Below are 230,686 nucleotides of genomic sequence, written 5' to 3' on the forward strand. Positions count from 1 at the left end.
GACGCCGCTGCCCCACCCAGCCCACCTCTCACCGAAGATCAACGAGACACGGCATCAAACCACACCCCAAAGGTCATTCTGTTAGGACCCCTTAGACGGCCTCGACCAGGCTGCGTCCGTCGAACCGCGCTTCCTGCCATGGTTGGAGCAGTATGTGACCGCGCCTGCACGTCGCGGTATGCGCTGGCGGCTCGCTTGCCGTGCCGCCGCGTGGGACGCCGCCCTGGGGCAGGCGCTATTCCGAACTTTGCCCGCGTTCACAGTGTGGAAGCTGGCCCCGTTGGACCGCGACAGCGCGGAGAAAGCGGTCGAGTGCGCGATCGGCTCGCCGGACTTCGACGCCGCCGGGTTCATGGAGGCGCTGATCAAGGCCAGGCTAGGGCGGCTGTCAGGCTGTATCGGTCAGCTCGTCGCAGTGGCGCGGTATTGGACCACGCGAGGCGAGTTACCGCAGCGAGCGGCAGACGCGATGAGTTTCGAGATCGAGTACCTGCTTCGTGAAACTGACTCACGAAGGAGGCCATCGCTGCCGCTGGACCGGGCGGTGAAGATAGCCCGGCGATTGGGTGCTTTCACGATGTTTGCGGGCACCCAGGCGCTTACCGTCGGACCAGTGGGTAACCTCGCGACGCTTCCGGTCGACGAACTGCCCTCAGATGCGGAGCCGGATCAGCCCGTACGGACGATCGAACCCGACGACTACCGTGAAGTGCTCGACACTGCGTTGTTCGATTCAGGACCGGCCGGATCGGTGGTATTCCGGCATCAACGCTATCTCGAGTACCTGGCTGCTGCCTACCTTGTCGAGCGTGGGATCAAGGTCGCTCAGATTCCGGCGCTGCTCGGAGTACATGCCAACGGCTTGCTGCCGACTGCGAGGATCGGCGTCGCGTCCTGGTTGGCCGCGCTGGCTCCAGACCTGGTCGTCCACTTGTTTACGGACAACGCAACGACGTTCGCCTCTAGCGTGGCGGTGGTCGAGCTGCCGTCCGACGAAGCGCGCGCGGCGCTTGTGAAGGGTCTCCTTGAGGCCGCGGCTCGGGATGATGCGAAGCCTGACTGGCGGCTTGATCGTACGGGGCTCCTGCACGCAGGATTGGCCGAACAGCTGACTGAATACCTCGCGGACGGCCCGGCGAACTCGTTGCAGTTGTGGTGGATCGCCCGCCTGGCCGCCGCGGGCGGCCTTCGTGTGATCGCACCTGCTATGGCTCAGATTGCACTGGAAACAGGCTGGTTCGACTACGCTCGCCGCGCGGCCGTTGCTGCCGTCGCCGAACTTGGTGACGACCAGACACTGCTCGGCCTCCGCGAACTCCTCAGGGTGCCGACTGAGGGCGACCCAGATCCGGACAACGAAGTCCGCGCTGCGGTTATTGATGCCCTCTACCCCCGATTGCTGACCATTGACGAGCTCACCCGAGCGCTCAGGCCGCACAGGTCAATACTGTATGGCGGCTACCGCCAGACCCTGGAGGCGTTGCCCGGCCGAATTCCCGGCCATGACCTTGCAGCGTTTGTCATTTGGCTGGCCGAATATACGTGTCGGACCGATGGCCATGATGACCAGTTCGAACGCCTCTATGTAGGCGTGATCGAGCAGGCATGGCGACACACTCATGACCGATCAGTTCGGACTGGCCTTGCCAGGCTGCTCGTGGCTCTGGTCCGTTCCGGTCGTTGGCATGGGCCACAATTTCGGCTCGAGCGGATCCCCTGGGCCGATGGGGACCCAGAGTTCCGCAGGGCGATCGCTATAGATGTCGCAAGCGCCGGTGATGAGACGTGGTACGCAGTCTTGACGCTAGGGCTGCTAACCAGCGACGACGCTAGCTGGCTCCTTGACATGCTGCCTTCTGCCCTGCCGCAGGCCGCGGCGCCGTTGGCGAACTGCTTGCCCCAGTTGCTACACAACCCGTCCGCCGCTGTCGCTGATCGCGTTCTCGGACTGCCGCCCGGGCACCCTGGCTACCAGACCACGATCTATCTGCGCACCGGAGTAGCGGTCGATCACGAGTCAGTGGTGCGGCATCGTCGTATCGCCGCAGAAGAACACGAGTACCGGCAACAGCTGACATTACGACAACAGCGAGTACAACAAGAACTCCGTATGGTGCTGGCAGGGCTCGACACGGAACTCGAATCATGGTGGCGTATCCCGTGGCTGCTGGCTGACAAAGACATCCACGAGGGCACCGCCGCGGACATCACCCAACGACCTGGCTGGGCCCAGCTCAGCTCCGACGAGCAACAGCTCGTCCTCACAAGAGGCTTTCTCTACCTGCAGAATCATCAGCCAACGGCCCATGCCTGGTGGACGGCAACGTCCTGGAACTCCGAGCTGACGTTGCCGGACTGGTCAGGGGTGTACTTGCTCATGACGCTGGCCGAGCACTTCCCGGCCGTGCTCGATCGGCTTCCCGATGACGTATGGGCGCGCTGGGCAGCGTCGATAGTCGCTACTCCCGTATTCGGCGGCGACGACGCCATCAAGCCTCGTCGTCGTGCGCTCGACGCCGTACCCGCCGACGTGCGGCCGCACCTGATCGACGCCGCGCTTCAGCACCTGGACGCACTCTCAGCGACCGATGCCTCTCTGACTCCGCATACGGTGTACGTGCACCTGGCGATGGAGCTTTCCTCGGGAATCACCAAACGTCTTCTTGCCGCACTCACCAGGACCGATCTTGCCGAGGAACTGCTCACCCTGCTGGTGAGACACGGTTCACCCGAGCTTGCCCTGGACACGTGCCGGCGGCTCATCGACTCCGATTCACCGCTCGCCCAGCGAGCTCGGACCCACATGGCGAAGCTTGATCCCAATTCGGTCATCGATGCCCTCGCCCTCGCCACGCCCTCGCCTGAAGAACTGGCGGAGGCCGCCCAAACCCTTGACGTCACCCTGCTCGACCCGGATCATCTGGTGATCGCGGCCCGGCTACTGCTCGACAGTCACCCCTACGCCACGGATCCACCCTTCGAATCCGGCTTCAGACACACGTCGTACCATCAGGCTCGTGATGTTCGGCGGCACATTCTCGAACGAATGGCGCTGGACGGTCGTAGCGAGGAGCTTGCGGCGCTGAGCCACGGCCGCTCAGACGCCGACAAGAACGCGCTGGCCTACCATTATCGGATCGCCCGAGCTAGACAATCCGATCTATCGCTCGGGACGACTCCACCTCGCGCGTTGCTTCGCTTGTTAAGCCGCGGCAACGCCAGACTGGTGCGTGATGACGCCGACCTCCAGCACCTTCTGCTGCAGCAACTCGACGAACTTCAGCGATACCTCGGCGGCGCCTGGCGCGAGATCTGGGACGACGGCAAGCCACAAACCGAGGACGACATATCAGACTGGCTCGAGCGCCGGCTCGGAGAACGTCTCAACGACTTGGTCATCGACCGCGAGGTCCAGGTGCGACGTGACCGTCCCGGCATCGGCACTCGCATCGACCTCACCGCAACCACCAAGACCACTGGCAATGAGACGGCCAGAGTCCTCGTAGAGGCCAAACGCATCGACAACAGAGAACTCGAAACGGCGATGCAAAACCAGCTGATCAACCGATACCTTGTACCCAAAGGTCGACGGCACGGAATCTACCTCGTCTACTGGATCGCTCCATCCCAGCGCCCGGATGGCTGGTCGCGGACCAAAGCAGCGGACGTCGCAGCATTGAAGCGGAAGCTCAACGAACAAGTGCAGCAAGCCACCGAAGCAGGGTTCCAGATCGCGCCGTACATCCTTGATATCAGCCGCCCAGAAGGTACATGAACTCAGATTGTGATTTTCTTTGGTAGCCAGCTGGTATTGACGGTTCAGTGGGTAGCCGAGCCGCCACCCAGATTAAGCTCCCGGTATGACTGACGATCGTGGGTCGTGGAAGACGTTCGGTGAGAGGCTGGTCTACGACAACCGGTGGGTTCAGGTCGGATTGACCGACGTCAAGGCGCCGAACGGTGAGCGCTGGGATCACCACGTGGTGCATCTCGCACGGATAGCCATCGCGTTGATCGTGAACGACCATGACGAGGCTTTGATGTTGTGGCGCTACCGGTTCGCGACGACGCAATGGGGCTATGAACTGTTGGGTGGAATGGTCGAGGCTGGCGACGACTCTGTCGGGACGGCCGTGCGAGAAGCTGTTGAGGAGTCTGGCTGGCGGCCGATCGGTGAACCGCAGCATCTGGTCAGCTTCGAGCCATTGCCGGGTCAGGTCACGGCGCCGGTGGATGTGCACCTTTGGCGCAAGGCCGAGCACATTGGCGAGCCCACTGACGCGGAAGAGGTCGGTCGGGTGGAGTGGGTGCCGTTGTCGCAGGTGAATCAACTTGTGCAACAGCAAAAGCTGCTCGGATCGGGCACGTTGGTGCCTCTGCTCTATTACCTCAACTCACGAACGGAGTGATCGATCTGGACGAGAGATGCTCGGCTCGCGATGCCGGTGATCAAGTTCTAACTCCAGCTCGGCCAGGTGACTCATGAGCCAGTCACGGGTTTGTTCGCAAGTTAGGGCCTCGCGGGCGATGCGTTCAAGCTGACCTTCATAGAAGGCGACGTCATGATCGTTCTCGAGGAACAGGCTGGTTGTTGGCTGTTGGTGATGAACGAGTGGAAGGTGCTGATCGTGTCGATACAGGGTGAAACCTGTCTGGAGGCTGGTCAGAGCGAAGTGGTCGGGTACGAGGTGGATGTGCCGATGAGGTAGCGACGACGTGATCAGCAGGTGCAGTATCTGCTCGTGTTTGACGACGGGTTCTTCAGGATGTGCGAGCAGCGTGGTTTCGTGCAGGTAGAAGGTGAAGGGCCCAGGTGTCCGGAGAGATGCTGCCTGGCTGGCGAGTCGCGTACGCACTGCCGTATCGAGAGCGGGACCGTCCGTATGCCCATTCATGGCGAGTGCTTCGCGGATGTATGGCTCGATCTGGAGTTGCCTTGGGATTTCGACAGGGTTGTAGGTCGTGATGGACTGGCTGCCGCTGTCGAGCACCTTGATGAGCGGAAGGTCATCAGGGAAGCCTGCAGGGTGGCTTCTGACCTGGTAGCCGTTGTCGGGGAGGCGGTCTAGGGCCACGAGGTCGTTGAGTTCGTGAGGGGTTGCCTTCGCGCGGGCGAGGTAGATGGCGACGTCGCCGGCTTGGTAGTTGCGGAGGCCACTTTCCAGGCGCGAGATGGTGGAGGCAGGCCAGCCGAGCACGCGACTCATGTCAGTTGCGAGGTAGCCAGCGCGCATGCGGATCCGCCGTAGCTCGACGCCGAGCTCCCTCTGCTTTGCGGTCGACAGCTGCGGTGTCTTCTTCGCTTTCACCGGTTCCTGCTCAAGGTCGTTGCGGGAGGCGGGCCGTCCCGCGAGGGCTTGGGTCGTCACAGGCGCTGTGACGGCACGAGATAGCGGCCTACTTGCGGAAACATCGTGTGTGACGGCTGCGTCGGCTTGCTTCGCGCCCGTCACGTCGGCCGTGTACCGGCCATGGGAAGGGCAGTTTCGAGAGACAGCGATCAGCGTCACGTCGGCGAACGAGGAGCGCCGTGTCGTGTAGTGACGAGTTGCGCGGCTGTGCTGGCGACTTCCTGTAGGGCCGTTACGTGTCCGGTCAGTCGGTCGAGCCCAAGCGGGGTAAGACGCAGCTTGGTGCGGCGACCAGCGACCCGGATAGACACATAGCCAGCCGAGGCGAGGAGCTCGGCATGGAGAGAGACGGAGTGCGGCTTGATTCGCAGTGTGTTTGCCAGAACCGCGGTCTCGTGCCAGTGCAGGTTCGCGAGAAGGCACATCACGAACAGGCGGACCGGCAAGAGGAGAAGCGGGTCGAGGTCGCGGTGGGAGGACGGAACCGCATGGCGTGTTGGCCGCATCACTGCTCACCACTCGTCAGCTCATGAGAGCCGGGTCGTCGGAGATGAAGGGCTAGGGGCGACCCGGCTGGGCTTTTCTGCAGCTCAAGTGGGTCGGCGCCTAAGGGTTTGCCGCAGTGCGTGGTCGGACTGTGCGGTGCACCGCCGTCCTGAGGGAGGCGACGTGCGGCCTGCTGGGACTCAACCGCGGTGCCGGTCCGTGGCGCGATGATCAGCTGGTCCGTCGTCAGGCGATTCGTCGTTCCTGGTGAACGGCGGGCGCGATGCTGTCCTACGTTCGTCGATGTGGTGGTCCGGCCGTCCCGCTCGGGGGTAGCACGCGCGCGTTGACGTGGGCGCGACTGCGGGACGGCCGGAGTCTGATGGCGGCCGAAGAGGCGGCACCAACGGTGAGCCTTCCGGTGTCGTCCGGGCTCAGCCGTGGAAGCGGCGGGGCGGTTGAGGATCCGGAGCAGCGCCACGCACGCGAAGCATGGAGGTCCAGGCGGTACGAGGCACGAGCCGATGAGTACAACATGACCGCAGACCGCCTGGTAACAGCCCTCTTGGAGATCAAGCCCTTGGGCGAACGCCTCATCGGTGACGGCGTGATCGAGGCTGTCACCTGCACAGCGGTACCAACTGACGTAGAGGCGGGATCGCCGTGACCTGCGCGTCTCGCTCATCTCATCCGCCCCTGTGTCTGCTCAATGTGTTGAAATCATCAAAGATTGATCAACGCCGAGAGGCCAGGGCGGAAGTGTCAGAGTTTGGTGACAGGCTAGTGACATGTATTGCCTTCACCTGCATATATAGCTGATATGCTCAGGTGAAAGTCAAGCAGTGCGAGGTGATCGATGATCGGCGTCCGACGACGCGAAGGGCTGGTTTCAGCTCGTAAGACTGTGGGGCTGAGTCAGGAGAAGCTCGCCGAGATCATGGACGTCGATCGCCGGACGGTCATTCGCTGGGAGGCAGGCGACTTCGCGCCCCTGCCGTTCCAACGGCCGAAGTTGGCGAGAGTGTTGGGACGCTCCCAAGAAGAGTTGCGCGTGCTGATCGACGGCTCGCCGGCGGCTGATCTGCCGCATGAGCTTGAACCTGCGTTCAGCTGGCTGGATCGTCGTGTGGGTTGGAACCCTGGCACTACGCGCGAACGGGTGGGGGCACGTGTGTCGCCAGACGGGCGTCGCGGACCGCGGGTCGATCGGAGCCAGGCTGCCGACGCGTTGGCCAGCTACTACGGGGAGCCGCCTGTCGACTACACGCTCTACCAGGCGCGTTATGGGAAGCAATACGTCCGGACCAGCATTCTGAGTCGGTCAGAGTGGCTGGACCTGGGCTGCCAGCTGACGCCGGAGAACGACCAGCTGCTTCTGCGGCCTGGTCTTGAGGGCCACTCTTGCGGCATCAACGAGAAAGCGGCCGTTGGAAGGCTCGCGGAAGCGGCTGAAGGCGGCGTTCGGCTGGCTGATGTGCCGATCTACCGTCTGACGGAGCTCGATGTAGGCGGTGGCGCTCTATCGGGCAGCTTGAACGTCGTGCCTTTCGTCGAGTACGCGTTGACCTTGGATCTGCTTGAGCGCGAGTTGTCCGAGACTCTGGCGGCGGGTAAGAACCTAAGTCCGGGCCACGCGCCCCTGCGGGACAAGTACTTGCCGGACCTCGCGACGGTGCTCGACCTAGCCGGCCGGTTGTGCGCTGGCGGCGTGCTTGCATTGACCGCGATCGCTCGGCCTGCGGACCCGTATCGCGGTGGTCGCGACTACCTGCTGCTCATCCAGGAGCGGTCCAGGAACGTGCTGAACGCAGCCGGAAGCTTGGCCGTGATCCCGAAGGCGTTCCACCGGCCATCGACTGATCAACGCGCGGATGCCCGGATCGGCGCAACCCTGCGGCGTGCGCTGGAGAACGAGCTGTTCGGGCGGATCGATGTCGACAACACCGCGGGCAGCCAGAGGGCAGCTGATCCGATGCATCCGCGCAGGTTGTCCGCGCCGATGAAGTGGCTGACCGAGCAACCGGGGCGGCTACGGATGGAGTGCACCGGGTTCGGTCTCAACCTCGTCAGCGGGAACTACGAGTTCGCCAGCTTGGTCGTCATCGACGACGATGAGTTCTGGTCTCGCTTCGGCGGCGAGGTAGAGGCAAATTGGGAGTCGACTGAGTTGCGCTCGTATTCGACGCTCGACGGCGATTTGATCGGCGGACTGATTGCCGATGAATCGTGGAGCAATGAAGGTTTGTTCTCGCTGCTCCAGGGGTTGCGCCGGCTCGCCGAAATTGGCGGCGATCGGTTGACACTTCCGGGCGTTGAACTACGTCGCTGAGGGCCAGCGCACGGTCATGACAACCGAGTCTGCAATTGCTTCCCATGAATGGTCGACTCCTGGTCCCCACATGACGTAGTCGCCTTGCCGGGTCATGGTCTTGCCGCCGCCGGTGACATCGACGCGGAACTCGCCGGAGATGAGCAGAACGAGCGTGGTCCGCTGGTCATCGGATGTCCACTCTGGGCGCTTGTCGCCAGCAGGATGGTTGGCCCACTTGACTTCTACGTCTTTCGACGAACGTACGCCTTGGGACGGGTCGATGAAGTGCCCGACCAACCAGCCGCGGGTGTCAGCTGCGTCTTCGTTGGCGTTTCCGGCGGTCCAGCCGTCGCTCACTTGCTGAGCTCCCATTCGATCGGCGGTAACTTCACACGTTCTCCTCCGATTTCCGCCAGGCGTCGTAAGCCCTGCATCATCGCGAAGAGACCCTCATTGCTCCACGCTACATCACTGAGTAGCTCGGTGACGAGATCTGTATCGGTAGTTGAATACTGGCGAAGTGTCGCCGATTCCCAGTTCGCTTCGACCATGCCGCCGTAGCGTTGCCAGAATTCTTCATCGTCGATGACGATCAAGCTGGCGAATTCGTAGTTTCCGCTGACCAGGTTCAGGCCGAAACCCGTCGACTCCATCCGCAGCCGCCCTGGTTGCTCGGTCAGCCAGCGCATCGGTTCGGAGTGGCGTGCCGGGTGCATGGGGTCCGCTGTCAGCATCTCGCCGAGCGTGTTGTCGATGTCCGGGCGTCCGAACAGCTCTTCTTCCAACTCTCGCCGGAGCGTCGCGCCCACCTGAGCGTCCCGGCGGACGTCGGTCAGTGGCTGGTGAAAGCCCTTTGGGATCACTGCGAGCCGTCGCGCGGCGTTCAGAACGTGGCCTGAACGCTCCTGTACGAGCAGGAGATAGTCCGCGTCGCCCCGGTACGGGTCAGCCGGGCGCGCGATGGCGGTGAGTGCGAGTACGCCTCCCGCGCAGAGCCGGTTGGCGACGTCGAGCACTGATCGAAGGTCAGGTAGGTGTCGGTCGCGAAGTGGCATGGACGATGAGCCGGCCGCGATGGCGTCCATGAGTTCGCCTTCGAGCAGGTCCATCGTCAGCGCGTAGTGCGCGAAGTGAGTGACGCCGAACGAGCCGCCGAGCTGGTGTTTGCGGATGTCCGTGCCGAGCAGGCGGTAGATCGGACTGTTCACGAGGCGGGTGTTCATGGCCAGCGTCTCCGCCAGGCGCTGAACGGCGAGACCCGCCGCGCGTTCATCGAGTTCGAGGCTCGCGTCCGGCCGGGTATTCGTTGCTGTGAACCGCTCTTGCTCTGGCCGCAGCTCGCAGGCCACATCCAGCCAATCGAAGCAGGTCAGGACGCTGGTGTTCACGGTGTCAGCGCCGAGTCGCGCGCCGTACAGACCGTGATTCTCGATTTGATGCCCGTAGTACTGGCGGAGAGCGTCGACGACCTCCCGCTGGCTCACCCAACTCCGTCGGGTTCCGCGGTTGTGGAGGTCTTGGACGGTCACGTCGGCGACGCGCGCAGCGACCGCGCGGCGAGCTGCGCCGGGAGTCCAGCGGGCTGAGCGGTCGAGCCATTCGAGAGCTACCCCGATGTGCGGATCAGTCGTAAGCCGCTCGTCCTCGGTGATGCCCGATACCGCCTGGACGGCGGGCGCTTCGCCGACCAGTTCGGCGAAGCGCGCACGCTCCGCCTCCGACGCTTGCTCAAACGCGGTGTCGAGCACCTGTTGCATCTCGGACTGCTGGACCAGGTCCGGCTTCTTGCGCCATGACGCCACGGTGCGTGCGGCGACGCCCAGCCTCTCGGCGAACCGCTCATTGCTCAATCTCAGTGCGGCTTGAAGTGCCGACGCTGATCGACCGGTCCATTCGTTGGCTCGGCTCATCGGTGCACCGATGAGCCGATATGCAGCGGATATGCAGTGGTTGTGCAGTGGTTGTGCAGTGCCTCCGCACTGGTTGTGCATGGGATCGTGCGCCGATTCGGCCTTGAATTCTAGGTATGGAAATCACCTGGATCAACAGCCCGAATCGTCCGCCTTCAACGCTTCGAGCGGACATGCTCGACCACGATCGCGAGGTTCGACTGAACGTCTTCGAGACGCTCGGTGAGCTCGGCCAGCCGCTGCTCGAGCGCGTCCAGTCGAGGCCAGAGGTCATGCCCGTCGTCGGCCGGCTCGTCTGGGTGCGGCGGAGTGCGATTTTGCAGCACTGCCAACAGATGCTGCGGGTGCCAGCCCAACGTCGTCGACAGCGCTTCGAGCGTGCGGGCGCTCCGTCGACGCTCCACAGTGTGGTGCTGCAACTCGCGCACGATCGCCTGCGACACATGCGACCGCTCGGCCAGCTCGCGTTGCCGCCAGCCGAGTTCGTTGACGCGCATGTTGATCGCCTTCGCGACTGCCGCCCAGTCTTCCGACACGTATCCCTCCGCGCTCCGCCTCAGCGCTGAGATTAGCGGCTCATCGAGCTTTTATCGCGTCGCCTAGCGCATTAGCGGCGGCGCGTCGGACTAACGCGCCTTTTGAAGCGCTGAAATCAACAACATAGTCTTGAAATCATCAGATTGGTCTTTCTTATGAACTCGCAAATGACTTTCCACACCATTCAGCAAGCCGCCTGGATTCTGGGTATTTCGCGCTCGGCTGCGAGCCGGGCGATCCGTCCCGGGCAGCTGAGGGCGATTCGCTCGCGGTCCGGTCTGCGGGTGTCGTCGCCCGAACTCGCTCGGCTGCTCGGCACCACGAAGCAGGACGGAGGTGCGGCATGCACGCCGATGACCTCCGGCTGATCGGGATCGCGTGGCGGCTGGACCGCCTGCGGTGGATCCCCTCGGACGTCCTGACCGCCATCGTCACCAGCGAAGGGGTCTGCATGTGGCCTTCGGCGGAGGGCGGACCGCCGCCGGCGCAGACCGATCAGCAGCTCGCCGACCGACTGTGCGGAGGATGTCCGGTCCGGCACGAGTGTCTGGAACTGGAGCTGCGTACTGCCGGGACGGACACGGCCGGTGTCTGGGGCGGGATGACCGACGACGATCGTCGGGAGCTTCATCCGCACTGGCTTCGACGCGGTGAACGGATCGAGCGAGGTGCGCGATGAGCGGCCTCAGCTTGACGCCAACGCAGATACTCGCCGGACTCGGCGCGCTCGTCGTGCTGCTCTGGGTTTGGAGGGCCGGCGCTCGCCGGGCGAAGGCCGCGGCGGAGAAGACACGCAGTGGAGCACGTCTGGTCTCCTTGGCCGGCCGCGTGGTTTTCAATGCCGGGTTGATCGTGGCTGTTCAGTGGGTCGTCATCTCACATCCGAGCAGTTCCTGGCTGCGCCTCGCGGTACTCGGACTGCCCGCGCTGTTCGCGTCTCATGCGCTGACTCGTGCTATGACCGTGACGACCATCGACACCTCGAAGCGGGGTGGTCGCCGATGACGCGGGCGCAACGTCTGGTCCAGGACGCGGCCGAAGCCGCAGAGGTGCGGGCGTACGAGACCGATCCGGACGTCGTGGCGCTCCGGATCGAACGGGTACGTCGGCAGGTCGACTGGATGTGCTGGACCGGGATTGTCCTCGGACTGGCGTTCACGATGACGAACGTCCAGACCTTCGCATCGACAGGGACCCAGCCGTGGTCGCTGCCGTGGCTGGCTGCGTGGGTCCTGGACCCGACGGTGTCCCTCGTACTACTAGCGATCCTTCGCGCGGAGCAGGTGACTGCCCGGTACCAGGTTCGCACCGGTAAATGGGTTCGGCGGGCGAAGTGGTTCACGCTCGCCGCTACCTACGTCATGAACACGTGGACGTCCTATGCGGATGGAGATCCAGCGGCGATCGTCCTTCACTCGGTGCCTCCGCTGGTCGTCTTCGCCGCGGTCGAGGCGATCACTGATCTGCGCGACAAGCTGACCGATGCTGCCATCGCGGCTGCCGGTGAACGGCGAGCTGTTCAGGACGAGTCCATGAACGCCGGGCGCCGGAAGCTGTTCGCCGACTACCTGGCGGACGCTCGGCGACGCTGGACACCCGATGTCGACGTCACGCCGGCGTGGATTCGGCAGGCGACCGGATGTTCGCGCGGGCTGTCGCCGCGGTTGGCGCGTGCGTTGCGCGCGGAGGTGGCCGATGACTGAGTCGGACGCACTGCCAGTGAAGGCAGATCCAGTGCTGGATGGCGAGCTGATCGATGACACGTTGCCGCAGCCACGTCGGCGCGCACGTCGCAACCGGCTGGTGATGTGGTGGCTGCACTCGCAACGCGTGCCGTTGTGGCTCAAGAGCAAACCGCAAGCGGTTCAGGCCGCGAAGGACGCGGTTGCCTGGCTGGTCATGTCGCCGGTGCGCTTCCTCGAGGCGGTTGTCCGTGGGGTAATGGTCGGTGCGCGGTGGTGGCGTGGCTGGGTGACGGTGCGGGACTATAGGGCTGCTGCGGAGGAGTCCGAGAAGCTGGCCGACAAGTTCACGGAGATTCGCGGGCTCACGCTGTTCCGCTGGAAAGTCACGGGCTTGGTGCTCGCCGTTGTTGCTCTGGCGGTCGCGATGGTGGATCTCCTGTACGGCGCCGATCCACTGTGGATCGCGGGGGCAGGTGTATCGGTCGCCTTGGCGATTCTTGGTCGACGCAAAGACGGGCGTCCGGGAAGGAAACCTGCGCTCGCAGGTCCGCGCACGCTGACATGGACGATGGATCCGCAGGTGCTGGTGGACGCGTTTCGGGATGCGAAGCTCATCGGCAAGGACGAGTCGCTGAGGCTGGTCGAGCGGGCAACTCGGGTCGGTGATGGCTGGGCCGTCACGGTCGACCTCCCCGCCACCCGCAAGGCCGCGGATGTCGTGAAGAACCGGGACGCGCTCGCGTCAGCCTTGGCGGTCGATGAGGTGCAGCTCATCGTGGAACGCGTCCGAGGCAACGGTGGTCACGCTGGCCGGGTCTCGATGTGGGTTGCCGACGAAGACCCGTACGCGTCGCCACCGCTACGGACGCCGCTACTCGGAGCGGCCCAGTGGGATGCGTGGCGTCCGGTGCCCTTCGGGCGAGACGCGCGGGATCGGCGGATCGATCTCCCTCTGGTGTGGACGTCGTTGCTCGTGGGCGCGATTCCGCGGCAGGGAAAGACATTCGCTGCCAGGCTCGCTGCTTCTGGACTCATCCTGGACGCGTGGGTGCGGCTGTACGTCGCGGACTTCAAGGCGGGCAAGGACTGGGACTCGGCCGGCAAGGTCGCGCATCGGTTCATGGCGGGCGACGAATCCGAGCATGTCCTGACCCTCATCGGCTGGCTCGCCGAGCTGGTCGCAGAGGTTCAGTCGAGGTTTCGGCGGATGCGGGATCTCGATGACCTGACGTGCCCGGAGTCGAAGGTCACGCCGGAGATGTCTCGTGACAAGGCGCTGGACATGCCGATTACGGCGATCTTCATCGATGAGGTCCAAGTTCCGCTTGAGGACCGCACATCTATTGAGGTGCGGGGGAAGAGGCTGACGGCGGGCGAGTACGTCGGCGAGTTGCTGACGTGGTTGGCGAAGAAGGGGCCAGCTGCCGGGATCGTGCTTGTACTGGCGACGCAGCGGCCGGACTCGAAGACGATTCCGTCCGGCTTACGCGCGGTGCTCGGATCGCGGTTCGCGCTCCGGGTGATGGACTGGCGCGACTCGAACATCGTGCTCGGCGAGCAGATGAACACGCGCGGGTTCGATTCGTCTCGGCTGCTGCCGTCGCACAAGGGCGTGGGCATCCTGCGCCCGGACGGTGACACTGCGGCCGGGGCCGATGTGCTCGCGATGACCGTCCGGACCTACTACATGCCGAACGAGGACTGGCGGACGATCTGCGAGCAGGGACGGGCGCTGCGCGAAGCAGCTGGAACGTTGACCGGGCACGCGGCAGGCCTGGACGTGACGCCAGTGCTCGACCACGCTGCGGTGGTCAGGGAAATCGGTGCAGGTGGCGGTGGTGACGCGGTTGGCGCGTTGCCTGAACCGTTCGCATCGATCGTCGACTACTTCGGCGGCGACCTTGGTCCCGAGGGTCGCGAGTTCGTGCCGACTGCGGAGCTTTTGGACGCGCTGAAGATCGACCGGATGACGCTCGCGCAGCAAATGAGCGAGGCGGGATGCCGGCCGACGCGGGATCGGATCACGACCGAAAACGGCGAGACACGGCAGGTCCGCGGGTATCTAACAGCTGAAATCAAGAGTGCTATAACCGAGCTGACCAGGCGATACGGGAGCGGCGACGACGGCGGCCGCGCATGAGTACAAGTCCTTCGGGTGTGGAGCCAGTTAAGGTTACTCTGCCAGGTGAGATGTTCGACATGACGCCAGCCGCTGCCCGTGCGCTCCTGGCGATCTTGATCGAGTTGAGCGAGGTTCACTTGCTAGACCGGACAGAGGGGGCCGAGCATGGCGGCTGATTTCATCAATGACCCGTGGGCGACGCTGGACGAGATCCTGGGAGTCCAGGCTGTTGAGCCGGTCGACGACGGGATCGGTGCTGTCGCGTTCTACGGTCGATGTTCGACCGAGGACAACCAGGACCCGGAGACGTCTCTTGGCTGGCAGCTCGGTAACGCTCGAAAGTTCGTCGAGCCGATGGGCGGTCACATAGCGGCCGAGTTCTTCGACATCGGGCAGTCGCGCTCGGTGCCGTGGGAACGGCGACGGGAGGCTTCGCGGCTACTCGCCGAGCTGAAGGAGCCGCGGCGCACTTGGAACGCCGTTGTGGTCGGTGAGGGAACACGGTGCTGGTTCGGTAACCAGTTCTCTCTGATCGCGCCTCGATTCGCTGCCTACGGCGTCGAACTGTGGGTTCCTGAACTGGGTGGGAGGTTCGACCCGCGGAACCCTTCACACAAGATGCTCATGAGCGTGCTCGGAGGGATGAGCGAGTCGGAGCGGCAGCACGTTCAAGCTCGAGTGCGGGCGGCGATGGATGCCCAGGTGCTCAACGAAGGGCGACATCAGGGAGGGCGAGCGCCGTACGGATACGTCGTGACCGATGCCGGTCCGCACCCGAACCCGAGGAAGGCGGCTGAAGGCTTTCGGTTGCGAGTGTTGGTGCCGGACGAGTCGGCTGACGTTGTTCGTCGAATCTTCGAGGAGTATTTGAACGGCAAGGGGGATCGGGCGATCGCGAACGGGCTCAATCGCGATGGCGTGCCGTGTCCCTCCGCGCGGCGGCCGGATCAGAACCGTCATCGACTCGCGGACGGCTGGCAAGGAAGCACGATTCGGTCGATCCTGGAGAACCCCCGGTACACGGGCTACGCGTTCTTCGGGCGATGGTCCCGGCAAGAGATGCTGCTGAACCCGGATGATGTCGCCGCGGGCAACGTGACCAGGTTCCGGAGGGCGGCACCGGATCGTGTCGTGCGTTCGCGTAAGCCGGCGCATCCCAAGATCGTCTCGGTCGAGGATTTCACTGAAGTCCAGTTGGTCAGGCGGTCACGGGCGGCGGGCGGCCTGGCTGCTCGCCGGAAGCTGGAGCGCGGACCGCGGCCCACGAAGTGGGTGTACGCGTTCCGTGGCCGGGTTCGGTGTGGGCACTGTCTGCGCAAGATGGAAGGGACGCCTCGCGAGAGCCGGATCTACTACCGGTGTGCTGCGCGGACACTCGTACCCGGCTCAACGGCTCTCGTGGACCACCCGAAGAACGTGTACATGCCCGAGGCTGCCGTTATCGAGCCGGTCAACGGGTACATCAGCCAGGTCTTCTCTCCAGAACAACGCGAGAAGACGGTGCTTGCGATGCTCGGAGTGGCAGGCGAGGTCGCTGTGAACCCGGAGCGATCCGAGGAAGCGCGACGGCGGCTCTCGCAGGCCAAGACGCGACTCGCAAGACTTCAGGAGGCGATCGAAGCAGGTGCGGACCCCAGAGCCCTGATCGAACCGCTGAACCGGGCGAAGGAAGAGCGCGACGCTGCTGAGGAGGATCTGGCGCGTGCTCCGGCTGAGGAGTCGATCGGCAGAGCCGAACTCGAAGCGATGGTCGATGCGTTCGGCGAGCTGGGACGTCAGGTCGGGAACGCGAGTCCGGGGAGACTTCAGGAGCTCTACGGCGAGATCGGCCTGGAGATGGTCTATAACGCAAAAGAGCGGACGGTCGATGTGACCATCCGCCCACCCCGTAGGGTTAATGCGTGTGTCCGAGGACCGAGCCGCCCACTGCGCACACGTCCTCCACCAGCGAACACTGTTGGTTGTGGCGCCATGATGTGCGTTCGAATCCCTGGCGAGGCGCGTGCAGCATCCACTCGAAACCACATCCGCTGTGAACTGCGACCTTCCGCGACCGCCGGGATCGGCCGGCGTCGTCGCGGTCAGGGTGTTGATGCTCGATGACGACTTCCGTGCGGCGCAGGTTCGAGCCCCCGGCAGGGCTACATGCAGACGGTCCCGCGTCTGACCAGCGCTCTTCGACCGGAATGTTGGTGATTGAGCGCAGTTTCTCGGTTGATGACGTCGCCGCTACCTCCTCGCTGGTTCCGGGCCAGCACGTTGGCGTGGTGGACGGTGCCAAGTGAGGTCGGACAAGACTTTTCGAGACAGCCGCGGCGTCTCGGCGGTGTCAGGTCGTGTCGCATGGTGTCGGCCTGAGTCCAACCTCGCGGGCTCGTCTCGGGTTCTATCGCTGGGTGCAGATGCTGTGGCTCGCCGCGCAGCGGGACGGAGGGCGTGGTGAAGGCGGGGGACCAGCGTGATTCGGTTGCGTCGGCTGTGAGTGTGATGGTCGGGATCGTGGTCGGACTGACATTTCTTTTTGGGTTCGGCAATGTGTTCGCGCTCGCTCTCCGGCTCGGCGTGCCGGTGTGGGTAGCGCCCTTGGTTGCGCCTGCGGTGGACCTGACGGTTGTGGCGTTGCTCTTGGCGATCCGCCGCCTAGCGGCCCAGGGAGCGACTCCTGACGTTCTGCGTTCCGCGCGGCGGCTTCTTGTTCTCACGAGCGCGGCGACCTTGGCGTTGAACGTGGCCGAGCCTCTGATCGCTGGAGAGGTCGGCAAGGCCTTGTTCGACGCGGTGGGACCGCTATTGTTGATCGGTTGGTCCGAGGTCGGGCCGGGTTTGCTTCAGGCACTCGCTGACCTTCGGGAGCGCACACAGCCTCCTGCTGCTGGCGCGCCGATGACCACGGTGCGGGAGGTCTCACCGGAGGTATCAGGCTGGAACCTGGCCGGACTTGACGACGACCTGATTGAGCGCGCAAGGGAGATGGATGCTCGGCATCGGGAGCTGCGCCAGCGGCCGATCTCGGCCGAGGCGCTTCGCAAAGCCCTGGGCGTTGGAGCTGAGCGCTCCCGAATTCTGACCCGTGTCGTTCGCGCGGAATGGCGCGAGCCGTCGCAAGTCGCAGCGGAATCTGCTTCCTAGCCCTCAAGTCTTGCCCGTGCAGGGCGATCACCCCGAGTAGATCGGGGCTCCAGTTGCGCTCTTTCGCCAGGAGAAGGTTCCGGTGGCATGTGTAACCGAAACTGAAGGGTCGATGCTGGTCAGGCCGCTACCGCGACGCTGTAGCAGTTCTAGGTGCACTCGAAAGCCGCCTGCCTCGGCTAACACCAGGAGGGTTGGACTGTGGCGGGATCTCCGCAGGCAAACCGAAGCAGATTGGTCTGCGGGCGCGCTATCATCACAGGTCAGCAAGTGTGCTCCCCGCAGGTGCGGGGATGACCCGGTGCTACGCGACGCGATCAAGGCCGATCCGGACGTGCTCCCCGCAGGTGCAGGGATGGTCCGCTGTCGAAGCGGACGTAGGCCGACCGTTCCGTTGTGCTCCCTGCAGGTGCGGGGATGATCCGAAGCCTTGATCTAGCCTCGATCTTGCATGGGGTTCTGTGAGTTCGTCGGGATTGCTGCTGTGGTCGGGTTTTCGGTTGAAAGTCTTGCTGTGGGCAGGGTTGTGAGCCGACTGTCGTGTCGGTGGGCGGGTTCCGAGGGTCCTTGGTTGTAGGGGCAGAGGGTGTGAATCAGTCGGGCCAGGGTGCTGCGCGGAGTCGGGTGAAGGCGTTCGCGAGGTGCGCGGCCCAGGGCCAGTCCCGGTCGAGGTGCAGGGTGGGGATGCGGGCGGTGCGGGTGAGTTTCGCGGCGATGGCGCAGATGCGGTAGCGGAAGGTCGCGGGTTCGCAGCGGGCCAGCTCGCCGGTGAAACACAGGGCCTGCGCCCAGGTGAGCAGGTCTGCGGCGGTCAGCGCGAGTTCGAGCCAGGTTTTGTTCCCGTTGTAGCCGCGGCAGGGCAGGTTGCGCAGGCCTGTGGCTTTGCCGCAGCGGATCCGGTCCTCGACCCGTGCGTGGGATCGGTGGTGGACCTCGAGGTCGGCGAGTTGCCCGCCTTGGGTGTCGGTGATGAACGCGGTGAACCGGTGCCCGTCGGTGTCGGTGAATCGCAGCTGCGCACCGGGGTGTGGTCGTTCCCGGCGGACGATGACCCGCGATCGGTCCGGCCATTTCGACAGGTCGAGCATGCCGGTGATCTCGGCGACCCACGCCCCCTTCCGCGGCCGGCCGTCAAGATCGTAGGCCGGGATCCACGCGTGGTCGGGAATCGTCAGGACGGCGGCCTGGACCTCGGCGGCGATGGAGAACCCGAGCGAGAAGCCGCATCCCGCGGCGCGTACCGCGGCGGCGAAGGCGTGCGTCGCGCCGGCAGCGTCGGTCCGCACCATCACCCGCGGTGCCTCGGGATCAGCCAGGCTGGGCCGGGCATGGGCGGGCAACGCAGACAGGGCCATGGTGAGGATCTCGATGTGGTCGGCGGCGGTGTTCGCCCCGGCTTTCCCGGGTCGCAGGATCCCGGCCAAGGCTTCCCCGCCGGCGACGTCGGGGCGGTCGAGGTAGGCCAGCAGCGGATGGAACCCGAACGTCCGTTTCCATGTTTTCGCCGCGTACTCCTTCTCACTGTGCGCGATCGTGATCGTCGCATCAATGTCGATCACCAGCCCGGCCGCGAGGTCGGGGCCTGCTCCGGCGGCCCAGGCCCGTTCCCGCGCCGCCGCGCGGACCGACTGCAGCCGAGCCAGATGTTCGTCGTCGACCCGATCCAAGACCCGCCACGCGGTGGCGTCACTGGCCACCGGACCGAACAGTTTGTCCTGGTCTCGCAGCGTCGCCAAGTGTGCCAGTGCGTCACCGCCGTCGGAGATCATCACCGCCAGATCAGCCAATACCCGGCCCGGCAGGTGAGTTGGTATCCCGGCATAGGTGCCGATAAGCGCTTCTGACCAGCCGATTCCCAGCCCGGTGCTGACGGTGAGTTCGCGTAGTAGAGCTACCCCGGCGCGAGAGACGAGACCACTGCCGTCCGCGGTGACCCGGACTTGCGACTGCTTGCTATCGTGCACCAAGGAAGTGCCTTCCCGTGAGAGAACCCTGGACCTTCGCAAGCCCAAGTTTCCCTTACAGGACAGGCACTTCCTCCATTTCACGACCAGATCTACATCACACTGCGTGAAAGACGCAGGCTAGCTGGTGGTCTTCGGCGTGGTCCAGCGGTCGATGGCATCGCTAAGCATTGCAAGATCGGAGTCGAGACCTTGCGCGAACCGGGTGAGCGAGGTGATCACACGAGGGATCGCGGGTTGGGTCAGCATGCTGTCGTCCAACTTGAACCGGTGGATTTGGCCGGCGCCGACCTCCTCGAAATTCTCCATGGTGCCGTCGGCGCTACGTCGCTCGTCCCGGATGGTGTCGATCAAGCAGTACCGGGAGAGCGTCCGGTGGGCCTCGAAGCCGCGATCAAGGTTGAAGAGGTCGAGCCGGATTGCCTGGGGCAGGAACACGCCGCCATCCGCGTGTCGGTCGGGGAACGCCTGCGCCATCAGCCGTAGCACGAGATAGGTGATGACCTCGTTGTCGGACAACGCGTCTATCCAGCCGTTAAGGAAAAACTCGACAGGGATAGTGACTACCCGCCGCCTGGCTTTTCCTCTGCCGAGGTTAGGCCGGGCGTAGTAGGTGGTGCCGTTCCCCTGGCCGTTGTTCGTGCCCTCGTCGAGCAGCGCGAATCCCTCGTAGCGGCCGTGAACACGCACGGGCTCGATTTCCACCCGGCCGCAGGCGGCGAGGCGATCGAGCGCGCGCTTGATCTGCCGCTCCCGATTGGCCTTCGCCGTACGGGGGTGGGTTCGCCTCTTCGTCGAGTCGACGGTCGGCAAGGCTGTGAACTCCACCCAGGTCGACATAAGCGGATTGTCGTTGTAGCTGATGGGAAGGCGAGTGCGGGAATACTTGGTTTGCGGTGAGCGCACCTGCTGCTCGAACAGCGCGAGCAGGAGCACCTGTAGTGCGGCGCTCTTGGAGGCGCTCACACGCTGGATCCGGGTTGGGCCTGGGTGATCCTTAGTGACCCGCAAGAGTCCGGATCTGACGGCAATCTGCAACACCGATTCGGCCTTCGGGGTCGGCTGCCAGACTCGCCGGCGCGCGTTCTGGGCGGTTTCGGCCACCCCTGAGTCGAGCAGCTCTTGCAAGCGTGCGATTCGCCGTTCGAGCCTGGCCTTGGCTGGTCGGCCGGAAGTATCAATGCTCGACGCCGGTGTTTCCATGATCATCCAGAAAAGTTTTGACGTGTAGACAGATACCGATTGACCGCGCCAGAGAGTGGCTTAGTCGTCGACAGTGTCCTCTGCAGAGCAGTCTATCCGTAAAAGCTGGTGAGATGACAGACCGCGGATCTGCACCGCATCGTGGAGGGGCAGGCGCACGTGCCTGCGAGGCGCGAAGCGTGTGAGGGCCAGAAAATGTTGATCTTATTGATCGTGTGGGTTGTGTTCGTTATCGCCACAGCCGTGACCGCGGCCGGTGTCGCGCTGTTCCAGCCCGATCGGGACCGGCGCAAAGACGCACTCCAGGTCCTCCGCACCGTGCTCGGCACCGGTACGGCCATGGGCGGTGTTGCCGCGTTCCTGATCAAGCTGCATCAGACTGGTCTTGCATGATCCAGCTAAGATCCCGCCAGCATTGACGACACCCGAACCTTTCTCCCGTGACAAGCTCGGCGCGTGCGCCAGCGCGAGACGCAGCACGACCACGGCGCCCAAGACCGCGATGGCTAAGACGCCGAGGAACACCAACGCGGTTACTGCCATGAGGTGACTTCCCCGTCGGAATCGCCGTTGTCGGCGTCCGGGGTAGGAGCTGCTGGCGTCGACGCTGGGCCTGCTCCAGTGGCTGGACTGGGCTTGTCGGTGGCGGGCTCCTCGCGGACCCAGCCGTTGTCGTCGGCCGCGGACGGACTGCAGGTATGCGGCGATCGCGGCGGCGTCTGTCCGGTTCGCCCACTGCGTCCGGATCGCGGCCACCTCCTCATGGCGCCCCTGCTCCAGATAGCACCTTGGTTCAGGGCTCAGTCACGATGTGCTACCTGCATGCCGCACACCCCGAACGGGCCGCCGTGCTACCACGCTGAGGTCATGCTCCCGGAGGCTGCGGTCGGTGCGCGATCTCCTGGAACTCCATCTCGCTGGCTGCGAGCACCGGCTGCCAGACCTCTGGCGGCTGCGCCGTCTCCACCTTGAAGCCCCCGATGAGTAGCCGAAGAATGGCCTCCAGCGATACCCGTGACGTGGGGAAATGTACTCGGGCCAAGGTCGCTCCGGGTTTCAGCACCCCGGGTTCGTTCAGGTCCGCGTGGATGTTGATGTGGGCGTGAGGGTGCCCGCTGTCGTCGTCGCGTAGGTAGTCGTATCGGAAGATCTCACCCAGGCCACCGTCATCGTCGTCGAACTGGTTGATTTGGTACTGCACCGACGACTGCTCGATCTTGAGCCGCATCTCCTTGCCGACGTGGGGTGTCAGGTGAAGTGAGTACGCGACCCTTAGCCACCGGCCGTCGCGCAGCCGCACCGGAGACGTGGGGCCACCGTTGCCGCCGAGTACTCGGCGGGTCGGATCGCGGAGGCCCGCGAGGTTGACGAACTCGTTGTCGGCAATCACGGTCAAGCTCAGCAGCAGCTGCATGAGATCGCGGAAAGCGTCGAACGACTTCGGCGTGCCGGCCATGTACTCCCGGGTGAGCTGCCGGGCTCGCGCGCTGTACTTGGCGGCGTCCGGGGTCACTCGGCAGCAGCAGACTGCAGCGAGTCCGATGGGTCGAGAAGGTCGGCCAGCACCAGCGCGTCGCCGACGCGTCCCGCGTCCGAGAGCTTCCCGGCGCGGTAGGCGCGCACGACATCAGCCGCGGATCGGCCCAGGCGGGCACGCGTGACGCGGTCGATGTTCGCGATGATCTGCTCGCGCGTCAGCTCGACTGTGGTCGCGGACATCTCGCACCTCGTCTCTCCAGACAGCAGCCGCTGTCGTGCTCCAGGATATCGGGTGGTACGACAATTTCCGAGAGAACGCCGACGCGGCGCCTCTATCCTGGCTCGGCGAAGGTGGCGACAGCTCAAAAACATGGCGACCGAGGACGCCCGACTCGGTGGAGTTGGCGAGGAGGCCCCAGCGGCTGGAGCCGGGACACTGCGGGAGCCCCCTCCCGGGGCTTGCGAACTTCACCTCACGTGAAGGGGCGTGGGCGCCAGCCCTCGGGCACGTGGGGCAACAAGTTCGACCTGCTGCTCGAAGTGCGGGTAGCCGAGGCTGAAAGCTTCCGGCAGGCGATCGGGGCCTGGCTGGTGTCAGCGCCACGGACGCGACCAGATGTGTCGGGGTAGCGTGTAGAAACTCACAGAGTAAGCAGCATCGGGTGTCGAACTGTCGCGAGGTATACATGGGCATGGCGTTGCCAGGTGGGGCCGCAGACAAGCTTGGCAACGGTTACGAACGCCGATTCACAGTGTTAGCTATGCTCGACATCCTCATGGGCGATGCCACCACGCTTCGGGTGGAAGTGCCTGGTGACGCTGGCGCAGGCGCCGAATTCCGGCTGCGCCACCGGTCGGAGACAAGGTGGACCCAGTCGAAACGCCAGCGCAGTACGGGCGTATGGACACTGTCCGCAATCCTTAACGAAAATTTCCTACGAGACTGGCTCCCGAAGCTGCGAAACGGTGACATCTGCACATTCTCCTCGACCACGAGCGCAGACGACCTACGGCAACTGTGTGCCTGCGCTCGCGATGCGATCAACCTCGAGGAGTTCGAGGCTCAGTTCCTGGCGTCCGGCCGCCGAAAAAACTTCGAGCTGCTGGGTGCTGCATGGGGCGTAGACAACGCCGATACCTATCAATTTCTGGCGCAAATCCGTGTCGTGACCATCGATGATGAGCATCTCGATGACCTCATCGAGACCAAGCTCAAGCTGCTGGCCACAGGCAATCCGCGTGTGGCGCGGCGCATACTGTTGCAATATGCTGACGAAGTTATTCATCGAGAAATAGTTGCTGAAGATATTTGGGATTTTCTGTATGATAACGAAATCGAACAGCGCACCGCGATAACATCCCCATCAGCGGGTGCTGCGACACCAGAGGCACGACTCCTTGCAGAACGTCTTGATCGGCTACCCGTCTCCACGCGCGGTCGCCTAAATCAAGCGGTGAACGAAGACGGGGCCAGCGCCCGCCGCCTCATCCGCATTCTGGCGGACGAGCCGACACCGCGGAGTATCCTCGAACAGTGGAGCGAGCGCCTGCCTGACTGGCTCGCACATGCCGGGTGGGACACCCAAATCGCCGCTGCTGAACTTTCCGGTGCCTACGGATTACCGCACTTGCAGATCGCCCTGTTCACCGCTCTCGCCGATCAGGAATGCCCGCCTCGTGAACTCTGGGTGGCCCGCGCCGCTTTCGCCGAGGTACTGGATGACCAACCGGCGCCCTCCCTTAACGCGCGATTGTCAAACACTGGACCGCTGGAACATCCTTTCGCGCGTGCTGTCGCTGCGATGCTGGACGCACGCCTCGAGGACGCTCGCCAGCAACTTGAGGGCTGGCGCCCGGAAGACCCCGCCGACCACGCCGTCAAGGCGGTGATGTCCATCCAACTCGCGCTGGGAAATCCTAGTAATGACAGTGTCGAGCCAGGCTTCGTCGCACAGGCTCTGATGGTGTCAAGCCACCTTCTGGACGAAGGATGGTACCCGGCGGTTGCACTGTGGCGCTCCAGGCAGCTGACCATGCTCGCTCGGCAACGCGGGACGAAGATCTTGTTCGGCGATCTTCGGGAGGCGCAGGAGATCGCTCTCCGAGTACGGCAAGATCGACGAGCCTGCCGCAGCGACAGCGCCAGCGCAGCCGCTGCGGCATGTGAAGCGGCAGCGATGCGCGGCGACCTCGACGCCGTGCTCCGCATCGGTCTTCCGGTCGAGCACGGCGGTGACGCGACCGAGGTGGAGTCTCAGAACTCGGACGTCGCTATCCAGGTCGCGATGGCGGCGGTCCAGCGTCAGCGGTTCGACATCGCCGAGTTAGCGATCTCCAATGTCACCTCACCGTTTCACCGGAAGCTCATCGGGGCCCTGCGCGCCCAAGCTCAGAACGAGAACAGTGCACCTCGCTGGCGCGAAGCCATCAACCTGGCCGGTGACAATAGTTTCCACCTGAGCCAGGCGCTGAATGGTCTGGCGCGTACCGGCGCGACGGAACTTCCACGGCTAGACGAATTACGGGCGACACAGCCGGACATGGCTGCTGAGATCCAGGCGACCGCCGAGATTCACGCCGGTAACTATAGCCGGTCTATTGCCGCGCTACGGGCTCGGCGTCGCGAATCCATCACCGCGGCCATGACGCTCGCCGAGGCGTACCGGTCTACGGGCGACATCGACTCGGCCGCGCGAACATTGCTCGACGCAGCGGAAGACTTCAGCGACCCGTACCTGCAGCTCCAAGCAGCGATCATGCACGCACGCGCCGGTCAAAGTGAGCAAGCCAGAGAAATCGTCACCGCATTGATCCATGACCGCGATCCCGATTGGCCCGAGTTTACCGACGTCTTGAAGTTCGCCGCCCAGCTTGCGCTCGACGAACCCGATCTTGAACGCGCTATCAAATACTGTCGCCAGATCTTGCGTGAAGAACCAAGTGACAGTTCGACCAGGTGGTCACTGATCAACAGTCTTATTATTCTCGACAAGATGACAGAAGCATGGGACGTCCTACGTAATGCGCCAGAAGAATTACGCCCCGACTCGCCGGTGCAAGGCCAAATGTGGGTCAATCTGCATCGAAACTTCTCCGACCCTGCAACCCTGATCCGCGGAAGCTTGCGCATACTACGACTGCACCGAGATAATGAAGAGTTCAGCGCCTCGATCTTATTGTCAGTGATGATGCACAGCTCGTCGAACGAGCCAGTGCCAGCAGACCTCCTTGCGGAGTACCACCAGGAACTCGAACTGTTCTTCGAACGTTGGCCCGAAAGCCCCTTGCTGCGGCGGATACGGACCACTGACGACGAACTTCTCATCCAAGCTGTGACGGACGTAGTGCGGCCTACGCCCGAGCGCCTGACGGAGCGGCGTCGGCTCAGTCGAGAGTTCGTCCGAGGCGAGAAGCCTCTCATTGTTCTCGCGCAATATACGGGGCGAACCTACAGCGAGATACTGATACGACGTGGCCTGGGTGTTCTTCCTATGGTGCACCCCGATGCGCGCGAATCGGCGGTGTGCGAAGACACGGTTCGCGCCTCGGTGGACTTGGATGTAGCCATCGATGGGTCGGCTGTCGCCGTCCTGAGCGTCTTGCCTCATGAGGCATGGAGAGCTGCGTTGTCTGTGTTCCGTCGTGTACTCACCACGGAAGAACTTGCTCGAGATGCTAGGCAGTTCAAGGAAGACCTCCGTCGAACGCAAGGCGTTTTCTATTATAATGCTGATACCAAGGGGCCGGGAATTGCAGAACCGGGTGAGGAGGAGACCGCGATCGTCAAGCGTCGCCTTGCCTCCATGCAGGGCCTGCTCGGCACACTGTCACGCCGCCCTATTCATCCGGAGTCGTCCAGAGGTCTCCGGCAGGTAGCGGCACATGCTTCAGTCGTACACCTAGGTGCACTGGAGAAGATCGCAGTCTGGTGCGACGACGCTGCAGCCCGCCTTGTACTACGAGACTTAGGGGTTGCCACCTTCTCAACCATAGCTGTTCTCGAACGCCTCTTCGAGGATGGTGAGATCTCCTCCGTTAGCTACGAATCTATGCTTGACACCTTGATGCGCGAACGCATCGGAAACATCGATCCGGACCCAATTCGGCTCCAGCGAATAGCCGCAGAAGAGAATTGGCAAGCAGGTAGCGCGGCGAGTTGCTTAGCTCAACCACAAACGTGGGTGAACATAGAACGAACGGTCGAACTTGCCACCCAAATGCTGCGCATTTGCCACCGGGAGAGTCCCGATCATGTCGCCGCCTGGCTTCAGAATGCTGTGTTTGGAGCAGTAATGCGCTGTCCCAACACGCGAGCTGCGGTCGAGACAGGAGCCCTGCTTCTGGCGGGAAACCTGGTTGCGCTCCAGGCTCGTGGCGACCTTGCGCGGGACATGGTCCTCGCTACCCGGGCCGCGTTCACGGAGGGGCTACCTGTGGACAACCCGGCCGGCGTTGGCACCGACCCACTTCCTGCAGCAGCCAAACACATGCGCACTCTGCTTCTCGCTAACTCGGCGGTTGCCCCCGACCAAGTCTTCCCGTTTATCCTTGACTGCTTAAGTGCCCTCGAAGCCCACGACATTCAGGCAGCGACGGGGGCAATCCTCGCCGAGGATCGATGATCTCTGAAAGTCGAGTTCGACGCGCTCAGCAGCAAAGACCTCGGTGGCCACCTCAAACTGGAGACGTCACACTGCTGCGTGCTGCCCAGCGGCATACGCAAGTTCTCCCTTCCTTGGCGCCGATGGGGCTATCAAGCCTGCAGGCCGGCGGGACGAAGAGCGATCGTGTCGTCGTGTGTTCCGGCTGCGGCTCATCAGGTCATCTCAGCGACACGTTCTGCCCGAACTGCGGCGCCTACCTCGAATGGTCTGCCGTCACAGCCGATTCCGACAGCGGAACGGGCACAGCGAGCCTGCGCTAGGTCGGCGACGATCCGCCGTTTGTCGAGGCGTACTGGACTATCGGACCTGTTACCGGCCGGCTGAGTCGGCTGCCGACGAGCAGTCCGCGTGGAAGGGAAGTGGGGTTGGGGTCGTCCGACGGGCGGTGTCATGACAGGGTGTGGGCATGACCAGCAGCGTGACCCGGCTTCGTGACGGCGCCATCGGCGTCGGATACGAGGGGCAGGAGATCTCCGAGTTCATTGACGGTCTCGTGCAGCGTGGCGTGACGCGTCTGGTCGATGTCAGGTTGACCCCGATCTCGCGTAAGCGGGGATTCAGCAAGACGGCGCTACGTACTGCGCTGGCTGAGGCCGGAATCGAGTACGACCACCGTCGTGAGCTTGGGAACGTCAAGACGAATCGTGCCGGCTTCGCTGGTGACGAGACCGAGCTCAAGCAGGCGAAGGATCGGTACGTAGAGCTGCTGGAGAACGCCGAGGCTCAGGCCAGTCTGGATGAACTCGCTCGCCTGTCTGCTGGTGAACGTGTCGCCGTTCTGTGCTTCGAGGCTGATCAGCGGCGGTGTCATCGTGACGTCGTGCTGGCGGAGATCGCAGGCCGTCTACCTCGGAACTGACCGCGGGGGCCAGTAAACGCCGAGGACACTGAACGTCCGGGGATGCGCCGCGACGTTGCCGACGTAGAAGGCGACGTCGCGATCAGCTGAGCAGACCTCGTGCAGAAACCGCTGCTCGAGCCGCTGTGCGGCCTCGGCGTCGTTCATGCCGCCGAGGCGCAGGAGCTGGAACGCGACGAACTCCCAGTCGATGAATCCCTGCTTGTGGCTGTTGCAATCGCGCTCTTCGCACTCGTAGTGGTAGGTGCCGGCGAACCGCGGTGCCCGTAGCGGCGTCCGGTCCTCGTCACCGAAGAGATCGAGTTGGCCGACGTAGGTGTCAATCTTGGCTTGCTGGGCCTTCGACCAGCCCTGATGTCGCGCTATCCGCAGCGCGGTGATCCTTTTCGGGCGGATGAGGGCCAGTGACTGTGTGCTCATGGTGGCGCCGCGAATGAGGCGGCACATCGTCGTCTGTTCGCTGATCGCCGGATCGATCCACGGGCGGCGGTGTGCCCACTTGGTCAGGTGCTTCCCCACCTTCAGGGTGGGCATCCGCGGTCGCCAGCTCTCCTGCCTGCTGTCCTGCCGGGCCGGTACCGCCTCGACCGACACGACGTCGTACTTCGCGAAGCTCGCATCGGGGCCGAGCTCGCGAAAGTTGATCGGGTAGAGGCGGATCCAGCCTGGACGGTGCGGGTCGAGGCTGAGCCCAGCCACGCAGACCGTTTCGCCGTACTTCTCGGAAGGGTTGGGCGCCGCCTTGACAGTGACCAGGACTTGCAACGTGACAGCCTGGTCACCCGCCGGTTTGGCGGTGGGTGTGTCGGGTGGCTGGCCGAACATCGGAAGCTGCGTCATCGGACCTCCCCGATCCGTCCATGTGAACTACCCAACGTAACTCCGGGCGTGGCACCGTGTGCGCGGCCAAAGGAGTGATCTGCCGAAATCAGTGTCGGTTTCGGTGTGGAGACGGTGATGGGGATCGTGTGGTCGCAGAGCCGTTTCATGGCCAGGCAGGTGACGCGTGCGATTCGACGAAGGTGCGAGCCTCGGCGTCTCCGAGGTCGACGATCAGCGTGGCGTCGGTGGCCGGGTAGCCATGGGCGGTGGCGGACTCGGCGTGCTGGGTCTCGTGGTGTACTTCCTGTTCTCACAGTTCGGCGGGGTATCACCGAGCGGACAAGGGTTGTCCGGCATCGACTCCGGCCGACAGATCGGACAACACCTCGCTCTCCTCGGAATGCCGCACCGGCGCCGACGCGAGCCGGAATCGTGCCTGCGCCATAGTCGCGGTGATCAACTCGATCCAGGACTACTGGACCGCGCAGTTCGCCCGATCCGGGCAGACCTATCGCAAGGCGACCACGAAGTTCTTCCGAGGCGGAGTCCGCACAGGCTGACGGCTGGACGACCAGCCTTCGAACCGTGCAAGCGAGTACGACCTGCCGGCTCAGCTCTTCACCGGTGAACTCGTAACAGTGGAACGACCGAGAGCGACTGATGGTCTACGCCCCTGTCAACGCCAACGGGATGCCCTCGCGCCCTGCTTGAATTATCCCTGGGAGAAAGCCGATGCAACCGAACTTCACGCGAGGTATCCGGCTAGCCTTTCCGGCTACTGAGTTTGACGTCGAAACCGAGGACTTCTCCACCCTTGAAGTGCGAGCTGGGCCCGATGGGACTTTTCACTACTTCTATGACAACAAGCATCATCGATTGATCAAAAGTTTCGTCATTGAGAACCGCCCACAGGTCGCCACCCTCTGCAGTGTCTTCCTCATCAAGAAGGAAGGTGGCTACTCGCCGAGGATCAAGTTCTGGAAGAAGGACAAGACGAAGGCGAACAAGTCGCCAGTGGAAGTAGAAGTCGCCGACGACGAGAGTGTGAGGTGCGTCAAGGCGCTAGTCGACACCTCCGATGCTTACAAGAACTTCTGGAAGCTTATCGACTTTCTGCAAAGTTTCCAAGGAATTGAGCTGCCAGCTAACGATTTCAAGGTGGTGAGCGCAGACAGCGTTCAGCTTGCCGAGCAACTTCAGGATGTCGACCGCGCCACCGTGCTCGAAGCCGTCCGTACGGTTTTGGGCAGCTCGCTCACGCAGGCGGACATTCATCTCATTACCAACCGCAAAGCCCAGCTTGAGTACTTTCCTCGACTGCTCCACGATGAAGCATTCTTCGAGCAAGAACGTGGCGCACTCGGTCGCGACGGCAAAGAAGCTCTTTGGGAACAGTTCTTTGAGAGGAACCCATGGATCTTCGGGTACGGCCTTAATCTCGTCGCCTGTCAGTCGTTCGACGATGGCAAGCTGGAACGCTATGCCACCGGCGGAAGCCTATTCCATGGTGCCGCGAAACGCAGTGACGCCGTGCTTCGGTCCCGAGGTCTCGTCAGCAGTCTGCTGTTCTGTGAGATCAAGACGCACGCTACGCCGCTGTTGGAGAGCAAGCCGTATCGCAAGCCAGACGTCTATCAGGCGTCCCAGGAATTAACGGGCGCAGTGTCTCAAGTGCAGAAGACCGCGGACAAGGCACTGCGCGGGATCCTCGAGTACGTACGGCGGCACTACGAGAGGGACGGCACGCCGACAGACATCGAGTACTCGACAGTGCGTCCCAAGCAGGTCGTCGTCATTGGCGACATGCGGCAGTTCGAGCAGGCTGGCCAGGTCAACCCGCAGCGACTCTCGTCCTTCGAGTTTTACCGTCGGGCAATCACAGATGTTGAGATTATTACGTTCGATGAGCTCTACGAGAGGGCCAAGTTCATCGTGGCGGACCAGTGATGACCAATTCAAGCTGCGTAGTTCGGCTTCAGCGTTTGACGAGCGGCTCGGCTTTGCCGACGTCGATCACTTTGATCATTCCGGTCGCCGAGTCGCCGCCATCGCGGCGTGCTTGTGGCGACGTGAAAGCCTGCTGGCCAGATAGGTCATGTAGCCGATGAGCACGACCAGGCCCGAGATGAAAAGGAACGCTAGTGAGCGGATGTAGCCGGTGAAGCCTGTCGGTCCATCTCTCATAGCCAGGATCGGCAGGACAACCCCGACGATCGTGGGATAGAGCAGGACACAAATGCCGATCCAGAGCTGTTTGTCCGGTCGAACGATCTTGTCGCGTTGCTCTTGATGGCGCCGAGCCTCATTCTCGGCATCCTGTAACTGTTGCTTGGCGGCAGTGCTAGCAGTCTGGAGGGCGATCCGCCGAGGTTCTGGGCTGCTTCTCAGAGCCGGGTAGTCGACCATGAAGTCGGAGGCGTCATATTGGCCGTAGTATCCGGGTTTCGGCAGCGAAGGCGGCGCGGTTTCGGCTCGAGCCTCGATTGCGGCAGCGAAGGCGTGTCGCCAGACTTCTGGCTGATCAGTTGTCGGTAGGGCTGCGGCGTTCCTCTGGCAGAAGGCCTCCCAGTCGTTCATTTGGTGCCATTGGTCCACTCGTAGACTCTCTGCTGGCCGAAGCTTATCCTCAAAAAAGGCACGTGCTCGGTGGAACTCGTTCGCTGCCATCTCGAGATAGGGAGCGATCTGTCCGGCCGTGATGGGGGTGGTGATGTTGGCGATTCGTTGGAGCTCGTCCAGGTCGCGGGTGCCTGCTTGGATGGCCTTGAGCACGTCGACGTCGGCGATGAACTCGATCGCTTCGAACTCGACGAGTTGCTTCTCGGCTGCTTCTGCGCGTGTTTGAGCGGTCCGCAGTCGTTCGTTGGCCTGGTCCAGGAGGGCTTGGGCGCCCTGCTGCTCGCTGTCGAGACCGATGAAGCGGTTGACGAGTAGACCGCCGATGATCGCGACCAGTCCGGCGCTGGCTCCGGTCATGGTGGAGAGGAACGGCGTGGGGTCGGCCATGACGCAACGCTAGTTCAGGCGATGGTGATCGTGGTCACCGACGTGGCGTCGGAGCTGGGTGTGTTTGCGTGTGGCTGGGATTGTCCAGTTCATGTTTCGAGAGTGGAGGTGTCGACCCATCGAGCGAGGACGCTGAGCGCGGCGAGTTGTTCGAGGGCTTCGTTCTCGGGGAGTTCGCCTTCGACGTGGCTGAGCGGGTTGCGGATGGCGCCGAAACAGCCGTCGGCGTAGGCGCGGATCCCGCGGTGGAGGCTGGTGAAGGTCTTTGACCCGTTGTCGGGTATGGCGCGAAGTCGCGGCTTTCCAGGCTGGGGTGGGTCGTTGCTAAATGCCTGGGCGAACAGGTCTGATTCGGAGATGTCAAACCGGTTGAGTTTGTTCTGGGTCTCAGCGTTGATCTTGACGCAGGCCGCACGGACAGCTTCCCGGAAGTGACCGCTCTGCCAAAGTGATCGAGCGCCGTCCCAGGCCCAGGGATGAAGGTTACCCGCGTTAAGTTGCGGCGCGTTGTCGCCGAGCTTCTCCTCGACTTCAGCCTGGCGTTTCAGGACCGCCAGGGCTCGATGGCTTGCCTCGATGTGCTGGCACCAGCGGTTGACAGTCTCGTTGCGGTCGCTGGGGACCTCAGTACGCCAGTTCGGGATGACCCGGTTGAAGATTTGCTCAACGACATGAGCCGCGGCCACGACATCCGCCAGTGGGCTCACCGTCTTGACCCGCGGTATGAACGAGCGAACCCCTGGCGGGTCGAGGGCCGGCTCAAACCGCGTATGGGCAATGAACTCATATAGCTCGTTGATCGCCCAAGCCTTGTCCATGTTCATCTGGGTATTGTCCTCGCAGAACCGACAGATCGCGTGAGCACCGGATGTTTCGTCCAGGGGATCACCCGGACGTCAGCCCGTGGAGGTCGTGACGGACTTCGGTGTTGAGGCGGAGAAGGTCCGCGAGTCGCTAGTCGCCGTCTTGCGGGCGCGGCGGTCGTCGGTGCATCGCCAGGCGCCCAACGCGGAGCCGAGCAGGATCACCAGCGCCGCAGCGACGACAGCGTGACGGTCCTCGGCGCCCGCGTGGCTGAGGGCGGCGAAGGCGAGAGCGCCGCAGGCCAGCACAGCGAGTATTCGTGTGGCGACGATCCAGCGAGCGGGTCGACGGCGTGGCCGATTCGTCCAGGCAGGGTTCGCCATGTGTTCACCCTTCTGTTGCCGGGGCTGCTCGTTCAGCACATAGCGTCGCTGCATCGAGATTTGTGGTTCCAAGTGGGCCACTTCGATCCCGAACTGACTGCCATGGAGGTGCTGTGCCGACTCGTCCCGAGCCCGCTCGGCGTACTGTTCCGCTGCCGTTGCTCGCCGCGCATGACGGTGGCAGGACGGCGTTGACCTGTCGTTACCGGTGTGGTGACGCGTGTTTCCATCCCGCGCCGAACACGTCGGACAACCCGTATCTCGGTGACGTGATCACGAATGCCCTGTCCCGGCGCGGGGTTCTGCGCGCCGGTGCGGTGGTGTCGCTGGCTGTGGCGGCGGCCGGTGTCCCGGCGATGGCATCGGCGGCTGAGACGGACGCCGTCGAGGCCGCGGGCCGCGGAGGCCGTGGGTCCGCGCCGGGGCTGCGGTTCGAGCCGGTGCCGCACAACAAGCTCGACGCGGTGTCCGTTCCGGCCGGGTACACCCACGAGGTGGTGGTCCGGTGGGGCGAACCGATCCTGGCCGGAGCGCCCGCGTTCGACCCGGCTGGGCAGAGCGCGACGGCGCAGGCCGGGCAGTTCGGCTACAACTGCGACTATCTGGCGCTGCTGGAGTTGCCGTGGGAGCGGCATCGGCAGGTGCTGGTCGCGAATCACGAGTACACCGACGAGAACTTGATGTTCGCCGGGTACTCGGCGGCGAACCCGACGCGGGATCAGGTGGAGATCGCGTGGGCGGCGCACGGGTTGTCGGTGCTGGTGCTGGACGAGGACCGGCGCGGTGACCGGTTGACGCCGGTGCGCGGGCATCGGCTGAACCGGCGGGTCACCGCGACCACGCCGCTCGCGTTGTCCGGGCCGGCGGCGGGCAGCGTGCTGTTGCGGACGTCGGCGGATCCGGCAGGGAAGACGGTGCTGGGCACGCTGAACAACTGCGGTGGCGGGATGACGCCGTGGGGGACGGTGCTCTCGGGTGAGGAGAACTTCAACCAGTACTTCGGCAACGCCGATCTGGTGACCGACCCGGTCACCAGGCAGCGGCTGGCCCGGTATGGGCTGCGCGGGCTGGCGAGTGAGCGGAAGTGGGAGCGGTTCGATCCGCGGTTCGATGTGTCGAAGGAGCCGAACGAGGTCAACCGGCACGGCTGGATCGTGGAGATCGACCCGTTCGATCCGACGTCGACGCCGCGGAAGCGCACGGCGCTGGGCCGGTTCAAGCACGAGGCCGCCGAGCCGCGCCTGACCCGCGATGGCCGGGTGGTGCTGTACATGGGCGACGACGAGCGGTTCGACTACTTCTACAAGTACGTCTCCAAGAACCGGGTCAAGCACGGTGCGAGCCAGACCGCCAGGCGGCACAACGCGACACTGCTGGACGAGGGAACCCTGTACGTCGCCAAGTTCGCCGGCGACAGCCCCGCCGCCGAGATCGACGGCTCCGGGAAACTCCCGGCGGACGGCGAGTTCGACGGCACCGGCTCCTGGGTTCCGCTGGCCAGCGGAACGAAATCCTTTGTGGACGGGATGACGGCCGAGGAGGTGTATGTCTACACACGGCTGGCGGCGGACAAGGTCGGTGCGACCAAGATGGACCGTCCGGAGGATGTCGAGCCCCATCCCCGCACCGGGACCGTCTACATCGCGCTGACCAACAACTCCGACCGCGGCGCGGCGGGCAAGGCCGGTCCGGATGAGGCGAATCCGCGCACCGGCAACCGGCACGGCCAAGTGATGGAGGTCCTCGAGTCGGGCAACGACCCGGCCGCGACCAGTTTCCGGTGGCGGCTGTTCCTGGTCTGCGGGGACCCGGCCGACCCGAGCACCTACTTCGCCGGTTTCCCGAAGGATCAGGTGAGCCCGGTCTCGTGTCCGGACAACCTGGCGTTCGACCGGTACGGCAACTTGTGGATCGCCACCGACGGCAACGCGCTCAAGTCGAACGACGGGTTGTTCGGGGTGGCGGTCGAGGGCCGCTACCGCGGGCAGGTCAAGCAGCTGCTCACCGTGCCGCTGGGTGCGGAGACCTGCGGGCCGATCATCGGCGAGCGCCGGATCCTGGTCGCCGTGCAGCATCCGGGCGAGGTCGACGGCGCCACGGTGGAGAAGCCCGCCTCGACCTGGCCTGACGGGCCGGGGAACCTGGTGCGGCCGTCGGTGATCAGCGTGCGCCGCGAGGGCCGCGGCCGGATCGGCGACTAACGAGAAAAGCCTCGGCCTTGTGGCCGGTGGAGGGTTTGGTCAGGGGAACAGCCAACCCTGCCTGGGGCGGTTCCGAATCATCGGGGCCGCCCCAGGTGTATTCAGTCGCAGTTGCTGAGCCGGGTGGGCGTGCCCCGGTGAGGGCGGAACATGCCGTGGGTGCGAACGAGCGCGGTCATGATCTCCAGCGGCTCGTCCTGGACCCGGTACCAGCTCCACGTGCCGCGGCGTTCCCGCGACAGCAATCCGGCCTTCACCAGCATCTTGACGTGATGCGACAGTGTGGACTGTGGCAGGTCGAACTCGTCGGCGAGGTCGCAGAAGCAGGCCTCGCCGTTGGGTGAGTGGGCGACGAGCGTCAGCAGCCGGACCCGGACGGGGTCGCCGAGGGCTTTGAACAGGGCGGCGGCGGACGTCGCGTCTCCGGGGTCGAGGACGTCGGCGCCGATCGCCGACAGCGGCAACGCCGCGATCCCGTTGATGTCGAGTTCACCCACAGCCATGGGTGACATCATGCTCAAACTTGGTGAACGCCCGGTGAACCGTCGGGGGAACCCTCCTGCACAGGCAGCGCGGCGCCGGGCAGCGGGACGGTGAACTGATAGCCAAGGCCGCGGACGGCCCTGATCCACTGTGGATCGTGTTCGTTGTCGCCGAGGCGTTTGCGCAGCCGCATGATGTGGACGGTGAGGGTGTTGCTGCGGGCCCGGCTGGCCTCGCCCCAGACGGCGCCGATCAGGTCTTTGCGGGTGAGGACCGCGCCGACGCGTTCGGCGAAGTACCGCAGGAGGAGGAACTCCATCGGCGGCAGGGACACCAGTTCGCCGTCGAGCCAGAACTGCGGGATGGTGCCGTCGATCCGGAGTCGGCCGAGGTCGAGCACGATCGGCCGGAGGTCGACGTTCTCGGGCCGGGGCGCGAAGGACCGCAGCAGCCGCAGCAGTTCCTGCGGCCGGTAGGGGCGGGGCACGATCGCGGTGACCCCGATCTCGGCGGCTTTCGCGGCGAACTCGCCGGCACCGGCCCCTGCGCCGGCGACGACCGGCAGGTCGGGTTCGTGCCGCCGGACGATGTCGAGGAAGTCGATCGCGTCCAGCCGTCCGGTCGCCGGGCCGAGGAGGACGACGTCCGGGCAGGTGCGGCCGACTTCCAGCAGCGCGGTGGCCGGGTCGGCGCAGCTGCGGATCTCGACCGGCTGCCCGACCAGGATTTCCGAGAGTTGCTGGACGACCTCGGGGTCCTGCTCGACCAGTAGCACCGCGAGCCGTTCGGGCAGGTCCCGGCATGCCGCCGTGCAGGCACGGCGGCGGAGGTGGAATTGGGAGTTGTCCGACTCCCACCCGTGGACGACGACGTCTGCTCTCATGACTCAGCCGAACCGGCCGGTGATGTAGGCCTCGGTCCGCGGGTCGGAGGGGTTGCTGAAGATGTGCTCGGTCGTGTCGAACTCGACCAGTTTCCCGATCCGGTCCCCGTTGTCGGTGACTTCGGCGGTGAAGAACGCGGTGCGCTGGGACACCCGCGCCGCCTGCTGCATGTTGTGGGTGACGATGATGATCGTGTAGGTCTTCGCCAGCTCGTTCATCAGGTCTTCGATCTTCGCCGTGGCGATCGGGTCCAGTGCCGAGCAGGGCTCGTCCATCAGGATCACCTCGGGGGAGGTCGCGATCGCGCGGGCGATGCACAGCCGTTGCTGCTGCCCGCCGGAGAGACCGGACGCGTTCTGCTTGAGCTTGTCCTTCACTTCGTCCCACAACGCCGCGCCGCGCAGCGCCCGCTCCACGACCTCGTCCATACTGTCCGGCTTCATCCCGGTGACCCGGGGACCGTAGGCGATGTTCTCGTAGATCGATTTGGGGAACGGGTTCGGTTTCTGGAACACCATGCCGATCCGGCGGCGCAATTCGATGACGTCGACGGCCGGTTCGTAGATGTCGACGCCGTGGTAGCCGACCCGGCCGTGCACCTTCGCGCCGGGGATGAGGTCGTTCATCCGGTTCAGGCAGCGCAGCACGGTCGACTTCCCGCACCCGGACGGCCCGATCAGCGCGGTGATCTCCTTGCTGCCGAAGGCGAGGTCGACTCCGCTGACGGCGAGGAAGTCGCCGTAGCTGACACCGAGGTCGCGTGCGGTGATCACGCCGTCGGGGTCGTTCTGGGGTGCCTCCGGCGCCTGGTGGTGTGCCAGTTCGACGAGCAGGCGTTCGCCTTGCTCGCCGAGTCGCGCTCCTGGCTGGTCATGCTTGCTCACGCCTGTCTGCTCCGCTCGTGTCATGAGGTTCGTGGTCCCCTTTCCGGTCCGTCACCAGTTCCGCTGGAAGCGGTTGCGCAGCCAGATCGCGATCCCGTTCATGGCCAGCAGGATGAGGATCAGCAGCAGGATGGTGGCCCAGGCCAGGTGCTGGAACTCCACTTCCGGCAGCTTGATCAGGTTGAAGATCTGCACCGGCAGCACGGTGTACCGGTCGAGCATGCCGTCGGGGTTGACGGTGACGAACACGGTCGCGCCGACCAGGATCAGCGGCGCCGCCTCGCCGATCGCCCGCGACAACGCGAGGATCGCGCCGGTCGCGATACCCGAGATCGCCGCCGGAAGGACCTGGCGCCACGTGGTCTGCCACTGCGTCGCACCGAGCGCCAGCGACGCGTCCCGGATCTCGCGCGGGACAGCGCGCAGCGCCTCGCGGGTGGTGATGATGATGACCGGCAGGATCAGCAGCGCCAGCGCCACGGAGCCGGCGAGCACGACCGGGCCGACCGAGATCGGGCCGCGCACGATGAACGCCAGGGTCAGGATGCCGTAGATGATCGTCGGCACCGCGACGAGATTCTGGATGTTCAGCTCGATCAGCCGGTTCCACCACTTGTCGCTGTCGGCGTACTCCTCCAGGTAGATCGCGGCCGCGATGCCCAGCGGCAACGCCAGCACGATCGTGCCCAGCATGACCCACAGCGTGCCGTAGATCGCCGACTCGACCCCGGAGGTCGCCGGGCGCAGTTTCGAGGGCTGGTTGGCCACGAGGTTCCAGTCGAACCGGGCCACGCCCTCGGAAATGATCACCACCAGGACCGCGAGGAGGAACGCGCACACGATCGCCAGGCACGCCCACAGCAGGAACGCGAACGCCGCGGACCGGGTGTCGGTGCGGCGGCCGTTGGTGAGCCGTTCGGTCGGCCGAATCGAGGTCAGGGTCATCAGTAGGCCTGCCTGTACTTGCGGACCAGCGTGATGCTGATCATGTTGATCACCAGCGTGAGGACGAACAGCAACGCGCCCACGGCGAACAGCGAGTAGTAGACGGGGCTGCCCTGCGGGGCGTCACCGCTGGCGACCTGGGCGATGAACCCGGTCATGGTCTGCGCGCCGACGAGCGGGTCGAAGGTGAACTGCGGCTGGTTGCCCGCCGCGATCGCCACGATCATCGTTTCCCCGACCGCGCGGGAGATCCCGAGCACGATCGCCGCCACGATCCCGGACAGCGCCGCGGGGAACACCACCCGCAGCGTGGTCTTCATCCGGTTCGCACCCAGGGCGTAGGACCCCTCCCGCAACGAGCGCGGGACCGCGGACATCGCGTCCTCCGACAGCGACGCGACGGTCGGGACGATCATGAAGCCCATCACGATGCCGGGGGAGAGGTTGTTGAAGATCTGCGCACCGAACACGTCCGACAGAATCGGGGTGACGATCGTCAGCGCGAACACGCCGTAGACGACCGTCGGGACGCCGGCGAGGATCTCCAGGATCGGCTTGATGATCCGCCGCACGCGGGCGTTCGCGTATTCCGACAGGTAGATCGCCGCGCCGAGCCCGAGCGGCACCGCCACCAGCAGGGCGATCACCGTGGTGCTCAACGTGCCGAGCACCAGCGGCAGGACGCCCCACTCCTTGTCGGTCCATGAGTCCTTGGCGCCGAACCCGGCCGTCCACGTCGTGCCGGTGAGAAATTCGCCGAGGCTGACGTTGCCGAAGAACTCGACCAGCGGGGCGAAGAGCGCCACCGCGATCCCGATCGTGATCACGATGGACAGCAGCGCGGACCCCGCCAGGAAACCCTTGATGATCCGCTCACCGATCCGGCTGCGCTGCGCCCGCAGATCGATCGGGCGCTCGGGCGGAGGCGGGCTCCCCGTGCCGGGGGAGCCCGCCGTGACAGGGCCGGTCGTCACTGCCCGCCGGCCTTCTTCTTCAGTTCTTCCAGTTCGGCCTGCGCCGTCTTAAGCTGCTCGGCCGTGAGGGGAATGAACTTCGCCGCCTTGACGATCTCCTCGTTCTTCTGCAGGTAGAACTCGGTGAACTTCACCACCTGCGGCTTCTTCAACCCGGCGTCAGAGGCGTAGATGAACAACGGCCGGGCCAGCGGCTTGTAAGACCCGTCCTGAGCGGCCTGCGACGACGGCGCGACACAGCCGCTGCCGCCGTTGATCTGCACGGCCTTGACCTTGTCCGCGTTGGCCTCGAGGTAGGAGAACCCGAAGTAGCCCAGCGCGCCCTTGGTCGCCGACACACCCTGCACGGTGACGTTGTCGTCCTCGGTCGGGTTGTAGTCGGTACGGCTCGCGCCGTCCTTACCGTTGATCACCTCGGTGAAATAGCTGAACGTGCCCGAGTCCGAACCGGCGCCGAACAGCTGTAGCGGCTCGTTCGGGAACGAGGGGTCGACCTCGTTCCAGTTCTTCACCGTCGACCCGGGAGCCCAGATCTTCTTCAGCTGCTCGACGGTCAGGCACGACGCCCAGCTGTTGTCCTTGTTGACCACCACGCTCAGCGCGTCGTTGGCCACCAAAAGCTCGGTGTAGGCGATCTTCTTCTCCGCGCACAGCTTCTTCTCGGACTCGCTGATCGGGCGGGACGCGTTCGAGATGTCGGTCTCGCCGGCACAGAACTTCTTGAACCCGCCACCGCTGCCGGAGGTGCCGACGGTGACGTTGGCTTCGGGGTTCTCGCCCATGAACAACTCGCCCGCGGCCGAGGTCAGCGGCTCGACGGTGCTGGACCCGTCGATGACGACCGGGCCGGACGCCTTCTGCTCGGTCCCGGTGGCGCCGGGCTGCTCGTCGCTTCCCCCGCAAGCGGCCAAGGTCAATCCGGCTGCCATGACAACGGCCGCCATACGCGCCCGCTTGAACTGGCGGATGGTCACTGAAGTGCCTCCTGCGTTGGTCCCCGGCACACGCCGGGCGAACGTCTCGCCTCGCGTTTGCGAGGCCCTTGCATCCAACAATCTCGATCTAAACGAATGGTGAACGAGAAGTGAAACCGCAGATTCGAAGCCGCACCGTGACCTTGGCTGCCGAAAAGCGTGAAAACGATTACGTGAGCTTGCCGGTAAGAGGTGAGTAACCAACCAGGTGGCCGTTGATCACGGCCGTCCATAGTGGATCAAGAAGTGTGGTCGGCGGGCGTCGTATCATGCCGCGTAGGCGCGGGATAGCACGCGAATTTGTTTGCAGTCAACCGGATCATCGTGAACTCGTCGGCTGGGAAAGCGCCTTTTCCGCTGGTTGACGGTCCCGGTTTTCCGTTGGTAGCTTGCTCCCGCTGGGGAGGCCTCCGCATGCGCGCACACTCAAATCATCATTCATGATGGGAGTCTGGGGCATTATGCGAGCAATTCAGAAAACGGCGGTCATGCTGTTCAGTACGGCCGCGCTGTATTCGGGTGTCGCCGTCGTCACGGCGCCGACGGCCGCGGCATATCCGCAGGACTGCAGCGCGGGAACGAGCTCGAACTCGGGATGGTCCTACTGCCGCTACGGCAGCGGAAGTCACCGTGTCCGGGTGACGTGCAACAACAACCTGGGATCCATCTACTACCGCTGGGGCGGCTGGGTCGGGACCGGCAGCTACTCGACCCGCGCGTGCGACTCGGTCTACCACAAGGCGACCGGCGCCATCGTCGAGAAACAAGGCGACTGACGGTCGCTATGACGACGCCGTCGCCATAGCGGAATGTGGATACCTGCCGTCAGACGTACTCGGTCCGGCGGCAGGTGTTCCTCGTCTTCACCGGACCGGAAAATGGAAACTCGTGTCCTAACATCGCGTGGCCCGCTGCTCGGCCGACAGTGGTGCGGTCCGATCGGCCAGCGGCCCACCGGTCGTCAGCAGCGCCTCCAAGGTCCGCAGCGGATCGGGAACAACGCTGTACCAGCTCCATGTTCCCCGGCGCTCTCGCTCGAGGATGCCCGCCGTGACCAGGACGCGGAGGTGATGACTGAGTGACGGCTGCGGCATGTCGAACTCCTCGGCGAGATCGCAGAAACACGCCTCGCCGCCCGGTGAGTACCGGACCATGGACAGCAGCCGGATCCGCACGGGGTCCGACAATGCCTTGAACAGTTTCGCCGCGCGTTCCGCCTCGTCCTGGGCGACGACCGCCGCGGGCTCGGCCATCAGCAGGGTGACGGGCACCGGCTTCCGGGTGCGGCCGTTGTCGGTCGCCATATGCCCTCCTCGGTTCGTGTGCCTCTGGTGACGAGCCTACCCACTGGATTGACAAACGTCGATACAAGCCGTTGAATTGGATTCGCAGACTTCGATCCAGTCCTCGCCCCTTGTCCAGAGGAGACGCCATGACCCACGCCACGGACGGCTTGCCCGCCCGCGAGGTGCTGGACCAGCTCGACCGGATCGCCGACGAACTGGCGGACAAGTTCCATGGCACGTTCGGCCGGGAAACGGTCGAGCACTTCGTCAACGAGACCTACTATCTGCTCGAACGGACCGCGACGGTCAAGGTCCACCTCGCGACGCTGACCGCTCGCTTCGCCCGTGAGCGGCTGCTCGATCTGGCCAAGGTCGACGGTCTGACGCATGTCACGGCGCCGCAGGTGCTGTTCATCTGTGTGCACAACGTGGGGCGCTCGCAGATGGCCGCGGCGCTGCTCACCCACCACGCCTTCGGGCATGTGATGGTCCGCTCCGCCGGGTCGCAGCCGTCTGGGGAGATCCCGGAGGTCATCACCGAGGCGCTGGGCGAGCTGGACATCGAACTGGCGGGCGCGTTCCCGAAACCGCTGACCGACGAGGTCGTCCGCGCCGCCGACGTGGTGGTCACCATGGGCTGCGGGGACGCCTGCCCGATCTACCCCGGCAAGCGTTACCTCGACTGGGACGTGCCCGACCCGATGGACCAGCCGCTGAGCGCGGTCCGGTCCATCCGCGACGACATCGACCGCCGGGTCCGCCGCCTGCTGGAGGAGCTCGTGGACTGACACACGATGTTCACCTGGATCGGTGATTATGGATACAGAGTTTCGTCGTAGTCGAAAGAGGAGCAGTTCATGACCCGCACGCCTGAGGTGTTGTTCGTCTGCGTGCACAACGCCGGCCGCTCGCAGATGGCCGCCGCGCTGTTGCAGCACTACTCGCTCGGCCGCATCGCCGTGCGTTCGGCGGGTTCGGAGCCCGCCGAGAAGGTCAACCCCGCAGCGGCAGCGGCCCTCGCGGAGTGGGGATTGGACATCACGGCCGAGGTGCCGAGCAAACTGTCCACCGAGGACGTCGAAGCCTCCGATGTCGTGATCACCATGGGGTGCGGTGACACCTGCCCGGTCTTCCCCGGCAAGCGATACCTCGACTGGCCGCTGGAAGACCCGGCCGGTCAGGGCGTTGACGCCGTCCGCCCGATCCGCGACGAGATCGACCGGCGGGTCCGTGGCCTGGTCGCCGAAATCCTCGACGCCTGACCCTCACCTTCCACACTTTCTGGAGACCAGCCCGTGACTCAAACCGCCGACAAGGCCGGTGCCCCGGCCGATACCGACGTCCTGCACAAACTGTCCTTTCTGGACCGATTCCTCCCGGTCTGGATCATCGTCGCGATGGGCGCCGGGCTCCTGCTGGGCAGCGTGATCCCCGGTCTGCAGGGCGTACTGGACGCGGTGAAGATCGGGCAGGTGTCGCTGCCGATCGCGCTCGGTCTGCTGCTGATGATGTACCCGGTGCTGGCGAAGGTCCGTTACGACAGGCTCGACACCGTGACCAAGGACAAGCGCACGATGGTGCTTTCCTTGGTGCTCAACTGGATTCTCGGTCCGGCGCTGATGTTCGCGCTCGCCTGGCTGATGCTGCCGGATCTGCCGGAGTACCGGACCGGGCTGATCATCGTCGGGCTCGCCCGCTGCATCGCGATGGTGATCATCTGGAACGACCTCGCCTGCGGTGACCGCGAGGCCGCGGCGGTGCTGGTCGCGCTGAACTCCGTGTTCCAGGTGATCATGTTCGGCGTGCTCGGCTGGTTCTACCTCGACCTGCTTCCCGGCTGGCTGGGTCTGGACACGACGACGCTGGACTTCTCGCCGTGGGAGATCGCGCTCAGCGTCGTCATCTTCCTCGGCATCCCGCTCGCCGCCGGATACCTTTCCCGCCGCATCGGGGAGCGGAGCAAGGGACGCGACTGGTACGAGGGCAAGTTCCTGCCCAAGATCGGCCCGATCGCGCTCTACGGTCTGCTGTTCACGATCGTGATCCTGTTCGCCCTGCAGGGCGACAACATCACCTCCCGCCCGCTCGACGTCGCCCGGATCGCGCTGCCGCTGCTGGTGTACTTCGCGATCATGTGGATCGGCGGCTACCTGCTGGGCAAGGCGTCCGGTCTGTCGTACGAACGCACCACGACGCTGGCGTTCACCGCCGCGGGCAACAACTTCGAACTCGCGATCGCCGTCGCCATCGGCGTCTTCGGTGTCACCTCCGGCCAGGCACTCGCCGGGGTCGTCGGGCCGCTGATCGAAGTCCCCGTGCTGGTCGCCTTGGTCTACGTCAGCCTCTGGCTGCGCAAGCGTTGGACCGCGAAAGCACCCGCGGAGTGACCGGAGCCGCGCGGGTAGTGGTCATCGGCGGGGGCCAGGCCGGCCTCGCCGCGGGCTACTACCTGCGCCGCGCAGGCCTGGATTTCGTCATCCTCGACGCCCAGACCGAGCCGGGCGGTGCCTGGCTCCACGGCTGGGACTCGCTGCGCCTGTTCTCCCCGGTGCGGCACAGCTCCCTGCCAGGGTGGCCGATGCCGCCCTACCCGGGGCCCGGGTATCCGACCGCCGAGCACGTCGTCGACTACTTGGCCGCGTACGGGAAGCGCTACGAACTCCCGATCCGCCGAGGGGAGACGGTGAACGCCGTTTCCCGGGACGGCGACCGCTTCCAGGTGAGCACCGACACCGGGGACTGGAGCGCCGAGGCGGTCATCAGCGCGACCGGAACCTGGTGGCGTCCCTTTCTGCCGCTGATGCCCGGCGGGTTCACCGGTCGCCAGCTGCACACCGTGGACTACCGGGGTCCGGAGGAGTTCGCGGGCCAGGACGTCGTGGTGGTCGGCGGCGGCAACTCCGGCGCGCAGATCGCCGCCGACCTCGCAGGCACGGCGAACCTGACCTGGGTCACCCGCCGCCCACCGCGGTACCTGCCCGACCACATCGACGGCAAGGCACTCTTCGACGTCGCCACCCGGCGCCGCCGGGCCCTCGAGACCGGACAGGCCGACACCGCCGGAGTCGCCGGGCTGGGTGACATCGTCGCCGTCCCTCCCGTCCGTGAAGCCCGCGACGCCGGGCTGCTGCGGCCGCGTGCGATGTTCGCGCGACTCGACGGCGATGGTCCTGTGTGGACGGACGGCACCCGTCAGCACGCCGACGCGGTCATCTGGTGCACCGGATTTCGCCCCGCGCTGAGCCATCTCGCCCCGTTGCGGCTGCGGACCACCCGTGGCCGCATCCCGACCGAGGGCACCCGTGCCGTAGCCGAGCCCCGGCTGCACCTGCTCGGCTACGGCGACTGGACCGGCCCCGCCTCGGCCACGCTCATCGGCGTCGGCATGACCGCGCGGGCCGCGGTCGCCGACCTCAAAGCCACGCTGGACACCGACGGCGGATAGCCCGTCAGCCGGCGCTCGCGGCGATCGTCTTCAGCTGGTCGGCCAGTGCTGGCGAGCAGTAGGTTTTGAGCACCTCCGCGCGGGCCGGGCAGACGGCCAGATCGGGGCACACCAACGGAATCATCACTTTCAGCGTCGTAGCCAGATGCCCATACGGGAGCGCACCGAGGATCTGCTTGACCCCGAACACCGCCGTGGAACTCAGCACGTCGGCGAGGAACCGCGGAAACCGCAGCCGGAGAAGCCCATCACGGATCGGGGTCTGGGTGAGTTTGGCGTAGGTGCCCGGGTCGAGCCCGGTCGCCAGCTCGTTCAGACGAAGACAGAGGAAGTGGCCTTTGCGGCGGGTCTTGTACAGCCACGGGAGGTTGTCGAGCGTACGGTCGGCGACCCGGACATAGAAGCCATCCTGATCGAACACGTACGCCACGGCGTCATCGGCGACCTGCGCCCGGAAACGACCCAGCTCCGCCTTGGCCCGTTGGCGACGCTCGACCTTCGGTGCGGGCCTTGGCGCGACGACTCGCGGCGGCTGAGGAACGCGTGTGGGACTCGGCGGCGTGTGCCGGACCGCCGACGGTGGCGATGTCCAGCTAGGCCGATGGACCGGAGCCCGCGTCTGAGCGGATCGGGACGAGGAGCTGCGAGCAGACCGTCTGCAGTCCTCGCCGCGCTGAGAGCCGTAGCGATGAGCCCGCCCGCATGACGAGCACGCGTACTGATTGCGGGGAAGTCTTCGATGGCCTGCCACCTCTTCCACGCTAGGAACATGATCGCCCCTGGTCACTCGGCTGTTCCGGTCCGGCGGGCGGCGGGAATCTCACCCCCCGCGTTGTAATTCGTCCTTGTGAGGCAACGCGGTTAACCCTCGTGAGTGGACCGCCAGCTGAAGCACTGCCGCCACGACGAGCCGGGTCGCCGCGACAAGGGTTTCGGTCTCGACGCGGTCAGCGGTTTCGGCCGGGGTCTGGTAGCCGGGCATTCCCATGCCGATCCCGATCGCGGCCAACCCGGCGGCTGCGTAGCGGCGGTTGTCCGACGGCATCGCCCCGGCCCGCAACGGCACCCCGGTCTCCCGGCCGGCTTGGTCGAGCGCGGCCAGCAGGTCGTGCGCGGGCCCGCCTGCTTCGACCGAGGCGCCGTCGCCGAGCTGGGCGGCACCGTCCACGTTGATCACGTAGGTGCCGGACCGCACGCTGGGCGCGTGGTGCGCCGATCCGCGCGCCCCGGCTTCCTCGCCGTCGAGGAGGCTCACCGCCAGCCCGATGTGGTCCGGTAGGAGCGGCGCGAGCAGGCGTGCGGCTTCGAGGACGACGGCAACCCCGGAGGCGTTGTCCGCGGCGGCGGGCAGCCGCTGCTCCGGGTCGTCGCCCACGCCATCGAAGTGCGCGGTCAACAGCACACCCGCAGATCCGGCGGCGGGTTCGCGGAGAACACCGTGCACGTTCGACCCGATGACGTCGACAGCTCGCATCGGCATCGAGGCGGTCACCATGCCCGATCCCGCACGAGTCACCTCTTCGTGAAGCTCGGCGCGGACAGCGATCACCGGCAAAGCGCCCACCGACGGCCCGGCGATCATCTTCGGCATCCAACCTGCGGCGTCCGTTCCGCGCGGCACCAGCAACCCCGCGGCGCCCTCGGTCAGTGCTCGCGCCGAAACTCCCAGGTTCGGCGTGAGCACCCACTTGTCCTGCCACTCATCGGACTCGGCGAGTGCGAGCTCGGCCGTGCGGGGTGCGGGCAGGTCCGCCGATACGAGGTGCTCGGCGAAGTCTCGGCGGTGCACCCAGCTCCGAGGTGCCGAGTCCTCGCTCCACGAGAACTCTGGCGTGCGATACAGCTCCCGCACACCCGCCACGGGGAACTCGTCGGCGGTGACCGACGCGCCGATCGCCCGCAGCTGCCCGGCGAGCCAGCGGGCAGCCGCGCGACCGCCGGGCGTCCCCACCCGACGGCCCGCGAACCGGTCGTCGGCCAACACAGCGACCGTGGCCTTCAGTCGAGAGCCGGAGACCGTCGCGGTCATGAACAGCAACCGGCGCCAGTGGCCACCGCGTCGGCCTTCGCGGCCGGGTCGCAGCAGGATCCTGCCGCGGTCGCCGCCTCGGTGGTTCCGCAGCAGGTGCTCGTGGCCGTCGTCGCGCCGGTGGGTGCGGTGCCGCAACAGCCGCTCGAGGCCGGCGGGGTGAACGCTTCGGCCGGGTCACCGGCGAAACCACCGGCAGTTTCGTTGCTCATCACAGAACTCCTTGTGGTGTCGAGGGATTCAGAAGCGCGTGGACAGCTGCAGTGCCCGGTCGCGGGCGGTGTCGAGCAGGGTGTCGGCGCGGCACTGGCCGGTGCACACCTGCACGCACGTGTCGCAGAACTCGACGGTCGGCGTGCTGGTGAACAGGCGGCGGAGGAGCTTGATCATCGGAAACCCTATCTAGACGGTTATCGAAACAGTGGAGTCAGTTTGCTCCTGACTTAGATGGATGTCAATATAGATAGGTGTCGAAGTCAGAATCGGGTCTGAAGCTACTGCCGGTGATCGAGCAGGGCTGCTGCGCGCCGCTCGCGGCCGAGCCGTTGACCTCCGAGCAGTCGATGGACCTGGCGAAGGCGTTCAAAGCGCTGGGTGATCCGGTGCGGCTGCGGCTGCTGTCGCTGATCACGTCCGCACAGGGGGAGAGCTGCGTGTGTGACCTGACCGCCGCGTTCGACCTGACCGGGCCGACGATCTCCCATCACCTGAAAGTCCTGCGTGAAGCCGGGCTGGTCGGCAGCGAGCGCCGGGGCACCTGGGTGTATTACTGGCCGCGCACCGAGACGCTGAGTCAGCTGTCGGGTTTGCTGTCCGCGCCAGGACTCGTTCCGGGATCCTGATCATCATCCGGCGACGCTGCGCGTGCCGCGGCTTCGCTGACGAAGGCGCGTGCTTCCTCGATCACTTCGGGCGGCTGCCCTTGATTTCCCCAGAGCGCCATCGTGCTGGTGTCCCACAGCCGTCCGGGCACTGTGGAAGGTGTGAGCATGACGCCGAGCGTGCAGTGCTCCCAGTCGCCGATGGCGGTGCTGTAGTCGTAGTGCAGGACCTGCAGCCGAATCATCAAGGCATCGCGCGCTTCCTCGGAAAGGCGTGAGGCGACCACGAACTGCAGGGGAGTGAAGTCGCCAGGGGCAGGGATGACCGTGCGGCTGTGGATGAGGGTGCCGGGTTTGGTGTGCTGGGCCGCGGACTCCATGAACCTGATCAGGTTGCGGCCGAGTTCGGTCCGGTGCTCGACCGGCAAGCCGTCCAAGGCGGCGAGCATGAGCAGCAGATCCGCGTCGCGCCCTTCCGGAATCGGGGTCTCCGCCACGTCCTCCATGATCATGCGGAGCATGACATGTGGCGCCTCCTCGTCATGGCCGGCGGGATGCAGCGGCGCCCGGGCCACGGAGATCGTCTCCCACGGTTTCGCGGCCAGCACCGAGGCCACCGCCGGATCTATCGCCCCGGGAACGGCTTCGATGTCAGCGAGGGCATATTCGTGATAGCGGCGTGGCTCGTCGCCGAGTTCGACGGCGTCACCACCGCCCGCGCGCATGAGGTACGCCAGCACCGCGCGAGTGGAACGGAGGTGGTCGAACAGGAATTCCCAGTCTCGCCGGAGGATCACGATCGCCGGGACAGCGGTCGGCGCCGGCGGAGGCAGGTAGCCGGGGGGCGGATCCGCGTGGTCGATCACCACGACCGTCAGCCACTCGTAGTCCTCGCCCGCCACCTGAATAGTCCGCCCGCGCGCGTTGGTCATCGCCGCGGCGGCGAGCTTGAGGCGCCGCACAGTTCCACTGCCCTGACCGAGCGCCTTCTTCACGTTCTTGCCCAACCACGACAGTTCGCGATCCCGCTCGTCGGTGGGATCGGTCCGGCTCTTGGACTGAATAACCGCTGCCTGGCTGCCGACCAGGAGCAGCCCGTCACCGAGTTCTCGTACTCCCGAACCCGTACGTTGTTGCTCGGGCCGGAACACGAAGTCCGGCAACCCCCACGTCGCTGCGGCGTCCCGGACAGCGTCCTCGGCCGCGTACCCCTGCGTCGCGGCGTCCGGCAGCGGGGAGGCGTCCGCGATACGCCGGATCGCGGACCCTGCCGCGGTCTCGATCACCAGTGTGAGCGGCTTACCCACTGATCGCCTCCTCGCTAGGCACCAGCGGATCGCATTATGCGCGAGCCGCTGGCGCCAGACGCGTCACCGCGCCGAAGCGGGTTGGCAACACGCCGTCCGCGGCGACGAGACGCTGCCCAGAAGGCGTTTAGCCACGTAATGGGCGTCGCGCCCGACACCGCGCAGGGTGGCGGATGCGAAGCTGCGCTGCCACTCCAGCCCGACGTAGGCCAACCCGGGGTGGGTGGTGGACAGGCCGCGATCCTGCAGCGGCCTGTCATCGGAGGCCAACGCCCCGAGCTTGTCCAGATAGGACAGTCCGGGCCGGAAGCCGGTGGCGAGCAGGATGGTGTCGACGCGTTCACGGGTTCCGTCCGGCCAGACCACGGTGTCGCCGTCGATGGTCGTGAACATGCGCCGCTGGTCCGGCTTTCCGTTGAGGATCGCGGCCTTGTAGATGCCAGGATCGTTCACCGCAGTGGTCGGCGGGCTCTTCAGCAGATGCCCGATCGGCAGGTGATCGAACCCGACGGCAGCGGACCAGAAATGCACGTCCTTCCCGAACGGCCGCTGCGGCGCGAACTTCACCGGTGCCCGGTTGGCGAGGGTGACGTGAGCGTGGCCGGCGAGTTCGGCCGCGATCTGGACGGCCGAGTTGCCCGCGCCGACGACGATCACGCGCTGCCCGGCGAACGGTGCCGGGTTTCGATATTCGCCACTGTGCAGGACGTTACCGGTGAAGGTGTCCAAACCGGACAGGGCCGGGCGGTAGGGGCGGGAGAAACCTCCGGACGCGGCGATGACGATCGGCGCGGTCAGCGCGGTTTCCCCGGCGGCGTGCACGGTGAACGTGCCGTCGTCGTGGGTTACGGAGTCGACGTGATGGCCGGTGCGGATCTCGGTGCCGAGGCAGTCGGCGTAGCGGCGCAGGTAGTCGACGACTTCGTCTCGGTGCGGGTAGTGCTCGGGGTCGCCGGGGAAGGGCAGGCCGGGGAGGCTGCTGTAGCGGGCGGGGGAGAAGAGGGTCAGCGAGTCGTAGTACCGGGGCCAGGACCCGACCGGTTCGGCGCCGGCCTCGAGGATCACTGGCTTCAAGCCCTTGCTGCGCAGGGCTTGGGCGGCGGCGAGACCGGCCTGGCCGCCGCCGACGATGATCACGTCGTGGTCGTTCATGAGTTCCTTCCAGGATTAGGTGTCGCCGCGAGGGCGAGGACTGCGGCGGTCACGGTGACCGCCGCGAGCGCGAGGAAGGTCGGCGAGTATCCGCCGATACCGCTCGCGATGGCCGCTCCCGCCCAGGGGGCGAGGGCGACGGTGATGGTCAAGGGCGCTTGCAGGAGTGCGTTGAGCCGTCCGTAGTGGGTGGTTCCCCAGCGGTCGGCCACGGCGGTGGCTTGCAGGAGCGTGAACACCCCGCGCGCCATCCCCGCTACGACCGCGGCGACGATCAGCCCGGCCGTGGTGGTCAGCAGACCCAGCACGGCCGTGGTCGCGGCGGCGGCGAGGAACACGATCGCGGTCCGGACTCGGACCGTCGTCAGCCGGGTGAGTGTGGTGTAGCCGAGCCGTCCCAGCACCTGCCCGGCGCCGCCAAGGCCGAGGGCGATCGCCGCTGTCGTGCTGCTGACACCGCGTTCGGTGAGCAGCGGCACGAGATTGATCACCCCGGCGTACACGGCGAACGCTGCCAGGCTGAACGCGATCACCAAGCCCCGGAACGGAATCCCGCGCGCGATCCGCGCCGGGTCACTCTGCTCCGGATGCGTGCTCTCCGGTGGCTCAGCCGGCGGCCACGGCCCGCGCAAACCCCACAGGTGTGCCGGGATGGTGACGACGGCCAGCACCACCGCGAGGACGAGGTAGGTCTCCCGCCAATCCAGGTATGCCGTGAGCAGCGCGGTCAGCGGCGCGAACACCGTGCTCGCCAAACCCGCGGCCAGGGTGAGCACGGTCAGCGCGAACACCCGCCGCGGCCCGTACCACCGAGTCAACGCCGCGAAGGCGGGCGGATACAGCACCGCGCCCATCGAGACCCCGGCCACCAGCCACGCCACGGTGAACCACAGCAGGTTCTGTGCCAGCGCGACCGCGACCACCGCAGGGACCGCCAGTACCGACCCCGCTGCCATGACCGATCGCGGTCCGCGCCGATCCAGCCACCGCCCGACCGGGATCCCTGTCAACGCGGCGACGACCTGCCCGGCCGAGAACGCCGCGATCACCCAGGCCGTCGACCAGCCCGTCACGTGGCTGATTTCCGGCGCCAGCACGGGAAAGGCGTAGAATAGGATACCCCAGCTGGTGATCTCGGTGACGCAGAGAACGGCCAGCACGCGGCGCAACCCGGACGTGGTCAACCCGGGCGACGCTGCGGCGGTCGCGATCGGCATAGCGGTCAGTGCACCGCGGCCGACGGCGCGGACAGCGTCAGAACTTCCGGCTCCGGTGTCGCGCAGCAGCCACTGGCGGCCGGTGCGTCGTCCGGCTCGTCGAACAGGCCGGCACCGCCGCAGACTCCGGTCTCGGCCATCCGCAGCTCGACCCGCGCGGCCGCCTCATGGTCTCCGGCCAGCTGGGCGGCGATGCTGCGCACCTGCTCGTAACCGGTCATCGCCAGGAAGGTCGGCGCCCGGCCGTAGCTCTTCATCCCGGCCAGGTAGAAGTCCTTCTCCGGATGCGCGAGCTCCTTGGCTCCGTGCGGATACACGGTTCCGCACGAGTGGACGTTCGGGTCGATCAGCGGCGCGAGCGCGACCGGTGCCTGCAACGTCGGGTCCAGCTCGAGCCGGATCTCCGAAAGCCAAATCAGGTCGGGCCGGAAACCGGACAGGGTCACGACCTCGTCGACCTGCTCGATCCGCCGTCCGGTGGAGGAGCGCAGGGTCAGCCGTCCGTCGGTGTCGTGGTCGACCGCCTCGGTGCGGAACCCGGTCACCACCGCGATCAGTCCGGATTCCACCGCTTCCTGGGCGCGCAGGCCGAGAGCGCCCCGCGCGGGAAGCTGATCGGCCTCGCCGCCGCCGAAGGTGTTGCCGACCGCGCCGCGGCGCAGCACCCAGCTGATCCGCGCCTCCGGCGAGTCCTTCGCGAGGCCGGACAAAGCGACCAGCGCGGTCAGCGCCGAATGCCCGCTGCCCGCGACCACCACGTGCTTGCCCGCATACCGCGCCCGCACCGCGTCGTCGCCCAAATTCGGGACCCGGTAAGCGATCCGGTCCACCGCCGCACGCTCACCGGCGGCGGGAAGACCTTCGCCGCCGAGCGGGTTGGGCGTCGACCACGTGCCGGACGCGTCGATCACGGCCCGCGCCGCGATCCGGTCCTCCGCCCCATCGGCGGCACGGACGTGCACGCTGAACGGCTCGTCGTCGCGGCCGCTGTCCACGACCCGGTCCCGTCCCCGGCGGGCGACCCCGATCACCTCGGCGCCGAAGCGCACCCGGTCGCCGAGCGCCGCCGCCAGCGGTCGCAGGTACAGCTCGGCCCAGTCCGAGCCCGTCGGGTACGCCTCAGCATCGGGCCAAGTCCAGCCTGTGAGCCCCAGCAGTCGCCCGGCCGCGGGGGCGACGAGTTCGGACCACGGCGAGAACAACCGCACGTGGTTCCACTCCGCGACATCCGCTCCAGCCCGCGCGCCACGCTCCAGCACCAGCGGCTCGAAGCCCCGCTCCACCAGCTCGGCGGCCGCCGCCAGCCCCACCGGGCCCGCTCCGATCACCACGACAGGCAGCTCGTTCATCCCCATGCACCTTTCATCGATCCATCTCGATTGAGTCGATGCGACGGACTGTATCGATCGGAGTCGATTGACGCAACCATCGATTCTGGCCGATACTGGGTGGCATGACGACGGTTGTGCCCGTTCCCCTCGCCGGTCTCCTGCCCGAGCGTGAAGCCGCGACGTACGCCGGGTGGTTCGCGTGTCTGGCCGAGCCGATGCGGGTGAAGCTGCTGCACGCGGTCGCGACCTCGCCTCGCGGCCTGACCGTCGGCGCGCTCACCGAGATCCTCGGGACCAGCCAGTCCACCTGCTCCCACCACGTCCGGAAGCTGGCTGACGTGGGTTTCGTGCACCTGCGGAAAGAGGGCACGGCCACGGTCGTGACGATCAATCAGGCGTGCTGCAGCGGGCTCCCGCACGCGGCCGACGCCGTCATGGGCCTACTCGCGCCGCGCCCGTGCTGCCCGGACAACATGCCTGACGACGTGCTCCTTCGCGCCCAACGCGACGACGACTGGAACGCGGTGCGCCGGATCTACGCCGAAGGCATCGCCACCGGACTGGCCACCTTCGAAACCGAAGTCCCGACTAGGAAAGCTCTCGACGCGAAATGGCTGACCAGGCATCGGTGGGTCGCCGAGATCGACGGGCAGGTCGCCGGCTGGACAGCTGCCACCTCGGTCTCGGAGCGCGAGTGCTACCAAGGCGTCGTCGAGACATCGGTCTACGTCGCCGAAAGCCATCGCGGCCGCGGAGTCGGGAAGGCCCTGCTCTTCAAGCAAGTCACTGAGGCTGACGCTGCCGGGCTGTGGACCTTGCAGACCTCGATCTTCACCGACAACCGCGCCAGCATCGCCCTGCACCACAGCGCCGGTTACCGCACCGTCGGCATCCGCGAACGCATCGCCCAACGCGACGGCATCTGGCACGACACCGTCTTCCTCGAACGCCGTAGCCCGATGAACTAGCCTCGCTGCCCACACGGGTTCGCTGCCACTGTCGTCTCCGGTCATCGCGCTCTCCGCGCCGACCGCGAACCCGCCGGGCGAGCCTCGTTGGTCAGTCCAGGTCGCCGCGCGCTCGGCCGTCTTGCCCAACTGAGTTCTCGCCGATGCTCATCGCGGTTCACCACAAGCACATCGAGAAAGCCGGCCAACGTGCTATCGCTCCTTTCCTTGGCGGGGACTGTCCCAGTAACGGTGTTTCCGGCCCGACACGCCGGGCGTGGGCTCGGTGGGATGGGCACGGTGTGTGATGACACTGGATGTTGTGACTTCACGATCGACGGGTAAGAAGAAGGCGGCGAAGCCGCGGTCGGCGCAGGAGGAGCTGGCGGCCTCGATGGTCGCGCAGGCTCAGGCGCAGGGGCTGGCCTTGACCGGCCCGGACGGGCTGCTCAAGCAGCTGACCAAGACGGTTCTCGAGACGGCGTTGAACGCGGAGATGACCGAGCACCTCGGTCACGAGAAGCACCAGGCCGAACCGGGCCGTGCCAGCGCGAACGTGCGCAATGGCACGCGGTCGAAAACGGTGGTCTCGGACGCGGTGGGCGAGGTGGAGATCGCGGTGCCGCGGGATCGGGATTCGAATTTCGAGCCGGTGGTCGTGAAAAAGCGGCAGCGTCGGCTGGGCAGTGTGGATGAGATCGTGTTGTCGTTGTATGCGAAAGGGTTGACGACAGGCGAGATCTCGGCGCACTTCGCGGAGATTTATGGTGCGTCGGTGTCGAGGGAGACGGTGTCCCGGATTACCGACCAGGTTATCGGGGAGATGGCCGAGTGGCAGTCGCGGCCACTGGATTCGGTGTATGCGGCGGTGTTCATTGACGCGGTGCATGTGAAGATCCGGGATGGTCAGGTCGCGAACCGGCCGATCTACGCGGCTATCGGTGTCACGCTGGAAGGTCGCCGGGATGTGCTCGGGCTGTGGGCTGGTCAGGGTGGCGAGGGTGCGAAGTTTTGGATGCAAGTGCTGGTGGACATGAAGAACCGTGGGATGGGCGATGTGTTCTTCGTGGTCTGTGACGGGCTGAAAGGCTTGCCCGAGGTGGTCGGGAATGTGTGGCCGGCGGCGATCGTGCAGACGTGTGTGGTGCATTTGCTGCGGAATACGTTCCGGCTCGCGTCGAAGCGTGACTGGGACGCGTTGAAGAGGGATGTGAAACCGATCTACACGGCACCGAACGCGGCTGCGGCGGCGGCCGCCTTGGACGTGTTGGAGGAGGAGTGGGGTGGTAAGTATGGCGCGATGATTCGGTTGTGGCGCAACGCATGGGAGGAGTTCATCCCCTTTTTGGACTATGATGTGGAGATTCGTCGCGTGTTGTGTTCCACGAACGCGATCGAGTCGTTGAATTCGCGGTATCGTCGTGCGGTGCGGGCACGTGGTCATTTCCCGACGGAACAAGCTGCGCTAAAGTGCTTGTATCTGGTCACCCGGAGTCTGGACCCGACCGGCACCGGGCAAGCCCGGTGGACGATGCGATGGAAACCCGCCTTGAACGCTTTCTCGATCACCTTCAGTGACCGCTGGCCGGGCGCTGAGACCTACTGACAACCACGGCCGGAAACACCGTTCGCGTTACAGTCCCCCTTGGCGCGTTGGATAAGTGTGTCGACGGCGCCGGCTTTGGCGAAGTCGTGGCGGTGGCCGAGGAGAGTGCGGATCCAGCAGAACATGCCCCCAGACCTCCGTCGCGCAGAGGATGGTCTGGCGACCTCGGCAGGTTGAGGGGATGCGGTGCATGGGTTTTATGTCTGTGTCGGCGTTGCCGGCTCCGTCTGGTCGCCAGCGGGGTGCGCGAGCCTGCGGTGGTGCCTACTGCGGCGTCCGAGTACGGCGGCGGCGAGTATCGAGGAAGCGGCCGAGGCGAGCAGGATGGCGCCTTTGGCGTCGGTCAGGTGAGTGTCGTCGGTGTAGGAGAGTTCGGCGATCAGCAAGGAGACGGTGAAGCCGATTCCGCCGAGGATCCCGATTCCGGCGATGTCGGTCCAGGCGAGCCGGGGGTTGAGATGGACGTTGGTGAAACGGGCGGTCAGCCAGGAGACTCCGAAGATCCCGACGAACTTCCCGGCCAGGAGTCCGGCGAGTACTCCCCATGTGATGGTGGAGGTCCAGAAACCGCCCGCGCCGGTCAGGGACACGCCTGTCGACAGCAGTGCGAACACGGGTAGCGCGATGCCGGCGGAGAACGGTCGGAGCGCCGTTTCCGTGCGGTGGGAAGGAGAAATGGTCTGGCCGAGGCGGGGGCGGGTGCGCATGAGCAGTCCCATGGCGACCCCGGCGATGGTGGCGTGTACGCCTGAGGTGTGCATCAAGGCCCAGATCGCGACCGCGAGCGGACCGAACAACAGCCGTCCTGGCACGCGCGCCCGCATCCACGTGACGGCTCGACCTGTGCCGTTCTGCAGGTAGCCGAAGACCGCGAGCCCTGCCACGGCGGCGCCGAGGGCGATGAGGTTCAGGCCGCTGGTGTAGGCGATCGCGATGATGAGGACCGCGCACATGTCGTCCACGGTGGCCAGGGTGAGCAGGAACGTCCGCAATGGACTGGGCAGGTGTTTGCCGATCACGGCGAGCACGGCCAGGGCGAAGGCGATGTCCGTGGCCATCGGGATTCCCCACCCTCCGATCTCTTCGCCGGTGGTGGCCGCGTTCACGGCGAGGAACACCAACGCGGGCACGACGACTCCGCCGAGCGCGGCGGCGATCGGTAGCGCGGCGCGGCGGGGATCACGGAGTTCGCCGTGGACGAGCTCCTGTTTGAGTTCGTTGCCGACGATGAAGAAAAAGACGGCCAGCAGTCCGTCCGCGGCCCATGTTTCGACCGACAGGTTGAGGTGGAGGGCATCTGGCCCGATGGTGAAGGAACGCAACGATTCGTAGGCCGGGGCGAGCGGCGAGTTCGCCCAGACCAGCGCGAGTACGGCGGCACCGATGAGCAAGGAACCGCTGACCGCGTCAGAACGCAGGGCATGGGTGATCCGGGAAGCAGAAAGCATGAAGAGAGCGTCTCCGTGACGATGCGGAAGGGAGCATGGCGCGCATCGGCTATTCCGCCGATGGCAGGCCGCCGCGGGGGAGCGGTCGGCTCAGCGCTCGTACGGTGGGCAGACGCTGGTGATCGCGCCCCACGTGCTGACGTAGCCGTTCGTGCCGATCGGCCGGTGCTCCAGCTGCTCCAGCTGTGCCGCGGCAGAGGCGAGAACTCGCAAGACCGTCGAAGAGAAGCGGCTGGACATCACCGTCTCCTTCCGTCTACCTGTCTTGACGCAACTCTAACAACCGTGCCGCTGTTCTCTTCAGGCCTGAGTGGTCAGCGTCAAACTGTCCGGTATCGCGTCGAATGCTTCCTCGACACGCTGGACGAGTGTGTCGATGCCGCCGGCTTTGGCGAAGTCGTGGTGGCCGCGCAGGGTACGGATCCAGTTTTTGGCTCCACAGCGCCAAGAGCTGAGGGCGAACTCGCCGAGAAGCCGGAGACGGACGTCGTCGCGGCTGTCGATTCCGAGTTTGGTTTCGAGAATCTCGACGAGGGTGTCCTGGACCTGCATGGACAGCAGCACGCTGTGGTTCCGCAGCGCGGGCGTGCGGGCGGCGAGTCCGCGCGTGGGCAGGAAGCGGTGTGCCCAGTCCTCTCCGAGGCCTGACAGCGCGGAGCTCAACGACTCGCGCAGTGCGGTGAGAACGGGACCTTGGAGGTCCCGAGCGTTGATCTCGGCGACATAGGCGTCCCAGAGTTCGAGTTCCGCGGACAGGGCGGCGTCCTCTTTGGACGTGTAGTTGGCGTAGAAGGTGCGCTTGGACACCTCCGCTTCGGCCGCCAGCTCATCCACGGTGACGGAGTCGAAGCCCCTGTCCAGGAACAGCCGCAAGGCGGCGTCGGCCAGCGCGCGGCGTGTACGCAGCTTCTTGCGCTCGCGCAGCGGGAGCGTGCGGTCGATCGGAGTCGTCATCGCTGGTCAGCGTAGCCGAACGCATCTCGGAATCAAACGACACTGGAGAACAATTGCAACTGAGTGTACTTTTGCACTGAGTAGCTGGAGGTGTGCGGATGACGACCTCGGCCCCGGTCGAGCACGCGGTGGGGAACCGCCCGGCGTTGGTGGTGTTGCTGTTCGGGTCGACGCTCGGGGTGATGGCCGGATCGACGGTGATGCCGGTGCTCGAAGTCATCCGGACCGATCTCGGTGTCAGCGGCACGGCCGCCGGGTTGATCATCACGGCGCACGGGCTGGCGATCGCGGTGTCCAGCCCGCTGGTGGGCTGGCTGATCGACCGTCTCGGTGTCCGTCCGGTGCTGGCCGGCGGGCTGGTTCTCTACGGGCTCGCGGGTGGTGCGGGGTTGTTCATCACCTCGTATCCGGTGCTGATCGCGAGCCGCCTGGTGTTCGGCGTCGGGGCGGCGACGGTGTTCAGCGGCACGACGGTCGCGCTGCTGGCGCTCTATCGCGGGCCGGTGCGGGATCGGGTGATGGGCTGGCGCTCGACCACCACGAGCCTGGGCGGGCTGGTCTGGCCTCTGCTGGCGGGCGCCGTCGGCGGAGTCTCCTGGCACGCCGCGTTCGCGGTCTACCTGGTCGGTGTCCCGCTGGGTGTCGCGACCCTGCTGGCGCTGCCGAACTCCCGCCCGCAGACGTCGGAGCGCACGGCGACCGGAGGTGTCCTCGCGCTGCTGCGGGCACGTCCGGCGCTGCTGGGCTTGTACGGGCTGATGATCACGACCGCGCTGCTGATGTATGCGCTGGCGGTGTTCTTGCCGCAGCGGCTGGCGCAGGTCGGGGTTACCGAGCCGTTCCTGGTCTCGTTGTTCACCGTGGGCTCGGCGGTGGCGATGAGCGTGGTCGGGCTGCTGTATGCGCGAGTCCAGGCGCGGCTGGGCTACGACGTCCTGTTGCGCGTGTCGGCGGCGTTGTGGGTGAGCACGTTCGTCCTTCTCGGCGTCACGGACACGCCCGCGGTGATCGCGGTGGCGCCGATGCTGTTCGGGCTGGGGAACGGGCTGGCCTTTCCCGCGTTGACCGTGCTGGTCGGGGAGGCCGCGCCGCCGGAGTTGCGGGGACAGACGGTGGCGTTGTCGGCCACCGGATCGTTCGCCGGGCAGTTCTGCTCCCCGTTGCTGCTGGGGCCGCTGATCGGGGCGACCACGATCACCACCGGGTTCCTCGCCGCGGCCGGTCTCGCCGGCATCGTGTTGCTCATCCTGCTGGCCACGAGGGTTTCAGCATCCGTGACGTATTCGAAGGAGTCCTGATGACGGTTCGCCCGCTCGCCCATGACATCCCCGGCGGCGAGGAGGACATCCGCGCGATCACCGCGATCTTCGCGGAGCTGGAGGCCGCGTTCGCCGAACACGACGCGGCGAAGTTCGATGCCCGGTTCACCGCCGACATCGTCTTCACCGCGGTGAACGGCGTGCGGTTCACCGGCTGGGACGACATCCACGCCTATCACCAGGAGCGGCTGGAACACCATGCCGAAGGCATCCGCACCTGGTACGAGATCGACCGCATCACCTTCCCCGCGGCAGGCGTCGCTCTCGCGTTCGTCCGGCAGCCGGTGAAAACCGAGCACGGCACGCGCAGCAACATCGGTACCTGGACTTTGTCCAAAAAGGATGGACAGTGGTGGGTCGCGGCCATCCAGAACACCGCGGTCGCCGCGTAACGGCCGGAAGGCGGAGCCCGTGCCGGGACGTGCAACTCACGTCCCGGCACGGTATCCGCGTTAGCGTTCTGCGGCTTCGGTCAAATCCCAGCCATAAGGGCGGGTGATGACTTCCAGGCCATGGCCTGCGGGATCGAGGAAATACACGCCACGGCCGCCGTGGTTGTGGTTGATCTGTCCGGGCTGGGTGCCCTGGGGGTCGGCCGAGTAGCCGATATCGGCTTGCTTGATCCGCTCCAGGATGCCGTCGAAGTCCTCTTCTGGCACCAGAAACGCGTAATGCTGGAGCTTGACGTCCTCGGGCGGGATGGTCGCGAAGTCCAGCCGGACGCCGTTGCTCAGTTCGATCGGGAGGAATGGTCCCCAGGCCGTCCCGATTTCCACGTCGAGGATATGTGCCAGGAATTCGGCGGATTTCTGGCGATCCAGTGCGGGAACGATCGTGTGGTTCAGTTCGACTTGTGCTGACACAGTGCGATGCCTCCAACGGGCATGTCACCGGCACCTCCGCGCCTCACCCAGCCGGTAACCGACGTGCGATGCCGTGCCGACGATCCTAAAGGCGATTCCCTGTCGCTGTCACGCTTGACGAGCACGGGGTACCGGTGGCGGGGTGCGCACGAGCGCTCCGGCGATGGTGACCGCGAGGGGGAGTGCGGTCATGGCGTAGAGGATGGGGCGGTAGGTGGTGGCGTGGTCGCGGCCGAGGGCGAGCAGGAGGGGCCCGAAGGCGGAGGCGCCGACGGTGACCGAGTGCACCACGCCGCGGATCGCGCCGAGGTGGCGCAAGCCGAAGCAGCGGGGGAAGGCGACGGCTTCGAGGGTGCGGATGCCGTTGCCGCAGGCGCCGAGGGCGAGACCGTAGAGCACGGCGGTGAATCCTGGGCTGAGCCAGCCCGCTCCGGCGGTGGCGAGGGCGAGGGTGCCCATGGTGGTGATGATCAGGACGCGGTCGGAGAAGCGGTCGGCGAGCCAGCCGAGGCCGAAGGTGGCGATCAGGCCGGCGATGGTCTGGGGCAGGAAGGTCGCGGCGGCTTCGGTGGCGGTGAGGCCACGTTCGCCGAGCAGGGATTGCTGGTGGAAGTTCAGCCCGGTGGTGACCAGGGCACACACGGCGATTCCGGCGGTGACGACCCAGAACATGCCGGTGCGCATCGCCTGGCCCAAAGTCCAGTCCACCGGCGGCAGAGCGCTCCCACGCGAAGCCTCGATCGCCTCGTCGCCGGTCGGGGGTGTGGGAGGCCGACGCGGTAGCAGGAAGAGGGCGGCCGGAATGACCAGGATCCACACGGCCAATCCCTCGGCGACCCAGACAGAGCGCCAACCCCAGTCGGCGATCAGCCGTTCGAGCAGCATCGGCGCCAGGGAGATCCCGGCGGTGCCGACCGCGGAGGCGACTCCGATGGCGAAGCCTCGGCGGCGGTGTACGTAGATGGCCACGGTGGTGGTGGCGACGAGGTTGAGGGCGCCTTGGCCGCCGATCCGGATGCCGATGAACGCGGCGGTCAGTCCGGTGATCTCACTGGCCGCGGTCGCGGTGATCAGGATGGCGCCGAAGCAGGCCGCGATCGCGGCCATGATCCGGCGGGGCCCGTAGCGGTCGATCAGGCGGCCGAGGAAGGGCATGACGAACGCGCCGGACAGGGACCCGATCAGGTAGGCGGTGGAGACCGCGGATCGGGACACGCCGAGGTCGGCGATGATCGGGTCGACGAACACCGACACCGCCGCGGTCTGCCCGGGTGCGGTCAGAGCGAGCGCGACCGAGGCCGCGGCGATCACCCGGGGCAAGTGCGCCCGCCCCGGAACGGTGGACGCCACGGCGGGAGCAGGGCCGGTGGGCACGAAGTGATCCTTCCTGGTCGTGGCCGGGCACGGGCACACTGACCGCACGGTGGCGGCGGTGCTCCGGCAGGTTCGGAGACGGTTCGGTCGGCCGATGGTGCGAGCTGTCGGGCTCCGCACGGGTGGTCCGGCACGGCGTGCTGATCGCCACACCGGGTACCGCAGCCTTCAGGCGCCTGCGGTTCCTGGGCGCATGGCCGTGTCCAGGGCGATGATCACGGTAGCGCGGTGCGCGGTCGGCTCGTGCCGCCGTCGTGATGGACGTCTCGCCGACGATTCGGGTGAGGTTCCGCTCGTCGGGAGCGGGCTGCTGTCACCTGCGGCAATACTGTTACGTGAGAGTACTGTTGAAGGCGTCGTAGCCGGGCCGTCGCGTGCATTATCGTGGATGACTCGGTCGAAGGAAGGAATCGGTGTGGGCGAGCAGATGCAGATCGGCGAGGTGGCCGAGCGCACCGGGCTGTCGCTGCGCACGATCCGGTACTACGAGGAAGTCGGGCTGGTCGTTCCCAGCGCGCGCAGCCAGGGCGGGTTCCGGCTCTACACCGAGCCGGACATCGACCGGTTGCAGCTGATCAAGCGCATGAAGCCACTGGGGTTCCAGCTGGAGGAGATGCGTGACCTGCTCGCGATCCTCGACCCTGCCCCCGGCAGCCCGGACATCCAGGACCCGGCCGCCCGGCTGGCGGAGTTCAGCGAGACCGCCGAGAAGGCATGTGAGGAATTGCGGGCGAAACTGGCCATCGCCGAGGAGTTCGCCGCACTGCTGCGCTCCCACCTCACAACCACCCGCCCCCAGCGGAAACGCCCGGCCGCAGCAGGAAAATAATCCCGCTGAACACGGTTGACACGTTGCTCAGCCGCCTTCCGCGACCAAGGATTCCAGCACCAGCTCGGGATTGCCTCGCAGCATGACCCGCATGGCCAGTTCGTCGGCGAACAGGGCCAGGTCGGTGCCGTCGAGGCGGGCGAGGACTTCGCTGCGCCGTCCGTTGTCGACGATGGAACGCTGGCCGGGCTCGGCGAGGCGCCGGACCACTTGATAGGACAGAGGTTCCAGCCGGATCGGTGAGCCGAACTCGGCGGCCATCCGGTGCGCGGCGACCTCGAACTGCATCGGCCCGACGGCGGCGAACACCGGCGCGGCGTCACCGCGCAGGTCCGAGCGCAGCACCTGGACCACACCCTCCGCGCCCAGTTGTTCGACCCCTTTGCGGAACTGCTTGGCACGGCCGAGGTCGGTGGGCCGGGCGACGGCGAAATGGGAGGGCGCGAAGCTGGGCAGGCCAGGGAACCGCACGGCGGGCTTGCCGGAGTACAGCGTGTCGCCCACTCGCAGCGCGGTGGCGTTGACCAGCCCGATGACGTCTCCGGGATAGGCGGTGTCCACTGTGGAGCGTTGCTGACCGAACACCTGCTGCACGTATTTGGTGGCGAAGGGCTTGCCGGTGGTGGCGTTGGTGACGACCATGCCGCGCTCGAACACCCCGGAGCACACCCGGGCGAACGCCACCTGGTCGCGGTGCGCGGGGTCCATTCCGGTCTGGACCTTGAACACGAACGCCGAGAACGGCGCGTCCAAGGCGCGGATCCGGCTGTCGGCGTCCGCGCGCGGTGCAGGCCGCGGCGCGAGCTCGACCAGCAGATCCAGCAGATGGCGGACACCGAAGTTACGGACGGCCGCGCCGAACAGCACCGGGGTCGCGGTGGCGGTGAAGAACCGGGAGACATCGAACTCGCCTCCCGCGGAGCGCAGCAACTCCGACTCCTCCTCGGCTTGTGCCCACTCGGTCTCGAGATCTGTCGCCGCTTGCGACGCGCTGAACCGCTCCTCCGGCGCCACGGTCGCCCCGCCGGCGGTGGGGCGATACCGGACGAACTCCCCGTTCGAGACGTCGAGGACGCCGCGCAGGTGTCCGGCCGTCCCGACCGGCCAGGTCAGCGGCATGGGTTGCAGGCCGATCCGGTCGGTGAGCTCGTCGCACAACTGCAGGGCTTCCCGGCCGGGCCGGTCCCATTTGTTGATGAAGGTGATCACCGGGATCCCGCGGTAGCGGCAGACGTCGAACAGCTTCAGCGTCTGCGGCTCCAGGCCCTTGGCGGCGTCGAGCAGCATGACGGCGGAGTCGACGGCCGAGAGGACCCGGTAGGTGTCTTCGGAGAAGTCCGCGTGCCCCGGGGTGTCCAGCAGGTTGATCACGGTGTCGCCGTAGACGAACTGCAGCGCGGCGGAGGTGATGGAGATCCCGCGTGCGCGTTCCATCTCCATCCAGTCCGAGGTCACCCCGCGCCGTCCGGCCTTACCGTGCACCGCGCCCGCCTCCGAGATCACCTGGGCATGCAGCGCCAGCGCCTCGGTCAGCGTCGACTTGCCGGCGTCGGGGTGGCTGATGACCGCGAACGTCCGGCGACGGCCCGCCTCGGCGACCACCTCGGACCGTTCGGCCTGGACTGCGTTACCTGTCGTCACACTCGCTCCTCCGGGTCTCGATCAAGGGTTTCTCCCGACACCCAGAATCTACCCTCACGTTAGAGTATTGTAGGTTGGGTCTGCTCATGACGGGAGCACCTGCCGGTGAGGTGATCCTTCACCTCACCGGCTTCCCGTCGGAATCCCAGGCCTGTTCGGCGGGTCCGAGAAGCTGGTAGAACCGAGCAGTCTGGGGTGCGCAGGTGTATTCCCCGCTGGGAAACGTCTGTTGGTGGCCGTCGAGCGTCCCGCTGGTGGAGTGCTCGATCTGGATCGTCAGTGGCTCACGTATCTGCTGGACGGTGTCGTCGTTTGACGTCGTGACGAGGAGTCCTTCAGCGCTCGGGCCCAGGAGAACATCGGTGGCTCGTGTCCACTCGCCGGTGGCCGGGCGGAGGCCGATGTCGCCCGTGAGTGTCCAGCTGTCGGCGCAATGGTCGTACCAGTCGAACGAGGTGGAGATGGCCGCGGCCGGAGTCGGCTGCAGGGTGAGAGTCTCCGTGGTCGCGATCGCCGCGGCCGTGGCGGGAGTGAGCACCCCGCACCGCCAGAAGGCGGCGCACCGCCGAGCGGCGGCGAGCAGGGACATATGTCCGGCGACCACGAAACGGATGTCACCGGCGACAGGGATCCGGCCGAACTCCGGCACTGCCGGCACATCGAGCAGTGACCACTCGTGATGGAGCACGGCCGCGCGTACGGCGTCGCGGACCTGGCGGCTGTCGCGGTCGTGGCCCCGGACGACCGCGACACGGCCGGACCCGATGCCCGGCGGCCACACCGCATGGTCCGGCTCGGCCTTCAATAGCAGGGATACGGCGCGCGTGATGGCCTGAAGATGAAGGTGGCGGTTGCGTCCGGCGTCGGACCAGGCCACGTGCAGTCGGATCGTCATCGGGAACCGTCCTCGTTTCGTCCCTGTGCGGGCCGGGGTGGGCCGGCCGGTTCGGGCTCCGCGGGCGATTCAACGGTTCGGCTGCTCGCCAGCGCCATTTCTCTCGTGTGCACGGTCGGGGGATCGCTACCGGTCATGGCGGGTCTCCTGTCGTCGTTGACGTGCTGCGCTCGGGGCGCCGCCATGAGCCACTGGTAGCGCTGACGCGAGCGCTGATGGCTGACAAGCCGGGCCATCGGCCTCTGCAGCGGCAGCATGACCAGAAGTGCGATGCCTACACCACATGCCAGGCCGGCCACCGCATCGTGTGGGTAGTGGACGCCGACGAGCACGCGCGATGCCGCCGCGAGCAACGCTGTCGGAACGACCCAGAACACGGCGGAGTGGCGGGCAAGCACGACCGCGGCCCCGGCGGCGCCCGCGATCACCGAGTGGTTGCTGGGAAACGACCAATCACCCTGCACGGGACAGGCGACGATCGTCGCCTGTGACAAGGAACGACAGGGGCGTTCCTCTTGTAGCGCGGCTTTGATCCCCTCGCTCACCGCATACGCCGCCACGGTGGCGACTGGGCCCAGCAGAGTCAGGGACAGCGCGCTGGTGTCATCCCGTCGCGCGCGCCACCACGACCACACCATTCTGGCGGCTAACGCGATGAGGACGACGTCGGTCCCGATTGCGGTGATGAGTCGCGCCCAGGCGGGCATGGCCATGGCGAACTCGGTCATCTCGCGGTACCACGACACGCTTATCGAGGGGATCTCGACCATGGGATTCGATGTGCTCAACCGTGTCCTTGTCTTGTCACGAGGCTGTGGCGCACCTTGTCCTCGTGGGTGTCGGCGACGAGCGCGGCCCGGCGTTCACGCAAGGTCGTGACGAATTCGCACGCGGCATCGAGCCTGGCGCGCAGATCAGCGCACCGATGATCGGTGAGAACACTGAAATCGTGCAGCAACGTGAGCCGCTGCTCACGCGCCAGCTCGGACCCGGTCGTATCCGGTGGCAGCAGGGCGATGAGGTCCCGCATCTCCTCGACGTCGAAGCCGAGCGCCCGCATTTGCCGGATGAGGCGCAGCCGGTCCACGTCGGCCGCCGTGTAGAGCCGGAACCCGCCCTGACTTCGCGTGTCGGGGGTGACGAGACCGACCTGCTCGTATCGCCGGATCGTTCGCAGGGACAGGCCGGTGCGCTCGGCGACCTCGCCGATCTGCATGTGGTCGCTCACATCGAGTCTCCTTCCCTGCCCGCGATCGGCCGCCACCGCGGCAGGTGGGCTGTGGGTGACGGCCGGTACGTCGCGCTGGGGGTTGAACGCGACCCGCGGCCACCGTCGGGGCAGTGCCCGCGGAAGTACCGGCCGCCCTCGCGACCCTACCCTAACGTCAGGGTAGTGTGCGCGATGTGACTGACCTTAGCGAGAAACACGCGGCTGAAGTGACGAGGATCGAGATCATCGACGCCGTGAGTGGCGCTTTTGTCGATTCGTCGGCGACGAAACAGGAGATCGTCGCCGCGGCGGTCGAACGTGGAAGTCGCGACGAGGTGTTGCAACTGCTCGATCGGCTCCCCGTGCGCACCTTCGGCCACGTTCGCGACCTCTGGGATCACCTGCCGGAGGTGCCGCTTGGTGACTGACTGGACCCCGGCCCACGCGGCGCAGTCAAACCCTACCGTAACGTGAGAGTATGAATTCTGTGGATCGCCCTCCGGTCGTCTCGCTTCCGAGCCTGGCCGACGATGCCTTGCGTATCGTCGCGTTCGGCGGGCTCGGTGAGATCGGCCGGAACATGACCGTGTTCGAGCATCGGGGAGCGCTGCTCGTCGTCGACTGCGGGGTTCTCTTTCCCGAGGAGCATCAGCCCGGGGTGGACGTGATCCTGCCTGACTGGTCCGCGATCAGGGACCGGCTCCCCGGCATCGAGGCGATCGTGCTGACGCACGGGCACGAAGACCACATCGGCGCGGTGCCGTACCTGTTGCGGGAGCGACCCGATATTCCCGTGATCGGTTCCCGGCTCACCCTGAGTCTCCTGTCCGCCAAGCTCGCCGAGCACCGCATCACCCCGACCACGGTCGAAGTCCGGGAAGGGGACCGGCTTGACCGCGGCCCGTTCGCGCTGGAGTTCCTGGCGGTCAACCACTCCATCCCGGACGGTCTCGCGGTCGCGGTGCGGACGACGGCGGGTCTGGTCCTGCACACCGGTGACTTCAAGATGGATCAGTTTCCCTTGGACAGACGCATCACCGACCTGCGCGGGTTCGCCCGCCTCGGGGAGGAGGGTGTCGATCTGTTCATCGTGGACTCCACCAATGCCGACGTGCCCGGTTTCACCACCTCCGAACGCGAGCTGGCGCCTGCCATCGACGCCGTGTTCCGCACCGCGCCGCGCCGGATCATCGTGTCCAGTTTCGCCAGCCACGTGCATCGCATCCAGCAGATCCTCGACGCGGCCCACGCCCACGGCCGGAAGGCGGCCTTCGTCGGCAGATCGATGGTCCGCAACATGGGTGTCGCCCGCGAACTGGGATATCTCACCGCGCCCGACGGGCTGATCGTCGAGGCCGGTGAGCTGGACCGTGTTCCGGAGGTCGAACAGACCCTGATCTGCACCGGATCGCAAGGGGAGCCGATGGCCGCGCTCGCGCGGATGGCCAGCGGCCGGCACACCATCGATGTCGGTGACGGCGACACCGTTCTACTGGCGAGCTCGCTGATACCCGGCAACGAGAACGCCGTCTACCGCATCATCAACGGTCTGACACGGCGAGGCGCCAACGTCGTGCACAAGGGAAACGCCAAAGTGCACGTGTCCGGTCACGCGAGCGCGGGGGAACTGGTCTACTGCTACAACATCGTGCGTCCGGCCAACGTCCTGCCGGTGCACGGCGAAGCACGGCACCTCAAGGCGAACGCGGATCTGGCCCGCAGTACTGGAATCGCTGGTGACCGTGTGCTTGTCGCGGGCAACGGCGACGTCATCGATCTGCGCGACGGCCGTGCCACGGCCGTCGGTGCGGTCGCGGTTCGCGAGGTCTATGTCGACGGCCACACCGTCGGCGTCCTGACCGAAGACTCCCTGGCCGAACGCCGCACTCTTGGCCAGGACGGTGTGCTCACCGTCATCACCCTGATCGACCGCGACACCGGGCTGCTGGCCGAGGAGCCCGACTACATAGCCCGCGGGTTCGCGCACGACGACTCCGCCTTCGACACCCTCGGAGCGGTCCTGGAAAAGATTCTCGCCGGAGCAGCCGAACGCAACGTCACCGCCAACGCTGACCTCGAACGACGGATCGTGCGTGCCACCGAAAGCTGGACACGCAAGACGCTGCGCCGTCAGCCGGTCGTCATCCCCGTCATCATCGACGCCTGAATCGCGATCAGCCCTCGAGCACCGGCTCAGCTCATCAGTATTTGCACTTCTCCGATCCCCTGGGAGTTCGGTGTGATCACCGCGACCAACCTCGAACTGCGTGCGGGCCCACGCGTCCTGCTGTCCGATGCCACGCTGCGCGTCCAGCCGGGCGACCGCATCGGACTGGTCGGGCGCAACGGTGCCGGGAAGACCACCACCCTGCGCGTGCTCGCAGGTGAGGGCATGCCCTACGCCGGGCAGGTCCACGCCGCGACCGAACCGGGGTATCTGCCCCAGGACCCCCGCGAAGGCGACCTGTCGACGACCGCGCGAAACCGGGTGCTCTCGGCGCGCGGGCTCGACGAACTGCTCACCGGAATGACGAAAGCCCAGACCGCCATGGCGGAACTGGCCAGCGAGCGCGAGCGGGACAACGCCGTGCGCGCCTACGGACGACTCGAAGAGCGCTTCTCCGCGCTCGGCGGCTACGCGGCCGAAAGCGACGCCGCCCGAATCTGCGCCAACCTGGGCCTCGACGACCGTGTTCTGGAGCAGACCCTGCGGACCCTCTCAGGCGGGCAGCGCCGCCGCGTGGAACTGGCTCGAATCCTGTTCGCCGCGTCGGAGACCGGCGCCGGAGGGCCCTCGGGCACCACACTGCTGCTGGACGAGCCCACCAATCACCTCGACGCCGACTCCCTGTCGTGGCTGCGCGGTTTCCTGCGCAACCACACCGGCGGCCTCGTCGTGATCAGTCACGACGTGGAACTGCTGGCCGACGTGGTGAACAAAGTGTGGTTCCTCGACGCCGTGCGCGGCGAGGTCGACGTGTACAACATGGACTGGAAACGCTATCTCTCCGCCCGCGCCGGTGACGAAGCACGCCGACGCAGGGAACGCGCGAACGCGGAGAAGAAAGCCTCGGCACTGCACCAGCAAGCCGCGAAGCTCGGCGCGAAAGCCACCAAGGCCACCGCGGCGAAGAACATGGTGCGACGCGCCGACAGGATGCTCGCTGGCCTCGACGAGACCCGACGCTCCGACAAGGTCGCCAAGATCGCCTTCCCCGCACCCGCGCCGTGCGGAAGAACCCCGCTGACAGCAAGGGGACTGTCGAAGTCCTACGGCTCCTTGGAGATCTTCACCGGTGTCGACCTCGCCATCGACCGAGGCTCCCGGGTGGTGGTGCTCGGGCTCAACGGCGCCGGAAAGACCACGCTGCTGCGTCTGCTCAGCGGACAGGAAGATCCCGACAGCGGCGAGGTGGTCGCCGGCCACGGGCTACGCATCGGCTACTACGCCCAGGAACACGAAACCCTCGACCCCGACGCCACGGTGTGGCAGAACGTGCGCCACGCGGCCCCGGAGGCCTCAGCTCCGGAACTACGCAGTCTGCTCGGCGCGTTCCTGCTGGCCGGCGGACAATTGGACCAGCCCGCCGGAACCCTCTCCGGCGGGGAAAAGACCCGCCTCGCGCTGGCAGGACTGGTCTGCGGCGCCGCGAACGTGCTGCTGCTGGACGAACCCACCAACAACCTCGACCCGGCCAGTCGCCAGCAGGTCCTCGACGCGTTACGTCGCTATCCGGGCGCGGTCGTGCTCGTCACCCACGATCCGGGCGCTGTCGAAGCCCTCACGCCCGAACGGGTCATCCTGCTCCCCGACGGCACCGAGGACCACTGGTCCGATGACTACCTCGACCTCGTCCAGCTCGCCTGACCGGTCCGGCGCCGAAAATGACCGGCGACTCTTCTGTGACGTGAGGGTAGAGTTGGCGCATGCTGAACAGTGACAGTTCACCCCGGCCGGTGGCCGGCACGGGCACCGCGACCAGGGCAGAGCGGCGGAGGCCGGCGAGATTCCTCTCCGTGCAGGCGTACAACGCGGCCTTCCCGAAGCGGTCCATTCCGACCGATCCGGCCGGCTTCAACGGGCTTCGGTGCTATCACGCCGCGATGGCCGGTGTGCAGGACGATGTGGACGAATCCGAGTACTCGCTGATCGTGGACTTCCTGCCGGGAGGTGCTCCGCTGCCTGGCGGGGCGGATCGTGTCGGCACGGTCGTGGCGACCCGCTGGGGCCAGGGCCCCGTTTTCGTGCTGGCTGAGAACGTGTCCCTGCGCGCGGCGTGGCGGGCGATCATCGACGCCTGGCCGACACAACTCACCGGAGTGCGGGCGGCGCTGGAATCACTGGACTGAGCAAGGCCGCCCCAGGCCGCGGGTCAGACGGAGCCCGGCGTGTCGGAGCCGGTCGATGCCACGTAGACGGTGGCTGTCGCTTCGTTGTCCTGCAACGGATTGGCGAAGGTGATGACGTCGGCGCGTACCTGGGTGAAGGCGGATGCCAGTGCGGTGAGGAACTGTTCGTCGGGCGGGTCGTTGGACCAGAGCCCGAATACTCCGCCGGGGTGCAGCCAGCGGGTGAGGCGGCGGAGACCGGCCGGTTGGTAGAACTCCTGGTGGCTCGGGTGCAGGACGTGGCGGGGGGAGTGGTCGATGTCGAGGAGGATGGCGTGGAACCGCCGTTCCGGTGTATTCGGATCGAGTCCGCCCGGTGACCGCAGCAGTGCGAAGAAGTCACCGTTTACGAAGGTGCACCGGGTGTCCGCGGTCAAGGCAGGGTCGGTGGGGATGAGGCCGTTGCGGTGCCACTCGACCACTGGCTCAAGCGCCTCCACCACCGACAAGGACCGCACTCGCGGGTCGGCCAGCGCGGTCTGCGCGGTGTAGCCGAGCCCGAGGCCGCCGACGGCGATGTCGAGGTCCGGGCCGTCCACTTCGGCCAGTCCCCGCCGTGCGAGTTCCTCCTCGGCGACGGTGAACAGGTTCGACATCAGGAACTCGTCGCCGAGTTTGATCTCCAGTACGTCCCGGTCCGCGGTGGGATCCCAGCGACGGCGCAGGACGAGTTCGCCCATCAGGGTCGGGCGCCAATCAAGTTCCTGGAAACGCCTGCTCATCGTGATCCCTTGTATTCGGTGAAGTTTCGCTCAGTGTGGTGGTCGTGGCTGTACTTCGCCGGGTCAACCGACGCGCGCTTCGGCGGCGCCGACACGGTGTTCGGGTTTCCCGGCGAACGCCAGGAGGTGCGAGAGCGGTCCGGTGTGGGTCAGGTGGAGCTCGTGCATGGCCCGGGTGCAGGCGATGTAGAGCATGCTCTTGTCCATGTCGCTCGCGTAGTTCTCCTCGTCCACGTGCGGCACGATCACGGCGTCGAACTCCAGACCCTTGGAGATGTGCGCCGAAGTGATGACGACGCCGGCGGCGAAGGCCGTGCTGTCGTAGTCCAGGAAAGTCAGCTCGACGCCGGCCTCGGACAAGGCCCGGTGGAGCGTTCGTGCCTGGGCGACGGTCTTGCAGATGATGCCGAGAGATCGCTGATCGCTGTGCCGGTGCCGCTCGATGAGGTCCACGATCCGCGCTGTCTCGTCTCGCGGGCTGGCGCAGGCGATGACCTGGGGCGGCAGGCCGTGGCGTTCGATCGGGACGAGCTTGTCGTTGCGGGAAATGTTCTGGGCGAAGTCGGTGATCTCGCTCGTGGAGCGGTAGCTCTTGCACAACTCCAGGCAGTCGGCGTCCGGGAAGATGTCGCGGATTGCCGATAGTGACGAGGAGCTGAACGGGTTGACCGACTGGTTGGAGTCACCCAGGATCGTCATCTTGCACGAGAAGAGCTCGCGCAGCACGGCGTACTGGATCGGTGTGTAGTCCTGCATCTCGTCGACCAGCAGGTGGCGAATGTGGCCGTAGCTTTCCTGCCGCGCGGTTCTGATCATGGTGTAGATCAACGGGAACACGTCGGCGTACTCGATCTTTTTCCGGCCGAGCGGCTGAAACAGGCCGCGGCGCGCGGGATCGGCGTAGAACGCCTTGTACATCCCGAACGGGTCTTTGTGCGGGAACATGGCGCGGACCTGTTTGCGGAGTTTGGCGGTGTCGGCAGCCGACCACTTGCCGCCCTTGTCCACGACCTGGTTCTTGAGCAGGTGGACAGCGGTGTTGGCCACGTGGTCGAGCCGGGTGAAGACCGGAAGCGCCCGGGACTCGTCGAAGGCGTCCGCGACCCAATCCGCGGAGAGCCGGGTGCTCTTGTGCTCGATGTCGGTCGGCACGAAGTCTTTCTCCGCCCGCTCGGCGAGCCAGTTCTCCAGGCAGGTGACGAATTCCGGCGTCGCCTTGTAACGCATCCGCTCGGCTGCCGCCTCATCGGTGTGGTCGAGCAGGCTGACCACCTGCTCGCTGAACGTCTCGTAGCCGGTGACCTTGGCGAGGAACCTGCCGGCGATCTTGTCGAAATCGATCTCCGCGACCTGCTCCTCACCCAGCTCGGGAAGCACATCGGCGATGTAGTCACCGAAGACCTTGTTCGGCGAGAGGATCATGACGTTGTCGGAGGACAGGGTGTCCTTGAAGCGATAGAGCAGGAACGCCACCCGGTGCAGCGCGATCGACGTCTTCCCCGACCCCGCGACACCCTGCAGGATGAGAACCTGCGCCGTCTCGTTGCGGATCACCGCGTTCTGTTCCCGCTGAATGGTCGCGACGATGTTCTTCATCTTGTCGTCGGCGGACTGACTCAGTTCCCGCTGCAGGACGTCGTCGCCGATGTTGAGCGAGCTGTCGAACATGTACTCCAGGCGCCCGCCCTGGATCTTATACTGGCGCTTACCGGTGATGTCGCCGCGCACGATGCCCTGGGGCGCCTCGAAATGCGCTTCGCCGGACTCGAAGTCGTAATAGAGACTCGACACCGGAGCCCGCCAGTCGTGGATCACGACCTCCTGAGTCTCGGGATCCGAGAGATTGTGCACGCCGATGTAGTAGTCCCTGGCGTGCTCATCGCCGTCCGTGCGGAAGTCGACGCGCCCGAAATAGGGGGACTGCAGCAGCCGCTCGATACGTTTCCGGAGCATCACCGCGTGCTCGCCCAGAACGACGGACATGTTCACGTCGGTGCGGAAACCGGCCTTCTCGGCGCTGTCCATGTCACGCCAGTTCTCCCACATGAACTCCTTCCGCTCTTGGATGGAGCTGGCGGACTTGTCGATCGAACCGATGAGACGCTCCAGCTCGGCCGTCAGCAGACGCACCGTCTCGGCCAGATGTGCACGCTCGTGCTGTTCGTCGCGTGTCTGCACGTCCGTCAAAGCCACCTCCGGTTCGGACTCCTCGCTAGAGTCTACTGTCACGTTAGAGTAGGGTAGTGGTATGGAGGTGGTGATGGCCGGTGCGCGGACAGAGGTCATCACTCAGCAGCTGGGCTCCTTGCAGGAAGGGTTGCTGCTCGCCTTCCGCTGCCTCTTCCGTGCCGCTGATCCCACGCCGCCCTGTCCGAGTCCGCTCGCGCTGGGGGCAGGCGACGTGGTCGTCGTGGTGAGCGGCGGCGATCGAGGTAGCGCCCTGACCCGCGACGCACTACTCGAGAGTGCGACAAACGCCGGCGTCACCGTGATCGACGACTCTCCCGGGAGCCTGCCGGTAGGCCGGGTAAGCCTGGTTCTCGCCACGCACCATTCCGTCGCATCAGCCGCACAACGCCGTGCGATGTCATGCCATGCCCCGGTCCTGCTCCCGGACAGCCGCTGTAGCCCGCCCGGCCCCCTGCGCCTGTGGCTGCGACCCGTTCCGACGCTCACGCTCACCGGCCCAAGCCATCGGCAGCTGATCATCCTGCACGACCTTCACCTTCGCGGTGTGCTCGCCGAGGAGCATCCGGCTCTCGCGGAGGTATTCGCGCGCCCCTCGGAAAACGGTCTGCTGCTCGGCGTCACCGGTGACATCGGCGCGGCGGTCAGCTTCTGCCCCGGCCCGCGAACAGTGCGCATACCCGCTCCGGCCGTGGCGACCGTCGACGGCGTCTCCCGGACCCTGAAGCCAGGGACTTACCGCATCGCTCTGGCCCAGCCACCTCTGTACCGGCTCCACGCCGAGTCGGTCCCCCGACCCGAGACCGGACGAACCAGATGACGATCGCCATGAACCCCATCACCCGCGACCAAGCACGCGGACTGCTCCTCGGCCTCGCGCTGGGAGATGCCCTGGGCGCTCCCTTCGAAGGCAGGGCCAGCGTCGGCGCCCACGATGTCCTTGCCGAGGAGCGCGCGCCCAGCCGACTCGTCCACACCGACGACACCGCGCTCGCCCTCGTCCTGGCCGGCCACCTCGCCGAGCACCGTGACACCACCCTGCTCGACGAGGACGTCCTCGCCCGGGAATTCGCCGAGGCGTGGCGCGCCGAACCGTGGCGCGGCTACGGCGAAGGCACCCCGAAGGTGTTCGGACTGATCAACGCGGGTGTCCCGTGGCCCGACGCCGCTCGCGCCTTCTATCAAGGACAGGGATCGTTCGGCAACGGCGCGGCGATGCGCGTCGCCCCGGTCGCCCTCGTGGGAACGAGCCTGCACCACACCGCCGAACTCGCCAGCCGCACCGCGGCGGTCACTCACGCCCACAAACATGGACAACACGGCGCCGCGTGCCAGGCCGCCGCGACCTACCTGGCGCTGCACAGCGATCCGACGCGGGCGCTCGCCGTGCCCGCCTTCCTGCACGACCTCGCCCGCGTGGTGCGCTCGGCCCCATGGCACGAGAAATTCGACCGCGTCGCCGAACTCGTCCGCCACCGCCCCGATCCCGAGCACGCCGGTCGGGCGCTCGGCAATGACGCCTCGGCGCTGGGTTCGGTCCCGACGGCCCTGCTGGCCTTCCTCACCTATCCCGACCGGCCGGATGAGGCCATCCGTTACGCCGTGCGGGCCGGAGGTGACACCGACACCATCGCCGCCATGGCCGGAGCGCTCGCGGGCGCCCGCTCCGGAGCCGGCTCTCTGCCCGAGAAGTGGCTCCGGCGGCTGGACGTCGCCGGGCGACTGCGGTCACTGGCCGACCGCCTTGCCTGAGTGGGTCAGTCGAGTCCGTCCGTGCCGGTGAGGTGCTCGTAGCGCCGCGGCTGCGCGGTGAACGTGTACCTGCCGGCGGGGAACATCTGCGCGTGGCCATCGATCGTTCCCTCGGTCGGCAGGTCGAGACGCAAGATCACGGAGGTACTCCCCAGACGGGCGTGCTTGTGGTCGTGGTCCCGCACCTGGTCCAGCACGATCCCGTCGTCGGCAGGTTCGAGGGCGAGCGTCGTCACCGGCGTCTCAGGCCCGGTCCGGGTGCGGTACGTCAACGAACCCCGGATCTCCCAGCGCGACGCGCAATGGTCCGACAGGCCGTCCGCAGTCGTGATGGCCACCGCCGGACAAGCCCGGGCCGCGAGAGGGGACGGATGGGCCACGACGTCGGCAGGATCGACGACACGGCACGCCCAGGCTGCCGCGCACCGGCGTGCCGCGGCCCGCATTCTGTGATTCGCCGGAACGACGATGGTGATGTCACCGCCCGCGGGAATGGCACCGAACGCCGGAACAGCCGGCAGATCAAGCAGGCTCCAGCCGTGCTCCGTCACCACGGACGTGACCGCGGCACGGATCGTGCGGCTGCCACGGTCGAACCCGCCGATCAACGCGATCCGTGGCGCCGACGCGGCCGGTGGCTGGCCGTTGCCCACCAACTGTGTCAACGCCGTGCGGATCGCCCGGCCGCGATCATGCGCTTGCCCACGCCAGTGAGAGGTTTCCGACCAAGTGGCGTAGCGACGGCCCCTCATTCGGCGCCACCGTCGAAGGACAGTTCGGGCAACTCGGCCAGCACGTCCATCAAGGACTCGAACCGGCGATCCGGCAGACTGTTCAGGGCCGCGAACACCGCGGGTGACGCGTGGCTGGCCAATGCCGCCTCGCGCAGGTCCGCTATCCCCGGCCGATCGGCGAGGAACGCGTTTTCCACATGGACGCAGAACTCCGGCAACGTCAGTGATGCCGATGCCTGCACCACGCCGTCGGTACTCACTCGTTCACGGCTCCCGTCGGACATGTCGCGATAAAACGACGAGCGGCGACCTCCTCCAAACCCTACACTCACGTTAGGGAAGAGTTGAAGGCATGTCCGTGGATAGGGGCTGGCGTGGACGTGATCCCGCACTCATTTGGCGGCAGGGGCTCCGCGGAGTGGTGATCTCTCGTCTAACGTTAGGTGAGAGTTGCCGACGACGGCGGCGATCTTGCCGCCGGGCCGCCGGGGTCACCGAAGCCCCCGACTCCCTTGTCCGAGCCGAGGAGCTTCCCTTGCCTATCGAGCAGGTGCTGTGACCGACCCGAGCTAGTCCGCGCCCGTCGAGCAATGCCCCGGGCCGATGCCCGCGCTTGCGCGCCTCGCCCGCCACTGTCCTTCCAGCACGCCATGAGGGCGTGACGTTGTAACGCGCCTGCGTGGCGCCCGATCATGTCAGGTTGTTCGTCTGTGTCGAATCTGTTGTCCATGGCGTCCGCGCGCCTGCGCACTCGTCCGTCCTGGTTGTCACCCAAGGTCGCCCGCACCGAGGTCCTGGCCGGCCTCGTGGTCGCGCTCGCGCTGATCCCCGAGGCGATCTCCTTCTCCATCATCGCCGGCGTGGACCCCAGCGTCGGGCTGTTCGCGTCCTTCACCATGGCCGTGGTGATCTCAGTCGTCGGCGGCCGTGCGGCGATGATCTCCGCCGCGACCGGCGCAATGGCCCTCGTGGTCGCGCCCCTGGCACGTGAACACGGGCTGAACTACCTGATCGCCGCGGTGATCCTGGGCGGCCTCTTCCAAATCGTGCTCGGCTCACTGGGTGTCGCCCGGCTGATGCGGTTCGTGCCGCGCAGTGTCATGGTCGGCTTCGTCAACGCACTGGCGATCCTGATCTTCATGGCGCAGGTGCCGGAGCTGATCGACGTGCCGTGGCCGGTGTACCCGTTGTTCGCGGGCGGTCTCGCGCTGATGGTGCTGTTCCCGAAGGTGACCAAGGCGATTCCGGCGCCGCTGGTCTCCATCGTGGCTTTGACCGCGCTGACGATCGCCGCGGGGATCGCGGTTCCGATGGTCGGTGACAAGGGTTCGCTGCCGTCCTCGCTCCCGACGCCGGGCGTCCCGGGTATCCCGTTCACCTTCGACACCCTCACACTGATCGCCCCGTATGCGTTCGCGTTCGCGCTGGTCGGGCTGATGGAATCGCTGATGACGGCGAAGCTGGTCGACGACATCACCGACACGCATTCCAACAAGACCCGTGAGGCGATCGGTCAGGGCGTCGCCAACGTCGTCACCGGGTTCTTCGGTGGCATGGGTGGCTGCGCGATGATCGGTCAGACCATGATCAACGTGAAGACCGCCGGAGCCCGGACCCGGCTCTCGACGTTCCTGTCCGGCGTGTTCCTCATGGTCCTGTGCATCGCTTTCGGGCCGTTGGTCTCGCAGATCCCGATGGCCGCGCTGGTGGCGGTCATGGTGCTCGTGGCCTTCAGTACCTTCGACTGGCACAGCGTCGCTCCCGCCACACTCAAGCGGATGCCCACGGGCGAGATCGCCGTCATGGTCGTCACCGTGGCCGTCGTCGTGATCACCCACAACCTCGCGATCGGCGTGATCGTCGGCTGCCTCACCGCGATGGTGATCTTCGCGCGCCGGGTCGCGCACCTGGTCGAGGTCACCGCCGTCGTCGATCCGGATGGCACCGAGGTCGTCTACGCCGTCACCGGAGAGCTGTTCTTCGCGTCCAGCAACGACTTGGTCTATCAGTTCGACTACGCCAACGACCCGGGCAAGGTCGTCATCGACCTGACCGACGCCCACATCTGGGACGCCTCCACCGTCGCCGCGCTCGACGCGATCACCACCAAGTACGAGTCACGGGGCAAGACCGTCGAGATCGTCGGCTTGAACAAGCACAGCGCACGCATGCACGGAAAGCTCACCGGCGAACTCGCCGGCAGCCACTGACACAGGCCGGACAGTGAGGGCGGAGCCGTCACGGCTCCGCCCCTCACTGGTCCGATGCGGCGGTCGAGTGAGGCAAAGCCGCCACGGTTTCCCCGCTGTGGGTCGAAAACAGGGTGTCCAGGTGATACCGCAACACCGCGGTCGCGCCGTCCACATCCTGTTGTCCGATCAGGACACTGGTGCCCAGGCCATGGCTGAGCGTCACCAACCGTGCGGCCTCCAGCGACACGTCCACGCCCGGGGTCAGCTGTCCGTCGTCCTGCGCTCGCCGCAGCGCGTCAGCGAGCTGCCGGTGGAGGTCGTCCACACTGGAGGCGAAGGGCTCGGCGCTCAGCTGGGGATCGGTCATCGCCAGTACCGCGTACGAGGCGCCGACCAGATGGAAGACACGGCTTTCCTCGTCCGACGGCAGCGCTTCGGCGAGGAACGCCTCGACGAAGTACCGCGGTGGCACCGGATCCGGTAAGCCGGCGAGACGCGCTGCCCACCGCTGACGGCTCCGTCGTTCGAGGTGCCTCAACGCACCCAGCAGCAGCTGTTCTTTGGTGTCGAAGTAGTACTGAACGAGCCTCAGCGACACTCCGGACTCGGCGGCCACCGCTCGCATCGTGACCGCGTGCAGCCCTTCTCGCGCGGCGACGCGGACCAGCGCATCGGCGATCTGAGCACGCCGTTCCTCATGGTCGACGGTCCTCGGCACCAGGCGGCCTCCTTCGCGAACGAGTTATGATACAAGCGTATATGATACCCATGTATCACGATGAGGCCGGGAGGCGCGGTGGGTTTTCGTGATGTCGATCCGAGTGGCCCGGCGGTAAGGACTGCCGGGCCGCAGGTGGTTCTCGCGCTGGCGTGTGCGGCCCAGTTCATGGTCGTGCTCGACATCTCGGTGGTGAACGTCGCCCTGCCGTCGATCCAGCGGTCGCTCGGTTTCGGCAACGCGGATCAGCAGTGGGTGGTCAATGCCTACGCGCTGACGTTCGCCGGGCTTCTTCTGCTCGGCGGGCGGCTGGCGGATCTCTACGGCCGCCGGCGGGTTTTCCTGGTCGGGCTCGCGTTGTTCTCCGGTGCGAGTCTGGCGGGCGGGCTGGCGGACACCGCGGGGCTGCTGATCGCCGCTCGCGCGGTGCAAGGCGTGGGTGCCGCCGTCCTTGCTCCGGCCACGTTGACGGTGCTTACCGCCACCTTTCCCGAAGGCCCTGGGCGTACTCGTGCGCTGGCGCTGTGGACCGCGGTGGGAGTCGCCGGCGGTACCGCGGGGAACCTCCTCGGCGGGGTGCTCACCGAGTACCTCTCCTGGCGATCGATCCTGTTGATCAACGTCCCGATCGGCGCCGGAGCCATCGTGCTCGCTCTGCGGTACCTCTCCGGTGGCGACCGTCCGGCGGCACGCCCACGGCTCGACCTGGCGGGCGCGGTCCTGGCGACACTGGGCCTGACCGCGCTGACCTACGGCATCACGCAGTCCCATGACGCGGGCTGGGACGCCCCGGTGACGGTGGCGAGCCTGCTGGCAGGGGGCGCGGCGCTGGCGGGATTCGTCGTGGTCGAGGCACGCTTCGCCGCCGTCCCGGTCATTCCGTTGCGCCTGTTCCGGGCACGGGCGATCAGTCTCGGCAACGTGGTGATGCTGCTGGCCGGGGCCTGCCTCAACCCGATGTGGTTCTTCCTGACCCTGTCGATGCAGAACGTCCTGCACTACAGCCCGCTGCTGACCGGTCTCGCGTTCCTGCCGCACACCGTCGTCACCATCCTGGTCGCCGCCCGCGTCACCCCGTGGCTGATGCGGCACGTCGACAGCCGGACCCTGATCGCGATCGGCGCTCTCCTCGCCGCCACCGGATTCGCTTGGCAGAGCCTGCTGACACCGGACAGCGGCTACCTGACCGGGATCCTGGGCCCGGCGATCGTCTTCTCGATCGGCGGCGGCCTGCTCAACACACCGATCACCACCACCGTCACCTCCGGCGTCGACACGGCGGACGCCGGGGCCGCCTCAGGGCTGATGAACACCACCAAACAGGTCGGAGGTGCGCTCGGCCTGGCCGTCCTGGTCACCGTCGCGGGCAACCACACCTCGACCCCCGAAGCGCTTTCCGCCGCCTACAGCCGCGCGTTCGTGGTGATCGCGGCACTCATGGTCATCGTGGCCGCGCTCGCCTACACCCTGCCGTCACAACGAGACGGCGTCATCCGGTAGCCGACCGGCTGTGGTGGAGGTGGTAGCGCCGACCGCCGAGTGGGCGCACTCCTGGGGTGTTGGCGAAGAGGTCGTGAAGCTCGTCGTGGGCGCCGCTGGCCGCGGCCTCGCTGTGTGCGTCCTGCGAGGTCCATTCGGTGTAGTTGAGCAGGTGGGCACCGTCGACGCTGAGGTGGAAATGCGCCGAGATGGCACCGGGATGGCCCTCGTCCTCGGGTAGGGCGGCGAGTAGCGTGTCGACGAATTCGCGCTGCCGGCGCGGGCCGTCGGTGGCGAACAACGCGGTCACCAAACAGCCTGGAACCCGCGTTTCCTCCGCGGTGATGAGGCTGCGGTACAACCGGTACACGGTCGGCTGCTCGCTGGTGCCGCTCAGGCCGGGTAGCGCGGCGTGCGGATGGTCGGCCGTGCTTTGCGTGTAGCTCAGAACATGCGCGCCATCCGTGCTGACAAAACAGCTCCAGGACAGGACATCCGGCGGCCACGGACTCTCCTTCCATGCTGCGACAAGGGAATCGGCTGTGACTCGTTGATGGTCCGCGGTGTCCACGTCGTGGGTGGAGACCAGAACGGTCTTCAGCTCGGGGCGGTTGATCACGGGGAACCCGGCGGCCACGGGGCGTCTCCTCGAAGTCTGGTGCCTGCGGAATTCTCATCTCACACCGGTATTCCTGGCAGGGCAACGGAATTACCGGCTACGCGAAATCTCCGGGGTGGTGCCGCGCCCGCCCGGCTAGTGTGGTGAACGTGCTGGATCCACTGGCTCGACCGTCGCTCCGGATGCCGGAGTTGCTGAGGTCGCTGCACGATCGCGAGATCGATTGGGTGCTCAGCGGGTCCACGGTGCTGGCTGTGTACGGTGCCGACCTCGAACCCAACGACCTCGACGTGGTTCCGTCTCCGGAACCGGCGAATCTGCGCCGTCTCGCTGCGTTGCTGGTGGAGCTCGACGCAGTACCGGCCTACTTCCCGGACTGGGCCGACAGCCCCAGCGTGGAGCAGTGTCGTGCCTGGCTGCCCGAACCACCGACCCTGCAGCAGCTGGACCACCTGTTCGTCACACGGCTGGGCATGCTCGACGTGCCACCGGAGATCACCGGAACCCACGGCCGGCTGCGACTCGGAGCGACCAGGTTGAACCTTTTCGGGGTGCCCGTGCGGGTTTGCGATCCGGACGAAGTGCTGGACAGACTGCCCACCCGCCCCCGCACGAAAGACCTGAGCCGAGCCGCGACCTACGAAATGCTGCGGCACCAGCTTCGGACCGACCGACAACCGCTCGGTCTCCACCGGTTTCACTGAGTCAGGACGCAGCCGCCCGGCCCCTTGCCGTGCTGGCACGGGCGGCGAGCAGCGTGGCGAACCCGGTCAGCACCAGGATCGAGAGTGCCACGACTCCGGCATAGAATCCGCCGAGGCCACCGCCGGTGAGGCTCCAGGCCATCGCGGCAGCGGCCGGGCCGATCGTGCTGCCGAGGGTGCGCCCCAGATTGGCGACGCCGCCGGCGGTGCCGGTCTGGTCGGCTGGTGCGGCGGCGAGGATCAGCGTCATGATCGGCGAGTTGGCCAGCGCCATTCCGACCCCGATCACGACCATCCGCCAACTCAGCCCGCCGATATCGGTGGCGCCGTCCACGCTGAGCATGGTCAGCATGCCCGCCACCGTGATCGTCACGCCGACCGCCGCGACCGGCCGTGCCCCACACCGGTCGGCCAGCACACCGGCCAGCGGTGACACGACCGATGCCGTCGCGACGAAGACCAGGATCGCCACGCCCAGCACCTCCGGTCCGCGTCGCCAGACCTCGGAGATCAGGAACGGCAGCGAGAATCCCACCAGACCGCCGGCCGAGGCCATCATCATCAGCGACACCACCGGGAAGCCGAAGGTCCGCCGCCGCACCAAGACGAGCACGGGACGGGAGGTGCGCAGCCGGCACCACCACGCCGCGGCGACAACGGCGATCACGGCGAGACCGGCCCCGAGCCACCACCGGTCCGTGCCTTGTTCCACGGCCAGCAGCCCGGCCGTCACCGCCACGCCCACCAGGGCGGCATCGCCCAAAAGGGAACGGTCGGGCACCGGCAACGCGTGACCCCCGCGCTCCGGATCGCGGGGGAGGCCTAGGCGGCCGAGGCCGATCAGTAGCATCAACAGGGGAACCTTCGCCACGAACAGCCCACGCCATCCCCAGGCCTCGGCGACCAGCCCGCCCAGCGGCGCGACCGCCATGCTGCCGATCATCATCACCGTGGCGATCACGCTCAACGCGCGGCCCCGCTGATTCTCTCGCACCGTCGCCGTCACCAGAGGCAGGTAGACCGCCAGATACGCCGCCGCCGCCACCCCCTGCAGTGCCCTGCTCGCCAGCACGAGCCACCACCACGGCGCCACCGCCGACACCACCCCAGTCACGCCGACCGCCGCCAGCGACAGCAGGAACACCTGCCGAGGCGCGGCCCGGTCCACCCACCGCCCGGCCGGAATCGCCAACGCCGCCATCGGCAACGAATACGCCAGCAGCACCCATGCCGTCGCCCCGGCGCCGACCCCGAACTCCGTGCCGACCAAGGGAAGCGCGAACCCGGCCAGACTGACTTCGCTCCCCACGATCAACGATGCCACCGCCAGCAACCCCACCGCGCCCCAACGGGTGCGCACGCCGACGTCGGACGGCTTCCCGATCCCCAGTCCTGACCCCATACCCACCAAAGTACAATCGGCATGGCAAGTTTGTACAACAGCGATTGCACTTTGAGGTGTCATGACCGATCAGGACGATGCTGTACGCCAGGCGCGAGGACGTGTCGCCAAACGCGACGCGATCCTCGGAGCCGCGCGCACCGTGTTCGGCCGCGACGGCTACCTCCGCGCGAGCATCGAGACGATCGCTGCGGATGCTGAGGTCTCCACCCGCACGATTTACAACCACTTCGCCGGCAAAGAACACCTCTGCGCCACCGTGGTCCAGGACAGCGCGCACCACGTGACCGCCGCGCTCGCCGAGATCATGCAACGCCATCTCGACCACGTGACGGACCTGCAGGCCGCTCTCGTCCAGCTCGGCACTGACTGGGTCACGCCGCGACCGGACTTCGCGGACCACTTCGCCATGGTCCGCCACCTCACCGCCGAGTCCACCAACCTCCCCAGCGCCCTGCTCGCCGCCTGGCACGACAACGGCCCACGACGCACCGAAGACGCCCTCGCCCGCCACTTCCAGCACCTGGCCGACCGCGGCCTGCTCCAGCTCGACAACCCACAGCGCGCCGCGAATCACTACATCTGGCTCGTCCTCGGCGAAGTCAACAGCCGAGCCCACACCGGGCTCCCGCCCCTCGACGACACCGAGAAGAACGAACTCATCACCGCCGGAGTACACGCCTTCCTCCACGGCTACCTGCCGCCAAGCTCCTAAGCGCGACACAGCCGAAACAAGGCGATCCGGGATGCCCTACTTCCAGTCCAGTGAGCCCGATGAGGCAGCTACTCCGCCTATTCTGGTGACAGACCCTGGCAGTCGACGTGATCCCTGCCGAGGGCTGGTGGATGCGGTGATGACGACGCGTCGGGAATGTTTTGAGCAGATGCAGGACGCCGGTCGCGCGGGTCACCCTGCCGACCTCGGCCGGCTGTTGACCAGGCCGCCGTTGGTCGGCACGTGGGTCAGCGACACGAGCCGGGCCCTGTCCTCCATCAGCTCCGGTCTCGCTGTCGCACATCTGGTCTCGGTGAAGTAACCGCCGTAACGGCGGGTAGCGGGCCGCCGACCCCTGTGGGCAATGGTCTAGCGGTCGCCAGAGGTCACTCGAGGCCGGGCAGAGAGCGGGGTGCGACTAGTGGATGTGGACCCGTGGGGCGAAGACGTCGACGAGACGATGTACGCGCAGGGCAGGCTTCCAAGCAGGACTTACGCGTCGGCCAGCTTCCCGATCTCATGGCCGAATTCCGCAGACAACGGTCAACCTGCCCGGTTCGTGTACAAGGTGTTCGATCCCGAGGTAGAGACAACTGCGGAACTTGATGGAGAGCAGTGGCTGGTCTCCGAGTCGCCGGCTGGCCGGTATCAGGTCAAGCTGCTGATTGCGCGGGAAGCTGGCAATGTTCGTGAGCTCTGGGTGCAGCGGGTGCCGGTCAAAGGTCAGGGAAAAGTGGAGACGAGGCTGAACCTGAGGCAGCCGGAGGCGGGACGGCTGGTGGAGTTGCTGCGCACCCTCGAGTGCATCCCGGTCGACGGTGAGCAATCCGTACGGGTTGATGACTCCCTGGTACGGGAGCTGTTCGCCAATCCGGAGTCGTTGACGCGGATCTACCGCGAAGACCCATCGCAGCTGCGGCAGTTGATCTCCGACGACGAGTCCGCGCGCGATGTGATCGCGTTGTCGCATCGCCGCGGTCAGCTACAGAAGTTCCGACGCCTGCTGAGTGACGACGACTATTTCGACGCCGAGGTCGAGCAAGCACCTGGGACACGGCGGGAGGCAGTGTGGCAACGGTTCTTCGAAGACAATCCGTGGATACTCGGAGTGCCGCTCGCCGGCCAGTTGCTCACGTCATGGAGTGACCAGAAGCTGGAACAGGTCGTCGCCGGCGCATCGGTCGTAAGTGTGGGTAAGCGGGCCGACGCGCTGCTCCGTACCTCCGGCCGGATCAAGTCGATGGTGTTCGCCGAGATCAAGACCCATCGCACCGCACTGCTGTCCGCCACCGAGTACAGGTCAGGGTGCTGGCCGCCCTCCGACGAGTTGGCAGGCGGGGTGGCACAGGTGCAGGGCACGGTGCATCGAGCGGTGAACGAGATCGGTGAACGCCTCGGTGACGTCGCTCCTGACGGCTCGGATGTGCCAGGCGGGTTCACCTACATGCTCAAGCCCCGGGCCTTCCTGGTCATCGGTTCCCTTGACCAACTCCTCGGGCGCGACGGCGGGCATCATCGCGACCGCATCCGCTCCTTCGAGCTGTATCGGCGACAGCTCCACGAACCCGAAGTCGTGACCTTCGACGAGCTCCTTGCTCGCGCGGAATGGCACGTCACCATGGCTGAAGACGACGTCGCGCCCCGGGGGACTTAGCGTCAGAGGGATCCGGCGCTGGGTGTCATGTTTTCCGTCAGCCTTCGAGCATGTCGGGCCGCCGAGGTGTCCGTCGGCGGGCCGCCCTCCCGAACCGGGATGCGAACATATGTTCTATTGTCGTGCTAGGTTTCGTGGTCAAGCGCAGCGTGACGTGCAGGTCAAGGAGGTGGGCGGGCTGAGCTGGCTGGTGCGGGAGCGTGTCACCGGGCGTGAGTGGCGCGTCGAGACAAGTGACATGGCGTGGGAAGCCGGAGGCTACGACCTCCGGCGTTTCGAAGTCCACGTCATCGGTGAACGGGTGGTGGGCGCTCCGGACGGTTACCCAGACCTGACGTCCTCCGAGGGTTTCGCTAGAGGACGTTGAGGGCGGCGGAAGGGCTGCGACGGAGACTGCGCCGTTCGACGATGGAGACAGAGACGGGCCGCGCCCGCTGCGCCCCAGCCTGGCGGCGCGGCGACATTCTTGCTGGTGAGTGTTCGAAACCTCACTGAGGCGAGCTGGGGTCGCGTAAGCCGGCTTCCGGCTTGGCTGCAACGTCGAGTGTGGCTCAATCGGCTGTAAGCGGCTGGAGATTATCGGCCAGTGTGGTCATCCATACGATTGATTCGTCTTCGTCCAGCGCGTAGTTTTGGAGCTTCTTGAACTCCTGGCTGCAGTACCGGACATCGCTTTCGTTCTGGGAAAATATGGTCGCGAAGGGGGTTTCGACCTTCGTAAGCGTGGGGAGTTCGGGGTCTTCAAAAAGCCCTACTGTCCCGGGCATGGCTGGAACGGGAATCTCGGCAGGCACGATCCTGATGTGACATTGCGAAGTCGATGCCATGAATGTCAGGTGTAATACCTGGTCTCGCATCATCGAAGCGACATTTGAATGACGATACAAGCTTCGCTCATCGAGATAGAAGGTTGCTTGCATGCCGTTGACGTTGGAGAACCGTCGCTGACGGAGCTTTCGTGCTTCAAGCAAGGGCTCATGGTTGCAAACAGGCGTGTTGAGTATCGAGAGTTCAGCTTGAATGTACGACTCCGTCTGGAGAAGGTCTGGTACTCCGGCAGGGTCGAAGATCATCGCGTTCGCCGCTTGCTCCTCGAGCGCGAGCAGCGGGCCGACTTGATCGGGGAACCTTGCAGGGTGCCTTAATGTGCAGGTCTTTGAGGATGCAAGCCCTGTCAGGGCCATGGCGTCTGAGAATTCCCTGGGTGTTGCTTTGATGAGTCCGAGAATAAACGCTACCTCGAAACTGTCCAGGCTTCGGGCGCCCTTCTCAAGTCTCGAAATGCTTGATGACCCGATGCCGGTCATGCGGCTAATGTCGACTGCTTGATACTTTGCGCGCTTCCGTATGCGACGTAGCTCGCTGCCGAGAAGTCGGCTTGGGAGGGATGGGTCATCTTTGCTCATAGCTGTCTTTCCTTTTGCTGCCCGAACGTGCGCAGGGTGTCAGTTCATGATTGATCCAACCGTCGCTGCTCTCTGACGCTGCGAAGCGGTATTTGCAGCCTGGTCATATCGCGATATACCAGGTTGAGCCCGACAGAGTGCTTCTGTGCAATGGCCAGAACTGATTTCTGGTCTATTTCGTACTCGGCTCGTAGTTGCGCGTCGGTGTATGGTCTGGGCTTGCGTCTAGCTCCTTTGGGACGGAGTTCGACGCCAGACTTTTCAATTGCCCTCTGTATCCATGAGGGCGACGTCCCGTAAGTCTTCGCGAGTTTCGCCGCGGTGAGGTTGTAGTCGCGCTCGTACTCCCGTGCAACACGTTTCTGTAATTGGGGGCCGTAGACGTGGTGTGCTCGTACCTCGCGGGACGGAAGGTTCACCAATGCCCAGTCAAGGTCGAACGTCGGACGCGTCCTGCTCGGCACCTGAATGTCTGGTCGTTGGGCCTCGGCGCAGTGCGTCGACGAGGAGTTTCCGCTGGTGAACATTGATCCTCTCGATGAGTCCGTACGACAGCGCGAAAGTGAACGCGAACGCTGCGTTGCTACAGACTTCGACCTGGTGTCCAGAGGAGCCGGCCCGCGTGGGCAATGGCGAGGGAGGGCGCCCGGGAAGATTCCGGGGGCGGCAGTTCGTTCAATCGGTCCACAATGTCCGCGAGGCCGCCGTCCTGCTGCCAGACGATCTCGTCGTCGGGATTTACCCGAAGCGCGGCAGCATCGCTGCTGTAGCGAACCAAAAGCGCGTCGGCCCATCCGTACACCCAGGCACGTACTCCGCGGATCTCGGTGACTTCGCTCGCCGTGACGACAGGGAAGAAGGACCACTGGGCGGTACTTCGAAGATCGATCAGCTTACGCAGTACCGGGAACTCCTCAACTGCTCGGCGCTCCGCTTCGGGCGCGCTCATATGCCCGCCAAGGACAAGGCCCGCGGGCACGGCTGCATCCCATCCTGCCGACGCCCCGTGTCCGCTCCCCGCTCGAAGGCAGGCGTCAGCAGGGTGCAGGTCGGCTGTTCACCCATCGCTCTTGTCCTCGGAGTGGTCATACGTCCACCCTGGTTTCGAGTTGCCACCTGGCGGAACGCCGGATGCCTGGGATGTCAAGGGGAGGATCGGGGGAGGTTTACAGGGAGAGTTCAAAGGAGTAATGGGCCGATTACTGTGCGATCATCACGAGAGACGAGCACTCCGGGGAGGCGGTCGTGTCTGGACCGAACGATCAACTTCGGCAACTTCGAATGCGCACGGAATCGGCGCAAGTGCCAGGCGAGTTCCTGAGCCGGGCTGAGCTTGCCGAGCAGGTCAATGCCTGGGTGCATGATCATCTGAACCGGACGATCGAGCTCGATGGCAACTACATCGGCAAGCTTGAACGCGGGGCGATCAGGTGGCCGCAGGCGGACTACCGAGACGGACTTCGCGCTGTGCTCGGCGTCGCGACGGACGCCGAACTCGGCTTTCGCCGGTCGCGGTCGCGGCTGGCTAGCCTGGACACCGTGAAACGCTCCGACTTCTTGCGTGCCGCTCTGGGGGTCACGGCCGGAGCCGTGGTGGCCCCGCTGGGTGAGGCGCTGCTGACGCGGCAGCCGACACCGGTTCCCTCCGTCGTCGGCCAAAAGGAGATCGAAGAGGTCCGGACGGCCGCGCAGCTCTTCGGCACCTGGGACCATACGTATGGGGGCGGTCTGGTTCGTGAAGCCGTCGCAGCCCAGCTGCGGTACTCCGCCGGCCTTCTCAACGCGCGATACAGCGAGCGACTCCACAGCGACCTGCACTCAGCTGTCGGATTTCTCGGCCACACCGCGGCCTTCATGGCGTTCGATGCCTACGCCCACGACGACGCTCGCCGGATGTTCGAGTTCGCTCGTGGTTGTGCCGAGGAAGCCAACGACTGGCATCTTCGCGCGAAGGTGTTGTCCAGTATGGCCAGGCAAGAAATTTGGTGTGGAGATCCCGACGCCGGATTGACGCTGGTCGAGCTGGCCATGGTCCGTGCTGACAGGCTCACGGCATCCGAACGAGCCATGCTGCTGACCGCGCGCGCTCGAGCACTCGCCAAGCTCCACCGGGTCTCTGAAGCCGCATACACGGTGGGCCTCGCGGATGAGCAGTTCGCCAATGTCTCGCCTGACAACGACCCTGTCTGGATGCGGTACTACGACGAAGCTCAGCATGCTGGCGACACCGGCCACGCTCTTTTCGATCTCGCTGTCGACGGGCGTTTCGTCGGTGAGGCACGCGATCGCCTCGCGCTCGCCGTCGCCGGCCATTCTGAACCGTACGCGCGGTCGCGCGCTATCTCCGGGATCAAGCTGGCCTCGCTGACGATGCGCGCGGGCGATCCTGTTGAAGCGGCCCAGATCGGGACCCGGGCCTTGCAGGAGGCAGGCACGATTACATCGAAACGAGCCGCCGACGACCTGCGGGAGCTGCGCACATTCGCACACGATCACCGGCGAGTGTCCGAAGTGGCTGAGCTGCAGAGTGGAATCGGTGATCGGCTCGGGGTCGCGTGACCGAGCTGACAGACGAACAGGACGCCCTGAATCTGCTGACACGCGCGTGCGCGACCGCGGGACTGGATACGTCGAACGCAGAGGTCATCCGCCTTGGCGAAAACGCGATCATCAGCGTGGCGCACGGCCTGGTCGCCCGAATCGCCCGTACCGGCCAGGTCGCCTCAGCTCGCAAGGAGGTCGAGGTCGCTCGATGGCTGGAGGAGGCGCACATCCCAGCTGTCGAGCTGGCGGGCCCTCAAGACCAGCCTGTGGTCGTGGATGGCCACGCGGTGACGTTCTGGCGAGAACTGCCGCCGCACAAACATGGAACGCCCGTAGAAGTCGCCAAGGCGCTCCGGCGGCTCCATGATGCCGACCCGCCCCGAACCTTCGAACTCTCCGAGATCCAGCCCTTCGTGAGGTTGGCCGAGCGGATCGACCGGGCAACGACGCTCAACTCGTCGGACCGGGACTGGATGCGGGACTTGCTCGGAGATCTCAAAGACCGCTGGGTCCGTCGTCCAGACGGCTTGCCATGGTGTGTCGTACACGGCGACGCCTGGGTGGGCAACGTCGTGTCGACCGCCGATGATCGCGTCGTCTTCCTCGACCTCGAGCGGGCCGCGATCGGTCCGCCCGAATGGGACCTCGTGCACACGGCGATCAAGTACCGATCCTTCGCTTGGATAAGCCGGGAAGAATATGACGGCTTCTGCGCCACCTACGGACACGACGTGAGTCAGTGGGACGGTTTCGATCTGTTCAGAGACATCCGTGAGTTCCGGATGACGTGCATGGCGGTGCAAGTCGCAGCGCAGAACCGTACGGCACAGGAGCAGGCGGTATGGCGTCTCGAATGTCTCCAGGGCAAGCACGGAGAGCGCCCTTGGCCCGGTTGGCGTGCTTTGCCGTAAGCCTCACCGACGTACTGATTTCGCTTCAACTGCGCAGTGTTCACAGGTGGTGATCGCCTCATTACCTTCGATGGAGTCGAGCTTTCCCGAGCCCATTGGAGGTCCTGCTGTGCCTGCATCCCTTGTTACCCAGTCGGAGGCGGTCGCTGCGTCAGACGAGCGGCTTGAAGTGACCGAGCTGGCGGCCCTGGTCGCCGAGACGATTCCCGTCCGGAACGGTCTGGATCGGATGACGCCGTCGCGCCTCGAGGAGTTCATGACGCCGGTCGCGCTGACCGCGCACCTGTAGGGCGATGGGACCGCGAGCTGGGAGGACGTTCTTCTGATGACTATTGATCGGCAACGTGTCAGCTTGGAGTTCACTGCCGGCCCGCGGTCCCTCAAGCCACCTGAGACCTGGTCGCTGGCGGACATGCTGTTGGCGAACCAGTTGCCGCCGTCGTTGTTTCAAGCCTATGTCGTCGACGATCAAGAGGGATTGCGGCCAACGCCGATGACGACGGTGCTGAACGAGGTGCCGGCGGCTCACCGGGTCGTGCTGCGGTGCATCCGGAACACCGACATCACGACGCTTCGAGCCCCTCAAGTCGAACTCGTCGCCCACGACGAGAGTCCGGTCGTCGCCCTGCCCGACCTCGACGTGGGCAGTCACGAGCCGATGGCCCGGGCGTATCTGGTCGACGAAACGACGTTGCGGGAGATAGTGGCGAGCAGGATCGGGCACTTCCTTGCCCAGTACGAAGTCACCGGTCCGATCCTGGCCGGGATCTCCGGCGGTGGGGACAGCAATACCTTGGTGAACGGACTCAAGCAGTTCGTTTCCACGACCGGGCAGTCGGCCGGGAACGTCGTCTGCTTCACGCTGGCGATGGAGCCTTTGTGGCCGGAGTCCGCGGTCGATCGTGCTCGGGAGCTGTGCGAGAGCGCGGGGTTCGAGCATGTGGTCCTGTACGCGCAGGACATGGCAGATCTGCTCGGCATGACGAAGTCCCCGGCGGAGCTGTGGGAGTCGTTCAGGAGGGATTTCGGCCCGGACACCGTGCACTTCTTCGGGACGTTCTTCGTGAACCTGGTCGGCCGGCGCCTGTGCACGGATCGGGGAGCCCGCTCTCTGGCGGTCGGCTACAACCGGGAGGACCTGGCGGCCGAGCTCCTGTTCTGTCTATTCAACGGCCGTAAGCCCCTCCCGTATCCGGTTCGGCGGATGGGCACGGTGGACTGCTTGTTCCCGCTGTGGGAGATCCCGAAGTACCTGCTGGACGCCTGCTATCCGCGCTACAGCGCGAGCAACTACCGGGAACGGGTGGACTCCACGACACCGCAGCGGTCGGCGATCTACGTCCTGGCGCATGCTCTCGACGCGCTCAACCCGCAGCTGTCGTTGTCCCTGCTCAAAGGTGTCTCGAAGCTCATGAACGACGTCGGCGGCTGGGAACCGCTGAACCCGATCGAGGGCACGCCGATGATGCGGACCGGACTCAGCGACGAGAACAGCGAGCGACAGGTGCTCGGCCTGCTGCGGGAGTTCTTCGGGGACTGGCACGAAGCATTCTGACTGGGGCCGGTCCCGTCACCAGGTCGGGTGTTCGGCGAGAATGACCACTCAATCCACTACGTGTGAAGGGCTGGTTCATGGCGAAGGTCGAGCCACCATCAGGTACCCGCGACTTCGTGGGCGACGAGGTCCGTCGCCGGAAGCTCGCATTCGACCGGGTGAGCACGATCTTCGAGCATCATGGTTTCCAGCCCTTGACCACGCCTGTGTTCGAGCGGCTCGAGGTCTTCGCCGGGAAACTCGGGGAGGAGGCGAGCAGCCTCATCTTCAAGATCCTCAAGCGCGGTGTCCACGAGGCCACCGGAGAAGCCGACCTGGCCCTGCGTTATGACCACACCGTCCCGGCCGTCCGCGCGGTGGTCACTCATGGGAGCCGGTTGTCGCTGCCGTTCAAGCGGTACGTCATCGACAACGTGTGGAGGGCGGATCGCGCCGCCCGCGGACGATTCCGTGAGTTTGTCCAATGCGACATCGACATCTTCGGCTCGGGGTCTCCGTTGGCCGACGCCGAGATCGTGTGGGCGATCAACAGCGGACTCGAGGCACTCGGCGTCAAGGAGTTCGTCTTCCAGCTCAACTCCCGGCTGGCCCTGGCAGGTCTACTGGAGGCCTACGGCATCCCGGACGAGCTGGGCACGCGCGTGCTCGGCTCACTGGACAAGCTGGACAAGGCCGCCCCAGAGGCCGTGATCGCCGAGCTGGTCGAACGCGGCTTGACCGCGACCGTCGCCGAGAGTTTGGTCGCTGACGTGATCGCCCCGGACAGCGAGCGGGTGCGCCAGCAGCTTGGCGCCACCGAGCGGGGCCGCGCCGGACTGGCCGAGGTCGACCGCTTGCTCGCCTTGACCGAGGATCTCCCGGCAGGCCGTGTCCGGTTCACCCCGCGCATGGTGCGCGGCTTGGACTACTACACAGGTCCCATCTGGGAAGTCTCCGCAGCGGGGTATCCCGGCTCGATCGCGTCAGGAGGCCGCTACGACCAGCTGGTCGCCAAGCTCGGCGGGCCGGACATGCCGGCCTGCGGCGGTTCGATCGGCCTGGAACGCATCCTCGCGATCCAGGAGGCCGAAGCCCCGATGGAACAGGGCCTCGACGTCGCCCTGACCGTCCTTGGCTCGGAACGGGAGATCGTGAGCTTGGCCGGCCAGCTCCGCGCCCGCGGGTTGCGCACGGCCGTCTACCTTGGCTCCTCCGGCAAGCTGGCGAAGCAGATGAAGTGGGCCAACGAGCAGCGTTCCCGCTGGGTCTTGCTCTACGGTCCGGACGAGCAGGAACGGGGGACGGTCACCGTGCGGGACATGGAGTCCGGCGAACAGAGCCAGGTCGCGTTCGCCGACGTCGCCGCGAACCTCGCGGAACGGATGGCGTCGAAACCGTAGGCCCGAGGTCTTCGGAGAACGGGCCGAATCTGGCCCGTTCTCCGCGGATCTACGGCCAGGTATCAGCTCGGCCTCGGCAACCGGAAGCTTCCGTTGGCCACGCCGCCGACGAACGCCTCCCACTCACCGTGATCGAAGACCAGCACGAAGCCGTCCGGGTTCCGACTGTCCCTGAGGCCCACGGCGTCCTTGGTGATCGAGACCTCGACGCACTGGTTGTCCGGCGGATTGCTCAGGGGGGACTTGTGCCACTCCTTGAAATCGGTATCGAGGTGGTCTTTATGGGCGTCTTGGATGTCCATCTACCTGCTCGTGCCCTTCTGCTCTCGACGAGGCCGCAACCGGCTACAGCGACGAAGCGATGTCGAGCAAGGTGCGGCGCGTCTGCTCTGGCCCGCTGGCAGCTGCCTTCTGGTGATCCCAGAGCGTCAGGTACCGCGCCGTCCGCTTGCTGTTGTCGACGTATTCGCCGCCGTCGTGTTGCTCGAGATAGATGATGTCAACCGCAGGGTTCGTGTCGTAACCGAAGATGGTGTAGTCGTGCCCTTGGCCCATGTAGTAGCCAGCGGCGAACGGCACGATCTGCAGTTCGATGTTCGGGCGATCGATGGCCTCTATGAGCTTCGCGATCTGCGCCTTCATGACCGGACCGCCTTCGGTCCGATGGAGCGCGGCCTCGTCGAGGATGAACCAGAACTGCTGGTCGGTGTTGTCCAGCACTCGTTGCCGCGCCAGCCGATTGGCGGCGTACTTGTCGATCTCCTCGGAAGTCAGCGAAGGTCGCCAGGCACGCGCGTTCGTGCGCATGTAGTCCTCCGTCTGCAGAAGTCCGTGGACGACGAGCGCTTGGTATGAGGAGTACCTGGTGCAGCTCGGTTCCATGTCGACCAGCAGCCGCAGGTACTGGCGGAACCTGGTGCTGAAGGCGCCGCGCTTGGTTCGGCGGTTGCTCTCGGCTTGAAGGTCTCGCGTGTAGACCCGGTCTGACTCGTTCGCGTCATAGCGGTCGAGAAGCGCGTTGAGCTCGATCAGCTTGATCCCGCTGCCACTTTCGATATGAGCGATCTTCTGTTGAGTGCAGCCCAGAACCGTCGCCGCGTCGTCTTGCGTCGCATGAGCGGCTTCCCGCAGCCTGGCCAGCTGGTTGCCGAGGACGACCTTCATGACGGGCGGCGGCAACTGCAGGTGTTGCGTCACGGAGTCCTTCACCTCCACAGGGTGTCCTGTCGCGGAGCGTATCCGCAATTCACTCATTCGGTGGGCTAGTTAATTTGAGTACACAAGTTACAGTCGAGAGGCAGGGCAGGTAACACCAGGTCCCGAAGGAGCGTGAAGCGATGTGTACACAAGTTAACATCGCCGCTGCGACGGCCGCGGTTCTCCCCAGTGCCTTAGAAGCCCCCGTTGAAATGTCCAGGGGGTCTGGGGTGGCGATCGCAGTGGCGCTCCTTCTTCTAGTGGGCTGCGTGGTCGGAGTCGGTGTCGGCTGGTGGTACGTGGCTGAGAAGCGCCGGATTCAGCGCTGTCGTCATTTGCCATCGCGCCCAGCCCCCGAGGCACCGCTGACGACGTCGGACTCGACCCTCGCCTCCCGGGGTTTCGAGCACCTCGTCGCCCGGCCGCGCAGCCCACGGCAATCCGTCAGCAACGAGCGACCCGCGCTCTCTGACCGCCCCTGTGCAGAAGGAGGTGGCTTGCGGTGACAACTTCGACGCCTGGCGGCCCAGCTACACGTTCGGGCTCAACTCCGGAAGAGCGGTGCGCCTTCTATCGCAACGAGTATTGCCTGCCTGCTGCCGTTGATCCCTTCGCGCGGCGGATCCTCCTTCCCATGGGAGGGTTGTTCGGCGCAGTCAGCATGCCCCGCGACCTTGGTCGCCGAGTGCTCGCAGGTCTGCGCGTTCGAATGCTTGCAGGACCTGTGATCGAGCGGCCCCATACCGAGCGGTGGACGTTCATCACCGGGCCCGGCCATAAGCCGAACGAGACTGTCTTCGCCGATTTGCTCCGGTTCGGTGCGTCCGTCGCTCCCTTGGGAGACCACGTCGTCCTGCCATCTCCGGACGACGAACGGCTCGATCTCTGGCGCTGGGAGTGCAAGCCGACGGCGCGAGGTGACTTCCCACCTCAGTCCGCGGTAATCGCCACCACAAGAGCGATGGCGACGTCCGTCGCTCGGTGACAGACCTGCTCCCGCGGCACCGCGGGCGCTTTGCAACTCCGGTGGCCCGATGTGGCCCCCGACCCGGATCGGGCCACCGGTTCCAACTTCTGCCGCTCTTTCGCGCACGAAAGCGGCGCCATGGAAGGAAAGATCAACGGTGATGCCTTCGCTGATTTCGTGGGCTCAGGCGGCTGGGTGTCACCAATATGTCCGTCGAACCGCGTGGGTTCGGTGAACCATGCAGCAGACGCAGGTGCAGCCATTACTTTTCTGGGGTACCAACCAGCAGGGCGGGACCGCGGACCGTTATGCCGGTCGTGTCCACGTCGTCTGGCCGAACGACGAGTGCTTCGGGCTATGCGGACTTCCGATCGAAGAGATCTGGGAACAGCGGCCACCGGTCCCGGACACCTTGTGCCCGCTGTGCTGCGTGCGCGCCATGGCTGCTCTCTTCCCGGCCTTCGCTGTCTCCTTGCTCGACTCGTCCGGGCCGGGACGACACGAGCTTGCTGAACCTGGCGATTCGCCGCCCTGATAGCAGGCAGGCAGAAACGCGCTTTTGTTGACACAGAACGGAATTGGGGTACGCAGACGTGGTTCAACTTATTGATCGTTCTGGCGAGAAGGGCGGCTGGCGTAGGCGTGTTTGCTGTACGCGCGGTAGCAGTTCAGGGGCTCGGGCGTCGATCGGCGAAGTTCCGGAGAGAAGCGACTCCCGGCTGATTTTCGCGGTCCGGAACGGAGACATTACGGCGTATGGCGAACTCTACGAGCGGCATGTCGCGTCGGCTCAGAACCTGGCCCGGCAGCTTGCTCGTTCGAGCTTCGAGGCTGACGATTTGGTGGCCGAGGCGTTCAGCAAGGTTCTCAAGATAATTCGTTCTGGCCGAGGCCCTAGCACCGCTTTTCGCTCGTACCTGCTCACGGCGCTGCGTTACACCGCCTATAAGAAGACGCGTAGAGATCGGAAAGTCGAGCTGTCGGAGGACATCACGGCGACTGTCGATCCTGTGCTGGTTAGCGTGCCCTTCAGCGATACGGCGATAGCCGGCCTGGAGCGAGGCTTTGCGGCCAGGGCGTTCGCGCGGTTGCCTGCGCGGTGGCAAGACGTCCTCTGGCGCACCGAAATCGAAGGTAGGGCGCCCGCGGATATCGCGCCCGAACTAGGGCTCACAGCCAGTGGTGTCTCGGCTTTGGCTTACCGAGCACGAGAAGGCCTTCGTCAAGGTTATCTTCAGGCCCATTTGGCTGTCGACAACGCGAAACGATGCGCTCCCACGGTCAAACGCCTCGGGGCTTGGACCCGGGACGGCTTGCTGAAGCGCGAGGCCAGCCAGGTTGAGGAGCACCTCAGTGCTTGCGAATCGTGCCGTTTGCTATCGGCGGAACTGGCCGAAATCAATCGTGCCTTCCGCATCGGCAGACGAACTGGCGCCGGTCCTTTGTAGCCGATCAACCTCGCGCTCACGATGGGTGACAGGGTGCCTGCGATCGGGTGAAAGTTCGCCGATGGTATCCAGATGGCGACTCTCCGGGCATACCGTGGCTGGTCCAGACGTGTGACGCCGTTAAGGCGACTGGATAGGCACAACCGCGCGGTTGGAGGGACCAAGTGCGGCGTGTGGGAGGGGCGGGCTTTGTCGACTCATTGAGAGTCGGCGAGTTTCGTGCGCTGTGGTCGGCCGAAGGTGTTTCGATCCTCGGTGATCAGCTTGCGAGGGTGGCTCTGGCGGTTCTGGTCTTCGACCGGACATCGTCGGCTGTGCTCACAGCGCTGACTTATGCGCTCACCTTCGTTCCTGCCGTTCTCGGCGGATTTCTCTTGTCCGGATTGGCCGACAGATTCCCGCGCAAACGTGTTCTCGTGCTGACCGACCTGGTGCGTGCGGGACTGGCCGCGGCGATGGCCGTCCCCGGTATGCCGCTCTGGCTGCTTTGGGCGTTGGTCGGTCTGCTGACCATGGCCTCGGCGCCGTTCAAAGCGGCCCAGCTGGCGCTCTTGCCGGACGTGCTGGGAGGTGAGCGGTATCAACCTGGCCTCGCCCTTCGCCAAATGACGGTCCAGATCGCTCAGGTTGTGGGCTTCGGCTTCGGCGGGATTTTGGTCGGCGTGCTCGGCCCGTCCGGCGCCCTCGTCTTCGATGCCTTCACTTTCGTACTCAGCGCAATGATCATCGCAGTAGGCGTGAGACCCGGCAGAGCCGCGAAGGAACGCACGTCGGCCGAGGCTGATGGCGGTGCGCAGCCCCGAGGGGTCGATTTCAGATTGGCGGCGCCGTTCATCTTGGGGGCGTTGATCGGGCTCTTCGTGGTGCCCGAAGGCCTGGCAGCTCCATATGCGGAAGCTCTCGGACTCGGAGCGGTCGCGATCGGTCTCTTGATGGCGGCGGATCCTGTTGGCAGCGTCATCGGGGCCTGGTGGGCAGCCAAGACCAGCACCTCGACCACGCCGACTCAACGGGCCGTCGTAGTGCCGGCCGCGCTCGCCGGAGTGCCACTCATTGCTTGCGCGTTCGCCCCGGGAATCGTGTGGTCGATCGTGTTGTGGGCGGCATCCGGCGTCTTCTCGACGATCTATTTGATCCGCCTTCAGCCCATGATCGTTTCCCTCGTGCCTGATTCTCGGCGTGGCAGTGTCATGGGACGGTTCAGCACCACCGTCTACGCCGGGCAAGGCGTGGCGATCTTGAGCGGCGGTGTCGTCGCCGAACTCATCGGCCCGACCTATACCGTCGCTGCGGCCGGCTTGCTGGCCACGGCCTTGGTCGTGACCATCGGAGCGGCCTGGAAGATGGCTCGCCCTCGACGAGGCAGAGTCACCGAGGACGAGCCTGCGCAGGCCGATAGGGCAGCGCGAAGACCATCAGACTTCCTTGTTACGCATCGTGGCCTCCTCCCGGGACGTCCGGCTGAAGGAGGAGGCACGACCGGCCAGGAAGCGGCGACTTCGGAGACCGGCCCCTCCTCCGAAGGGAACGGAAGTGCGGTCAGTATGCCGGGGAAGTCACAGAGCGCGCATGGCGATAGCCCGAACGGACGCGTAGGCTGGTCTGTTTGGTCTCACTCTCTGTATGCGCGTGGATTCATCTTGTTCATCGAAATGGCCGCGATCGCGGCCGTCGGCGTCAGCGCGGCTCTTGATCCGCCCGCGTGGGCGGACGTCCGCGTCTGTCTGTTCGTCATGGCCTTCGGGGTGATCGCGGCCGAGTTGGCGCGCAGCGTCGAACGGCGTCGCCGGCGCTTCGCGGACACACCGCACGTCAATTTCTCGTCGGTATGGACGCTCGCTGGTGCTCTTATCCTCTCCCCGTCTCTCGCCGCCGTCCTCGCCGTCGTTCTCTATGTCCACCTCTGGCTCCGTTGTTCGCGCGGCGTGGCCGGGACCTTCGTCTCGAGGTTCGCCTTCAACGCGGCCAACGTGATCCTGTCCTGCCAGGTGGCTGGGTGGCTCGCCAAGCAGATGCAATTGGTGCCCATGACGCACGAGTTCGACGGCTCGGACGCGCTGGCGTGCGCCGCGGTCGTCGTCGTGTACTTCGCCGTCAACTCGCTGATCGCCGCGATCACCATCGCGATCGTGCGTCCCGACAGGACGGCTACGAGGCTCCTCGGACCGTTTAGCGAGAACGCGCTCGAACTCGCGACGTTGTGCATGGGCGTCGTGACCGCTCTCTTGCTCAGCATGCACCCCACGCTCGTGGTGCTGATCTTCGTGCCGCTGTACGCGCTGCACCGGTCGGTGCTGATCCGACAATTCGAGCACGCGGCCACCATCGACTCGAAGACCGGCCTGTTGAACTCGACCGCCTGGCACGCCCTCGCTGAAGCTGAGTTCGCGCGAGCTGAACGCAACGGCACGAGGGTCGGTGTCCTGATGATCGACCTGGATCACTTCCGCCGGATCAACAACGCCTTCGGTCATCAAGCCGGAGATCGAGCACTTCGCGCCGTCGGCCAGGTTCTCCAGAGCGTCGGCGGGGAAGACTGCAGCGGTCGGTTCGGTGGCGAAGAGTTCGTCGTGATTCTTCCCGACGTAACTCAGGACGAGCTCAGAGCCATTGCCGACCGGACGTGCGAGGCCATCTTCGGTTTGCGCGTCGACGGGATCCACGATCACGCCGCGGGCGACCAGCACCCACTCAGTGCGTCGATCGGAGCCGCCTTATACCCGGATACCGGGAAGAGTCTCGAGGATGTGCTCCTGGCTGCCGATCTGGCCTTGTTCGCCGCGAAGGACGGTGGGCGAAACCAGGTTCGCATGATGACGTCGACTGCTTGATCAAGTCCTGTCCGTGCTGGGGGAGGCGTCTTTCGCCAGGCTGTCGCGGTTCTGCTGTGCCCATGTCGCCAACGGCCGCAGGGCGCGCAGAAGCTCCTTGCCGCTGGGAGTGAGCCGGTACCAGACACTGCCCCCGATCTGGCTTCCCTCGGCACGGCGAACGACAAGCCCGTTGTCCCGAGCCCGTTGAAGAGTGTCGGTCAGCACTTTGTCCGTGACCGGCTTCGGGTGCGACACCCATCCGACGCGCTCCTCGACGCCGTTCACCTCCGCCATCAGATCCTTGTAGCGCCTCTCGCCCAGCGCGAGCGTGGCCAAGACCGCCACCGTCCATTGACCGGAGAGCACGGCCAGTGCCTCGTGCAGGCTTTGGCGGTACGGGACGTCCCAGTCATTGGTCACGGCCCCTACCTACCACGAGAGAACTTGCGCCGGTGCAAATATGCGGTCCGATGTCCACTGTTCGAGTGAAGATCAACGTACTGAGCCAAGGCTCAGTACGTACTTACCTTGCAGATAGTCGGGGCTGACCAGCTAGAACGGACTGGCCCGGACGTTCCGCTCCGGGGACGGAGGTAGGTGACCGGCTCGGCCCGCAGCCGGCGAGCGCGCCGGGCCAAGCCGGTCACCATCACCGACAAGGAGGGCGAGGCCATGACGATTCGCTCGTGCTTGCGCACCTCGCCGGGGAGTGCCAACAGTGCCGATCGTGGAGTACGTAATCGGAGTCGGGAGCTTCGCAGCAGGGCCGGCGTTGCTTGCCGCTGCGGAGCGCTCGACGAGCACGGTTCTGGTGACCAGGCCCCGTACACGGTTCGCGGTCGCGGCCACGATGTCGGTCGCTACGGCGGCGGGCAGCTGGATCGGCTGGCTTCGTCTGGGCACGACGCCGAACTGGCTGGTCTGGTGCTGGGTCTGCGCGCTGGGATGCGGCCTGGCGCTCACGGATCTCCGGTGCCGACGACTCCCGTTTCCGATGGTGACGGCGCTGGCAGGCGGCTGTGCCGTGGCGTTCCTCGGCATCGCGCTCATGGACGGAGCTTGGTCGAGATTCGGTTTCGCCTGCGCGTCCGCCGTGGTCGCGTTCGCTCTTGCGTCTCTAGTCCAGGTCTTCGCGCCGGACCACACCGGCGGAGGCGATACGGCGCTGTACGGTGCGCTCGCGCTGTTCCTCGGTTGGTTCGGTTGGGACGGCCTACTGCGGGGCCTGCTGATCGCCAGCGGGCTTACCGCAGCGGTTGCTCTCGTGGTCGCGGTGTCGTCCAAGAGCGTGAATTCCAACTTCGCTGCTGGACCGTCACTGCTCGGCGGAGCGCTGGTGAGTGTCCTCATGGCATAGACAGTCTTGTGACCGTGCTGGCGAGGTCTGGCACGGCGTCGGAAGCACTAGGGGAGGAATCTGTGAGCAACCTCGGCCCGCGTTGTTGGCTAACCCTCGTCTCGAGCGGCATGGTCGTCCTGGTCTCCGCAGGGTGTGGCGGCGACGGCGAGCCGACATCGTCGACCGCGCCCACGTTGTCGGCTCCAACACAGGCGCCCTCGACGCTGACGTCATCCGGTCAGGATCAGCGGCAGGCTGTCGAAGCGGCCTATACCCAATTTTGGCCGCGGTCGCTGGCCGTGCCGAATTCTCCGGAGGACACGTGGCGGGATGCAATGGCTGCGCTCGCGGTAGACCCGCAACTATCTACGACCCTAGAAGCCATGCGCCGAAACAAGCTGGTTGGGGTTAAGCCGTATGGGGATGTCACCACGCGAATCAACAGCGTTGATGTTCGCGGCGATCGGGCTACGGTGCAGGACTGCCAGGACGGATCTCGCTCGGGGCAAGCCGACGCGACTACCGGTGACCGCAAGACCGTCGGTTCCCCTCGTATCCCCATCCACGCCCAGATGGTTCGCGATATGGCGGACGGGCGTTGGAAAGTGTCACAGCTTGACTACCCAGGCGGGCCGTGCTGATGAGAATTCGGAACGCAGTTGCCTATGCGGCAGGGGTTGTCGCTGTTGTCGGTGGCACGGTTGGACATGCGGCAGCGTCGGCAGAGGCTGCCCTTAGTCAGCCCAGTCCGCAGGACGACGGCCAAGTCATTGTCGTCCCTAACAACACGGATCAGTTCGGTCAGTACGCTCCGCCACGTGTTGACATGCGGGCGTTAGACCTAGGAGGTCAGGCACCTGTGCGGCCAGGCGGACCGGGGAGGAAGCCGAGCAGTCAGGGTCGGCAGGCGGCTGGTTTGAGCGGATCACCGGAGTCGTCGGACGGGCTTCCTGCGGGCTGTTCGCTCGGTGGTTTCGGTGTGGGTGGTGCACCTGGCGTTGGTCGGCCGGGTGGCAGTGCGTTCGGCATCCGCTGCGTCCCCTCGCTGCCGGTCGACGAACTCGCGGCGTCAGGTGGACCGGCGGCTCCGCCCTTGCCGACTCCGGCGGATCTTGCTGCGCGCGCATTCGAGCAGCTGCAGTTACCGTTGCCCGTTCCTCGGCATTCGCCGGATGTGCGGTTGCCCGATGGCAGGACCGCCACGATCGTGGGGGAGAACACCTGGATCTGGACCGATCGCAGCGTGTGGAAACCGGCGGTCGAGCGGGTACAGGCCGGTCCGGTGTGGGCCGAGGTGACCGCGACGCCAACGGGGATGACCTTCAACTCGGGGTACGGCGGGTCGATGTCCTGCTCGGGGCCGGGAACACCGTATGACCGGTCCCGCGGGCTGCACGCCGCCAGCCCTGATTGCGGTTTCGTGTACACCCGCAGCTCGGTCGGGCAGCCGAATGATCAGACCACCGCGGAGTGGGCGATTCAGTGGTCGGTGAGCTGGATCGGCTCGGACGGGACTGGTTCGGTGGGCGGTGACTTCCCGCTGATGCAGTCCCGGGCGAGGGCGACGTTCGCTGTCGCCGAGGTTCAGGCCTTGCGCGCGAACTAGAAACGTGCTCTGGGAAACCGTACTTAATTGTGTTCTGAGTTAGCGGAACGCAATTCTTGGTATTGAAGGAATGCTGCTATGGGTACCGCTTTGTCTTTTTCGCTTCCGCCGAAAGCGCACGGCCGTGATTCGGCGTTCGTCGGCCAGCCCGAGGACGACGAGCCGCCGCGGGTGCCACGGCGACGGCGCTGGTGGCTGTTGGGGGTCGCGGTGGTGCTGGCCGCGGTCGTCGCGTTCGGCAACTACGCCTTGATCGCGGGGCAGGACGACCGGGTCGATGTCCTCGTGCTCACCCGTGAGGTGGGTTGGGGGCAGACGATCGTAGAGGGCGATCTCGATGTGGCCAAGGCCGTCCCGGACCAGCCGCTGGCCTTCATCCCGGTCGGTGACAAAGCCAGCGTCGTCGGGCAGGTCGCGCGGTCGATTCTGCCCGCCGGGACGGTGCTGGTGCCTGGGCAGCTGTCCGGGCAGCCGATTCCGGGACCTGGGGAGCGGCTGGTGGGGCTTTCCGTTTCGCCTGGCCACCTGCCCGCCCGTGGTTTGTCGGCTGGGGATCTGGTGCAGGTCACCCCGATCGCGGCCAGTAGCGGGCCGGACGTTGGGCAGGCTCCGGCGAACACGTCCGGTCCGTTTCGTGCGCGGGTGCTCGGCGTCGGCCCGCCGGATTCCGCCGGAGCGGTCACGGTCGATGTCGTCGTCGGTGCTGATGCCGCGCACGCCGCGACCAGCGCCTCCGCTGAGCAGGTCGTCGTGGTCCAGCTCGGGCCGGGCGCGTGAAAAAGATCGGCTTCCGAAGGAGTGGTGAGTGAGATGGCGATGATCGCGATCGTGTCGGGCAAGGGGGCGCCGGGCGGGACGACGACGCTGGCCGCGTTGGCTGCGGCCTGGCCCGTGCCGGTGCTGTTGGCCGACTGCGACCCGGCGGGGGGTGACCTGGCGCTGGGCTGGTTGGGGCATTGGGTGGTGAACGGGTTTCTCCGTACTGACGTCGGTGTGTTGTCGCATTTCATCGCGACCCGGCACGCGACGGCCGGGGATCCGGCGTCGCTGATTGAGCACGTCCAGGCGGTGCCGTCGGCGCGGCATGTCGGCCTGCTGGCCGGGCTGAGTACACCGGGCCAGCACACCGCGATCGGCACGGCCGGATGGACCCGTCTGACCGTCGCTCTGGCCGCGTTCAGGACCGCGGCCGGGCATCCGGCCGACGCGCTGGTCGACCTTGGCCGCTTCAGCTCGGCGACACCGTGGCCGGTGCTGCTCGCTTCGGATCTCGTGTTGGTGGCGGTGCGCCCGACGCAGAGGCATGTTTTGGCCGCGCGCCCCGTCCTGGCCGAGCTCGCCGAGAGGATTCTGCCTCAACGGCTGGGCCTGGCCGTCTGCGCGACAACGCCCGCAGGCACCCGCGAAGTCCGCGTGGCGCTGGGACGGGAAGCCGCGGTGGAAGTCCCGATGGCCCCGCGGACGGCGGCGGTGTTCTCCGACGGCATCGACGGAGGAACGCCTCCGCACCGGTCACCGCTGCAGCGCACCGCACGCCGCGTCGCACGCCATCTCCACAGCACGTACCACAGCTACGCGCCAAGCGAGCCGCGCATTCCGGCCGCGGCCGCACCGTCCCGCCTACTTTCCGGAGGAACACGATGACGTTGCCACGCAACGGGTTCCGCTTACCACATGATCCGGCAGTGTCGCCATATCCAGTGACGTTGCCGCCACCGCGCAGCACCTCGGCGGGACCCGCAACAGCGATACCGCGGACACCGCAGCTGGACAGTGTGCAGACAGGGCGGCTCGACCCCGAGGCTGTCAGGGAGATCCGGGAAGCGGTCGCTGCCCGGCTGGAGCGCATCGCCGCGGGCGAGTCCCATGTGGACACACCGCTGACGAGCGAGGAGCAGCAGGCGCGGATGCGTGCCTACGTGGCCGACGAGGTCGCCGGCTGGGTGCAACGCCGCGCAACCGCCGGACACGCGCCGCTGCCGGTGGCCGAGGAACGCCGGTTGAACCGAGCGGTCGTCGCGGCGCTATCCGGGCTGGGCGCACTGGAGGAACTGTTGGAGCGTGACGATGTCGAGAACATTCATGTGCACGGTTGTGACCGGGTCCTGTTGGAGCTGGCGGACGGCTCGGTCGAGCAGTGGCCGCACCCGGTGGCCGACACCGATGCCGATCTGGTGGAGATGCTGGCGGCGATGTTCGCCCGCCAGGGCCAGACCTCCCGGGAGTTCAACGCCGGCCGCCCGTTGGGAAACCTTCGGATCGGCGCCGGTGGCCCCTTGGGGGCGAGGGTGGCCGCGGTGATGGAGGTTTCCGACCGGCCGCGAGTGGCGATCCGCCGCCACCGCCTGGTCGATGTCGGCCTGGACGATCTCGTGGCCAACGGCACGCTCGATCCGCTGCTCGCGTCCTTCCTGCGCTCGGCCGTGCGGGCGGGCTGCAACGTGATCGTGTCCGGTGGCCCGGCCGCGGGCAAGACGACGTTGCTGCGCGCGTTGTGCACGGAGATCCCGGACTACGAGCACGTCGTCACGGTCGAGGAGGAGTACGAGCTCGGTCTGCACATCGGCGCCCGGCCTTTGGTCACCCCCTTGGAGGCCCGCCCGGCGAACTCGGAGGGCATCGGGGAGATCTCCTTGGACGACCTGCTGAAGCAGACGCTGCGGCACTCGCCGAGCAGGGTGATCGTCGGGGAGGTCCGGGCAGGGGAAGTCACCGCGATGCTGCGCGCTCTCGGGAACGGCGCCACAGGCGGTATGTGCACCCTGCACGCCACGAGCGCCTCCGCGGTGTTCGACCGGATCGGCGCGCTCGGACAGCTCGCTCATCCGCCGTTGGCGATCGACGCCGCTCACCAGTGGACCGCCTCGGCGATCGACCTCGTTGTGCACGTCGCCCGCGCCGACCACGACACACCCAGCGGGCGGCGCAGGCAGCGGTTCGTCACCGAGATCATCGAGGTCGGCCCAGTCGGCGATTCCGGCCGCCCGGACACCACCAGAATCTTCGCCCCACGCCCAGCCGACGGCCGCGCCGTCCCGGCCTACGCACCCACTCGTGAGCTGCTGGAACGCTTGGCAAGGCACGGGTTCGACCGCCACCTGTTCGACACCGCCGGTGCAGACACCTGGCGTGCCAACGGTCTGCCAGGCGGGGGCGGGCGATGACGGGCGTATGGGCCGGCGTGCTCGGCGTCGCCGCGGTGGCGGCGATCGCCTGCGCCGTCGCGGCTTTCCGCCCACCCGCTGCGCGGTCGACGCCACCGGCCACGGCGCGCAGCGCGGGCTGGAGGACGTTCGCGGCGCGGATACCGAGGCGGCGGGTCGTCGTCGCGGTCGTCGCGGGTGGTGTTGTGTGGTGGGGCACCGGCTGGCCGGTCGCCATCCTTCTGACCGTCGCTGCGGTGCTGACGGTGCCGATCCTGATCCGCGGACACGACGCCCGCCGCGTGATCGCGAGGCTGGACGCCCTCGCGAGCTGGGTCCGGCGTCTCGCCGATGTGCTTGCCTCCGGCGCCGGCGGACTGGAGCAAGCGATCGCCACCTCCGCCCGCACCGCCCCCGAAGCCCTGGCCAGCGAGATCGAAACCCTCGCGGTACGGCTGCGGACCCGTGGCCTTGAGGCCGCGCTCCGTGCCTTCGCCGAGGACGTGGGCGACGAAGCCGCCGACGAAGTCGTGCTCGCCCTTATCCTGCGCGCCCGCGCGGGCGGACGCGGACTGGTCGACATTCTCGACAGCAAGGCCACCGCCCTGGAACGCGAGGTCGTCGCCCGCCGCGACATCGAAGCCGACCGCGCTAAACCCCGTACCGATGTCCGCGCCATCCTCGGAATCACCGCGCTCCTGCTCACCGGCCTCGTGGTCTTCGCGCACGAGTTCCTCACCCCGTTCAACGACCTGCTCGGCCAGCTGGTGATGGCCGGGATTGGTGGTCTGCTGGGTGCTTCCGGGTGGTGGATGCACCTGCTCACCCGAACTCGCCGTCCGGCGCGGTTGCTCGGTGCGACTTCGAGGATTCCGCCCGGGACACCGAAGCCGAGACGCAGCCCGATCGCTGCCGCTCGCCTCGATGCGGAGGTGCCACGATGAATCCCGGGATCACCGCTGCGCTGCTGGGCGCACTGGGCGGGCTGGCTCTGGTCTGCGTGCTCCTGGCCCTGGTGCGCCCGGCTCCGGTCAACGTGGCCGCCGCGGTCGCCGAGCTGGACGACCGTGCCGCTCGCCGTGCTGACGGAGCAACGCCACGCAGCCGCTGGTCGACCCGGATCGAACGCCTGGCCGGGGTCTCCGGACGTTCGTCGAACCGCTGGTGGGGCATTCCCGCCGCAGACCTCGACGTCCTCGATCAGACCGCCGACCGCTACCTGGCCCGCCGCCTGACCTGGGGTGCTGCAGCTGCCGGAACTGTGTTCGCGGTGGCCGGGCTTGGCTGGTTCGGCGGCATCGACCTTTCCGCCGCGGTGGTGGTGCTGGCCGTGATTGCCGGCGCGGCGGCCGGATCGGCGGTGCCGGCCCTGGCCGTGCAGGAGGACGCCACCCGGGCGCGGGAGGAATTCCGTCGCGCCACCGCCGCCTATCTCGACCTCGTCGCGCAGGAACGCGCCACCGGCCGCGCCCCCAGCCAGGCACTGGGCGAGGCCGCCGCCGTTGGGGACTCGTGGGTATTCGCCCGGATCAGCCGCACCCTCGGCCGCGCGACACGAGCCGGACACACCCCGTGGGAAGCCCTGTCCCGGCTTGGGAAACGTATGGGAGTCGTCGAACTCAGCGACCTGGCCGACATCCTCGCCACCGCAGCCGACGGCGCCGCCATCTACACCACCCTGATCGCCAAATCGAGCTCCCTGCGCGCCGCCGCGCTGGCCACCGACAAAACCGACGCCAACGCCCGATCCCAACGCCTCGCACTCCCCGTCGCACTGCTCCTGGTCGCGTTCCTGCTCCTGGTCATGTACCCCGCCATGATCCGGCTGGCCGCAGGCGGTGGCTAGCCGGTACGCCACCGACATCGCGAACTTTCCCGCTCAGGGAACAAAACTGTTTCTTGTTAAGGAGAAACTGATGCGCCACCACGATTCGCCTGCGACGGTGCCACCGGTGCTCGACTGCGTCCTCCCTGACGGCTACGACACCGTGCTGCTCAATCCTTCGATTACCCCGCGGCAGTGGCGGCGCAGGCAAGCTCTCGGGCTCGTCCGCCCCATGACCATCCTCAAAGGACTCTTCGCCGCTGGTCTGGCCGTGCAGATATTCAGCGCAGGCCACGGATTCGGTGAGAAACTCGGCATCGGCCTGGTGACCTTGATCCTGGTGCTGGGTGTATTGCGCGTCCTTAGCCGCCCAGCTGGAGAGAACCCGTTCGAGCGCGAAGGAGCGCCACGGCCTCGGCTCCGGAAAGGGGAGTTCTTTCAGTGCCACGATTTCGACGACCTGGATACCGGCTCTCGTGAACTGGTAGCAGAATTGCTAACGGGGCTAAAGGAGCTGTACCGCAGCCCGGCACGCGCCTGGCTCGACCCCGCTCTGCCGAGTGAGGTCCACACAGTGGTGTGGCGTGCCTTGTACTGCCTTGACCGCAGCCGCGAGACCCGTGCTCTTGCTCGGGAAGTCGACTCCGAGTTCGACATGGGCGACGACCTGGTCGCCGCCACGCGACGAGCGGTCGACGACGTCGACGCCGGCCTGCGAGGGGTAGCTCGGCATGTGCGTGGTTGCGTCGTGCTCTGCCGCGCGTGGGAACAGAAAATGCGGCGACACGACCTCGCTGCCCGGGCTGGCCACACGCTAGCCTCCGTTCCAGGACAGGACCACCTCGCCAGGTTATCGCGAGCTTCCGAAGTGTTGCCGCTAAGCGTGTTCGCTCACGTAACCGCAGCACGGGATATCACCCGTGCTGGGTCGTTCCCGTGGGAGCAGCCGCAGTCCCGATGGACCGACCTCGCTCTCTTTCCATCACACGAATCCTCAACCTCACCGACTGCCAGGAGAGGGCCATGAGCACCTGCCAGACAGAGAAGCTTTGCAAGACACCCGCATCGTCGGGAGGGAGTTCGATATCTATGCACAACATCGTGAACCGCTATGTGACCACTGTCCGGCGACGTGGCGCCCGGCTCGGACTGATCCTGACCAAGTGGGTGCTCGCTCTCGTGATCGCTACAGAAGAGCAGTGCACGCGAGCCCGCGCGTCGCGAGACCGCGGATCGGAGTCCGTGGAGAAAGCGGTCCTCGTTGCGATTGGCCTTGCTGTGGCGATCGGGCTTGGCTTCGCGATCCGCGCCGCCGTCCAGACCTATCAGGGCCAGATCAAGTGAACCTTCCGCAACCGGAAGCCCTGAAGAACAAAGGAGTCCACCATGCCTACCGCCGAGGAGATCGAACGACGTGTCGAAGCAGCCGACGCTGCCCGGAGCGAGAGGAGGTCTGCCGCGGCGCGACGCGTCGGCGACTTGGCAGAGCGTCACGCCGAGCTCGCCGAGGAACTCGGCGATCTCGAACGAGAGCTGGGTGAAGTGCTGTCAGAGTCCGGTGACGTCATTGAGATCGAAGAGCTGGCAGTGTTTACCGACATACCCGCCTCCGACCTTGTCCGCTGGCTGGACAACACCAAGCCCAGCCGTACCAAGCGGAAGAAACACGCCGGAACGAGCCACACGAAGACCGTCCAAACCCGGAAACCGGATGCGCCCAACTCGCCAGCGAAACCAAAACCCGCCACAGCACGAGATGTTTCGCTCGCGCGCGACGCCATCATGCCCACACCGGCGGTGGCGTCGTGATCACGCCAGCACTTCCACGGCGAGCAGGCGAGCGGCCAGTGTGGACACACTGTCGCGAATTCTGGCGAACGCGGATGTACGACGACAGGGGAGCTGAGTCTGTCGGCCTGGCCGTCCTGTTCCCGTTGGTGCTGCTGCTGATTCTCGCGGCCGTGCAAGGCGGGTTATGGTGGCACGCGCACTCCGTGGCCGCTCAGGCAGCCCAGGCTGGTGTGGACGCCGGACGTCCAGTCGGCGCTACCCAGTCCACCGCGGCCGCGGCCGCACGGTCGTTCGCCGAACGCGCCGGCCGCGGCGTCCTCGCCACACCCGGGATCCGCGCCACGGTGTCCGCTGACATCGTCCAGGTCGCGGTCTCCGGTAAGACCGTCCGGCTGCTGCCGATCCCCGGCCTCGATATCGAGGTCGAAGTGACCGCCCAGGCGGCCAAGGAGCGCTTCACCACGCCGCTTGCCGGGGGTGGCTCGTGACCAGCCAGGTACGCGCGCATCGCATCGGTCGACTGTGGACAGACAGGGGTTCCGTCAGCGTCGAAGCCGCGGTGCTGGTGCCCGCCGTCATCATCGTCGGACTGCTGATCATCGCCGGCGCTCGTGTCAGCTCCGCCCAGCAAGCAGTCGACAACGCCGCTACGGCGGCTGCACGCGCCGCGTCGATCGCCCGCAGCCCTCACGCGGCACAGCAAGCTGGAACGGCTGTGGCTCGCGACCGTCTCGGCCGTGAAGGCGTTACCTGCCAGGAAACCAGCGTGTCGGTCGACGCGAGCCAGATCGCCGTCGGCCGCGCCGGCATGGTGCGGGCCAGCGTGACATGCCGCGTCGCGCTCCACGATCTCGCGCTGCCTCTTCCTGGCGGGACCCGCACGATCACCAGTTCCTTCACCAGCCCCACTGATCCGTACCGAGGATCCCCATGACCGCTCCGGCACGGCCACGTGATGCCGGGTCGGTCACCGTGATGATCGCGATCCTGGTGCCCGCGCTCCTGTTCGTGCTCGCCCTGGTCGTCGATGGCTCCGCCTGCCTGCGGACCATCGCCCGCGCTGACGCCCTGGCCGCCGAAGCCGCCCGCGCGGCGAACACCGCCGTGGACACCCGCAGCCCGCACGTCGGCGTCGACACCGGCACAGCCGCCCGCACCGCGGCCGACTATCTTGTCCGCGCCGGGCACCCCGGCCAGGTCACCGTCAGCGGAACCCGCACGGTCCGCGTGACGGTCACCGTCACCGAGCCCGCGCCCATCGGACTGCTCGGCCGTAGCGTCCAGGCCACCGGAACCGCGCTGGCCGAACTCGGCGTCGGCACCCGCGACGGCGGCTTCCCATGACCTCCCCGACGGCACAGCGCGTTCGCGGCGTGCTCGCCGCGCTGGCGCTGCTCGCCTTCGTCGCCGGCATCCCGAATGGACTTTTCGTCCTCGGTGCTGATCCCGCCCGCCTGATTCCAGACCGCTGGCCTGACCCGGTACCGATCGACCGCTGGCCCGAACAGATCTGGGCCACGCTGCGCTGGGCATGGATCACCGGTGACCTCATGATCTGGCTGGTCGTCGCCGTGGCATGGGCAGGCTGGCTGGCACTCACCCTGTCCGTGATCGTCGAAGTGATCCGCCAGACCGGACACGGCGTCCGTACCGCCCGCGGTCTGCTGCGCCGAGTACCGCGTGGCCGATGGATCGCCGGACTTGTGGCCGCCGTTCTCGTGGCCACCTCCACCGGTACCGCAGGGGCATCGACAGCCTCGGCAACACCCGCTGCGGCCACCGCGCCGCCATGGCCACACGAACACTCTGTTGCGGCAGCACGGGGCTCCGCGACCGATCAGCCTGCGGGGACCGTCGGCGCCGCGACCACGCCGGTTCTCGCGGCGGCGCGAACAGACGACGCTGTGCCCTACACGGTGGTACACGGCGACACCTTGTGGGACTTGGCCGAACGTCACCTCGGCCGTGGCACCCGCTACCACGAGATCGTGCGGCTCAACCCCGCCCTGCTCGCCGACAGCCCCGGAGACCTGGAACCGGGGTGGACGCTGTTATTCCCGCCGGACGCCATCGCCTTGCACCGTCCTGCGGGCATCATCACAGCGAGCGGGCGCACCGTCACCGTCGAGCCCACCGACACGCTCTCCGCGATTGCGGAACGCGAACTCGGCGACCCAGATGCCTGGCCCGCGATCTTTGACCTCAACGCCGGCCGCACCCAACCCGACGGCCGCGCGCTGCGCCACCCCGACCAGATCCTGCCCGGCTGGCACCTCGTCCTGCCCGCCCAAGTGGCGCCGCCACCAGAGCAGCCCGCGACGCCACCGAACAGCCCGACGCCCGCGCCCGCCCCAGAGAGCCCGGCTACCTCCGCCGAGGAGCCCGCCTCGCCGGACGCACCTCGAGGAGAACCGCCGGACCTGCCCGAGGCACAGCCCGGAACCGGTATCGCCCTGCCGACCGGTGCGTTCGTCGGCCTCGGACTGGCTGCCCTGATCACCCTCGCGATGATCACCGTCCGACTTCGGCGCCGCCGCTGGTACCACCCTGGCGTACGCGACGAGGCTGACCCTGCCGGCCTTCCAGTCGTCCGCGCACTGCGCATCGCTCACGACACCGCCACGAGCACGCCCGCTGGCGACGACAACCCGACCGCTGCACCCGCAGCACCCGGCCACGCACGACTGGCCGACATCCACATCCGCGACCGAGCCCGAGCCACGGTCCGTGCTGTGCTCCCGGCACCCCAGAACACCGCGCTCGGCGTACGCGACGGGCACGCCATCGCACTCGACCTCGCCAGCACGCGGGGACTAGGACTCACCGGTCCCGGTGCCCATGCCGCCGCACGAGCCTTGATCATGACCCTGCTCGCGCAGGCCACCAGCGACGGCCTCGACGCCATGATCGTGATGCCCGCCGACGATGCCCGCGCACTCTTCGGACACGACCTGGCCGATCCCGTCCCGGACCGGCTGCTCATCGTCGATGATCTGCCCGCAGCGCTGGCGACGTTGGAGGCCGAGCTGGTCGCCCGCACCGACACTAGCGACCTCACGCGCGACGACCCACCAGCGAACACAGCGTTTCAGGGCGGAGACACTGGACCTGCCGTGGTGGTGGCCACGCCCACCGCGGACACGAACCGGCGCGCGCACGCCGTCCTCGACAACGGCGCGCACCTTGGTCTGGCTGGCGTGTTCCTCGGCCCCTGGCGCCCCGGCGGCACTGTGCGCGTTCGCGACGACGGCACCGTCGAAGCGACCAGCCCCACCCTGAGCGAAGACTTGGCCGGCGCCCGACTTTTCACATTGCTGGACGCCGATGCTCGTGACCTGCTCGCACTCTTGCATGCGGCCGAGCCCGGCAGCGACGGCCCGATCCGAGACTGCACCGTCGCCTGCAGCGCCGTGGAACCGGGCACACAGCGGCAAAGCCGGGCTGAGAGCACGAGGGCGAGTGCCGAGCCACTCGTCTTCGAGTACGAGTTCGCTACGGCACCCGACGCCGCAGCCGTGACCCCACCGACGGAGACCGCCAGCGACAACCGCGGCGAGAACCCGACAACCGGACCGTCCGGACCAGCTGAATCAGAAACGCCCGAGCCATCCCCGCCGGAGGTCAGCAACCACCCGCGCCCCTCGGCCGCCCGGCGCGACGACAACCCAACGACCGCGCCGCGCCCGGCCACAGATCCAGCCCCGGCCCCGCCGCTGCACCTGCAGGTGCTCGGCCGACTGCACCTGACCAGAGCGACCCCCGAACCCCGTGACCTCATCGACGTTCTCGCTCCGCGGCAACGCGAGATCCTGGTCTACCTGGCGCTACACCGTGACGGGTGCCGACGCGAAACCCTCAGCGCCGCCCTCTGGCCGGACGCTCCCGGCGAACGTCCCTACAACAGCTTCCACGCGACCCTGTCCCAGCTACGCCGCAGCCTTCGCCGGGCAAACAACGACGACACCCTCGACCTCATCGTCAACCAGGACAGCCACTACCGACTCGATCAGACGATCCTGACCGCCGACCTCTGGCCGCTCCAGGACGCCATTACCGCCAGCCGCCATGCCTCGGCAACAGAGGCCGTCGCGGCGGCGAACCGCGTCACCGAGCTATACCGCGGAGACCTCGCCGAAGGCATCACCGCGGACTGGATCGACGGACTCCGCGAAGCACTCCGGCGCGACGTCCTCGACGCGCTCAGCACCCTGATCCGCAAGATCAGAACCGACAACCCCGAACAGGCACTCGCCCTGCTGGAACAAGCCCGCCACCTTGACCCCTACAACGAGGCGATCTACCGCGACCTCATGCGCCACCAAGCGCGACTCGGCCAGCACGACAGCATCCCGCGCACCCTGCACCTGCTCACCACATCGCTGGCCGACCTCGACCAAGGCCCCGCCCACAGCACTCTCAGCCTCGCGGACGCCCTACAACAGCCGAGAAATCACATATCCAACCGGCAAGCCAGCTAAACGAACCCAGCGCCTCACGCAGGAAATCGCCGCGATTTTCATTGCGAGCCACCAGTTGCCGGAGGCTGTCCAACACGAGCCAGCCTCGTTATACTGAGCTGATTCCTCGCGGATACTTCGAACGCCGTGACATGAACTTGTTAATATGATTCCGGGAAGCGGCGGTGGCAGCCGCGGAGGCGATCCGAAGCACGGCCCGAGGCCAGTACTCTGCCGGATGTACAACCGGCACAGAGCCGGAGACGAGCCCGTAGACCTCTCGCCCGTCCACCTTCCTCTCCACCTTCCTCTCCACCTTCCCCTCAGCCTTCCTTTCCGGACTCCCGCTAGAGAGGAAGGGGCGCGCCAAAGCCTTGTTGCAGGCCAACGCTGGGCAACCCCCTCCTCCGTGTCCCCCAACTTCGGTGCCGGCAGGCACGTGAACAGTCGGCTTGGGTGGTGTGTTGGCTATCTGATGCTCGCACTGCGTTCCGTTCGCAAGTCCCCGTTCTGTGGTAGTCAGCTTCTTCATCATCTTCCTTTCCCGCGGCTTTCCTTTCATTCTTCTTTTTGATCTCAAGTGGTCACATATCGCTCTCTGTCTTTTCTTGCACGCAAGATAAAATCTAACGATACAGAAACACGGCTCATAAATGTTGACAACCATATAAACGACGTGGCCGCAAGTGGTGCGATTCGAGAACCGCGAGATATCCAAAGGGAAATTCGTACAGATTCCAAGCTGTGCCGCTGTGCGGGTCGCGGGCGGTGGCTGCCGCTGTGCGGGTCTTCTCTTCCTCTGCGTCTTCCCAGCTCAAGGGCCCGACCGGCCCTGGGCAGCGAGGTCGATGCCGAAGGTAACGGCGAGATAACGGAACCCGACTGAAGGTTGAAAGTGTCTAGATACTATGTCAACCTAGACATGTAACCAAGACAGACCGGAGCGGATTAGACAGAGAAGGGGCGTGAGGACCGGGACACGGCGTCCCGCGAGCGATCTCTTTCCTTTCTTTTCCTTAAGGGTTTGGTCGTTACGAACCATAAGACCCGCACAGCGCGGGCAGCGGCTTGGGTCGCGCGGACAGCAGCGAAACCGTGCAGGGCGGTAGCGGGGAACGACGCGTAGCCAAACGCGCATTTCTAGTCTGAGATGCGTAGTAACTGCGCTTGCAGCCCCGTTATGTGAATCCCTTGCTATAGGGCGGAGTAGTGCGCATAAAAGGCATGCCTGCCAGAGGTGTGTCCCCAAGATAACTACATGGTGCTCAACGATCCCCTCTGGGAGAGGTTCAGGGGAATGTGCTGTCGACTGAGAATATCGCCATTGGTCGGTATCAGCTCACACCTGGCCTGAACCGCCGTGCAGACGTTAGCCACTTCGACGAGAACCATGAAAGGAAATTCTCATGTCATACAAGGGTGAACACGTATACTCGCCGGAACAATACGCCAAAACTGTAGAACTGTGGCTCGAACTGTTGGAATGCGACCGGGTCGGTCTCTCCGAGGATCGGAGTGGATACGCGTATCCGATTCAGGTGCGAGACCTGAAGGCCGACGTCATCCATGCGTTGGTGTTGTCGGACGGGGTCGAAACCGATGATGACTATGCAATCACCGTGACCCTAGTTGACTACTCAGACTATGGCGGTACCGAACGTGACGCGGCTAACGTCCGCTACTTGGCAGGCGCCCCAGGTGTTCAGACGTCCACAAACGGTCAACACGGCTACGGCTCCGCGTGGGTGCAACTCGGGGAACTCCCCACTGACGGAGACGACGTCGACACGGGGATTGAATGGCTGACCAGCCTCGTCCAAAGTGCCCAGGCAATAGACGCAGGTGAAGTCGACGAAAGCACACTGGAAGAATACGAACAAGAGTTACAAGAGGAAGCATGGGACGCGTGGCTTGAGTCGGATACTCGATCGGAGCTGGCGGACTGGTTTGGGTGCGATGATCTTGACGACTTCGGTTACACCCACGAAGAAATCCGCAACCTCTACTACTCGTTCGAGGGAAGCGAGTGGACGTGCGATTCAGCAACGTCCGCGACGAACGACGCGCACGAGAACGCCATAGAGCACATAGCGGAAACGATCCTTGTCGCCTGGCGCAAGCCGTACGTAGACCCCGCTCAAACTGTGCTTCCTATCGCTGTCTGAGGGTCATTCGACCGAATTTCGCCCCGTGGATATCAAGCGGCCGTCTGGCGATCGCTGCGGCGATTGGCAAATAGCCCTTGTGTCTTTTCGGTGCCGCGCGCGTTGGCGCGCGGTCGCCGTGACCGCACAACGGTTCCCGTATCACCTCCGATAACGAAAGTGAGTCCCGTCATGTCCAAAGAAACCAGCGAATGGCTCAACAACAACGTGCTGATCGGGTTCACCGACAAGCGCGGGCACGCCTGGCACTACCGGGCCTCGGCACAGGGCCGAGAGCCGAACCACTACACCGGCGCCATCCCGGTAGCCGACGTTCAGCGCCGCCTGTTCCACTGGACCGCCGAACCGGAACCGGTGCTCGTCGCGGGCAAGTTCGGCCTTCGCCGCGTGCCCAACAAACAGGCCATTACCGCATCGGATACCGGTGATGTCCTCGGGATCTTCGCCGACGGGTACACCGTGCACCAGTACCAGGAATGGCTACTCGACAAGGTCGGCACGATCCTGGATGACGGTCTGTCAATCGGTTCCGCCGGCCTGCTGCGTGACCGCCGACAGGCATGGGTGAGCGTGGAAGTGCCCGAGAACATCACCACCCCGGAAGGCGTGGAGTTCCGGCCGAACCTGGTCGCCTGCACCAGCCACGACGGCAGCCTTGCCACCACCTACAAGCGCACCGTGACCAACGTGGTGTGCGACAACACGATGTCGGCCGGTCTGCGCGAGTACGGCCAACAGTTCAAGGTCAAGCACTCCAAGAACGGCAAGTTCCGCATCGTGGAGGCCCGCGACGCGCTCGCGATGGTCCACACCGTGGCCGAGGAATTCGCCGCCGAGGTCAAGGCCCTGTGCGAAACGACCGTGACCGATCAGGCATGGCGCGCCTTCCTGGACGCACACACCCCGATGCCCGAGGAGAAGGGCCGCGCCCGCACCACCGCGACTAACGAACGGGCCGCGCTCAACCGGTTGTGGAACAGCGACAACCGGGTCAGCCCGTGGCGCGGTACCGCGTGGGGAGTGGTACAGGCCATCAACACCTACACCCACCACGAAGCGATCGTGCGCAACGCCTCACGCGCCGAACGCAACATGTCCCGCGCAGTGGACGGAAAAGCCGACGCGCTCGACCAGGAAACCGTGACGACGCTCGGCAAGGTGCTGGCTTCGGTCTGAAAAGGACCGTCGCCGCTTCGGTGCCCGCGCGGCCATGCGCCGCGCGTGTGCCGTGGCCGCGAGATGGCCGCTACCGGCGCCCGAACCAAAACCAGCGCACACAAAACCCCGACACAGGAAGGAAAACACCCCATGGACATGCAGGCATTCGCGGCAGCGATGGCAGAAGCGCTCGACGGAACGTGGACAATCGAATCGGGCTACCACGGCCAGCGAGACCGCTACCTCATCGGCCCAGACGGCGAACAAGTTCACGTGAGCTACTCCGACTCGGAGAAGACACCACGGCTCAGGCTGTCCGCCAGCCTCCCGGCCAAACTAGCGACTATCCGGCACCGCCACGGAAACCCGGTGCCATCACACGAAATCACGGTGTCCCCGGCCAAGACACCAGAAACCGTCGCCGCCGAAACTGCCCGGCGGCTGCTGCCCGGCTACCGGGCCACCCTCGCGGAAACCCGCGAGCTGAAACAACGACTCGATGACCAGGCCGCCGCACGCGACCAGCTCGCGCACGCCATCGCCGACCCGCTCGGCGCGACCGTCCACACGCCCGGCCCCAGCCCGCTCGGCCACGACCCGCAGGAAGCCATCGTGCGCTACCAGGGTCCGCTGGCCGGCACCGCCACGGTGCCCCGCAACGGCGGACACGTGGCCTTCGCCTTCTCCGTCGCTCCAGGCGAGGCCGCCCGTGTCGCTGCGTTCCTGGCGACATTCCCGCGAACGGCGGGTTGAGACCAGGACCACCGACCCGCCCGGATCTAGGCGGACCGAACAAGACGGCTCACACCACGTGCGAAATGAAGCGAAGGAGGCGCATCGCCATGTCCTTGGGCACTCTGACAATCCACCACGACTACGAATCCGGCACCACCGTCGAAGGCACCACTCGTAACAGTCCTGCGCACTTAGCGCTGAAGGCGCATCCGTCCTGGACCTGGTCGCGCTACGCCGGAGCGTGGCTGCTTCGGTCCTCGCGGCACCGACAGTCCAAGCCGTACGCCCTCGCCGAGATCGAGCGCGTACTCGCTGAGGCGGGCTACACCATCGAGCGCGCCATCGACGACACGACGCCCAGCGTCGAGCAACAGGAAACCGATCTCGCCGACCGGATGGACGACCGGGCCGACCGGCTCACCGAACGCTCGGGGAAGCATCAGGCCAAGGCCGACGCCACGCGGGCGAAAGCCGACCACGTTTTCCACAACATCCCGATGGGCCAGCCCCTGCTGGTCGACCACTACAGCTACAAGGCCGACCGCAACCGTCGCGAGCGCGCGTGGAACAACCTCGGCAAATCCATCAAACAGGGTGAGTACGCCGACGAGCTGGCGCGCCGCGCCGACACCGCGTCGCACCACATGGGTGCCCGCCACAACCCGGTTACCGTGGCCAACCGGATCGAGAAGCACGAAGCCGACCGTCGGCGTCTTCAGCGCGAACTCGACGGCGAACCGGCCTGGGTGACCGAGACCGACGAGCACGGCCAACGGCGGCACCGCTGGGGAATCCAGCACCCCGGCGAGGAGCGCGCGGTCTATCTGCGGCGCGAAATCACCACCCTCACCGAGCAAATCGACTACTGGAAGGGCGTCTACACCCAGCTCCAGGTTGAGGGCGAGGCGTCCACGCTGGGCCCGGAAACCGTGAGCAAGGGCGATTGGCTGCTCTACAACAGCATGTGGATGCGGGTACGGCGGGTCAACAAGAAGTCGGTCACCGTGCCGAACCCGCTCTTTTCACCGCCACGGCCGGGAGAGAAAGAGGCCACCTGGACCGTCGCCTGGCACAAGCTGCGCGGCCACCGCACCACTGAGCAGATGCCGCCGGAGATCGTCGAGGCGTACGAGGCACCTGGCATCAACCGGATCAGCTGATGCACGTACTTCGGAAGCCGACCCATCGAGGAAAGTTGGGCCACCGCGCACGACAGGTGCGCATCAATCATTTCAGAAGCCGGTGCTGTCTTCACGCTAGAAATAGGCGCAGCGCTCACGCGCAGTCCAGATCGCAGGCGCTATGTACCAAACTTCGTATGGGCCAGATGGAAACTATGTGAATTGTATTTCATCTCGTTTTTTGCTGACATGATCTCGCGCCGAGCGATATGAGAGTTCAAGCGTCCTTCCGTGAAGTCTCCTGGAATGAAGTCATTCGGAGTGGAGCATAATACCACGTAGGTGACTTTATAGCTGAACCAAGATAGGAATTTTTTCTTCTGAATGCCGGCGTTCATTTCATGCTTGCTCCACTGCTCTCGGTAATACTTGCTGAGGACCTTCTTCTGGTTGTCGATGTCCCGCGACAAGATGTCGGCAGCAACGAGAATTTGTGAACATGCGTCACGCATCTTAGCTGCAAAATCCTTCTTTGCATGGATTACATACAACTTCTTATTCGCCTCGTCGATATACAATAGGTCGAAGAGCTCCACCTTTCCTCGATCCGTCCATGCGAATATCTCGTCGCCAAAGTAGAAGTTAGGTTGCCTGGCTTGCGCTTCATTGTAAGCGCCCTCGCTGCCGCCTTTCCATGGTAGAAAGGGTATGACACCTCGTAGGATAACTGGCTCCTTGACTTCGAATACTTCATTGATGAAGTCGCGCTTCAAATTCTCCAGGAAGTCACCGAGACCGTAATACCACACCTTCGAAATTCGGAAGTAGACCTTCTTGTCATATTCAACCTGGCCGTGCAGGAAGTCAATCAGATGGCGGCGAATCTTTCTTGACGTATCATCGGGGCTGATTTGGTATATCAACCTCAGCTTCATGAAGCCGGCGAAAAAGTCTGCTTCACTTCCTAGTGAGGAATCCAACGTGGTGCGGATGGCCGGAATGATGTCGTCGAGGTCGGGAACACTGTCACTCACTCTTCTGTAGCTTAGCTTGAAGTTTGACCCGGCATTAAATGAGATGATATCGCCCGGGTCGAGTAGATCAATATCTGGCAGAGAGTCGGACAGGATCCTTTGGCGAATATTCTCCACAAAGGTTCGCGCAAGTGCGTCAGCCAATTCAGGATTGTTTCTCACTGGATACAGGTTGTCCAGAAATGACAATTCTTGCAAATCTTCCGGGCTTGGCTCGTCGAGGTTTTCTACCGCGGCTATCAATTTTCCGACTTGGTCGAGGTCTAGCTTCTGTCGCAGCACGAATGAAGATTTGATTTCGACAGCAGGCGGCTTGTCTGGGTCTATTAGTCCGCGCAATGGACTATCTTCTGGAAGGCGCTCGGCGTCGAGGCGGCCTACCAACTTTTTCCAGACGGTGTCAACGGCTTCGCTTCGAGAAATTGAGTATGTGCGGCGATACGTTTCGGCGCGACTCGTTCGTGAGCCGATCATGTCACGCACTTCCGCTGCGCGGAAGTTGTTGGATATCAACTTCTTGGCTGTGTCGAAAGGGAAAGTGTAATCGACGAAATCTGTGATGACATGGTATCCGCCGCCAGATGTTATCGCGAACAACGACGTCTTATTGTAGAGAAAAAGACACGCATCCACTCCGCGGATATGAAACTTCTTTGCGTCGTCAGCCTCCAGCAGGTAGCCCTCTACAAATGAGAGCGGCCCCGTGCTGAAGCTCCTTCGCACATAGAGTTCTAGGGTTAGACCAGTGATCCGTTGTCTGAGCGGAATAGGCGTCAGTGGACGCCTATCTGCTCCCTCGGTGAGCGCTTGTTCAGCGTACGATTCGAGCACCTCATTAATACGGTCCTTCGGGGCTTCGTTTTCCGGAATCGTGAGCTTCCATATGGCGTTATTGGACCGCTTGGCGTTCATCGTCACCGGCCTTCCATTGCACACCGCGCTAGACATCCAGCAGGTGATCACCGAGTCGCTAGCCGCAGCGGTCCTGTTACACGGTGTTATCGGACTGCAACGCAGATCCGGTTCGCCCCGGCCTGATCCCGCAGCAGCGTTGACTGAGTGTGCGAAAGCGAAGGCCGCCGAGTTGGCCGCAGTCGGCAGGAATGGTCGGCTTCGCTGTCTGTGGCTAACGCGACCGGCAACCGCCTGAGATGGTCGCCCAAGCGCTCCATGTGGATGTCATCGCCGCTCGGCATGCCGAACGTAGCCCCTCCCTGGCTGTAGTGCGTACGGCTTCGAGTCTGGGCTGCCGTGCCTATGCGGGCTCAGGCCCGATCACCTCGGCGAAGTCCGCTGGGGGCCAACGAGCTGCTGCCGCATCGGGATGGGCCCCACTAGCACCCGCGCAGACGAGGTCACCGTCACTCACGGACTCCGATGGCTCGCCGAAAACCCTTTGACCAGGTCAGCAGGGGTGTGTCGTGACCAGGAAACGCTGGTTACGACATACCCCTGCTGATCGCGGGCTGTCTCGGTAGGGTGTCTAGGGCGACACGGCGGGCATCCAGCGACTATCAGTCAAGCTTCAGAGTCCGGCCAACCATGGCCACATGAGAAAGGGCCGCAGATGGACAAGGACGAGCACATCGCGCAGCTGCGCGCCCGCCGACACCGCGTGGAAGCGATCGAGACCACGCTGGAGAACATCCGGGACGTGGAAAGCTCTCTGCAGGAAATGAAAGAGATCCTGACTAAGCAGCTGAAAGTCGAACGCACCGAACGGCTCGCCGACATTCGGGAAGCAGACAAGGCCGGTGTGCCGAAGACCAGAATCTCCAAGGAGGTCGGCCTTAGCCGCGCGAACCTCTACAACCATCTCAAAAGCACCCAGGCTGACGAGTAGCCGGACTCACCCGTCTGGACGATTGTCTAAGACCAGGGTCATGCGTCGAGAACGCGACGAAGGCTCCTCCCAGGTGACGGGGCTGTGCGCACCTATCTGCAGAGCTGGCCTCCTCGCTGCCGGTAGAACTCCACAGGATCGACGGCCTGCCCGTTGGCCTCGATCTGAAGGTGCAAGTGCGCTCCGGTGGAAGCTCCCCGGTGTCCGACCGCAGCGATTGGCTGGCCGGCCTGAACGGATTGCCCTTCGCGGACCAGATTGTGGTCGTTATGACCGTAGATCGTCACGATCCCGTCCCTGTGCTGGATGCGTACCCACAGCCCGTAGCCGGACGCCGGGCCTGAGCTGATTACCGTGCCCGAGTTAGCTGCCAGGATCGGCGTACCGATGGGTGCGCCGATGTCGAGTCCTTTGTGGAATTCGCTGCCGCGGTACCCGAATTTGGAGGTGCAGGTGCCGCTCGTGGGGGTCGTCCAGCCGCCGGTCGTCGCACTGGTCGTGCAGGTGGCACCTTGGACGGCCCCGACGATCTGGCGTGCTGCTGGCTCGAATTTCGCGTAGCGGTCGGGAAAGCCCGATCGCTGCACGGTCTGGGCGGCGACGGTGACCGGCATGTTCTGCCAGTTCGGCAGCGCCAGTAGATGCCGGTAGAACTGCTCGCTGCTGTAGGTGGGGTCCATGATCTGCGCGACCGTTCCCCAGCCTTGCGAGGGTCGCTGCTGGAACAGGCCGACACTGTCGCGATCGCCGTAGTTCAGGTTCTTCAGCCGCGACTCGGTGAGCGCCGTGGCGACCGCGATGACCCAGCCCTGCTCGGGCACGTTCATCCGTTTGCCGACAGCGACGATCGTCGCCGCGTTGCCCATCTCCTGCGGTCCGTATCCCGCTGCGGAGGTCGCGCTCGCCCCGGCGGGTGCACAGTTCACGCCCTCGGCGGAACTGCTGGAACTGCCGAACACGGCTTGAACCACAGCGATGGCGCCGCCGCCAATGAAGAGAATGATCACGACGACGAACCCAGCACCTGCGGCGGCCACCTTGCCCATGACGCATCACTTCCACGGATGCGCGGGGTTGGGCGGGGGCATCGGGGAGGGCGGGGCCACCTTCGGACGTGCGGTGGCAGGCGTGGCGGCTGTCGGGCGCTGTCCACCGCCGGGTGCCGAGGCGCGCAGGTCCGGCCAGAGGGTGGGCAGGTCGGCCAGCTCCACGCGACCGGCGGTGCCGGACTCGTCGAGCCGTCGCCAGCGCGGCGCGGCCATATCGAGCGGGTCCGCGGCGGCTTCGCCGCTGCTAGTCGCCACGGGGACGCGTGCGGGCCGGTCGAGACCGCGCAGCGCCTCGGCCATCGCCCTGCGTGCGTTGACCTCGCGCCTGGCGCTGGGCACCCACACCAGCACGGGTGTGGTGATGCCCGTGACCTCGGCCAGCCGCTCGTAGCGGGCGAGCTTGCCTGCCAGGCGGGACAGTTGCTCGGTCCCGAAGTCGAACTCGATGAACCACTCGACCTCCCGGCCGGCCTCGCGCCAGCGGCCGTAGCCGTCCGGGGTGACGATGTCGCCCCAGTGCCGCCCGCACCGGGCGGCCGACCACCACGCGGCGAGCACACCAGCGGCACCGGGGTGACGTGCTCGGCGGATCAGGGCGGTGAACAGTCCGTTGCAGCCGACGGTGTGCGCCAGCTGCAGCGAGAATGCGCGTCCGATCTCGCGCTCACGGCTGTAGCCCAGTTCCTTGGGATCGATGCCGTCCTCGCGGGCGAGGGCGACTGCCCCGGCGGTGTCGAGGACGTAGTACATCGGGTGCGAGCCGCGGTCGCGGTGCGGCTGGAACCGGTGCACCACGCCCCATTGGTAGAGGTTGCGCAGGCGCAGGTTCGCCCCACGGCGCCCGGTGAAGGCGATGTCGATGATCTGGGTGCTGGTGAGCACGTGGTGCTCGAACAGCATCCGGCACAGCCACCGGTCGCGGTCGGTGAGATGCCGGGCCAGCCACGCGTGATGCTCGGCGGAGTTGAGTACCCGCGCCGCGGGACGTTCCGGTCGGTGCGAACGCAATTGTCGCTGCGGAGTGGGATTGCTAACCATCGTGACGAGCACCTCCAAAGCCCGCAGGCCGCGAGAACGCCCTGCGGGAAAACGGAAAGCTGAGCGGGGTCAGGCCGCGCGGCGCGGATCGAACGCCACCGGCTGGACGTTCTCGGCTGGCTCGAATGTGTTTCGAGGCTCGGTGTTCACGAGCGCGAGCCGACGGATCTCCTTGGCGCGTCCGGGAATCGCGGGCGGAAGCTTCTTGGTGACCGCGGTGAACGGGGGAGCTTCCTCACTGTCGAGCACCAGCCGCGCGGCGATGTGGAACCGGCCGAGATTGGCGAGATCGTGTTCGGAGAGCCTGGGCGCGGTGTGTCGGGCCAAGTGGCGAGCGTCTTCGGGCGACGCCGAGAAAATGATCTTCGAGCGGGCGTTGGTGCTGATGCCTTCCTCCAGCTCGCGCGGCAGCTGCCGCAGATACTGATGCGCGAGCGTCATCGACATCCGGTAACCCCGAGCTTCGGCGAGCATGTCCTCCATCGGGTACGCCAGATTCAGGAAGTTGTGGCACTCGTCGATGTAGAGCGAGGCATCGTGGCGGTCGCGCTGCGGTATCCGGGCGCGGCGGGCGGCTGCCTGCCATGTACGGGCCACGACGATCGAGCCGATCAGCCGTGCGGTGTCCATCCCGAGCGCGTCCTTGCCCAGGCGCACCAGGCAGATTCCGCCGTCGAGCACTGCGTCCATGTCCACGGTGGACTCACCCCCTGCGAGGGATGCCCGCACGAACGGGCGCAGCAGCAGGCCGCGGAGTTTGTTCATCAGTGGTGCGACGACCTGTGCCCGGCTGGCGTCGGACAGATCGTCGTACCAGTGCCAGAAGCCGGTCAGGACATCGTCGGAGATCTGTTCGAGCGCACGCTGTCGGAAGGCGGGCACCGTCAACAGTTTCGGCAGGTCCGTCAGCGTGGGCGTGCCGGGCAGCTCGCGCAGGGTCAGCAGCCCCGAGCGCAGGATGTCCTCGGTGCGCGGCCCCCAGCTGGAGGCGTAGACGTGGGAGAAGATCGAGACCAGGTTGTCCACCGTGCGGGCGGTGTCGTCGCCTTCGAGCGGGTTGAGCACCGGCGGGCGGGATCGGCTGTCGGCATCGAAGAGCACGACCTTCCCCCCGAGCCGCGAGGGCAGCCGCATCAGGGTGTCGGCCACCAGATCGCCCTTGGGATCGATGACGACCAGCCCGCGGCCGGCGTCGGCGTCGTCGAGGATCATCCGCGCCATCAGCTCGGACTTGCCCGAACCGGTCGCACCCAGGATGTGCAGATGATGGCGAGCGTCGGCGACGCGCAGCCCCACCGGCCGGGAGTGGCCGGAGTCGGTGATCCCGATCGGTTTCACTCCGGCGCCCTCGGTGGCGATCCCCGGTGGCGGCGGCACCGCTTTGGCTCCGGCACGCTGCAGACCGGGCACGGCCTCGTCGGTCGGGACGTGCGCGAGCGCGGCCAGCTCGGCGATCGAGAGCAGATCACCGGAGGTGAGGCGTCGTTCAGCCACGGCCCGGATGGAGTTGGTGAGCCGGACGCGACGGTAGTAGTTGTGTTCGCTGTAGGACGCGAACGCGCTGGCGATGGCATGCCCGCGTCCGCGCAAGTGTTCACGCACCGGAACCCGCTGCGCACTGGTCGCGTGCTCGTCGACCAGAGTGGCCACGGCATACCGGATCCGGGTCTCGTACTGGGAGCTGCGCTGCTTGGCCACGATGACCCGGTCCTGTGCGGAGTTCTCCAGCGACGTCTGGTGATCGACGACCGGCTGTTTCGCGGTCGTGCTGGGCTTGAGCGATCCGGTGTGCGGGGTGATCAGGTCCAGGAGGCGTCCGGCCAGCCGGACCGAGCTGCCTGTGCGGACCCGGCGGGCGGCTCGGCGGGCTTTGCGGACACGAGCGCCGGTGACCGGGCGCGCGAGGATCTGCACCACGGCCCGTTCGTGGATGGCCATGCCAACCGGTGCGCCCAGCAAAGCGCGGACGGGATCAGCGGGGAAGTCCGACCGGATGGGCAGTGCCTCGCTGCGGGCCAGGCGCAGTTCGCCGCCCACGGCCTCGACCGCTTTGCCCGGCGGATTAAACAAGGGAATCGGCGGCTTGGCCGGGGTGGTCCGGGTGTGCGCGCCGGGCCAGGCGGCCTCGATGGCGCGCTCGGCCATCCCGGGCGGCACGACGCCCGGCAGCCACAGCCGCAGAGCGACCCCGGCATGGGAAAACACGTACTCCCACACAATGTGCGGCTGGCCGTGCATCCGCCGTTTCCAGCCGGACCGCAACAACCCGACCAGATTGGAGTACAAGGCCGCCGCGCCGTCCGGATCGACGGCGGGCGGAGCCAGCACCGTGACCACCCGGGCGTCGGCGGCCATCCGGTCATGGCACCGGCGCGCCCACCACCGTCGCCCGATCACGACGCCAGCCACCGCGAGCGCAACGGCCGGCCCGACGAGTGGCCCCCAGGGCAGTGCGAAGTCCCGCAGTGCCGCAACGGCAGCACGCACTGCGGCACCGGGATCGCGGAGGTAGTCCTGCAATGGTGACGCAAGCGTCCTCGTCGAAGCGACAACAGACTGAGTGGATGACATCAGAAAACCCCTCTCGCAAGGAAAAGTCGAAAGGCCGCGGAGTCAGGCCGCGTATCGCTCGGCGGCGTCTGCGCTCGGTTGGCCGTCTGGCACCGGGACAGGAGCCGACGGGTCGTTGGGCACCAGTCGCAGATGACGGCGCCGCTTGTGTGCCCGTTCGGCGTCGATCTCGGCCTGCCACTGCGACAGCCGCCGCCCGCCCATGCGCTTGAGGAACTGCGGGATGCGGTTCGCGGGCACCCCGACCAATCGCGGGCCGAGCACGGCGAGCAGATCCGACGCTTCCTGCGACGACCACCCGGCCTCGGTGATGGCGTCCTCATCGGGAAACACATCGGCGACCCGATCACGGTCGGGGTCGATCAACGAATCCTCGCGACCGCCGTAGCTGTAGACCCACAGGAAGTTCCCGGGCGGGTCCGGTTCGATCAGCCGCTTTAACCGCCGAACTTCCTTGGTATAGGCATAAAACGTCACCTGCGGGCAGGCGCGCATCACGCGACACCACGCCAAAGTGTAGGCATCGCTGAAAAAATCCCCTGCGTCATGCACCCTGACAAATTTCCCGACCAGGCGCGGCGCCGACAGTTCACGGATCATGGCGGCTTCCCAGCCAGGCAAGTCGTCCAGGACGTAGGCGAGATTGGCGGTATGCTTGGCTTTGACCGCAGGGAAGAGATAAGTTCCGTTGCGCGCGTAACAGATCCGAGTGCACGCGCTCGCCGCCGGGCAGGTCACCTGCGTTCGCCCATCAGGCAGCCGGGCGGCCAGCGCGGGCAGAGTCCAGTTCCAGACACCGATTGCGCGCATCTCCCGGTTCTGCGTCAGCAACCGGGCCGGCCGCACCGGAACCGTGGTCATGCTGGCGGAAGAAGACATACGACACCTCGCAAAGGAAAGTCAGGCGAGTACAAGAAACGAGCAGAAACGGTTGCGGTTGAATAGATCCGCAGCCGCGGGGTGGGCTATGCGGCGCTGCCGAGGTCGACGTGGCCGTCAGCGTCCGCGTCGAGAGCCAGCTCAGTGTCGTAAACACCGAGGTCCACAAACGAACCGTCGTCCGTACCAGATTCGTGTTCCGCGTACTGCGCCAACTCGGCCGGATCAGTTGTGATGAGAGCGTTTTCCTGCGGAGACGCCAGCGACTGGAACGCGACTCTCTGTGTCCCGGTCGAGAGCAGACCTTGTCCCTTGTCCGCGGAAATCAGGAACTGCTTCTCGCCTTCGGACAGGTTGAAGGTTGCCACGATCTCGTCGATCGCTTGCGGCGCTTGGCGTAGGAGGATCTGCGTAGCCGCGTTCGCGATGATCGCCTTACCCAGCTCGGTGCCGAGGACGTCGCCGACATCTTGGGTCGCGATCGTCAAGCCCGCCCAGTGTTTCCGGGCTGCTTTGGCCATGCGGTGCAGAAAACGCGCCCCGGCAGGGTCCTGCATGAGCAGCCATGCCTCGTCGACCGTGATCAGCCTCGGGCGCCGGATGGCCGGGTTGGACACTCGCCGCCACACCGTGTCCAGCGTGAGCAGCGTGCCGATCGGCCGGAGTTCGTCGGGCAGGTCACGCAGGCTGAACACGGTCAGGTGGCCCTCGGCCCTAGTCGTGGTCGGTCCGGAGAACAAGGCGGAGAACGCGCCCTCGACGAATGGGTGCAGCCGGGCGCCCAGGTCCGCCGCGACCGGGTCCGCGGTGCCGGCGAGGATTGCGGCGAGATCAGCGAGCAGTGGCGCCTGCCGGCCCCAGGTCCGCGGGTCGCTGGTGATCCCGGCCTGCTGGTAGGTGGCCATGATCGCCCGGTCGAGCACGGCGCGTTGCTGTGCGGACAGCTCGGTGCCGAGCAGCACTCCGATGACGGTGTGCAGGAACAGCGCCCGGCGCGTCAGGGCGTCCTTGGGTGCGGTGCGACGCCCGTCCGGCCTGATGGCGATCGGTAGGTCGAACGGGTTGATGCGGACACCCGGGTCGCCGAGGTGGATGTAGGTGCCGCCGATGGCCTCGCAGAGCCGCCGGTACTCGTCCTCGGGGTCGATGATGGACACCTCGACCCCGCGATAGAGGCTGCGCAGGGTTTCCAGCTTTACCAGGTAGGACTTGCCCGCGCCGGAGCGCCCGAGGGCCACCGCGTTGTAGTTGTCGGCGGAAAAGCGGTCCCAGTGCACCAAACCCTGGCTACCGACATTGAACCCGTACAGCACACCGGCCGGTGCGGCGACACTGGTCGGGTCGGCGGGCGGAAGGTCTGGTGAGGTGAAGGGGAACGCGGCGGCCAGAGCGCTGGTGTCGAAGGTGCGGCGCATGCCGATGAGATCCAGCGCCAGCGGCAAGGTGGACACCCAGCCCTGCAACGACCGGTAGGTGGTCGGCTGGGCGTTCATCAGCAACGACGCCGCGAGCGCCCGCACCGCGGCCACCTGTTCGGTGAGATCCGCTTCGCTGGTGGCGTGCACGGTCAGATACAGGCCGAGCCGGTAGAGCTTGCCTTCGCCGCGGGCGACGCGGGCCGAGAGGTCGTAGGCGTCCTCGGTGGCGGCCTCGACCATCGGGTCAAGCAACCGTCCCTTGTCCGAGGTGTGGCGCCGCCCTGACTCCAATTTGGACAGCTGGCGCTTGAGCCGGTTGGCGGCGGTGACGGGATCGATCGGTTCGATGTGCAGCGACACATCGACACGGCCGGGATAGGACAGCAGCGGCTGTAGCCATCCTGCGTGGACTTCGCGGGGATAGCCGGTGATCGCGAAGGACGAGACCCATTCGCCACCGATCTCCAGGTGCCGGGGCGCGACCGACAGCGAGTCCGGGGTGAACGCACTGGCCCTGCCCGCTGGTGTTTTCGCGTGCTGCGTCTGGCGGCCTCGAGTACGGCCGAGTTTCCTGCTCATAGGTCGCCGCCCTCCCATTCATCCAGGGCTGTTGACTCCGGCGACACGCTGTCGCGCTCGCCCCGGCTGGCCGTGCTTCGGTGATGGACTGGCGGCTCGTCGTAGGGGGCGGTGGCAGCGGTGGTGATCACGTCGTCCGCGCCGGCCAGCCCCGTCGAGGGCGGGATCAGGCTGTCGGGGTTGCACGCTGTGGCGAGTACGGCGGTGGCCTGGCCTGCGTCCAGCGGCGTAACCGTGATCCCCGCGGGGGCGAGCAGTTCGGTCGCTTCGCCCAGCCGCCGCACGAGCCGGGTTTCCGCCGAGCGCCGCGCGGTGTCGGTGACCTCGTCGTCCCGGCTGCGGGCGCGCCGAGCCCGCAGCGCGGCAAACGGTGACGCGCCGCCGAGTCCGTCGGTCGGCCCGATGGCGCGGACCGGCTCGCGGAGCACCAGCAGAACCTGGCGGCGCAACAAATCCGTGGAGCGGCGCAACTGGTCGAGATAGGTCGCGTGCTCCCGCGCTGCCGTTTCGAGCATCGGATGCGGCAGACCGGGCGCGGCTTCTCGCAGGTCGTTGATCTGCCTGCTCAGGTCCAGCCGTTCGGCTCGGATGAGCACTTGCACCGGCGCGGAGATCGAGTGCAGATATCGGCCGAAGGACGCGACCAGCGCTTCCTGCTCGCCCGGGGTGCGGAGCGCGAAATTCACCGTGCTGGCCACCGCGGCCATGGCGACCCCGTCTGTGCCGAGGTCGACGACTCCGGCCTCGGTGACTCCTTCCGCGGGCAGCCTCAGCGCCGCCGGAGATATCTCCGACTCGCCCGCCGCACCGCCGGCATCGGTCGCGGTGATGCGGCTGGTCAGCCACTCCGGCGCGGCCTGCACGCCTTCGGGCGCGGCGACCCGGTGGCGGGGTTGCAGCCGCTGCCGGATGGCTGCGAGCAGGAGCCGGTCCAGGCTCATGCCGTCGCGCTGGCCCAACGCCAGCACCGCCGCAGTGACCCCGATCGGGATCGCGACGATCAGGAAGATCGGTAGCGGTACTGCATTGCGGGCTAGGGTCCAGGCGCCGTAGAGCACGATCCCGGTCACCGCGAGGATCGCCAGCTGCCGGGCGGTGAGATTGGCCAGAACGCGATCTTCGCGATCGACATCAGACGGTATGCGCACGGGCTGGGTCATGACTTTTCACCTCGACGGGGCGGGGAGTTCGGTGGCGCCGGTGGCGGGGTCGGCGCCCGGAACGCGAGCGGCGGTACGGACGGGGTGCGCGGGCGGGCGTCCCCGATGCGCGGTTCCGGGCGCGCGGCCCGGAACACCGGTGCTGCGGGTGGCGCGGGCGCTGGCGTGACCGGTCGGGACACGTGCCTGGGTTCCGGAGTCGGCGGCTGGAACCGCAAGTGCGGCGGAACCGCGGCCACCGCGACCGGTCGAGCCGGGGACGCGGTATCACCGGCGCGGCGTGGCTCATCGGGAGCTTGGAACCGGGGCGCCGTCGCGGCCTGCCTGCGGCGGGGCCCGGCCGGCGGGACCGGAGTAGCGGGCTTGGATGCGGAACTGAATTCGGGCATGACGGGTCCTTGGGTGGCCGGGGTGACGGCCGGGTCGTGGGTGGTCTCCTGCGGACCGGGCTGCAGAAACTCCGGTCGCTGCGAGGGCGAGCGCGGCTGCTGGGCAGCGCGGGCGCGGTCGGCGTCGTAGGCCGCCTGCAACCGCTTGTTGACCGCCTCCGTCGTCGGCGCGATCCGCGGCTGAGCGGGCCACGGTGGATCGGCAGCAGCACCGCCGCGGCCCTTACTGCCTCTTCCGCCACCGGCGACCGCTCCGACCTTGCCGAACCCACCGGACTTGCCGGCGACCATCCCGAACGTTTTCGCCGCGATGTATGCCTTCGCCAGCCCGCCGAGGAAGGAGCGGCCGGTGCCGAGTTTGGTGGCGGAGAGGAACCAGAACGGGATCTTGAACAGGATGTAGAGGAGCCCGAGGACGGCGAAGAGCATCATCAGCCCGCCACCGATCGAGCTGAACAGCTTCGTGCTGCCGTTGAGGAAGGTGTTGATCGCGACGAGCAGTGTGAGCGATTGCGCGACCTCAGTGCCGAGCGTGGCGGCGAGCGCGCGCCAGCCCCAGCGGGCGATGCCGTCGGTGTGGGGAAGGGCGTGGCAGGCGACCCACATTGGGGCGGAGACGGTCAGGAGCAGCGTGAGGATCACCCGCACCACGTAGACCAGCAGGAGCGCGATCACCGCGATGACCAGGACGACCTGCAGCAGGATCACAAACAACCCGCCGGATGCCATCGCCGAGTAGGCGCCGCCGATCGACTTGGTCAAGTTGTCGCCGAGTTGTGGCGGATCGGCTCCGTCGGTGAGGACCGCGGTGGACAGTGCGTTGGCGAGCCGGATTGCCTTGTCGATGAGGAACAGCGACAGCATCGAGGCGAAGAAGGAGACGATGAGCCGGGGCGCGATCTCCTTGATCGAGTAGCGGTTCTGGACCGACTCGTGCGACATCACGATGATCCCGCCGATCATGATCAGCCCGCTGTAGCAGGCCAGCACGATCAGCCAGGAGTTGTTCCACAGGTTCGTCACTCCGGGCAGCGAGTCCAGTGTCGGCGTCGTGAACGCGGTGTCGCCCAGCAGGTTCAGAAGCGGGTCGAGGGCGGACTTGACCAGCTCGCGGAACACCGCGTTGATGGCTTTGTTGATGCAGCCTTCGATGCTGGTGATCCCGCAGTCCGGGTCGTCACCGTCCACTCCCGGACCGGGCTGTTCCGGAGCTGTGGCGGGCGGGGGAGTATCGGGTTGCGGGATGCAGCCTTCGCCGGTGCACGGCGTGCTGGTGTTCGTCTGCGGTGCAGTGCTTGGGCCGCTGGGTGCGCACCCGATCTGGCCGGGGAAACAACTGGCCGGTGGCGGTAGTTCAGTGATTGGCGGCAATGGGGTCGTCGGCGACGGCGGACGCGGCGACCCGGTCGGGAAGTGACACGTCGGGTCCGGTGAATCCGGTGCGCACGTGTTTCCCGGCGGGTTGGTCGGCAGGGGCAAGGGCGGTGGTTGCTGCCCGACGGCGACCGCGGCTTGCTGCGCGTCGCGTGGCGCGAGCCTCTCGGGCGAAGCCCACGCACCGACCGTCAGCAGACAGCCGAGCACCACGGCCACACCGAGAGGCAGCAGCTGCACCAACCGACGCCGGCGACTGCGCGCGTGACCTTCCGGGATGGGTGGGGTGAGCAGGACCCGCTCCCGGGTCGCTGAGCGCACGCCAGGCTCGTCGCGATCGCGGGGACGTCGGGTCGTGGCCATGACCTCAGGCCCCGACAATCCCGCGCAGGATCTCCACGGCGAGCGGCGCCAGTGCCGCCAATCCGTAGCCCCATGCTGCGTTCCTGAAGCACCCCTTCGCCTTCTCCGTTTCGCCGGGGTTGCCTCCGGCCAGGAGGTACCGGACCCCGCCGACGGTCAGGAACACCGTCGCCAGGCCGGCCAGGATCCCGACCAGCCAGTCGCGGATGTTGGTGAAGACCTGATCGACACTGGCCGCGAGCGCGAGAACCTGCGTTGATGACTGCGCCGCATCCGCGGTGAGCGCACTGAGTACGACCGCGCCGAGGACCACCACGGCGACAGACCGGGACATCATGCGGCGCGCGGACGGCGGTTGAGAGGTCCAATGACCTGGCCCTGCGCCACCCGTGCGTGCCACCGGCTGCGAGCAGTTGGCGACCCCCGCGCGGGGCTGTGTCTGATCGGGTGCGTTCGCCGCGCGTGGGCGCGACGGCACGGTGGTCTGCTGGGTCTGGGGATGGAGTGTCAGGCGCATCGGCGCACCTCCGAAGTCGGCTCGTGCTCGGCGGTCCGCGGAGAGTTGGGTGGGGTCTCCCCGCGTCCCAAGAGGCCGGATTTCGGGTCGTTTTTGGACACCAAGCGTGAGGATTTCTTCGAACCGGCCGGTCGCCCGTTGCGATGACGGCCGCTTACCGCCCGTGACACGGCGCCCTCGGCGTCGGTGTGCGGGTTGTTCTCGCCGAGGGCGAGTGAGGACAGTGCGGCCTCGGCGACGGGGTCCTCGGAGTCTGGGTTCTCGGTGCGGTCGGCCAGCCACGACACGAGTCGGTGTTCGGCTCGCTGACGGACTTTGTAGGTCGCCCAGAACTCGCTCTGGTGCTCCGCTCCCCAGGCGGTCAGGGACACCTCGCCCAGCCGGGTCGCCGAGATCAGATCCGCCTCGGTCGGGGTCAGGACTCCCTCGCTGACCGCGCGGGCGAGCACCAGGTCGGGGTGCCCGTACGGCGGCCGGGGAGCAGTGGAGTGATAGTCCGTGTCCACGGGCGGTGGCGCGTCGAGGGACTCCTCCAGTGCCGCCTGCCCGGCGCGGCGCGCGGCGAAGTGCAGCCGGACGACGATGCCGGGATCGGTCAGGTCCACGGTGGCCAGCGCATGAACGAACCCGGTAAGTACGGCCGCGTGAGCATCGGCCCGATCGCCCCGGTACCGCGCGCCCAGCCACCGTGCGCTGGCGGCCAGCGAGGGCAGTGCCATGCCCACGCACGCGACCGTCCAGGCGCCTCCATGAGCACGCGAGCGCAACACCAGATGCGCCCACACATCGTCCCGGGTGCGCGGCGGGCACTGCTTGCTCATCACCCGGTCCCGCAACTCGTCCAGCGGCACCGGCCGCCGCGGCAACCCCGCGAACTTGGAGCCGTGCACGGCCAACGGTTTCGGCCCGGTCACCAGCCAGCCGAAGGCATCGCGCGCAGTGTCCAAAGGCAGCCAGTCGTGCCCTTCGTGATCGTGGCGAATCGCGCCGGACACGCTCTCATCGTCAGCCATTTCCTTGCTCCTGTTCGAGTCGCTTGCATCGACCACGTCAGGACGCCAGAACGGCAACAAGAAAAGGACAAGAAAAGAACAAGGATGATCTTCTTAGTAGCTGAGGTTCGCTACTAAAACAGGCTCCTGGAAGGATTCAGAGCAGGTGGTGCGAGCTGGGCTCCACTGGTCGCTCGAGATCGGCCTTAGTGGCCGTTGAACTGTGCTTTTAAGTGCTTCATAGTAGCGCCAAGCTCGACGATCGCGGCGCGATCTAGTCGCGGCGGCGGCCCGGGGTCACGGCATCCAAAAATTCTGTCGAGTCCGTCGCCTGTGACGGAGTTTCGAGTGGAAACTCGCGCCTTTCTTGTCTCGTTGCCTCGCAGGAGCAGGCGACCTTTCGCGTGGAAGGCGTGGCTCAATTTGGTGAGTTTTGGGGCGTGCTGAGAATTTGTCGAAGAATTTGGATTCTTGGGTGTCCAAAATCGGCCCCGAAACCGGCCTCTTGGGGTGACTTGGCAGACCACGCCACCACACCGCGAGGAAGGCCACCGATGACGTCAACGCCTCACCACGAGCCCGGCCGCCGTCCCCACCAGAGGCCGCATCACCGGATGCCTGCCCTGGCGCGCATCGGTCAGGGCCGGTGCCGCGCGCCCTCCCGGACAACCATCGCCGGACGGATCCGCTCGGCGCGCCCGAGCACTCTGTGGCCTTTCGCCGATGCCGAGGCGCTGCCCGGTACCGCGCTGCTCGCCGGCTGGCTCGGCCGCGCAATCGTCACCCTCGTCAGGACCTACACCCGTCCCGGCGACCGTGTCCTTCTCCTCACCCCACCGGCGTCCCCGCACCCGTCGCCGCGCACGCCCGGCCGAACCGGCGACGGCGACCTGTACGCCGGACTCGCCGAAGCGGTCTGGACCGTCGCCCGCCTCGGCCGCGGCGCCGATACCGCGACCGCGGCACCCGCGCCGGACTACCCGAGTGACCACACCGACCCGTTCCGGCACACCGACGCTGGGTCGGGGTCGCGACCCCGACCCAGTCGGCTCGGCCCGCGTCCGATGGCGGACCCGAACACCGACTCCGCACCCGTTCGTCACCGCACCGGAGACGGACCCCGTGGCGAGTTCGATCTGATCATCACCGCGCTTGACCCGCACGCCACCGACTGGCTCGGTCACACCGACTGGAACACCCTGCTCACCCCACGCGGTCTCACAGCAGTAGTCACGCACAGTGACTTGGTCAGCGGGCGGCTGCTTGACCCGTACCCCGTCTTGGTGAACACATTGGGTCAGCATGGTTTGCGGTGTCTCGACCACATCGCCGTGCTCACCGCGCCGACACCGGACCCGACAGCCAGCCCCGCTGCTGCCGAGCGGACCGCAATCCCGACGGCCTCGCGTAGTCGGTCGCCGCAGGCAGACGGCTCCGGGGTGCTGCCGCTGCGCCGGGTGCACCACGACCTCGTTCTGTTCCGGCGGCCGCCTCTCGCCGCCCCGGAGGGCGACGTCGCCGACAGGACGGAGACCTCGGATGTCTGAGCGCACTGACAACCGGTTTCCGCGGCCGGTGGGGCAGCGGCCGGAGGGGCCGGTTCTGGGCTCGGTGTGGCCGACCGGGACGACCAGCGTGGCGGCCCAGCTGGACGAGGGCGGCTACCACGACGCGACCGGCACGGACCCGGCACTGATGGCTCCGGCGATCGCCTGTCACGCCATCGCGGCCTTCACTCGGCCCGGTGGTGTGGTGCTCGATTCGGACTGCGGTGCGGGGACGGCCATCGTCGAAGCGCTGCGCTCCGGGCGGCACGCGATCGGGTTGACCGGGCAGCGCCGATGGTGGCGGCTGGCGCGGGCGAACGTGACTGCCACGAAGGCGCGCGGCGTGTTCGTCGACGGCATGGTCCTCGTGCTCGACCGGCGCCCCGGCACAGCCGTGGCCGCGGCGACAGCGGGGCTGGCCGGGCGCGTTGATCTCTTGCTGACCACGTTGCGCCCTGTCGGCTCGAACGGCGATGTCGATGGTGCGCTGGATCGGCTGCGCAGCCTGCTGTCGCAGTACCGGCCGCTGGTGCGTCCCGGCGGGCACGTGGTCATCACCTGTGCCCCGCAGCGCCATCCCCTCCGGCATGACCTGCTCGACGTTCCCAGCCGGATCGCCGAGATCGGCAGCGCCGCCGGGCTGGCACCGATCGCGCGCTGTCTCGCTCTCACCGCCGCCGTGCGGCGACGGCGTGCGTACACCGACGCGACCCTCGCTCAGCGGCGTGCTGCCGGTCGAGCGGAAAGGGCTCTCGGACATCCGGTCGCGCTGCCTGCGCACCACACCGTGCTGGTGTTCCGGGCCGACCCCGAGGCCAGTGATCCGGCTTTGACCCAGCTCATCCCGGCGCTGCCTGTGCATCCGCGACCGCATTGGAGCGCTCGCGAAACACGGCTGGCATCGGCCGCCGCCTGAGCACACATTCACTCACTCGTCAGACGCACCGCCCGCGATTGCGGCGACGCGAGCCGCGATGCACAAGCCCGCCAGCCAGCGTCCGCTGCGTGTCGACCTCCACCCACTCGCTGCAAGGAGAGGACCGTCATGACCACCACCCCTGAGCGGAGCGACCGCCCGCGCCGGACCTCACGCCGAGACGATCCCGCGCTGTACCCCTTCCTGAAGAACCGTGCGAGGGAACCGGAAGCGCCGGGCCTGTGGCGGCGGATGCGTGAAGGCCTGGCCGATTTCCTGACGGCCCCGTATGAAGACGACGACTGGCACATGAACGGCTATCTGGCCGTCCGCGGGTACCAGCGTGAGCTGGCTCGACGGTCGCGTTCCGCGCTTCGGCAGCGCACCCGCGGCGGCTGGTGGCTGGGACCCGCGCCGTACGGCTACACCCTGGAACACCACTGGGTCGAAGCCGAAACCGGCCGCGGCGGCTGGCGGCACCGGCTGATCGTCGATGAGCTGCGCGCCCCGGTCGTGGCGCTCATCTTCGCCTGGTACCTGCACGACAAACTCAGCGAAAGCGACATGAGCCGGCTTCTGACCGACCAGGAGCATCCCCGGCCAGCCGATCCGGTCTCTGGCCGGCCGCGGCCATGGAGTCCTGGGGCTGTGCGCACCATCCTGAACAACCCCGTCTACCTCGGGTACGTCGTGCGGGGCCGCACGCTGCGTGGAGTGGATCAGCCGCCGGAACGCTGGACCTGGTCGCAACAGCGACGGCACCAGGTCCTGGTCGAGCCGGCCGTGTACTGGGCGGTCTACAACAGCCGGTTCCGGTGGGGGCCAGTGCAACCGGAAACCGACGACGGCAGGGAGGCCGCATGAGCCGGCAACCGGCCGGGCGCCGGGCCGGTACGAGCACGACACGCCCCAGCGATCGCAGGGAGTATCGGATCCTTGACCGTGAACTGGTGATCGGCTCGTTGTGTACTGGCTACGGTGGTCTCGACCTCGGTGTCATCGCCGCGTTCGGGCGAGCCCGCACCGCGTGGGTGGCCGATCCGGACCGGCACGTCAGCGCGATTCTCGCTGCCCGGATGCCGGGCGTGCGCAACCTCGGCGACATCACCACCACCGACTGGACAGAGGTCGAGCCGGTCGACGTCATCGTCGTCGGCTTTCCCTGCCAGGACATCAGTTCAGCCGGCCGTGGTGCCGGCATCAGGAAGGGGACACGCAGTGGACTCTGGCACCAGGTCGTCGCAGCCGTTCGCCATCTACGACCGGCGCTCCTCGTCGTGGAAAATGTGGCCGCGCTCCGCTGGCGCAAGGGCGGCCTCGACGTCGTACTCGGCGACCTGGCCGAAATCGGGTATGACGCGTGTTGGACGAGCGTTCGTGCGTCCGACATCGGAGCACCGCATCGACGCGACAGGGTCTTTCTCGTCGCTTACCCTGCCGGAAGCACCTTCACCACGGGGGTTGCCGACCCCGACCGTCGGGGACGCCCGTTCATCAGCGAGCAAGACGGTCATGCGGACGATGAAGCCGGCGCAGCAGGCCAACACGACGCTGACCGATGCCGTCCGGCTGCTACCGACTCCACAAGCGAGCGACGACAGCCGGGCCGGTTGCTCACCGGAATCCCGCAGGGCGGGCGGGCATCAGGTGACCTTGCCCGATGCGGTGACGACGTTCCTGCCGACTCCGACGAACAGCAATCCCAACGACGGAGAGGACCCTGTCGGCTGGTTGCGTCGGCAGGCGCGACACCGGAACAGGAAGATCAACGGCAACGGCATGGGCATGCCGCTGTCAATCGCGGTGAGGCTGCTGCCGACCACGCGAGCCGGCCATACCGGTCGCGATCAGGAAGTGGTGCCGCTGTTCCCGACTCCACGCACGCCGGATGGAACGGAGGGAAGCCCCAGCCAGCGCGGGTCGAAAGACGATTTGACCTTGTCGTCGGCGGTCGTACACCTCTTGCCGACACCACGTGCGGGCGGCAACCGCAACAGCCGGACCGCGGTGGCGGTGTACAGATCGGGCCCCGGGCTGGAACAGGCTGTCGAGATCGCTCTGGGGATCCTGCCGACCGAACTCGAGACCTGGAGCGAAGCGCCGTCAGCGTGGCGCCACAGGTCGACTGGGGAATCTACGGGCCGGCCATCCGACGTTGGGAAGCCATCCGCGGACTAGCCGCCCCACATCCCACCGAGCCCAACAAGAACGGCCGCGCCCGGCTGTCCCCGGCGTTCGTCGAATGGATGATGGGCCTCGATGCCGGTTGGGTCACCGACCTCGACCTACCGCGCACCGCGCAACTACGGGCACTGGGCAACGGAGTCGTTCCTCAACAAGCTGCCTACGCACTAAGCCTGATCCTGGCGGATCTGGTTGCCATTCACGCGGCGGACGCCTTCCAAGAAGCTCCCAGTCGTGCAGCGTGAGGACACGAATGCTTGCCACGCAGGCCTTCAAGGCGACTGTCTGAGGTTGGGTCGATCCTGCAGTCCCGGCATGGGAGCTCCCATATTCGTGAATCGACGCTACCGTGCTTGAAAGGACACCAGGTATGGCAGGCGAAGCCGAGCGGCGTGATGACGCCACTGGATGCCTGACTCCCAGCGAGCCACCGGAGCTGAAGGTTCTGGTGCCTGTCGAACCGCCGGTGCTCACTCCTGCCGCGGCATCGGCGTTGCTGCAGCTCTTACGACGGAATGAGCAGCGGACAGCGGAGTTCGATCTTACCGCCCGCGATACCCGGACTGACGTCTGTGAGTCCAGGAGGGAAGCTGCATGACTGGTCGTTTCGCGTTCTACGGGCGGGTGTCAACCGAGGATCAGCAGGATCCCGAGGCGTCGCGGAACTGGCAGCTTGCTCGTGCTCGCGCGTTGATCGAGCGGCATGGCGACGTTGTGACCGCGTTCTTCGATATCGGCCAGTCGCGGTCGATCCCGTGGAAACGTCGCCCGCAGGCGTCCCTTCTGCTTGATGCTCTGAAGGACAGGGGACGGGGATTTGACGGGGTCGTGATCGGAGAGCCGCAGCGGGCGTTCTATGGCAATCAGTACGGGCTGACTTTCCCGGTGTTCATGCACTACGGCGTGCAGTTATGGGTGCCGGAAGTCGGCGGTCCGATCGATCCCGAGTCCGAGGCACACGATCTGGTGATGTCGGTCTTCGGTGGAATGAGCAAGGGGGAGCGGACGAGGATCAAGGTCCGGGTACGGACCGCGATGGCCGCGCAAGCTCAGGTCGAGGGACGCTATCTGGGCGGGAGGCCTCCCTATGGGTACCAACTTGTCGATGTCGGTCCGCACCCCAACCCGGCCAAAGCCGCGGACGGAAAACGACTGCGGCGACTGGAGGCGGACCCAACGACCGGACCGACAGTGCAGCGGATTTTCCAGGAGTACCTGTCGGGGATCGGAGTGTTCGCGATCGCTCAACGACTGACTGATGACGGTATCGCCTGTCCGTCGTTGTACGACCGTGTGCGTAATCCGCACCGCTCGGGTGTGGCGTGGTCGAAGAGTGCGGTGCGAGGGATCCTGGGAAATCCGCGATACACCGGGCACGAAGTGTGGAACAAGCAACGCAAGCAGGAGTCATTGATCGATGTCGAGGACGTCGCTCTGGGGCACGAGACCAAGATGGCGTGGAACCCCAAAGACCAGTGGATCTTGTCCGACCAGCCGGTCCACGACTCGCTGGTGAGCGGTGAAGTGTTCGAGCAGGTGCAGTTGCGCCTGGCCGCGCGCGGGCCGCGCTCGACTGGACGAGTGACGGCGCGTCGCCAGCACGGGTACGCCTTGAAGGGATTGTTGTTTCATGAAGCGTGTGGGCGGCGCATGCAAGGCAACTGGAACCACAACATGGCCCACTACCGGTGCCGGTTCCCGAACGAGTACGCCATCGCGAACAAGATCGATCACCCGCTGACGGTGTACGTGCGGGAGAACGCCATTCTCGACCAGTTGGACAGTTGGCTGGCTGAGGTGTTCGGCCCCGAGCGAGTGGAACAGTCACTGACCATGTTGGAGGCTGCCCAGCCTGATATCGAACCCGCGCACGCGGAGGTCCGTCGCGCGCTTCTCGAGTGTGACCGGAAGTTGGCGCGTCACCGAGCGGCGTTGGAGGCGGGAGCCGATCCAGCACTGGTGGCCGCGTGGAGCGGCGAGGTTCAACGTGAGCAGGCGGCGTTGAAAGCGCGGCTCGCGGCTGACGGTGGATCCGTCCGGAGCCGTCGGATGAGCCGCGAGGAGATCCAGGTACTGGTCGAGGCGCTCGGTGGCCTGCTGGCCGCCCTGCGAGAAGCAGACCCAGCGGACAAGCTCGAGGTCTATCGACAACTGGGAGTCAAGTTGACCTATGATCATGAAAAACGGGTGGTTACGGCTGAAACTCAGCCGAAACCACCCGTGTGCGCAGTGAACGTGTCCGAGGGGGGACTTGAACCCCCACGTCCGTTAAGGACACTAGCACCTCAAGCTAGCGCGTCTGCCATTCCGCCACTCGGACTTGCTGATGTGAGAAGAGTATACGTCGCCCGGGAGGTCTTAATCAGGGGGGTACGTATCGTCACGAAGACTCACATTGAGATGATGTCTGGTTACCGTCTGATGGTGTTCAAGTCTACGATTGAGTGTTCCTGCCGCGCAAAACCGCAGGCCAGAGCGCTAAGGTCGAAGAGTGACGCTGAGTGACGCATAGTTACGGCACCTGACCCGGTACTGCGCGGGGTCGCTCAGCCGCGTCCTGTGGCGAGTCAGCGACGCTCCGTATCCGGGTTCTCGGGCGTGCTCTGCGCGAGCTCGCGCAGAGCAGTGATGTCTCCGGTATGCCCTGCGGTCCCGCTTCCCACCACCGGCGGACGGCGTTGTCCCGAGCGCTGACTGCGGCAACATCGACCAGCCCGCCGATGGATGCCTTCACTCCGGGCAGGCGAACGGCCTGCGCAAGCTGAAGCTGCTCGCCAGCCGTTCAGGCACGACGGCCTGGGGGCGGCCCCGAGCCCGGCACACGTGAGCTCAGCTGGCCGAGCTCAACGATGTCGTGGCCGCCGCCGCGACGGTCCCGCACTCGACACGCCGATCTGCGGCTGTACGAGGTGCCGGCCTGGCCGCTGGGCGGTCGCACAAAAGGCCCCGGTTCACTCACCCCTCAGCGGACTCGCGCGTCGCAGCCAAGCGGTATCCGGCCTTGTCGAAGAGGTCGGGCGACCCGCCGCGGAAAGAAGTCTCCGATCCGGGCCGTCGCGGCGCTCGGCCGGTGTTTCTCAGACCGTCGGCCCGAGACCGACCCGCTCACGGAGCCAGCCGTACCAGTCGTCCATGCCCTCGCCGCCGGTCGCCGACATCTGGAGTACGCGAGACCTCGGGTTCACCTGCGTCAGCGCGGTGAGAAACATGTCGACGTCGAAGTCCACGTAGGGCAGTAGGTCGATTTTGTTGAGCAGGACCACGTCCGCCGTGCGGAACATATGCGGGTATTTCCCCGGTTTGTCCGCGCCCTCGGTGACCGACATGATCACCGTGCGGGTGCCTTCGCCGAGGTCGAAGAGCGCTGGGCAGACCAGGTTGCCGACGTTCTCGATGAATACCGTGGACCGGTTCGGTGGATCGAGCGTGCGCAGTGCCTTGGCCAGCATGTCCGCGTCCAGATGACAGCCCGCGCCGGTGTTGACCTGGATAACCCGGCATCCGGTCGCCCTGATCCGGTCGGCGTCGAACACGGTTTCCTGATCGCCTTCGATCACGGTCATCGGGAACTCGCGGCCCAGCTCGCGGATGGTGCGTTCGAGCAGCGTGGTCTTGCCGGATCCGGGTGAGCTCATCAGGTTCACGGCATGGATCGCCCGTTCGGCCAGCCAGCCGCGGTTGTTCTCGGCCAGCAGGTCATTCGCGGCGAGGATGTCCTGCTCCAGCAGCACGGTCCGCGTCATTTCCGGATGCACGTGATCGTGTCCATGACCGTGCCCGCCGGCCTCCGGGTCGATCACCCGGGTTCCGGCCTCGTCCGAGCAACCGCAGGTCGCGCACATACGTTCTCCACCTCCACGGATTTGATCCTCAGTTCCCGCCCGGCGAGTACCCGCACGTCGGCGTCGCCGCAGCCGGGGCAGAGCAGGATCCTCGGGTCCTCGACGACGAACTCCAGAGTGCAGTCGCGGCAGACGGCGTGCCCCGGTGTTTCGACCACATCCAGGACCGCGTCCCGCAGGGGAGTGCCGGCCACGATCACCTCGAAGCAGAACCGCACCGAGTCCACCACCACCCCGGACAGGACCCCGATCTCCAGCGTGACGCGGCGGATCGGGGTGGCGCCCATCCGTTCGATGATCGTCTCGACCGCCGCCTGGGTGATGGACAGTTCGTGCACGCCCGCTCCCTTCGCCGGTCTTCAGCAGATTCGCGGCAGTGGATCCCCGACCAGGAGATCGCAGATCCGGGTCCCGCCGAAGGCGGTGTTCAGCAGCACCAGGCCCGGCGGATCGGCCTCGATCCGGCCGATGATCGCGGCCTGCGAGCCGAGCGGGTGCGCGCGCATCGCGGCCAGCGCGGTCTCGGCCTGCGCGCCGTCGACGACCACCACGATCCGGCCCTCGCAGGCCACGTAGAGCGGATCGATGCCGAGCAGTTCCGACGCCCCGCGTACCTGAGCGCGGACGGGGATCCGCTGTTCGTCGATCACCACGGCCACATCCGCCGCCCTGGCCATTTCGTTGAGCACGGTCGCGACGCCACCTCGCGTCGCGTCGCGCATTGCCCGCACACCAGGGGTTTCCGCCAACAGCGCGGCGACGAGCCCGTGCACCGGCGCGGTGTCCGATCGAAGGTCCGCCTCGATGCCGAGTTCGCCGCGGGCGAGCATCACGGTGATGCCGTGGTCGCCGATCGGGCCGGACACGATGACGGCGTCTCCGGGCCTGACCGTCGCGACCCCGAGCCTGTGCGGATGGTCGATCACGCCGACACCTGCCGTGTTGACGTAGCAGCCGTCGACCTTTCCGCGCTGCACCACCTTGGTATCGCCGGTCACGATGGCCACCCCGGCGGCGTCGGCGGCGGACCTCATCGACTCCACGATCTTCGTCAGATCGGCGACCGGGAATCCCTCCTCCAGGATGAAACCCGCCGTCAGGTACAGCGGCTCGGCGCCGGACACGGCGAGATCGTTGACCGTTCCGTTGACGGCGAGGTCTCCGAGGTCGCCACCGGGGAAGAACAGCGGTGACACCACGAACGAGTCGGTGGTCAGCGCCAGCCGGGAGCCGTTGATCGTCAGCGCGGCCGCGTCTTCGAGCGGCTCCAGCAGAGGATTGCGAAACGCCTCGAGAAAGACGCCTTCGATCAGGGTTTGGGTGGCCTTGCCGCCGGATCCGTGGGCCAGCGTGATCCGGTCCTCGCGTACCTTGGCCCGGCGCCTGCGGGCCCTGTCGATCCGATCGAGCACCGCCTGTTCCCGGCCGGACGGCGTACCGGTACCGGCGCTCATCGGATGGCGCCGTCGGCCGTGGCGATGCTCGCCTCCAGCACCCTGGTCCGGGTGAACCGCCCGAAGTTGTAGTACGCCGCGCAGGCTCCCTCGGGTGACACCATGCAGGTTCCGATCGGGGTCTCGGGGGTGCACGCGGTGCCGAAGACCTTGCATTCCCAGGGTTTCAGCACCCCTTTCAGTACCTCGCCGCATTGGCACGCCTTCGGGTCCGCGACCCGCACCCCCGGCACGTCGTACTTCACCTCGGCGTCGAACGGCGCGTATTTCTCGCGTAACCGCAGTGCCGAGTGGGAGATGAAACCGAGTCCGCGCCATTCGAAGTACGGGCGCAGCTCCATGGTCTCGTTGATCACCCGCAACGCCTTGAGGTTGCCCTCCCACGGCACGACCCGCGAGTACTGGTTCTCCACTTCCGAGCGGCCTTCCTTGAGCTGCACCATCAGCATGTGGATCGACCGCAGGATGTCGAGCGGCTCGAATCCGGCCACCACGAGGGGCTTTCCGTAACTCCTCGCGATGAATTCGTACGGGCGGCAACCGATCACCGTCGAAACGTGCCCTGGTCCGATGAAGCCGTCGAGACGCAGGTCCGGAGAGTCGAGGATGGCCTTGATGGCGGGGATGATGGTGATGTGGTTGCAGAAGACCGAGAAGTTCTCGATGCCTTCTTCGGCCGCTCGCAGGATCGTCATCGCGGTCGACGGTGTGGTGGTCTCGAAGCCGATCGCCATGAACACGACCTGCCGGTCCGGGTTCTGCCTGGCGATCTTCAGCGAGTCGAGTGGCGAGTAGACCATCCGGATGTCGGTGTCCTCGGCGTTGGAGTCGAAGAAGTTCCCGTCGCCGCCGGGCACTCGCATCATGTCGCCGAACGAGGTCATGAGCACCTCGGGACGGCGGGCGATGTGGATCGCGTCGTCGATGCGGCCCATCGGGATGACACAGACCGGGCAGCCGGGACCGTGTACCAGGGTGATGGATTCGGGAAGGTAATCCTCAAGTCCGTGCTTGTAGATCGTGTGCGTATGGCCGCCGCACACCTCCATGAACTTGTACTCGCGACCGGGTTCGCACAGGCCGGCGATCTTCGCGGAGAGCACCTTGGCCTTCTCGGCGTCGCGGAACTCGTCGACGAAACGCATGCTTCTCAGCTCCTAAATGATCTGCGAATCGCGCAGGGCCGCGATCTCGTCGTCATAGGCCTTGCCGATGCTCTCGAGGAAGTCCATCGCCGCTTTCGCCTCGGCCTCGTCGATCTTGGACAGGGCGAAGCCGACATGGATCAGAACCCAGTCGCCTGGCTCGAGGCCCTCTTCGGAGACCAGCGCGATGTTGATGGCCCGTTTGACGCCGCCCACGTCGACCTTCGCCAGATCAGGGCGGTCCGCGAGAATCTCGATCACTTCTCCGGGGATTCCAAGGCACATGACGGCACCCGATTCCTTCCGATCGCGGCGGTCTGGTCAGCTGACCGGCACGCGCCGATGAGGTCGGCGACGGCGCCCGCGGCCGTGTCCACCGCGGCCGCCACCGCGGGGCTGAGCTCCATGCGATGGTCGAGCACCGCCGGTTCGCAACCGACCAGCAGCACCCGGCCGGGATCCCCGCCGAGGAGGGCGACCAGGTTCAGCACGACATCGGGCTGCATCCCGTGCGCGTCGAGTGCCTCCGCCGTCGGCAGGGGCGGCCCGTCGGGGAGATCCAGTTCGACGACGTACACCGTGCCCGGGGCATCACCCCGGGTGGTGGCGTCCACCATCACCGTCAGGTCGTACTGCCCGGCGACCAGGTCGTAGGCCAAGTGCATACCGCGAACGCCGTAGTCCGCCACCCGCACCCGATCCGGCAAGACCTTCGTGGACATCCGGCGGACGACTTCGACCCCGAAACCGTCGTCGCCGAGGAAGACGTTGCCGATGCCGGCCACCAGTATCCGTGGAGTCATGGCGCCTCCGTGGCGATCGGCTCGATCTCGTCGACGCCGAAGTAGCGATACCGGCCGTGCTGGGCATAGAGCTCCGAGCCGAGATCGTCTTCGAGGGTGACCGCGACATGCCAGACGCCGTCGACGTCGAGCAGCACCGCCTGCACGACCGCGGCCCGGCCGCTCAGGAACATGTCGTGCGCGTCGGCCCGCTTGGCGGGCCGCAGCCGTACGCGGCTGCCCTTGCCGATCGCGACCCCGGCGACGTTCACGGTGTCGGATTCCGGCGACAGCGACGCGTCAGCCTCAGGATCCCACCACGGCACGTCGGGCGGTTCCTCCGCGTCACCGGTGACGGAGCGCAGATGGCGGATCGTGCCGTGGAGCCGGTCCAGCAATTCCGGTGGCATGTTCTCGACCCGGTCGATCAGTTCGGCCGCCCGCGTGTCGGTGGCGCGTGCCTGCCGTTTCTCCTCGTCGGTGAGTGTCAGCGTGCGCAGGGTCAGGATCTCGTCGATCTCCAGGCCGTCGTACAGGGGACCTTGGCTCTCCTCGGCGATCTCCGGGTGGTCGTAGAGGATGATCGGCGAGCACAGGACGGTGTCGCACCGGCCGGGCTCTCCGAGCAGGACCGGCCAGGTGCGTTCGTTGACGCATTCGTCGGTGGCCACCGACGCCCATTCGGGCGGGTCGATCAGCGAGAGGAAAGCGCCACCCGGGATGGAGAGCAGCGTGTGCGTGGCGACCATCGAGTGAGCCAGTGCTTCGTCCCTGGTCGCTCCCGGCTCGTCCCAGACGGATTTGTTGTACACCCGCACCCGCAGTTTCACGCCGCCGAACGGCCCTGGCAAAGCCTCACCGCGGAGCCGCAGTTCGCCGCGCAGGCCGGCACGTCTGCGCACCAGCCGCACGTCGTCGCCACCGAGGACCGGCTCGACGTCCTCACCGCCTTCCACGTGGAACGGGACACAGGTTCCCCTGCTCAGGGCCGAGAAGGGGATCGCGGCCGCGATCTCACGTTCGACGGCCTCCTCCCACGTGGTGTACTCGGTTCCGTCGACGGTCAGCGACGGCACCGCCCTGCCTGCCGCCTCGACCACACGTTTCTGCACTTGGAGGAAGCGGAGCCGGACCTGGAGAACCCCGTCGTCCGGTGGCTCCGCGATCAGTTCCGCCTGCGACCAGTGATGTTCGCCGGTCCCCGCCGCCGCGTGGGCGGCGGGAGTGAGCACGCCCCATTGCCAGCGCACCTTGTTCTTCGCCGCCGACGCGCGATACGGGTACAACAGGTAGCCCTCGTAGAGCACGGCGTCGGCTACGGCCTTGGCCCGGGTCAGGGCGTCCGTCACGGTCTCACCCGCTCCGCGAGGTGTTCGACGACCAGTTCCCACAACGCGTGATAAAGCGTGGTCTGTGCCTCTTGGACGCGGTGCACCGACGGAGACGGGACCACGAACAGGTAGTCGATGCCGTCCAGTTCGGCCATCTTGCCACCGTCGTAGCCGGTGATCCCGATCGTGAGCAGACCTCGCCCGTTCGCCTCCTCCAAGCCACGCAGCAGGTTGGCGGAGTTACCGCTGGTGGACAGGCCGACCGCGATGTCGAACGGCTTCGCGAACGCGGCGATCTGCCGGGCGAACACCACGTCGAAGCCGATGTCGTTGCTCAGCGCGGTGATGACCGCGATGTCGTTGGTGAGGCCGAAGGCGGGCAGCGGGGGAGGGGCACCGGCCGGCCCGCTCGCCGGACTGAGGAAGAGGCTGGCCAAGTCCTGTGCGTCGGTCGAACTGCCGCCGTTGCCGAACGCCAGCAGACGCCCGCCATCGGCGAATCGGCGTGCCATCGCGCCGGCGCACTCCAGCAGACGGCTCCCGTCGCGAGCGAACATCGACTCCCGTAGCGCGATGATCTCGCGCGCTTTGTCCACAGTGGACCGGCGGATCTGGTCGAGCACGGAGTCGGCATCGGAGGAATCCGAGTACAGGAAAGGGTAGAGCGACCGCATGTCCTCGGCGGGTGGCGGGGAGGCCGTATCGTCGGTCCGCTTCACCGGGTGCCCGTCGCCACGACCGCGATCGCCTCGCCGGCATGCACCAGGATGGTGTCACCGACCTCGGCGGTGACCAGCGCGACGCTCACTTGTTCTTCGCGGCCCGCGGCTGTGCGGACGATGGCGTAACGATCGTCCAGCAGACCGAGAACGGTGACGGAGACCGCGGAGTCGGAACAGGTCAAGCAGACGTCGTCACGGCATTCGGGGACGTTCACGCCGTCGTCTCCTTCTCGAGTACGCCAGGATGTTCGAAGAAGACGTGAACCAACTCCCACAGAATGTGGTACATCGTCACGTGTACTTCCTTGACCACCCTGGGGTCCGCTGACGCGGCGATCAGCACGTGGTCGGCGGCTCGGCGGGCCGCGATGGCACCACCGCGGTCACCGGTCAGCGCCACGGTCAACAGGCCCAGGTCGCGGGCCTGTTCGAGCCCGCGCACCACGTTGACGCAGTCGCCGTCGGTGGACAGACCGAGCGCGATGTCCAGAGGTTCCGCCAGGAACCGGATCTGATGCGCGAAGACTTCGGCCAGCCCTTCCCGGTTGGCGATCCCGGTGAGCGTGGCGACATCCGACGTCAGGGAGAGGGCGGGCAGGGCCCGTTTGCCGACTATGACGGGGTGCACGAACTCGACCGCGACATGCTGCGCGTCGGTGCTCGGGCCACCGTTGCCGAAGACCAGGAGCTTCCCGCCTCGCTGGAAGCGGGTCGCCATGCCGCGGCAGGTGCGCGCGATGTCCTCGGCATGTTCGGCGAGATCGTTCAAGGGCCGGATTCGGCGATCGGCCAATGCGTCGAGGACATCGGCACCGCCGGGACGCGACAATTCTGTCACGATCGAATTCCTTATGTGGTTTCAGGACAGGCAGTCGGTATATGTGGTGACGAACTCACCGGTGAGGTAGATGTACTTCGCGCCGAAGATCCATTCTTTCGAGACAGATATACGCCTTCGCCGTCCGCCACGCTGCTGAACGCGCGGTCGCGGTACCGATACGGACGCGCGATGATCCACGCCCCCGGAAATACGCGCAATCCCGGCGTCGGCCAATTCGCTCGGACACCTTTGTCCAGCGGGAACGAGGCACTAGTGTTCGCTGCCCGCGGTGATACGTCAATGGTGCATCTCGGTGACACGATTCACCGGATCGGGCACTTCCTCGGCCGGTCGATCTTGTAACGGCCGCGGTCGCCGGATCAGCTCAGCGGTGGCTGGCCGAAACGTTCTCGCAGACGGCGCAGGTCACGCATCCGCGGCTCGGTCTCGCCGCCCACCCATCGTCCGACGGTCTTCACCGAGACGCCGAGTTGCCGGGCCGCGGCCTCCTGCGTGAGCCCTTCCCTGCGCAGCACATCGGCCATCCACTCGGAGAAGGTCGCCGGCTGTCCGAAAGATGCCGCTTTCGCCTGTGGCGGCGGTATTGTGCCCTCCAGCTCGGCCACCTCGGCGAGAGTGGGCTCGCCCGGCTGCCCGGATTGCGAATGCAGGACGTCGACCTCGACGTGCTCCGGGAAGATCCGGAACGAGATCTGGATCGTGCCGGTCGGGCCCGCGGCGTCGAGCAGTGCGCGGAAGACCGTCTGGCCCACTTCGCGGTTGTCTTCGTCGGTGAGCGGCGACTCCGCGAGTGAATGACGGACGAATTCACGGATGTCGGGAATCGACGACGGACGGGCAGGGAAGACCTTGGAGAGCACCACGACCGGAAGCAGCTCAATGGGTGTCCTCAGGTCTGCGAAATCCGAAACTTCCACGTGTACCCCGCCCGTCTGCCGAGTTCGGACAGCCTACAGGGGCACGGGTACCCGTCAAAAGGTGGACGGGGCAGCCGGGTCGGACAGTTATGTCCGGCGGGGTACCGGGGGTGTCCTTGCTGCCGCATAAAGACGGGGCTACGGTGATACCGGCCGGAAACCGGAAGTCGATCTTTTCAAGGTCGTTATTACCTGCCGCTTCTCGGGTCGGCATGTCCGTCTTTCACCGTGTCCGCCGGTTGTTCGTCCATTCGAATGTGGTCGAACCGTTCGCAAGGAGGTAATCATCCATGACCACGGCCGACACGGCAGTGGGAATCCCGGATCCGGAGTCGGCAGGCGAGCCGGTCGTGCACATCCTCTGGATGAACGGCGGTCTCGGTTGTGACGGCGACTCCGTCGCGCTGACCGCCGCGACCCAGCCGAGCATCGAGGACATCATGCTCGGCGCGTTGCCCGGTCTCCCCAGGGTCGAGGTGCACTGGCCGCTGCTCGATTTCGAATCCGGTCCGGAAACGGGCGCCGACACGTTCATCGAGTGGTGGCACAAGGCCGACCGTGGCGAACTCGACCCCTTCGTGCTGGTCGTCGAGGGATCGATCCCGAACGAGGCGATCAAGACCGAGGGCTACTGGTGCGGGTTCGGCAACAACCCGGCGACCGGCCAGCCGATGACCACGAGCGAATGGCTGGATCGGCTGGCCCCCAAGGCTTTGGTGGTTCTCGCGGCGGGCACCTGCGCGACCTATGGCGGCATCCATGCGATGGCGGGCAACCCGACCGGCGCGATGGGTGTGCCGGACTACCTCGGATGGGAGTGGCGGTCCAAGGCGGGGATCCCGATCGTCTGCGTTCCTGGTTGCCCGACTCATCCGGACAACCTCTCGGAGACCATTCTCTACCTGCTGTTCCAGGCCGCCGGGCAGGCGCCGATGATCCCACTCGACGAGGCCTTGCGCCCGAAGTGGCTATTCGGCGCCACTGTCCACGAGGGCTGCGACAGGGCGGGTTACTACGAGCAGGGCGAATTCGCCACCGATTACGGCTCGTCGAAGTGCCTCGTGAAACTCGGCTGCTGGGGTCCGGTGGTCAAGTGCAACGTGCCCAAACGCGGCTGGATCAACGGCGTCGGCGGCTGCCCGAACGTCGGCGGCATCTGCATCGCCTGCACCATGCCCGGTTTCCCGGACAAGTTCATGCCGTTCATGGACGAACCGCCCGGGGCGAAGGTGTCCGCCGCGGCGACCACCGCCTACGGGACGGTGATCCGTGCCCTGCGCGGCTTCACGAAGAGGACGGCCGACGAGGAACCGAAATGGCGGCACAAGGGCGATTCACTGACGAGCGGCTACAAATCCAACTGGTGAACGGAGCGAGGACCCATCTATGGCAGACACGCGGAACCCCGGCTTGGTGGAGATGGCGTGGGATCCGATCACCCGGATCGTCGGCAGCCTCGGCATCTACACGAAGATCGACTTCGCGGAGAAGAAGGTCGTCGAGTGTCACAGCACCTCGTCGATCTTCCGGGGCTACAGCATCTTCATGAAGGGCAAGGATCCTCGCGACGCACATTTCATCACCAGCCGGATCTGCGGGATCTGCGGCGACAACCACGCCACCTGCTCGGTCTACACCCAGAACATGGCCTACGGCGTACGCCCGCCGCATCTCGGTGAATGGATCATCAACCTCGGCGAGGCCGCCGAGTACATGTTCGACCACAACATCTTCCAGGAGAACCTGGTCGGGGTGGACTACTGCGAGCGGATGGTCGCCGAGACCAACCCCGGCGTGCTGGAGCTGGCCAACCGCACCGAAGCGCCGCATGCCTCGGAACACGGGATGCGCACCATCGGCGACATCATGCGATCGTTGAACCCGCTCCAGGGCGATTTCTACCGGGAAGCGCTGCACGTCTCGCGGTACACCAGGGAGATGTTCTGCCTGATGGAGGGGCGGCACGTGCATCCGTCCACGCTGTATCCCGGCGGGGTCGGCACGGTGGCGACGGTGCAGTTGTTCACCGACTACCTGACCCGGCTGATGCGCTATGTCGAGTTCATGAAGAAGGTCGTGCCGATGCACGACGACCTGTTCGACTTCTTCTACGAGGCATTGCCCGGCTACGAGGAGGTCGGCAGGCGCCGCATCCTTCTCGGCTGCTGGGGCAGCCTCAACGATCCCGCCCATTGCGACTTCACCTACGAGAACATGGAGAGCTGGGGCCGGAAGATGTTCGTCACCCCGGGCGTCGTGGTGGACGGCAAGCTCGTCACCACCAGCCTTGTCGACATCAACCTCGGCATCCGCATCCTGCTCGGTCACTCGTTCTACGAGGACTGGGAGGACCAGGAGATGTTCGTCCGGCGCGACCCGCTCGGCAATCCGGTCGACCGGCGCCATCCGTGGAACCAGCACACCATCCCGCGGCCCGCCAAGCGCGACTTCGACGACAAGTATTCGTGGACCATGTCGCCGCGCTGGTTCGACGGCACCGATCACCTGGCACTGGACACCGGCGGCGGACCGCTCGCGAGGTTATGGGTGACCGCCCTCGCCGGACTGGTCGACACCGACTATGTCAAATCGACCGGACACAGCGTGCTGATCAATCTGCCGCGAACGTCGCTCAAACCCGCGGTGAGCTTCGAGTGGAAGATTCCACAGTGGAGCAACGCGCTGGAGCGCAACCGCGCGCGGAGCTACTTCCAGGCCTACGCGGCGGGCCTCGCCCTGCATTTCGCGGAGAAGGCACTGGCGGAGATCCGCGGCGGGAACACCAGCACCTGGGAGAAGTTCACCGTTCCCGACGAGGCGGCGAGCTGCGGGTTCACCGAAGCCGTGCGTGGCGCGCTCTCGCACCACATGGTGATCAAGGGCGGCAAGATCGCCAACTACCACCCGTATCCGCCGACACCGTGGAACGGCAGTGTGCGGGACACCTACGGCACCCCGGGCCCGTACGAGGACGCCGTGCAGAACACCCCGATCTTCGAGGAGAACCCGCCGGAGAATTTCAAGGGCATCGACATCATGCGAGCGGTGCGGAGCTTCGATCCGTGTCTGCCGTGTGGCGTGCACATGTCGGTCGGGACCGGCAAGGAGATCACGAAGTACCACACGCCCCACGCCTTCAACGCCGAATACCAGGAGTGAGACCGGATGTCGAAAACGGCCGACATCGTCGGTGAGCGGATGGAAAGCCTGCTTCGCGAGCTGCCGGAAGGCCGTGGCAAACAGATCACGGAAGAGCTGATCCGGCTGGTGGTCGGCATGTACGGCGAAGGGCTCGAGCGGGTCGCCGGGCTGCTGGCCGAGCACGACCGCGACACCCTCCTCCGGTTGGCCGACGACGATCTGGTCGGCAGCCTGCTGCTTCTGCACGACCTGCATCCGGTCGACGTCGACACCAGGATCCAGCGGGCGTTGGACCGGGTCAGGCCTTATCTCGGCTCGCATGCGGGCGGGGTCGAGTACCTCGGAGTCGACGGCGACGGGGTCGCCCGGCTCCGGCTGGAAGGCAACTGTCAGGGCTGCCCATCCTCGTCACTGACGGTCAAGATGGCGATCGAAGGGGCGATCGAGCAGGCCGCGCCCGAGGTCACCGGAGTGGAGGTCGACGGCGTCCCCACACCGGATCCGGACCCTGTCCCGGTGTTCCAGGTCGGCATGGGACCGCCCGATGGGTGGCACGCGCCCGAACCGTCCGGTGGCACCGTGAGCCCGGGCTGGAGCGCCCTGCCCGACCTCGGGCCGCCGGCCGGCCGTCCGGTGAGCGTGCCGGTCGAGGGGCTCACCGTGCTGGTCTGCTCGGTGCGTGGAACCCTCTACGCCTACCGAGATGCTTGCGCCGCCTGTGGATCTTCCCTCGGCGAGTCCACAATAGACGGAGAGGTGCTCAGCTGTGCGGGCTGTGGTGCGCGGTTCGACGTGCGGCTCGCCGGCAAGGGAGTCGACGACGGAGGGTTGCGTCTCGATCCATTGCCGCTGCTCTCGGACAGCGAAGGAGTACGGGTCGCGGTGCCGAAGGCGGTGCCGTCGTGACCCGGCGAGCCGGCCTGAGGCGCTTCGTCGGTCCCGCCGAGGTCGCACCGGCGTCGCCGCGTCCGTCGCATCCGGCCCAGGACGGTTGCGAGTTGTGCGCACGGCCTGCCGGGGAGTGGCACGGTCATGTCGTGGACACTGAGCATCGCTCGATCCTGTGCACCTGCCGTGCCTGTTTCCTCCTCTTCACCAGTCCGGAAGCAGGTGGCGGCAGATATCGGGCGGTGCCGGACCGCTATCTGCGCGACGACGAACGCCCGTTGACCAAAGCCGAATGGGAAGGCCTCGGGATCCCGGTGGGAGCGGCGTTCCTGCTACGCGGCGACAGTGGGACGACGGCGTTCTACCCCAGCCCGGCGGGCGCGACCGAATGCCTGCTGAACCTGGAGGCACTGGCCGAGCTGGCGGCGGCACATCCCTTGCTGGCCGCGGCCGAACCCGAGGTCGAGGCGATCCTGATCCGCGCCGCCGAGGATCAGGTCGAGACCTACCTCGTTCCGGTGGACGTCTGCTACCGCCTGGTCGGCACGGTGCGGATGTACTGGAAGGGCTTCGACGGCGGCCAGGAGGCGCACGAGCACATCGACGGATTCTTCGCGGGAGTCCACTCCGCCGCCCGGCGGTTCGGCGGGGAGGGATGAGCCGTGGCTGAGCTGGTCTTCGACTGTATCGGTGCCGAGCCCGAGCGCTACGGTGTCGTACCGAGCCTGACCCTGCGGCTGCGGATCACCGAGACCAGCGGCGAGCGGGTGGAAGCGATCGCGCTGCGCTGCCAGATCCGGATCGAACCGCACCGGCGGCGCTACTCGGCGGAGGAGGCCGAGCAGTTGCGCGACCTGTTCGGGGACACCGCCCGGTGGGCGGAGACGGTGAAGCCGATGCAGTTCATCACGGTGTCCGCCATGGTTCCGCGATTCACCGGGAACACGACGGTCGACCTGCCGGTGCCGGTCACTTACGACCTGGAGATCGCGTCGACCAAGTACTTCAACTCGGTCTCCGACGGCGTGATCCCGCTGCTGTTGCTGTTCAGCGGCACCATCTTCGGTATCAGTGACGGCCGGTTGTCGGTGCGGCAGGTGCCGTGGAGCAAGGAGGCGTCCTACGAACTGCCGGTGAAGGTCTGGCGGGAGACCGTCGACCTGCATTTTCCCGGCAGCGCTTGGCTGCGTATCGACAGGGAGACACTCGCGGCGTTGCAGCGCTACAAATCGCGGCACGCGCTGCCCACCTGGAACGACACGGTGGCCGCGTTGCTGGATGATGCCGCGTTCAGGCGCGAGGAACCACGGGAGGGGACATGAGAACGCTCACTGGGCTTCCGGAAGGCGAGAAGAAGGCGCCGGACCTGACTGTGTTCGGCTACATCTTCCTGGCGATACTGGCGATGACGGCCGTCGCGGCGCTCGTCGTCCTGGCGCTCTTCCTCCCGGACATCCGGCGGTACCTGGCCATCAGGAAGATGTGATCCCCGCGCGATCCCTCGCGGCGGCGACGGCGGCCTGACCGAGGCTGATACCGCCGTCGTTCGCCGGCACGCGGCTGTGGGTGAGGACCCGGAAACCGTTTTCGTGCAACAGGTCCACCGTCCGGTCGAGCAGAAGCAGGTTCTGGAAGACGCCGCCCGAGATGGCCACCGTGCCCACTCCTGTCCCGTCGCGCAGCGACACGCAGCAGCGTGCGACAACCTCGGCCATCCCGTTGTGGAACCGCGCGGCGACCACCGCCGGGGGAACACCCCGAAGCACGTCCTCGGCGACCGCCCGGACCAGGTCCGCTCCCGCGACCACCAGCGGACCCGCCCCGGACACGGTCACCGGGTAGGCATCGCGTTCGCCCGCGTCCGCCAGTTGTTCCAGTTCGATCGCGGCCTGCCCCTCATAGTGGACGGTGTCGCGGATACCGAGCACGGCCGATACCGCGTCGAACAGCCTCCCCGCGCTGGAGGTCAGTGGAGACGCCACCCGGCGTCTGGCGAGTTCGGTCACGGTGGCCCACGTGGTGGCGTTGCGGACCGAAACGGCCAAGTCCGTCGGCGGGCAGCCGTCGAAGGCCCGATCGAGGTATGCCGCGGCCATCCGCCACGGCTGCCTGATCGCCGTCGTACCCCCGGGCATGGGCACCGGCGCCAGGTGGCCGACCCTGGTGTAGGTCGTCAGATCGGCGAGCAGGAATTCCCCGCCCCAGATCGTGCCGTCGTCCCCGAAACCGGTGCCGTCGAAGGCGACGCCGAGAACCGGCCCCTCTTCGCCGTTGTCGGTGAGGCACGACGCGATGTGCGCGTGGTGATGCTGCACCCCGACGAGTTCGACGCCGGAGCGCTCGGCCAGCTCCGAAGCGTGTTTGGTGGAGAGGTATTCCGGGTGCAGGTCGTGCGCGACCAGTGCGGGATCGATGTCGAACAACCGTCTTAAGTGGACTATTCCTTCCGTGAACGACCGTAGCGTCTCGAAGTTCTCCAGATCACCGATGTGCTGGGAGATGACCGCGTACCGATCTTTGACCAGGCAGAAGGTGTTCTTCAATTCCGCCCCGCAGGCGAGCAGGGGCCGTGGCGCGGCCGACGGCAACGTCACGGGTTCCGGCACGAATCCACGAGAGCGCCGCAGCACCGATTCCCGGCCGCGCCATGGCCGCACCACGGAGTCGTCGGTGCGGATATGGATCGGCCGGTCGTGGGTCAGGAACGCGTCGGCGATCCCGCCGAGCCGGTCGAAGGCGTCGGCGTCGGTGTAGGCGATCGGCTCGTCGGAGACGTTGCCGCTGGTGAGCACGATCGGAGCGGCGACCGCCGCGAGCAGGAGATGGTGCGGCGGGGAATAGGGGAGAAGGAGACCGAGCTGCCGGGTCCCCGGCGCGACCGCGGCCGCGACCGGCGCGTCTTCGAGCCGGGGAAGGAGCACGATCGGGCGCCGCCTGCTCGTGAGCGACTCGCACCCGGCGGAGTCCACCTCGCACAAGATCCTCGCGGTGTCCACATCGGCCACCATCACGGCGAAAGGCTTGTCCTCACGGTGTTTGCGCTTCCGCAGAAGGGCGGTGGCCTGCTCGTCCGCCGCGAGGACGGCCAGGTGATGGCCGCCGATCCCTTTGATCGCCAGCACTCGGCCTTCCCGAAGGAGCGCGGCCGCCTCCGCGATCGGGTCGCCGGCGCCCTCGCGCCCGGTCGTGTCCCGCAGCCGCAACCGCGGGCCGCAGTCCGCGCAGCACGTCGGCTGCGCGTGGAAGCGGCGATCCGCCGGGTCGTGATACTCCGCGGCGCAAACGGTGCACAGTCCGAAAGCCGCCATCGTGGTCAGGGGCCGGTCGTAGGGCACGTCGCGCACAATGGTGAAGCGCGGGCCGCAGTTGGTGCAGTTGATGAAGGGATAGCCGAAGCGGCGGTCGCCGGCGTCGCGCAGTTCGCGGAGGCAGTCGTCGCAGACGGCGCTGTCCGCGGCGACGAGTGCTCGCTTGCCTCCACCGGGGTCACTGGGCACGATGCTGAATCCACGGCCGTCTTTCGATTTCGTCTCCACCGAGGTCACCCGTTCGACCGCGGCGAGCGGGGGAGCGTCACGGCGCAGGGCGAGCAGGAACGCCTCGATGTCCGCGACCGGCCCCTCCACCTCGACGAACACTCCGTCGACGTCGTTGCCGACGTGGCCGGCCAGGCCGAGCCGGGTGGCGAGACCGTGGACGAAGGGCCGGAAACCGACCCCTTGCACGATCCCTTCGATCCGCACGGCACGCCGTGTTCGCGTTTCCACGCGGATCAGTGTTCACCCCGATCGGTCAAGGCGCAGCCGTCTTCACCCGGGTGCCTCACCGCCGTCGCGAAGACGGTGTCCTCTCCGGTCCGGGCGGCACCGGACAGAACTGTCCGTCGAACGGGACACGAATGGTCAGCCTTGGACGCCCCAGCCTTCGCTCCCGGCCCCGGCCTGGCTTCTCCGTACCTGTCCCGGCATGGCCAGTTCGATGGTGCAGCCGCCGGGGTCAGAGCTGACGTCGAGCCACTCGCACACCTGTTCGGCCATCCGCAGGTTGTTGTCCAGCCGATTCGTGTCCAGGTGCCCTGAGCCAGGAAATCGCTGGAGGTGGAGCGGCCGGTCACAGCGCATCGTGCACACCACGCGGCCCGCGACGGGACGCACCCACACGGTCGCCCGGTCGATGCCGTGGTTGAGCAGGCTGGCGAGCACCGCGCCGACGGCGACGTCGAACATCGCCGAAGTGCTCTCCGTGCTCAGTATCGGGGTGGCCTTCTCCAGTACGTACCGCCGCACGGACACCAGATCCCCGGCGAACCTGAACATGTCGGCGGTGCGGCCCGGTGACGTCTCGCCCTGGGTGAACTCCTCCGGCACCATGAACTGCGCGGACGGCTTCGCTCTGCGCCCCACCACGCATTCCGGATGGACCCGGTGGGCTTCCTCGACTATGCCCGCTTCGACACCCCTGGTGTCGTAGGGGCAGATCATCCAGATCTCGGTGTCGGCCAGTGACATGGTGAGTTTTGCCTCCATCCGTAACCACGCGGCTACTTCTCGTCGGGACCGGCCTGCCCACGCCGGCTCGGCGATGATGCGTACCGGGCCTGGGGGCGTGTCGGACCGGTGGCGTGTCCAGTGATCGCGGAGTGCCTCGGCCCAGTGCGACGGCCGGCGGTCGAAGGCCGACGTCTCGGCGCACTCGATCCGGTCGGCGTCGACGCCGAGCGCGGCCCGCAGCAGGCCAAGGTTGCCCGCGGTCGTGACGGCCAGCACCGGCTGTCCCCGGCGTAGCCCGTCCTCGGCGAAAGGCATGGCCATGGTGAGGAACTCCGCATCGCTGCCGTAAATGCAGCCCTGGTGCCGAAAAGGTGTCTTCATCGGGGCCCCCTTTCGTGGCTGGTCGGCCCACCCCGCGGCCCGCCCGGAACGGTGGGCGTACGAGCGAGTGGGCATGAGGTGGCTTTCGAACGTTGATCGCATTGGTGTCGTCCTCGGTCGGCCTTTCGGGGACGAACGGAGACTACCCAGGTAGAAGTAATCGAATATGACATTGGAATCGATTTCACCCGTTCGGCCGCCTTGGTCGAATCCGGGTGACCGAATTCGACGTCATTGACTGGGTCGTGCCGGGGGTGGCCCAATTATGTCCGCTGTGTCCGGGGGTGGTCAAAGGCGTCGAGACAGCGTTGTTTGTCGCGCTGGACCTTGGGAAACCCGGTTCTTCCCATCGCGGTGGATGGCTGCGACCCAGTTGTGTCCGGTGGTGGGAATTGTCGTGGACACTTCTGTTCGGTGGAATCGACTCGGGCGTGGTCTCTTTTGTCCGGCGTAGCCGGCGCTGTCGAATATCGCTTTTGCGCGGCTCAAGGGAAATGCTGGACGCCGCGCGAAACCAACGGACCGGAACATCACCGCGGTGGTGGCGGTCACGACACCTCTGCCTCACCCCGTCGGTTCGCGGCGAGTCACTTCGGCAGGTGTGCCGAACGCTCCTGACCCGGACGGACGGTGCGCGCACCCCTGGCGGGGAATCAAACCCGGTCATCGGGCGGTTACACGTGCTGTGAAGAAGATTGGTTTCCTGTCCTTCGGTCACTGGTCGCCGAGCGCGCACTCCGAGACGCGGTCCGCCGCCGACTTCCTGCATCAGTCGATCGACCTGGCGGTCGCGGCCGAGGAGCTCGGCGTGGACGGCGCGTACTTCCGGGTGCACCACTTCGCGCGGCAGGCGGGCAGTCCGTTCCCGTTGCTGTCGGCGATCGGCGCCCGGACGTCGAAGATCGAGATCGGTACCGGCGTGATCGACATGCGCTACGAGAACCCGATGTACATGGCCGAGGAAGCCGGCGCCGCCGACCTCATCTCCCGCGGCAGGCTCCAGCTCGGGGTCAGCCGGGGATCCCCGGAGCAGGTCATCGACGGCTGGCGGTACTTCGGGTACGGCCCCGCGGAGGGGCAGACCGCCGCGGACATGGCCCGGCAGCGCACCGAGGTCTTCCTCAAGCTGCTCGACGGCGAGGGGTTCGCGCAGCCGAACCCGCGCCCCATGTTCGCCAATCCGCCGGGGTTGCTCCGGCTCGAGCCGTACTCGGAGGGGTTGCGCGAGCGGATCTGGTGGGGTTCCAGCTCGAACGCGACCGCGGTGTGGGCGGCGGAGCAGGGCATGAACCTGCAGAGTTCCACGCTCAAGGACGACGAGACGGGGGAGCCGCTGCACGTCCAGCAGCGCAAGCAGATCGAGGCCTACCGCAAAGCCTGGAGGGAGGCCGGTCACTCGCGTGAGCCGCGGGTGTCGGTCAGCCGCAGCATCTTCGCGTTGACCAACGACCTGGACCGGGCGTACTTCGGCCGCGACCGGAACTCGCGGGATCAGGTCGGCATGATCGACGAGACGACCAGGGCGATCTTCGGGCGGTCGTACGCCGCCGAGCCGGACGAGCTGGTGCGGGCGCTCAAGGAGGACGAGGCGATCGAGGCCGCGGACACCCTGCTGCTGACCATCCCGAACCAGCTCGGGGTCGAGTACAACGCGCACGTGCTGGAGAGCATCCTCACCCACGTGGCACCGGAGCTCGGCTGGCGCTGAGAATGCGCGATTCGGCGGATGGGACGGGGCGTCCCGCTCGTTACGATCGAGACATCCCCGGCCATCGGAGGGTCCCGTGAGACTGCCCCGATCCCTGTCCTTCCTGGTCCTGGCCTTCGGCCTGGCACTGCCGTCGACCGCGCAAGCGAGCGCTCCCGCCCCGCTCGGCGGCGGGAGCGTGTTGCAGAGCAGCGCCGTGACGCGCTGTACGGCCGGGTTCGCCGCCGTCGCGGGCAAGGTCGGTTACCTGATCGCGAGTTCGGCATGCGGCAAGCCCGGCGACACCATCCGCAGCGCCGGCCGCGTGGTCGGGGTGGTCGCGGCGGCCCAGGTACCGCCGACCGGCGCGATCGTCATCCGGGTGACCAACACGACCGACTGGCGGCTGGTGGGCTCGATCCCGCCCACCGACGGCCGGGTCACGATCACCGGGTCGGTCGAGGCCCCGGTCGGCGCGTCGGTGTGCAAGTACGGCGCGGCCACCGGCTGGCGGTGCGGCACCGTCCAGGCGAAGAACGTGTCGATCACCTTCCCGGAGGGAACGCTGACCGGTTTGACCCGCACTTCTGTCTGCGCGGAGCCGGGGGAAAACGGCGGGCCGTTCGTCAGCGGGACGCAGGCGCAGGGCGTGCTGATCGGTGGCAGCGGCAACTGCTCGAGCGGCGGCTCCAGCTACTTCTTCCCGGTCAACCGGGTCCTGTCGGCCTACGGGCTGACGATCCTCGCTGGGCCCTATTGAGGGGTAAGGCAAATGTGGCGTGTCGCGCAAGCCACTTTCGCGACGTCAGCTGAAGTGATCGACCCAGGTGGCGGTGAAGGCCTCCTTGCCTACCCTGACGGTAGGGAAGGGGCCCTTCGCTACGCCGTCGACGTGGCTTTCGCGACACGATCGAAGGCGGCCATGAGCGGACCGCCCACCGCACCCGACACGTTTGCCTTACTCCCTCAATAGAACGGCAGCGCCCTCGGATACGGGGGAGGAGAATGCCGCGCGAACGCCGGCGTGGTCGTCACCCGGGTTTCACGGACGATGTCGAAGATCGTCTGGTGTTCCGGCGCGAGCGTGCCTGCCTCGTAGTTCAGCGTGGCAGGGGCGGTCGACGGCCAGTGTCCGCGGTCCAGCCGCCGCTCCAGGGTGCGCAGAGCGGTGATTTCCTCGGAAGCGGTGAACACACAGTGACCGGCCCGGTTCACGAACAGCTGCCGGAGCTCGTCCTGGTCACCTAGCCGTGAGACTCGTTCGGCGTAGGCGCGTTCGTGCGCCGCGGGTGCGGTGCCGTCCGCGACGGTGTGCATGGTCAGCACCGGGACCGGCGTGCGACCCAGCGGCAGCCCGAATCGGGCCAGATGGGTGACCGCGGCCGGATCAGGAGTGACTCGGGGCGCCTTCGCCAACCGGTCGAGGTCGGCGCCGAGGTCGAGCCCCGCCTCCGTATAGGCTCGTTCCACCAGCGTCCGCTCGCCGGACTTCGCCAGGATCCGCCGGTAGTCGACGCCCACGTTCCAGCTCGGGTTGCCGCTCGCCCGCTGTTCCAGTGCGACCCTGTCGACGCCGAACGCGCCGGCGCGGTAGTAGCGATCCCATACCCCCTGCCAGAAAACCTGACCCGCGACGTCCGGTGGGCGGGGCTGCGTGGCGTCCAGCCAGCCTGGGATCTCGGCCAGCGCGTTCGCCAGCGCGAGCCGCGCCCTGCCTCCCGGGTTCGCGGTGGCGGCCTGCACCACGTCGACGAATCTGCCCACGTTGGCCGCGGGATCGGTGATCCGCACCAGTTGCAGCCGTGCGTCGAGCAGGGTGTTCAGGGCGTACCCGAGATCGAGCGACGAGTTCCAGTGCGCGGCCCCGCCGGCGAGGTTGCCGCAGAAGGTCATCAGGCCGTCGAACCGGCGCGGGTTCCGCTCGGCGAGCAGGGTCGCGGTGATCGCGCCCACCGATTCGCCCGCCGCGATGGTTCGTCGCGGCGGGCCGATCGTGCGGGTGAACCAGTCGTGCAACCGGGTCTGGTCGGTCAGCGCCTCCTCGATCGACCAGCCGCGCACGGACCGGTACTGGGACGCGGCCAGCGCGTATCCCCGCGCCAGCAGGAAAGACTCGGTCGCGGGCTGTGACGTCAGCGCGATCCGATCGGGTTCCGGATATGCCAGGGAGTACATCCCGTGACTCCACAGCATGAGCGTGCCGTTCCAGTTTTCCGGCACCAGCACCAGATAGCGTGCGCCTTCGAGTTCGCCCTCGTACCTGGTGACCGGGCCGTCGGCCGAGGCGCCGGGCACCACCAGCCCCAGAAAGATCGTGAGCAGGGCCAGGAAAACCAGTCCACGTCGTGCCACGACGACCACCCCCGCGCCTCATCTTTCGCCGCGCGGAGTGTGGTGTCGAGGTCCGCTCGGCCTAACTGAAGAGGACCGAGCGCAGGAGAAGTCTGTCCGAGCCTCGACCGCCGTTGGGGCGAAGCGAGAAGTAGGAATCGCTCTTGCAGTCGTCGTCCAAAAACACCACCGCTGTCGAGTCGGTGTCGTTGCGCGGGCGGAACGCGTCGACGTCCCAGTCGGCTATTTCGGGAATCTCTATACATTCGCCGCTCGGCGGGTCCACCAGAGTGCCGATCTGGAGCTCTTCGTTTTCGTCGTAGTAGCGGTAGGTGAATTCGCCTTCGGCCGCGGAGGCCACGGCGGGGATCGTGAAGCACAAGGCGACGGCACTGGTCATGGCGAGGAAGGCGGTACGTGTACGCATGGTTCGACGTTAGGTCGGTGATCAACATCTCCGGTAGGTCTCGCGGTGAGGTCCACCCGAGGGTGTGGACCGAACCCGGACGGTGATCGATAGTGAGGGGCATGTACACCGGCAACCCCGACGTCCCCGACGACGTGTTCGCGGACGTTCTCGGCCAGATCAAGGATTTCGTGCGCACCAGGGTGATGCCCCGCGAGCTGGAGATCATGAACACGGACGCCATCCCGGCCGATCTGCGGGCGCAGGCCGCGGAGATGGGGTTGTTCGGGTACGCGATCCCCAGGAGTGGGGCGGGCTCGGTCTCGACCTGGTCCAGGATGTCGAGGTCGCGATGGCGCTGGGGTACACGTCATTGGCGTTGCGGTCGGTGTTCGGGACGAACAACGGGATCGCAGGGCAGGTGCTGGTCGGGTTCGGCACCCGGGAACAGCAGGCCCGGTGGTTGCCGGGGATCGCGTCAGGTGAGGTCGTCGCGTCGTTCGCGCTCACCGAGCCCGGCGCGGGGTCGAATCCGGCCGGGTTGCGGACCAGCGCGAAGCCGGACGGTGACGGCTGGGTGATCGACGGCGGCAAGCAGTTCATCACCAACGCCACCGAGGCGGGCCTGTTCGTGGTTTTCGCGCGTACGGGCACCGGCATCGCGGTGTTCCTCGTGCCGGCGGACGCGCCAGGCATCACGGTCGGCGCGAAAGACGCGAAGATGGGGCAGGAGGGTTCCCGTACCGCGGACGTGACGTTCTCGCAGGTCCATGTCGGACCCGACGCGTTGGTCGGCGGCGACGGCGATGGCGGCTACAAGGCGGCGATGACGTCGTTGGCGCGCGGCCGGATCCACATGGCGGGCCTCGCCGTCGGAACGGCGCAGCGGGCGTTGGACGAGTCGGTCGCGTACGCCGCGACGGCGACCCAGGGCGGCACGCCGATCGGGGATTTCCAGCTGGTGCAGGCGATGCTGGCCGATCAGCAGACCGGTGTGCTCGCCGGTCGCGCGCTCGCCCGTGAGGCGGCGCGGGCGTATGTGACGGGGGAGGACCGGCGGATCGCGCCGTCGGCGGCGAAGCTGTTCTGCACCGAGATGGCGGGCAAGGCCGCGGATCTCGCGGTGCAAGTGCACGGCGGAAGCGGCTATATGCGTGAGGTCGCGGTCGAACGGATCTACCGAGACGTCCGGCTGATGCGGCTGTACGAGGGCACGAGCGAGATCCAGCGGCTGATCATCGGCGGTGGGCTGGTGCGGGCCGAGAAGAAGAAAGCATGACGCGGCCACTCGACGGGGTCACCGTCGTCGCCGTCGAACAGGCCGTGGCCGCACCGCTGGCCACCCGCAACCTCGCCGACCTCGGCGCGCGGGTGATCAAGGTCGAACGCGTCGACGGCGGGGATTTCGCCCGCGCCTACGACCACGCCGTGCACGGCAGCGGCGCGCATTTCGTCTGGCTCAACCGGGGCAAGGAATCACTCGCCGTCGACCTCAAGACCGACGAGGGCCGTGACGTCGTCCGGCGGCTGGTCGCGAAGGCCGACGTGTTCGTCCAGAACCTCGCGCCCGGCGCGGCGGAGCGGCTCGGTTTCGGCGATCTGCGGGCGGAACACCCCGAGTTGGTCGTGGTGAACCTGTCCGGGTTCGGCGCGGGCGGGCCGATGGAGCGGCGCAAGGCCTACGACATGCTGATCCAGGCCGAGGCGGGGCTCATCGCGATCACCGGCACCCCGGACGCGCCGGCGAAGACCGGGATCCCGACCGCCGACATCGCCTCGGGCATGTACTGCGCGCAGGCGGTGCTGGCGGCGTTGCTGCGCCGCTGGCGGACCGGCGAGGGCGCGACGATCGAGGTCTCGATGCTGGAAGCCACCGTCGAATGGATGGGATACGCGCTCAACACCCGGATGTACGCCGGAACCGAGCCCGAGCGGATGGGCCTGAGCCACAGCTCGATCGCGCCGTACGACGCCTTTCCCACGCGCGACGGCCAGATGCTCATCGGCGTCCAGAACGACACCGGCTGGCGAACGCTCGTCACCGATGTCCTCGACGCGCCCGAACTCGCCGACGACCCGCGCTTCACCACGAACGTGCGGCGGGTGGCTCACCGCGAGGAGTGCGACGCCGCTGTCGCCGCAAGGACATCGCTGTGGACCAACAACGAACTCGACGAACGGCTCGCCGCCGCCGGGGTTCCCGCCGCGCAGCTCAAGGACGTCGGCCAGGTCGCCGACCATCCCCAGCTGCGGGCGCGCGATCGCTGGCGCGAGGTCGGCACTGAATTCGCCAGGGTCGACGCGTTGCTGCCGCCGGTGACGTTCGACGATTTCGAGGCGTGCATGGGCGACGTCCCGGCCTTGGGAGAGCACACGCACGCGTTGCTCGTCGAGTCCGGAGTGGACGCCGAAGACTACCTTCGCCGCGGCATCGCCCGCTGATTTTCGGAAGCGACTGGAGGAACTCCAGGTTTACGATCAAGATCATGCGATTCGCCATCAAAACTTCGCCGCAGGACACCGTTTGGTCCGACATGCTCGCCGTCTGGCAGGCCGCCGACGAGATCGAACTTTTCGAATCCGGCTGGACCTTCGATCACTTCTATCCCATTTTCTCGGATTCGACCGGTCCGTGCCTGGAAGGGTGGGTGACGCTCACCGCGCTCGCGCAGGCCACGAAACGGCTCCGTCTGGGCACGCTGGTCAGCGGGATCCACTACCGCCACCCGGCGCTCCTCGCGAACATGGCCGCGACACTGGACATCGTTTCCGGTGGACGGCTGGAGATCGGCGTCGGCGCGGGCTGGAACGAAGAGGAATCCGGCGCGTACGGCATGGAACTGGGCACCATCAAGGAGCGCAGTGACCGGTTCGAGGAGGCCTGCGAGGTCCTCGTCGGCCTGCTGACCCAGGAGACCACCACCTTCCAGGGTGAGCACTACCAGCTGACCGACGCCCGCTGTGAACCGAAGGGCGTGCAGAAACCGCATCCGCCGATCTGTATCGGTGGCAGCGGCGAGAAGCGCACCCTGCGCACGGCCGCGAAGTACGCCCAGCACTGGAACTTCGTCGGTGGCACGCCGGAGGAGTTCGCGCACAAGCGCGAGGTGCTGCACCGGCACTGCGCGGACATCGGCCGGGATCCGAAGGAGATCACCTTGTCCTCGCACGTGCGCCTTGGCACGGACGGTGACTACGCGAAGGTGGCCGCGGAGGCCGAAGCCCTCGGTGAGGTGGGGCTCGACCTGGCGATCATCTACCTGCCGCCGCCGCACACGCCCGCCGTGCTGGAGCCGCTCGCGAAGGTGCTCGAGCCGCTGCGCTGAGGTCTCGAAGGCCGGCCGGGGAGCGACGGCCCGTTGCGGAACCGGCCGGTCTCGCTATACGGTGACAGAACTAGAACAGGTTACAGTTCTGCACGGTGGGCTGACCGAGGAGCGGACATGGCGAACAGGGCTGCGCGCGGCGACGAGGCCGACTACGTGGTCGTCGGATCGGGCAGCTCGGGCGCCGCGATCGCGGGTAGGCTGGCGGAGGCCGGGGCCAGCGTGATCGTGCTCGAGGCGGGCAAAACCGACGAGAAGATGCTCGTCAAGAAGCCGGGGCTGGTCGGCCCGATGCACGCGGTGCCCCAGCTCAAGAAGCCCTTCGACTGGGGCTACTACTCGGTGCCGCAGAAACACGTTCTCGATCGCCGGATGCCGGTGCCGCGCGGCAAGGTGGTCGGCGGCTCCAGCTCCATCAACGGGATGGTCTACGTGCGCGGCAACCGCGCCAACTTCGACTCCTGGGCCGCCGAAGGCAACAAGGGCTGGGACGCCGACAGCGTCAACGCCGCGTACAAGCGGATGGAGGACTTCGAGGACGGAGAGAGCGAGTTCCGCGGTGCGGGCGGGCCGATCCGGGTCACCCGCAACAAGACCCCGCAGGAGGGCACGCTCCAGTTCCTCCAGGCGACCGCCGACGCGATCGGCTGCGACATCCTCGACGACTACAACGCGAAGTCCCAAGAGGGCGTCAGCCGGATGCAGCAGAACGCCGCCGACGGCCTGCGCTACAGCGCCTCGCGCGGCTACATCCACCATCTCGCGCCCGCCACGCTGCAGGTCCAGTCCGGGGTGCTGGCGAAGAAGGTGGTCATCGAGAACGGCCGTGCCGTCGGCGTCGAGGTCGTCGACGCGAACGGGGGACAGCGCATCCTGCGCGCGGGCAAGGAGGTCATCCTTTCGGCCGGCTTCGTCGGATCCGCGCAGCTGCTGATGCTGTCCGGGATCGGCCACGCCGAACACCTGAAGGAACACGGCATCGACGTCGTCGCGGACCTGCCGGTCGGCGACAACCTGCACGACCACATGTTCCACGCGCTGACCTTCCGCGCGTCGTCGAGCAAGAACAGGGGCACGCCGCCGTACTTCGCGCGCGGTCTCGTCAGTGAACTGATGCGGCCCGGCACGACGTTCCTGGCGAACTCGGTCTTCGAGGCGGTCGCCTTCCTCAAGACCTCCCAGGCCGCCGAGGTCCCGGACCTCCAGCTGCATCTCCTGCCGTGGGCGTACGTGACGCCGAATCAGGACGCGCCGATCCGGCACGACGTCGACAAACGACCCGCGCTCACCGTGCTCACGACGCTGATCTACCCGAGGAGCCGCGGCACGCTGCGCCTCGCTTCGGCCGATCCCACGGCGGCGCCGCTCATCGACCCGCAGTACCTGTCCGACCCGGCCGATCTCGAGGTGCTCGGCGAAGGCTCGGAGATGGTCCGCGAGATCTTCGCGTCGAAGGCGTTCAACGGCTCGATCAAGGAGGAGCTGCACCCGGGCAAAGCACTGCGGGGACAGGAACTGCGCGACGCGATCCTGAACCGCGCGACCTCGGTCTACCACGGCGTCGGCACCTGCCGGATGGGCGTGGACGAACTCGCGGTCGTGAGTCCCGACCTCAAGGTTCGCGGTGTCGAGGGCCTGCGGGTCTGCGACGCCTCGATCATGCCGTCGATCACCGGTGGCAACACCAACGCGCCCGCCATCATGATCGGCGAGATGGGCGCGAAGCTTGTCTTGTCGGGGACGGATGGCGGAGCTGAGGGATGACCGAGAAGGGACCAGACGCGTGAACCCGCCCGGCCGAAGGCCCCGCTATCGCGGTGGCAGGGCGCCTTGTACGCGCACCGGTACGTGCTTCGCCGGCGAGCGCACTGCCGACGTCGATCGCGGACGCCGGGTTCACCACCAGATATTCCGACAACTGACGGAAAGAGGGCCATGACCGTCACACCGCTCGCGCTCACCCGTCCGGCGTCGGTGACCGACGCGTTCCTCCAACGGCTCGTCGCCCGCGTGCCGGGCTCGTCCGGCGCCACCTGGAAACTCACCGAGGTCTACACCGGCGACGTGCTCGTCGAGCTGCCCCAGTCGACCCCCGCCGACATCGAGCAGGCGTTCACCACGGCACGCGCCGCGCAGGAGAAGTGGGCCGCCACCCCGCTCAAGCAGCGGCTGGAGGTGTTCAAACGGGCGCACACGCTCTTCGTCGACAACGCGCCGGCCGTCACCGACCTCATCCAGGTCGAGAGCGGCAAGAACCGCCGGATGGCGATCGAGGAGACCTGCGATCCGGCGATGGTGATGAGCCATTACCTCACGCGGGCCGCCAAACTGCTGGCGCCGGCGAAACGCGGGGGACCGGTCCCGTTCCTGACGACGTCGACCGAGATCAGGCAGCCCAAGGGCGTGGTCGGGATCATCGCGCCGTGGAACTTCCCGTTCGCCACCGGCATTTCCGACGCCGTCCCGGCGCTGATGGCCGGGAACGCGGTGGTGCTGAAGCCCGACAACAAGACGGCGCTCTCCCCGCTCTACGGCGTCGAGCTGCTGGAGCAGGCCGGGCTGCCGAAGGGGCTGTTCCAGGTGGTGTGCGGCGAGGGCCCGGACGTCGGCCCCACGCTCATCGGCGAGGCGAACTACGTGATGTTCACCGGTTCCACCGCCACCGGCCGGGTGATCGGCGAACAGGCCGGCCGCAACCTCATCGGCTGCTGCCTCGAACTCGGCGGCAAGAACCCGATGATCGTGCTCGAAGACGCCGATCTGGACGAGACCGTGCAGGGCGCGATCTTCGGCGCTTTCGGCAACACCGGGCAGATCTGCATGCACATCGAGCGGATCTACCTGCCGGAGTCCCGCTACGAGGAGTTCAAGAACGCGTACGTGGCCAAGACCAAGGCTCTCGACGTCCGCGCCGCGTACGACTTCGGGCCGGACATGGGCTCGCTCGTGTCCGTCGACCACATGAGCCGGGTCAAGTCCCACGTCGACGACGCCGTCGCCAAGGGGGCGACCGTCCTTTGTGGAGGAAAGCCGCGGCCCGATCTCGGCCCGGCGTTCTTCGAGCCGACGATCCTCGAAGGCGTCACGAAGGACATGCTCTGCGGCGTCACCGAAACCTTCGGACCCGTTGTCGCACTGCACAAGTACCGCACGGTCGACGAAGCCGTCGCGCTCGCCAACGACACCGAGTACGGCCTCAACGCCTCCGTCTGGGGCGGTGACCTCGGTGCCGCGCGTGCCGTGGCCGCGCGGATCGAGTCCGGCAACGTCAACATCAACGACATCCTGGCCACCGCGTACGCCTCGAAGGGGACGCCGTCCGGCGGAGTCAAGAACTCCGGCGTCGGCGCCCGCCACGGGGACCAGGGTCTGCTCAAGTACACCGACGTGAAGAACGTCGCGGTGCTCAAGAAGCAGGTCATGGGTCCCCGCGGCGGCCAGACCTACGAGAAGTACGTCGAAGGGATGCTCTCCGGGCTGAAACTCATGCGGCGTCTGCGCATCCGCTAAACCTCGTCGGTGTGCTGCGGCGCGGCCAGCACACAGGCGATGCTCAGCACGCACATCCCGATCAGCAGGCCGATCGCCGGCCAGACACTGCCGGTCGCCTGGAACAGCAGCGTCGACACCAACGGCGAGAGGCCGCCGAACAGGGCGCCCGCGAGCTGATAGGACAGCGAGATGCTGGTGTAGCGCGCCCGCGGGCGGAACATCTGCGACAGGATGGCGGCGATCGGGCTGTAGGTCGCCGTCATCGCCAGGCGCATCGCCACGAACGCCGCGATGATCAGCACCGCGTTCTTGGTCGAGAGCACCAGGAACTGCGGCGCCGCGAGCACGGCGACCCCGACGAGGCCGATGACGACCACCCGCACCCGGCCGAAGCGATCGCCGAGCCAGGCCGCGCCGAAGCTCACGGCCAGTTCCACGAAGGCCGCGATGGTGAGCGCGTTGAGCACCAGCGATTCGGAGACGCCGACGGCCGGATCGGTCGCGTACGCCGTCGCGAAGGTGGTGACGAGGTAGTAGCCGCCGACCGCGACGGGCAGCACGCAGATGCCCAGCAGGATCGGCTTCCAGTTCGTCCGCACCGCGTACAGGATGGGCACGCCGGTTTCTTCGACGGTTTCCTCGAAGACCGGTGATTCCTCGACTTTCAGCCGCACGATGAGGCCGACGCCGATGAGCAGGACGGACGCGAAGAAGGGGATCCGCCAGCCCCAGGTGGCGAGCCATTCCGTGCCGCCGGTGCTCAGCAGGCTGAACAGGCCGGTTGCCAGCAACGCGCCCGCGGGGTTGCCCGCCTGCGCGAAGGCGCCGTAGAACGTCTTCTTGTCCGGTGGCGCGTGTTCGACGGCCATGAGCACGGCGCCGCCCCACTCGCCGCCGACGGCGAGCCCTTGGATGAACCTGAGCACCACGAGCAGAATCGGCGCCCACGTGCCGATCTGGCCGTAGCCGGGCAGGCAGCCGACCAGGAAGGTCGCCACGCCCATCATGGTCAACGTGACCACGAGCGCGGTCTTGCGGCCGACCCGGTCACCGACGTGCCCGAACACGATGCCGCCGAGCGGCCGCGCGAAGAACCCGACGGCGTACGTCGCGAAGGCCGCCGCGACGCCGGTCAGCCGGTCGCCGGTCGCGGGGAAGAACACGGTGCCGAAGACGAGGCTCGCGGCCGTGGCGTAGATGTAGAAGTCGTACCACTCGATCGTGGTGCCGACGAAGGCCGCGAGCCCAGCCCGGCGGGCACGGCGGAGTGACTGTGTGTCGGTTCGGACGGTCATCGGGCCACCTCGCCGTCGATCCAGGTTTCCAGCACGCCGATGCCCGCGATCCGGCTCGGGTCGCAGGTCAGGGGATTCTCGTCCAGCAGCACGAAATCCGCGCGTTTTCCGGGGGTGATCGAGCCGAGGTCGCGTTCCCGGCCGAGCACCCGGGCGCCGGCGATCGTATGCGCGGCGACGGCCGACCGGACGTCGATCAGCAGGTCGTCCCCGCCGAGCCGGTGGCCGCGGCGGGTCGTCCTGGTCACCGCGGTCTGGATGGCTTCGAGCGGATTCGGTTCCGCGACCGGGGCGTCCGAGCTCAGCGTGACCGGCACGCCCGCGGCCTGGAACTCGCCGAGGGGATTGAACCGCTCGCCGGGGGTGCCGACGGCGTCGGTGACGCCTTCGCCCCAGTTGTAGTAGTGCTGGGGCTGGTTGACCGGGTGGACGCCGAGCGCGGCCATCCGCTTGATCTGCTCCGGGGACGGCAGCCCGCAATGCTCGATGCGGTGCCGGGCATCGGGCCGGGGATTCCGCTGCTGCGCGTCCTCGATGGCGTCGAGCACCATCGCGATCGCATCCGGGGACTGGGCGTGGGTCGCGGTCTGGAGCCCGGCCTCGTGAGCCTTGTCGATGAGCGCGGAGTAGTCCTTCGGGTCGTGGTAGAGCTGCCCCGTGCGGCACGGATCGCCGACGTAGCCGTCCGGGAAGTACGCGGTCCAGCCGCCGAGCGTGCCGTCGGCGTAGAACTTGATCCCCGCGAAAGCGAGGCGAGTGGTGCCGAAAGCGCCGTGCAGTCCCATTTCCAGGGCCTGGTCGAGCAGATGGGACAGCAGGTACATGTGGACGCGCGTCTTGAGCAGGCCGGCTTCGTCCAGTCGTAGGTACATGTCGAACTCGCGGCGTGTGACCTGGGCGTCGCCGATCGCGGTCACTCCGGCGGCGAGGAACTTCTCCTGCGCGGCGGCCAGCTGCCGCGCGTGCTCCTCCGGCTCGTCCTCGAGGTGGAAGTTCGGCCCGTGCCGCCCGACCTTCACCCCGGTGACCCCGGTCAGGATGTTGCACGCGGCGTCCGAGAGCTCCCCGGTGAGTTCGCCGTGCTCGTCACGGAAGAACACCCCGCCGTCGGGATCCGGGGTGTCCCGGGTGACGCCGTTGCGCCGCAACGTGAAGCTGTTCACCACACCGCCGTGCCCGCTGGCGTTCATGAGGTAGACCTCGCGATCGTCGGCGACGGCGTCGAGTTCTTCCTTGCGGGGATGGCGTTTCTCGGCGAGGTTGCGGTGCTCGTAGCCGTAACCTCGGACGGGCCTTCCCGCCGGGGTGTTCTCGGCCGCCTCACGCAGCAGCGCGACGATGGCGGGGATGGTCGACGCGCGCTCGGGACCGCAGTCGACCCAGGTCATCATCTGCCCGTACATCAAGGGATGCGCGTGCGGATCGACGAATCCCGGCAGGAGCGTGCCCGGCAGCCGTCGCACCTCCGGATCGGGACGGCCGAGGCTCGCCGCGCGGGCACGGCAGTCGTCCAGGGAACCGACCGCGGCGATCTCCTCGCCGAACACGAGGACCGCTTCCGCGCCTTCGGTGGCGTCGTCGACGGTCACCAGCTCATCGGGACGCAGGATCGTCGCTCGCGCGTCGAGGACTGAACGATCGAGGGGCAACAGGCGCATCGGGCGGACTCCTGGGGTTTTCGACGGTGAAGTGGGGCGAAGGTAAGCGACGAAAACCGTCAGCGCAATCAGATCGGTCGTGTACGGATAGTGTTCACGATCGATCTGCACGCGATCATGAACACAACGTGCAATCTCGGCTGTTCTTGGCGTGTTTCTGCTGGTGATATGGTGCGTCTCGCCGTCGGAAATTCAGCAGAGGAGATCGTCGTGGACGACGCGCTGGTCGCGGCTTTGCGCACGGACGGCCGGATGAGCGTCGCCGATCTGGCCAAGCGCGTCGGAGCTTCGAGGTCGGCCGTGTCCGCTCGGCTGGAGCAACTGAAGGCTGACGGCTCGCTGAATGTGGTCGCGGCGGTCCATCCCGAGTTCCTCGGCCTGACCGCGTACGCGCATCTCGCGATCCGCACTTCGGGCCGCTCGCAGGCGACGACGGACGCCATCGCGGCGCTGCCCGCCGCGGCGTTCGTCTCCGCGGTGAGCGGGGATCACCAGACCGTCGCCGAGCTGCGCCTGCCCGACTCGCCCGAGCTCTATCGCACGGTGGCCGACATCCGCGGCCTGCCGGAGGTGGAACAGGTCAACACCCTCGTCTACGTGGACGTGGTCAAGGGGCTGTTCATGCCCGGCCGTCCACTGCCGCCCTGGTTGCGGCTCGACGACCGCGACCTCGCGATCATGCTGCGGTTGCAGGCCGACGGGCGGGAAAGTTACGCGCGCATCGCCGAGCACGTCGGGCTGTCGCCGTCGGCCACGCGCACCCGTGTGCGCTTCCTGGTCGAGCACGACGTCATCCGCATCGCGCCGGTGCTCAGCCGCGCCCGGCCGGACGCCGGCCTCGTCTGCGGGATCGGCCTGAACGTGCGGGGCGCCGGGGATTGCGTGACCGCCGCGCTCGCCGCGCGGGAGGACACCGAGTTCCTCGCCAGGACCATCGGCCGGTTCGACGTCGTCGCCACCATCGCCGCGCAGTCCGCCCGTGCGCTCGACCGGGCGCTCGAAGAGATCAGCGGCAGGCCCGACGTCGTGACCGCGGAGACGTGGGTCCACCTCCGCATCGCCAAGGAACGCTACGAGTGGCCGCTGCCGACCGCGGAGGAGCTCTCTCGGCGCTAAGCGCTGTCCAGCAAGGCTTTCCGTATCTCGGTCTTGAGTACCTTGCCGATCTTGGACCGGGGGAGATCCGGCCAGACCAGGATCTCCTTCGGCGTCTTGATGCTGCCCAGCCGCTCCTTGACGGCGGCGCGGAGTTCTTGCGCCGCCGCCGTCCTCCCGGAGTGCAGCTGGACCACGGCGGTGATCTGCTCGCCCCATTTCTCGTGCGGCAGGCCGATCACGGCGCAGTCCTGCACCGCTTCGTGCGCCATGAGCGCCTGCTCGACCTCGGCCGAGTAGACGTTGAAGCCGCCGGTGATGATCATGTCCTTGGCGCGGTCGATGATGTAGAGGTAATGGTCCTCGTCGAGGTAGCCGATGTCGCCCGTGTGATGCCAGCCGTGCGCGCTCGCTTCCGCCGTCGCGCCCGGATTCTTGTAGTAGCCGAGCATCACCAGCGAACCGCGGACGACGATCTCGCCGCGTTCGCCGGGCGGGAGCAGCTCGCCCGTGCCGGACATGATCGCGACCTGGGTGAGCGGCGTGGGCCTGCCCGCCGAGGTGAACCGTTCCAGGGCAAGGGATCCGTCGGGATGGACGTGCTCGGCGGGGGCGAGGGTGGAGACCATCATGGGGGCTTCGCTCTGCCCGAACAGCTGCCCGAAGACCGGGCCGATCCGGGTGATCGCTTCGGCGAGTTTGGTGGCCGACATCGGCGCGGCGCCGTACCAAAGGCACTGCAGCGACGAAAGATCGGCGTCGTCCAGCGCCGGATTGTCGAGCAGCAGGTAGATCAGCGTCGGTGGCAGGAAGGTGTGGGTGATCCGGCGGCGTTCCACCAGCGCGAGGAACTCGCCGAGATCCGGCGAGGGCATGACGACGATCTCGCCGCCAAGGGTCATGACCGGGAAACAGAGCACGCCCGCCGCGTGTGTCAGCGGCGCCAGCGCCAGATAGCGCGGGCGCCCGGTGAACGGGTAACTCATCAGCGTGAGCGCCGACATCGTCTCCACGTTGGTGCCGCTGAGCATCACCGCCTTGGGGTGTCCGGTGGTCCCGCCGGTGCCGACGAGCAGGACCATGTCGTCCGGCGGCGTTTCCTCCCAGGGCTCGGCGCTGTCGAGCCAGTCGGAAAACGGGACGGCGCCGGGCATCGAGCCGTCGAGACAGACCACCGTGGTCAGTTTCGGCAGCTCGGGAAGCATCCGGGAGACGAGCGGTGCGAAGGACTCCTGCACCAGAAGGCAGGTGCAGTCGAACAGGTCGAGCAGTTCCCTGTTCTCGGCGGCCTCGTTGCGCGGGTTGACCGGGCACCACACGGCACCGGCCCGGCTGATCCCGAAGACACAGCCGAACGACAGGGGATCGTTCCCGGACAGGATCGCCACTTTGTCGCCCGGCTTGACGCCGGACCGGGCCAGCGCCCGCCCCACTTGCCACGACAGCTCCCGCACTTCGCCGTAGCTGAGGGAGATGTCACCCATGGTGAGGCAGGGTGCAGCCGAATCGAGTGAAGCGCCCTTGTCGAGGTAGTCGGTCAGTCGCACGCGCTCGTCCTTCCGGTCAGTCGTGGACGGTCAAGACCGGATTCGAAACCAGCCCGAAGCTTCGTAACACGCCGAGCAGTTCGCGGTGGCCGAAAGCCTGGCACCCGGAGGCGAACCCCACGCGCTTCGGCGGCTGTCGCAGCAGAGAGTAGGCGCCATAGGCCTGCATCAACCCGGTCTGCTTGTAGTTGCAGGTGCCGTGGATGACACAGTGCGCGCGGCCCAGCGGTCCCGAGGCGTGCACCGAATCCAGCGACGTGTTGAGCCGCTGGTTCTCCCGCGGCGGCATCTCGTCCCGTACCGCCGCGGCCTGCTCCTCCAGCACGCGCATCTTCTCGTCCAGCGGCAGGTCTTTGACCTGTTCCAGCACGGCCGCGACGATCTGCGGCACCCCCTGCATGAGCGCGCGGTCGAAGACTCCGCCGACGGCCTTGACGTTGGCCACCCGGGCGTCGTTCTTGAACCACACCGGATGCGAGGTGCCGCCCCAGGGCAGGGCCAGCCCGGTTTCGTGATGACCGGGCACGGTGACGTCCTGCAGTCCGCCGTCGGCCGGCCAGGGCCGGTACTCGTTCTGCTCGAGGTAGTACGCGGCGGACAGCGCGGCGTTGACCAGGATGGTCTTCGTCGAAGCGACCGTGGGATAACCCTTCCAGAACACCAGGATGTCCAAGGTGTCCAGTCCGGGCGTCTCCAGGCACAGGTTCGCCGCGATCTCGCCGGTGGTGTACATCTGCGCGATGCCGGGAGAGAGCAGCAGGCCTTTCTCGGCCATCCGCGCGCCGTAGCGCTCTTCGGCGGCGATCAGCCAGTCCTGTTCGCCGGTGGTGTCGAGGTAATGCGTTCCGGTGCGCAGGCAGGCTTCGACGACTTCGTGGCCGTACTCGCTGAACGGGCCGACGGTGTTGCACACGACCTTGGCGTCGCGGAACAGTTCGGTGAGCGCTTCGACGTCGTGCGAGACCTCGACGACCTCGTGGTCGATGGTGTCGAGGCCGGGCACGTGGTCGATCGCCTCTTGGATACGGGCCTTGTCCCGACCGGCGGCGACGAACGGGACGTTGTACTCGCGCAGGTATTCGCAGATCAGCCGTCCGGTGTAGCCGGAGGCGCCGTAGACCACGACGGGCTTGGGGCTGCTCATGGTGTTTCCTTTCGGGTTCGTGCTGGTCACATGCCCATTCCGCCGTCGACCGGGAGCCCGGCGCCGGTGATGAAGCGGGCGGCGTCGGAGGCGAGGAACACGACGGCGTCGGCCATGTCGGAGACCTCGCCGAGCCGTCCGGCCGGGGTCTGCCCGATGACGGCGCCGATGGCCTCTTCGACGCTGGGGAACAGGCCGACCTCGACGACGTCCTGCGCGAGCTGATTGCCCATCCGGGTGGGTACGAGGCCGGGATAGACGCAGTTGACGCGTACGCCGTAGCCGAGCTTCCCGGCCTCCATCGCGGCGACCCTGGTGAGCCGGTCGACGGCCGACTTCGTCGCCGAATAGCCCGCGATACCGGGGAAGGCGATGGTCGCGGCGACCGAGGCGATGTTCACGACGGCGCCGCCGGTGCCCGCGGGGCCGCCAGGCCGCATCGCGCGGAAGGCGTGCTTCACGCCGAGGGCCGTGCCGAGCACGTTGACGTCGAGCATCTTGCGCACGTCGGCGGGGTCGAGGTCGGCGACGAGCCCCGTGATCTCGACCCCGGCGTTGTTCACCACGATGTCCAGCCCGCCGAGTTCGCCGATGACCGTGGCGACCGCCTGCTCCCAGCTCTGTTCGTCGGTGACGTCGAGCCGGACGAAGCCCGCGTTGGCGTCCTTCTGCTTGATCTGGTCGGCGGTGGCGCGCCCGAGATCCTCCTGGACGTCGCCGATGACCACCGAGGCGCCCGCCAGCGCCAGCGCTTCGGCCATTCCGGCGCCCAGGCCCTGCGCCCCGCCCGTGACCAGGGCTTTTCGGCCCGAAAGGTCGTACGAACCCATGGACTTCTCCTCCTTGAGACGGTCCGCGGTTGCGGTGTGGGTCACATCCTGAGCCCGTTTTGGACAGTCGTCAAGATTTTCTTGGACAGTCGTCAAGAATTCGGCGACGCTAGACTGTGGGACCCGCGGCAGGCGCGGGCTCCCGGACCGGACAGGAACTCGTGGTGACCGAGACGAGCGAGCGGATCGCACGCCGGAGCGTGGACAAGTTCGCCCAGCGGCGGGCGGAACTGGCGGAGTCCGCGCTGCAGGCGTTGTCCGAGTTGGGGTACGCGAGGACGAGCCTCCGGGAGATCGCGCAGAAGTCGAACTTCTCGCACGGAGTGCTGCACTACTACTTCAGCGACAAGGTGGAACTGCTGACCTACGCGGTCCGGAAGTTCGAAGAAGTGTGCGTGACCCGCTACGACGAGGCCGTGGCCATGGCGCGGTCGGCCCAGGAACTCGAGCGGGGCTTCGGTGTCGCGATGGCGGACACGCTGCGGGCGGACGCCGTGATGCACCGGCTGTGGTACGACCTGCGGAACCAGAGCCTGTTCGAGGCCGCGTTCCGCGCCGACGTGCTCGACATCGACACTCAGCGGCAGGCGATGATCTGGCGCGTCGTGGAGCGCTATGCCGAACTCGCCGAGGCGTCGCCGGTCGTGACGCGAGCGGTTGCTTATGCCGCTTTCGACGGTTTGTTCCAGCAGGCGTTGCTGCACCATCTCGCCGATGGTCTTGCTGAGGACGCCGGGGCGCTGCTCAGGCGGCTGGTCTCGTAGGTCCGTTCGATGGCTCCTTGGCGTGGAGCCCATCGAACGGCTTCTTCTAGTCGGTGGCGTTGATCGCCGTGCCGTCGTAGAGGAGAGCTCCGGCGCTGTCGTAGACCCGGACCTTGAGCTGCGTCATTTCCGTTCGCGAGTCCGCCAGGAGTCGCTCGAACTCCGCACGGCCTTCGTCGGAGTCGGGTTCGTGGCTTTCCAGCCTTCCCTTCGCGTCGCGGAGGCTGACCATGTCCACGGCTATTTCCGCCGCGAAGGTGCCGTCCACGATGTCGGCTTCGGCCACCGTGCCGTCGTTCGCCCGCAACTCCAGTCTGGCCGCATCACGGGTGAGTGCGCCCAGCAGCCGGACGGGCCGGCCGTTGTAGGCGGGCATCCACTGCCATATCGAATACGGGCGATCGGTGAAATCCTGGGCTTGGCCTTCGGATCGCAAGTTCAGCCATCTGCCTCTGCCGTTCTCGAGAACGCAGATGCCGGTGGATCCGTCGTCGTTGTAGGCGAGGAGCGCTCCGTGTTCGGCGGCGGCCCCGACCCTGGCGCCGGGATGCCATCCTTGGCGGGACGGTAGAACATCTGCCGAGCCGCGTGCCGTTTTCTCGGTGACGGTGGCGGCGAGTGCTGATTCGAGCTGTGCTGCCGGTGAAGTCACTGCGTGCTGTTCTCCTTCTTGTCGGAACATGTCCGGCTCACTGTCGCTTCGGTTCTTGCCGGGCGCATCGGGGAGATTCCCTGAGTTCCGGTGTTCGGTGTCGCAGGGGTTGCCAGGGTTGAGAGTAAGCGCTTACTCGGCTTACTTGGATGGTGGTCTTCGTGGTCGGGTCATGCCCCCCTCGCTCGGCTCATCCCTCATGGCGCCGCACTTCGGTCACGCGAGCGCAAGAAGCGACGTGGTCAAATCACTCTTCAGTGTTGGATGTTCCTTTTGGCGGTTGCTTAAAATTACGAACGCTTGTTCGATTGTTTTGCGGTATTGTTGAGGGGTGTCCGAGACTTTCCTTCCCGAGTTGCCGCAAGAACTGTGGCGCGCCGGCAAGCTGGAGCTTGCCCATGGCGTGCAGCAGTCTTTGCGGGTGATTCGGATGGCTACCGCCGGTTTGGGGCAGTTTCTGGCGGAGATCGAGTCTCGTGGTGCGAAAGACTTGTACGGATATGGGTCGACGGCCGCTTGGTTCGCGGATGTGGCGGGGTTGTCGCGCGGTGAGGCGCGTCCGGTGGTGGCTCGGGCGATCGCGTTGAACCCGACCCGTGCTTTGGATGGCACCGAGGTTCCTGCTGTGGCACCGGCTACTGCCGCGGTCGCCGCCGAAGGCTTGGTGGGGGATGAGCGGATCGATCAGATCCTGGAGTTCTTGAAGAGGCTCCCTGCCGAGACCTCCGCCGAAGACCGGGAGAATGCGGAGAAGATCCTCGCCACTCTTGCCCGGGACGCGGGTCCTCGCCAGTTGGCGGAAGCTGAAGTAAATCTGCTCGGCTTGCTGGATCCGGATGGGAATGAGCCGAAGGATCCGGAACCGAAGGAGCCGCGCCGGGAGATCACCCTGGAGCGCCGCAAGGACGGGTTCTGGAAGCTGACCGGTCTGCTCGATGACGAGACCGGTGCCCGCACCGCGGCCGCGTTGGAGGCGTATGCCCAGCCGCGGCCGGTGGACGAGTTCGGGCAGGCGGATCTGCGGATGAAGTGCGAGCGCATGGGTGATGCCTGGGTCGACATTCTCGACCTGGCCATCGCGTGTCCCGATCAGCCCGGCACCAGCGGCTACCGGACGTTGGTGAATGTCACCATCGGCCTTGACGAGTTGAAGTCGGGTCTCGGGACCGCGTGCCTGGACTTCGTCGGGACGATGACCGCCCGCGAAGCCCGCCTCGCGGCCTGCGACTGCCTCATGCTGCCGGTCGTAATGAGCGCCACGGGCGAACCCCTGGATGTGGGGCGACTGCGGCGGTTCGTCACGCCAGGCCAACGACGTGCGTTGAACATCCGCGACGGGGGTTGCGCGTTCCCCGGGTGCCACCGGAAGCCGAAGCACTGCCACGCTCATCACATTCACCATTGGGCAGATGGTGGCCCGACGGATCTTCGGAATCTGGTGCTGCTGTGCGGGTTCCATCACCGGCTGATTCACCACGGCGACTGGGAAGTCCGCATGGCGGCCGACGGGTTACCGGAATTCATCCCGCCCCAATACCGAGATCCGCTCCGACAACCCCGCCGCAACACCCTGCACCACCGCTGAACCCCGAGGAGCCCGCCAGCCACACCGGCGACGGGCCCCTCGTCATGCGCACGCCCCGATGCTCCGTGAAGGCCTCCTTCCCTACCCTGAGGGTTGGCAAGGAGGCCTTCACTACCTACGCGCGTCCCACGCGCAGCAGCGGTCACACCGGTCTGGTGAGTGCGACTGTCGTTCGCTCGGTGTCTCCAAGCGGCTCCCGCGTCCCCGACGTGGGCAACTGCGCAATCCCTGACCGCCGAACGTCAATTCCGAGCATGGGAAAACTCGTGACCCGCCCGTAGTTTCGGCGCTGTGCCCGATATCGAACCCTTCACCATCCGCGTGCCCGATCGCGAGCTGGCCGACCTCCACGCTCGCCTGGCCCGGGTGCGCCTTCCCGAAGCCGAGACGGTTTCCGACGCCACCCAGGGGATCGAGCTGGCCCGGTTGACGGCGTTGCTCCGGGCGTGGCGGGAACACGACTGGCGGGCAAGGGAGATCCGGTGGAACACGATTCCCCACTACCGGACCCGGATCGACGGTCTGGAAATCGGGTTCTGGCATGTCCGTTCGCCCGAGCGCACGGCGCTCCCGCTGATCCTGACCCACGGCTGGCCGGGTTCGATCCTCGAATTCGAAAAGGTGATCAGACCGCTCAGTGATCCGGTGGCCCACGGCGGTTCCGCGAGCGACGCCTTCGACGTGGTCGTGCCTTCGTTGCCGGGCTTCGGTTTCAGCGAACGGCCCAGCGAGCGCGGCTGGCACCCTGGCCGGACCGCCCGGGCTTGGGCCGCTCTGATGACCGCGCTCGGCTATCGGCGGTTCGGGGCCCACGGCGGGGATTGGGGTGCCGTCGTCAGCACGGAACTGGCGCGCCAGGTTCCCGAACGGGTCGCGGGCCTGCACCTGACGATGCCCTCGGCGTCGCCGTTGCCGGAGGACCGGACGGCGCCGAGCGCACCCGAACGACGCATGCTGGATCGGCGTGATCTGCACCTGTCCGACGGATACGGCTTCGGAATGCTCATGGGCACGCGCCCGCAGACGCTCGGCTACTCCCTGCTCGATTCGCCGTCGGGGCTCGCCGCGTGGCTCGGCGAGAAGTTCGCCGCCTACGCCGACGACCGGCCGGAGTACGGCGGCGGGGTGAGTGTGGCGGAGCAGGTCGACAACATCGCGCTGTACTGGCTGACCGGCACCGGTGCTTCGAGCGCTCGCTGGTACTGGGAGGCGATGCGGTGGGTGCCGCGCAGCGCGGAGGAGGAGAACGCGCGGCCGGTGACCGTGCCCGCCGCCGTGTCGCTCTTCCCCGCCGACCCGTGGCCGACCGCGCGACGCTGGGCGGAGCGCCGCTACCGGAATCTGCACCGGTGGACCGAACTCGACCGCGGCGGGCACTTCCCGGGACTGGAACAGCCGGACCTGCTGGTCTCCGAGATCAGGGAAGCATTTCGGGACCTCCCGGTAAACGGTTAAAAACCCCCGACCTTCGGAGGGATACATCGGGAGCGGGTGCTCCTACCGTCGGAAGCCGACCGAAACCCGGTGAGGAGCACCTCTATGAAACTCGTGCGCATGATGGGGCTGGCCGTGGTGACGGCCTCCGCGTTGGTGTTTTCGATGACGGCGGCGTCCGCGCACGATCCCGAGACGGCGGAGGGGCAGGCCGCGGCCCGGACCTTCCTGGCCGACCACGTCCCGGCGGAACGGCACGCCGTCACCGGCACCGCGGCGGGTGTCCCGTGCGTCAACGGCATGGCCGACAAATACCCGTGCAAGAACGTCGACCTGCTCAGCGTGCTTCCGTTGTCCGGCCTCGGCGGCGGGAACGGCAATGATATCTGGGGCTGGACCGACCCGTCGTCCGGCAAGGAATACGCCATCGTCGGGCGGACCAACGGCACCGCGTTCGTCGACCTGAGCGTCCCGACCTCGCCGAAGTTCCTCGGCAACCTGCCCTCCAACGGCGGCAGCAGCTCGTGGCGGGACATGAAGGTGTACAAGAACCACGCGTTCATCGTGGCCGACTTCATCACCGGGCACGGGATGCAGGTGTTCGACCTGACCAGGCTGCGCACCGTCACCACACCGCAGACCTTCACCGCCGACGCGCTGTACCGGGAATTCGGTCCCGCGCACAACATCGCGATCAACGAGGAGACCGGTTTCGCCTACGCGATCGGCTCCAACACTTGCAGCGGCGGACCGCATATGGTCAACATCCAGAACCCGAAGGCGCCGGCCAAGGCGGGCTGCGTGTCGCAGGACGGCTACACCCACGACACGCAGTGCGTCGTCTACCGCGGACCGGACACGGCGTACAGCGGCAGGGAGATCTGCTTCAACGCCAACGAGGACACGCTGACCATCGTCGACGTCACCGACAAGGCCAGGCCCGTCCAGATCTCGCGCAAGGGCTACTCGGGCGCGCAGTACTCGCACCAGGGCTGGCTGACCGGCGATCAGCGCTATTTCCTGCTCGACGACGAACTGGACGAGTCGCGCGGCACCGACAAGCGCACCAAGACCTACGTCTGGGATCTGGCCAAGCTGTCCGCCCCCGTGCACACCGGCGTCTACAGTTCGCCCGCCACCGCGATCGACCACAACCAGTACATCAAGGGCCAGTACTCCTACCAGGCGAACTACCAGGCCGGTCTGCGCATCCTGGACGTCAGCGGCGTCGCTTCGGCACGGCTGTCCGAGGTCGGCTATTTCGACATCTACCCGTCGGGCAATTCCGCGAAGTTCAACGGCGCGTGGAGCAACTACCCGTACTTCTCCAGCGGCATCGTCATCGTCAACGGCATCGAACAGGGCCTGGTCGTGGTGAAGCCGAACCTCGGCGGCAAGTGACCGGAGGGCAGGCGTGCGCAAGCCCCGGTTCACGGATTGGTTGTTCCTCGCGCTGGCACTGGTGATCGGTGTGGCCGCGGTGTTCGTCGCGCTCCGGCCGACACCCGGCTCCGCGCACTCTGCCCACCAGCAGCCCGTCGTGACGGCGGATCTGCTTCCCGCCGCGCACAGCGACGGGCTGTCGGAGGCGGAAAGCGGGTACCGGTTCGAGCGGGTGACCACGCCGGCCGTCCGGGGTCCCGAGGTGCCGGTCGCGTTCCGGATCCTCGGGCCCGACGGGCGGCCGGTCACCCGCTTCCTGGACAACCAGACCAAACAGATGCACTTCTTCGCCGTGCGCGACGACATGAACGTCTTCCAGCACGTGCACCCGACGCTGGACGGCGACATCTGGCACACGAGCCTCGCGCTGACCGACGGCGGCGCCTACCGGATGTTCGCCGAGTTCGTGCCGCTCGACACCAAGGATCCGAAGCATCCGGTGGTGCTCGGTGTCCCGTTCACCGTGCCGGGCGACACCACCTTCGTGCCGGTGCCCGCTCCGGCGGGCGACACCGTGACGTCCACGGGATACCGCGTGGCGCGCGTGGACGGGGAGGCCCGGATCCCGGCGATGCGGGCGCAGGTCCTCCGCTTCGCTCTCCGCGGCCCCGACGGCGCGCTCGTCACCGCGGTCGACCCGCACCTGGGTGCCAACGGCCATATGACCGGATTCCACACCATGCTGTTGTCGGCCACGCATCTGCATCCGGTGCAGCCGCTCGGCGCGGCGCTTGTCGACGGCGAGCTGACTTTCCACTCGCTGTTCTCGGAACGCGGGGAATACCGGCTGTTCCTCGAATTCTCCCACGGCGGGCGGGTGCACACGGCGGCCATCACGGTCGCGGTGGACTGACCGGAACGATTTCCGCGATCTTCGGCGCCGCGCCGCCCGGAGACCAGAGGAGCCGGACCTTGGCGGTCACGATGCCTTCGGCGGGCAGTTCCGTGTAGCCGCCCGACATCCTGCCGATCGTGAGCCAGCCACCCGAGGCGTCCGCGATCTGGACGTCGGCGCCCGCGCCGGCTTCCGCCGCCAGGACGACGACCTTGTCCAGCGGTTTCGGCGCGGCGGCCGTGACGACGAGCGCGTCGCCGGGCATCGGCGCCGACGCCGCCGTGTAGAGCGAATCGGCGTTGTTGTCCGCGGCGGCGGCCAGGTTCGCCCCCGCCGGGGCGCCGGTGACCGTGTACCGGGGACTGTCCGGTGTGGACACGGTGAACTCCCGGACCACGACCCAGAAGGTTTGCGGGCCGGTCGTGCGCACGCGGACGAACCTGGCCTCGGCACCTTCGGGGAGATCCGCCGAGATCACCGGCTCCGTGACCGCTTTCACCGTCGTCCAGCGTGTGCCGTCGGCGGAGTATTCGAGGACGCCGTCGTGGACGAAGTCGTCCGGACTGGTCGGCTTGCCCATCGCGATGTCCACATGGGACACCCGCTGGGCGGTGCCGAGGTCGACCCCGATGGTGTCGCCGACGCGCGGGGCCCAGTCGCTCCAGTAGTAGGTCTCGGGATCGCCGTCGACCATCCTGGCGGGAACGTTGTCGGTGTAGGTCCCCAGCGACGTAGTCGGCCGCGGCCGGATCCCCGGCAGGCCGAACCAGCGGTCGGCGGTGGCCAGCGCGCTGTCGAGGAACGGCACGCAGACGTCCGTGCAGGTGCTCGGATTGCGCGGCCCGCGCGAGGTCGGGACGCGGATCGCCTGCGCCTTCTTGAGCGCGGCGACGAGTTCCCCGCGCTCGGCCCAGGCCTTCGCACCGTCGCCGTCGAACTGCGCCAGCAGCATCTTCACCGCGTGCCTGCCTGCCTGGCCGTAGAGTCCGACCTGATCGAGCCACGGCCCGACTTCGGCGAGGAAATTCGGGTTCGAAGCCATCCCGCGTCGCAGATCTTCGGGATCAGAGGCCATCGCGGTGAGATAGTGATCCAGTTTCGCCGCCGCGCCCCAGGGATCCTTCTTCTCCAGCGCGGACCAGAAAGCGGTGAGCAGCGGGCGCAACACCGGTGAATCGGGATCGGGCTTCCCGGTTTCGAGCCGGACGAGCAGGCTCGAATAGTTGTTCTCCGCGAACACCTTCAGCGCCGGCGCGGCGGGCCCGCCGAGGTCGGCGATGGCGGCGAGCCAGGATTCGTCCGGGTCGTAAGGATCCGGGTTCCACAGGAAGTCACCCGAGGTGAACTCGGCGATCTTGGACGCCTCGGCCTGCACCATCGGGTTGGCGGTGATCCCGGACAGGTACTTCGCGACCCCGGGCTCGCGGCCGATGTACGGGCCGAGCAGCAGGCGTTCGGTGATGTAGTCGTTGACCGGGTAGTTGTCCCAGATCAGGATGTCGTGCCCGAAGACCTCTTTCGCCTGCCTGGCCTGCTTTTCGGTGATCTGCCCGGCGATCACGCCGACCCCGGTCCACTCGACGATCACCGCCTTGTCGAGCTGGGTGCGCAGCGCGGTCTTGTACGGGGAATCGGCGAGGTCGTAGTACTCGGTCGGGACGGTCTGGAGCCGCTCGACACCGGGATGGGTGGCGATGAAGTCCTGCTGTACCCGGTTGAGCAGGAACGACTGCGCCGCGCCCGCGGCCGCGCCGCCGGTGCCGAACTTCGCGGCGTCGGCGTCGCAGTTCCAGCGGGTGTAGGAGATGTCGTCGAGCGGGATCGCGAACGACCGCACCCCGACGTCCCACAGTGACTGGAACTTCGTGACCAGCGCGTTCTTGTCGGCGTCCGAGGAATAGCACACGGAAAGGCCGGGGGAGAGGGCGTAGGTGAACTCGACGTGGTTCGCGGCCGCGCGGCTCACCAGATCCGAGAGGAGGGCGAGTTGCTCGGGCGGGTACTGGTCGCGCCAGCGGGCGCGCAGGAACGGGTCGTCCTTCGGGGAGTAGACGTACATGTTCTGCTTGGTGCGGCCGTAGAAGTCCAGCTGCGCCAACCGATCGGCGTGTGACCACGGCGCGCCGTAGAAGCCCTCGATCACGCCGCGCAGGGGTGCCGCGGGCCAGTCTCGCAGAATGAACGCGCGGCTCTTGCCGGAAGCGAAGAGCTGCCGGAGCGACTGCGCGGCGTAGAACGTCCCTGAAGTGTCCACACCGGACAGTGCGATCACGCCGCGGTCGGCGGCGAGGACGTATCCGCCGGGCGACAGACCGTCCGGGCCGTCGACGCGGAGCGCGGCGAGGGCGAGCGCGGTCGCCCTGCTTTCGGTCGGGCCGCCGACGAAGACGACGAGCCCGCCGTTGCCGCGTTCCCGGTCGACGGCAGCCTGGTCGTTGTCGGTGATCTTGACGATGGTGCTCGCGCCCGCCGCGCGAAGGACCTGGTCCACGACGGCGAGCGCGGAGGGATCGGTGCCCGTTCCGACGACTTCGACGACGGTGCGCGGAATGGTCACCAGACCCGGTCGCGGTGTCAGCTGCTGGGGTGTCGGCCACACCCGGGCCAGTGGTGGCCCGGCGGCGGGGGCCGCGCTCGCCGGTGCGGGGACGGCCACCGCCACCGCGGTCACCAGCAACGTCACCGGGATGAGTCGGAGTACCCATCGGAAGGACATCGGCGGCCCCCAAAGCGTCGATCAACGACGGTCTGCGAGCAAGGAAACACCCAATGTGATGACAAAGGCTAGGTCGGTCTGGGTGATTTTCCGACAGTGGTCCTACGACTCTTCCGTCAGCGCGGCCGCGGTCAGGGTGAGATGCCGGGTCAGCGCCTCGGCTGCCGCGTCGGCGTCGCGGGCCAGCGCCGTTTCCTCCAGCAGGCGATGTTCGGCGAGATGATCGCTGCCGGGGGAGCGCTGCGCGGCCCAACGGCGGGCGAGTTCGCTCGCGGTCCACATCCGGTCGAACCTCTCCAGCAGGACGGGGTTCCCGCAGCCGTCCGGCAAGGTCCGGTGGAAGACACGATGGGCTTCGGACCAGGCGCCGCTGAAGTGTTCGCCTTCTTCGGGGTCGAACGGCGGCGTGCGGCTCAGCCGGTGGTGGGCGGCGCGGACACGGGCCGTCGACATCGACGCGTCCGGAATGCTCCTCGACGCGGAAGGGGATCCGGTCGAGCAGGCGGGTGACCGGTTCGTCGTGCACATGGACCGGGAAGCGCTCGGGGACGTGCCTTTGGGCAAGTACGACGTCGAAGTCGTCATCACGACCCTCGTCCCGGACGAGGAGATCGCCTGGACCGTCGAAGGCCGGGTCCGGCCGCATGCCCGGCATGTCTACGGCTACCGGCTGGAGCCCGCCGAGGGCGGCACGCTCGTGACGTCCTACTACGACTGGTCGGAGGTCGGTTCGGAGTGGAGGGAGCGCATCACGTTCCCCGTGGTTCCCGAGTCCGCGCTCAGGGCCACGCTGGGGATTCTCGAGCGGACCGTGCGGCGTCGAGCCGTTTCGCCCGCGCGCGGGCAGTGAACACGGCAGAATGCCTCCGTGCGGAACATCCTCATAGCGGTCGCCCTCGTCCTGCTCGGTGTCACCGGATGCCAGGGCGGGGTTTCCGGCCAGGCCGAGCCCGAAGGCGACAGTTTCGCGATCAAGGACGGGTCGCGGCTGCGGTTTCGCCCGGTCCTCGCGGAGGTGCCACCTGGTCCGGCCGCGGGCGCGGCGACCAACCGGCAGAGCACCGATCCCGCGGAGCAGCAGGCCGCCGCGGCGGCACTGGACTGCTCGGAGGGAACGGATCCGCTCGACGGCCGCGATGATCCGGCGCTCCCGCTGGTCAGTTGTGACCGCGTGCAGGGCACCAAATACCTGCTCGGCCCGGCCTTCCTCACCGGGGCCGACCTCAGCCGGGCGAACGCTCGGCTCGATTCGCAGTCGGGTGGCCCGCTCGTCGGACTCAGCTTCACCGACGCGGGCGCGCGGACGTGGGCCGACTGGACCGCGGCGAACGTCGGCAAGCAGGTCGCGATGGTGCTGAGGAGCCGGGTGCTGACCGCGCCGATGATCCAGTCCGCCATCACCGGCGAGGAAACCCAGATCACCGGCAAGTTCACCATGTCCGATGCCCGTCAGCTGGCGCGGGACATCGCCGGCGCCTGAGCCTGGCGGTGCGGGTGGTCGGACCGAACGGCCGGTTTCGCGTGTCGTCCCTCCAATCACGTGTGTCGTCCCTCCGGACACGCGAAATCGCCACTCGCGCACCGGTGGCTCAAGAGCCCGCGGCAGTCCCCGGACCAGCGCGGAATACGATCACCGGGCCCGACGTTTGAGCGTTCAACTACTTGAGGAGTTGGACATGGGTTACGAGATCCTGGGCACCCCGCAAGCGCCGACCTTCGGCCTGGACACGTTCGGCGACGTCGAGAACGGCGCCGACGGCCAGCCGGTGAGCCAGGCCGAGGCCATCCGCCAGGTCGTGGCCGAGGGCGTCCTCGCCGACCAGGTGGGCGTGGACTACTTCGGCGTCGGCGAGCATCACCGCGCCGAGATGGCGGTGTCCTCACCGGACGTCGTGCTGGCCGCGATCGCGGGGCAGACCGGACGGATCCGGCTGGGCACGGCCGTCACGGTGCTCAGTTCGGACGACCCGGTGCGCGTGTACGAGCGGTTCGCCACGTTGGACGCCGTTTCCCGGGGGCGCGCCGAGGTCACGCTCGGCCGGGGTTCGTTCACCGAGTCGTTCCCGCTGTTCGGCTACTCGCTGGAGGACTACGAAGCGCTCTTCGCCGAGAAGCTCGACCTGTTCACGCATTTGCAAGGGGAGAAGCCGGTCGACTGGTCCGGGACCGTCCGCCCGGCCTTGGAAGGCGCGCAGGCCTTCCCGGTCACCGAATCGGGCGGTCTGCCCGCTTGGGTCGGGGTCGGCGGCACCCCGCAGTCGGTGATCCGCGCGGCCGCGTACGGTCTGCCGCTGGTGATGGCCGTGATCGGCGGGTCGCCGGAGCGGTTCGCCCCGCTCGCGGAACTGTACCGGCGCGCGGTGAAGGAGGCGGGTCACCAGGAGCTGCCGATCTCGATGCACAGTCCTGGCCACGTCGCCGAGACCGACGAACTCGCCGTCGCCCAGCACTTCTCGCATCACCAGGCCGCTTTCGCCAAGATCGGCGCCGAACGAGGCTGGGGCCCGATGTCCAGGGCCGACTACGACGCCATGGCCGGACCGCGCGGCGCGCTGTTCGTCGGCTCCCCGGAAACCGTCGCGCGGAAGATCGTGTGGGCGGTGCGGGCCCTCGGCCTGTCGCGATTCCAGCTCAAATACAGTGTCGGCGCGCTTCCGCACGAGCAGCGCCTGAACTCGATCCGGCTTTACGGCGAGAAGGTCGTCCCGCGCGTGAAGGAGTTGCTCGGTTAGCCTCGAAGGCGTGGTGTTCGATTCCGAGCGATTCGACCTTGAGCCGTACACCGGTTTCGACATGTCCCGCTATGTCCGGCGGACGTATTGCAGCTGGGAGGATTCCGGCTGGGAATCGCTGCTCGTCCAGCGATTCGACCACGTTCCCGTCGCCGAGGACATGCGGCTGCCCGCCGTCGCGGATCTGCATCTGGTCCTGCCGCTTTCGGGGCGGGCGGTGATGGAGACCCGCGGCGAAGGCCGGTGGAACCGGCATCAGTGGGGGCCGGGACGGCTCGAACTCTCCGTTCCCGGCCTGCCACTGCAGCGCCGTTACCGCGGCGACGAAGCGATGCGAAGCCTGCAGGTGCACATCCCGGGCACCACGGTGGAGGCGGTGGCCGCCCGGCTGGGTGGCGGCGCGGTGGACCACGAGGCGATGGCGGCCTCCGTGGCCGGGGGAGATCCGCTGCTCGACGAGCTGGTCCGCGCGGTCGGAAACGCCACGGAGCAGGACGATCTCTACGCCGAATCCGCGGCCGCCTTCCTCTCCGTGCACCTGCTCACCCGCCACGCGCGGAAGCCGGAGCCGCCGAGCGCGGGCCGGGAGGACCACCGTGTCCGCGCCGCGGTGGCGATGATGCGCGAGCGGCTGGCCGAACCGCTCACCGTCGCCGAAATCGCCGGGGAAGTACATTTGAGCGTCTACCACTTCATCCGCGTCTTCAAGGAAAAGACCGGCCAGACCCCGCACCGTTTTCTCGGCGGGCTGCGGATGGAGGAAGCGCGAAGGCTGCTGCGCGACACCGATCTCCCGATCGCCGGGATCGCGGGTAGATGCGGGTTCGCCACTCCGGGCGCCTTGTCGGCCGCTTTCCTGAAGCACACCGGCTCGCGTCCGTCGGACTACCGCAATTCCTGACCGCCGCCGCGCAATCCGGCGCATGGTGGCCCCGCCCGCCCGTTCCTAGGGTGAGGCGTGTGAGTAGTTCTGGAGTGCAGTCGTACGACGTCACCGCCGAATCGCCGGCGCCGCCCGCCGCGGTGTGGGCACTGTTGCTGGACGCCCGCAGCTGGCCGGTCTGGTCACGGGTGGGTTCCCTGGAAATCGCCGCGTCGCAAGGACTTTCCGCCGACGGACGTGACGGTGTCGGCGCGGTGCGTGCCTTCCGCACCGGCAAGACGGTCACCAAGGAGCGGATCACCGCCCTCGACCCCGAACGGCGGTTCGCCTACGAGGGCGTGGACGTCCCGGTGATGCTCGATTACCAGGCTTCGGTCGATCTGTGCGAAACGCCCGGTGGCGGAACGCGGATCCGCTGGCACGGAACGTATCGCGTCGGCAAGGGCAACGCGTGGATCTTCCGTTGGTACCTTCGCCGCTTCATGCGCGACATGGCGACCGGGCTCGCCGATCACGCCGGCGGCCCGGCCAAGAGGCCATGACGAGGAATCAGTGCCGATGAGCGGCTTCGCGGTGGAAGCCCGCGATCATCGCTTCGGTGCTCGGCGGGTTGAAAGGCTGCCCGAGGGTGCGCATGAGTGAGTTCACGCTGGGGCGGTACATCCCGGTCTTGCAGTAGCGGGATCCCTCGAAGACACCGACCGTGCCGCCGTCGGGGGAGGGCTTGCCGAGCCAGGTGTACCACTTGGCCCGGCGGTCCTTCATCTGCTGAGCCGTGAGCGCGGAAGCGTTGGGCTCCCGGGGTTCGCGGGCGTCGCAGGTGCCGTAGTCGTATTCGTCGGCGAGCCCGCCGATGGAGTGCCCGAGTTCGTGGGCGACGATCTGGCTGGCCTGGATGTTGCCGCCCGAAGAGGTCGCGACCCCGCCACCGGCGCCGCCGTACTTCGTCGTGTTCGCCAGCATGATGACCTGATCGACGTCCGGCGCGGCCGCGGCGTACTGGTTCGCCTTGGTTTCGTTGACGCACAACAGCCGTTCGATCCCACCGCACCAGAAGTACGAGCCCAGCGCGGTGTTGCGCCGTATGCCCTGGGTCGGGTCGTTGGTGATACCGGACTGCGGTGACACCACGTCGACCTGCCAGAGGTTGAACTGCTTGCGGTAGCTCTTGTACGGCTCGATGGCGAACAGCGCGGCGATGCTGGAGCGGACGTGCTGCGAGTACGTGCCCAGCTGGGTCGAGGTGTAGCCGTCACCGACGAAGACCAGGTCGAAGGTGGTCTCACTCGGGCCGTTGGTTTCGATCGGGGTCACCGCGGCGGCGCTCGTGATCCGCTGAGGCGCGGCGGTTCGGTCCGAAGCGGGCCGGGTGACGTCCACCCGGGTGATGGTCCCTCCTGGTTCGAAGGCCTCCATCGACGTCGTGAATCCGGGCGCCGCCGACGCCGTCGCGGGAACGAGCCCGGCGACGAGGGTGGCGGTCAGCGCGGCCATGAGGCAGGCGCGTCGCATGCGTACTCCTTGCGGGGACGAGGGGGAGTACGAAAAACGATCCCGACTTTCGACGGCTTCCGGCACATCCCAAGTGGCCATAAGGTCCGCGTGATGGACGTCGAGTTACGTCACCTGCGAGTGGTGTGCGCCGTCGCCGACGCGGGCAGCATCACGCGCGCGGCGATCGGGCTCGGGAGCACCCAGCCCGCGCTGACCGCCGCCGTGCAACGGATCGAGCGCGCGTTCGGGGGAATCTTGTTCGTCCGAGGGAGGGACGGGGTCTTCCCGACGGCGTTCGGTGAATGCGTGCTCGTCCGTGCCCGCGCCGTCCTCGCCGCGGCGGACACGATGCACCGGGACTCGGCGCGTTTCCTGGCGGAAGGCGAGAAACGTCCTGTCGCGCTGGGTGGGATCGGCGGTTCGATGGTCGTCGAGCTGGCGGACCGGCTCGGTGATTCCGGCCGGGGGCAAGCGGTTTCGGTGACCACCGAGTTCTCGCCCTTGCGGTTGCTGGATCTCGTGGCCGGTGGGCAACTCGACGCCGCCGTCGTCGCCGACTATCCCGGGCACAGCCTGCCGTCGGCTCCCGGGGTGGAGTCGCGGCCCTTGGCCACGCAACCGGTGTTCGTGGCGATCGCCGCGGACCATCCCGCTGCCCGCCGCACCGAGATCGACCTCGCCGATCTGGCCGGGGAACGGTGGGTGCTCGGGCCGTCCGACGGTGCCGGCTGGCCGGAGTGCTTCGAGGAAGCCTGTGCGCGGGCGGGATTCCGGCCGCAGGCGGCGCACCGGAGCACCGAGTTGCGGCCTCTGCAACGCCTGATCGCCGCCGGCCGGGCGATTTCCCCCTGTCAGGTCACCTTTCCCGCCTCGCCCGGGATCGCGATCCGGCCCCTGACGAGGGATCCGCTGTGGATGCGGTATCTGATCGCCTGGAGTACGGAAGGTGCCTTCGGCGCGGACAGCGACGTCTTGATCGCCGCGGCCGAGGCGGCCTACCGGTCCGACACCGAAAGCAGCCATCCCTATCGCCACTGGCTCGCCCGCCGCGGTGAACCGGCCGGCGGGCGGCGTGCCATCGGGTGACACCTGGTCAGGGAATTCCCCTTGTCGCGCAGGGGTCCTAGCCTCGGATCACCTCATCGACGAAGGGTAAGAAATTGCGTCTGCGCGCCCTGCTGGCCGCTGCTGTCCTGACCATCACCACCGCTCCGGCCGCGTTCGCAGCGTCGGACGTCGCCCACGGCACCGATGTCCCACCAGGACAGTTCGGGTTCGTCGCGAAGATCGCGATGACGAAGATCCCGCGCCCGGACGGCTCGACCTACAGCAGCTATTGCACGGGTGCGCTGATCGCGCCCGGCTGGGTCGTCACCACCGGGCACTGCTTCCACGACGCGCACCGCAAGCGCGTCGCGGGCAAGGTGCCGTACCCGACGACGGTGACGTTGGGCCTCGTCGACGAGGCGATCGAATCAGGCGTGGCCCGCAAGGCGACCGAAGTGCTGCAGGCGAAGGAAAACGACGTCGCCCTCATCAAACTGGACACTCCGGTGACGACGGTGACCCCGCTGACGGTGAACCGGGTGCTCCCGAAGATCGGCCAGCAGCTGACGTTGGCGGGCTGGGGCAGCCTGACCGCCAAGAACCCCGCTCCGGCCACCCGGATGCAGCAAGGCACGGTCCAGGTGGCGACGGTGGCCCCGACGACGATGGGTGTCCGCGGCGCGGCACCCTCGATCACGACCAGTGCCTGCACGTACGACTCGGGCGCGCCGTACTTCGTCCCGGGAGGCAAGAGCGGCAGCCTGGTCTCGCTGGAGGCCACCGGGCCGGACTGCCCGCACGCCGGGATCGAGACGACCTCGCGCGCGGACGTCATCGCGGACTGGATCGCCACCCAGACGGGCTAACGGGCCGTTTCGTCGGCGGCGGATCGGGTAGTGGCGTGAGCAGGAGGTAGTGCGATGACGACTGCTCGAATGACCGCGCCTCCGGCGCCGCCGAACCCCATGCCGCCGGACCCCGGCGTCCCCGACCCCGGGATTCCCGAACCGGTGCCGGACCCGGGCAGGCCGGAACCGGTCCCGGATCCCGGGGTTCCCGAACGGGTCCCCGATCCGGGGCCGGACCGCCCGATTCCGGAACCCGAGAGCCCGCCGGAAGCCCAGCCGGGACCGGCGGGACTCAGAGGGTGAACGCGAGCCAGAGCGCGAGCCAGGCGCAGGCCGCGACCGCGACGACGACCGCGATCACCCGCAGGCCCGCGGTGGCGATCCGGAGCGGCGCGGTTCCGGTGTGGTGTCGGTGATTCCCCATGATTCCGCCCTCCTTCCAAGATCACCATCCGCTCCCGGCGCCCTCGCCGCAGCGGGGAGGGTCCATCCGGGTGACCCCGGCCGGGTGAGAAGCCCGCATTCAGTCCTCTGAATGCGCTCGTTCGCATCGCCAACTACCGCATTCAGAGGACTGAATGCGGGGCATTCAGAGCCAGTCGTTGTGCGCGGCGAAGATCCCCAGCTGGAACCGGCTGGACACGCCCGCGCGGTCCATCAGGTTCTCGAGATAGCGGAACAGGGTGCGCCTGCTGACGCCGAGTTCGGCGGCGATCTCGTCGTCCTTGCGCCCGGCGGCGAGCAGGAGCAGCAGTTCCCGTTCGACCGGCCGGATCGGCTGTTCGGACGTCCGTCCATGCCGGTCGAGTGGAAGCGCGGCCGCCCAGGAGGTTTCGAACAGGCCCTCCAGCGCGGAGAAAAGGCTGCAAGGCCGCACGATGACGATGGACTGGTTGCGATCGGCCTCGCGGATGGTCAGCGCGATGGTCGCCGCACGGTCGTCGAACAGCGTCAGTTTCACCGGCAGCTCGGGCAGCAGGCGGGCCTGTTCGCCTGCCCGCAGGCACGGCAGGATGTTCGCGGCGAGATAGCCGGGATCGCCGAGTGACGCTCCACTGTAGACACAACGGTAGGTGATCCCGCGCCGCAGTTGCTCCTCCTCCAGGAGATTCCGGCGGCCGCCGGTGAAGTACGGCGGGGAGTCGAGGCGGCGCACCTGATGCCGCACCGTGGTCGCGAGGTGCTGAAGCCGGGGGATGATGGCGTCGCCCGTGACCACTTCGAGCAGGTCCTGCGCGTTCGGCATCCCCGAATGCGCCCGCCGGAAGGCGCGGTACGCGGTCTGGACCGCGAGCCGCGCGTCGTGCAGTTCGGCCTGCCGTCGCGTGGTCAGTGCGGCGAGCGCTTCGCTGGGGTTCGCGGGGACGTATTCGGACCCGTCCACTCCGGACGACACCGCGAGGCCCGCGTCGGCCAGTTCTTTCAATGCGAGCTGGACGGTCTCCGCGTCGTCCTCCCGCCAGGCCAGCTCCTCGGCGGTGACGGGCGCGCTGTCGAGCATCCGCCGGTAGATCCGGGAGGCGGTCTCACCGAGTCCCAGCCTGGCCAGCTGCGCGCCGAGACCGTCCGGGGGAGTCGTCGATGCCACTTTCCACCTGCCTCTCACCGGTCCGGGAGCGGTGGCGCCACCGCTCCCGGACCGGTTCGCCGAAACCTAGACGCCCGAGGTGTCGCGGATCCAGGTGCGGTTCGCCGAAATGCTGGTGTGCGTCGAGGTGTCCACCTTGTTGCCGGCGATGTGCACGCCGACCTGCTTGCCGCCGACGAAGACCGGACCGCCGGAGTCGCCGCCGTTGGTCAGCCCGTTGCCCCGGCGGGCCTTGATCAGTCCACTCCCGACACTGGTCACCGTCATCCTGGCGACCTTGAGGTAGCGCTGCAGGTCACCGTCTTCGTTGTAGCCCCAGCCATAAACGTATTCGGTGTCACCGACGGCGACGGAAGTACCGAGGGACGCGTACGTCGTGCTCACCGAGCGGTCGAGCCTCAGCAGCGCGATGTCGGCGCCGCTGGAGGGGGTGTGGATGTCGGCCACCACGGCGTACGTTCCGGCCCGATGATCGACGTCGCCCACCCGGACGGAGTAGTCGGCGCCGGGTTCGTCGACGCAGTGGTGGGCCGTGAGCACCCAGCGGGCGCTGATGATCGAACCGGAGCACCACTGGCTGCCGTTCTGTTCGATCATGGCGGCCCACGGGCCGGACTGGGCGTATTCGCCGTTGATGATGGGGGCCGCGACGGCGGCGGGTGCGACCGTCGTGAGCCCGGCCGCGCACAGCAGGGCAGTGAGGAGACCTCGGAGGCGCATGGGTGCCTTCCAATGCAGGGGAATCAGGGAAAGGAATCGACGGGTCACCCGTTTTGCGGCCGCGGCGGATCGCCAGGGATCGCCCGGCCGGATCCGAAATCGGTTTTCCCATGCTAGGCAGGCGGATACGGCGGTCGATAGCGACTAAAGACGGGAGAAGGACGCGCCGGGCGGCGCCGGACCTGGGCTTTCGGCACGAGAGTGCCGGTGGCACCGATGTGTCAGCGGGGAGTCGTGAGGTGACGTCAGGCGTGTCGCGAAAGCGGCTTTCGCGACATCAGGCCGTGAAGGCCTCCTTCACTACCTTCAGGGTAGGCAAGGAGGCCTTCACGGACACGCGAGCTACTCCGTAATCATCGACGACGGCGTTTCCCGGGCGGCCTGGCGTCGAGCAGTTCCTCGGCGAGCAGGATCGTCCGTTCCGACAGCGTGGCGGACAACCGCTCGACCGACTCGCCGATCCGGCCCGCCTCCCGGCGCACGCCCTCGCCCGCGGGCATGTTGTGCCGCTCGGCGAGGCCCGCGAGCCTGCTTCCGGAGACCAGGACCAGATCGGCGAGCCGCTCGCCCAGTTCGGTCAGCCGGTTCGCCGTCCGGCCCGCACGGCGCGCCACGAGGTCTTCGGTCTCCCGCCGCAGCTCCCGAACGGCGGACCTCGACTCGTTCGTCGTCCCGGTGAGTGCGGACCTCAAGGTTTTCGTCACGTCCATCAGGATCGACCTCCACGCGGCTAGCCCCTGGATTTGAGTGTACAGCTGTACTCCGTATTCGCGGAATACGTGATCTCAAAGTCCGCTGCAGGCAAAGAAAGCGGCAAAACCGAGAGAACGCGCGTAAGCGCAGCGGGCAACGGGGAGCACTCCTCGCAGGTGGCAGTCGAAAAATTGCTGAAACATGTCAACTTCTTGCATTCTGCCCCTGGGTTGTTGCATGCTCGTACGGCTCTGGCTCCCTCCCCGCCGTCTCAAAGAAGAGAAGACGCCATGACACGTATGCGCCTGTCCCGGCTCATCGCCGGTCTGCTGGTCTCGGGGCTTTCCGTCGCCGGACTCTCCTTCGCTTCCGCCGCGAGCGGGCCACCTCCCGACCCCGTCGCCACTCCCGTTCCGGCCGCGCTCGCCGAAGTGCCGTTGACCCGCACAGTGTCGGCGAGCAGCGCGCTGCCCGGTTATCCCGTCGCGAACGCCGTCGACGGGAACCAGGAGAGCTACTGGGAATCCGCCAACAACGCGTTCCCGCAGTGGATCCAGGCAGACCTCGGCACGGCGAAGTCCCTTTCGCGAATCGTGCTGAAACTGCCCGCGGGCTGGGAATCCCGCACCCAGACACTGGCCGTGCGCGGAAGCACCGACGGCACGGCGTTCACCGACCTCGCCGCGACGGTCGGCTACGCGTTCGCTCCCGGCACCAACACCGTCACCATCCCGATGACCGCGTCGGCCCGCTACGTGCGGCTGTACGTCACCGCGAATTCGCGATGGCCCGCCGCGCAACTCGCGGAATTCGAGCTGTACGGGCCGGACACCGGCGACACGCAGGCGCCGAGCGCGCCGGCGAGTCTCGCGCTGACCGAGCCCGTCTCCGGCCAGATCCGGCTGACCTGGTCGCCCTCGGCGGACAACGTCGGTGTCGACGGCTACACCGTCTATCGCGACGGGACGCCGGTCACCACGATCACCGGCACCACGTTCACCGAATCCAGGCCCACGGGGACCCGGGTCGAGTATTTCGTGCGCGCCAAGGACGCGGCGGGCAACGAATCCGGCGACAGCAACCATGTCGTGCGCTCCGGGACGAGCGCGGGCGCGAACCTGGCGGCGGGCAAACCGATCGAGGCCACGTCGACGGTCCATTCGTTCCTCGCGGCCAACGCCAACGACAACAACACCGCCACGTACTGGGAATCCGCCGCGGGGTACCCGAACGCGCTGACGGTGAAGCTCGGGGTCGACGCGGATGTCGACTCGGTCGTGGTGAAACTCGACCCGGACGCGATCTGGGGTGCGCGGACACAGAATTTCGAGGTCCTTGGTCGTCCGCAGGGTTCCACCGCGTTCACCACCCTGTCGGCGCGAGCCGACCACCGCTTCGACCCGGCCACCAACCGGAATTCGGTGGTCATCCCGGTCAGCGGACGCGCCGCGGAGGTACGCCTTCAGTTCTTCGCCAACTCCGGTGCGCCCGGCGGTCAGGTCGCGGAATTCCAGGTGATCGGCACTCCCGCGCCGAACCCGGACCTCGTCGTCACCGGCACGACCTGGACGCCGGAGCACCCGACGGAGACCAGCAGGCTCGCCGTGTCGGCGACCGTGAAGAACACCGGCACCGCGAACGCGGCCGCCACCACCGTGAACGTCAGCCTCGGTGGCACCGTCGCCGGTGACGCGGCGGTCGGGGCGCTCGCCGCCGGTGAGTCCGCCACGGTCACCGTCGACGCGGGCACGCGTCCACAAGGGACCTACACCGTGGCCGCCACCGCCGATCCGGCGGGCAAGATGGCCGAGCAGGACGAAACGAACAACACCTACACCTCACCGACGCCGCTGGTCGTCGCCCAGTCGCTGGGGCCCGACCTCGAGGTCACCGGCATCACCTCGAACCCGCCCAATCCGGCGGCCGGTTCGGCGGTGTCCTTCACCGTCGCGGTGCGCAACCGCGGCACGAGCGGCGCGGGCGCTTCGGTGACGCGGCTGGCCGTCGGCGGCACCACACTGACCGGCGCCACCGGTGCGATCGAGGCGGGCGCCACCGCGAATGTCGCGATCTCGGGCACGTGGACCGCCGCCGACGGTGGCGCGACCCTCACCGCGACGGCCGACGCGAACGGCACGGTCACGGAGACCAACGAGTCGAACAACGACCTCTCGCGGGCGATCGTCGTGGGCCGCGGCGCGGCGGTCCCGTACGTCGAATACGAGGCGGAAGCCGCGCAGTACCAAGGACAACTGCTGGAAGCCGACCCGCTCCGCACCTTCGGCCACACGAACTTCGCGACCGAATCCTCGGGCCGCAAGTCCGTGCGGCTGGCGAATCAGGGGCAGTACGTGGAGTTCACGTCGGCGAACCAGGCGAACTCGATCGTCGTGCGCAATTCCATTCCCGACGCCCCCGGTGGTGGCGGGCAGGACGCGACGCTCAGCCTTTACGTCAACGGGACTTTCGCGCAGAAGCTGACGTTGTCGTCGAAGCACAGCTGGCTCTACGGCAGCACCGACGATCCCGAAGGCCTGACCAACACCCCGCAGGCCAACGCGCGACGGCTGTTCGACGAGTCGCACGCGCTGCTGTCGCGGTCGTATCCGCCGGGCACGAAGTTCAAGCTGCAGCGGGACAGCGGTGACAACGCGGCGTTCTACATCGTCGACCTCATCGATCTGGAGCAGGTCGCCCCGGCGTCGGAGAAGCCCGCGAACTGCGTGTCGATCACGGAGTACGGCGCCGTGCCGAACGACGGGAACGACGACTCGGCGGCGATCCAGCGCGCGGTGACCGACGACCAGAACGGCGTGATCGGCTGTGTCTGGATCCCGGCGGGGCAGTGGCGGCAGGAGAAGAAGATCCTGACCGACGATCCGAACGTGCCCAACGGCGGCGGCCAGTACAACCAGATCGGCATCTCCGACGTGACGATCCGCGGCGCGGGCATGTGGCATGCGCAGCTGTATTCGCAGATCGAGCCGCAGAACGCGGGCGGCATCAACCATCCGCACGAGGGCAACTTCGGGTTCGACATCGACAAGAACACGCAGATCTCCGACATCGCCATCTTCGGTTCCGGCCGGATCCGAGGCGGCGACGGCGGCGCGGAAGGCGGCGTCGGACTCAACGGTCGCTTCGGCACCGGCACGAAGATCTCCAACGTGTGGATCGAGCACGCCAACGTCGGCGTGTGGGTCGGCCGGGACTACAGCAACCTGCCGGCGCTCTGGGGCCCCGGCGACGGCCTCGAGTTCAGCGGAATGCGGATCCGGAACACCTACGCCGACGGCATCAACTTCACCAACGGCACCCGCAACTCGAAGGTGTTCAGCTCGTCGTTCCGTACCACCGGCGACGATTCGCTCGCGGTGTGGGCGAACCAGTACGTGAAGGATCCGTCACAGGACATCGCGCACGACAACGTGTTCGCCAACAACACGATCCAGCTTCCGTGGCGCGCCAACGGGATCGCGATCTATGGCGGTTACGGCAACAAGATCGAGAACAACCTCGTCCACGACACGATGAACTACCCGGGCATCATGCTGGCGACGGATCACGATCCGCTGCCGTTCTCCGGGGAGACGCTCATCGCGAACAACGCCCTGTACCGCTGCGGCGGCGTGTTCTGGGGCGAGCAGCAGGAGTTCGGCGCGATCACGTTCTTCGCGCAGGGCAAGGACATTCCCGGGGTCGTGCTGCGGGACACGGAGATCCACGATTCGACCTACGACGGTGTCCAGTTCAAGACGGGTGGCGGCGTCGTGACCGCGGCCCTCACGAATGTCAAGATCGACAAGTCGAACAACGGCGCGGGCATCCTCGCGATGAGCGGCGCCCGCGGCAGCGCGACCTTGACCAACGTGACGATCACGAACTCCGCGAACGGCGACATCGTCCGTGAGCCGGGGTCGCAGTTCGTGATCAACGGCGGGCCGGTGCCGGCGGTGGTCTCGTCGGGGCGCCGTACGCGGTAGACCGGAAGTGATCCGAGGGCCGGAGCGGGAGACCGCTCCGGCCCCTTTCATGTCCGGGGGCTCAGCCCCGTGACGGCCAACCGGAACAGCCGGTCCGCTTGTGCGGCGGGATCCGGGTAGTGCTCGGTGGCCAGGACGATGCCGACGATCAGGGTGATCAGGTCGGCGACCGTGACGTCCGGAGACACCACGCCGTCCCGCGCGGCCCGCTGCACCAGCGGACCCCCGGCTTCCTCGATGGCGACGGAACAGGAGTTCTCGTGCTCCAGGGGACCGTCGTAGGCGAGCGCGGCCGCCAAACCGCGGGCGGAGACGCAGTAAGTGACGACCTCGTCGAGCCAGGTCAGGAGAGCCTGCCGGCTGTCGTCCTCGCCGGTCAGCTCGGTGGCGCGGGCGCACAACGCCGCGATCCGCTTCGCGGAGACCGCCTCCAGCAGGGCCCGGCGGGTGGGGAAGTGGCGCCGGACGGTCGCCGAGCCGACGTTGGCGGTCCGTGCGATCTGCTCCAGGGAGGCGCCGGAGCCGTGGGCCGCGACCTCTTCCTCGGCCACCGCGAGGATGCGCGCGTAGTTGCGCCGTGCGTCGGCACGCAGGCCGTCGGACATGTCTTCACCTCGGAGTTTGCGTAAGTGGCGGGCCCCGCCATATTGTAGCGGACGATAAGTGGCGGGCCCCGCCACTTAGTCGACCGAAGGAGTCAGCATGTCCTCAGCACCCGTTCTGGTCACCGGCGCCACCGGCAGGCAGGGCGGTGCGACCGCCCGCGCCCTGCTCGCGGCCGGTGTTCCCGTCCGAGCTCTGGTGCGAGACCCGGCCAGGGCGAAAGCCGTCGAAGCGCTCGGCGCCGAACTCGTCGTCGGTGACCTCCACGACGTCGATTCCGTCATCCGGGCGGCCAAGGGCGCCCGTGCCGTCTTCTCGGTACAGATGCCGGGGATGAACGCCGACGGATTCGACTTCGCCGGCGAGGTGACTCAAGGCGTCAACCTCATCGAGGGCGCGAAGGCGGCCGGGGTGCCGCAGTTCGTGCATACCTCCGTTTCGGGTGCCGGCCAGCACGTCGAGGCGGACGGATGGGCCGAAGGGCGCTGGACGTCGATGGAGTCCACGCTGGGTGCCAAGGCCGCGATCCAAGACCGTCTCCGCGAAGCCGGATTTCCGCAGTGGACCCTGCTCAAGCCGGGCTTCTTCATGGAGAACTTCCTGCCCGACATGAAGTTCCTCTTCCCGCGCGGGGTGGACGGCGGTCTGGTCAGCGTCATCAAGCCGTCGACGTCCCTTTCGCTGGCCGCCGTCGACGACATCGGCGCCGCGGCCGCCGCGGTCATCGCCGAACCGGAGCGGTTCACCGGGGTCGAACTGGAGCTGGCGAGCGACTTCCTGACCATGACGGAGATCGCCGAGGTCCTGTCCGGAGTACTGGGCAGGCGGCTGGCGGCACCGGATATGACCGTCGAGCAGGCGGTCGCAGCCGGGATGCCGCCGATGGGCGCCTCGCACGAGTGGCTGAACGTGGTCGGCCAGCCCGGACGTCCGGAATACGCGCGTGAACTGGGCCTCCCGCTCACCGGGTTCGCCGAGTGGGCGCGGAAATATCTTGCGTAGTGCGTGATCGTTGAGGCATGCGCATCGAGCCTCTGCTGGACCATCTCGACCGGGAGGATCCCGGCGCCGTCCTCGGGTTGTACCTCTACGGTTCCGCCGCGGCGGGTGGGCTCAAGCCGGACAGTGACGTCGATCTGCTGCTGGTCACCCGCCGCTCGCTCGGCGAATCGGAACGCGCCGCGCTGGTGTCCCTGCTGTTGCGGCTTTCGGGCTGGCGTGGCCACGCCAGCCGATTCCCCGATGCGGCGGACCGGCGGCCGATCGAACTGACCGGGATCGTGGCCGGGGGCAAGCCGTCGCACCGTGATTTCCAGTACGGGGAATGGCTTCGTGAAGAGCTCGTGCAAGGTCGTCTTCCCCGGCCTGTCGAGGATCCCGACGTCGTGATCCTCGTGGCCACCGCCCATGCGGCGCATCGCGTTCTGCGCGGCCCCGCGCTCGCCGACGTCCTCGATCCGGTGCCGCGGGAGCTGCTCCGTGGCGCGGCGCTCGGCGTCATCCCCGGTCTGTTGTCCGAGATCGAAGGCGACGAACGCAACGTCCTGCTCACGCTCGCGCGGATCGTCGTGACCGTCGAGACGGGCGGGATCGTCTCGAAGGACGCCGCGGCGGCGGCCATCGCGCCGACGCTCGATGGCGATGGCCGCGCGCTGCTCCAGCGTGCGCGAGCGGGCTACCTCGGTGCGGCTTCCGGTGACTGGACCGGACTTTCGGCCGAGGTGGCCTTGCTCGCGCGGGCTCTCGCGGACCGGGCGAAGGGAGTTTGACAAAGCGGAACAGTGCTCCGTATGTTTGTGGAACAGTGCTCCGCTTAGTGTGGTGCCGTCTCACAAGGGAAGAATCACCATGAGTACGCCAGTGATCTCGATCGCCCCGGTGACGTTGCCGTCTCCGGGTCGTGCCGTGGATCTGCGGGTTCGGGTCTCCGCCCCGATGACCGGTGGCGGGTTGCCGATCATCCTGCTGTCGCACGGTCAGGGCCCTTCGAATCACCTCTCGTCGCTGAACGGCTATGCCCCGCTCGTGAACTACTGGGCGGCGCACGGATTCGTCGTTCTCCAGCCCACCCATCTCAGTTCCAGAACTCTGGATCTGGGGTCCGATCACCCCGAAGCGCCGCTGTACCAACGGTCGCGGGCGGAGGACATGATCGGCATCCTCGACCGGCTCGACGAGATCGAGGCCGCGGTGCCGGGTCTGCGCGGACGAGTGGACCGGGGCAAGGTCGCCGTGGCCGGGCACTCGATGGGCGGGCATACCGCGAGCCTGCTGCTGGGCGCGCGGTACGCCGAGCCGGGTGACGGCACGGTGGTGAGCCTGGCTGAGTCCCGTGTCTCCGCCGGGGTGCTGCTCGCCGCGCCCGGTCGCGGCGGCGACGCTGTCACGGAATTCGTGGCGGAGAACTATCCCTTCTTCGTCAGCGCCGATTTCTCCGCGATGACGACGCCCGCGCTCGTGGTCGCCGGCGACAAGGACTCCTCGGCGCATCTGACGGTCCGTGGCCCGGAATGGCACACCGATCCGTACTTCCTTTCGCCGGGGCGCAAGACCTTGCTCACCCTGTACGGCGCGGAACACGGTCTCGGCGGGATTTCCGGCTACGACGTCGCCGAGACGACGGACGAGAATCCGGCGCGAGTGGCCGCGGTGCAGCGGCTGACGGTGGCCTATCTTCGCAGCGAGCTCTACCCGGGTGACCCTGCTTGGCAGGAGGCCGCCGACGCGCTGGCCGCCGAGTCCGAACCGCTCGGGCGGGTCGAATCGAAGTAGCGCCCTAGTTGACAAGTCTCATAGAGGACTAGTCTACTAGTGGCATGGTTCTCTCCCGCCTCATCCTGGGGTTGCTCGCCCTCGCGCCCATGACCGGCTACGACCTCAAACGCCATTTCGAGTCGACCGTCGGGCACTTCTGGGCGGCGGACAAGGCGCAGATCTATCGCACCCTTGCCCGGCTCGTCACGGACGGGCTCGCCGAGGTCGAGAAGGTGGCCGGCTCCGGAGCGCCGGACCGGCAGGAACACCGCATCACCGCCGCGGGGCGGACGGCGCTCGCCGAGTGGCTGGCGAGTGAGCCCGAGCGTCACGTCGAACGCGATCCGTTCCTCGCGCGGGTGTTCTTCGGTGCGGATCTCGACGAGGACGCCTTTCGCTCCCTCCTGGCGGTCCGTCGCGAGGCGACCAAGGCGCGGCTGGAGCGGTTCGAACGGACGCGGGCGGAGTCGGGTGCGCCCGACCGGGCGGCCCGGCTTCGACTGTCCACACTAGACAATGGAATCGCGCACCTGCGCGTCGAACTGGACTGGCTCGACTCGCTCGAAGAGGAGCTCGCGTGAGCGCGTTCCCCGAGGTGCATTCCGCCGGGACGGCCACCGTGGAGCGGCCGGTGGTGTTGCTGCACGGCGGCAACGTCGCGAACTGGATGTGGGAGCCGCAGCTGTCCGCGTTCGGCGATCGGACGGTGCTCACGCCGGATCTGCCGGGCTTCGGCGAACGGGTCCGCGAGCGCTGGCCGGGTCTGGACGCGGTGGCGGATGACGTCGTCGCGAGAGTGACGGGGCACGGCGTCGACGGCCGGTTCGATCTCGTCGGGCTGTCTCTCGGCGCGCTCACGGCGTTGCGTGTGCTGGCGCGGCACCCGGACCGGGTGAGTTCGGCGTTCCTGACCAGCGCGCCGCTCATGCCCGCCGGCGCCGGGATGCGCTTGTACTGCGGGCTGCAGTCGGCGTTCTCGCGGGCCCGCTGGTACTGGCGTGCCCAAGCCGCTGCCTTCGGGCTTCCCGGAGAGGCACGCGCCCGGTATGTCGAGCACGGTCTCTCGGTGCGCCGCGAAACCGCGTCCGCGATGGCCGCCGAGGTGTGCGCGGGCGGTGTGCCCGCGGAAGTACGCCGCTATACCGGGCCGCTGCTCGCGACGGCGGGGGAGAAGGATTCCCCGGCGGTGCGCCGATCCCTCGCGGAAATCGCGCGGGCCGCCCCCCAGACGCGGTCCCGGCTCGTGCCGGGGATGCACCATATCTGGAATGTGGAGGATCCCGAGCTGTTCAACGGAGTCCTTCGCGCTTGGCTCGGGGGAGTCGTGGATCCGTGTCTACTGAGCCGACCGCCGGCTCGACGGTGAGCGTGCCCGCGGCCGTGTCCAGTACGGCAAGCGGTCCCAGCGGAAGGGAAAGCGGGTCCGCGCCGTGTCCGGCGTCGATTCCGCCGAGTACCGGAACGCCCAGCGCGCCCAGCCGGTCCTCGAAGACGTCGACGAGGGTCCAGCCGCGATCGGTGTAGTCCTCGAAGCCGGGGAACCGGCCGAGCGCGATCCCCCGTACACCGTGGAGCGCGCCGGACCGGATCAGCTGGGTCAGCTGGCGGTCGACCTGCCCGAGGCCGATCGTCCGCTCGGCTTCGAAGAACAGGATGGTGCCCGCCAGCGAAGGCAGGCCGACGCCGACCGCGTGGGCGACGGTGCCGAGATTGCCGCCGACGAGGGCGCCGGTGGCGGTGCCGGGCACTTCGGCCTCGACTGTCATGGCCCTCGGGTCGCGGTGGAGGATGGCGGGTTCGCCGCCCATCAGGAGCCGCCGGGTCGCGGCCGCGGAGCGGGAACCGGCCAGGGAACCGTGGATCCCCGCCAGCCCGCAGTGCCGCCAGAGCGCGAGGTGGAGGGCGGTGATGTCGCTGAAGCCGATCAACGGCTTGGGATCTGCCCGGACGGCGTCGAAGTCGAGATCATCGGCGATGCGGTACGCGCCCGCTCCGCCGCGAGTGGCGATCACGGCGCGGACGGCCGGGTCACGGAACGCGTCGTCGAGATCGGCCAGCCGGTCTTCGTCCCGGCCGGCCAGGAAACCCCGGCGGTCGAGCGCGTGTGTCCCGATTTCGACGACCAGCCCCCAGCTTTCCAGGACAGCCCCGGTCTCGGCGACCTGCTCGTGGCTGGGAAAGCTGGCGGGGGAGACGAGACGAACGTGATCACCCGGTCGCGGGATCGGCGCGACCAGGGTGCGGCGCGAGGCTGTCACCCGATGATCGTGTCAGAGCACGGGGATCTCCGCCCACACCGTTTTGAATCCCGCGCCGGTGGTGACACCCCACCGGGCACTGATCGCCTCGACCAGCGCCAGCCCTCGACCGTGAGGGCTCATCGGGTCGTCCTTGATCACGCGGTGGGGCCGCAGGCGCGGACGGTGGTCGTCGACTTCGACGCGGACGACGTCCCGGCCCGAGGGGACGGAGACCCTGAGCTCGGCGACGCCGTCCGCGTGTTCGTGCGCGTTGGTGACCAGTTCCGTGGTCAGCAGCTCGGTGTCCGCGATGGTGGTGCGTCCGACCTCGCTCAGTTGCTGTCGCAGCCAGGCCCGGACCTCTCCCAGTGGTGGGGCGATACCGGTGGGGAACTCGTAAGCCTGTCGTGTTCTCGTGATACCCACGCGTTCTCCTTAGCGGGTTTCCCAGCTGGGCCAAGAGCATGGGCGCAGGCATGGAGTACCCAAGGAGTGCGGGGTTCACACGTGGGCGTTCCCGGCGATCGCGGTGACCCTGATCTCGACCCGCATCTTCGGCGCGCCGAGGGCCGGGACACCGATCTCGGTCCAGATCGGCGCCCGGTCGCCCATGCGCTCGCGGAACTGCTCGACCATCACGCGGTTGTGGGTGTCGCCGATGAAGCCCGGGGTTTCCGGCACGTGGTACGAGTCCACGGCGATGACGTCGCGCCAGGTGGCGCCCGCCGTGGCGAGGGTCCGCTCGACGTTCTCGAAGGCCTTGACGATCTCCTCCTCGAGCGATTCGGGGAAGTTCAAGTCGTCGTCCCAGCCTCCCTGCCCCGAGATCTCGATGCGATCGCCGACGCGCACCGCCTGGCTGTAGCGCATCTCGGCCAGTTGCCGGTCGCCGTATCCGGGCGTGGCGAAGAACTCCGGCTGGGTCATGGTGGATCCTCTCGTTGACTTCATGCTTGAAGTCAAGCTACCACGGTTTCACTTCACGTGTGAAGTCACTTCGTTCTGGGTAAGGTTCCGCCATGGCCGCCCCGGACCCCGACGAAGCGATGTGGCTGACCTCTGCCGAAAAAGAGGCCTGGACCGGGCTGGTCTCCCTGGTCCTCCTGCTGCCGGGGCGACTCGAGTCGCCGCTGCAGCATGACGCCGGGCTGACGCTGTTCGAGTACCTGACCCTCAGTCATATTTCGGAGGCCCCGGACCGGCGGCTGCGGATGAGCGAGCTGGCTTACCTCGCCAACGGCTCGCTCTCGCGTCTGTCCAATGTGGTCAAACGCTTCGAGCGGCGGGGCTGGGTGGAGCGGACGCCGGACCCGGGCGACGGCCGGTACACGCTCGCCGTGCTCACCGACGACGGTTACGACGTGGTCGTCGCGGCCGCCCCCACGCACGTCCGTTCGGTGCGGGAGCTCGTCCTCGACCCCTTGACCGCGGAGGATCAGCAGGCGCTGGCCCGGATCGCCGCCAAGCTGCGGACGCGGCCCGCCGACCTCGCTTAGGCACTTCAAGGCAGTCGAATGTGCGCGCGAAGGTACCTTGTGCTCGCGTTCCGGACTCTGGTCCTCTGACTGGGTTCATCACGCGAAGAGGGGGAGCTCTCGTGTTCAAGAAAATATTCGCCGTCCTGTCGGTGTTTTCGCCGGCACTCGTGGGTGTCGCGGGAACCGCGCACGCCGGGATCGTGCAATGGTCCGACGGTTACGAATCGAATCCCCATGGCGTATGGGAGCGCGGGATTCAGGGCGGTGACGGGCATTCCTGGTTCGACATCGGCATGGGAGTGGCGCGGACCGGCAACAACAACGGCTGGCTCTTCGCCGGTAACGGCTGGTCGGCGATGAGGACCGCGAAGTCGCTCGGAAGTTTCCCGTCGACGGCTGGCGGAAAATCTCCCACACGGTGAAGTGGATCGACGACGGGGCAGGCTATCAGCTCATCACTCTGCCCAAGCTCAATCTGAACGGCGTGGGTACCGTCTATCTCCAGCCGATCTACGGCAACAACGGCGGACCGGCGAAGTACATCCGCTTGGACGACGCGATCATCCAGTGCGTCTACTGACCGAGTCCGAGGTCTCGCCGAGGTGTCGGCCGGTGGGAGACGTTGCGACATTCGGTGAATATCCGCAGACGTCCACCGGATGAATTCGGGTTTCCGTCCGGTGGCGTGATCACGGAAAACGCCGAAACCTTCGGCATCGCTCACGCTGAAGAGTGAGAGATGCCGGGGTACTTCGGCTGGACGGCGCAATGCGGACCTGGTCCGCGTAGCCCGGATTCGCGGTAACAGCCCGTTGGTGCCTTGACACAGGGCGCTCTGGGTGAAGCCCGGCTCTCGCGCTAACGAAAAGCGAAACATTCCGTCTTCTCCACCGAGCCCACAGGAATTCCGGCCCCGGCCGGGTCTCGAAAGGGAAGTCCATGCCACGAAGACCACTGCTCGTCGTCCTGACCGCCGTCTCGGCGATGCTCGCGTCCACCGCGGTCGCCGCCGCGGCTCCGCCGGGAGTGGACCCGGCCACGGTCGACCTCACCCTGAACGCGGGGCAGAGCACGACCGTGACCAAGAACGTGACGACCTCGGCCGTGCCGCCGAATCCCGATCTCGTCCTGCTCGCGGACACCACGGGCAGCATGGGCGGGCCGATCGGCAACGTGCGGACGAACGCCGGCGCCATCACCGGTGACGTCCTCGCCGCGCAGCCGACCGCACGGTTCGGTGTCGCCGAGTACAAGGACTTCACCGACTCGGTGCCGTTCAAGGTCAATCAGGGCATCACCGGGGACACGACCGCCGTCCAGGCGGGGATCGACCAGTGGGCGGCCTCGGGTGGCGGGGACACGCCGGAGGCCAACCTGAACGCGCTCTACCAGCTCGCCACCGGCGCGGTCGCGTTCCGGCCGGACGGCACCCGCATCATCGCGTGGTTCGGCGACGCGCCGTCGCACGACCCGAGCGGCGGGCACACCCTGGCCCAGACCATCGCGGCGTTGCAGGCGGCGAAGATCCGCGTGGTCGCCGTCAACGTCGGCGCGCTCGACGCCACAGGGCAGGCTTCCGCCATCACCTCGGCCACGGGCGGCGTGCTGCTGAACAACGTCCCGGCCGGCCAGGTCTCCCAGGCCATTTTGGACGGCATCAAGTCCATCGAGGTCACGGTGACCCCGAAGGTGACCAGCTGCGACCCGCAGCTCACCGTCACCAACGATCCGGGCAGCGTCAAGGTGACCAGTGGCGGGGTCGCCACGTTCACCGAGACGATCAAGGCCGCCGCCGGTGCCGCGCCGGGCACCTATCAGTGCGTCGTCGATTACCAGGTCGACGGGGCTTCGCGGGGATACATCGAGACCACGACCGTGCGTGTACTCGGCCTGAGCATCAACGACGTGACCGTCGGCGAGGGTTCCGGTGGCGCGCAGGTACCGGCGACGTTCACCGTGTCGCTGCTCGGCGGCCCCAGCCCGAATCCGGTGACGGTCCAGTACGCGACCGCCAACGGCACCGCGTCCGCGCCCGCCGACTACACGGCGGCGAGCGGGACGGTCACGTTCGCCCCTGGTCAGACGGCCAGACCGGTGACCGTCTTGGTCAACCCGGACACCGTCGACGAGCCGGACGAGACGTTCACGGTGACTCTTTCGGCCCCGTCGGGCGCCGGCCTCATCGACGCGACCGGTGTCGGCACGATCGTCGACGACGACCGTGACGGCGTCTTCTCCTGCACCGGCACCGCGGCGAACGTCCTCGGGGTGACCGCGGCGCGGGCCAATCCGGCGAACCTGCCTTGTGCCGACGACAGCAGCACCGTCGCCGCCGCGACGCTCAACGCCGGCCTGATCAAGGTCGACACCAAGGTGCTGACCGCGTCGACCGATCTCACGCCGGACAACCAGTCGGCGGCTCCGGCCGCGGGCGATCGCGCGCTGGCGTCGGCCAAGATCGACAAGACGGTGATCAGCACGCTCGGGCTGACCATCGAACTCGGCGTGATCCAGTCACAGGCGACCGCGACCTGTCAGCCGTCGCCGGGCGGCCTTGCCCCGGTGCTGGCGGGCAGTTCGAACGTCGCCTCGCTGAAGATCAACGGTGAGTCGATCACCGTGGGCTCGGCGCCGATGACCATCCCGCTGGTCATCGGTTCGTTGAAGCTCAACGGCCAGACCGTGGCGAACGGCGTGGTGAAGCAGCAGGCGGTCGCGCTGGACACCGCGCTCGCGAAGATCGTGCTCGCGGAGTCCCAGGCCGACGTGCACGGAACCTCGGCGCATCCGGCGGGCAACCCCTGCCGTCGCTGAGCCGCTGAATCCCGCCGGGACGGACGGAACCTCGTCCGTCCCGGCGGTTCGCTCAGGGGAGGGCTTTCACCGCGGCCGCGGTGACGTCGGCCAGGAGCTTGTTGTCGATCTCGGCGTCCTTCTCCGACCGGTCGGTCAGCACCGAGATGACGATCGGCGCCCGGCCCGGCGGCCACACGACCCCGATGTCGTTACGTGTCCCGTAGGCCGCCGTCCCGGTCTTGTCGGCGACCGGCCAGCCCGGCACCCCGGCGCGGATGTTCTGGTCGCCGGTGGTGCTGCCCCGCATCATGTCGACGAGGATCTTGCGTTTGTCATCGGGGAGCGCGTCGCCGAGGGCGAAGGCGCGCAGGCTCACGGCGAGCGCACGCGGTGTGCTCGTGTCCCGGGTGTCGCAGGGGAAGGTGTCGTTGAGTTCCGGTTCGATCCGGTCGGCGTGGCTCGTGGTGTCGCCGATCCCGCGCAGGACCGCGTTGAGACCTTCGGGGCCGCCGAGTTCGCGGAAGAGCAAGTTCCCGCCGGTGTTGTCGCTGTACCGGAGCGTCGCGTCCATGACAGCGCGCAGCGGCATCCCCGTCGCCACGTGTTTCTCCGTGACCGGCGAATTCACGACCAGGTCCTTGCGTTCGTAGGTCACCGTCCGGTCCAGGTCGGCGACCGGCGTCCGCTGCAGGACACCGCCGGCGCTGAACACCTTGTGCGTCGACGCGTAGGCGAAGCGTTCGTCGGCGCGGAAGGCGACTTCGCGGCCTGTCGCGGTGTCCACCGCGTACACCCCGAGCCGGGCGCGGTAGCTGCGTTCGAGCTGTTCGAAGTCGGCTCGCCCGGTCGCCGCGACCGGCGAGGTGGTGGCCGGCGGCTGTGCGGGAGCGGGTGCGGAACACGCGGCGAGTGACGCGACCGAGAGCGCCAGCAGGGCGGCCCAACGGCGAGAAGTGACGGACACGGTGATTCCTTTCAAGATCGTTCGATGTCCGCAGTCTGTCCAGCGCCGGTCATGCTGTCCAAGACACGAATGACCTCTTTCATGCGTAATCCGCATAGTATGTGGTCGTGGACCTGATCGGGAGCTGCCGGGCGTTCGTGAGCGTGAGCGAGGCCGGGACCTTCACCGCGGGAGCCGCGATCGCGCGCATCCCCCAACCGGTGGCGAGTCGCCGGATCGCCGCGCTGGAACGGCATTTCGGCGAGCGGCTGTTCGACCGCTCCACCCGGCGCGCCGTGCTCACCCCGTTCGGCCGGGACATGCTGCCGTCGGCGAAACGGCTGGTGGCGCTGGCCGACGCCATGGAGCACGACGCACAGCGCGCCAAACTGCGGCCGATGCGGCTGGCGATGCCGGACACCTGCACCGTCCGCGAGCTCGCCGAACTCGACGCGGCGGCGCGAGCGCTGGACGTCTTCCTGGAGTTCCGGCAGGCGCCGCCGGGGGAGCGGGCGGAACTCGTGCGCACACAGGAGGTCCGCGCGGCGGTCACGGCCGTTCCCGCCGAAGAGGGCACCTGGATGGTGCCGCTCGGGCTGGCGGCCGGGGGGAGGCCGCGGGCGGGCGCCCTCCACCTGGAAACGCTGCGGGTCGGCCGGTCCGGCAGGCCGCCTCGCCGGATCTGGATCCAGCCCGAGGACGACGTGCCGCATATCCGGGATCGGCTCTTCCGGATCCGTGACTCGGTGGGCTTGCGGCCCGCGCAGGTATCCGTCGCCGATGCGCTCAGCGCGGCCGCCGCGGCGGTGTTCGGTTCGGACGATCTGCTGCTGTGCTCAACGGTTCAGGCCACCGAACTCGGCCTGAACTGGCGGCCGATCGGCGAGCTCCGGCTCGCGCGTGGGTTCGAGATCACGACGGGGCCCGGCGAGGACGCGCAGCGGCTCCGGGCACGATTGTGGCCGGACATCGCCCGGTGTCTCGGCGCGGAGGAGACGACATGAACACCGAGACGCTGCTCCTCGGACTGCGCGCCGAACTCGACGACGGCGGCTTGCGCGGTTCGTTCCTCGTGCGCGATCTGCGGACCGGATACGAGATCGGCATCGACCCGGACCTGGAGTTCCCGAGCGCCTCGCTGGTGAAGATCCCGCTCGCCGCGGCGACCCTGGAGCGGATCCGCCGGGGCGAGCTGGACGGCTCCACGCCGATCGACGTCGAGCCGGGCCGGGCCACCGCCCCCGGGCCGACCGGGCTGACGCGGTTCCGGCATCCGGCCAGTGTGGCGATCGACGACCTGCTCTACCTGACGATGGCCATCAGCGACGAGACCGCCGCGGACGCGCTCTTCGCGCTGACGCCTCCCGCCGAGGTCACCAGGATCACGCGCGAATGGGGCGTTCCCGGGATCACCGCGCGGCATCCGGCCGCGGACCTCAGTGACACGCCCGCCGAACGTTTCGCCCCGGCAGACGTCCACCTCGCGCACGCGCTCGCGATCAACGCGGGCACCACCGGGCAAGGTCATCCTGTTCCGCAGCTCGACGTCACCCGCGCGAGTTCCGGTTCGGCTCGCGCGTTCGTGAACCTGCTCGAAGCGCTGTGGAAACCGTCCAAAGTAGACGAAGAGGTGGCGGCGCGGGTGCGTGAACTCATGGGACTGAACCTGCTGCGTCAGCGGCTGAGCCCCGATTTCGTCTCCGACGCCACGAAATGGTCGTCGAAGACCGGCACCGTGCTGAATCTGCGGCACGAGGTCGGGGTGGCCGAACACGCCGACGGCGGGATGTACGCGATCGCCGCGCTGACCGGGTCCAGGGTGCCCGCCGCGGTCCAGCCGGAGGCCGAGGTGCTGATGGCCCGCGTGGCGCGGGCGCTGCGGGATCACCTGCGCGAAGGGTGACGTCATGTTCGTGAAGAGAAGTCGTGACTCGCGTGATCAGACACGTGACTCGCGTGATTGAACGGCGATCTCGCGAGTTACGCCTGTGATCACGTGAGTTCGCCGCCTGAGCACGCGAGTTACGGCTCTGAGCACGCGAGTTACGGCTCTGATCGCGCGAGACCGCCCCGGAGCCGCGCGGTGTCGAGATCCTGCCATGTCGGGTATCCGCCATCTTCCGGCCGTGTGGGAAAGCTGATCACCCGTCTTTACTTCACGTACGGACGTCGGGGGCTCCTGTCGAAAGGGAACATGGTGATCAGTAGTACGAGAAAGACGCGGAGGGGCACGGTGGCCGTGGTCGCCGGTGCGTTCCTGGCCTCCGGCCTGGTGCTGGCTCCGGCGGCGGGTGCGGCTCCCGCGGCCAAGGCCGAGCCGGACACCGCGGCGCTCGCCGGCGGGCTGACCAAGCAGACCGTGGTGTGGGGCGAGTGCTCGTTCCCCTCGGTCGCGCCGGCGACGGAAGCGGAGCTGAAGAAGGTCAAGGGCCTGGCCTGCGCCACCGTCCAGGTGCCGCGTGACTGGCACAACCCGCAGGACGGCAACACCATCGGCGTCCGGGTCTCCAAGACGGCGACCGCCTATCCCGGCACCGGCAGGCAGGGCATCGCGCTGGTCAACCCCGGTGGACCCGGCGGCGAGGGCCTCCCGTGGGGTGCCGCGATGGCGATGCGCAGCCCCGTGCTGGCCTCGCAGTACGACTTCGTCGGTTTCGATCCGCGCGGTGTCGGCCAGAGCACCCCGCTGACCTGTAGCTACACCGTCCCGGACAGCACGGATCAGAACGTGATCAGCCGGGCGAAGGTCGAGGGCTGCCTGAAGAACCCGCTGACGAAGTTCATCACCACCGAGCAGACCGCGTACGACATGGACTTCATCCGGGTGCTGCTCGGGGAGAAGAAGACCAGCTACATAGGTTACTCGTACGGCACGTGGCTCGGCACCTGGTACGCCACCACGTTCCCGTCCAAGGCGCACCGGTTCCTGCTCGACTCATCTACGGACGCGAGCCGTTCGACGCTGGAGAAGACCTGGGACCTGCAGCCGCGTAGCCGTGACCGCCAGTTCCAGGAGGCGCTGCTGCCTTACGTCGCGCGCAACGACGCGAAGTACAAGGCGGGCACCGACCCGCTCGAGATCCGCCGCAACTGGGAGAAGGCGGGCGGCACCCGGGAATTCGCGGGCATGCTCTACGCCGCGTGGTTCATCATCCCGGCGATGTACGACACCGGCCAGTACCCGTCGGCGGCCTCCATGGTGGCCGCGCTGGCGAAGGGACCGGCGCCTGCCGGGACCGACGCGGAGAAGCTGGAGCAGGTCGTCGCGAAGGCTCTCGCCACTCCTGGACTGACCGACGCGAACAAGGCGTTCCTGAACAAGGCCAAGGGCAACGCGCTGGAGGCCATCGCGAAGAAGGACTCGGTCGAGCGCAAGGCCTCCTACCAGGGCGGCGCCGAGGTCGAGACGTGGGACGCCGCGTTCGAGGCGATCCGCTGCCAGGACGGCCAGTGGAACCAGAACCTGCACTATTGGAACTACTGGCAGGCCGACCTGACCGTGAACGCGCCGTTCATCGCGCCGATCATGGCCCTGTCGGGCGCGCCGCTGTGCGCGTTCTGGCCGACCACCAACGCCAAGCCGGCGCCGGACGCCAAGACGTTCCCGAAGTTGCTGATCGCGCAGACCGAACTCGACGCGGCCACGCCGTACGAGGGTGCGCTCGCCACCGCGAACGGACTCCCGGGCGCCAAGATGATCAGCGTCGACAACGAAGGCAGCCACGGGATCTTCCCGTACAACACCGACTGCGTCGACGACCCGATCGTCGCCTACTTCCAGACCGGGCTCACACCCAAGAAGAAGTTCACCGGCTGCCAGGGCCTGCCGCTGCCGGGTGAGGACAAGACGGTCGAGGTCGGCGGCCATCTCGGGCACGACGGGAAGATCAAGATCAAGATGATCACGCCCCAGGTGCGCAAGGCGAACGAGATCGTCCGTGAGCTGCTGGAAGGCGCCGCGACGCCGGAAGCGGACGAGAAGGGCATGCCCGCCAACGCCTGACCTCCGGCGGCGTTGACGAGAGGCTCCCGCGGGCCGGTCCGGGCGCGCGGGAGCCTCTTCGGCATGATCTGTGATGGTTTCGTTATCGGTTCAGGCGCACGATCAGGGCGCCTTCCCCCTCAAGACCGGTGAGCGGAAACAGCCGTCCGCCAGGCGTGACATCGATGTCACGCCGATCGATCCCGGGGTGGGGGAGGAGAAGCGTCATGCTCGCCGAGTCTCGAGGCCTGTCGATGGAGGCCGAGCAGCTGTACCGGGCTTTGCTGGACGGGCGCCCGATCACGCCCGGCGCCGAGCTGGCGGAGCTGGAGCGGTTCGGCCTGGTCCGAGCAGGCGCGTCCGGGGTCGAGGTGTGCCCGCCGCGTGCGGCGCTGTCGGCGTTCGCGGCGCAGCACGAGGCAGCGGCGATCCGCGCGCGGGAAGCGGCCGAGGTGCTCGGCGCCGCTTACTCGCTGCGGACGGGCCGGGACGCGGACTTCGTCGAGGTACTGCGCAGCCGGGACGAGGTGATCGCCACCTTCGAAGCCATGCAGACCCAGGCGGCCGTCGACATCGTCGCGCTGGACCCGGGGTCTTACATGAGCCCGAAGCCCGAAGTGAGCACGGTGCAGCCAGGTTCGATGGCGCGTGGCATCGCGTACCGCGTCGTCTACGACTCGTCCGTGTTGCAGCACGACGACGGATTTGCCCAGGTGCAGTCGAGTATCGCCCTCGGGGAGCAGGCGAGGGTGTTCCCGGGGCTGCCGCTGAAGCTGGTGATCGCCGACGGCAACCGGGCGCTGATCGCGGTCCCGAATTCCGACGCCGGTGACGTCCTCGCCCTGCTGGTCCATCCGTCGATGCTGCTGAGCGCGCTGATCGAGTTGTTCGGCTCGTTCTGGCGGATGGCCGTGCCCGTGCGGGCGGGCGGTCCGGACGACGCGGAAGCGGCGCAGGAACCGACCGTCGCCACGCGCCGCCTGCTCGCGTTGCTGAGCGGAGGCCTGACCGACGAGGCGATCGCGCGCGAGCTCGGGGTCAGTGAGCGCACGGTGCTGCGGCGGATCAGCCGGTTGCAGCAACTGCTGGGAGCGCGGACCCGGTTCCAGCTGGGAGCGCAGGCGTCACGACAGGGCTGGCTCTGATCGTCTCGGGTCGGTCCGTGAAGGCCTCCTTACCTACTCTGAGGGTAGGGAAGGAGGCCTTCACGTACTCGCGTGGGCTAAGGGCGCCGGTACCGAGGAGTCGGCGCGCCCCGGCGGCCGAATCCCCTGAGCACGCGGACATTTCGTCCCCAAGTGACAAGCGGAGTGCCCTCTTTCTCACGTTCCCGTGAGCACGTCCGTGTTTTCGGCGGCGTTCCATCATCCTTTCATTGACACTCTTCCCGGGACGTCCATACAGTTCCGGGCAGATAAAGAACGGTCTCCGGAATGGAATCCGCTTTCGGCAACGGCGCCGTTCCGAATTCACCCGCTCCTGTACGAGTCGTCACAACGAGGGGCCATGGAAACCATTTCGGAATCGGTCGTCGCCGCCCACGGGCCGGACGACGCACGCGGCGGGGAGTCGTTCGCGACGCTGCTGAGGTACTGGGCGTGGCGGCTCGGCGACGACGTCGCGGTGACCTACCTCGACCATCGTGCCGGGGCGGACGGCCGGGCGATCACCCTGTCCTGGCGCGAGCTCGACGACCGGGTCGACGCCCTCGCCACCCGCCTGACCGGGTTCACCGGCCCGGGGGACCGGGCCGCGATCCTGGCCCGGCAGTCCGTCGACTACGTCGTCGCCTTCCTCGGCGCGATCCGCGCCGGGCTGGTGGCGGTCCCGCTGTTCTCCCCGGACCTCCCCGGGCACGCGGGCAGGCTGGCCGCCGTGCTCGCCGACTGCGCGCCGAGGGTCGTGCTCACCACCACCGACGGACTCGACGACGCCGCCGGTTTCCTCGCCTCGACGGATTTCGAGCGGCCCGCCGTGCTCGCCGTCGACACCACAGCTCCGGTCGCGGCCGGTGATCGCTCCTGGCCGCGACCGGAACCGGACGGAGTGGCGTATCTGCAGTACACGTCCGGTTCCACGCGGACGCCGGCCGGCGTGATGCTGACCCACCGCAACGCGCTCACCAACGCCCGTCAGGCTTGCGACGCCTACGCGATCGAAACCGGGACGACCTCCACCGTCAGCTGGCTGCCGCTCTTCCACGACATGGGCCTGATCCTCGGGATCGGCGCGCCGCTGGCGGCGGGGGCGGCGTCTGTCCTGATGGATCCGCACGCCTTCCTGGAACGTCCGGCACGGTGGCTGCGCGCGCTCTCGGCCAGCCCCGGCGCGATCAGCGCGGCACCGAATTTCGCCTACGCCTACACCGCTTCCCGGGTCACGGAGGACGAGAAGAGCTACCTCGAACTGAGCCGGGTCGTCTCGCTGATCAACGGCAGCGAGCCGGTTCTTCCGTCGACCATCGCGAAGTTCCACGGCGCCTTCGAGGAATGCGGGCTGCGCCCGGAGGTGCACCGGTCCTCCTACGGGCTGGCCGAGGCCACGGTGCTCGTCTCCGTCACCGAGGCGGGCACGGCGCCACGGCAGGTCGCCTTCGACCGCGAGCGGCTCGCCACCGGGCTCGCCGCGCCGGCGCTCCCCGGCGCGGCGTCCACCACCCTCGTCTCGTGCGGATTCCCGGTGGGACAACGGGTCCGCATCGCCGATCCGGTCACCGGCGCGCTGGTCGAACCCGGCAGGGTGGGGGAGATTCAGGTCAACGGCCCGAACGTCGGCGTGGGGTACTGGGGACGGCCCGCCGCGTCCGACGGTGTCTTCGGCCTGCCGCCGATCGACCCGGAGTCCGGCGCGGGCTGGCTCGCGACCGGGGACCTCGGCGTGCGGTACGAGGGTGAGCTGTTCATGACCGGCAGGCTCAAGGACCTCGTCATCGTCGACGGCCGCAACCACTACCCGCAGGACATCGAACAGACCGTGGAGACACATCCCGCGGTCCGGCCGCATTCCGCGGCGACTTTCGCGATCGAGCACGAAGACGGCGAAGCGGCGGTCGTGCTGGTGGAGCGTGCCAAGGAGACCGGGGCCGACCTCGCCGTGGCGACCACGGAGATCAAGAGGGCCGTCTCGGCCGCACACGGTCTGCGGCCGCACGACGTCGTCTTCCTCGCCCCGGGCGAGGTACCGCGCACCTCCAGCGGCAAGATCAGCCGTGCCCGGTGCCGGCAGTCCTATCTGGACGGTTCGCTGACCGCGCGGCGGCTCGGGTGACCGCGGAGATCCGCGCCTGGCTCGTCGCGCGGGTCGCGGAGCGGACCGGGTCGCCGGCGGACCACGTCGATCCGGACCGTCCGCTGCACGAGAGCGGGCTTTCCTCGCGGGAGTCGATGGAACTGGCGGCGGAGCTGGGCCGGTACCTCGGCCGCCCGTTGCCGCCGACCCTGGTGTGGCAGTATCCGACGATCGCCGCTCTCGCCGACCGTCTGTCCACAGTGGAGGACTCCGTGGCCGTGGGCGGTGAAGGCCGCGAGGAGGAACCGATCGCGATCGTCGGTGTCGGCTGTCGCCTGCCGGGCGGCGCGGACTCTCCTGAGCGCTACTGGCGGCTCCTGGACGCCGGACGCGACGGCATCCGCGAGGTTCCGGAGGATCGCTGGGATATCCCCGCGCGTGGCGGGTTCCTCGGTGACATCGCCGGTTTCGACGCCGAGTTCTTCGGCATCACTCCGGGCGAGGCCGAAACGATGGATCCCCAGCAGCGGATACTGCTCGAAGTGACGTGGGCGGCACTGGAGCACGCCGGGATCCCGCCGTCCACGCTCCGGGGAAGCCGGACCGGGGTGTTCGTCGGGCTCTCGGCGGGCGAGTACGGCCACCTGACGATGGCCGATCCAGCCACCGTCGACGTCTGGTCCGCCACCGGTGCCGCGACGAGCATCGCCGCCAACCGGCTGTCGTACCTGTTCGACCTGCGCGGGCCCAGTCTCACCGTCGACACCGCGTGCTCGTCCTCGCTGGTCGCGGTGCACCAAGCGGTGCAGAGCCTGCGCCGCGGCGAATGCGGGACGGCGCTCGCCGCCGGGGTGAACCTGCTGCTCTCACCGGCGGTCACGGCGTCCTTCCAGCGGGCCGGGGTGCTGGCCCCGGACGGGTACTGCAAACCGTTCGCCGCCGCCGCCGACGGCATCGCCCGCGGCGAGGGCTGTGGCGTGATCGTGCTCAGACCGCTGAAGGCCGCTCGCCGCGCGGGTGATCGGGTGCTCGCGGTGATCCGCGGCAGCGCGGTCAACTCCGACGGGCGGTCCAACGGTCTCGTCGCGCCCAGTCCCGGCGCGCAGGCGGACTTGCTGCGGGACGCGTACGCGGCGGCGGGCGTCGAGCCGTCCACTGTGGACTACGTGGAGGCGCACGGGACCGGGACCGAGGTGGGCGACCCGATCGAAGCGGGCGCGCTCGGAGAGGTGCTCGGAGCCGGACGCGAACCCGGCCGCCCGCTCCTGATCGGCTCGGTGAAGGGGAACCTGGGCCATCTGGAGGGCGCGGCGGGGATGGCCGGGCTGATCAAGGTCGTCCTCGCGATGGTCCACCGGCGGCTGCCGCCGACGCCGCATCATCACGAACCCAGCCCGCATGTCGACTTCACCGGTCTCGGCCTCCGGGTGGTGGACACCGGGACCGGGTGGCCGCGCTACTCCGACGTCGTGCGCGCCGGGGTCTCGGCGTTCGGCTTCGGTGGCACCAACGCCCACGTCGTCCTCGAAGAATGGCCTGCCGCGTCGTTCCCCGCTCGCGGGACGGAGACCGGGCGCCCGCGGATCTTCGTGCTGTCCGCGCGGTCGGCCGAGGTGCTCCGGGCGCGGGCCGCCGATCTGGCGGACTGGCTCGAAGACCCCGCCCACCGGTCGGTCCCGCTGGACACGGTCGCCGCGACACTGGCCCGGAGCCGCGACCACTTGCCCATCCGTGGCGCGGTCATCGCGGAGGGACGCGACCGGGTGGCTGCCGCATGGCGGGAAATGGCCGCCGGACGCGAGAGCGGCGACGTCGTCCTCGACGAGGCCGGAGCTGCGCCAGGCGTCGTGTTCGTCTTCTCCGGCTACGGCTCCCAGTGGCCCGGGATGGGCCGCGTCCTGCTGCGCACCGAGCCCGCGTTCCGGGCCGAGGTGGAGGCACTCGATCCGGTGTTCCTGGCCGAAGCGGGGTTCACTCTGAGCGAGGTGTTCTCCGGCGCGCGGGACCTGCCGGACCTCGCGGAGACGCAACTCGCGTTGTTCGGCATGCAGCTGGCCCTCGCGGGGCTCTGGCGCGCACACGGCGTCGTCCCGTCCGCGGTGCTCGGGCATTCGATGGGCGAGGTCGCGGCCGCCGTCGTCGCGGGGGCGCTGGACGTCGCCGACGGCCTGCGCGTGATGGCCACCCGCGCCCGGCTGCTGGCCGAGGTCGACGCGTCCGGCGACGGCGCGATGGCGGTGGTCGAACTGTCCCCGGCCGAACTCGCCGATCTGGAAGCGGACTTCCCCGGGATCACCGTCGCGGTCTACGCCTCGCCGGTCCAGTGCACCGTCAGCGGCGGCGCCGAACAGGTCGAGGCGCTGGTTTCGCACGTCGAGAGCCTCGGCAGGCTGGCGAAGCGGCTGCCGGTCGGGGGTGCGGGCCATTCGGAAGCCGTCGACGCCGTTCTCGGCCGGTTCCGCGCCGAGCTCGGCGACCTTTCCCCACGACCGGTGGAGATTCCCTGCTACAGCAGCGTTCTCGACGATCCACAAAGGTCAGTGGTGTTCGACGTCGAGTACTGGGCGGCGAATTTGCGCCGTCCGGTGCGGTTCAGCCAGGCGCTGGTGGCGGCGACCGCCGACGGGTACGGCGTGTTCGTCGAGATTTCGCCGCATCCGGTCGCACTGGCCGCGATCGAGCAGAGCACCGGCGCGCTCGCGGTGCCGTCGGCGAGCCGCAAGGTCGACGAGCGGGTGGCGCTCCTGACCACGCTCGCCCGGCTCCACACCCTCGGACTGCCCGTCCTGCTCGACGACGGTGGCCCCCGTCCGCTTCCGGTCGAGTTGCCGGGTCCGCGCTGGCGGCACCGGCGGTTCTGGCCGCGGCGTACGGCGAACCGAGCCGGGGGCGCGCATCCGTTGCTGGGTGTCCACATCGAACAACCGACCGGTGGCGGGCACCTGTGGCACGCGGACATCGGGACCGAGGCGCTGCCGTGGCTGGCCGACCACGCGGCGATGGGTGTCCCGCTGTTCCCCGCCGCCGGATTCCTGGAACTCGCGCTCGCGGCGGCGAAAACGGTCCTGCGGCCCGGCGGGAGGTTGCGCATCGGTGGTCTCGAACTGCACCGGGTGCTCCCGCTCGCCGCGCACACCGAGGTGACGACCAGCCTGAGCTCCGGAAGCGTGGACGTCTACGCGCGGTCCGCGGACGGCGGCTGGGTGCGGCACGCGACCGCCCGTGTCCGCGACGGGAACACCGCGCTGGTGCCATTCGGCGCGGTCGGCGACGACGCCCGGCCGATCGACCTGTATCGGGTGCTGGCCGGCGTGGGGCAGATCTATGGTCCCGCTTTCCGTGGGCTGCGTGACGTCCTGGCCGCGCCGGGCCGGGCTTCGGCGTCGATCACCCTGCCCGCCGACGATCCGGCGTACGTCCTGCATCCGGTGATCGCCGATGCCTGCCTGCACGCGCTGGCCGCCGCGGCCGGGGACGCGCTCCACGAAGCCGACGGCGTGTTCCTGCCGCTGACCTTGGGCGAGGTCGTCCTCGCCGGCGATCCACGCCGCGGTGTCCGGGTCGACGCGGTCCTCGACTCGCTCGACCCGGCGGGCGACGGCCTGGTCGGCGGTGTCCAGCTGGTCGACGCGCACGGCGTCGTCCTGGTCGAGTTCCGCGAGGTCTACTGCCGCCGGTTCCAGCGTTCGGCGCTGCCGGTGCCGATGGCGGATCTGCTGTTCGAGACGGTCTGGCGGCAGGCCGACCTGCCGTCGGCCGCGCCGGGCTCGCGCCGCTGGGTCGTCCTGCACGAAGACGCGCCGTGGCTGACGGCGTTGCGTGACCGGCTCACCGAAGCCGGGGACGAGCTGGTGACGGTTCGGCCCGGGGACCGGAAGGCGCTCGCGGAAGTCCTGAGGTCCCGCGAGGTGGCGGGAGTCCTCGCGTGCGCCGGGACTTCGGACGGGCCCGATCCGATGAACGCGGCGCGGAGGGTCGCCGAGTTCTCCGGCGTCCTCGCCGAACTGGTCGAAGAAGCGCCGCGGTTGTGGCTCGTCAGCGCGGGTGCCTCGGCCATCGAACCCGGCGAGCGCGGCGACCCCGGCCAGGCCTGGCTGCGCGGATTGGTCCGGGTCCTCGCCTTCGAGCACCCCGAACTGCGGGCGAGCCAGGTCGACTTCGACGCCGAGCCGGACCCGGCCCGGCTGTGGGTCGGCAGGCTGGTGGCGGAGATCCGCGCGGACGCGCCGGACGACGAGATCGCCTGGCGAGAGGGCGTCCGGTACACGCGGCTGCTCGCCCGCCCGAAGCTCGGCGAACCCGGCCACGAAACCGTGGTGCGCGACGGCGCTTACGTGATCACCGGAGGTCTCGGCGGCCTCGGCCTGGTCGCCGCGGATTGGCTTGCGGCACGCGGCGCGACCAGGCTCGTCCTTTCCGGCCGGCGTGGTGCGAGCCCTGCGGTCGAGCCGCTTCTGGCAGAACTGCGCGAGCAGGGCGTCGACGTCCGCGTGGTGACGGGTGACATCGCCGAACCGGGAACGGCCGAAGTGCTGGTCGCGGCCGCGACCGAAGGCGGCCTGCCGTTGCGTGGGGTGCTGCACGCGGCCGGTGTGCTGTCCGACGGCGCCGCCGTCGCCCTCGACGACGACGCCGTCGAGGCTGTCTGGCGCGCGAAAGCGCTGGGGGCATGGCGAGTGCACGAGGCGACGGCCGGACACGAACTCGACTGGTGGCTGACGTATTCGTCGGCGGCGGCGTTGTTCGGATCACCGGGGCAGACCGCCTACGCCACCGCGAACGCGTGGGTGGACGCCCTCGTCGCGTGGCGCCGCGCCGCGGGACTGCCGGCGGCGACCATCGGCTGGGGAGCCTGGGGTGAAGCGGGAGCGGCCGTCGGCAGCCGTAATCCCGTCCTCGAATCGCTCGGCACGGAGGAGGCGTTGGCGGCGATGGAGGCCGTGTTGCGCCGTGACCGCGTGTCGACCGGGATCGCCAGGGTCGACGCCGGGACGGTGCTCGCCCTGTTCCCCCGGCTGGCCGGACGGCCGTTCTTCGAGATCCTGGTACCGGGGGAGGAACCGGCATCCGGACCGTCCACTTGGGACGGACTGGACGCGCTGCGGGCGGTCCTCCCGGAAGCCGCCCGCGAGATGCTGGCCGACTACCTCGCCGGGCTCGTCGCCGGGATGCTCGGCCTCGCCGCGGACGAGATCGACCGGCGGACGCCGCTCACCCGGCTCGGCCTGGACTCGCTCGCCGCCTTGCGCGCCAAGGGAGTCGTGGAACGCGACTTCGGCCTGACGCTGCCGATTCCGCTGCTGTTGCGGGGTGCGGGCCTCGCCGAAGTCGCCGGCCATCTCGCCGATCAGGCGGGGTTCGGCGAGACAGGCGCCCGGCCCGCCGGACCGGTCACGGCCGTCGGGCCACGCGATCCGGCCGAACGCTGGATCGCCCGGCACTGGCAGGCGGAACTCGGCGGCGCGGAGCCCGGCGTCCACGAGGACTTCTTCGCCGCCGGTGGCGACGCCGAAGCGGCCGAGCGGCTGCGAGCCGTGTTCACCGGGCAGCTGGGAGCCGTTCCCGAACGGCTCTTCGCCACACCGACGATCGCCGCGATGGCCGACCTGCTGCGCGACGAGATCGAGGGACGCGGAGGCTGCCCTGTCCGGCCGTTGCGCGAAGGCGGCACGGATCCGGTGTTCCTGTTCCACCCGGCGGGCGGTCCGACGAGCGTCTACGAGGGGCTCGTCCGCCTGCTGCCCGAGGGCAGATCCGTCTACGGGCTCGAACGGATCGACGACGAAGACACCGTCGAGGACAAGGCCGAGTGCTATGCCGAGCTGATCCGGGAGATCCAGCCGCGGGGCCCGTACCGGCTGGGCGGGTGGTCGTTCGGCGGCTGCCTCGCCTACGAGACCGCACGGCGCCTGACCGCGGCCGGGGAGCGGGTCGATCTCGTGTTCATGATCGACAGCATCCTGCCGCTGCCCGCGCCGGGGAAACCGGCCGGGGAGATCCTGCTGGACCGGTTCGACCGGTTCGCGGAGCACATCGAGCGGACCTACGGTGTCCCGCTGGACATCCCGCGTGAAGACCTCGCCCGGCTCGGCGACGACGAACAGATCCGGCTGGTGATCGGCAGGTTGGCCGCACAGGTGCCCGAGCTGGGGCACGGCGTGCTGCGGCACCAGTACGAGTCCTATGTGGACGCACGGGTCGCCGAACGGTACGAGCCGGAACCCTATGCCGGGCCGGTGCTGTTGCTGCGCGCGCAGGAGCCGCATCCGCTGACCACCACCCTCGATCCGCGGTACCTGCGCACCGACGACACCCTGGGCTGGGACGCCTTCTGCCCGGATCTGGAGGTCGTGCGGGTGCCGGGCGATCACCTGTCGATGATCGACCCGCCGCACGTCGAGGTGGTCGCCTCGGCACTCTCGGCCCGGCTCGGGGCTCCGAGGACGGCGAGATCATGACCGATGTCCCGTTCGCTCCGACGACGGCGTTCCGGATCGCCGATCTCGCCGCCCGCCGGGAAGAGCTCCGGACCGCCGAGAAGCGGGCCGCCGACCGGCAGCACGCCAAGGGGAAGCTGACCGCGCGCGAACGCGTCGAGGAGTTGCTGGACCCGGGTTCCTTCGTCGAACTCGACCAGTTCGCCCGGCATCGGTGCACCGAGTTCGGGATGGACGCCAACCGGCCCTACGGCGACGGAGTGGTGACCGGGCACGGCACCGTCGACGGCAGGCGGATCTGCGCGTTCTCCCAGGACTTCACCGTGTTCGGCGGCAGCATGGGCGAGGTCTTCGGCGAGAAGGTCCTCAAGGTGATGGACCTGGCGATGACGCTGGGCTGTCCCGTGGTCGGGATCAACGACTCCGGCGGCGCCCGGATCCAGGAAGGCGTCGTCTCGCTCGCCTACTACGCCGAACTCGGCAGGCGCAACACGCTGGCGTCCGGCGTCATCCCGCAGATCTCGCTGATCATGGGCCCCTGCGCGGGCGGGGCGGTCTACTCGCCGGCGATCACCGACTTCACCGTGATGGTCGACGAGACCGCGCACATGTTCGTCACCGGGCCGGACGTCGTGCACGCCGTCAGCGGCGAACGGGTCACCGCTCAGCGGCTCGGCGGCGCCGCGGTGAACAGCGAGGTGTCCGGGAACGCCCACCACCGGGCCACCGACGAACACGACGCCATCGACTGGGTGCGGACCCTGCTCGGGTATCTGCCGTCCAACAACCTCGACACCGTCCCGGAGTACGCCGACGAGACCGCGCCCGAACTCACCGCCGCCGACCTCGAACTCGACCGGCTGGTGCCCGATTCGCTGAATCAGGCGTACGACATGGCCGAGGTGATCGTCCGTCTCGTCGACGACGGCGACTTCATGGAGGTGCACAGCGGCTTCGCGCCTAACATGATCTGCGCGTTCGGCCGGATCCGGGGCCGCACGGTCGGTGTCGTGGCGAACCAGCCTCGCCATCGTGCGGGCGTGATCGACATCGACGCCTCGGAGAAGGCCGCGCGGTTCGTCCGGTTCTGCGACGCCTTCTCCATCCCGATCCTCACCCTGGCCGACGTGCCCGGTTACCTGCCCGGCGAGGCGCAGGAACGGCACGGGATCATCCGGCGCGGCGCCAAGCTGATCTACGCCTACGCCGAGGCGACCGTGCCGAAGGTGACCGTGGTGATCCGCAAGGCTTACGGCGGCGGCTACGCGGTGATGGGGTCGAAACATCTCGGCGCGGACATCAACCTGGCCTGGCCCACCGCGGAGATCGCGGTGATGGGCGCCGAGGGCGCGGTGCGGGTGCTGCACCGGCACGACCTGGCCGCGCTGCCCCCGGAACAGCGGTCCGCCGAACGGCGACGGCTCACCGAGGCGTACCGCGAACGGCATTCGAACCCTTACTCGGCGGCCGAACGCGGTTACGTCGATCAGGTCATCGCGCCGTCGCAGACACGCCTTCAGGTGGCGAGGGCGTTGCACGCGCTGCGGACCAAACGGCAGACCCTCCCGGCCAAGAAGCACGGAAACATCCCGTTGTGAGCAAGGAGAAACGATGAAGCGAACCCGGCGGTGGGGTCTGCTGGCGCTGGCCATGGCCGCCCTGCTCGGAAGCCCGGTCCCCGCGAGCGCGGCGCCCGCGCCGGTCACCGCCGACAGCGGCGCGAAGGTCGTCGAGGAGACCTGGCTGGACGCGCGCACCGTCGACCTCAAGATCAGTTCGCCCGCGCTCGGCACCACCGGCATGGTCCGCCTGCTGGTCCCGGCGGGCTGGGCCGCGCAACCGACGCGGACCTGGCCGACGCTGTTCCTGCTGCACGGCTGCTGCGAACCGGTCGACTACCGCTCGTGGGACCAGTTCACCGACGTCAAGGCGTTCACCGCGGACAAGGACGCCCTCGTCGTCATGCCGACCGGCGGGCCCGCCGGGATGTACACGAAATGGTGGAACTTCGGGCTCAAGAGCACTCCCGACTGGGACACCTTCCACACCCTGGAGGTGCGGCAGATCGTCGAACGCGGCTACCGGGCGGGTACGCGCCGGGTCGTCGCCGGACTGTCGATCGGCGGGTACGGCGCGCTCGCGTACTCGTACAAGCACAAGGGCATGTTCGCCGCGGCCGCGTCCTACAGCGGGGTGCCGAACACCCTCAACCAGGGAGCTCCGCTGTTCATCCAGGGGATCCTGGCCCGCGCGGGGATCTTCAACTACCTCGAACTCTGGGGCGACTCCTGGGGGATGCGGCCGCTCTGGACGGCGAACAATCCATACGACAACGTCGACGGCCTGCGTGGCACGGCGCTCTACATCTCCTGCGGGAACGGGAAGACCGGTCCGCTCGACCCGCCGGGACAGTCCGACATCTTCGAACCGCAGGCGCTGGCTTCCTCGGTGAGTTTCACGGATCGGTTGAAGGCCAAGGGGATTCCGGCGACCGTCGACTACTACGGCGACGGTACGCACAGCTGGCCCTACTGGCAACGGGCGCTGCGGAACTCCTGGCCGGTGCTGGCGGGTGGGCTCGGGATCTCGTGAGTGGTAAGGACGGTTCTAACCGTCCTTACCACTCACGAGGGGTTACTCGGCGGTGCCGGCCACGGCGTGCTTTCGCGACACCCCGCACCGCACCAGCGCTACCCGGCCGCGATCAGTTCGGCGAAGCGTTCCGGGCTCACGTTCCCGCCGCTGACGATCACCCCGACCCTGCCCGAAGCGAGCACCTGGCCGCTGAGCAGCGCCGCGAGCCCGGTCGCCCCGCTCGGCTCGATGACGAGCTTCAGCCGTTCGAACGCGAACCGCATCGCGTCCCGGACCTGGTCGTCGGTGACCAGCGCGATGTCGTCGACGAGCCGCCGGTTGATCGAGAAGGTCAGTTCGCCGGGAATGGAGGCCGCCTGACCGTCGGCGATGGTCCGCGGCACGGGAATCGACACGCGTTCCCCGGCCTCCAGCGAGCGTTTGGTGTCGTCGCCCTCGGCGGGTTCGACACCGACGACCCGGATACCGGGCCGCACGGCCTTCGCGGCGGTCGAGCTGCCCGCGATCAGGCCACCGCCGCCGACCGGGACGACGAGCGTGTCCAGTGATTCGGTGTCCTCCAGCAGTTCCAGCGCCGCGGTGCCCTGCCCGGCGATCACGTGCGGGTGCTCGTAGGGCGGGATGAGCGCGAGACCGCGGTCGGCCGCCAGTGCCTCACCGATCGCGACGCGGTCGCCGGTGTACCGGTCGTAGGTGACGATCTCGGCGCCGTAGCCCGCGGTGGCGTCCTTTTTGGACTGCGGGGTGTCCTCCGGGATCAGGATGACCGCGCTGCTCCCGAGTTCCCGCGCGGCGAGCGCGACGGCTTGGGCGTGGTTCCCCGACGAGTAGGCGGCGATGCCCTTGGCCAGCTGTTCCGGCGACAGTCGCGAAGCGGCGTTGTACGCGCCACGGAACTTGAAAGCCCCGACGCGCTGGAGGTTTTCGCACTTGATGAAGACCTCGGCGCCGACGAGGTCGTCGAGGGTCCGGGAACGCACGACCGGCGTCCGGTGCGCGACACCGGCCAGACGGGCGGCGGCGTCGCGGATGTCGTCGATGGTCACGGGGGCGGTCATGATGCTCCTTGATCACGGATTTCGGCGAGATAGTTGTAAGCGGAGGCGCGGGAGATCCCGATCCGGGCCGCGACCTGGGGCACGGCCCGCCGCACGGCGAAGACGCCGCGCGCGTGCAGGCTGCGGAACAGGTCGAGGCGTTCTTCGCGGCTGAGCGCGGTCCAAGGTTTGTTCAGCCGGAGCTGGTGCTCGTCGACGATCGCGTCCACCACCGCGTCGACGTCGTCGCCGAAGGTGGTGGTCGGCGTTTCCGCGGCGATGCCGACGTCGGCGAGTTCGCCGACCAGGGTCCGCAGCTGGCCCAGCGCGGTGACGTCGAGGTTCACGCACAAGGCGCCGAACACCGAGCCGCCGCTGTCGCGCAGCAGCATGGTCGACGACTTCACGAGCTTCCCGGACGCCGTCCGAGTGACGTAGTTCAGCTGGTCTTCGGCGTCGTCGCCGCGGGCGAGCAGGCCCATGCCGATCTCGCTCATCGAGCCGCCCACGGTGCGGTCGGTGACCGAGCCGGCGATCGCGACCACCGACTTCTCCGGACGGCGGAAGTCGTGCACCACGACCTCGCAGAACGAGCCGAGTGTCGCCGCGATGCCGTCGGCGACCGGGGCGAGCGCGTCGAGGATCGCGTCCTGCTCAGACATCGCGTACTCGGGCCAGGGCTTCGACCTCGACGACGCCGCCATAGGGCAGCGACGCAACTCCCACACAGGTCCGGGCGGGCCGGGGCTCGGCGAAGAACTCTTCGTAGACCCGGTTGAGGCCGTCGCGGTCGGCGATGTCGGTCAGGTAGACGACGACCTTCACCACGTCGGCCCTCGTCGCGCCCACCGAACGCAGCGCGGCGTCGAGGTTGGCGAAGGCCTGCGGGCATTCGGCGCCGAATCCGCCGGGCACCAGTGCGCCGGCCTCGCTCACGCCGAGCCGCCCGGACACGGAAACCAGGTCGCCGCTGCGGAAGGCCGGAGGGTACGGATGCTCGTTGGTCACGAGACTGACTGTATAAGCGCTGGACGGAAAGTCCAACCGAAATAGGGAGTGACATACCGCTCACGTGGTGAGCGGGGTGTTACTCGCGGGTAGTCGCTCGGGTTAACGGGCTTCACTCGGACGAGCGACCGCTGTTTCATGATCGTCAAATGGCGGTGAACCGCCTTGTCCGGCCTTCGATGATCAAGGCAGCCTCCTCGGCGTGCGGTCCCTGTCCGCACATCCACAGCCGAGAGGATGCACACCATGCGCGACACCCAGAGCACCACCCGCCGCTGGACGAAGCGGGGCCTGGCGGCCGGCCTGCTGGCGGTTCCGATGCTCGCCGTCTTCGGCGGCTCGGCGTCAGCGGCGGAACTCACGCCGATCGCCGAGTACCTCGACAGCACCATCGCCGGCCTGTCCGCGTCGTTGGTCGAGGCGCTCGCGGCCCTGCTCGGCGTGGGCTGAGCCGGGCCCGAGTCGTCAGGAAAGGGGCGTTCAGGACGTTTTTCGTCCTGAACGCCCCTTTCCTGACATCGCTCAGACCACCTCGAAGTTCGCCATCATCGCCATGTCCTCGTGTTCGGCGTTGTGGCAATGGAAGACATAACGGCCGCGATAGCCGTCGAACCGCGCGATGACCTCGACCGACTCGCCGGGGGCCAGGTCCACGGTGTCCTTGATGCCGCCGTCGAACGGCCCCGGCGGACGCCCGCCCCGCGAAAGGATCCGGAAGCCCACCAGGTGCAGATGCACGGGATGGTGGATGTCGGCGACGAACCGCCAGATCTCCGTGTCGCCTAGGCGCGGGCTCGCCGACATCACGTCCGGTGAGAACGGTTCCCCGCCGATCACCCAGCCCGCGCGGCCGTGGACGGTGCCTGCCCGGAACGAGAAGTCCCGCGTGGTCGTGGCCTGTTCGCGAGTGAGCGGCGGGATTTCGCCGAGTTTCGCCGGAACGCGGCTGTCGTCCGCGGCGCGGCGCGCGACGACGAATCGCATGACCTGAGCGGTCGAACCGGTGCCG

The 230,686-nt window shown here is 67.1% G+C and carries 210 protein-coding genes, 1 tRNA gene and 4 pseudogenes (1 of these 215 cut by a window edge); 115 read left to right on the plus strand and 100 right to left on the minus strand.

Annotated elements, in window-relative coordinates:
* Positions 1 to 154: 154 nt before the first annotated feature.
* Together AC069H_RS27405 and AC069H_RS27410 are read left to right on the plus strand one after the other, a co-directional pair.
* Positions 155 to 3,775 (plus strand): NACHT domain-containing protein, encoded by a 3,621-nt coding sequence (locus AC069H_RS27405; RefSeq protein WP_478234285.1) that lies wholly within the window; start codon positions 155 to 157, stop codon positions 3,773 to 3,775.
* Between the two features lie 85 nt (positions 3,776 to 3,860).
* On the plus strand, positions 3,861 to 4,409 hold the full coding sequence (locus AC069H_RS27410; RefSeq protein WP_478234286.1) for an NUDIX hydrolase: 549 nt from the start codon (positions 3,861 to 3,863) through the stop codon (positions 4,407 to 4,409).
* Here the strand turns inward: AC069H_RS27410 and AC069H_RS27415 are convergent.
* Positions 4,395 to 5,309 (minus strand): helix-turn-helix domain-containing protein, encoded by a 915-nt coding sequence (locus AC069H_RS27415; protein WP_478234287.1) that lies wholly within the window; start codon positions 5,307 to 5,309, stop codon positions 4,395 to 4,397. The two genes, AC069H_RS27410 and AC069H_RS27415, sit on opposite strands and share 15 nt — an antisense overlap.
* 197 nt (positions 5,310 to 5,506) lie before the next feature.
* A complete protein-coding gene (locus AC069H_RS27420) occupies positions 5,507 to 5,857 on the minus strand; it encodes a transcriptional regulator (protein ID WP_478234288.1) in 351 nt (116 codons plus the stop codon).
* A 362-nt stretch (positions 5,858 to 6,219) separates the two neighbouring features.
* Between AC069H_RS27420 and AC069H_RS27425 the strand changes: the two genes are divergently transcribed.
* Together AC069H_RS27425 and AC069H_RS27430 are read left to right on the plus strand one after the other, a co-directional pair.
* On the plus strand, positions 6,220 to 6,504 hold the full coding sequence (locus AC069H_RS27425) for a hypothetical protein (protein ID WP_436457086.1): 285 nt from the start codon (positions 6,220 to 6,222) through the stop codon (positions 6,502 to 6,504).
* Between the two features lie 189 nt (positions 6,505 to 6,693).
* Positions 6,694 to 8,166: a helix-turn-helix transcriptional regulator gene (locus tag AC069H_RS27430; protein WP_478234289.1), complete on the plus strand. Its 1,473-nt coding sequence runs from the start codon at positions 6,694 to 6,696 to the stop codon at positions 8,164 to 8,166.
* Here the strand turns inward: AC069H_RS27430 and AC069H_RS27435 are convergent.
* The 3 genes from AC069H_RS27435 to AC069H_RS27445 form a co-directional block, all read right to left on the minus strand.
* The gene (locus tag AC069H_RS27435; protein WP_257487374.1) at positions 8,155 to 8,505 is read right to left on the minus strand and encodes a signal peptidase I; all 351 of its coding nucleotides are present in this window, start codon (positions 8,503 to 8,505) and stop codon (positions 8,155 to 8,157) included. The two genes, AC069H_RS27430 and AC069H_RS27435, sit on opposite strands and share 12 nt — an antisense overlap.
* Positions 8,502 to 10,058 (minus strand): transcriptional regulator, encoded by a 1,557-nt coding sequence (locus AC069H_RS27440; RefSeq protein ID WP_478234290.1) that lies wholly within the window; start codon positions 10,056 to 10,058, stop codon positions 8,502 to 8,504. Before AC069H_RS27440 ends, AC069H_RS27435 begins: the two co-directional genes overlap by 4 nt.
* A 155-nt stretch (positions 10,059 to 10,213) precedes the next feature.
* Entirely contained in the window at positions 10,214 to 10,594 is a 381-nt protein-coding gene (locus AC069H_RS27445) for a helix-turn-helix domain-containing protein (RefSeq protein WP_478234291.1), read from the minus strand.
* A gap of 344 nt (positions 10,595 to 10,938) precedes the next feature.
* On the opposite strand from AC069H_RS27445, the gene AC069H_RS27450 reads away from it, so the two are divergent.
* From AC069H_RS27450 to AC069H_RS27475, 6 genes are all read left to right on the plus strand, one after another.
* Entirely contained in the window at positions 10,939 to 11,274 is a 336-nt protein-coding gene (locus AC069H_RS27450; protein ID WP_478234292.1) for a WhiB family transcriptional regulator, read from the plus strand.
* Positions 11,271 to 11,600: a hypothetical protein gene (locus AC069H_RS27455; protein ID WP_478234293.1), complete on the plus strand. Its 330-nt coding sequence runs from the start codon at positions 11,271 to 11,273 to the stop codon at positions 11,598 to 11,600. Before AC069H_RS27450 ends, AC069H_RS27455 begins: the two co-directional genes overlap by 4 nt.
* The gene (locus AC069H_RS27460) at positions 11,597 to 12,298 is read left to right on the plus strand and encodes a hypothetical protein (protein WP_478234294.1); all 702 of its coding nucleotides are present in this window, start codon (positions 11,597 to 11,599) and stop codon (positions 12,296 to 12,298) included. The genes AC069H_RS27455 and AC069H_RS27460 overlap by 4 nt, the downstream gene beginning before the upstream one ends.
* On the plus strand, positions 12,291 to 14,420 hold the full coding sequence (locus AC069H_RS27465; protein WP_478234295.1) for a cell division protein FtsK: 2,130 nt from the start codon (positions 12,291 to 12,293) through the stop codon (positions 14,418 to 14,420). Before AC069H_RS27460 ends, AC069H_RS27465 begins: the two co-directional genes overlap by 8 nt.
* Before the next feature lie 147 nt (positions 14,421 to 14,567).
* Entirely contained in the window at positions 14,568 to 16,505 is a 1,938-nt protein-coding gene (locus AC069H_RS27470; RefSeq protein WP_478234296.1) for a recombinase family protein, read from the plus strand.
* A 336-nt stretch (positions 16,506 to 16,841) separates the two neighbouring features.
* Positions 16,842 to 17,531 (plus strand): hypothetical protein, encoded by a 690-nt coding sequence (locus AC069H_RS27475; RefSeq protein ID WP_478230491.1) that lies wholly within the window; start codon positions 16,842 to 16,844, stop codon positions 17,529 to 17,531.
* Between the two features lie 593 nt (positions 17,532 to 18,124).
* Here the strand turns inward: AC069H_RS27475 and AC069H_RS27480 are convergent.
* From AC069H_RS27480 to AC069H_RS27500, 5 genes are all read right to left on the minus strand, one after another.
* The gene (locus AC069H_RS27480) at positions 18,125 to 19,498 is read right to left on the minus strand and encodes an IS1380 family transposase (RefSeq protein ID WP_478234297.1); all 1,374 of its coding nucleotides are present in this window, start codon (positions 19,496 to 19,498) and stop codon (positions 18,125 to 18,127) included.
* A 117-nt stretch (positions 19,499 to 19,615) separates the two neighbouring features.
* Positions 19,616 to 20,704, minus strand: coding sequence for a hypothetical protein (locus AC069H_RS27485; protein ID WP_478234298.1), 1,089 nt, complete (start codon positions 20,702 to 20,704; stop codon positions 19,616 to 19,618).
* A 198-nt stretch (positions 20,705 to 20,902) separates the two neighbouring features.
* Positions 20,903 to 21,241 carry a hypothetical protein gene (locus AC069H_RS27490; protein ID WP_478230626.1) on the minus strand — a complete coding sequence of 113 codons (339 nt, stop codon included), beginning with the start codon at positions 21,239 to 21,241 and terminating at the stop codon, positions 20,903 to 20,905.
* A gap of 322 nt (positions 21,242 to 21,563) precedes the next feature.
* On the minus strand, positions 21,564 to 22,211 hold the full coding sequence (locus AC069H_RS27495) for a hypothetical protein (RefSeq protein WP_478230625.1): 648 nt from the start codon (positions 22,209 to 22,211) through the stop codon (positions 21,564 to 21,566).
* A complete protein-coding gene (locus AC069H_RS27500; protein WP_478230624.1) occupies positions 22,208 to 22,417 on the minus strand; it encodes a hypothetical protein in 210 nt (69 codons plus the stop codon). The genes AC069H_RS27495 and AC069H_RS27500 overlap by 4 nt, the downstream gene beginning before the upstream one ends.
* Positions 22,418 to 22,938: 521 nt before the next feature.
* Here AC069H_RS27500 and AC069H_RS27505 point away from each other — a divergent pair.
* On the plus strand, positions 22,939 to 26,799 hold the full coding sequence (locus AC069H_RS27505) for a hypothetical protein (RefSeq protein WP_478230623.1): 3,861 nt from the start codon (positions 22,939 to 22,941) through the stop codon (positions 26,797 to 26,799).
* A 448-nt stretch (positions 26,800 to 27,247) separates the two neighbouring features.
* Positions 27,248 to 27,700 (plus strand): DUF488 domain-containing protein, encoded by a 453-nt coding sequence (locus AC069H_RS27510; protein WP_478230622.1) that lies wholly within the window; start codon positions 27,248 to 27,250, stop codon positions 27,698 to 27,700.
* On the opposite strand, the gene AC069H_RS27515 is transcribed toward AC069H_RS27510, so the two are convergent.
* Positions 27,686 to 28,540, minus strand: coding sequence for a hypothetical protein (locus AC069H_RS27515; protein ID WP_478230621.1), 855 nt, complete (start codon positions 28,538 to 28,540; stop codon positions 27,686 to 27,688). The two genes, AC069H_RS27510 and AC069H_RS27515, sit on opposite strands and share 15 nt — an antisense overlap.
* A 166-nt stretch (positions 28,541 to 28,706) precedes the next feature.
* On the opposite strand from AC069H_RS27515, the pseudogene AC069H_RS27520 reads away from it, so the two are divergent.
* Together AC069H_RS27520 and AC069H_RS27525 are read left to right on the plus strand one after the other, a co-directional pair.
* Positions 28,707 to 29,079 (plus strand): annotated as a pseudogene (locus AC069H_RS27520) (neutral zinc metallopeptidase); the annotation flags it as partial.
* A gap of 175 nt (positions 29,080 to 29,254) precedes the next feature.
* Complete coding sequence (locus tag AC069H_RS27525) at positions 29,255 to 30,469, plus strand: Shedu immune nuclease family protein (protein WP_478234299.1); 1,215 nt, start codon at positions 29,255 to 29,257, stop codon at positions 30,467 to 30,469.
* Positions 30,470 to 30,544: 75 nt separating this feature from the next.
* Here the strand turns inward: AC069H_RS27525 and AC069H_RS27530 are convergent, their stop codons facing one another.
* From AC069H_RS27530 to AC069H_RS27540, 3 genes are all read right to left on the minus strand, one after another.
* The gene (locus AC069H_RS27530) at positions 30,545 to 31,528 is read right to left on the minus strand and encodes a hypothetical protein (RefSeq protein ID WP_478230619.1); all 984 of its coding nucleotides are present in this window, start codon (positions 31,526 to 31,528) and stop codon (positions 30,545 to 30,547) included.
* An 89-nt stretch (positions 31,529 to 31,617) separates the two neighbouring features.
* A complete protein-coding gene (locus AC069H_RS27535) occupies positions 31,618 to 32,352 on the minus strand; it encodes a TIGR02391 family protein (RefSeq protein ID WP_478230618.1) in 735 nt (244 codons plus the stop codon).
* A gap of 72 nt (positions 32,353 to 32,424) precedes the next feature.
* Positions 32,425 to 32,715, minus strand: a complete 291-nt coding sequence (locus AC069H_RS27540) for a hypothetical protein (RefSeq protein WP_478230617.1) — start codon at positions 32,713 to 32,715, stop codon at positions 32,425 to 32,427.
* A gap of 356 nt (positions 32,716 to 33,071) precedes the next feature.
* On the opposite strand from AC069H_RS27540, the gene AC069H_RS27545 reads away from it, so the two are divergent.
* Positions 33,072 to 34,916 (plus strand): PhoX family protein, encoded by a 1,845-nt coding sequence (locus tag AC069H_RS27545; RefSeq protein WP_478234408.1) that lies wholly within the window; start codon positions 33,072 to 33,074, stop codon positions 34,914 to 34,916.
* A gap of 101 nt (positions 34,917 to 35,017) precedes the next feature.
* On the opposite strand, the gene AC069H_RS27550 is transcribed toward AC069H_RS27545, so the two are convergent.
* The 6 genes from AC069H_RS27550 to AC069H_RS27575 all read right to left on the minus strand — a co-directional run bounded on the left by AC069H_RS27550 (position 35,018) and on the right by AC069H_RS27575 (position 40,060).
* On the minus strand, positions 35,018 to 35,419 hold the full coding sequence (locus tag AC069H_RS27550) for an ArsR/SmtB family transcription factor (RefSeq protein WP_478230615.1): 402 nt from the start codon (positions 35,417 to 35,419) through the stop codon (positions 35,018 to 35,020).
* Between the two features lie 14 nt (positions 35,420 to 35,433).
* Positions 35,434 to 36,282, minus strand: coding sequence for a response regulator transcription factor (locus AC069H_RS27555; protein WP_478230614.1), 849 nt, complete (start codon positions 36,280 to 36,282; stop codon positions 35,434 to 35,436).
* A 3-nt stretch (positions 36,283 to 36,285) separates the two neighbouring features.
* Positions 36,286 to 37,056, minus strand: a complete 771-nt coding sequence (gene pstB / locus AC069H_RS27560) for a phosphate ABC transporter ATP-binding protein PstB (protein ID WP_478230628.1) — start codon at positions 37,054 to 37,056, stop codon at positions 36,286 to 36,288.
* Between the two features lie 162 nt (positions 37,057 to 37,218).
* Entirely contained in the window at positions 37,219 to 38,112 is an 894-nt protein-coding gene (pstA, locus tag AC069H_RS27565) for a phosphate ABC transporter permease PstA (protein ID WP_478230613.1), read from the minus strand.
* The gene (pstC, locus tag AC069H_RS27570; RefSeq protein ID WP_478230612.1) at positions 38,112 to 39,086 is read right to left on the minus strand and encodes a phosphate ABC transporter permease subunit PstC; all 975 of its coding nucleotides are present in this window, start codon (positions 39,084 to 39,086) and stop codon (positions 38,112 to 38,114) included. The genes pstA and pstC overlap by 1 nt, the downstream gene beginning before the upstream one ends.
* Positions 39,083 to 40,060 (minus strand): PstS family phosphate ABC transporter substrate-binding protein, encoded by a 978-nt coding sequence (locus AC069H_RS27575; RefSeq protein WP_478230611.1) that lies wholly within the window; start codon positions 40,058 to 40,060, stop codon positions 39,083 to 39,085. The genes pstC and AC069H_RS27575 overlap by 4 nt, the downstream gene beginning before the upstream one ends.
* Before the next feature lie 488 nt (positions 40,061 to 40,548).
* Between AC069H_RS27575 and AC069H_RS27580 the strand changes: the two genes are divergently transcribed.
* Positions 40,549 to 40,836 (plus strand): hypothetical protein, encoded by a 288-nt coding sequence (locus tag AC069H_RS27580; RefSeq protein WP_478230610.1) that lies wholly within the window; start codon positions 40,549 to 40,551, stop codon positions 40,834 to 40,836.
* A gap of 117 nt (positions 40,837 to 40,953) precedes the next feature.
* Here AC069H_RS27580 and AC069H_RS27585 read toward each other — a convergent pair whose 3' ends face one another.
* The gene (locus tag AC069H_RS27585) at positions 40,954 to 41,364 is read right to left on the minus strand and encodes an ArsR/SmtB family transcription factor (protein ID WP_478234300.1); all 411 of its coding nucleotides are present in this window, start codon (positions 41,362 to 41,364) and stop codon (positions 40,954 to 40,956) included.
* Between the two features lie 128 nt (positions 41,365 to 41,492).
* Here AC069H_RS27585 and AC069H_RS27590 point away from each other — a divergent pair, with 128 nt between their 5' ends.
* From AC069H_RS27590 to AC069H_RS27605, 4 genes are all read left to right on the plus strand, one after another.
* A complete protein-coding gene (locus tag AC069H_RS27590; RefSeq protein ID WP_478234301.1) occupies positions 41,493 to 42,134 on the plus strand; it encodes an arsenate reductase/protein-tyrosine-phosphatase family protein in 642 nt (213 codons plus the stop codon).
* A 69-nt stretch (positions 42,135 to 42,203) separates the two neighbouring features.
* Positions 42,204 to 42,608, plus strand: coding sequence for an arsenate reductase ArsC (locus tag AC069H_RS27595; protein WP_478234302.1), 405 nt, complete (start codon positions 42,204 to 42,206; stop codon positions 42,606 to 42,608).
* A gap of 33 nt (positions 42,609 to 42,641) precedes the next feature.
* On the plus strand, positions 42,642 to 43,733 hold the full coding sequence (gene arsB, locus AC069H_RS27600; RefSeq protein ID WP_478234303.1) for an ACR3 family arsenite efflux transporter: 1,092 nt from the start codon (positions 42,642 to 42,644) through the stop codon (positions 43,731 to 43,733).
* On the plus strand, positions 43,730 to 44,791 hold the full coding sequence (locus AC069H_RS27605) for an ArsO family NAD(P)H-dependent flavin-containing monooxygenase (protein WP_478234304.1): 1,062 nt from the start codon (positions 43,730 to 43,732) through the stop codon (positions 44,789 to 44,791). Before arsB ends, AC069H_RS27605 begins: the two co-directional genes overlap by 4 nt.
* Positions 44,792 to 44,795: 4 nt before the next feature.
* On the opposite strand, the gene AC069H_RS27610 is transcribed toward AC069H_RS27605, so the two are convergent.
* From AC069H_RS27610 to AC069H_RS27625, 4 genes are all read right to left on the minus strand, one after another.
* Entirely contained in the window at positions 44,796 to 45,221 is a 426-nt protein-coding gene (locus AC069H_RS27610; protein ID WP_478230604.1) for a hypothetical protein, read from the minus strand.
* A 390-nt stretch (positions 45,222 to 45,611) separates the two neighbouring features.
* On the minus strand, positions 45,612 to 46,820 hold the full coding sequence (locus AC069H_RS27615) for a M28 family peptidase (protein WP_478230603.1): 1,209 nt from the start codon (positions 46,818 to 46,820) through the stop codon (positions 45,612 to 45,614).
* On the minus strand, positions 46,817 to 47,032 hold the full coding sequence (locus tag AC069H_RS27620) for a hypothetical protein (protein ID WP_478230602.1): 216 nt from the start codon (positions 47,030 to 47,032) through the stop codon (positions 46,817 to 46,819). The genes AC069H_RS27615 and AC069H_RS27620 overlap by 4 nt, the downstream gene beginning before the upstream one ends.
* Before the next feature lie 28 nt (positions 47,033 to 47,060).
* The gene (locus tag AC069H_RS27625; RefSeq protein ID WP_478230601.1) at positions 47,061 to 47,210 is read right to left on the minus strand and encodes a hypothetical protein; all 150 of its coding nucleotides are present in this window, start codon (positions 47,208 to 47,210) and stop codon (positions 47,061 to 47,063) included.
* A gap of 77 nt (positions 47,211 to 47,287) precedes the next feature.
* Between AC069H_RS27625 and AC069H_RS27630 the strand changes: the two genes are divergently transcribed.
* The gene (locus AC069H_RS27630) at positions 47,288 to 47,662 is read left to right on the plus strand and encodes an ArsR/SmtB family transcription factor (protein ID WP_478230600.1); all 375 of its coding nucleotides are present in this window, start codon (positions 47,288 to 47,290) and stop codon (positions 47,660 to 47,662) included.
* Here the strand turns inward: AC069H_RS27630 and AC069H_RS27635 are convergent.
* The 4 genes from AC069H_RS27635 to AC069H_RS27650 form a co-directional block, all read right to left on the minus strand.
* Positions 47,614 to 48,948: a hypothetical protein gene (locus AC069H_RS27635; protein ID WP_478230599.1), complete on the minus strand. Its 1,335-nt coding sequence runs from the start codon at positions 48,946 to 48,948 to the stop codon at positions 47,614 to 47,616. The two genes, AC069H_RS27630 and AC069H_RS27635, sit on opposite strands and share 49 nt — an antisense overlap.
* Before the next feature lie 63 nt (positions 48,949 to 49,011).
* Positions 49,012 to 50,100, minus strand: coding sequence for a flavin-containing monooxygenase (locus tag AC069H_RS27640; RefSeq protein ID WP_478230598.1), 1,089 nt, complete (start codon positions 50,098 to 50,100; stop codon positions 49,012 to 49,014).
* On the minus strand, positions 50,097 to 51,317 hold the full coding sequence (locus AC069H_RS27645) for an MFS transporter (protein ID WP_478230597.1): 1,221 nt from the start codon (positions 51,315 to 51,317) through the stop codon (positions 50,097 to 50,099). Before AC069H_RS27645 ends, AC069H_RS27640 begins: the two co-directional genes overlap by 4 nt.
* Before the next feature lie 5 nt (positions 51,318 to 51,322).
* On the minus strand, positions 51,323 to 52,666 hold the full coding sequence (locus tag AC069H_RS27650; protein WP_478230596.1) for an FAD-dependent oxidoreductase: 1,344 nt from the start codon (positions 52,664 to 52,666) through the stop codon (positions 51,323 to 51,325).
* A gap of 104 nt (positions 52,667 to 52,770) precedes the next feature.
* Between AC069H_RS27650 and AC069H_RS27655 the strand changes: the two genes are divergently transcribed.
* Positions 52,771 to 53,616 (plus strand): helix-turn-helix domain-containing GNAT family N-acetyltransferase, encoded by an 846-nt coding sequence (locus AC069H_RS27655; protein WP_478230595.1) that lies wholly within the window; start codon positions 52,771 to 52,773, stop codon positions 53,614 to 53,616.
* A gap of 286 nt (positions 53,617 to 53,902) precedes the next feature.
* Positions 53,903 to 55,201 carry an IS256 family transposase gene (locus AC069H_RS27660; protein ID WP_478234305.1) on the plus strand — a complete coding sequence of 433 codons (1,299 nt, stop codon included), beginning with the start codon at positions 53,903 to 53,905 and terminating at the stop codon, positions 55,199 to 55,201.
* A 197-nt stretch (positions 55,202 to 55,398) separates the two neighbouring features.
* Here AC069H_RS27660 and nhaA read toward each other — a convergent pair whose 3' ends face one another.
* The 3 genes from nhaA to AC069H_RS27675 form a co-directional block, all read right to left on the minus strand.
* Positions 55,399 to 56,649, minus strand: a complete 1,251-nt coding sequence (nhaA, locus tag AC069H_RS27665) for a Na+/H+ antiporter NhaA (RefSeq protein WP_478226915.1) — start codon at positions 56,647 to 56,649, stop codon at positions 55,399 to 55,401.
* A 90-nt stretch (positions 56,650 to 56,739) separates the two neighbouring features.
* Positions 56,740 to 56,889 (minus strand): hypothetical protein, encoded by a 150-nt coding sequence (locus AC069H_RS27670; protein WP_478226916.1) that lies wholly within the window; start codon positions 56,887 to 56,889, stop codon positions 56,740 to 56,742.
* A gap of 60 nt (positions 56,890 to 56,949) precedes the next feature.
* Positions 56,950 to 57,603: a TetR/AcrR family transcriptional regulator gene (locus AC069H_RS27675; RefSeq protein WP_478234306.1), complete on the minus strand. Its 654-nt coding sequence runs from the start codon at positions 57,601 to 57,603 to the stop codon at positions 56,950 to 56,952.
* Between the two features lie 98 nt (positions 57,604 to 57,701).
* Here AC069H_RS27675 and AC069H_RS27680 point away from each other — a divergent pair, with 98 nt between their 5' ends.
* Together AC069H_RS27680 and AC069H_RS27685 are read left to right on the plus strand one after the other, a co-directional pair.
* Positions 57,702 to 58,901, plus strand: coding sequence for an MFS transporter (locus AC069H_RS27680; RefSeq protein ID WP_478226918.1), 1,200 nt, complete (start codon positions 57,702 to 57,704; stop codon positions 58,899 to 58,901).
* Positions 58,901 to 59,314, plus strand: a complete 414-nt coding sequence (locus AC069H_RS27685) for an SgcJ/EcaC family oxidoreductase (RefSeq protein ID WP_478226919.1) — start codon at positions 58,901 to 58,903, stop codon at positions 59,312 to 59,314. Before AC069H_RS27680 ends, AC069H_RS27685 begins: the two co-directional genes overlap by 1 nt.
* A 60-nt stretch (positions 59,315 to 59,374) precedes the next feature.
* Here AC069H_RS27685 and AC069H_RS27690 read toward each other — a convergent pair whose 3' ends face one another.
* Together AC069H_RS27690 and AC069H_RS27695 are read right to left on the minus strand one after the other, a co-directional pair.
* Positions 59,375 to 59,785 (minus strand): VOC family protein, encoded by a 411-nt coding sequence (locus AC069H_RS27690; RefSeq protein WP_478226920.1) that lies wholly within the window; start codon positions 59,783 to 59,785, stop codon positions 59,375 to 59,377.
* A gap of 108 nt (positions 59,786 to 59,893) precedes the next feature.
* Entirely contained in the window at positions 59,894 to 61,159 is a 1,266-nt protein-coding gene (locus tag AC069H_RS27695) for an MFS transporter (protein ID WP_478226921.1), read from the minus strand.
* Positions 61,160 to 61,574: 415 nt separating this feature from the next.
* Here AC069H_RS27695 and AC069H_RS27700 point away from each other — a divergent pair, with 415 nt between their 5' ends.
* Complete coding sequence (locus AC069H_RS27700) at positions 61,575 to 61,988, plus strand: MerR family transcriptional regulator (protein ID WP_478226922.1); 414 nt, start codon at positions 61,575 to 61,577, stop codon at positions 61,986 to 61,988.
* Positions 61,989 to 62,015: 27 nt separating this feature from the next.
* On the opposite strand, the gene AC069H_RS27705 is transcribed toward AC069H_RS27700, so the two are convergent.
* The 4 genes from AC069H_RS27705 to AC069H_RS27720 form a co-directional block, all read right to left on the minus strand.
* Positions 62,016 to 63,629, minus strand: coding sequence for a peptide chain release factor 3 (locus tag AC069H_RS27705; protein ID WP_478226923.1), 1,614 nt, complete (start codon positions 63,627 to 63,629; stop codon positions 62,016 to 62,018).
* 118 nt (positions 63,630 to 63,747) lie between these two features.
* Positions 63,748 to 64,524, minus strand: a complete 777-nt coding sequence (locus tag AC069H_RS27710) for a hypothetical protein (protein WP_478226924.1) — start codon at positions 64,522 to 64,524, stop codon at positions 63,748 to 63,750.
* Positions 64,521 to 65,294, minus strand: a complete 774-nt coding sequence (locus AC069H_RS27715) for a phosphatase PAP2 family protein (RefSeq protein WP_478226925.1) — start codon at positions 65,292 to 65,294, stop codon at positions 64,521 to 64,523. The genes AC069H_RS27710 and AC069H_RS27715 overlap by 4 nt, the downstream gene beginning before the upstream one ends.
* A 14-nt stretch (positions 65,295 to 65,308) precedes the next feature.
* Positions 65,309 to 65,752 (minus strand): MerR family transcriptional regulator, encoded by a 444-nt coding sequence (locus AC069H_RS27720; protein WP_478226926.1) that lies wholly within the window; start codon positions 65,750 to 65,752, stop codon positions 65,309 to 65,311.
* A gap of 209 nt (positions 65,753 to 65,961) precedes the next feature.
* Between AC069H_RS27720 and AC069H_RS27725 the strand changes: the two genes are divergently transcribed.
* From AC069H_RS27725 to AC069H_RS27740, 4 genes are all read left to right on the plus strand, one after another.
* A complete protein-coding gene (locus AC069H_RS27725) occupies positions 65,962 to 66,162 on the plus strand; it encodes a DUF2795 domain-containing protein (RefSeq protein ID WP_478234307.1) in 201 nt (66 codons plus the stop codon).
* Between the two features lie 50 nt (positions 66,163 to 66,212).
* The gene (locus tag AC069H_RS27730; protein ID WP_478226928.1) at positions 66,213 to 67,901 is read left to right on the plus strand and encodes a ribonuclease J; all 1,689 of its coding nucleotides are present in this window, start codon (positions 66,213 to 66,215) and stop codon (positions 67,899 to 67,901) included.
* Between the two features lie 72 nt (positions 67,902 to 67,973).
* Positions 67,974 to 69,602 carry an ABC-F family ATP-binding cassette domain-containing protein gene (locus tag AC069H_RS27735; protein ID WP_478226929.1) on the plus strand — a complete coding sequence of 543 codons (1,629 nt, stop codon included), beginning with the start codon at positions 67,974 to 67,976 and terminating at the stop codon, positions 69,600 to 69,602.
* A gap of 59 nt (positions 69,603 to 69,661) precedes the next feature.
* On the plus strand, positions 69,662 to 70,084 hold the full coding sequence (locus tag AC069H_RS27740) for a hypothetical protein (RefSeq protein WP_478226930.1): 423 nt from the start codon (positions 69,662 to 69,664) through the stop codon (positions 70,082 to 70,084).
* Positions 70,085 to 70,107: 23 nt separating this feature from the next.
* Here AC069H_RS27740 and AC069H_RS27745 read toward each other — a convergent pair whose 3' ends face one another.
* Positions 70,108 to 70,845, minus strand: a complete 738-nt coding sequence (locus tag AC069H_RS27745) for a spermidine synthase (protein WP_478226931.1) — start codon at positions 70,843 to 70,845, stop codon at positions 70,108 to 70,110.
* A gap of 63 nt (positions 70,846 to 70,908) precedes the next feature.
* A complete protein-coding gene (locus AC069H_RS27750) occupies positions 70,909 to 73,074 on the minus strand; it encodes a HelD family protein (protein ID WP_478226932.1) in 2,166 nt (721 codons plus the stop codon).
* 19 nt (positions 73,075 to 73,093) lie between these two features.
* On the opposite strand from AC069H_RS27750, the gene AC069H_RS27755 reads away from it, so the two are divergent.
* Positions 73,094 to 73,852, plus strand: a complete 759-nt coding sequence (locus tag AC069H_RS27755) for a hypothetical protein (RefSeq protein WP_478226933.1) — start codon at positions 73,094 to 73,096, stop codon at positions 73,850 to 73,852.
* A complete protein-coding gene (locus tag AC069H_RS27760) occupies positions 73,849 to 74,784 on the plus strand; it encodes an ADP-ribosylglycohydrolase family protein (protein WP_478226934.1) in 936 nt (311 codons plus the stop codon). The genes AC069H_RS27755 and AC069H_RS27760 overlap by 4 nt, the downstream gene beginning before the upstream one ends.
* Positions 74,785 to 74,789: 5 nt before the next feature.
* Here AC069H_RS27760 and AC069H_RS27765 read toward each other — a convergent pair whose 3' ends face one another.
* Positions 74,790 to 75,449 carry a hypothetical protein gene (locus AC069H_RS27765; protein WP_478226935.1) on the minus strand — a complete coding sequence of 220 codons (660 nt, stop codon included), beginning with the start codon at positions 75,447 to 75,449 and terminating at the stop codon, positions 74,790 to 74,792.
* A gap of 83 nt (positions 75,450 to 75,532) precedes the next feature.
* The gene (locus tag AC069H_RS27770; RefSeq protein ID WP_478226936.1) at positions 75,533 to 75,802 is read right to left on the minus strand and encodes a hypothetical protein; all 270 of its coding nucleotides are present in this window, start codon (positions 75,800 to 75,802) and stop codon (positions 75,533 to 75,535) included.
* Positions 75,803 to 76,246: 444 nt separating this feature from the next.
* Here AC069H_RS27770 and AC069H_RS27775 point away from each other — a divergent pair, with 444 nt between their 5' ends.
* Positions 76,247 to 77,728, plus strand: a complete 1,482-nt coding sequence (locus AC069H_RS27775) for a SulP family inorganic anion transporter (RefSeq protein WP_478226937.1) — start codon at positions 76,247 to 76,249, stop codon at positions 77,726 to 77,728.
* A gap of 43 nt (positions 77,729 to 77,771) precedes the next feature.
* On the opposite strand, the gene AC069H_RS27780 is transcribed toward AC069H_RS27775, so the two are convergent.
* Positions 77,772 to 78,428, minus strand: a complete 657-nt coding sequence (locus tag AC069H_RS27780; RefSeq protein ID WP_478226939.1) for a TetR/AcrR family transcriptional regulator — start codon at positions 78,426 to 78,428, stop codon at positions 77,772 to 77,774.
* A gap of 78 nt (positions 78,429 to 78,506) precedes the next feature.
* Here AC069H_RS27780 and AC069H_RS27785 point away from each other — a divergent pair, with 78 nt between their 5' ends.
* On the plus strand, positions 78,507 to 79,928 hold the full coding sequence (locus AC069H_RS27785; RefSeq protein WP_478234308.1) for an MFS transporter: 1,422 nt from the start codon (positions 78,507 to 78,509) through the stop codon (positions 79,926 to 79,928).
* On the opposite strand, the gene AC069H_RS27790 is transcribed toward AC069H_RS27785, so the two are convergent.
* Positions 79,918 to 80,544: an antibiotic biosynthesis monooxygenase family protein gene (locus AC069H_RS27790; RefSeq protein ID WP_478226941.1), complete on the minus strand. Its 627-nt coding sequence runs from the start codon at positions 80,542 to 80,544 to the stop codon at positions 79,918 to 79,920. The genes AC069H_RS27785 and AC069H_RS27790 overlap by 11 nt on opposite strands.
* Positions 80,545 to 80,675: 131 nt before the next feature.
* On the opposite strand from AC069H_RS27790, the gene AC069H_RS27795 reads away from it, so the two are divergent.
* On the plus strand, positions 80,676 to 81,230 hold the full coding sequence (locus tag AC069H_RS27795) for a hypothetical protein (protein ID WP_478226942.1): 555 nt from the start codon (positions 80,676 to 80,678) through the stop codon (positions 81,228 to 81,230).
* Position 81,231: 1 nt separating this feature from the next.
* Here AC069H_RS27795 and AC069H_RS27800 read toward each other — a convergent pair whose 3' ends face one another.
* Positions 81,232 to 82,632 (minus strand): MFS transporter, encoded by a 1,401-nt coding sequence (locus tag AC069H_RS27800; protein ID WP_478226943.1) that lies wholly within the window; start codon positions 82,630 to 82,632, stop codon positions 81,232 to 81,234.
* A gap of 61 nt (positions 82,633 to 82,693) precedes the next feature.
* Between AC069H_RS27800 and AC069H_RS27805 the strand changes: the two genes are divergently transcribed.
* Positions 82,694 to 83,347: a TetR/AcrR family transcriptional regulator gene (locus AC069H_RS27805; protein WP_478226944.1), complete on the plus strand. Its 654-nt coding sequence runs from the start codon at positions 82,694 to 82,696 to the stop codon at positions 83,345 to 83,347.
* Between the two features lie 421 nt (positions 83,348 to 83,768).
* Positions 83,769 to 85,001, plus strand: coding sequence for a Shedu immune nuclease family protein (locus tag AC069H_RS27810; protein WP_478234309.1), 1,233 nt, complete (start codon positions 83,769 to 83,771; stop codon positions 84,999 to 85,001).
* Between the two features lie 551 nt (positions 85,002 to 85,552).
* Here AC069H_RS27810 and AC069H_RS27815 read toward each other — a convergent pair.
* Together AC069H_RS27815 and AC069H_RS27820 are read right to left on the minus strand one after the other, a co-directional pair.
* Positions 85,553 to 86,308 (minus strand): DUF5753 domain-containing protein, encoded by a 756-nt coding sequence (locus tag AC069H_RS27815; protein ID WP_478226946.1) that lies wholly within the window; start codon positions 86,306 to 86,308, stop codon positions 85,553 to 85,555.
* Between the two features lie 682 nt (positions 86,309 to 86,990).
* Positions 86,991 to 87,356 (minus strand): hypothetical protein, encoded by a 366-nt coding sequence (locus AC069H_RS27820; protein WP_478226947.1) that lies wholly within the window; start codon positions 87,354 to 87,356, stop codon positions 86,991 to 86,993.
* 296 nt (positions 87,357 to 87,652) lie between these two features.
* Here AC069H_RS27820 and AC069H_RS27825 point away from each other — a divergent pair, with 296 nt between their 5' ends.
* From AC069H_RS27825 to hisS, 4 genes are all read left to right on the plus strand, one after another.
* A complete protein-coding gene (locus tag AC069H_RS27825; RefSeq protein ID WP_478226948.1) occupies positions 87,653 to 88,966 on the plus strand; it encodes an XRE family transcriptional regulator in 1,314 nt (437 codons plus the stop codon).
* On the plus strand, positions 88,963 to 89,862 hold the full coding sequence (locus AC069H_RS27830) for a phosphotransferase (RefSeq protein WP_478226949.1): 900 nt from the start codon (positions 88,963 to 88,965) through the stop codon (positions 89,860 to 89,862). The genes AC069H_RS27825 and AC069H_RS27830 overlap by 4 nt, the downstream gene beginning before the upstream one ends.
* A 352-nt stretch (positions 89,863 to 90,214) precedes the next feature.
* Positions 90,215 to 91,417 carry a tRNA lysidine(34) synthetase gene (locus tag AC069H_RS27835; RefSeq protein ID WP_478226950.1) on the plus strand — a complete coding sequence of 401 codons (1,203 nt, stop codon included), beginning with the start codon at positions 90,215 to 90,217 and terminating at the stop codon, positions 91,415 to 91,417.
* A 77-nt stretch (positions 91,418 to 91,494) separates the two neighbouring features.
* Entirely contained in the window at positions 91,495 to 92,796 is a 1,302-nt protein-coding gene (gene hisS / locus AC069H_RS27840; protein WP_478226951.1) for a histidine--tRNA ligase, read from the plus strand.
* Positions 92,797 to 92,858: 62 nt separating this feature from the next.
* On the opposite strand, the gene AC069H_RS27845 is transcribed toward hisS, so the two are convergent.
* Positions 92,859 to 93,098, minus strand: a complete 240-nt coding sequence (locus AC069H_RS27845) for a DUF397 domain-containing protein (protein ID WP_478226952.1) — start codon at positions 93,096 to 93,098, stop codon at positions 92,859 to 92,861.
* Between the two features lie 43 nt (positions 93,099 to 93,141).
* On the minus strand, positions 93,142 to 94,005 hold the full coding sequence (locus AC069H_RS27850) for a helix-turn-helix domain-containing protein (protein ID WP_478226953.1): 864 nt from the start codon (positions 94,003 to 94,005) through the stop codon (positions 93,142 to 93,144).
* A 1,193-nt stretch (positions 94,006 to 95,198) separates the two neighbouring features.
* Here AC069H_RS27850 and AC069H_RS27855 point away from each other — a divergent pair.
* From AC069H_RS27855 to AC069H_RS27865, 3 genes are all read left to right on the plus strand, one after another.
* A complete protein-coding gene (locus AC069H_RS27855; protein ID WP_478226954.1) occupies positions 95,199 to 95,495 on the plus strand; it encodes a hypothetical protein in 297 nt (98 codons plus the stop codon).
* A gap of 43 nt (positions 95,496 to 95,538) precedes the next feature.
* Complete coding sequence (locus AC069H_RS27860; RefSeq protein WP_478226955.1) at positions 95,539 to 96,408, plus strand: sigma-70 family RNA polymerase sigma factor; 870 nt, start codon at positions 95,539 to 95,541, stop codon at positions 96,406 to 96,408.
* A gap of 164 nt (positions 96,409 to 96,572) precedes the next feature.
* Positions 96,573 to 99,239 (plus strand): MFS transporter, encoded by a 2,667-nt coding sequence (locus tag AC069H_RS27865; protein WP_478226956.1) that lies wholly within the window; start codon positions 96,573 to 96,575, stop codon positions 99,237 to 99,239.
* Here AC069H_RS27865 and AC069H_RS27870 read toward each other — a convergent pair whose 3' ends face one another.
* A complete protein-coding gene (locus AC069H_RS27870; RefSeq protein WP_478226957.1) occupies positions 99,240 to 99,641 on the minus strand; it encodes a winged helix-turn-helix transcriptional regulator in 402 nt (133 codons plus the stop codon).
* Positions 99,642 to 100,032: 391 nt separating this feature from the next.
* On the opposite strand from AC069H_RS27870, the gene AC069H_RS27875 reads away from it, so the two are divergent.
* The 18 genes from AC069H_RS27875 to AC069H_RS27960 all read left to right on the plus strand — a co-directional run bounded on the left by AC069H_RS27875 (position 100,033) and on the right by AC069H_RS27960 (position 118,600).
* Complete coding sequence (locus AC069H_RS27875; RefSeq protein ID WP_478234310.1) at positions 100,033 to 100,578, plus strand: A24 family peptidase; 546 nt, start codon at positions 100,033 to 100,035, stop codon at positions 100,576 to 100,578.
* A 1,156-nt stretch (positions 100,579 to 101,734) separates the two neighbouring features.
* Positions 101,735 to 102,166 (plus strand): hypothetical protein, encoded by a 432-nt coding sequence (locus tag AC069H_RS27880; RefSeq protein ID WP_478226959.1) that lies wholly within the window; start codon positions 101,735 to 101,737, stop codon positions 102,164 to 102,166.
* Positions 102,167 to 102,244: 78 nt separating this feature from the next.
* Entirely contained in the window at positions 102,245 to 102,943 is a 699-nt protein-coding gene (locus tag AC069H_RS27885; RefSeq protein WP_478226960.1) for an SAF domain-containing protein, read from the plus strand.
* Between the two features lie 33 nt (positions 102,944 to 102,976).
* Complete coding sequence (locus AC069H_RS27890) at positions 102,977 to 103,810, plus strand: CpaE/TadZ family protein (protein WP_478227116.1); 834 nt, start codon at positions 102,977 to 102,979, stop codon at positions 103,808 to 103,810.
* Between the two features lie 131 nt (positions 103,811 to 103,941).
* A complete protein-coding gene (locus AC069H_RS27895) occupies positions 103,942 to 105,330 on the plus strand; it encodes a CpaF family protein (protein WP_478226961.1) in 1,389 nt (462 codons plus the stop codon).
* On the plus strand, positions 105,327 to 106,253 hold the full coding sequence (locus AC069H_RS27900; RefSeq protein ID WP_478226962.1) for a type II secretion system F family protein: 927 nt from the start codon (positions 105,327 to 105,329) through the stop codon (positions 106,251 to 106,253). Before AC069H_RS27895 ends, AC069H_RS27900 begins: the two co-directional genes overlap by 4 nt.
* A complete protein-coding gene (locus AC069H_RS27905; RefSeq protein ID WP_478226963.1) occupies positions 106,250 to 107,155 on the plus strand; it encodes a type II secretion system F family protein in 906 nt (301 codons plus the stop codon). Before AC069H_RS27900 ends, AC069H_RS27905 begins: the two co-directional genes overlap by 4 nt.
* Before the next feature lie 70 nt (positions 107,156 to 107,225).
* On the plus strand, positions 107,226 to 108,161 hold the full coding sequence (locus AC069H_RS27910) for a hypothetical protein (protein WP_478226964.1): 936 nt from the start codon (positions 107,226 to 107,228) through the stop codon (positions 108,159 to 108,161).
* A gap of 62 nt (positions 108,162 to 108,223) precedes the next feature.
* Positions 108,224 to 108,478 (plus strand): hypothetical protein, encoded by a 255-nt coding sequence (locus AC069H_RS27915; protein ID WP_478226965.1) that lies wholly within the window; start codon positions 108,224 to 108,226, stop codon positions 108,476 to 108,478.
* 42 nt (positions 108,479 to 108,520) lie between these two features.
* On the plus strand, positions 108,521 to 108,943 hold the full coding sequence (locus AC069H_RS27920) for a hypothetical protein (protein ID WP_478226966.1): 423 nt from the start codon (positions 108,521 to 108,523) through the stop codon (positions 108,941 to 108,943).
* A gap of 74 nt (positions 108,944 to 109,017) precedes the next feature.
* Entirely contained in the window at positions 109,018 to 109,413 is a 396-nt protein-coding gene (locus AC069H_RS27925) for a TadE/TadG family type IV pilus assembly protein (RefSeq protein WP_478226967.1), read from the plus strand.
* Positions 109,410 to 109,859: a TadE family protein gene (locus AC069H_RS27930; protein WP_478226968.1), complete on the plus strand. Its 450-nt coding sequence runs from the start codon at positions 109,410 to 109,412 to the stop codon at positions 109,857 to 109,859. The genes AC069H_RS27925 and AC069H_RS27930 overlap by 4 nt, the downstream gene beginning before the upstream one ends.
* Positions 109,856 to 110,269: a pilus assembly protein TadG-related protein gene (locus AC069H_RS27935; RefSeq protein WP_478226969.1), complete on the plus strand. Its 414-nt coding sequence runs from the start codon at positions 109,856 to 109,858 to the stop codon at positions 110,267 to 110,269. The genes AC069H_RS27930 and AC069H_RS27935 overlap by 4 nt, the downstream gene beginning before the upstream one ends.
* Positions 110,266 to 113,403, plus strand: a complete 3,138-nt coding sequence (locus tag AC069H_RS27940) for a BTAD domain-containing putative transcriptional regulator (protein ID WP_478226970.1) — start codon at positions 110,266 to 110,268, stop codon at positions 113,401 to 113,403. The genes AC069H_RS27935 and AC069H_RS27940 overlap by 4 nt, the downstream gene beginning before the upstream one ends.
* 1,385 nt (positions 113,404 to 114,788) lie before the next feature.
* The gene (locus AC069H_RS27945) at positions 114,789 to 115,547 is read left to right on the plus strand and encodes a hypothetical protein (protein ID WP_478226971.1); all 759 of its coding nucleotides are present in this window, start codon (positions 114,789 to 114,791) and stop codon (positions 115,545 to 115,547) included.
* Between the two features lie 171 nt (positions 115,548 to 115,718).
* The gene (locus AC069H_RS27950) at positions 115,719 to 116,723 is read left to right on the plus strand and encodes a DUF932 domain-containing protein (RefSeq protein ID WP_478226972.1); all 1,005 of its coding nucleotides are present in this window, start codon (positions 115,719 to 115,721) and stop codon (positions 116,721 to 116,723) included.
* 132 nt (positions 116,724 to 116,855) lie between these two features.
* A complete protein-coding gene (locus AC069H_RS27955) occupies positions 116,856 to 117,458 on the plus strand; it encodes a hypothetical protein (RefSeq protein ID WP_478226973.1) in 603 nt (200 codons plus the stop codon).
* An 89-nt stretch (positions 117,459 to 117,547) separates the two neighbouring features.
* Positions 117,548 to 118,600 (plus strand): DUF3560 domain-containing protein, encoded by a 1,053-nt coding sequence (locus tag AC069H_RS27960; protein WP_478226974.1) that lies wholly within the window; start codon positions 117,548 to 117,550, stop codon positions 118,598 to 118,600.
* Positions 118,601 to 118,740: 140 nt separating this feature from the next.
* Here the strand turns inward: AC069H_RS27960 and AC069H_RS27965 are convergent, their stop codons facing one another.
* Positions 118,741 to 120,507: a DUF6119 family protein gene (locus AC069H_RS27965; protein WP_478234409.1), complete on the minus strand. Its 1,767-nt coding sequence runs from the start codon at positions 120,505 to 120,507 to the stop codon at positions 118,741 to 118,743.
* Positions 120,508 to 121,162: 655 nt separating this feature from the next.
* On the opposite strand from AC069H_RS27965, the gene AC069H_RS27970 reads away from it, so the two are divergent.
* Positions 121,163 to 121,438, plus strand: coding sequence for a hypothetical protein (locus AC069H_RS27970; protein ID WP_478226975.1), 276 nt, complete (start codon positions 121,163 to 121,165; stop codon positions 121,436 to 121,438).
* Positions 121,439 to 121,530: 92 nt separating this feature from the next.
* Here AC069H_RS27970 and AC069H_RS27975 read toward each other — a convergent pair whose 3' ends face one another.
* From AC069H_RS27975 to AC069H_RS28015, 9 genes are all read right to left on the minus strand, one after another.
* Positions 121,531 to 122,484 carry a M23 family metallopeptidase gene (locus tag AC069H_RS27975; RefSeq protein ID WP_478226976.1) on the minus strand — a complete coding sequence of 318 codons (954 nt, stop codon included), beginning with the start codon at positions 122,482 to 122,484 and terminating at the stop codon, positions 121,531 to 121,533.
* Positions 122,485 to 122,490: 6 nt separating this feature from the next.
* On the minus strand, positions 122,491 to 123,525 hold the full coding sequence (locus AC069H_RS27980) for a replication-relaxation family protein (protein WP_478234311.1): 1,035 nt from the start codon (positions 123,523 to 123,525) through the stop codon (positions 122,491 to 122,493).
* 69 nt (positions 123,526 to 123,594) lie between these two features.
* Positions 123,595 to 126,096 (minus strand): type IV secretory system conjugative DNA transfer family protein, encoded by a 2,502-nt coding sequence (locus tag AC069H_RS27985; protein ID WP_478226978.1) that lies wholly within the window; start codon positions 126,094 to 126,096, stop codon positions 123,595 to 123,597.
* Between the two features lie 42 nt (positions 126,097 to 126,138).
* On the minus strand, positions 126,139 to 126,975 hold the full coding sequence (locus tag AC069H_RS27990) for a GP88 family protein (RefSeq protein ID WP_478226979.1): 837 nt from the start codon (positions 126,973 to 126,975) through the stop codon (positions 126,139 to 126,141).
* 86 nt (positions 126,976 to 127,061) lie between these two features.
* On the minus strand, positions 127,062 to 128,972 hold the full coding sequence (locus AC069H_RS27995) for a VirB4 family type IV secretion system protein (RefSeq protein WP_478226980.1): 1,911 nt from the start codon (positions 128,970 to 128,972) through the stop codon (positions 127,062 to 127,064).
* A complete protein-coding gene (locus AC069H_RS28000; protein ID WP_478226981.1) occupies positions 128,969 to 130,132 on the minus strand; it encodes a PrgI family protein in 1,164 nt (387 codons plus the stop codon). Before AC069H_RS28000 ends, AC069H_RS27995 begins: the two co-directional genes overlap by 4 nt.
* The gene (locus AC069H_RS28005) at positions 130,129 to 131,709 is read right to left on the minus strand and encodes a TrbL/VirB6 family protein (RefSeq protein ID WP_478226982.1); all 1,581 of its coding nucleotides are present in this window, start codon (positions 131,707 to 131,709) and stop codon (positions 130,129 to 130,131) included. The genes AC069H_RS28000 and AC069H_RS28005 overlap by 4 nt, the downstream gene beginning before the upstream one ends.
* A gap of 553 nt (positions 131,710 to 132,262) precedes the next feature.
* Positions 132,263 to 132,775: a pilin gene (locus AC069H_RS28010; RefSeq protein WP_478234312.1), complete on the minus strand. Its 513-nt coding sequence runs from the start codon at positions 132,773 to 132,775 to the stop codon at positions 132,263 to 132,265.
* On the minus strand, positions 132,766 to 133,788 hold the full coding sequence (locus AC069H_RS28015; RefSeq protein ID WP_478226985.1) for a hypothetical protein: 1,023 nt from the start codon (positions 133,786 to 133,788) through the stop codon (positions 132,766 to 132,768). The genes AC069H_RS28010 and AC069H_RS28015 overlap by 10 nt, the downstream gene beginning before the upstream one ends.
* A 593-nt stretch (positions 133,789 to 134,381) precedes the next feature.
* Between AC069H_RS28015 and AC069H_RS28020 the strand changes: the two genes are divergently transcribed.
* The 5 genes and pseudogenes from AC069H_RS28020 to AC069H_RS28040 all read left to right on the plus strand — a co-directional run.
* Positions 134,382 to 135,314, plus strand: a complete 933-nt coding sequence (locus AC069H_RS28020) for a hypothetical protein (protein WP_478226986.1) — start codon at positions 134,382 to 134,384, stop codon at positions 135,312 to 135,314.
* Positions 135,307 to 136,230: a DNA methyltransferase gene (locus tag AC069H_RS28025; RefSeq protein WP_478226987.1), complete on the plus strand. Its 924-nt coding sequence runs from the start codon at positions 135,307 to 135,309 to the stop codon at positions 136,228 to 136,230. Before AC069H_RS28020 ends, AC069H_RS28025 begins: the two co-directional genes overlap by 8 nt.
* A gap of 129 nt (positions 136,231 to 136,359) precedes the next feature.
* Positions 136,360 to 137,094: a recombinase family protein gene (locus AC069H_RS28030; protein ID WP_478226988.1), complete on the plus strand. Its 735-nt coding sequence runs from the start codon at positions 136,360 to 136,362 to the stop codon at positions 137,092 to 137,094.
* A complete protein-coding gene (locus AC069H_RS28035; protein ID WP_478226989.1) occupies positions 137,091 to 138,659 on the plus strand; it encodes a DNA cytosine methyltransferase in 1,569 nt (522 codons plus the stop codon). The genes AC069H_RS28030 and AC069H_RS28035 overlap by 4 nt, the downstream gene beginning before the upstream one ends.
* 349 nt (positions 138,660 to 139,008) lie before the next feature.
* Positions 139,009 to 139,911, plus strand: a pseudogene (locus AC069H_RS28040) (recombinase family protein); the annotation flags it as partial.
* Here the strand turns inward: AC069H_RS28040 and AC069H_RS28045 are convergent.
* From AC069H_RS28045 to AC069H_RS28110, 14 genes are all read right to left on the minus strand, one after another.
* Positions 139,822 to 140,148 (minus strand): hypothetical protein, encoded by a 327-nt coding sequence (locus AC069H_RS28045; RefSeq protein WP_478226990.1) that lies wholly within the window; start codon positions 140,146 to 140,148, stop codon positions 139,822 to 139,824. The pseudogene AC069H_RS28040 and the gene AC069H_RS28045 sit on opposite strands and share 90 nt — an antisense overlap.
* A gap of 90 nt (positions 140,149 to 140,238) precedes the next feature.
* Entirely contained in the window at positions 140,239 to 140,592 is a 354-nt protein-coding gene (locus AC069H_RS28050; RefSeq protein WP_478226991.1) for a hypothetical protein, read from the minus strand.
* 58 nt (positions 140,593 to 140,650) lie between these two features.
* Positions 140,651 to 140,734: transfer RNA gene (locus AC069H_RS28055), tRNA-Leu, on the minus strand.
* Positions 140,735 to 141,491: 757 nt separating this feature from the next.
* Positions 141,492 to 142,256, minus strand: a complete 765-nt coding sequence (gene hypB, locus AC069H_RS28060) for a hydrogenase nickel incorporation protein HypB (protein ID WP_478234313.1) — start codon at positions 142,254 to 142,256, stop codon at positions 141,492 to 141,494.
* A complete protein-coding gene (locus tag AC069H_RS28065; protein WP_478234314.1) occupies positions 142,211 to 142,594 on the minus strand; it encodes a hydrogenase maturation nickel metallochaperone HypA/HybF in 384 nt (127 codons plus the stop codon). Before AC069H_RS28065 ends, hypB begins: the two co-directional genes overlap by 46 nt.
* Positions 142,595 to 142,615: 21 nt before the next feature.
* On the minus strand, positions 142,616 to 143,710 hold the full coding sequence (hypE, locus tag AC069H_RS28070) for a hydrogenase expression/formation protein HypE (RefSeq protein WP_478234315.1): 1,095 nt from the start codon (positions 143,708 to 143,710) through the stop codon (positions 142,616 to 142,618).
* Positions 143,707 to 144,855 carry a hydrogenase formation protein HypD gene (gene hypD, locus AC069H_RS28075; RefSeq protein ID WP_478226995.1) on the minus strand — a complete coding sequence of 383 codons (1,149 nt, stop codon included), beginning with the start codon at positions 144,853 to 144,855 and terminating at the stop codon, positions 143,707 to 143,709. Before hypD ends, hypE begins: the two co-directional genes overlap by 4 nt.
* 12 nt (positions 144,856 to 144,867) lie before the next feature.
* Complete coding sequence (locus tag AC069H_RS28080) at positions 144,868 to 145,140, minus strand: HypC/HybG/HupF family hydrogenase formation chaperone (protein ID WP_340682494.1); 273 nt, start codon at positions 145,138 to 145,140, stop codon at positions 144,868 to 144,870.
* On the minus strand, positions 145,113 to 145,658 hold the full coding sequence (locus AC069H_RS28085; protein ID WP_478234316.1) for a hydrogenase maturation protease: 546 nt from the start codon (positions 145,656 to 145,658) through the stop codon (positions 145,113 to 145,115). Before AC069H_RS28085 ends, AC069H_RS28080 begins: the two co-directional genes overlap by 28 nt.
* Complete coding sequence (locus AC069H_RS28090) at positions 145,655 to 146,986, minus strand: hypothetical protein (protein WP_478234317.1); 1,332 nt, start codon at positions 146,984 to 146,986, stop codon at positions 145,655 to 145,657. Before AC069H_RS28090 ends, AC069H_RS28085 begins: the two co-directional genes overlap by 4 nt.
* Complete coding sequence (locus AC069H_RS28095; RefSeq protein WP_478226999.1) at positions 146,983 to 147,642, minus strand: D-sedoheptulose-7-phosphate isomerase; 660 nt, start codon at positions 147,640 to 147,642, stop codon at positions 146,983 to 146,985. The genes AC069H_RS28090 and AC069H_RS28095 overlap by 4 nt, the downstream gene beginning before the upstream one ends.
* 41 nt (positions 147,643 to 147,683) lie before the next feature.
* The gene (locus tag AC069H_RS28100) at positions 147,684 to 147,905 is read right to left on the minus strand and encodes a HypC/HybG/HupF family hydrogenase formation chaperone (protein ID WP_478227000.1); all 222 of its coding nucleotides are present in this window, start codon (positions 147,903 to 147,905) and stop codon (positions 147,684 to 147,686) included.
* A complete protein-coding gene (locus AC069H_RS28105; protein ID WP_478227118.1) occupies positions 147,902 to 148,519 on the minus strand; it encodes a D-sedoheptulose-7-phosphate isomerase in 618 nt (205 codons plus the stop codon). Before AC069H_RS28105 ends, AC069H_RS28100 begins: the two co-directional genes overlap by 4 nt.
* 371 nt (positions 148,520 to 148,890) lie before the next feature.
* Positions 148,891 to 149,448, minus strand: coding sequence for a helix-turn-helix domain-containing protein (locus AC069H_RS28110; RefSeq protein WP_478227001.1), 558 nt, complete (start codon positions 149,446 to 149,448; stop codon positions 148,891 to 148,893).
* 290 nt (positions 149,449 to 149,738) lie between these two features.
* Here AC069H_RS28110 and AC069H_RS28115 point away from each other — a divergent pair, with 290 nt between their 5' ends.
* Genes AC069H_RS28115 through AC069H_RS28140 form a run of 6 tightly spaced genes read left to right on the plus strand, consistent with a single transcriptional unit; the run spans position 149,739 to position 154,963 of the window.
* The gene (locus AC069H_RS28115; RefSeq protein ID WP_478227002.1) at positions 149,739 to 150,815 is read left to right on the plus strand and encodes an NADH-quinone oxidoreductase subunit B family protein; all 1,077 of its coding nucleotides are present in this window, start codon (positions 149,739 to 149,741) and stop codon (positions 150,813 to 150,815) included.
* Positions 150,816 to 150,834: 19 nt separating this feature from the next.
* Positions 150,835 to 152,607: a nickel-dependent hydrogenase large subunit gene (locus tag AC069H_RS28120; protein WP_478234318.1), complete on the plus strand. Its 1,773-nt coding sequence runs from the start codon at positions 150,835 to 150,837 to the stop codon at positions 152,605 to 152,607.
* A gap of 6 nt (positions 152,608 to 152,613) precedes the next feature.
* A complete protein-coding gene (locus AC069H_RS28125; RefSeq protein WP_478227004.1) occupies positions 152,614 to 153,495 on the plus strand; it encodes a NifU family protein in 882 nt (293 codons plus the stop codon).
* Positions 153,492 to 154,136 carry a DUF5947 family protein gene (locus AC069H_RS28130; protein ID WP_478234319.1) on the plus strand — a complete coding sequence of 215 codons (645 nt, stop codon included), beginning with the start codon at positions 153,492 to 153,494 and terminating at the stop codon, positions 154,134 to 154,136. Before AC069H_RS28125 ends, AC069H_RS28130 begins: the two co-directional genes overlap by 4 nt.
* A 3-nt stretch (positions 154,137 to 154,139) precedes the next feature.
* Positions 154,140 to 154,799, plus strand: coding sequence for a DUF6084 family protein (locus AC069H_RS28135; RefSeq protein ID WP_478227006.1), 660 nt, complete (start codon positions 154,140 to 154,142; stop codon positions 154,797 to 154,799).
* Entirely contained in the window at positions 154,796 to 154,963 is a 168-nt protein-coding gene (locus tag AC069H_RS28140; protein ID WP_478227007.1) for a DUF6893 family small protein, read from the plus strand. The genes AC069H_RS28135 and AC069H_RS28140 overlap by 4 nt, the downstream gene beginning before the upstream one ends.
* On the opposite strand, the gene hypF is transcribed toward AC069H_RS28140, so the two are convergent.
* A complete protein-coding gene (hypF, locus tag AC069H_RS28145) occupies positions 154,950 to 157,244 on the minus strand; it encodes a carbamoyltransferase HypF (RefSeq protein WP_478234320.1) in 2,295 nt (764 codons plus the stop codon). The two genes, AC069H_RS28140 and hypF, sit on opposite strands and share 14 nt — an antisense overlap.
* A 135-nt stretch (positions 157,245 to 157,379) precedes the next feature.
* Positions 157,380 to 158,348 (minus strand): anti-sigma factor RsbA family regulatory protein, encoded by a 969-nt coding sequence (locus AC069H_RS28150; RefSeq protein WP_478234321.1) that lies wholly within the window; start codon positions 158,346 to 158,348, stop codon positions 157,380 to 157,382.
* 685 nt (positions 158,349 to 159,033) lie between these two features.
* On the opposite strand from AC069H_RS28150, the gene AC069H_RS28155 reads away from it, so the two are divergent.
* A complete protein-coding gene (locus tag AC069H_RS28155; RefSeq protein ID WP_478234322.1) occupies positions 159,034 to 160,056 on the plus strand; it encodes an LLM class flavin-dependent oxidoreductase in 1,023 nt (340 codons plus the stop codon).
* A 76-nt stretch (positions 160,057 to 160,132) separates the two neighbouring features.
* On the plus strand, positions 160,133 to 160,795 hold the full coding sequence (locus tag AC069H_RS28160) for a S1 family peptidase (protein ID WP_478234323.1): 663 nt from the start codon (positions 160,133 to 160,135) through the stop codon (positions 160,793 to 160,795).
* Between the two features lie 206 nt (positions 160,796 to 161,001).
* Here AC069H_RS28160 and AC069H_RS28165 read toward each other — a convergent pair whose 3' ends face one another.
* Complete coding sequence (locus AC069H_RS28165; RefSeq protein WP_478234324.1) at positions 161,002 to 162,387, minus strand: DUF6351 family protein; 1,386 nt, start codon at positions 162,385 to 162,387, stop codon at positions 161,002 to 161,004.
* Between the two features lie 61 nt (positions 162,388 to 162,448).
* Positions 162,449 to 162,793 carry a hypothetical protein gene (locus AC069H_RS28170; RefSeq protein WP_478234325.1) on the minus strand — a complete coding sequence of 115 codons (345 nt, stop codon included), beginning with the start codon at positions 162,791 to 162,793 and terminating at the stop codon, positions 162,449 to 162,451.
* 206 nt (positions 162,794 to 162,999) lie between these two features.
* On the opposite strand from AC069H_RS28170, the pseudogene AC069H_RS28175 reads away from it, so the two are divergent.
* The 6 genes and pseudogenes from AC069H_RS28175 to AC069H_RS28200 form a co-directional block, all read left to right on the plus strand.
* Positions 163,000 to 163,481: pseudogene (locus AC069H_RS28175) on the plus strand (acyl-CoA dehydrogenase family protein); the annotation flags it as partial.
* A 12-nt stretch (positions 163,482 to 163,493) separates the two neighbouring features.
* Positions 163,494 to 164,051, plus strand: a complete 558-nt coding sequence (locus AC069H_RS28180; protein ID WP_478234410.1) for an acyl-CoA dehydrogenase family protein — start codon at positions 163,494 to 163,496, stop codon at positions 164,049 to 164,051.
* Complete coding sequence (locus AC069H_RS28185; RefSeq protein ID WP_478234326.1) at positions 164,048 to 165,214, plus strand: CaiB/BaiF CoA transferase family protein; 1,167 nt, start codon at positions 164,048 to 164,050, stop codon at positions 165,212 to 165,214. The genes AC069H_RS28180 and AC069H_RS28185 overlap by 4 nt, the downstream gene beginning before the upstream one ends.
* A gap of 44 nt (positions 165,215 to 165,258) precedes the next feature.
* Positions 165,259 to 166,098 (plus strand): LLM class F420-dependent oxidoreductase, encoded by an 840-nt coding sequence (locus AC069H_RS28190; protein WP_478227016.1) that lies wholly within the window; start codon positions 165,259 to 165,261, stop codon positions 166,096 to 166,098.
* 117 nt (positions 166,099 to 166,215) lie between these two features.
* On the plus strand, positions 166,216 to 167,862 hold the full coding sequence (locus tag AC069H_RS28195) for a GMC family oxidoreductase (RefSeq protein WP_478234327.1): 1,647 nt from the start codon (positions 166,216 to 166,218) through the stop codon (positions 167,860 to 167,862).
* 171 nt (positions 167,863 to 168,033) lie between these two features.
* Positions 168,034 to 169,608: a succinic semialdehyde dehydrogenase gene (locus AC069H_RS28200; protein ID WP_478234328.1), complete on the plus strand. Its 1,575-nt coding sequence runs from the start codon at positions 168,034 to 168,036 to the stop codon at positions 169,606 to 169,608.
* Here AC069H_RS28200 and AC069H_RS28205 read toward each other — a convergent pair.
* Positions 169,605 to 170,885 carry an MFS transporter gene (locus tag AC069H_RS28205; RefSeq protein ID WP_478227019.1) on the minus strand — a complete coding sequence of 427 codons (1,281 nt, stop codon included), beginning with the start codon at positions 170,883 to 170,885 and terminating at the stop codon, positions 169,605 to 169,607. The two genes, AC069H_RS28200 and AC069H_RS28205, sit on opposite strands and share 4 nt — an antisense overlap.
* On the minus strand, positions 170,882 to 172,543 hold the full coding sequence (locus AC069H_RS28210; RefSeq protein ID WP_478234329.1) for an amidohydrolase: 1,662 nt from the start codon (positions 172,541 to 172,543) through the stop codon (positions 170,882 to 170,884). The genes AC069H_RS28205 and AC069H_RS28210 overlap by 4 nt, the downstream gene beginning before the upstream one ends.
* 210 nt (positions 172,544 to 172,753) lie before the next feature.
* Between AC069H_RS28210 and AC069H_RS28215 the strand changes: the two genes are divergently transcribed.
* Entirely contained in the window at positions 172,754 to 173,659 is a 906-nt protein-coding gene (locus tag AC069H_RS28215; RefSeq protein ID WP_478234330.1) for an Lrp/AsnC family transcriptional regulator, read from the plus strand.
* Here the strand turns inward: AC069H_RS28215 and AC069H_RS28220 are convergent.
* Genes AC069H_RS28220 through AC069H_RS28230 form a run of 3 tightly spaced genes read right to left on the minus strand, consistent with a single transcriptional unit; the run spans position 173,656 to position 177,159 of the window.
* The gene (locus AC069H_RS28220; protein WP_478234331.1) at positions 173,656 to 175,185 is read right to left on the minus strand and encodes an AMP-binding protein; all 1,530 of its coding nucleotides are present in this window, start codon (positions 175,183 to 175,185) and stop codon (positions 173,656 to 173,658) included. The genes AC069H_RS28215 and AC069H_RS28220 overlap by 4 nt on opposite strands.
* 16 nt (positions 175,186 to 175,201) lie before the next feature.
* The gene (locus AC069H_RS28225) at positions 175,202 to 176,329 is read right to left on the minus strand and encodes a DUF5938 domain-containing protein (protein WP_478234332.1); all 1,128 of its coding nucleotides are present in this window, start codon (positions 176,327 to 176,329) and stop codon (positions 175,202 to 175,204) included.
* Positions 176,330 to 176,355: 26 nt separating this feature from the next.
* Positions 176,356 to 177,159, minus strand: coding sequence for an SDR family NAD(P)-dependent oxidoreductase (locus AC069H_RS28230; RefSeq protein WP_478234333.1), 804 nt, complete (start codon positions 177,157 to 177,159; stop codon positions 176,356 to 176,358).
* 164 nt (positions 177,160 to 177,323) lie between these two features.
* Between AC069H_RS28230 and AC069H_RS28235 the strand changes: the two genes are divergently transcribed.
* Positions 177,324 to 177,923, plus strand: a complete 600-nt coding sequence (locus AC069H_RS28235) for a TetR/AcrR family transcriptional regulator (protein ID WP_478234334.1) — start codon at positions 177,324 to 177,326, stop codon at positions 177,921 to 177,923.
* Positions 177,924 to 177,969: 46 nt separating this feature from the next.
* Here the strand turns inward: AC069H_RS28235 and AC069H_RS28240 are convergent, their stop codons facing one another.
* Positions 177,970 to 178,575: a hypothetical protein gene (locus AC069H_RS28240; protein ID WP_478234335.1), complete on the minus strand. Its 606-nt coding sequence runs from the start codon at positions 178,573 to 178,575 to the stop codon at positions 177,970 to 177,972.
* Positions 178,576 to 178,906: 331 nt separating this feature from the next.
* On the opposite strand from AC069H_RS28240, the gene AC069H_RS28245 reads away from it, so the two are divergent.
* The 4 genes from AC069H_RS28245 (at position 178,907) to AC069H_RS28260 (ending at position 183,890) form a co-directional block, all read left to right on the plus strand.
* Entirely contained in the window at positions 178,907 to 180,160 is a 1,254-nt protein-coding gene (locus AC069H_RS28245) for an HNH endonuclease signature motif containing protein (RefSeq protein ID WP_478234336.1), read from the plus strand.
* Between the two features lie 291 nt (positions 180,161 to 180,451).
* The gene (locus AC069H_RS28250) at positions 180,452 to 181,615 is read left to right on the plus strand and encodes an epoxide hydrolase family protein (RefSeq protein WP_478234337.1); all 1,164 of its coding nucleotides are present in this window, start codon (positions 180,452 to 180,454) and stop codon (positions 181,613 to 181,615) included.
* An 84-nt stretch (positions 181,616 to 181,699) separates the two neighbouring features.
* Positions 181,700 to 182,995 carry a choice-of-anchor B family protein gene (locus AC069H_RS28255; RefSeq protein ID WP_478234338.1) on the plus strand — a complete coding sequence of 432 codons (1,296 nt, stop codon included), beginning with the start codon at positions 181,700 to 181,702 and terminating at the stop codon, positions 182,993 to 182,995.
* 13 nt (positions 182,996 to 183,008) lie between these two features.
* A complete protein-coding gene (locus AC069H_RS28260) occupies positions 183,009 to 183,890 on the plus strand; it encodes a hypothetical protein (RefSeq protein ID WP_478234339.1) in 882 nt (293 codons plus the stop codon).
* Here AC069H_RS28260 and AC069H_RS28265 read toward each other — a convergent pair.
* Together AC069H_RS28265 and AC069H_RS28270 are read right to left on the minus strand one after the other, a co-directional pair.
* Complete coding sequence (locus AC069H_RS28265) at positions 183,871 to 186,555, minus strand: beta-N-acetylglucosaminidase domain-containing protein (RefSeq protein ID WP_478234340.1); 2,685 nt, start codon at positions 186,553 to 186,555, stop codon at positions 183,871 to 183,873. The two genes, AC069H_RS28260 and AC069H_RS28265, sit on opposite strands and share 20 nt — an antisense overlap.
* Positions 186,556 to 186,690: 135 nt before the next feature.
* Positions 186,691 to 187,032: pseudogene (locus tag AC069H_RS28270) on the minus strand (FCD domain-containing protein); the annotation flags it as partial.
* A 22-nt stretch (positions 187,033 to 187,054) separates the two neighbouring features.
* Between AC069H_RS28270 and AC069H_RS28275 the strand changes: the two are divergent.
* The 5 genes from AC069H_RS28275 (at position 187,055) to AC069H_RS28295 (ending at position 190,745) form a co-directional block, all read left to right on the plus strand.
* Positions 187,055 to 187,438, plus strand: coding sequence for an SRPBCC family protein (locus AC069H_RS28275; RefSeq protein ID WP_478234341.1), 384 nt, complete (start codon positions 187,055 to 187,057; stop codon positions 187,436 to 187,438).
* Positions 187,439 to 187,456: 18 nt separating this feature from the next.
* Entirely contained in the window at positions 187,457 to 188,068 is a 612-nt protein-coding gene (locus tag AC069H_RS28280) for a SecDF P1 head subdomain-containing protein (RefSeq protein WP_478234342.1), read from the plus strand.
* A 196-nt stretch (positions 188,069 to 188,264) separates the two neighbouring features.
* Positions 188,265 to 189,320 (plus strand): LLM class flavin-dependent oxidoreductase, encoded by a 1,056-nt coding sequence (locus AC069H_RS28285; protein ID WP_478234343.1) that lies wholly within the window; start codon positions 188,265 to 188,267, stop codon positions 189,318 to 189,320.
* A gap of 10 nt (positions 189,321 to 189,330) precedes the next feature.
* Positions 189,331 to 190,221, plus strand: coding sequence for a helix-turn-helix domain-containing protein (locus AC069H_RS28290; protein WP_478234344.1), 891 nt, complete (start codon positions 189,331 to 189,333; stop codon positions 190,219 to 190,221).
* Between the two features lie 74 nt (positions 190,222 to 190,295).
* Complete coding sequence (locus AC069H_RS28295) at positions 190,296 to 190,745, plus strand: SRPBCC family protein (RefSeq protein WP_478234411.1); 450 nt, start codon at positions 190,296 to 190,298, stop codon at positions 190,743 to 190,745.
* Positions 190,746 to 190,752: 7 nt separating this feature from the next.
* On the opposite strand, the gene AC069H_RS28300 is transcribed toward AC069H_RS28295, so the two are convergent.
* Positions 190,753 to 191,715, minus strand: a complete 963-nt coding sequence (locus tag AC069H_RS28300) for a M64 family metallopeptidase (protein WP_478227035.1) — start codon at positions 191,713 to 191,715, stop codon at positions 190,753 to 190,755.
* Positions 191,716 to 191,808: 93 nt separating this feature from the next.
* Between AC069H_RS28300 and AC069H_RS28305 the strand changes: the two genes are divergently transcribed.
* The 3 genes from AC069H_RS28305 to AC069H_RS28315 all read left to right on the plus strand — a co-directional run bounded on the left by AC069H_RS28305 (position 191,809) and on the right by AC069H_RS28315 (position 193,895).
* On the plus strand, positions 191,809 to 192,783 hold the full coding sequence (locus AC069H_RS28305; protein ID WP_478234345.1) for a LysR family transcriptional regulator: 975 nt from the start codon (positions 191,809 to 191,811) through the stop codon (positions 192,781 to 192,783).
* A 74-nt stretch (positions 192,784 to 192,857) separates the two neighbouring features.
* Positions 192,858 to 193,610, plus strand: a complete 753-nt coding sequence (locus AC069H_RS28310) for a trypsin-like serine protease (RefSeq protein ID WP_478227037.1) — start codon at positions 192,858 to 192,860, stop codon at positions 193,608 to 193,610.
* Positions 193,611 to 193,664: 54 nt separating this feature from the next.
* Entirely contained in the window at positions 193,665 to 193,895 is a 231-nt protein-coding gene (locus AC069H_RS28315) for a hypothetical protein (protein WP_340682453.1), read from the plus strand.
* On the opposite strand, the gene AC069H_RS28320 is transcribed toward AC069H_RS28315, so the two are convergent.
* From AC069H_RS28320 to AC069H_RS28335, 4 genes are all read right to left on the minus strand, one after another.
* Positions 193,885 to 194,016 carry a hypothetical protein gene (locus tag AC069H_RS28320; protein WP_478234346.1) on the minus strand — a complete coding sequence of 44 codons (132 nt, stop codon included), beginning with the start codon at positions 194,014 to 194,016 and terminating at the stop codon, positions 193,885 to 193,887. The genes AC069H_RS28315 and AC069H_RS28320 overlap by 11 nt on opposite strands.
* Positions 194,017 to 194,181: 165 nt before the next feature.
* Positions 194,182 to 195,180 (minus strand): LuxR C-terminal-related transcriptional regulator, encoded by a 999-nt coding sequence (locus AC069H_RS28325; RefSeq protein ID WP_478234347.1) that lies wholly within the window; start codon positions 195,178 to 195,180, stop codon positions 194,182 to 194,184.
* Between the two features lie 66 nt (positions 195,181 to 195,246).
* Positions 195,247 to 195,900 carry a S1 family peptidase gene (locus AC069H_RS28330; RefSeq protein WP_478234348.1) on the minus strand — a complete coding sequence of 218 codons (654 nt, stop codon included), beginning with the start codon at positions 195,898 to 195,900 and terminating at the stop codon, positions 195,247 to 195,249.
* Positions 195,901 to 196,253: 353 nt separating this feature from the next.
* Entirely contained in the window at positions 196,254 to 196,610 is a 357-nt protein-coding gene (locus AC069H_RS28335; RefSeq protein WP_340682450.1) for a hypothetical protein, read from the minus strand.
* Positions 196,611 to 196,883: 273 nt separating this feature from the next.
* Between AC069H_RS28335 and AC069H_RS28340 the strand changes: the two genes are divergently transcribed.
* Positions 196,884 to 200,576, plus strand: coding sequence for a CARDB domain-containing protein (locus AC069H_RS28340; protein ID WP_478234349.1), 3,693 nt, complete (start codon positions 196,884 to 196,886; stop codon positions 200,574 to 200,576).
* A gap of 47 nt (positions 200,577 to 200,623) precedes the next feature.
* Here AC069H_RS28340 and AC069H_RS28345 read toward each other — a convergent pair whose 3' ends face one another.
* The gene (locus AC069H_RS28345; protein ID WP_478234350.1) at positions 200,624 to 201,181 is read right to left on the minus strand and encodes a TetR/AcrR family transcriptional regulator; all 558 of its coding nucleotides are present in this window, start codon (positions 201,179 to 201,181) and stop codon (positions 200,624 to 200,626) included.
* A 97-nt stretch (positions 201,182 to 201,278) separates the two neighbouring features.
* Between AC069H_RS28345 and AC069H_RS28350 the strand changes: the two genes are divergently transcribed.
* The 5 genes from AC069H_RS28350 to AC069H_RS28370 all read left to right on the plus strand — a co-directional run bounded on the left by AC069H_RS28350 (position 201,279) and on the right by AC069H_RS28370 (position 205,299).
* Positions 201,279 to 202,181, plus strand: a complete 903-nt coding sequence (locus AC069H_RS28350; protein ID WP_478234351.1) for an NmrA family NAD(P)-binding protein — start codon at positions 201,279 to 201,281, stop codon at positions 202,179 to 202,181.
* A gap of 17 nt (positions 202,182 to 202,198) precedes the next feature.
* On the plus strand, positions 202,199 to 202,948 hold the full coding sequence (locus tag AC069H_RS28355) for an aminoglycoside adenylyltransferase domain-containing protein (RefSeq protein WP_478234352.1): 750 nt from the start codon (positions 202,199 to 202,201) through the stop codon (positions 202,946 to 202,948).
* Positions 202,949 to 203,027: 79 nt separating this feature from the next.
* Positions 203,028 to 203,951 carry an alpha/beta hydrolase family protein gene (locus AC069H_RS28360; protein WP_478234353.1) on the plus strand — a complete coding sequence of 308 codons (924 nt, stop codon included), beginning with the start codon at positions 203,028 to 203,030 and terminating at the stop codon, positions 203,949 to 203,951.
* A 44-nt stretch (positions 203,952 to 203,995) separates the two neighbouring features.
* Complete coding sequence (locus AC069H_RS28365) at positions 203,996 to 204,514, plus strand: PadR family transcriptional regulator (RefSeq protein WP_478227046.1); 519 nt, start codon at positions 203,996 to 203,998, stop codon at positions 204,512 to 204,514.
* A complete protein-coding gene (locus AC069H_RS28370; RefSeq protein WP_478234354.1) occupies positions 204,511 to 205,299 on the plus strand; it encodes an alpha/beta fold hydrolase in 789 nt (262 codons plus the stop codon). Before AC069H_RS28365 ends, AC069H_RS28370 begins: the two co-directional genes overlap by 4 nt.
* Here AC069H_RS28370 and AC069H_RS28375 read toward each other — a convergent pair.
* The 3 genes from AC069H_RS28375 to AC069H_RS28385 all read right to left on the minus strand — a co-directional run bounded on the left by AC069H_RS28375 (position 205,223) and on the right by AC069H_RS28385 (position 207,100).
* The gene (locus AC069H_RS28375; RefSeq protein ID WP_478234355.1) at positions 205,223 to 206,191 is read right to left on the minus strand and encodes a S66 peptidase family protein; all 969 of its coding nucleotides are present in this window, start codon (positions 206,189 to 206,191) and stop codon (positions 205,223 to 205,225) included. The two genes, AC069H_RS28370 and AC069H_RS28375, sit on opposite strands and share 77 nt — an antisense overlap.
* A 12-nt stretch (positions 206,192 to 206,203) precedes the next feature.
* Positions 206,204 to 206,599 carry an ATP-binding protein gene (locus tag AC069H_RS28380; RefSeq protein WP_478227049.1) on the minus strand — a complete coding sequence of 132 codons (396 nt, stop codon included), beginning with the start codon at positions 206,597 to 206,599 and terminating at the stop codon, positions 206,204 to 206,206.
* A gap of 75 nt (positions 206,600 to 206,674) precedes the next feature.
* Complete coding sequence (locus AC069H_RS28385) at positions 206,675 to 207,100, minus strand: Rid family hydrolase (RefSeq protein ID WP_478234356.1); 426 nt, start codon at positions 207,098 to 207,100, stop codon at positions 206,675 to 206,677.
* Positions 207,101 to 207,192: 92 nt separating this feature from the next.
* Here AC069H_RS28385 and AC069H_RS28390 point away from each other — a divergent pair, with 92 nt between their 5' ends.
* From AC069H_RS28390 to AC069H_RS28405, 4 genes are all read left to right on the plus strand, one after another.
* Positions 207,193 to 207,669 (plus strand): MarR family winged helix-turn-helix transcriptional regulator, encoded by a 477-nt coding sequence (locus AC069H_RS28390; protein WP_478234357.1) that lies wholly within the window; start codon positions 207,193 to 207,195, stop codon positions 207,667 to 207,669.
* A 101-nt stretch (positions 207,670 to 207,770) separates the two neighbouring features.
* Complete coding sequence (locus AC069H_RS28395) at positions 207,771 to 208,073, plus strand: hypothetical protein (RefSeq protein WP_478234358.1); 303 nt, start codon at positions 207,771 to 207,773, stop codon at positions 208,071 to 208,073.
* On the plus strand, positions 208,070 to 208,231 hold the full coding sequence (locus AC069H_RS28400; RefSeq protein ID WP_478234359.1) for a hypothetical protein: 162 nt from the start codon (positions 208,070 to 208,072) through the stop codon (positions 208,229 to 208,231). The genes AC069H_RS28395 and AC069H_RS28400 overlap by 4 nt, the downstream gene beginning before the upstream one ends.
* Before the next feature lie 359 nt (positions 208,232 to 208,590).
* On the plus strand, positions 208,591 to 210,465 hold the full coding sequence (locus AC069H_RS28405) for a Calx-beta domain-containing protein (protein ID WP_478234360.1): 1,875 nt from the start codon (positions 208,591 to 208,593) through the stop codon (positions 210,463 to 210,465).
* Between the two features lie 52 nt (positions 210,466 to 210,517).
* Here AC069H_RS28405 and bla read toward each other — a convergent pair whose 3' ends face one another.
* Positions 210,518 to 211,411 (minus strand): class A beta-lactamase, encoded by an 894-nt coding sequence (gene bla / locus AC069H_RS28410; protein WP_478234361.1) that lies wholly within the window; start codon positions 211,409 to 211,411, stop codon positions 210,518 to 210,520.
* A 101-nt stretch (positions 211,412 to 211,512) separates the two neighbouring features.
* Between bla and AC069H_RS28415 the strand changes: the two genes are divergently transcribed.
* From AC069H_RS28415 to AC069H_RS28450, 8 genes are all read left to right on the plus strand, one after another.
* Positions 211,513 to 212,394 carry a LysR family transcriptional regulator gene (locus AC069H_RS28415; protein ID WP_478227056.1) on the plus strand — a complete coding sequence of 294 codons (882 nt, stop codon included), beginning with the start codon at positions 211,513 to 211,515 and terminating at the stop codon, positions 212,392 to 212,394.
* On the plus strand, positions 212,391 to 213,293 hold the full coding sequence (locus AC069H_RS28420; protein WP_478234362.1) for a serine hydrolase: 903 nt from the start codon (positions 212,391 to 212,393) through the stop codon (positions 213,291 to 213,293). The genes AC069H_RS28415 and AC069H_RS28420 overlap by 4 nt, the downstream gene beginning before the upstream one ends.
* 330 nt (positions 213,294 to 213,623) lie before the next feature.
* Entirely contained in the window at positions 213,624 to 215,393 is a 1,770-nt protein-coding gene (locus tag AC069H_RS28425; protein WP_478234363.1) for an alpha/beta hydrolase, read from the plus strand.
* Between the two features lie 206 nt (positions 215,394 to 215,599).
* Entirely contained in the window at positions 215,600 to 216,517 is a 918-nt protein-coding gene (locus AC069H_RS28430; protein ID WP_478234364.1) for a helix-turn-helix transcriptional regulator, read from the plus strand.
* A 361-nt stretch (positions 216,518 to 216,878) separates the two neighbouring features.
* Positions 216,879 to 218,639: a fatty acyl-AMP ligase gene (locus AC069H_RS28435; protein WP_478234365.1), complete on the plus strand. Its 1,761-nt coding sequence runs from the start codon at positions 216,879 to 216,881 to the stop codon at positions 218,637 to 218,639.
* Positions 218,636 to 225,058, plus strand: a complete 6,423-nt coding sequence (locus AC069H_RS28440) for an SDR family NAD(P)-dependent oxidoreductase (RefSeq protein ID WP_478234366.1) — start codon at positions 218,636 to 218,638, stop codon at positions 225,056 to 225,058. The genes AC069H_RS28435 and AC069H_RS28440 overlap by 4 nt, the downstream gene beginning before the upstream one ends.
* Complete coding sequence (locus tag AC069H_RS28445; RefSeq protein WP_478234367.1) at positions 225,055 to 226,635, plus strand: acyl-CoA carboxylase subunit beta; 1,581 nt, start codon at positions 225,055 to 225,057, stop codon at positions 226,633 to 226,635. The genes AC069H_RS28440 and AC069H_RS28445 overlap by 4 nt, the downstream gene beginning before the upstream one ends.
* A gap of 13 nt (positions 226,636 to 226,648) precedes the next feature.
* The gene (locus AC069H_RS28450) at positions 226,649 to 227,629 is read left to right on the plus strand and encodes an alpha/beta hydrolase (RefSeq protein WP_478234368.1); all 981 of its coding nucleotides are present in this window, start codon (positions 226,649 to 226,651) and stop codon (positions 227,627 to 227,629) included.
* A gap of 98 nt (positions 227,630 to 227,727) precedes the next feature.
* On the opposite strand, the gene AC069H_RS28455 is transcribed toward AC069H_RS28450, so the two are convergent.
* From AC069H_RS28455 to AC069H_RS28465, 3 genes are read right to left on the minus strand one after another with little or no spacing between them, the layout of a single operon-like run.
* Positions 227,728 to 228,690, minus strand: coding sequence for a pyridoxal-phosphate dependent enzyme (locus AC069H_RS28455; protein ID WP_478234369.1), 963 nt, complete (start codon positions 228,688 to 228,690; stop codon positions 227,728 to 227,730).
* Positions 228,687 to 229,331, minus strand: a complete 645-nt coding sequence (locus tag AC069H_RS28460; RefSeq protein ID WP_478234370.1) for a helix-turn-helix transcriptional regulator — start codon at positions 229,329 to 229,331, stop codon at positions 228,687 to 228,689. The genes AC069H_RS28455 and AC069H_RS28460 overlap by 4 nt, the downstream gene beginning before the upstream one ends.
* Positions 229,324 to 229,677: a RidA family protein gene (locus AC069H_RS28465; protein WP_478227065.1), complete on the minus strand. Its 354-nt coding sequence runs from the start codon at positions 229,675 to 229,677 to the stop codon at positions 229,324 to 229,326. Before AC069H_RS28465 ends, AC069H_RS28460 begins: the two co-directional genes overlap by 8 nt.
* A gap of 246 nt (positions 229,678 to 229,923) precedes the next feature.
* On the opposite strand from AC069H_RS28465, the gene AC069H_RS28470 reads away from it, so the two are divergent.
* A complete protein-coding gene (locus AC069H_RS28470) occupies positions 229,924 to 230,127 on the plus strand; it encodes a hypothetical protein (protein WP_192744723.1) in 204 nt (67 codons plus the stop codon).
* A gap of 72 nt (positions 230,128 to 230,199) precedes the next feature.
* Here AC069H_RS28470 and AC069H_RS28475 read toward each other — a convergent pair whose 3' ends face one another.
* Positions 230,200 to 230,686, minus strand: partial view of a multicopper oxidase family protein gene (locus tag AC069H_RS28475; RefSeq protein ID WP_478234371.1) — the final stretch only. Its footprint extends 1,082 nt past the window's final position; only the last 487 of its 1,569 coding nucleotides appear in the window; its start codon lies off the right edge, out of view; it ends in the stop codon at positions 230,200 to 230,202.

The organism is Amycolatopsis sp. NPDC043887 (genome assembly GCF_056435665.1).

Bases quoted from the DNA above. Each gene is read 5' to 3' on its own strand.
- AC069H_RS28390 (WP_478234357.1), top strand. From the start codon at position 207,193: ATGGCCGCCCCGGACCCCGACGAAGCGATGTGGCTGACCTCTGCCGAA.
- AC069H_RS28355 (WP_478234352.1), top strand. From the start codon at position 202,199: ATGCGCATCGAGCCTCTGCTGGACCATCTCGACCGGGAGGATCCCGGC.
- AC069H_RS27800 (WP_478226943.1), bottom strand. From the start codon at position 82,632: ATGGGGTCAGGACTGGGGATCGGGAAGCCGTCCGACGTCGGCGTGCGC.
- AC069H_RS27815 (WP_478226946.1), bottom strand. From the start codon at position 86,308: ATGACCGGCATCGGGTCATCAAGCATTTCGAGACTTGAGAAGGGCGCC.
- AC069H_RS28020 (WP_478226986.1), top strand. From the start codon at position 134,382: ATGCCTGCCCTGGCGCGCATCGGTCAGGGCCGGTGCCGCGCGCCCTCC.
- AC069H_RS27535 (WP_478230618.1), bottom strand. From the start codon at position 32,352: ATGAACATGGACAAGGCTTGGGCGATCAACGAGCTATATGAGTTCATT.
- AC069H_RS28170 (WP_478234325.1), bottom strand. From the start codon at position 162,793: ATGCGTACACGTACCGCCTTCCTCGCCATGACCAGTGCCGTCGCCTTG.
- AC069H_RS27455 (WP_478234293.1), top strand. From the start codon at position 11,271: ATGAGCGGCCTCAGCTTGACGCCAACGCAGATACTCGCCGGACTCGGC.
- AC069H_RS27525 (WP_478234299.1), top strand. From the start codon at position 29,255: ATGCAACCGAACTTCACGCGAGGTATCCGGCTAGCCTTTCCGGCTACT.
- AC069H_RS27935 (WP_478226969.1), top strand. From the start codon at position 109,856: ATGACCGCTCCGGCACGGCCACGTGATGCCGGGTCGGTCACCGTGATG.
- AC069H_RS28205 (WP_478227019.1), bottom strand. From the start codon at position 170,885: ATGACCGTCCGAACCGACACACAGTCACTCCGCCGTGCCCGCCGGGCT.
- AC069H_RS27510 (WP_478230622.1), top strand. From the start codon at position 27,248: ATGACCAGCAGCGTGACCCGGCTTCGTGACGGCGCCATCGGCGTCGGA.
- AC069H_RS28000 (WP_478226981.1), bottom strand. From the start codon at position 130,132: ATGACCCAGCCCGTGCGCATACCGTCTGATGTCGATCGCGAAGATCGC.
- AC069H_RS28200 (WP_478234328.1), top strand. From the start codon at position 168,034: ATGACCGTCACACCGCTCGCGCTCACCCGTCCGGCGTCGGTGACCGAC.
- AC069H_RS27915 (WP_478226965.1), top strand. From the start codon at position 108,224: ATGCACAACATCGTGAACCGCTATGTGACCACTGTCCGGCGACGTGGC.
- AC069H_RS27760 (WP_478226934.1), top strand. From the start codon at position 73,849: ATGACGATCGCCATGAACCCCATCACCCGCGACCAAGCACGCGGACTG.
- AC069H_RS28230 (WP_478234333.1), bottom strand. From the start codon at position 177,159: ATGGGTTCGTACGACCTTTCGGGCCGAAAAGCCCTGGTCACGGGCGGG.
- AC069H_RS28470 (WP_192744723.1), top strand. From the start codon at position 229,924: ATGCGCGACACCCAGAGCACCACCCGCCGCTGGACGAAGCGGGGCCTG.
- AC069H_RS27775 (WP_478226937.1), top strand. From the start codon at position 76,247: ATGGCGTCCGCGCGCCTGCGCACTCGTCCGTCCTGGTTGTCACCCAAG.
- AC069H_RS28115 (WP_478227002.1), top strand. From the start codon at position 149,739: ATGACCACGGCCGACACGGCAGTGGGAATCCCGGATCCGGAGTCGGCA.
- AC069H_RS28190 (WP_478227016.1), top strand. From the start codon at position 165,259: ATGCGATTCGCCATCAAAACTTCGCCGCAGGACACCGTTTGGTCCGAC.
- AC069H_RS27440 (WP_478234290.1), bottom strand. From the start codon at position 10,058: ATGAGCCGAGCCAACGAATGGACCGGTCGATCAGCGTCGGCACTTCAA.
- AC069H_RS27515 (WP_478230621.1), bottom strand. From the start codon at position 28,540: ATGACGCAGCTTCCGATGTTCGGCCAGCCACCCGACACACCCACCGCC.
- AC069H_RS28420 (WP_478234362.1), top strand. From the start codon at position 212,391: ATGAACACCGAGACGCTGCTCCTCGGACTGCGCGCCGAACTCGACGAC.
- AC069H_RS27940 (WP_478226970.1), top strand. From the start codon at position 110,266: ATGACCTCCCCGACGGCACAGCGCGTTCGCGGCGTGCTCGCCGCGCTG.
- AC069H_RS27980 (WP_478234311.1), bottom strand. From the start codon at position 123,525: ATGGTTAGCAATCCCACTCCGCAGCGACAATTGCGTTCGCACCGACCG.
- AC069H_RS28180 (WP_478234410.1), top strand. From the start codon at position 163,494: ATGGGGCAGGAGGGTTCCCGTACCGCGGACGTGACGTTCTCGCAGGTC.
- AC069H_RS27465 (WP_478234295.1), top strand. From the start codon at position 12,291: ATGACTGAGTCGGACGCACTGCCAGTGAAGGCAGATCCAGTGCTGGAT.
- AC069H_RS27650 (WP_478230596.1), bottom strand. From the start codon at position 52,666: ATGAACGAGCTGCCTGTCGTGGTGATCGGAGCGGGCCCGGTGGGGCTG.
- AC069H_RS28460 (WP_478234370.1), bottom strand. From the start codon at position 229,331: ATGTCTGAGCAGGACGCGATCCTCGACGCGCTCGCCCCGGTCGCCGAC.
- AC069H_RS27425 (WP_436457086.1), top strand. From the start codon at position 6,220: ATGGCGGCCGAAGAGGCGGCACCAACGGTGAGCCTTCCGGTGTCGTCC.
- AC069H_RS27585 (WP_478234300.1), bottom strand. From the start codon at position 41,364: ATGGCGACCGACAACGGCCGCACCCGGAAGCCGGTGCCCGTCACCCTG.
- AC069H_RS27595 (WP_478234302.1), top strand. From the start codon at position 42,204: ATGACCCGCACGCCTGAGGTGTTGTTCGTCTGCGTGCACAACGCCGGC.
- AC069H_RS28080 (WP_340682494.1), bottom strand. From the start codon at position 145,140: ATGTGCCTTGGAATCCCCGGAGAAGTGATCGAGATTCTCGCGGACCGC.
- AC069H_RS27710 (WP_478226924.1), bottom strand. From the start codon at position 64,524: ATGACGATCCGACTGCACGTGGCCTGGTCCGACGCCGGACGCAACCGC.
- AC069H_RS27905 (WP_478226963.1), top strand. From the start codon at position 106,250: ATGAATCCCGGGATCACCGCTGCGCTGCTGGGCGCACTGGGCGGGCTG.
- AC069H_RS28385 (WP_478234356.1), bottom strand. From the start codon at position 207,100: ATGACCCAGCCGGAGTTCTTCGCCACGCCCGGATACGGCGACCGGCAA.
- hypE (WP_478234315.1), bottom strand. From the start codon at position 143,710: ATGAGCGCCGGTACCGGTACGCCGTCCGGCCGGGAACAGGCGGTGCTC.
- AC069H_RS27640 (WP_478230598.1), bottom strand. From the start codon at position 50,100: ATGAACGACCACGACGTGATCATCGTCGGCGGCGGCCAGGCCGGTCTC.
- AC069H_RS28050 (WP_478226991.1), bottom strand. From the start codon at position 140,592: ATGATCATAGGTCAACTTGACTCCCAGTTGTCGATAGACCTCGAGCTT.
- AC069H_RS28035 (WP_478226989.1), top strand. From the start codon at position 137,091: ATGAGCCGGCAACCGGCCGGGCGCCGGGCCGGTACGAGCACGACACGC.
- AC069H_RS27845 (WP_478226952.1), bottom strand. From the start codon at position 93,098: ATGGACATCCAAGACGCCCATAAAGACCACCTCGATACCGATTTCAAG.
- AC069H_RS27675 (WP_478234306.1), bottom strand. From the start codon at position 57,603: ATGACGACTCCGATCGACCGCACGCTCCCGCTGCGCGAGCGCAAGAAG.
- AC069H_RS28350 (WP_478234351.1), top strand. From the start codon at position 201,279: ATGTCCTCAGCACCCGTTCTGGTCACCGGCGCCACCGGCAGGCAGGGC.
- AC069H_RS28140 (WP_478227007.1), top strand. From the start codon at position 154,796: ATGAGAACGCTCACTGGGCTTCCGGAAGGCGAGAAGAAGGCGCCGGAC.
- AC069H_RS27430 (WP_478234289.1), top strand. From the start codon at position 6,694: ATGATCGGCGTCCGACGACGCGAAGGGCTGGTTTCAGCTCGTAAGACT.
- AC069H_RS27485 (WP_478234298.1), bottom strand. From the start codon at position 20,704: ATGATCATGGAAACACCGGCGTCGAGCATTGATACTTCCGGCCGACCA.
- AC069H_RS27945 (WP_478226971.1), top strand. From the start codon at position 114,789: ATGTCATACAAGGGTGAACACGTATACTCGCCGGAACAATACGCCAAA.
- hypD (WP_478226995.1), bottom strand. From the start codon at position 144,855: ATGCGTTTCGTCGACGAGTTCCGCGACGCCGAGAAGGCCAAGGTGCTC.
- AC069H_RS28255 (WP_478234338.1), top strand. From the start codon at position 181,700: ATGAAACTCGTGCGCATGATGGGGCTGGCCGTGGTGACGGCCTCCGCG.
- AC069H_RS27740 (WP_478226930.1), top strand. From the start codon at position 69,662: ATGCTGAACAGTGACAGTTCACCCCGGCCGGTGGCCGGCACGGGCACC.
- AC069H_RS27730 (WP_478226928.1), top strand. From the start codon at position 66,213: ATGAATTCTGTGGATCGCCCTCCGGTCGTCTCGCTTCCGAGCCTGGCC.
- AC069H_RS28025 (WP_478226987.1), top strand. From the start codon at position 135,307: ATGTCTGAGCGCACTGACAACCGGTTTCCGCGGCCGGTGGGGCAGCGG.
- AC069H_RS28225 (WP_478234332.1), bottom strand. From the start codon at position 176,329: ATGAGCAGCCCCAAGCCCGTCGTGGTCTACGGCGCCTCCGGCTACACC.
- AC069H_RS27970 (WP_478226975.1), top strand. From the start codon at position 121,163: ATGGACAAGGACGAGCACATCGCGCAGCTGCGCGCCCGCCGACACCGC.
- AC069H_RS28345 (WP_478234350.1), bottom strand. From the start codon at position 201,181: ATGTCCGACGGCCTGCGTGCCGACGCACGGCGCAACTACGCGCGCATC.
- AC069H_RS27910 (WP_478226964.1), top strand. From the start codon at position 107,226: ATGCGCCACCACGATTCGCCTGCGACGGTGCCACCGGTGCTCGACTGC.
- AC069H_RS28315 (WP_340682453.1), top strand. From the start codon at position 193,665: ATGACGACTGCTCGAATGACCGCGCCTCCGGCGCCGCCGAACCCCATG.
- AC069H_RS27545 (WP_478234408.1), top strand. From the start codon at position 33,072: ATGGCATCGGCGGCTGAGACGGACGCCGTCGAGGCCGCGGGCCGCGGA.
- AC069H_RS28120 (WP_478234318.1), top strand. From the start codon at position 150,835: ATGGCAGACACGCGGAACCCCGGCTTGGTGGAGATGGCGTGGGATCCG.
- AC069H_RS28455 (WP_478234369.1), bottom strand. From the start codon at position 228,690: ATGACCGCCCCCGTGACCATCGACGACATCCGCGACGCCGCCGCCCGT.
- AC069H_RS27540 (WP_478230617.1), bottom strand. From the start codon at position 32,715: ATGGCGAACCCTGCCTGGACGAATCGGCCACGCCGTCGACCCGCTCGC.
- AC069H_RS27580 (WP_478230610.1), top strand. From the start codon at position 40,549: ATGCTGTTCAGTACGGCCGCGCTGTATTCGGGTGTCGCCGTCGTCACG.
- AC069H_RS28435 (WP_478234365.1), top strand. From the start codon at position 216,879: ATGGAAACCATTTCGGAATCGGTCGTCGCCGCCCACGGGCCGGACGAC.
- AC069H_RS27995 (WP_478226980.1), bottom strand. From the start codon at position 128,972: ATGAGCAGGAAACTCGGCCGTACTCGAGGCCGCCAGACGCAGCACGCG.
- AC069H_RS27500 (WP_478230624.1), bottom strand. From the start codon at position 22,417: ATGTCCGCGACCACAGTCGAGCTGACGCGCGAGCAGATCATCGCGAAC.
- AC069H_RS27490 (WP_478230626.1), bottom strand. From the start codon at position 21,241: ATGGCAGTAACCGCGTTGGTGTTCCTCGGCGTCTTAGCCATCGCGGTC.
- AC069H_RS27965 (WP_478234409.1), bottom strand. From the start codon at position 120,507: ATGAACGCCAAGCGGTCCAATAACGCCATATGGAAGCTCACGATTCCG.
- AC069H_RS27590 (WP_478234301.1), top strand. From the start codon at position 41,493: ATGACCCACGCCACGGACGGCTTGCCCGCCCGCGAGGTGCTGGACCAG.
- AC069H_RS28305 (WP_478234345.1), top strand. From the start codon at position 191,809: ATGGACGTCGAGTTACGTCACCTGCGAGTGGTGTGCGCCGTCGCCGAC.
- AC069H_RS27670 (WP_478226916.1), bottom strand. From the start codon at position 56,889: ATGTCCAGCCGCTTCTCTTCGACGGTCTTGCGAGTTCTCGCCTCTGCC.
- AC069H_RS28445 (WP_478234367.1), top strand. From the start codon at position 225,055: ATGACCGATGTCCCGTTCGCTCCGACGACGGCGTTCCGGATCGCCGAT.
- AC069H_RS27805 (WP_478226944.1), top strand. From the start codon at position 82,694: ATGACCGATCAGGACGATGCTGTACGCCAGGCGCGAGGACGTGTCGCC.
- AC069H_RS28185 (WP_478234326.1), top strand. From the start codon at position 164,048: ATGACGCGGCCACTCGACGGGGTCACCGTCGTCGCCGTCGAACAGGCC.
- AC069H_RS27950 (WP_478226972.1), top strand. From the start codon at position 115,719: ATGTCCAAAGAAACCAGCGAATGGCTCAACAACAACGTGCTGATCGGG.
- AC069H_RS27900 (WP_478226962.1), top strand. From the start codon at position 105,327: ATGACGGGCGTATGGGCCGGCGTGCTCGGCGTCGCCGCGGTGGCGGCG.
- AC069H_RS27530 (WP_478230619.1), bottom strand. From the start codon at position 31,528: ATGGCCGACCCCACGCCGTTCCTCTCCACCATGACCGGAGCCAGCGCC.
- hisS (WP_478226951.1), top strand. From the start codon at position 91,495: ATGGCGAAGGTCGAGCCACCATCAGGTACCCGCGACTTCGTGGGCGAC.
- AC069H_RS28365 (WP_478227046.1), top strand. From the start codon at position 203,996: ATGGTTCTCTCCCGCCTCATCCTGGGGTTGCTCGCCCTCGCGCCCATG.
- AC069H_RS27645 (WP_478230597.1), bottom strand. From the start codon at position 51,317: ATGCCGATCGCGACCGCCGCAGCGTCGCCCGGGTTGACCACGTCCGGG.
- AC069H_RS27985 (WP_478226978.1), bottom strand. From the start codon at position 126,096: ATGTCATCCACTCAGTCTGTTGTCGCTTCGACGAGGACGCTTGCGTCA.
- AC069H_RS27975 (WP_478226976.1), bottom strand. From the start codon at position 122,484: ATGGGCAAGGTGGCCGCCGCAGGTGCTGGGTTCGTCGTCGTGATCATT.
- AC069H_RS27460 (WP_478234294.1), top strand. From the start codon at position 11,597: ATGACGCGGGCGCAACGTCTGGTCCAGGACGCGGCCGAAGCCGCAGAG.
- AC069H_RS27625 (WP_478230601.1), bottom strand. From the start codon at position 47,210: ATGATCAAGCTCCTCCGCCGCCTGTTCACCAGCACGCCGACCGTCGAG.
- AC069H_RS27920 (WP_478226966.1), top strand. From the start codon at position 108,521: ATGCCTACCGCCGAGGAGATCGAACGACGTGTCGAAGCAGCCGACGCT.
- AC069H_RS28150 (WP_478234321.1), bottom strand. From the start codon at position 158,348: ATGAAGACACCTTTTCGGCACCAGGGCTGCATTTACGGCAGCGATGCG.
- AC069H_RS27615 (WP_478230603.1), bottom strand. From the start codon at position 46,820: ATGACCGCGACGGTCTCCGGCTCTCGACTGAAGGCCACGGTCGCTGTG.
- AC069H_RS27960 (WP_478226974.1), top strand. From the start codon at position 117,548: ATGTCCTTGGGCACTCTGACAATCCACCACGACTACGAATCCGGCACC.
- AC069H_RS27745 (WP_478226931.1), bottom strand. From the start codon at position 70,845: ATGAGCAGGCGTTTCCAGGAACTTGATTGGCGCCCGACCCTGATGGGC.
- AC069H_RS27410 (WP_478234286.1), top strand. From the start codon at position 3,861: ATGACTGACGATCGTGGGTCGTGGAAGACGTTCGGTGAGAGGCTGGTC.
- AC069H_RS28195 (WP_478234327.1), top strand. From the start codon at position 166,216: ATGGCGAACAGGGCTGCGCGCGGCGACGAGGCCGACTACGTGGTCGTC.
- AC069H_RS27470 (WP_478234296.1), top strand. From the start codon at position 14,568: ATGGCGGCTGATTTCATCAATGACCCGTGGGCGACGCTGGACGAGATC.
- AC069H_RS28405 (WP_478234360.1), top strand. From the start codon at position 208,591: ATGCCACGAAGACCACTGCTCGTCGTCCTGACCGCCGTCTCGGCGATG.
- AC069H_RS28275 (WP_478234341.1), top strand. From the start codon at position 187,055: ATGCTCCTCGACGCGGAAGGGGATCCGGTCGAGCAGGCGGGTGACCGG.
- AC069H_RS28340 (WP_478234349.1), top strand. From the start codon at position 196,884: ATGACACGTATGCGCCTGTCCCGGCTCATCGCCGGTCTGCTGGTCTCG.
- hypB (WP_478234313.1), bottom strand. From the start codon at position 142,256: ATGTGCGCGACCTGCGGTTGCTCGGACGAGGCCGGAACCCGGGTGATC.
- AC069H_RS28320 (WP_478234346.1), bottom strand. From the start codon at position 194,016: ATGGGGAATCACCGACACCACACCGGAACCGCGCCGCTCCGGATCGCC.
- AC069H_RS27755 (WP_478226933.1), top strand. From the start codon at position 73,094: ATGGAGGTGGTGATGGCCGGTGCGCGGACAGAGGTCATCACTCAGCAG.
- AC069H_RS27550 (WP_478230615.1), bottom strand. From the start codon at position 35,419: ATGGCTGTGGGTGAACTCGACATCAACGGGATCGCGGCGTTGCCGCTG.
- AC069H_RS28010 (WP_478234312.1), bottom strand. From the start codon at position 132,775: ATGCGCCTGACACTCCATCCCCAGACCCAGCAGACCACCGTGCCGTCG.
- AC069H_RS28450 (WP_478234368.1), top strand. From the start codon at position 226,649: ATGAAGCGAACCCGGCGGTGGGGTCTGCTGGCGCTGGCCATGGCCGCC.
- AC069H_RS27555 (WP_478230614.1), bottom strand. From the start codon at position 36,282: ATGAGAGCAGACGTCGTCGTCCACGGGTGGGAGTCGGACAACTCCCAA.
- nhaA (WP_478226915.1), bottom strand. From the start codon at position 56,649: ATGCTTTCTGCTTCCCGGATCACCCATGCCCTGCGTTCTGACGCGGTC.
- AC069H_RS28015 (WP_478226985.1), bottom strand. From the start codon at position 133,788: ATGGCTGACGATGAGAGCGTGTCCGGCGCGATTCGCCACGATCACGAA.
- AC069H_RS27680 (WP_478226918.1), top strand. From the start codon at position 57,702: ATGACGACCTCGGCCCCGGTCGAGCACGCGGTGGGGAACCGCCCGGCG.
- AC069H_RS27885 (WP_478226960.1), top strand. From the start codon at position 102,245: ATGGGTACCGCTTTGTCTTTTTCGCTTCCGCCGAAAGCGCACGGCCGT.
- AC069H_RS28360 (WP_478234353.1), top strand. From the start codon at position 203,028: ATGAGTACGCCAGTGATCTCGATCGCCCCGGTGACGTTGCCGTCTCCG.
- AC069H_RS27925 (WP_478226967.1), top strand. From the start codon at position 109,018: ATGTACGACGACAGGGGAGCTGAGTCTGTCGGCCTGGCCGTCCTGTTC.
- AC069H_RS28330 (WP_478234348.1), bottom strand. From the start codon at position 195,900: ATGCGCCTCCGAGGTCTCCTCACTGCCCTGCTGTGCGCGGCCGGGCTC.
- AC069H_RS27420 (WP_478234288.1), bottom strand. From the start codon at position 5,857: ATGCGGCCAACACGCCATGCGGTTCCGTCCTCCCACCGCGACCTCGAC.
- AC069H_RS28335 (WP_340682450.1), bottom strand. From the start codon at position 196,610: ATGGACGTGACGAAAACCTTGAGGTCCGCACTCACCGGGACGACGAAC.
- AC069H_RS27770 (WP_478226936.1), bottom strand. From the start codon at position 75,802: ATGTCCGACGGGAGCCGTGAACGAGTGAGTACCGACGGCGTGGTGCAG.
- AC069H_RS27715 (WP_478226925.1), bottom strand. From the start codon at position 65,294: ATGGTCGAGATCCCCTCGATAAGCGTGTCGTGGTACCGCGAGATGACC.
- AC069H_RS27450 (WP_478234292.1), top strand. From the start codon at position 10,939: ATGCACGCCGATGACCTCCGGCTGATCGGGATCGCGTGGCGGCTGGAC.
- AC069H_RS27655 (WP_478230595.1), top strand. From the start codon at position 52,771: ATGACGACGGTTGTGCCCGTTCCCCTCGCCGGTCTCCTGCCCGAGCGT.
- AC069H_RS28300 (WP_478227035.1), bottom strand. From the start codon at position 191,715: ATGCGACGCGCCTGCCTCATGGCCGCGCTGACCGCCACCCTCGTCGCC.
- AC069H_RS27855 (WP_478226954.1), top strand. From the start codon at position 95,199: ATGCAGCAGACGCAGGTGCAGCCATTACTTTTCTGGGGTACCAACCAG.
- AC069H_RS27620 (WP_478230602.1), bottom strand. From the start codon at position 47,032: ATGAGCAACGAAACTGCCGGTGGTTTCGCCGGTGACCCGGCCGAAGCG.
- AC069H_RS28095 (WP_478226999.1), bottom strand. From the start codon at position 147,642: ATGCGGTCGCTCTACCCTTTCCTGTACTCGGATTCCTCCGATGCCGAC.
- AC069H_RS27990 (WP_478226979.1), bottom strand. From the start codon at position 126,975: ATGTCTTCTTCCGCCAGCATGACCACGGTTCCGGTGCGGCCGGCCCGG.
- AC069H_RS27955 (WP_478226973.1), top strand. From the start codon at position 116,856: ATGGACATGCAGGCATTCGCGGCAGCGATGGCAGAAGCGCTCGACGGA.
- AC069H_RS28030 (WP_478226988.1), top strand. From the start codon at position 136,360: ATGACCACCACCCCTGAGCGGAGCGACCGCCCGCGCCGGACCTCACGC.
- AC069H_RS27685 (WP_478226919.1), top strand. From the start codon at position 58,901: ATGACGGTTCGCCCGCTCGCCCATGACATCCCCGGCGGCGAGGAGGAC.
- AC069H_RS27505 (WP_478230623.1), top strand. From the start codon at position 22,939: ATGCTCGACATCCTCATGGGCGATGCCACCACGCTTCGGGTGGAAGTG.
- AC069H_RS28285 (WP_478234343.1), top strand. From the start codon at position 188,265: ATGGGTTACGAGATCCTGGGCACCCCGCAAGCGCCGACCTTCGGCCTG.
- pstA (WP_478230613.1), bottom strand. From the start codon at position 38,112: ATGACCCTGACCTCGATTCGGCCGACCGAACGGCTCACCAACGGCCGC.
- AC069H_RS27890 (WP_478227116.1), top strand. From the start codon at position 102,977: ATGGCGATGATCGCGATCGTGTCGGGCAAGGGGGCGCCGGGCGGGACG.
- AC069H_RS28085 (WP_478234316.1), bottom strand. From the start codon at position 145,658: ATGACTCCACGGATACTGGTGGCCGGCATCGGCAACGTCTTCCTCGGC.
- AC069H_RS28210 (WP_478234329.1), bottom strand. From the start codon at position 172,543: ATGCGCCTGTTGCCCCTCGATCGTTCAGTCCTCGACGCGCGAGCGACG.
- AC069H_RS28430 (WP_478234364.1), top strand. From the start codon at position 215,600: ATGCTCGCCGAGTCTCGAGGCCTGTCGATGGAGGCCGAGCAGCTGTAC.
- AC069H_RS28125 (WP_478227004.1), top strand. From the start codon at position 152,614: ATGTCGAAAACGGCCGACATCGTCGGTGAGCGGATGGAAAGCCTGCTT.
- AC069H_RS27660 (WP_478234305.1), top strand. From the start codon at position 53,903: ATGACACTGGATGTTGTGACTTCACGATCGACGGGTAAGAAGAAGGCG.
- AC069H_RS27820 (WP_478226947.1), bottom strand. From the start codon at position 87,356: ATGAGCGCGCCCGAAGCGGAGCGCCGAGCAGTTGAGGAGTTCCCGGTA.